226 protein-coding genes, 2 pseudogenes and 1 other annotated feature (2 of these 229 running past the window's edge) are annotated in these 230686 nt (G+C 41.4%); of the genes and pseudogenes, 212 read left to right on the top strand and 16 right to left on the bottom strand.

All coding sequences use genetic code 11. The features are described 5' to 3' along the window. The 43 genes from ACFPOH_RS06100 to pyrE form a co-directional block, all read left to right on the top strand. Positions 1–237, top strand: partial view of a YceD family protein gene (locus ACFPOH_RS06100; protein WP_342581118.1) — the 3' portion only. It extends 294 nt beyond the left edge of the window; 237 of the gene's 531 nt are visible here — the last part of the coding sequence; its start codon lies beyond the left edge, outside the window; the stop codon is at positions 235–237. A gap of 21 nt (positions 238–258) precedes the next feature. After that, the gene (rpmF, locus tag ACFPOH_RS06095) at positions 259–432 is read left to right on the top strand and encodes a 50S ribosomal protein L32 (protein ID WP_342469967.1); all 174 of its coding nucleotides are present in this window, start codon (positions 259–261) and stop codon (positions 430–432) included. A gap of 189 nt (positions 433–621) precedes the next feature. Then, a complete protein-coding gene (locus ACFPOH_RS06090) occupies positions 622–1392 on the top strand; it encodes an enoyl-CoA hydratase/isomerase family protein (RefSeq protein WP_342469966.1) in 771 nt (256 codons plus the stop codon). Positions 1393–1562: 170 nt separating this feature from the next. Beyond that, the gene (locus ACFPOH_RS06085) at positions 1563–1961 is read left to right on the top strand and encodes a transcriptional regulator (RefSeq protein ID WP_342469965.1); all 399 of its coding nucleotides are present in this window, start codon (positions 1563–1565) and stop codon (positions 1959–1961) included. Between the two features lie 171 nt (positions 1962–2132). Further along, positions 2133–3029 carry a ketopantoate reductase family protein gene (locus ACFPOH_RS06080; RefSeq protein WP_390309054.1) on the top strand — a complete coding sequence of 299 codons (897 nt, stop codon included), beginning with the start codon at positions 2133–2135 and terminating at the stop codon, positions 3027–3029. Continuing rightward, entirely contained in the window at positions 3026–3418 is a 393-nt protein-coding gene (locus tag ACFPOH_RS06075; RefSeq protein ID WP_390309053.1) for a DUF3397 family protein, read from the top strand. The genes ACFPOH_RS06080 and ACFPOH_RS06075 overlap by 4 nt, the downstream gene beginning before the upstream one ends. A 125-nt stretch (positions 3419–3543) precedes the next feature. After that, a complete protein-coding gene (gene bshC / locus ACFPOH_RS06070; RefSeq protein WP_390309052.1) occupies positions 3544–5157 on the top strand; it encodes a bacillithiol biosynthesis cysteine-adding enzyme BshC in 1614 nt (537 codons plus the stop codon). A 179-nt stretch (positions 5158–5336) separates the two neighbouring features. Then, entirely contained in the window at positions 5337–5768 is a 432-nt protein-coding gene (gene mraZ, locus ACFPOH_RS06065; protein WP_342469961.1) for a division/cell wall cluster transcriptional repressor MraZ, read from the top strand. A gap of 30 nt (positions 5769–5798) precedes the next feature. Further along, positions 5799–6749 (top strand): 16S rRNA (cytosine(1402)-N(4))-methyltransferase RsmH, encoded by a 951-nt coding sequence (gene rsmH / locus ACFPOH_RS06060; protein WP_390309051.1) that lies wholly within the window; start codon positions 5799–5801, stop codon positions 6747–6749. Then, a complete protein-coding gene (gene ftsL / locus ACFPOH_RS06055) occupies positions 6750–7130 on the top strand; it encodes a cell division protein FtsL (protein WP_342469959.1) in 381 nt (126 codons plus the stop codon). Beyond that, positions 7127–9337 carry a penicillin-binding transpeptidase domain-containing protein gene (locus tag ACFPOH_RS06050; RefSeq protein WP_390309050.1) on the top strand — a complete coding sequence of 737 codons (2211 nt, stop codon included), beginning with the start codon at positions 7127–7129 and terminating at the stop codon, positions 9335–9337. The genes ftsL and ACFPOH_RS06050 overlap by 4 nt, the downstream gene beginning before the upstream one ends. Before the next feature lie 65 nt (positions 9338–9402). Beyond that, on the top strand, positions 9403–11322 hold the full coding sequence (locus ACFPOH_RS06045) for a stage V sporulation protein D (protein ID WP_342469957.1): 1920 nt from the start codon (positions 9403–9405) through the stop codon (positions 11320–11322). Positions 11323–11491: 169 nt separating this feature from the next. Beyond that, on the top strand, positions 11492–12466 hold the full coding sequence (mraY, locus tag ACFPOH_RS06040) for a phospho-N-acetylmuramoyl-pentapeptide-transferase (RefSeq protein ID WP_342469956.1): 975 nt from the start codon (positions 11492–11494) through the stop codon (positions 12464–12466). Continuing rightward, on the top strand, positions 12463–13815 hold the full coding sequence (gene murD / locus ACFPOH_RS06035; RefSeq protein ID WP_390309049.1) for a UDP-N-acetylmuramoyl-L-alanine--D-glutamate ligase: 1353 nt from the start codon (positions 12463–12465) through the stop codon (positions 13813–13815). The genes mraY and murD overlap by 4 nt, the downstream gene beginning before the upstream one ends. A gap of 34 nt (positions 13816–13849) precedes the next feature. Then, positions 13850–14938, top strand: coding sequence for a putative lipid II flippase FtsW (ftsW, locus tag ACFPOH_RS06030; protein ID WP_342469954.1), 1089 nt, complete (start codon positions 13850–13852; stop codon positions 14936–14938). A gap of 19 nt (positions 14939–14957) precedes the next feature. Further along, complete coding sequence (locus tag ACFPOH_RS06025; RefSeq protein ID WP_342469953.1) at positions 14958–15785, top strand: cell division protein FtsQ/DivIB; 828 nt, start codon at positions 14958–14960, stop codon at positions 15783–15785. Further along, positions 15769–16464, top strand: coding sequence for a DUF881 domain-containing protein (locus tag ACFPOH_RS06020; RefSeq protein WP_342471163.1), 696 nt, complete (start codon positions 15769–15771; stop codon positions 16462–16464). The genes ACFPOH_RS06025 and ACFPOH_RS06020 overlap by 17 nt, the downstream gene beginning before the upstream one ends. 14 nt (positions 16465–16478) lie before the next feature. Then, on the top strand, positions 16479–17195 hold the full coding sequence (locus tag ACFPOH_RS06015) for a DUF881 domain-containing protein (protein ID WP_342581126.1): 717 nt from the start codon (positions 16479–16481) through the stop codon (positions 17193–17195). A gap of 2 nt (positions 17196–17197) precedes the next feature. Beyond that, entirely contained in the window at positions 17198–17566 is a 369-nt protein-coding gene (locus ACFPOH_RS06010; protein ID WP_342469951.1) for a small basic family protein, read from the top strand. Between the two features lie 106 nt (positions 17567–17672). Further along, the gene (gene ftsA / locus ACFPOH_RS06005; RefSeq protein WP_342469950.1) at positions 17673–18965 is read left to right on the top strand and encodes a cell division protein FtsA; all 1293 of its coding nucleotides are present in this window, start codon (positions 17673–17675) and stop codon (positions 18963–18965) included. Positions 18966–19014: 49 nt separating this feature from the next. Continuing rightward, complete coding sequence (gene ftsZ, locus ACFPOH_RS06000; protein ID WP_342469949.1) at positions 19015–20166, top strand: cell division protein FtsZ; 1152 nt, start codon at positions 19015–19017, stop codon at positions 20164–20166. A 253-nt stretch (positions 20167–20419) separates the two neighbouring features. Beyond that, entirely contained in the window at positions 20420–21247 is an 828-nt protein-coding gene (locus ACFPOH_RS05995; protein WP_342469948.1) for a sigma-E processing peptidase SpoIIGA, read from the top strand. Between the two features lie 20 nt (positions 21248–21267). Further along, positions 21268–21975: an RNA polymerase sporulation sigma factor SigE gene (gene sigE, locus ACFPOH_RS05990; protein WP_390309048.1), complete on the top strand. Its 708-nt coding sequence runs from the start codon at positions 21268–21270 to the stop codon at positions 21973–21975. A gap of 100 nt (positions 21976–22075) precedes the next feature. Continuing rightward, positions 22076–22858 (top strand): RNA polymerase sporulation sigma factor SigG, encoded by a 783-nt coding sequence (sigG, locus tag ACFPOH_RS05985; RefSeq protein ID WP_342581128.1) that lies wholly within the window; start codon positions 22076–22078, stop codon positions 22856–22858. A gap of 530 nt (positions 22859–23388) precedes the next feature. After that, positions 23389–23625 (top strand): YlmC/YmxH family sporulation protein, encoded by a 237-nt coding sequence (locus ACFPOH_RS05980; RefSeq protein WP_342469945.1) that lies wholly within the window; start codon positions 23389–23391, stop codon positions 23623–23625. Positions 23626–23706: 81 nt separating this feature from the next. Continuing rightward, the gene (locus ACFPOH_RS05975; protein ID WP_342581129.1) at positions 23707–24378 is read left to right on the top strand and encodes a YggS family pyridoxal phosphate-dependent enzyme; all 672 of its coding nucleotides are present in this window, start codon (positions 23707–23709) and stop codon (positions 24376–24378) included. 12 nt (positions 24379–24390) lie between these two features. Beyond that, positions 24391–24849, top strand: a complete 459-nt coding sequence (locus ACFPOH_RS05970; RefSeq protein WP_342469943.1) for a cell division protein SepF — start codon at positions 24391–24393, stop codon at positions 24847–24849. Positions 24850–24873: 24 nt separating this feature from the next. Then, positions 24874–25137: a YggT family protein gene (locus ACFPOH_RS05965; RefSeq protein ID WP_342469942.1), complete on the top strand. Its 264-nt coding sequence runs from the start codon at positions 24874–24876 to the stop codon at positions 25135–25137. Positions 25138–25243: 106 nt separating this feature from the next. After that, positions 25244–26029, top strand: coding sequence for a YlmH family RNA-binding protein (locus ACFPOH_RS05960; RefSeq protein WP_342469941.1), 786 nt, complete (start codon positions 25244–25246; stop codon positions 26027–26029). Positions 26030–26116: 87 nt separating this feature from the next. Beyond that, a complete protein-coding gene (locus tag ACFPOH_RS05955) occupies positions 26117–26671 on the top strand; it encodes a DivIVA domain-containing protein (RefSeq protein ID WP_342469940.1) in 555 nt (184 codons plus the stop codon). Between the two features lie 71 nt (positions 26672–26742). Beyond that, positions 26743–26977, top strand: a binding site (T-box leader). A gap of 109 nt (positions 26978–27086) precedes the next feature. Further along, positions 27087–29849 carry an isoleucine--tRNA ligase gene (gene ileS / locus ACFPOH_RS05950; protein ID WP_390309047.1) on the top strand — a complete coding sequence of 921 codons (2763 nt, stop codon included), beginning with the start codon at positions 27087–27089 and terminating at the stop codon, positions 29847–29849. 387 nt (positions 29850–30236) lie between these two features. Further along, positions 30237–30716 (top strand): signal peptidase II, encoded by a 480-nt coding sequence (gene lspA / locus ACFPOH_RS05945; protein ID WP_390309046.1) that lies wholly within the window; start codon positions 30237–30239, stop codon positions 30714–30716. After that, positions 30713–31624, top strand: a complete 912-nt coding sequence (locus ACFPOH_RS05940; RefSeq protein ID WP_390309045.1) for an RluA family pseudouridine synthase — start codon at positions 30713–30715, stop codon at positions 31622–31624. Before lspA ends, ACFPOH_RS05940 begins: the two co-directional genes overlap by 4 nt. 285 nt (positions 31625–31909) lie before the next feature. Beyond that, complete coding sequence (gene pyrR, locus ACFPOH_RS05935) at positions 31910–32455, top strand: bifunctional pyr operon transcriptional regulator/uracil phosphoribosyltransferase PyrR (RefSeq protein ID WP_342469936.1); 546 nt, start codon at positions 31910–31912, stop codon at positions 32453–32455. Positions 32456–32475: 20 nt separating this feature from the next. After that, complete coding sequence (locus ACFPOH_RS05930; protein WP_342469935.1) at positions 32476–33807, top strand: solute carrier family 23 protein; 1332 nt, start codon at positions 32476–32478, stop codon at positions 33805–33807. Positions 33808–33920: 113 nt separating this feature from the next. After that, complete coding sequence (locus ACFPOH_RS05925; protein WP_342469934.1) at positions 33921–34790, top strand: aspartate carbamoyltransferase catalytic subunit; 870 nt, start codon at positions 33921–33923, stop codon at positions 34788–34790. A 2-nt stretch (positions 34791–34792) separates the two neighbouring features. Beyond that, the gene (locus tag ACFPOH_RS05920; RefSeq protein WP_390309044.1) at positions 34793–36067 is read left to right on the top strand and encodes a dihydroorotase; all 1275 of its coding nucleotides are present in this window, start codon (positions 34793–34795) and stop codon (positions 36065–36067) included. Next, positions 36067–37164: a carbamoyl phosphate synthase small subunit gene (locus ACFPOH_RS05915; RefSeq protein WP_342469932.1), complete on the top strand. Its 1098-nt coding sequence runs from the start codon at positions 36067–36069 to the stop codon at positions 37162–37164. Before ACFPOH_RS05920 ends, ACFPOH_RS05915 begins: the two co-directional genes overlap by 1 nt. Beyond that, positions 37157–40354 carry a carbamoyl-phosphate synthase large subunit gene (gene carB, locus ACFPOH_RS05910; RefSeq protein ID WP_390309043.1) on the top strand — a complete coding sequence of 1066 codons (3198 nt, stop codon included), beginning with the start codon at positions 37157–37159 and terminating at the stop codon, positions 40352–40354. Before ACFPOH_RS05915 ends, carB begins: the two co-directional genes overlap by 8 nt. Continuing rightward, positions 40351–41124: a dihydroorotate dehydrogenase electron transfer subunit gene (locus ACFPOH_RS05905; RefSeq protein WP_342581132.1), complete on the top strand. Its 774-nt coding sequence runs from the start codon at positions 40351–40353 to the stop codon at positions 41122–41124. The genes carB and ACFPOH_RS05905 overlap by 4 nt, the downstream gene beginning before the upstream one ends. Continuing rightward, positions 41121–42032, top strand: coding sequence for a dihydroorotate dehydrogenase (locus ACFPOH_RS05900; protein WP_342469929.1), 912 nt, complete (start codon positions 41121–41123; stop codon positions 42030–42032). The genes ACFPOH_RS05905 and ACFPOH_RS05900 overlap by 4 nt, the downstream gene beginning before the upstream one ends. Further along, on the top strand, positions 42029–42730 hold the full coding sequence (gene pyrF / locus ACFPOH_RS05895; protein ID WP_342471324.1) for an orotidine-5'-phosphate decarboxylase: 702 nt from the start codon (positions 42029–42031) through the stop codon (positions 42728–42730). The genes ACFPOH_RS05900 and pyrF overlap by 4 nt, the downstream gene beginning before the upstream one ends. Next, positions 42730–43362 (top strand): orotate phosphoribosyltransferase, encoded by a 633-nt coding sequence (gene pyrE / locus ACFPOH_RS05890; RefSeq protein ID WP_342469928.1) that lies wholly within the window; start codon positions 42730–42732, stop codon positions 43360–43362. The genes pyrF and pyrE overlap by 1 nt, the downstream gene beginning before the upstream one ends. A 72-nt stretch (positions 43363–43434) precedes the next feature. On the opposite strand, the gene ACFPOH_RS05885 is transcribed toward pyrE, so the two are convergent. Next, positions 43435–45117, bottom strand: a complete 1683-nt coding sequence (locus ACFPOH_RS05885) for an Rqc2 family fibronectin-binding protein (protein ID WP_390309042.1) — start codon at positions 45115–45117, stop codon at positions 43435–43437. Positions 45118–45319: 202 nt separating this feature from the next. Here ACFPOH_RS05885 and ACFPOH_RS05880 point away from each other — a divergent pair, with 202 nt between their 5' ends. The 17 genes and pseudogenes from ACFPOH_RS05880 (at position 45320) to spoVM (ending at position 60829) form a co-directional block, all read left to right on the top strand. Further along, positions 45320–45886, top strand: coding sequence for a TetR/AcrR family transcriptional regulator (locus tag ACFPOH_RS05880; RefSeq protein ID WP_342469926.1), 567 nt, complete (start codon positions 45320–45322; stop codon positions 45884–45886). An 87-nt stretch (positions 45887–45973) separates the two neighbouring features. After that, positions 45974–46894, top strand: coding sequence for an NAD(P)H-binding protein (locus ACFPOH_RS05875; protein WP_390309041.1), 921 nt, complete (start codon positions 45974–45976; stop codon positions 46892–46894). A gap of 98 nt (positions 46895–46992) precedes the next feature. After that, positions 46993–47868 carry a YicC/YloC family endoribonuclease gene (locus ACFPOH_RS05870; protein WP_390309040.1) on the top strand — a complete coding sequence of 292 codons (876 nt, stop codon included), beginning with the start codon at positions 46993–46995 and terminating at the stop codon, positions 47866–47868. A 37-nt stretch (positions 47869–47905) separates the two neighbouring features. Then, a complete protein-coding gene (gene gmk / locus ACFPOH_RS05865; protein ID WP_342471323.1) occupies positions 47906–48523 on the top strand; it encodes a guanylate kinase in 618 nt (205 codons plus the stop codon). Between the two features lie 3 nt (positions 48524–48526). Beyond that, entirely contained in the window at positions 48527–48751 is a 225-nt protein-coding gene (gene rpoZ, locus ACFPOH_RS05860) for a DNA-directed RNA polymerase subunit omega (protein WP_342469923.1), read from the top strand. Between the two features lie 86 nt (positions 48752–48837). Beyond that, positions 48838–49368, top strand: a pseudogene (gene coaBC / locus ACFPOH_RS05855) (bifunctional phosphopantothenoylcysteine decarboxylase/phosphopantothenate--cysteine ligase CoaBC); the annotation flags it as partial. Between the two features lie 17 nt (positions 49369–49385). Next, entirely contained in the window at positions 49386–51797 is a 2412-nt protein-coding gene (gene priA, locus ACFPOH_RS05850; RefSeq protein ID WP_390309039.1) for a primosomal protein N', read from the top strand. Positions 51798–51814: 17 nt separating this feature from the next. After that, complete coding sequence (def, locus tag ACFPOH_RS05845; protein WP_342469921.1) at positions 51815–52306, top strand: peptide deformylase; 492 nt, start codon at positions 51815–51817, stop codon at positions 52304–52306. 3 nt (positions 52307–52309) lie between these two features. Beyond that, positions 52310–53248: a methionyl-tRNA formyltransferase gene (fmt, locus tag ACFPOH_RS05840; RefSeq protein WP_342469920.1), complete on the top strand. Its 939-nt coding sequence runs from the start codon at positions 52310–52312 to the stop codon at positions 53246–53248. Next, on the top strand, positions 53245–54600 hold the full coding sequence (rsmB, locus tag ACFPOH_RS05835) for a 16S rRNA (cytosine(967)-C(5))-methyltransferase RsmB (protein WP_390309038.1): 1356 nt from the start codon (positions 53245–53247) through the stop codon (positions 54598–54600). The genes fmt and rsmB overlap by 4 nt, the downstream gene beginning before the upstream one ends. A gap of 20 nt (positions 54601–54620) precedes the next feature. Next, positions 54621–55757 (top strand): dual-specificity RNA methyltransferase RlmN, encoded by a 1137-nt coding sequence (gene rlmN, locus ACFPOH_RS05830; RefSeq protein ID WP_342581138.1) that lies wholly within the window; start codon positions 54621–54623, stop codon positions 55755–55757. A gap of 5 nt (positions 55758–55762) precedes the next feature. Beyond that, the gene (locus tag ACFPOH_RS05825; RefSeq protein ID WP_390309037.1) at positions 55763–56509 is read left to right on the top strand and encodes a Stp1/IreP family PP2C-type Ser/Thr phosphatase; all 747 of its coding nucleotides are present in this window, start codon (positions 55763–55765) and stop codon (positions 56507–56509) included. A gap of 3 nt (positions 56510–56512) precedes the next feature. Continuing rightward, on the top strand, positions 56513–58483 hold the full coding sequence (gene pknB / locus ACFPOH_RS05820) for a Stk1 family PASTA domain-containing Ser/Thr kinase (protein WP_390309036.1): 1971 nt from the start codon (positions 56513–56515) through the stop codon (positions 58481–58483). A 20-nt stretch (positions 58484–58503) separates the two neighbouring features. Beyond that, on the top strand, positions 58504–59388 hold the full coding sequence (rsgA, locus tag ACFPOH_RS05815) for a ribosome small subunit-dependent GTPase A (protein ID WP_342581140.1): 885 nt from the start codon (positions 58504–58506) through the stop codon (positions 59386–59388). 2 nt (positions 59389–59390) lie between these two features. Further along, entirely contained in the window at positions 59391–60053 is a 663-nt protein-coding gene (gene rpe, locus ACFPOH_RS05810) for a ribulose-phosphate 3-epimerase (protein ID WP_342469914.1), read from the top strand. A 2-nt stretch (positions 60054–60055) separates the two neighbouring features. After that, positions 60056–60712 carry a thiamine diphosphokinase gene (locus ACFPOH_RS05805; protein WP_342469912.1) on the top strand — a complete coding sequence of 219 codons (657 nt, stop codon included), beginning with the start codon at positions 60056–60058 and terminating at the stop codon, positions 60710–60712. A 12-nt stretch (positions 60713–60724) separates the two neighbouring features. Beyond that, positions 60725–60829, top strand: coding sequence for a stage V sporulation protein SpoVM (gene spoVM, locus ACFPOH_RS05800; protein WP_342469911.1), 105 nt, complete (start codon positions 60725–60727; stop codon positions 60827–60829). A gap of 146 nt (positions 60830–60975) precedes the next feature. Here spoVM and rpmB read toward each other — a convergent pair whose 3' ends face one another. After that, on the bottom strand, positions 60976–61164 hold the full coding sequence (rpmB, locus tag ACFPOH_RS05795) for a 50S ribosomal protein L28 (RefSeq protein ID WP_096550629.1): 189 nt from the start codon (positions 61162–61164) through the stop codon (positions 60976–60978). 310 nt (positions 61165–61474) lie between these two features. Between rpmB and ACFPOH_RS05790 the strand changes: the two genes are divergently transcribed. The 20 genes from ACFPOH_RS05790 to ylqF all read left to right on the top strand — a co-directional run bounded on the left by ACFPOH_RS05790 (position 61475) and on the right by ylqF (position 81467). Beyond that, on the top strand, positions 61475–61840 hold the full coding sequence (locus tag ACFPOH_RS05790) for an Asp23/Gls24 family envelope stress response protein (RefSeq protein ID WP_342469910.1): 366 nt from the start codon (positions 61475–61477) through the stop codon (positions 61838–61840). Between the two features lie 18 nt (positions 61841–61858). Next, complete coding sequence (locus tag ACFPOH_RS05785; RefSeq protein WP_390309035.1) at positions 61859–63502, top strand: DAK2 domain-containing protein; 1644 nt, start codon at positions 61859–61861, stop codon at positions 63500–63502. Positions 63503–63631: 129 nt separating this feature from the next. Then, on the top strand, positions 63632–65698 hold the full coding sequence (recG, locus tag ACFPOH_RS05780) for an ATP-dependent DNA helicase RecG (protein WP_390309034.1): 2067 nt from the start codon (positions 63632–63634) through the stop codon (positions 65696–65698). Between the two features lie 170 nt (positions 65699–65868). Then, positions 65869–66459: a transcription factor FapR gene (gene fapR, locus ACFPOH_RS05775; protein WP_390309033.1), complete on the top strand. Its 591-nt coding sequence runs from the start codon at positions 65869–65871 to the stop codon at positions 66457–66459. Next, entirely contained in the window at positions 66443–67441 is a 999-nt protein-coding gene (gene plsX, locus ACFPOH_RS05770) for a phosphate acyltransferase PlsX (protein WP_390309031.1), read from the top strand. The genes fapR and plsX overlap by 17 nt, the downstream gene beginning before the upstream one ends. A gap of 12 nt (positions 67442–67453) precedes the next feature. Next, positions 67454–68392 (top strand): ACP S-malonyltransferase, encoded by a 939-nt coding sequence (gene fabD, locus ACFPOH_RS05765; protein ID WP_342469905.1) that lies wholly within the window; start codon positions 67454–67456, stop codon positions 68390–68392. Positions 68393–68397: 5 nt separating this feature from the next. Beyond that, positions 68398–69144, top strand: coding sequence for a 3-oxoacyl-[acyl-carrier-protein] reductase (gene fabG, locus ACFPOH_RS05760; protein WP_342581144.1), 747 nt, complete (start codon positions 68398–68400; stop codon positions 69142–69144). A 115-nt stretch (positions 69145–69259) separates the two neighbouring features. After that, on the top strand, positions 69260–69496 hold the full coding sequence (locus ACFPOH_RS05755; RefSeq protein ID WP_342469903.1) for an acyl carrier protein: 237 nt from the start codon (positions 69260–69262) through the stop codon (positions 69494–69496). Positions 69497–69747: 251 nt separating this feature from the next. Further along, positions 69748–70509, top strand: coding sequence for a ribonuclease III (gene rnc, locus ACFPOH_RS05750; protein ID WP_342469902.1), 762 nt, complete (start codon positions 69748–69750; stop codon positions 70507–70509). A gap of 1 nt (position 70510) precedes the next feature. Further along, positions 70511–74083, top strand: coding sequence for a chromosome segregation protein SMC (smc, locus tag ACFPOH_RS05745; RefSeq protein WP_390309030.1), 3573 nt, complete (start codon positions 70511–70513; stop codon positions 74081–74083). 2 nt (positions 74084–74085) lie between these two features. Then, a complete protein-coding gene (gene ftsY, locus ACFPOH_RS05740; RefSeq protein WP_342469900.1) occupies positions 74086–75285 on the top strand; it encodes a signal recognition particle-docking protein FtsY in 1200 nt (399 codons plus the stop codon). A gap of 192 nt (positions 75286–75477) precedes the next feature. After that, positions 75478–75810, top strand: coding sequence for a putative DNA-binding protein (locus tag ACFPOH_RS05735; protein WP_342469899.1), 333 nt, complete (start codon positions 75478–75480; stop codon positions 75808–75810). A 12-nt stretch (positions 75811–75822) separates the two neighbouring features. Further along, the gene (ffh, locus tag ACFPOH_RS05730) at positions 75823–77184 is read left to right on the top strand and encodes a signal recognition particle protein (protein ID WP_342469898.1); all 1362 of its coding nucleotides are present in this window, start codon (positions 75823–75825) and stop codon (positions 77182–77184) included. A 102-nt stretch (positions 77185–77286) separates the two neighbouring features. Beyond that, positions 77287–77565, top strand: a complete 279-nt coding sequence (gene rpsP, locus ACFPOH_RS05725) for a 30S ribosomal protein S16 (RefSeq protein WP_342469897.1) — start codon at positions 77287–77289, stop codon at positions 77563–77565. A gap of 23 nt (positions 77566–77588) precedes the next feature. Beyond that, positions 77589–77819, top strand: coding sequence for a KH domain-containing protein (locus tag ACFPOH_RS05720; protein WP_342469896.1), 231 nt, complete (start codon positions 77589–77591; stop codon positions 77817–77819). 251 nt (positions 77820–78070) lie between these two features. Beyond that, complete coding sequence (gene rimM / locus ACFPOH_RS05715) at positions 78071–78592, top strand: ribosome maturation factor RimM (protein ID WP_342469895.1); 522 nt, start codon at positions 78071–78073, stop codon at positions 78590–78592. Continuing rightward, positions 78589–79326, top strand: a complete 738-nt coding sequence (gene trmD / locus ACFPOH_RS05710; RefSeq protein ID WP_342469894.1) for a tRNA (guanosine(37)-N1)-methyltransferase TrmD — start codon at positions 78589–78591, stop codon at positions 79324–79326. The genes rimM and trmD overlap by 4 nt, the downstream gene beginning before the upstream one ends. A 190-nt stretch (positions 79327–79516) precedes the next feature. Next, positions 79517–79861 (top strand): 50S ribosomal protein L19, encoded by a 345-nt coding sequence (gene rplS, locus ACFPOH_RS05705; protein WP_342469893.1) that lies wholly within the window; start codon positions 79517–79519, stop codon positions 79859–79861. A gap of 108 nt (positions 79862–79969) precedes the next feature. Further along, a complete protein-coding gene (gene lepB / locus ACFPOH_RS05700) occupies positions 79970–80533 on the top strand; it encodes a signal peptidase I (RefSeq protein ID WP_342581146.1) in 564 nt (187 codons plus the stop codon). A gap of 58 nt (positions 80534–80591) precedes the next feature. Continuing rightward, positions 80592–81467: a ribosome biogenesis GTPase YlqF gene (ylqF, locus tag ACFPOH_RS05695; RefSeq protein ID WP_342469891.1), complete on the top strand. Its 876-nt coding sequence runs from the start codon at positions 80592–80594 to the stop codon at positions 81465–81467. A gap of 51 nt (positions 81468–81518) precedes the next feature. Here ylqF and ACFPOH_RS05690 read toward each other — a convergent pair whose 3' ends face one another. Next, complete coding sequence (locus ACFPOH_RS05690; RefSeq protein ID WP_390309028.1) at positions 81519–82040, bottom strand: PCYCGC motif-containing (lipo)protein; 522 nt, start codon at positions 82038–82040, stop codon at positions 81519–81521. Between the two features lie 137 nt (positions 82041–82177). Between ACFPOH_RS05690 and ACFPOH_RS05685 the strand changes: the two genes are divergently transcribed. The 69 genes and pseudogenes from ACFPOH_RS05685 to ACFPOH_RS05345 all read left to right on the top strand — a co-directional run bounded on the left by ACFPOH_RS05685 (position 82178) and on the right by ACFPOH_RS05345 (position 150074). Then, on the top strand, positions 82178–82957 hold the full coding sequence (locus ACFPOH_RS05685; protein WP_342469889.1) for a ribonuclease HII: 780 nt from the start codon (positions 82178–82180) through the stop codon (positions 82955–82957). Then, positions 82954–84801, top strand: coding sequence for a hypothetical protein (locus tag ACFPOH_RS05680; protein ID WP_390309026.1), 1848 nt, complete (start codon positions 82954–82956; stop codon positions 84799–84801). Before ACFPOH_RS05685 ends, ACFPOH_RS05680 begins: the two co-directional genes overlap by 4 nt. After that, positions 84798–85070 (top strand): EscU/YscU/HrcU family type III secretion system export apparatus switch protein, encoded by a 273-nt coding sequence (locus ACFPOH_RS05675; protein ID WP_342469887.1) that lies wholly within the window; start codon positions 84798–84800, stop codon positions 85068–85070. The genes ACFPOH_RS05680 and ACFPOH_RS05675 overlap by 4 nt, the downstream gene beginning before the upstream one ends. A 175-nt stretch (positions 85071–85245) precedes the next feature. After that, positions 85246–86406, top strand: a complete 1161-nt coding sequence (gene sucC, locus ACFPOH_RS05670) for an ADP-forming succinate--CoA ligase subunit beta (protein ID WP_390309025.1) — start codon at positions 85246–85248, stop codon at positions 86404–86406. Positions 86407–86422: 16 nt separating this feature from the next. Continuing rightward, positions 86423–87325: a succinate--CoA ligase subunit alpha gene (gene sucD, locus ACFPOH_RS05665; protein ID WP_342581149.1), complete on the top strand. Its 903-nt coding sequence runs from the start codon at positions 86423–86425 to the stop codon at positions 87323–87325. Positions 87326–87426: 101 nt separating this feature from the next. Beyond that, on the top strand, positions 87427–88308 hold the full coding sequence (gene dprA, locus ACFPOH_RS05660) for a DNA-processing protein DprA (protein WP_390309024.1): 882 nt from the start codon (positions 87427–87429) through the stop codon (positions 88306–88308). Positions 88309–88414: 106 nt separating this feature from the next. Continuing rightward, positions 88415–90490 carry a type I DNA topoisomerase gene (topA, locus tag ACFPOH_RS05655; protein ID WP_390309023.1) on the top strand — a complete coding sequence of 692 codons (2076 nt, stop codon included), beginning with the start codon at positions 88415–88417 and terminating at the stop codon, positions 90488–90490. A gap of 21 nt (positions 90491–90511) precedes the next feature. Further along, positions 90512–91825 carry an FADH(2)-oxidizing methylenetetrahydrofolate--tRNA-(uracil(54)-C(5))-methyltransferase TrmFO gene (gene trmFO / locus ACFPOH_RS05650; RefSeq protein ID WP_390309022.1) on the top strand — a complete coding sequence of 438 codons (1314 nt, stop codon included), beginning with the start codon at positions 90512–90514 and terminating at the stop codon, positions 91823–91825. Positions 91826–92089: 264 nt separating this feature from the next. Then, positions 92090–92974, top strand: a complete 885-nt coding sequence (gene xerC / locus ACFPOH_RS05645; RefSeq protein WP_342581804.1) for a tyrosine recombinase XerC — start codon at positions 92090–92092, stop codon at positions 92972–92974. Positions 92975–92999: 25 nt separating this feature from the next. Next, complete coding sequence (gene hslV, locus ACFPOH_RS05640) at positions 93000–93536, top strand: ATP-dependent protease subunit HslV (protein ID WP_342581805.1); 537 nt, start codon at positions 93000–93002, stop codon at positions 93534–93536. After that, complete coding sequence (gene hslU, locus ACFPOH_RS05635) at positions 93536–94924, top strand: ATP-dependent protease ATPase subunit HslU (protein ID WP_342581153.1); 1389 nt, start codon at positions 93536–93538, stop codon at positions 94922–94924. Before hslV ends, hslU begins: the two co-directional genes overlap by 1 nt. A gap of 66 nt (positions 94925–94990) precedes the next feature. Continuing rightward, on the top strand, positions 94991–95770 hold the full coding sequence (codY, locus tag ACFPOH_RS05630; protein WP_342469880.1) for a GTP-sensing pleiotropic transcriptional regulator CodY: 780 nt from the start codon (positions 94991–94993) through the stop codon (positions 95768–95770). A gap of 367 nt (positions 95771–96137) precedes the next feature. Further along, positions 96138–96530, top strand: coding sequence for a flagellar basal body rod protein FlgB (gene flgB, locus ACFPOH_RS05625; RefSeq protein WP_342581154.1), 393 nt, complete (start codon positions 96138–96140; stop codon positions 96528–96530). Positions 96531–96532: 2 nt separating this feature from the next. After that, on the top strand, positions 96533–96988 hold the full coding sequence (flgC, locus tag ACFPOH_RS05620) for a flagellar basal body rod protein FlgC (protein WP_390309021.1): 456 nt from the start codon (positions 96533–96535) through the stop codon (positions 96986–96988). Between the two features lie 22 nt (positions 96989–97010). Beyond that, positions 97011–97322, top strand: a complete 312-nt coding sequence (fliE, locus tag ACFPOH_RS05615) for a flagellar hook-basal body complex protein FliE (protein WP_390309020.1) — start codon at positions 97011–97013, stop codon at positions 97320–97322. A 60-nt stretch (positions 97323–97382) separates the two neighbouring features. After that, positions 97383–98975 (top strand): flagellar basal-body MS-ring/collar protein FliF, encoded by a 1593-nt coding sequence (fliF, locus tag ACFPOH_RS05610; RefSeq protein ID WP_390309019.1) that lies wholly within the window; start codon positions 97383–97385, stop codon positions 98973–98975. A 19-nt stretch (positions 98976–98994) separates the two neighbouring features. Next, positions 98995–100008, top strand: a complete 1014-nt coding sequence (fliG, locus tag ACFPOH_RS05605; RefSeq protein ID WP_342469875.1) for a flagellar motor switch protein FliG — start codon at positions 98995–98997, stop codon at positions 100006–100008. Further along, on the top strand, positions 99992–100795 hold the full coding sequence (gene fliH, locus ACFPOH_RS05600) for a flagellar assembly protein FliH (RefSeq protein ID WP_390309018.1): 804 nt from the start codon (positions 99992–99994) through the stop codon (positions 100793–100795). The genes fliG and fliH overlap by 17 nt, the downstream gene beginning before the upstream one ends. Before the next feature lie 4 nt (positions 100796–100799). Further along, positions 100800–102122: a flagellar protein export ATPase FliI gene (gene fliI, locus ACFPOH_RS05595; RefSeq protein WP_208652018.1), complete on the top strand. Its 1323-nt coding sequence runs from the start codon at positions 100800–100802 to the stop codon at positions 102120–102122. Between the two features lie 2 nt (positions 102123–102124). Continuing rightward, on the top strand, positions 102125–102571 hold the full coding sequence (gene fliJ / locus ACFPOH_RS05590; RefSeq protein WP_208652019.1) for a flagellar export protein FliJ: 447 nt from the start codon (positions 102125–102127) through the stop codon (positions 102569–102571). 8 nt (positions 102572–102579) lie between these two features. Further along, positions 102580–103194 carry a MotE family protein gene (locus tag ACFPOH_RS05585; RefSeq protein WP_390309017.1) on the top strand — a complete coding sequence of 205 codons (615 nt, stop codon included), beginning with the start codon at positions 102580–102582 and terminating at the stop codon, positions 103192–103194. A 19-nt stretch (positions 103195–103213) separates the two neighbouring features. Next, positions 103214–104527, top strand: a complete 1314-nt coding sequence (locus ACFPOH_RS05580) for a flagellar hook-length control protein FliK (RefSeq protein WP_390309016.1) — start codon at positions 103214–103216, stop codon at positions 104525–104527. Between the two features lie 3 nt (positions 104528–104530). Then, on the top strand, positions 104531–105199 hold the full coding sequence (flgD, locus tag ACFPOH_RS05575; protein WP_390309015.1) for a flagellar hook assembly protein FlgD: 669 nt from the start codon (positions 104531–104533) through the stop codon (positions 105197–105199). 13 nt (positions 105200–105212) lie between these two features. Further along, positions 105213–105581: a TIGR02530 family flagellar biosynthesis protein gene (locus ACFPOH_RS05570; RefSeq protein WP_390261145.1), complete on the top strand. Its 369-nt coding sequence runs from the start codon at positions 105213–105215 to the stop codon at positions 105579–105581. A gap of 77 nt (positions 105582–105658) precedes the next feature. Next, positions 105659–106615: a flagellar basal body rod protein FlgG gene (gene flgG / locus ACFPOH_RS05565; protein WP_390309014.1), complete on the top strand. Its 957-nt coding sequence runs from the start codon at positions 105659–105661 to the stop codon at positions 106613–106615. 89 nt (positions 106616–106704) lie between these two features. Further along, on the top strand, positions 106705–106926 hold the full coding sequence (locus ACFPOH_RS05560; protein WP_342469867.1) for a flagellar FlbD family protein: 222 nt from the start codon (positions 106705–106707) through the stop codon (positions 106924–106926). Beyond that, entirely contained in the window at positions 106916–107344 is a 429-nt protein-coding gene (gene fliL / locus ACFPOH_RS05555) for a flagellar basal body-associated protein FliL (protein WP_342469866.1), read from the top strand. Before ACFPOH_RS05560 ends, fliL begins: the two co-directional genes overlap by 11 nt. A gap of 28 nt (positions 107345–107372) precedes the next feature. After that, entirely contained in the window at positions 107373–108368 is a 996-nt protein-coding gene (gene fliM, locus ACFPOH_RS05550) for a flagellar motor switch protein FliM (RefSeq protein WP_390309013.1), read from the top strand. Then, positions 108361–109575 (top strand): flagellar motor switch phosphatase FliY, encoded by a 1215-nt coding sequence (gene fliY / locus ACFPOH_RS05545; protein WP_390309012.1) that lies wholly within the window; start codon positions 108361–108363, stop codon positions 109573–109575. The genes fliM and fliY overlap by 8 nt, the downstream gene beginning before the upstream one ends. Positions 109576–109595: 20 nt before the next feature. After that, the gene (locus tag ACFPOH_RS05540; protein WP_390309011.1) at positions 109596–109958 is read left to right on the top strand and encodes a response regulator; all 363 of its coding nucleotides are present in this window, start codon (positions 109596–109598) and stop codon (positions 109956–109958) included. Between the two features lie 8 nt (positions 109959–109966). Continuing rightward, on the top strand, positions 109967–110617 hold the full coding sequence (locus ACFPOH_RS05535; RefSeq protein WP_342469862.1) for a flagellar biosynthetic protein FliO: 651 nt from the start codon (positions 109967–109969) through the stop codon (positions 110615–110617). Then, complete coding sequence (fliP, locus tag ACFPOH_RS05530; protein WP_342469861.1) at positions 110617–111282, top strand: flagellar type III secretion system pore protein FliP; 666 nt, start codon at positions 110617–110619, stop codon at positions 111280–111282. The genes ACFPOH_RS05535 and fliP overlap by 1 nt, the downstream gene beginning before the upstream one ends. Positions 111283–111295: 13 nt before the next feature. After that, positions 111296–111565, top strand: a complete 270-nt coding sequence (fliQ, locus tag ACFPOH_RS05525; RefSeq protein WP_342469860.1) for a flagellar biosynthesis protein FliQ — start codon at positions 111296–111298, stop codon at positions 111563–111565. Between the two features lie 5 nt (positions 111566–111570). Beyond that, the gene (fliR, locus tag ACFPOH_RS05520) at positions 111571–112344 is read left to right on the top strand and encodes a flagellar biosynthetic protein FliR (RefSeq protein WP_342469859.1); all 774 of its coding nucleotides are present in this window, start codon (positions 111571–111573) and stop codon (positions 112342–112344) included. A gap of 1 nt (position 112345) precedes the next feature. Continuing rightward, positions 112346–113434 carry a flagellar biosynthesis protein FlhB gene (flhB, locus tag ACFPOH_RS05515; RefSeq protein WP_342469858.1) on the top strand — a complete coding sequence of 363 codons (1089 nt, stop codon included), beginning with the start codon at positions 112346–112348 and terminating at the stop codon, positions 113432–113434. Positions 113435–113452: 18 nt separating this feature from the next. After that, positions 113453–115486 carry a flagellar biosynthesis protein FlhA gene (flhA, locus tag ACFPOH_RS05510; protein ID WP_342581169.1) on the top strand — a complete coding sequence of 678 codons (2034 nt, stop codon included), beginning with the start codon at positions 113453–113455 and terminating at the stop codon, positions 115484–115486. Continuing rightward, positions 115483–116607: a flagellar biosynthesis protein FlhF gene (gene flhF, locus ACFPOH_RS05505; protein WP_342469855.1), complete on the top strand. Its 1125-nt coding sequence runs from the start codon at positions 115483–115485 to the stop codon at positions 116605–116607. The genes flhA and flhF overlap by 4 nt, the downstream gene beginning before the upstream one ends. Beyond that, positions 116604–117473 (top strand): MinD/ParA family protein, encoded by an 870-nt coding sequence (locus ACFPOH_RS05500; protein WP_390309010.1) that lies wholly within the window; start codon positions 116604–116606, stop codon positions 117471–117473. Before flhF ends, ACFPOH_RS05500 begins: the two co-directional genes overlap by 4 nt. 51 nt (positions 117474–117524) lie before the next feature. Continuing rightward, entirely contained in the window at positions 117525–118610 is a 1086-nt protein-coding gene (locus ACFPOH_RS05495) for a protein-glutamate methylesterase/protein-glutamine glutaminase (protein WP_390309009.1), read from the top strand. Between the two features lie 16 nt (positions 118611–118626). After that, positions 118627–120696, top strand: a complete 2070-nt coding sequence (locus ACFPOH_RS05490) for a chemotaxis protein CheW (protein ID WP_390309008.1) — start codon at positions 118627–118629, stop codon at positions 120694–120696. Between the two features lie 23 nt (positions 120697–120719). Then, positions 120720–121166: a chemotaxis protein CheW gene (locus ACFPOH_RS05485; protein ID WP_390309007.1), complete on the top strand. Its 447-nt coding sequence runs from the start codon at positions 120720–120722 to the stop codon at positions 121164–121166. 24 nt (positions 121167–121190) lie between these two features. After that, a complete protein-coding gene (locus ACFPOH_RS05480; RefSeq protein ID WP_342469850.1) occupies positions 121191–121811 on the top strand; it encodes a chemotaxis protein CheC in 621 nt (206 codons plus the stop codon). A gap of 1 nt (position 121812) precedes the next feature. After that, a complete protein-coding gene (locus ACFPOH_RS05475; protein ID WP_342469849.1) occupies positions 121813–122316 on the top strand; it encodes a chemotaxis protein CheD in 504 nt (167 codons plus the stop codon). Further along, complete coding sequence (locus ACFPOH_RS05470) at positions 122316–122681, top strand: hypothetical protein (RefSeq protein WP_390309006.1); 366 nt, start codon at positions 122316–122318, stop codon at positions 122679–122681. Before ACFPOH_RS05475 ends, ACFPOH_RS05470 begins: the two co-directional genes overlap by 1 nt. Positions 122682–122864: 183 nt before the next feature. Further along, positions 122865–123629 carry a FliA/WhiG family RNA polymerase sigma factor gene (locus ACFPOH_RS05465; RefSeq protein WP_342469847.1) on the top strand — a complete coding sequence of 255 codons (765 nt, stop codon included), beginning with the start codon at positions 122865–122867 and terminating at the stop codon, positions 123627–123629. A gap of 14 nt (positions 123630–123643) precedes the next feature. Beyond that, complete coding sequence (locus tag ACFPOH_RS05460; protein ID WP_342469846.1) at positions 123644–123952, top strand: RNA polymerase subunit sigma; 309 nt, start codon at positions 123644–123646, stop codon at positions 123950–123952. A gap of 8 nt (positions 123953–123960) precedes the next feature. After that, positions 123961–124545: a DUF6115 domain-containing protein gene (locus ACFPOH_RS05455; protein WP_390309005.1), complete on the top strand. Its 585-nt coding sequence runs from the start codon at positions 123961–123963 to the stop codon at positions 124543–124545. Between the two features lie 158 nt (positions 124546–124703). Beyond that, a complete protein-coding gene (gene rpsB / locus ACFPOH_RS05450) occupies positions 124704–125423 on the top strand; it encodes a 30S ribosomal protein S2 (RefSeq protein WP_342469844.1) in 720 nt (239 codons plus the stop codon). A 126-nt stretch (positions 125424–125549) separates the two neighbouring features. Then, complete coding sequence (gene tsf, locus ACFPOH_RS05445; protein WP_342469843.1) at positions 125550–126437, top strand: translation elongation factor Ts; 888 nt, start codon at positions 125550–125552, stop codon at positions 126435–126437. A 95-nt stretch (positions 126438–126532) separates the two neighbouring features. Beyond that, positions 126533–127258 carry a UMP kinase gene (gene pyrH / locus ACFPOH_RS05440; protein WP_342469842.1) on the top strand — a complete coding sequence of 242 codons (726 nt, stop codon included), beginning with the start codon at positions 126533–126535 and terminating at the stop codon, positions 127256–127258. Beyond that, positions 127258–127812: a ribosome recycling factor gene (frr, locus tag ACFPOH_RS05435; protein ID WP_342469841.1), complete on the top strand. Its 555-nt coding sequence runs from the start codon at positions 127258–127260 to the stop codon at positions 127810–127812. The genes pyrH and frr overlap by 1 nt, the downstream gene beginning before the upstream one ends. Positions 127813–128118: 306 nt before the next feature. Beyond that, positions 128119–128850 (top strand): isoprenyl transferase, encoded by a 732-nt coding sequence (locus tag ACFPOH_RS05430; protein ID WP_390309004.1) that lies wholly within the window; start codon positions 128119–128121, stop codon positions 128848–128850. Next, complete coding sequence (locus ACFPOH_RS05425; RefSeq protein WP_390309003.1) at positions 128847–129641, top strand: phosphatidate cytidylyltransferase; 795 nt, start codon at positions 128847–128849, stop codon at positions 129639–129641. Before ACFPOH_RS05430 ends, ACFPOH_RS05425 begins: the two co-directional genes overlap by 4 nt. A gap of 18 nt (positions 129642–129659) precedes the next feature. Next, the gene (gene dxr, locus ACFPOH_RS05420) at positions 129660–130805 is read left to right on the top strand and encodes a 1-deoxy-D-xylulose-5-phosphate reductoisomerase (RefSeq protein ID WP_342469838.1); all 1146 of its coding nucleotides are present in this window, start codon (positions 129660–129662) and stop codon (positions 130803–130805) included. 30 nt (positions 130806–130835) lie between these two features. Next, on the top strand, positions 130836–132101 hold the full coding sequence (rseP, locus tag ACFPOH_RS05415) for an RIP metalloprotease RseP (protein WP_342469837.1): 1266 nt from the start codon (positions 130836–130838) through the stop codon (positions 132099–132101). Positions 132102–132312: 211 nt separating this feature from the next. Beyond that, positions 132313–134013 carry a proline--tRNA ligase gene (locus tag ACFPOH_RS05410; protein WP_342469836.1) on the top strand — a complete coding sequence of 567 codons (1701 nt, stop codon included), beginning with the start codon at positions 132313–132315 and terminating at the stop codon, positions 134011–134013. A 166-nt stretch (positions 134014–134179) separates the two neighbouring features. Continuing rightward, a pseudogene (locus tag ACFPOH_RS05405) lies at positions 134180–138453 on the top strand (PolC-type DNA polymerase III). 285 nt (positions 138454–138738) lie between these two features. Further along, positions 138739–139218, top strand: coding sequence for a ribosome maturation factor RimP (gene rimP, locus ACFPOH_RS05400; RefSeq protein ID WP_342469833.1), 480 nt, complete (start codon positions 138739–138741; stop codon positions 139216–139218). A gap of 19 nt (positions 139219–139237) precedes the next feature. After that, on the top strand, positions 139238–140398 hold the full coding sequence (nusA, locus tag ACFPOH_RS05395; protein WP_342469832.1) for a transcription termination factor NusA: 1161 nt from the start codon (positions 139238–139240) through the stop codon (positions 140396–140398). Positions 140399–140428: 30 nt separating this feature from the next. Beyond that, positions 140429–140752 carry an RNase P modulator RnpM gene (gene rnpM, locus ACFPOH_RS05390; protein ID WP_390309002.1) on the top strand — a complete coding sequence of 108 codons (324 nt, stop codon included), beginning with the start codon at positions 140429–140431 and terminating at the stop codon, positions 140750–140752. After that, the gene (locus ACFPOH_RS05385) at positions 140745–141053 is read left to right on the top strand and encodes a YlxQ family RNA-binding protein (RefSeq protein WP_342469830.1); all 309 of its coding nucleotides are present in this window, start codon (positions 140745–140747) and stop codon (positions 141051–141053) included. Before rnpM ends, ACFPOH_RS05385 begins: the two co-directional genes overlap by 8 nt. 14 nt (positions 141054–141067) lie before the next feature. Beyond that, positions 141068–143269 (top strand): translation initiation factor IF-2, encoded by a 2202-nt coding sequence (infB, locus tag ACFPOH_RS05380; protein WP_390309001.1) that lies wholly within the window; start codon positions 141068–141070, stop codon positions 143267–143269. Further along, positions 143266–143544 (top strand): DUF503 domain-containing protein, encoded by a 279-nt coding sequence (locus ACFPOH_RS05375; protein ID WP_342469828.1) that lies wholly within the window; start codon positions 143266–143268, stop codon positions 143542–143544. The genes infB and ACFPOH_RS05375 overlap by 4 nt, the downstream gene beginning before the upstream one ends. Before the next feature lie 111 nt (positions 143545–143655). Continuing rightward, on the top strand, positions 143656–144006 hold the full coding sequence (gene rbfA / locus ACFPOH_RS05370) for a 30S ribosome-binding factor RbfA (protein ID WP_342469827.1): 351 nt from the start codon (positions 143656–143658) through the stop codon (positions 144004–144006). A gap of 80 nt (positions 144007–144086) precedes the next feature. Then, positions 144087–144998 carry a tRNA pseudouridine(55) synthase TruB gene (gene truB / locus ACFPOH_RS05365; RefSeq protein WP_390309000.1) on the top strand — a complete coding sequence of 304 codons (912 nt, stop codon included), beginning with the start codon at positions 144087–144089 and terminating at the stop codon, positions 144996–144998. Between the two features lie 12 nt (positions 144999–145010). Further along, the gene (ribF, locus tag ACFPOH_RS05360; protein WP_390308999.1) at positions 145011–145967 is read left to right on the top strand and encodes a riboflavin biosynthesis protein RibF; all 957 of its coding nucleotides are present in this window, start codon (positions 145011–145013) and stop codon (positions 145965–145967) included. 120 nt (positions 145968–146087) lie between these two features. Continuing rightward, complete coding sequence (rpsO, locus tag ACFPOH_RS05355; protein ID WP_342469824.1) at positions 146088–146357, top strand: 30S ribosomal protein S15; 270 nt, start codon at positions 146088–146090, stop codon at positions 146355–146357. 184 nt (positions 146358–146541) lie between these two features. Next, positions 146542–148665 carry a polyribonucleotide nucleotidyltransferase gene (pnp, locus tag ACFPOH_RS05350; RefSeq protein ID WP_342581182.1) on the top strand — a complete coding sequence of 708 codons (2124 nt, stop codon included), beginning with the start codon at positions 146542–146544 and terminating at the stop codon, positions 148663–148665. Between the two features lie 155 nt (positions 148666–148820). Then, a complete protein-coding gene (locus ACFPOH_RS05345; RefSeq protein ID WP_390308998.1) occupies positions 148821–150074 on the top strand; it encodes a M16 family metallopeptidase in 1254 nt (417 codons plus the stop codon). Between the two features lie 45 nt (positions 150075–150119). Here the strand turns inward: ACFPOH_RS05345 and ACFPOH_RS05340 are convergent, their stop codons facing one another. The 3 genes from ACFPOH_RS05340 to ACFPOH_RS05330 are packed head-to-tail and all read right to left on the bottom strand — an operon-like array spanning position 150120 to position 151968. Continuing rightward, entirely contained in the window at positions 150120–150746 is a 627-nt protein-coding gene (locus ACFPOH_RS05340) for an ABC-2 transporter permease (protein ID WP_342469821.1), read from the bottom strand. Beyond that, positions 150743–151591 carry an ABC transporter ATP-binding protein gene (locus ACFPOH_RS05335; protein WP_390308997.1) on the bottom strand — a complete coding sequence of 283 codons (849 nt, stop codon included), beginning with the start codon at positions 151589–151591 and terminating at the stop codon, positions 150743–150745. The genes ACFPOH_RS05340 and ACFPOH_RS05335 overlap by 4 nt, the downstream gene beginning before the upstream one ends. Further along, positions 151588–151968: a GntR family transcriptional regulator gene (locus tag ACFPOH_RS05330; protein WP_342469819.1), complete on the bottom strand. Its 381-nt coding sequence runs from the start codon at positions 151966–151968 to the stop codon at positions 151588–151590. Before ACFPOH_RS05330 ends, ACFPOH_RS05335 begins: the two co-directional genes overlap by 4 nt. Positions 151969–152115: 147 nt before the next feature. Between ACFPOH_RS05330 and ACFPOH_RS05325 the strand changes: the two genes are divergently transcribed. The 7 genes from ACFPOH_RS05325 to ACFPOH_RS05295 all read left to right on the top strand — a co-directional run bounded on the left by ACFPOH_RS05325 (position 152116) and on the right by ACFPOH_RS05295 (position 160001). After that, complete coding sequence (locus tag ACFPOH_RS05325) at positions 152116–152382, top strand: YlmC/YmxH family sporulation protein (protein WP_390309075.1); 267 nt, start codon at positions 152116–152118, stop codon at positions 152380–152382. After that, positions 152379–153161 (top strand): dipicolinate synthase subunit A, encoded by a 783-nt coding sequence (locus ACFPOH_RS05320; protein ID WP_390308996.1) that lies wholly within the window; start codon positions 152379–152381, stop codon positions 153159–153161. The genes ACFPOH_RS05325 and ACFPOH_RS05320 overlap by 4 nt, the downstream gene beginning before the upstream one ends. Beyond that, positions 153155–153751, top strand: a complete 597-nt coding sequence (locus ACFPOH_RS05315) for a dipicolinate synthase subunit B (protein WP_342469817.1) — start codon at positions 153155–153157, stop codon at positions 153749–153751. Before ACFPOH_RS05320 ends, ACFPOH_RS05315 begins: the two co-directional genes overlap by 7 nt. 90 nt (positions 153752–153841) lie before the next feature. After that, positions 153842–154879, top strand: a complete 1038-nt coding sequence (locus ACFPOH_RS05310) for an aspartate-semialdehyde dehydrogenase (RefSeq protein WP_342469816.1) — start codon at positions 153842–153844, stop codon at positions 154877–154879. 12 nt (positions 154880–154891) lie between these two features. After that, complete coding sequence (gene dapA, locus ACFPOH_RS05305) at positions 154892–155773, top strand: 4-hydroxy-tetrahydrodipicolinate synthase (protein WP_342581186.1); 882 nt, start codon at positions 154892–154894, stop codon at positions 155771–155773. A gap of 159 nt (positions 155774–155932) precedes the next feature. Further along, the gene (locus ACFPOH_RS05300; protein WP_342469813.1) at positions 155933–157600 is read left to right on the top strand and encodes a ribonuclease J; all 1668 of its coding nucleotides are present in this window, start codon (positions 155933–155935) and stop codon (positions 157598–157600) included. 100 nt (positions 157601–157700) lie between these two features. Beyond that, a complete protein-coding gene (locus ACFPOH_RS05295; RefSeq protein ID WP_342581187.1) occupies positions 157701–160001 on the top strand; it encodes an FtsK/SpoIIIE family DNA translocase in 2301 nt (766 codons plus the stop codon). 97 nt (positions 160002–160098) lie between these two features. Here the strand turns inward: ACFPOH_RS05295 and ACFPOH_RS05290 are convergent, their stop codons facing one another. Continuing rightward, entirely contained in the window at positions 160099–160674 is a 576-nt protein-coding gene (locus ACFPOH_RS05290) for a GNAT family N-acetyltransferase (protein ID WP_342469811.1), read from the bottom strand. 91 nt (positions 160675–160765) lie between these two features. Here ACFPOH_RS05290 and pdxR point away from each other — a divergent pair, with 91 nt between their 5' ends. The 39 genes from pdxR to glnA all read left to right on the top strand — a co-directional run bounded on the left by pdxR (position 160766) and on the right by glnA (position 203176). After that, complete coding sequence (gene pdxR, locus ACFPOH_RS05285) at positions 160766–162133, top strand: MocR-like pyridoxine biosynthesis transcription factor PdxR (protein ID WP_390308995.1); 1368 nt, start codon at positions 160766–160768, stop codon at positions 162131–162133. A 191-nt stretch (positions 162134–162324) separates the two neighbouring features. Beyond that, a complete protein-coding gene (gene yfmF / locus ACFPOH_RS05280; RefSeq protein ID WP_342581190.1) occupies positions 162325–163587 on the top strand; it encodes an EF-P 5-aminopentanol modification-associated protein YfmF in 1263 nt (420 codons plus the stop codon). Next, the gene (yfmH, locus tag ACFPOH_RS05275; RefSeq protein WP_390308993.1) at positions 163587–164882 is read left to right on the top strand and encodes an EF-P 5-aminopentanol modification-associated protein YfmH; all 1296 of its coding nucleotides are present in this window, start codon (positions 163587–163589) and stop codon (positions 164880–164882) included. The genes yfmF and yfmH overlap by 1 nt, the downstream gene beginning before the upstream one ends. Further along, positions 164879–165607, top strand: a complete 729-nt coding sequence (gene ymfI / locus ACFPOH_RS05270) for an elongation factor P 5-aminopentanone reductase (RefSeq protein ID WP_342469807.1) — start codon at positions 164879–164881, stop codon at positions 165605–165607. Before yfmH ends, ymfI begins: the two co-directional genes overlap by 4 nt. Positions 165608–165651: 44 nt before the next feature. Continuing rightward, positions 165652–165909 (top strand): DUF3243 domain-containing protein, encoded by a 258-nt coding sequence (locus ACFPOH_RS05265; RefSeq protein ID WP_342469806.1) that lies wholly within the window; start codon positions 165652–165654, stop codon positions 165907–165909. Between the two features lie 200 nt (positions 165910–166109). Further along, positions 166110–166889 (top strand): DUF3388 domain-containing protein, encoded by a 780-nt coding sequence (locus ACFPOH_RS05260; RefSeq protein ID WP_342469805.1) that lies wholly within the window; start codon positions 166110–166112, stop codon positions 166887–166889. 18 nt (positions 166890–166907) lie between these two features. Then, positions 166908–167813 (top strand): helix-turn-helix domain-containing protein, encoded by a 906-nt coding sequence (locus ACFPOH_RS05255; protein WP_390308991.1) that lies wholly within the window; start codon positions 166908–166910, stop codon positions 167811–167813. 99 nt (positions 167814–167912) lie between these two features. Next, positions 167913–168491: a CDP-diacylglycerol--glycerol-3-phosphate 3-phosphatidyltransferase gene (pgsA, locus tag ACFPOH_RS05250; RefSeq protein WP_342469803.1), complete on the top strand. Its 579-nt coding sequence runs from the start codon at positions 167913–167915 to the stop codon at positions 168489–168491. 13 nt (positions 168492–168504) lie between these two features. After that, entirely contained in the window at positions 168505–169758 is a 1254-nt protein-coding gene (locus tag ACFPOH_RS05245) for a competence/damage-inducible protein A (RefSeq protein ID WP_390308989.1), read from the top strand. A gap of 138 nt (positions 169759–169896) precedes the next feature. Continuing rightward, positions 169897–170958, top strand: coding sequence for a recombinase RecA (recA, locus tag ACFPOH_RS05240; protein ID WP_390308988.1), 1062 nt, complete (start codon positions 169897–169899; stop codon positions 170956–170958). 454 nt (positions 170959–171412) lie between these two features. Continuing rightward, positions 171413–172966 carry a ribonuclease Y gene (gene rny, locus ACFPOH_RS05235; RefSeq protein ID WP_342469800.1) on the top strand — a complete coding sequence of 518 codons (1554 nt, stop codon included), beginning with the start codon at positions 171413–171415 and terminating at the stop codon, positions 172964–172966. A gap of 201 nt (positions 172967–173167) precedes the next feature. Next, on the top strand, positions 173168–174838 hold the full coding sequence (locus tag ACFPOH_RS05230; protein WP_390308987.1) for an S-layer homology domain-containing protein: 1671 nt from the start codon (positions 173168–173170) through the stop codon (positions 174836–174838). 128 nt (positions 174839–174966) lie between these two features. Next, the gene (locus ACFPOH_RS05225; RefSeq protein ID WP_390308985.1) at positions 174967–175647 is read left to right on the top strand and encodes a hypothetical protein; all 681 of its coding nucleotides are present in this window, start codon (positions 174967–174969) and stop codon (positions 175645–175647) included. A gap of 105 nt (positions 175648–175752) precedes the next feature. Beyond that, on the top strand, positions 175753–176499 hold the full coding sequence (locus ACFPOH_RS05220) for a YveK family protein (RefSeq protein ID WP_390308984.1): 747 nt from the start codon (positions 175753–175755) through the stop codon (positions 176497–176499). After that, the gene (locus ACFPOH_RS05215; RefSeq protein ID WP_390308983.1) at positions 176492–177202 is read left to right on the top strand and encodes a CpsD/CapB family tyrosine-protein kinase; all 711 of its coding nucleotides are present in this window, start codon (positions 176492–176494) and stop codon (positions 177200–177202) included. The genes ACFPOH_RS05220 and ACFPOH_RS05215 overlap by 8 nt, the downstream gene beginning before the upstream one ends. 122 nt (positions 177203–177324) lie before the next feature. After that, the gene (locus ACFPOH_RS05210) at positions 177325–178089 is read left to right on the top strand and encodes a tyrosine-protein phosphatase (protein ID WP_390308982.1); all 765 of its coding nucleotides are present in this window, start codon (positions 177325–177327) and stop codon (positions 178087–178089) included. 847 nt (positions 178090–178936) lie between these two features. Next, positions 178937–179734, top strand: a complete 798-nt coding sequence (locus ACFPOH_RS05205; protein WP_342469794.1) for a TIGR00282 family metallophosphoesterase — start codon at positions 178937–178939, stop codon at positions 179732–179734. Between the two features lie 158 nt (positions 179735–179892). Continuing rightward, positions 179893–180159, top strand: a complete 267-nt coding sequence (locus tag ACFPOH_RS05200) for a stage V sporulation protein S (RefSeq protein WP_342469793.1) — start codon at positions 179893–179895, stop codon at positions 180157–180159. A 305-nt stretch (positions 180160–180464) separates the two neighbouring features. After that, positions 180465–182204: a 2-oxoacid:acceptor oxidoreductase subunit alpha gene (locus tag ACFPOH_RS05195; protein WP_390308981.1), complete on the top strand. Its 1740-nt coding sequence runs from the start codon at positions 180465–180467 to the stop codon at positions 182202–182204. Next, positions 182204–183070, top strand: a complete 867-nt coding sequence (locus tag ACFPOH_RS05190) for a 2-oxoacid:ferredoxin oxidoreductase subunit beta (RefSeq protein ID WP_342469791.1) — start codon at positions 182204–182206, stop codon at positions 183068–183070. The genes ACFPOH_RS05195 and ACFPOH_RS05190 overlap by 1 nt, the downstream gene beginning before the upstream one ends. 314 nt (positions 183071–183384) lie before the next feature. Beyond that, positions 183385–183741, top strand: coding sequence for a hypothetical protein (locus ACFPOH_RS05185; protein ID WP_342469790.1), 357 nt, complete (start codon positions 183385–183387; stop codon positions 183739–183741). A 116-nt stretch (positions 183742–183857) separates the two neighbouring features. After that, positions 183858–185399 carry a tRNA (N6-isopentenyl adenosine(37)-C2)-methylthiotransferase MiaB gene (miaB, locus tag ACFPOH_RS05180; RefSeq protein ID WP_342469789.1) on the top strand — a complete coding sequence of 514 codons (1542 nt, stop codon included), beginning with the start codon at positions 183858–183860 and terminating at the stop codon, positions 185397–185399. Beyond that, positions 185399–185836 (top strand): YlbF/YmcA family competence regulator, encoded by a 438-nt coding sequence (locus ACFPOH_RS05175; protein WP_342469788.1) that lies wholly within the window; start codon positions 185399–185401, stop codon positions 185834–185836. Before miaB ends, ACFPOH_RS05175 begins: the two co-directional genes overlap by 1 nt. Positions 185837–186086: 250 nt before the next feature. Then, positions 186087–186662 (top strand): outer spore coat protein CotE, encoded by a 576-nt coding sequence (cotE, locus tag ACFPOH_RS05170; protein ID WP_342469787.1) that lies wholly within the window; start codon positions 186087–186089, stop codon positions 186660–186662. 133 nt (positions 186663–186795) lie between these two features. Beyond that, complete coding sequence (gene mutS, locus ACFPOH_RS05165) at positions 186796–189369, top strand: DNA mismatch repair protein MutS (protein ID WP_390308980.1); 2574 nt, start codon at positions 186796–186798, stop codon at positions 189367–189369. Positions 189370–189384: 15 nt separating this feature from the next. Next, positions 189385–191268 (top strand): DNA mismatch repair endonuclease MutL, encoded by a 1884-nt coding sequence (gene mutL, locus ACFPOH_RS05160; RefSeq protein ID WP_390308979.1) that lies wholly within the window; start codon positions 189385–189387, stop codon positions 191266–191268. Positions 191269–191303: 35 nt separating this feature from the next. Continuing rightward, positions 191304–192971, top strand: coding sequence for a glycerol-3-phosphate dehydrogenase/oxidase (locus ACFPOH_RS05155; protein WP_390308978.1), 1668 nt, complete (start codon positions 191304–191306; stop codon positions 192969–192971). Further along, positions 192940–193866, top strand: a complete 927-nt coding sequence (locus ACFPOH_RS05150; RefSeq protein WP_342469783.1) for an alpha/beta fold hydrolase — start codon at positions 192940–192942, stop codon at positions 193864–193866. Before ACFPOH_RS05155 ends, ACFPOH_RS05150 begins: the two co-directional genes overlap by 32 nt. Beyond that, entirely contained in the window at positions 193839–194771 is a 933-nt protein-coding gene (gene miaA / locus ACFPOH_RS05145; RefSeq protein WP_342581203.1) for a tRNA (adenosine(37)-N6)-dimethylallyltransferase MiaA, read from the top strand. The genes ACFPOH_RS05150 and miaA overlap by 28 nt, the downstream gene beginning before the upstream one ends. A 54-nt stretch (positions 194772–194825) precedes the next feature. Then, positions 194826–195053: an RNA chaperone Hfq gene (hfq, locus tag ACFPOH_RS05140; RefSeq protein ID WP_342581204.1), complete on the top strand. Its 228-nt coding sequence runs from the start codon at positions 194826–194828 to the stop codon at positions 195051–195053. A 217-nt stretch (positions 195054–195270) separates the two neighbouring features. Further along, positions 195271–195573, top strand: coding sequence for a rhodanese-like domain-containing protein (locus ACFPOH_RS05135; RefSeq protein ID WP_342469780.1), 303 nt, complete (start codon positions 195271–195273; stop codon positions 195571–195573). A gap of 215 nt (positions 195574–195788) precedes the next feature. Further along, positions 195789–197042, top strand: a complete 1254-nt coding sequence (locus tag ACFPOH_RS05130; protein WP_390309074.1) for a methionine gamma-lyase family protein — start codon at positions 195789–195791, stop codon at positions 197040–197042. A 199-nt stretch (positions 197043–197241) separates the two neighbouring features. Continuing rightward, a complete protein-coding gene (locus ACFPOH_RS05125; RefSeq protein ID WP_390308977.1) occupies positions 197242–197916 on the top strand; it encodes an adenosylcobinamide amidohydrolase in 675 nt (224 codons plus the stop codon). Between the two features lies 1 nt (position 197917). Next, the gene (cbiB, locus tag ACFPOH_RS05120; RefSeq protein ID WP_342469777.1) at positions 197918–198871 is read left to right on the top strand and encodes an adenosylcobinamide-phosphate synthase CbiB; all 954 of its coding nucleotides are present in this window, start codon (positions 197918–197920) and stop codon (positions 198869–198871) included. After that, positions 198846–199922 carry a pyridoxal phosphate-dependent aminotransferase gene (locus ACFPOH_RS05115; RefSeq protein WP_390308976.1) on the top strand — a complete coding sequence of 359 codons (1077 nt, stop codon included), beginning with the start codon at positions 198846–198848 and terminating at the stop codon, positions 199920–199922. Before cbiB ends, ACFPOH_RS05115 begins: the two co-directional genes overlap by 26 nt. After that, positions 199912–200523: a histidine phosphatase family protein gene (locus ACFPOH_RS05110; protein ID WP_342469775.1), complete on the top strand. Its 612-nt coding sequence runs from the start codon at positions 199912–199914 to the stop codon at positions 200521–200523. The genes ACFPOH_RS05115 and ACFPOH_RS05110 overlap by 11 nt, the downstream gene beginning before the upstream one ends. A gap of 52 nt (positions 200524–200575) precedes the next feature. After that, entirely contained in the window at positions 200576–201193 is a 618-nt protein-coding gene (locus ACFPOH_RS05105; RefSeq protein WP_342581208.1) for a Bax inhibitor-1 family protein, read from the top strand. A 208-nt stretch (positions 201194–201401) separates the two neighbouring features. Beyond that, positions 201402–201803, top strand: coding sequence for a MerR family transcriptional regulator (locus tag ACFPOH_RS05100; protein WP_342469773.1), 402 nt, complete (start codon positions 201402–201404; stop codon positions 201801–201803). 38 nt (positions 201804–201841) lie between these two features. After that, positions 201842–203176 (top strand): type I glutamate--ammonia ligase, encoded by a 1335-nt coding sequence (gene glnA / locus ACFPOH_RS05095; RefSeq protein ID WP_342469772.1) that lies wholly within the window; start codon positions 201842–201844, stop codon positions 203174–203176. Between the two features lie 78 nt (positions 203177–203254). Here glnA and ACFPOH_RS05090 read toward each other — a convergent pair whose 3' ends face one another. The 5 genes from ACFPOH_RS05090 to ACFPOH_RS05070 all read right to left on the bottom strand — a co-directional run bounded on the left by ACFPOH_RS05090 (position 203255) and on the right by ACFPOH_RS05070 (position 209778). Next, positions 203255–205342: a hypothetical protein gene (locus ACFPOH_RS05090; protein WP_390308975.1), complete on the bottom strand. Its 2088-nt coding sequence runs from the start codon at positions 205340–205342 to the stop codon at positions 203255–203257. Between the two features lie 444 nt (positions 205343–205786). Continuing rightward, positions 205787–208024 carry a hypothetical protein gene (locus ACFPOH_RS05085; protein WP_390308974.1) on the bottom strand — a complete coding sequence of 746 codons (2238 nt, stop codon included), beginning with the start codon at positions 208022–208024 and terminating at the stop codon, positions 205787–205789. Between the two features lie 20 nt (positions 208025–208044). Continuing rightward, positions 208045–208533, bottom strand: a complete 489-nt coding sequence (locus tag ACFPOH_RS05080) for a prepilin-type N-terminal cleavage/methylation domain-containing protein (RefSeq protein ID WP_342469769.1) — start codon at positions 208531–208533, stop codon at positions 208045–208047. Then, a complete protein-coding gene (locus tag ACFPOH_RS05075) occupies positions 208530–209027 on the bottom strand; it encodes a type IV pilus modification PilV family protein (protein ID WP_390308973.1) in 498 nt (165 codons plus the stop codon). The genes ACFPOH_RS05080 and ACFPOH_RS05075 overlap by 4 nt, the downstream gene beginning before the upstream one ends. 304 nt (positions 209028–209331) lie before the next feature. Beyond that, complete coding sequence (locus ACFPOH_RS05070; protein ID WP_390308972.1) at positions 209332–209778, bottom strand: hypothetical protein; 447 nt, start codon at positions 209776–209778, stop codon at positions 209332–209334. 464 nt (positions 209779–210242) lie between these two features. Here ACFPOH_RS05070 and ACFPOH_RS05065 point away from each other — a divergent pair, with 464 nt between their 5' ends. The 10 genes from ACFPOH_RS05065 (at position 210243) to ACFPOH_RS05020 (ending at position 221524) form a co-directional block, all read left to right on the top strand. Continuing rightward, positions 210243–211586 carry a VanW family protein gene (locus ACFPOH_RS05065; protein WP_342469766.1) on the top strand — a complete coding sequence of 448 codons (1344 nt, stop codon included), beginning with the start codon at positions 210243–210245 and terminating at the stop codon, positions 211584–211586. A gap of 17 nt (positions 211587–211603) precedes the next feature. Next, positions 211604–213265: a GspE/PulE family protein gene (locus ACFPOH_RS05060; RefSeq protein ID WP_390308971.1), complete on the top strand. Its 1662-nt coding sequence runs from the start codon at positions 211604–211606 to the stop codon at positions 213263–213265. A 13-nt stretch (positions 213266–213278) separates the two neighbouring features. Next, the gene (locus ACFPOH_RS05055; RefSeq protein WP_390308970.1) at positions 213279–214322 is read left to right on the top strand and encodes a type IV pilus twitching motility protein PilT; all 1044 of its coding nucleotides are present in this window, start codon (positions 213279–213281) and stop codon (positions 214320–214322) included. Beyond that, entirely contained in the window at positions 214319–215527 is a 1209-nt protein-coding gene (locus ACFPOH_RS05050; protein WP_390308969.1) for a type II secretion system F family protein, read from the top strand. Before ACFPOH_RS05055 ends, ACFPOH_RS05050 begins: the two co-directional genes overlap by 4 nt. 52 nt (positions 215528–215579) lie before the next feature. Next, complete coding sequence (locus ACFPOH_RS05045) at positions 215580–216176, top strand: prepilin-type N-terminal cleavage/methylation domain-containing protein (protein ID WP_390308968.1); 597 nt, start codon at positions 215580–215582, stop codon at positions 216174–216176. Between the two features lie 134 nt (positions 216177–216310). After that, positions 216311–217285, top strand: a complete 975-nt coding sequence (gene pilM / locus ACFPOH_RS05040; RefSeq protein ID WP_390308967.1) for a type IV pilus biogenesis protein PilM — start codon at positions 216311–216313, stop codon at positions 217283–217285. Continuing rightward, on the top strand, positions 217285–217869 hold the full coding sequence (locus ACFPOH_RS05035; RefSeq protein ID WP_342469760.1) for a PilN domain-containing protein: 585 nt from the start codon (positions 217285–217287) through the stop codon (positions 217867–217869). Before pilM ends, ACFPOH_RS05035 begins: the two co-directional genes overlap by 1 nt. Continuing rightward, positions 217866–218573, top strand: a complete 708-nt coding sequence (locus tag ACFPOH_RS05030; protein WP_342469759.1) for a potassium transporter — start codon at positions 217866–217868, stop codon at positions 218571–218573. Before ACFPOH_RS05035 ends, ACFPOH_RS05030 begins: the two co-directional genes overlap by 4 nt. A 27-nt stretch (positions 218574–218600) precedes the next feature. Next, a complete protein-coding gene (locus ACFPOH_RS05025) occupies positions 218601–219353 on the top strand; it encodes a prepilin peptidase (protein WP_342469758.1) in 753 nt (250 codons plus the stop codon). Positions 219354–220774: 1421 nt separating this feature from the next. Beyond that, positions 220775–221524, top strand: coding sequence for a gamma-glutamyl-gamma-aminobutyrate hydrolase family protein (locus tag ACFPOH_RS05020; protein WP_342469757.1), 750 nt, complete (start codon positions 220775–220777; stop codon positions 221522–221524). Between the two features lie 50 nt (positions 221525–221574). On the opposite strand, the gene lexA is transcribed toward ACFPOH_RS05020, so the two are convergent. Then, a complete protein-coding gene (gene lexA / locus ACFPOH_RS05015) occupies positions 221575–222192 on the bottom strand; it encodes a transcriptional repressor LexA (RefSeq protein ID WP_342469756.1) in 618 nt (205 codons plus the stop codon). A 168-nt stretch (positions 222193–222360) separates the two neighbouring features. Here lexA and yneA point away from each other — a divergent pair, with 168 nt between their 5' ends. The 7 genes from yneA to ACFPOH_RS04980 all read left to right on the top strand — a co-directional run bounded on the left by yneA (position 222361) and on the right by ACFPOH_RS04980 (position 228152). Next, a complete protein-coding gene (gene yneA / locus ACFPOH_RS05010) occupies positions 222361–222693 on the top strand; it encodes a cell division suppressor protein YneA (RefSeq protein ID WP_342469755.1) in 333 nt (110 codons plus the stop codon). After that, positions 222693–223349, top strand: coding sequence for a YneB family resolvase-like protein (locus ACFPOH_RS05005; RefSeq protein ID WP_342469754.1), 657 nt, complete (start codon positions 222693–222695; stop codon positions 223347–223349). Before yneA ends, ACFPOH_RS05005 begins: the two co-directional genes overlap by 1 nt. A gap of 64 nt (positions 223350–223413) precedes the next feature. After that, positions 223414–223644, top strand: a complete 231-nt coding sequence (locus ACFPOH_RS05000; protein WP_342469753.1) for a DUF896 domain-containing protein — start codon at positions 223414–223416, stop codon at positions 223642–223644. A gap of 129 nt (positions 223645–223773) precedes the next feature. Beyond that, a complete protein-coding gene (tkt, locus tag ACFPOH_RS04995) occupies positions 223774–225768 on the top strand; it encodes a transketolase (protein ID WP_390308965.1) in 1995 nt (664 codons plus the stop codon). A gap of 287 nt (positions 225769–226055) precedes the next feature. After that, a complete protein-coding gene (gene exaC / locus ACFPOH_RS04990) occupies positions 226056–227576 on the top strand; it encodes an acetaldehyde dehydrogenase ExaC (protein WP_342469751.1) in 1521 nt (506 codons plus the stop codon). Next, positions 227576–227908, top strand: coding sequence for a DUF779 domain-containing protein (locus ACFPOH_RS04985; protein WP_342469750.1), 333 nt, complete (start codon positions 227576–227578; stop codon positions 227906–227908). The genes exaC and ACFPOH_RS04985 overlap by 1 nt, the downstream gene beginning before the upstream one ends. A 106-nt stretch (positions 227909–228014) precedes the next feature. Beyond that, positions 228015–228152, top strand: a complete 138-nt coding sequence (locus ACFPOH_RS04980) for a DUF779 domain-containing protein (RefSeq protein WP_390308963.1) — start codon at positions 228015–228017, stop codon at positions 228150–228152. Positions 228153–228304: 152 nt separating this feature from the next. On the opposite strand, the gene ACFPOH_RS04975 is transcribed toward ACFPOH_RS04980, so the two are convergent. The 3 genes in view from ACFPOH_RS04975 to liaF are tightly spaced (each overlapping or abutting the next) and all read right to left on the bottom strand, a layout consistent with a single transcriptional unit that may run on beyond the window. Further along, the gene (locus ACFPOH_RS04975; RefSeq protein WP_342581222.1) at positions 228305–228943 is read right to left on the bottom strand and encodes a response regulator transcription factor; all 639 of its coding nucleotides are present in this window, start codon (positions 228941–228943) and stop codon (positions 228305–228307) included. Next, entirely contained in the window at positions 228936–230009 is a 1074-nt protein-coding gene (locus ACFPOH_RS04970; protein WP_390308962.1) for a sensor histidine kinase, read from the bottom strand. The genes ACFPOH_RS04975 and ACFPOH_RS04970 overlap by 8 nt, the downstream gene beginning before the upstream one ends. Continuing rightward, positions 230006–230686, bottom strand: the 3' portion of a protein-coding gene (gene liaF, locus ACFPOH_RS04965; RefSeq protein WP_390308960.1) for a cell wall-active antibiotics response protein LiaF. 3 nt of this gene lie beyond the right edge of the window; the window shows 681 of its 684 coding nt (coding positions 4–684); the start codon falls outside the window, past its right edge; it ends in the stop codon at positions 230006–230008. Before liaF ends, ACFPOH_RS04970 begins: the two co-directional genes overlap by 4 nt.

The raw sequence follows: 230686 nt of genomic DNA, 5'->3' as shown, positions 1-230686 counted from the left end.
GATGAGGATATCCATTATATAGATGGAGAAGTCATCGATTTAAAACCGGTCTTGGAAGATTTGATTCTCCTTGAAGTACCGATGCAAGTGTTCAAGGAAGGCACTGAAGGTACCATCAAAGGCGGAAAAGACTGGAGTTATTATACAGAAGAAGAGTTAAGTCAACAAAATGACAAACCAAAAGTGGATCCAAGACTTGCTGGATTAGCTAAGTTTTTTGATCAAAAAGATGAATAAACCTGTAAGGAGGTGCCAATCATGGCTGTACCATTTAGAAGAACTTCTAAAACTGCTAAAAGAAAACGCCGTACTCATTACAAATTATCAGTACCTGGTATGGTAAATTGCCCAAACTGCGGTGAACTAACTTTATCTCACCATGTTTGCAAATCTTGCGGACATTACAAAGGTAAAGAAGTGGTAAGCAAATAATAAAGCGTGCATCGTTCGTACGTTGCTTACAAAAGACTATTAGAGTGACCATGGCTCTCTAATAGTCTTTTTTTGCTTTTTTCAATGAATTTCGGTAATAACCAAATCTTGTCAAGAACGGATTCGTCTATTACTATGAAATCATATAGCGTTATGTTGAAATAATTGTTTAAAAGGGGATGTTGTTCATTGTCTTACAAAATTGATCTAAAAGATGGGATCCTAACATTTACCATCGACAGGGAAGAAAAGAGAAATGCGGTTAATGACGAAGTGATGGATGGGTTGAAACAAGTCATTAAGCATATAAAAGAAAATAAAGACGTACGGTTTTTGGTCATCACCGGTGCGGGGGATAGAGCCTTCTGTTCCGGAGGGGATTTGTCGGAATTCCATAGTTTGAAAACGGCAGAGGAAGCCTTTGGAATGCTCAGCAAAATGGGGAATATTTTATATGAACTTGCCACATTGCATGTTCCAACCATTGCACTCATTAATGGGACAGCCGTTGGTGGAGGCTGCGAAATTGCCACAGCCTGCGATTTCCGGTTGGTGGCCAGCCACGCAAAATGCGGATTCATTCAAGGAACATTGGCCATTACGACTGGATGGGGTGGCGGAACTTATTTGTTTGAAAGAGGATTGCGCCATGATCGGGCGTTGAAAATGCTGATTGATGCCAAGCCTTATACGGCCGAGCAATTATATGAAATCGGCTGGGCGATGAGAGTGTTTGATGGTCCAAAAGAAGAGGCGTTGGAAGCGTTCATTGAGGATATGAAAAAAGTTCATCCTTCTGTCCACCATGCCTATAAAGAAATTGAACTTCGCAAATGGAGAGAGCGGAATGTCTATGGACGCGTGATGGAAGAAATCAGACTTTGCGCCAAACTTTGGGAAAGCGAAGAGCATGAAAAAGCGGTGGAACGTTTCTTGTCCAAGTCAAGCAGCAAAAAATAAATGGTATATGAAAACATTCTTTTCAACCATATTACCGTAAAGAAACCTGGGTTGATGAAAATAGGTTGTGACAAAATTTTTATATGTCGCAACCTATTTTTTCTATGTTCTTTAATTCTATTTATTCTCTTTTTGCATATAGTAGAGTAAAAAAATGAGAGGTGATAGGTATGGAAGGGAAAAGAAGGAAAGATCAATGGACCCCTGAAGATGATGAAAAATTGGCAGAGATTGTGATAACTGCCGTTCAAAATGGAAGAACTCAATTGGAAGCTTTTGCAGAGGCTGCGCAAGTGCTGGGTCGTACAAAGCAAGCTTGCGGTTTCCGCTGGAATAAAACATTAAGGCAACAATACGGTCAAATGCTGAATAGTGTCAGAAAAAGACCGAAGCAACTAATGAGAAGCCATTTGAAACTTGCACTGAACAGTTTTGATGAATTGACGGAAGCGTATAATGAGCTTGAACTGAAATACCGGGAGCTTCAAACGGAACACGATCGCGTGTTAAAGTGGCTTCAACAAGGAGCCGTTTTCATTGAACAGCAGCAACAAAAGCAGCAGCAATAATCGGATATTTTCTCTTTCTACTATCCGGACGAAAATGATCGAAAACTTCAAATAGTTCCAGTATAATATGGAAAAAGGGTGTGGCACTCTTTCGGTCACACCTTTTCTTGTTGAGTTTTTATGGCAGCGGGTACAATGAAAAGAAAAGAAGTGTCAAAGAGGGTAGCGGATATGAGAAAGATTGTGGTGATTGGTGCAGGTTCTGTCGGAATGTTGATGGCTTCGTTTTTGGCCGAACATTTTGAAGTCACGGTGATCGTTCGAAGAAAAGAGCAGGAAGAAGCGATCCGTAAACATGGAATCATTAGAAGAAATTTGGATGGTACTGTTACGGAGACATTTGTGAATGTCACTTCCGGCTATGCGGAAATAGCAGGGGATTCATTAGTGATTGTGGCAGTGAAATATACTCATTTGAAAGATGTCTTGCCTCAGCTGGAAAAATTATCAATGGATATGCCCATTTTGTTTGTGCAGAACGGATTGGCCCATTTTGAAGAAGCGCTGAAACTGCCGCAAAAATCGATTGGTTTCGGATCCTGCCAATTTGGTGCGCAAAAGGAAAATGATCATACGGTTATTCATCGTGGTGTTGGTGTGTTAAAATTAGCGGTTGGTCGGGGAAATCATGAAGCATACCAATCCTTGCTTGATGTGAAGAATGGATTGTTCCCTGTCCAATGGGTTGATGATGCTGAAACGATGCTGTTGGAGAAGGCATTATACAATTGTTTCATCAACCCATTGACGGCGATACTGCAAGTGAAAAATGGCGACTTGGCGACAAATGGTCATGCCAGAAAATTGTTGGAAGTATTATATGAAGAATGCATGGAAGCTTTTCCGGAACAAAGAAAGCTTATATCTTTCCAAGATGTGATTGCATTATGTGAGAAAACGGCTTCCAACACTTCTTCCATGCTCCAGGATCGTTTGATGAACAAAAAAACGGAAGTGGATTCGATTGTAGGGGCTGTGATTAAAAAAGCGGAGCAAAAAGGAAAAAGATTGCCCACTCTAAAAACGTTATACCATTTAGTGTTGGCCATAGAGGGTGAAAAAACGTGAAATTGGTATTGGCATATGTGCTTGGCATCCTGATATTATTACCGGTAACGATTTTCATTCTATCTTTTCTGTTCTTCCGCAAACTCTTGAAAAAACAAGTGAACAGCAGTTTTCGGTTGGCTGCGGACATCACCACCTTTGTTCTGTTTTTCTCCGTCACCATCTCCATCACAACATTATGGGGGGCCACATTTAGCATCGTGACCATTTCCATATCATTATTGATTGCCATGATTATGACTTATATAGACTGGAGAACCCAAAAAGAGATCAAAGTGGTTCCCCTTTTAAGAAGGATTTGGCGGATGCAATTTTTATACTTGTTGATCGTATATAACATCGTTTGGATAGTGGGCATTGTTCAAAGCGTCATTTTTTTTGTTACATAGTCGGATTGAATTACATAAGAATTGAAGCCATTTTCTTTTCAGACAATGCTTTAAAGTTTACAATAGTACAAGTAAAACTCTTTTAATGAATATGAATGTATAGAGATAAGTAGAGGAGAAGTAATATGGAACTGGAAAGATTATCACCAGTTGGCAATCAGCTGTTATCTGATTTTTGGGCGGGAAGCGAACGATTATTGTCGTTTTACCAATATCCATACAACGACGATTCATTTCGCATAAGAGCCGGATATTTGAAAGAACAGCAATATGACAGAAAAGGTTTGAGCAATGTCATTTATCAATTTATGGAGCCTTTCGGAATTTCACAAAAATCGATGGAGCATTTAAATAAATTGGAAAACGGAGCGTTGGCGGTCGTTGGCGGACAACAGGCAGGGCTGCTTACGGGTCCGCTTTATTCTGTTTATAAAGCGATCAGTGTCATTTTATTGGCAAGAGAACAAAGTGAAAAATTGGGCATTGATGTGGTACCGATATTTTGGATTGCAGGGGAAGATCACGATATTCTTGAAATCAATCATACCTTCACGATTGCGGAAGGGGTGCCGAAAAAGAGAATTTATGGCACAGCTCTCCGCCATAAAACCATTGCTTCCGAAACCCGGTTTGATCATGCTGAAATGAAAGCTTTCATTGATGAAATTTTTAAAGATTATGGAGAAACGGAACATACACGGGGAATTTATCAATCGGTCCTCCATCATATGAATGAAAGCGAAACATTCACAGATTTCTTCTCCCGTTTACTGAACGAATTATTTCAAGAAGAAGGACTTTTGATGATTGATTCGGCGTTTCCGCCATTTCGACATTATCAATCCGCTTTTTTTCAACAGATCATCCAAAAAAATGAGGCAATCAGCGCGGCGGTTGTTGAAAAAGAGCGATTATTTGACAAAAACGGATATGGTACGCCGATTTCAGCGGCGGAGGAAAATGCGAACCTGTTTTATGTAAAAGACGGAGAACGATTTTTACTGGAAAGAAAAAATGGGGATTTTGTCAATTTGGCTGCAAACGTGAAATTTACGGAAGACGAGCTTTTGCAGCTTGCTGAACGGTCACCGGAAAAGTTGAGCAATAATGTGGTGACAAGACCATTGATGCAAGAAATGTGTTTGCCGGTATTGGCATTTGTGGCAGGTCCGGGTGAGCTTCAATATTGGGCGACATTAAAAGATGCTTTTGAAATATTGAATTTGCAGATGCCGATTTTGGCGCCGAGATTAAACATTACCCTTGTCACGCGACAAGCGGAACAATTGCTTTCTGAATACGATCTGACTTTTGAAGATGTTGTAAATGGCCAAGTGGAAAAAATAAAACAACAATTTATCGAAAGCATTCATGATGCGGAAGCGAAAAACAAAATCGATCATATTCGGAAAATGCTTGAAGCGGAATACGAAGACTTGTCCCGATATCTTGATTCGAAACAAATTCATTTGGAAAAGATACTGGAAAAAAATAAACAGTATCATTTCATGCAGCTGGATTATTTGAATAAAAAAGTTGAACAGGAAGTGCTGCTGAAGCATGAACATACGATCCGCAGATTAAACACCATTGCAAGTGAGTTATATCCGAATGACAATTGGCAAGAGCGGGTATACAATCCTTATCAGTATTTAAATATCTATGGACAAAGTCTTATTTCGGATTTGTTAAAGTTGCCTTTGAAAATAAGTAATTCCCACTATTTAGTAAAATTTTAATAATATCCGACTATTTTTATGAGCTATCTCTGGCAGAGGTAGCTCTTTTTTACTTTATCAGAATGCTCCCTTATGAGTACGATTGTCATGATTTATCAAAAGTTTATCATCGTAATGAAAAATGTGTGGAGGAAAGTGGGGGATTGTGGTACATTATTTACTAAAGTGGGGTGAGTAGCATGTTCATGGGAGAATATCAACACACCGTTGATGCCAAAGGACGTTTAATCATACCATCAAAATTTCGTGAAGCATTAGGCAATTCTTTTGTGATTACAAGAGGTCTTGATAACTGTCTTTTTGGCTATCCTATGAACGAATGGCGAAAGCTCGAAGAAAAATTAAAAGACTTGCCAATGACAAAAAAAGATGCGAGAGCGTTTGCCAGGTTCTTCTTCTCAGGGGCTACTGAAGTTGAATTGGATAAACAAGGGCGCATCAACATCCCATCGAATCTTGCTGCTTATGCCAAACTGGAAAAAGAATGTGTCATTTTGGGAGTCTCAACCAAAATTGAAATATGGTCAAAAGAGCTTTGGGAAGAATATTTCAACCAAGCAGAGGAGTCTTTCAACGATATTGCGGAAAATCTTATCGGTTTTGACTTCTAAGAGAATACATCCGTGAAGGGGCAAAATCACATGTTCAATCATACTACCGTATTGCTAAAAGAGACTGTCGATGGATTGAATGTCAAACCGGACGGAATCTATGTGGATTGTACGTTAGGTGGGGCCGGTCATAGCGAATATTTGGTTCAACAGCTTTCAGACGCGGGAAGATTGATTTGTTTTGATCAGGATTTAAATGCTATTGAGCATGCAAAAAAACGTTTGGAACAATACAACGATAAAATCACTTATGTTCATTCCAATTTCCGTTATTTAAAGCAACAATTGGATTTGCTAAATATTCAGAAAGTTGATGGCATTCTCTATGATTTGGGCGTTTCATCCCCACAATTGGACACTCCAGAGCGGGGATTCAGCTATCAACATGATGCTCCTTTGGACATGCGAATGGATCAGACCCAAGAATTGACTGCCTATCATATTGTGAACGAGTGGCCTTATGAAGAGTTAGTGCGCATTTTTTTTCGTTATGGAGAAGAACACTTTTCCAAGCAAATTGCCCGCAAAATTGAATCGGCAAGAAAAAAGGGACCAATCGAAACAACTGGACAGCTTGCGGAATTAATCAAAGAAGCGATTCCAGCATCCCGTCGTCGCACAGGCGGACATCCTGCAAAGAGAGTTTTCCAGGCAATCCGCATTGCGGTAAATGACGAGTTGGGAGCAATTGAAGATTCGCTTACTGATGCCATTGATTTGTTGCATGTGGGTGGCCGTATCAGCGTCATTACATTCCATTCATTGGAAGACCGCATCGTCAAAACAATATTTAAAGAGGCTTCTTCATTGCCGGAGTTACCTCCAGGGTTACCAATCATTCCAGATGAATTCCAACCGGTATTAAAAATAATTACAAAAAAACCGATTGTGCCATCAAAGGAAGAAATAATGGCGAACAATCGGGCGAGATCGGCAAAACTGCGGATCTCGGAAAAAATTCATGAAAAAGGGCGTGGCTAAATGGCAGTTCGTGTAAGGCAACAAATTTATTATCAGCATCAAGAAGCACCCTATGAACAACCCGCTATCCAACCTAAGACCAAACAGTCACCAAAGAAACACCGGAAAATCATCACAGCAAGGGAAAAGTTTCTATATATAGCATTTGTCATACTTATCGCAACACTATCCATATTCATTTTACATAAGCAAAGCTCTATTCAAAAAACAACGATCGAAATAGAGAAAATTGAAAGAGAAATTGCGGAAATTGAGAAACAAAATGTTGATTTAAAGGTGCAAGTCAGCGAATTATCAACATACGAAAGAATCTGGGAAAAAGCAAATTCACTCGGTTTGACTCTGAAAGAAGATAATGTAAAGGTTGTGCCGGGAGAATGAAGAAAAAGAAATTTCGTTTTCAATGGGGAGCCTTTCTATTGTTCGTCTTTTATGGAGGGCTCTTTTTTGCATTATTGTTGAGGATTACGTTTATTCAAGCGACAGGTCAAGTGGAAGGGGAACAATTGAAGGCGAAAGCTGCGGCATTGTACCAAAAGGAAGCGGTGATCACTGCCGAAAGGGGCAAAATACTGGACCGGAACGGCAATGTGATTGCGGAGGACACGTTAAGTTACCGATTGATAGCCATCGTCAATCCGGTCGCAACAACAAACCCGAAAAAACCGCAGCATGTAGTGGACCCTGAAAAGACGGCGGAAGTGTTGTCAAAATATATTTCCCTGGATGAATCGGAAATTTATAAAATTTTAACAAAACGAAGACCGGATGGCCGCTATTATTACCAAGTGGAATTTGGCGCGGCAGGTAGAGGAATCAGCCACGAAATCAAAACTAAAATTGAAAAGGAACAATTGCCTGGAATTAAGTTTGTAAGTGATACCAAAAGATATTATCCAAATGGTGTCTTTGCCTCCCACTTAATCGGTTTTACGCAGAAGGAAAAGCAGGATGATGGAACATTCCTCTCTGTCGGAAAAATGGGGTTGGAGTTGATTTACAATAAACAATTGACCGGGGAAAACGGAAAGATTGAATACGAAACGGATGCATTCCATTATCTGATCCCGAACAGAGAAAAAATGGTCAAACCGGCGAAAAACGGAGACAACATATACTTGACGATTGATAAAACGATTCAAAACTTTTTGGAAGATGCCATGACAAATGTTTACCAAGAATATAATCCGGAAATGATGGTCGGCATTGTCGCGGATGCCAAAACGGGAGAAGTCCTCGCAATGTCCCAGCGTCCAACTTTCAATCCGGAAACGCGGGAAGGTTTGGAAAACAATTGGTTGAACTATCTCACCCAGGAAGTGATTGAACCGGGTTCCACAATGAAAACCTTCACATTGGCTGCAGCGATCGATTCCGGCCATTGGAATCCGAATGCCACCTATCAATCGGGCGCATATAAGGTGCTTGACAGAACAATCCGGGACCACAACGTTTACGGTTGGGGACGGATCACTTATTTGGAAGGTTTCCAACGCTCATCGAATACGGCGATGGCCAATTTGCTCCAAACAATGGGGAACGATACGTTCATTCGATATTTAAATGCATTCGGTTTCGGACAAAAGACAGGAATTGACTTGCCTGGGGAAGTAACCGGAACCATTTTGACCCGTTATCCCATCAACTATGTAACGACTTCATTCGGACAAGGATCTACGGTGACGCCGATACAACTTGTGCAGGCAATGACGGCCATCACCAATGATGGCGTGATGATGCAGCCGTATGTCATTGACAAAATAGTTGATTCTTCCACTGGAAAAGTGATTGAAGAACATAAACCGAAAGAAAAAGGAAAGCCGATTTCGGCAAGCACTGCAAAACAAGTAAGGAAAATATTGTCATCCACAGTCACTTCGGAAGTCGGTACTGCCAGAAACTATCACATTGACGGTTATGAAGTTGCAGGCAAAACAGGGACAGCCCAAATTCCGAATCCGAATGGAAGAGGCTATTTGTACGGCAAAAACAATTATTTGTATTCCTTTTTAGGGATGGCTCCTGCCGATGATCCCCAGTTGATCGTCTATGTGGCGGTAAAAAGACCGAAACTCAAAGATACTGAAGTAGGTTCTGAACCGGTGGCCAAAGTATTTAAACCTGTAATGGAAAACAGTTTGAAATATTTAAATATCAACCCCGAAGATGTGAAGCCGGTAGAAACGGTGAAAATCGGAAAGTATATAGGGAAAAATGCCGATAATCTAAAACAAGAATTGGAGAGTCAAGGTTTGAAACCGATCATTATCGGTGAAGGGGGAGAAATCATCGACCAATATCCGAAAGAGGGGGTATCCTTGTTGAAAAACGGCCTCGTCTTTTTAAAAACCGATGGCGCTGTGACATTGCCTTCATTTGAAAATTGGTCATTAAGAAATTTGCTCATCTATAAATCGATGTCCGGTATAAATCTTGAAATTGTGGGGGAAGGATATGTAGAAAGCCAAAGTGTTTCAGAAAATACGGTCATTACCGATTCATCACCAATCGTTGTAAAATTGAAAACGCCTGAAGAATCCTTTGTTCAAAATGAAGAGGGGACAAAAGAAGAGTTGCCACAAGATTAATTCATCCCTTTTGAATAGATGAGAAGTTCGATTCATACCTTGTTAAAAACGGGGTGTGGTGTCGAATGAAGTGGATTTCAACCGTTTCGAAAAAACGGTTAAGGATTGTGCTTTTTGGATTTATTCTTTTTGTGGCAGCTGTCATTGTACGGCTGTTTTATGTCCAAGTTATTCAACATGATAAGTTGACAGAACTGGCAAAGGAAAATTGGGATCGGGAAATTCCGTTCGCTTCAGAGCGTGGGGAAATCGTCGATCGACACGGTGAAGTGATTGTAACAAACAAATTGGCTCCGACCCTATATTTCATGCCGGCTCAAAATGACAATATCGAACAAGCTGCAAAACAAATCGCTTCCGTATTAAAAGTGGATGAAAAGAAACTCTATGAAAAAATGAACTCCAAATCCTATTTAGTCAAGCTTGCGCCGGAAGGGAAAAACATTACGTACGAACAAGCCGTTGAACTGCAAGGATTGAAAATCGACGGCTTATATACCGGTGTCGATTACGTACGGCATTACCCTTACGGAACGCTGCTTTCCCGTTTCCTTGGATTCACCGGCTACGACACACAAGGATTGGCAGGAATCGAATTTCAATACGATAAATATTTGACGTCAAAAGATGCGGCCATCCGGCTTTTTACAGATGCGAAAGGGAATGCTTTGCCACACGTGGATGATGAGTGGCGGGAAGGGAAACAAGGTGCGACGGTGCAACTGACCATTGATTTGGAAGTCCAACAAGTGGTGGAAAGAGAATTGGCGCAAGCGATGAAAAAATACAATGCGGAACAGGCGCTGGCAATCGTGATGAATCCAAATTCGGGTGAAATATTGGCCCTTGCTTCATATCCTACATACGATCCCAGCAATTATGAAAATGCGAAACCTGAAATCTATAACCGCAACTTGCCAGTCTGGATGACCTTTGAGCCAGGGTCAACATTTAAAATTATTACTTTGGCTGCTGCCCTTGAGGAGGGCAAAGTCGATTTGGACAAAGATACATTCTACGATAGAGGGTATACAATCGTGGAAGATTCGAGGTTGCGTTGCTGGAAACGGGAAGGCCATGGACAGCAAACTTTTTTGCAAGTGGTGGAAAACTCCTGTAACCCTGGTTTTATCGAACTTGGCCAACGGGTGGGGCCGGACAAATTATTGCAATACATTAAAAACTTTGGTTTTGGGGAATCAACAGGATCAAATATTGCAGGTGAAGCGACCGGCATCCTATTTTCAAAAGAAGCCTTCGGACCCGTTGAACATGCGACAACTTCCTTCGGGCAAGGGATTGCGGTGACTCCGATCCAGCAAGTCCAGGCAGTGTCCGCAGCCATTAATGGAGGGAAACTTTATAAGCCTTATGTCGTTTCAAAAATAGTCGATTCTGAAACGGGAAAAACCATTCTTGAAAATAAACCGGAGCTGAAACGTACTGTAATCAGCGAAAAAACTTCAGAAAAGGTTCGGTACGCTTTGGAATCGGTTGTTGCAAATGGCTCTGGACGCAATGCTTATCGGGATGGGCTGCGCATTGGAGGAAAAACCGGAACGGCCCAAAAGGTGGAAAACGGCCGATACAAATCGGGTGATTATATTGTTTCTTTCATCGGTTTTGCACCTAGCGATCATCCACAAGTGGTTGTATACGTTGCCGTTGATAGTCCGAAAAGTTCCGTTGTATTTGGAAGCACGATCGCCGCTCCTATCGTAGGGCAAATCATCGAGGATATTGCGCCGATTATCGGGTTGCAAGTCAATCGGGAAGGCCAGTTGGAAAAGCAGTATCGTTGGGGAGATCCAATGACGGAACGGGTACCGAATTTAGTGGGAATGAAAGTGGATGAAATCATGAAATTGAATTATCCGTTCCATATCGAATTGCATGGAAAAGGAGAAGTTGTTAAATCCCAATTGCCAGAACCGGACAACATATTGGAAGTCGATGGAACCATTCATCTATATTTGGGGGATTGATCAGATTGGAAGGGATTGTTTTCCAATCGCTTATCACCTGCGGGATCCGCTTTTATCCCGCAGGAAATTCCCGGAATGAAATACTACCACAATTTGTTAATGGTGCCATGTAATATTTTGTGATATTGTAGAAATCAATTCAGAAAGAAGTTTTTGAGGGAGATCTAACATGTCTATCGAAACAACAATAACCATTTTAGCTGTATCCTTTATTATTTCAGTGATATTAGGTCCGATATTCATACCAATATTAAGAAGACTGAAATTCGGTCAAAGCATTCGCACAGAAGGCCCAAAATCCCATATGAAAAAAGCGGGTACACCGACGATGGGCGGAGTGATATTCTTAATCTCCATCATTGCCACTACCATCATTGCAGGGAAAATCTTTAATTTATTCACTACCCAGTCCGTCGTCCTGTTGCTCGTACTGGTGGGATTTGGCGTGATCGGACTGCTCGATGACAGCATCAAAATTGTTTTGAAAAGAAATTTGGGATTAACTTCTTTGCAAAAATTGATCGGTCAAATCGTTATTTCCATCCTGGCATTCCTGCTTTTAAGACTGGGGGCTTTCGATACTTCCATCAGCATCCCGTTTACCGAATGGTCGATTGACCTGGGAATTCTTTATGTAGCTTTCTTAATTTTTTGGCTTGTCGGTTTTTCCAATGCGGTCAATTTGACGGATGGGTTGGATGGATTGGTGGCCGGCACTGCATCCATTGCCTTCAGCGCCTTTGGAGTGATTGCGCTATTTAATGAACAAGCGGATGTGGCGGTATTCACTTTTGCTGTCACGGGAGCATTGTTAGGATTTTTAATTTTCAATGCGAACCCTGCAAAAGTGTTCATGGGGGATACCGGATCCCTTGCATTGGGAGGCGCTCTCGGGCTCGTATCCATCATTGTGAAGGAAGAATTGCTGCTGCTGGTTGTAGGGCTTGTTTTTGTGATTGAAACTTTATCGGTGATCCTTCAAGTAATCAGCTTTAAAACAAGAGGAAAACGCATTTTTAAAATGGCGCCGATTCATCACCATTTTGAATTATCAGGATGGTCGGAGAGAAAAGTGGTTGGCGTATTTTGGACAATGGCATTATTAGTAGCAATGATTGCTGTGATAGCGGAGGCATATTTATGATTCATACAACAAAATTTCAACATAAAAAAGTGTTAGTTTTAGGTTTGGCAAAAAGCGGGGTGGCTGCATCACTTCTTTTACATAAACTTGGAGCTTTTGTGACGGTGAATGATGCAAAACCTTTCGATGAAAATCCTGATGCCCAATCATTACTGAAAAAAGGAATCACAGTCATTTGCGGAAGACATCCGGAAGATCTTTTGGATGAAGGATTTGAACTTGTCGTGAAAAATCCTGGAATTCCATACACAAATCCAATTGTAAAAGACGCTCTTTCCCGTAAATTGCCCGTGATTACGGAAATCGAACTGGCTTATTTGATCAGCGAAGCGCCGATGATTGGCATTACCGGAACAAACGGGAAAACGACAACAACGACATTGATTTTTGAAATGTTAAAAGCGGGTGGCCGCCATCCGAAAATTGCGGGAAATATCGGTACAGTCGCGTGCAGCGTTGCGGAAAAGGCCGCGGCTGATGAAGTGATTGTAACGGAATTATCCTCTTTCCAATTGATGGGGATTGACCAATTCAAACCCAAAATTGCGGTGCTGACCAATTTATACAATGCCCATTTGGATTATCATGGCACCTTTGAAGAATACGCGAAAGCGAAATTCGGCATCACCAAAAACCAAACGGAAGAGGATTATTTAATCTTCAATAAAGATCAGGATGTAGTGGTGGAATGGGCGAAAGAATCGCGCGCCAAAAAAATACCTTTCAGCATACAAGGCCGGATGGATGAAGGGATCAGCGCAGATGAAACAACGATTTACTGGCAGGGAGAACCGTTCTTGCAACGGGAGATCATCGCTTTACCGGGCAAACACAATTTGCAAAACGTGTTGGCAGCGATTGCCGCTTGCAACCTTTACGGATGCGGCAAGGAAGCGATTGAAGAAGTGCTGAAAACCTTCTCTGGTGTACGCCATCGCACCCAATTTGTACGCGAATGGAAAGGGCGCAAGATTTACAACGATTCGAAGGCTACAAATTGCTTGGCAACCAAGGTGGCTTTGGAAGCTTTTCAACAGCCGATTGTATTGATCGCTGGAGGGCTTGACCGGGGACATTCCTTTGAAGAATTGCGGGAAGCCATGAAAAATGTGAAAGCCGTTGTTGCAATGGGAGAAACAAAGCACCGTTTCATCGAATTTGCAAAATCCTGCAATATTGGAACATGCGAAATTGCTGCGAATATTGAGGAAGCGGTCGAAAAGGCTGCGGAGCTGTCTGCAAGTGGAGATATTATTTTATTATCCCCTGCTTGCGCAAGTTGGGATCAATACAAAAGCTTCGAAGTCCGGGGAGATTTATTTATCGAGGCGGCAATGAAACTTTCTTAATTGCTTGTATGGAAGCAAAAATTTTTAGGAAAGGATGCCTTCACTGAAATTTACGTATAAAAGGCTGTTTATCATATCAGCATTTATGCTTTCCATAATAGGTGTGGTTTTCATTTATTCGGCAGGTACATATTGGAGTGCGATCCATTACGAAGGGGAGATTCCTTTTTACATCAAGCAGTCCGTTTATCTCCTGCTGGCGCTCATCGTGTTCTATACCGTCTCCAATATGCCGGTTTTCCACAAGGAAAAAACATGGAGAAGTTTGTATCTATTTTCGCTCATACTGCTGGTACTTGTGTTGATTCCGGGCATTGGGCTGGAGCGAAACGGTTCCCAAAGCTGGATTGGACTCGGGCCTTTGACCGTACAGCCTGCCGAGTTGGTGAAAATCACGACTTTGATGTATTTAAGCCATCAATTAAGCAAGGTGCCCAGTGGTGAGCAGGTTGTCCGTCTCCGGCATTTCCTTCTCATCATTATTCCAAGTGCTTTGATTATGCTGCAACCGGATTTCGGTTCCGTGTTTATCCTGGTCGTATCTTCATTTATCCTGCTTTTTATTGCAAGATATCCAATCAAGCTGTATGTGGCGTTTATCGCCCTTGGGGTGATTGGGCTGATCGGTCTTATCGCAGCGGCACCTTATCGATTGAAGCGTATTGAAGCTTTCATTGATCCGTGGTCAGATCCGTTGGGCAGCGGTTTCCAGGCGGTGCAGTCTTTGATGGCAATCGGACCTGCAGGACTCTTGGGCCATGGTTTCCAGCAAAGCAGACAAAAATTTTTGTATTTGCCGGAACCGCAGAACGACTTTATTTTTTCCATCATACTGGAGGAAATCGGATTTTTGGGCGGATGCTTCATCATCGCATTGTTTTGTTTATTCATCTATTCCGGAATGGGATTGGCATTGCAATCGACCAGAAGCTCTGATTTCTTTGCCATCAGCTCTCTTGTGGCAATGATCGGTTTTCAAGCCGCCTTGAATATCGGAGTCGTGATCGGGCTCATTCCGGTAACCGGTGTGACATTGCCGTTCATTAGTTACGGCGGTACATCCCTTATGATTATCTGGTTTATCGTTGGTGTGATTGTTTCAATTTCGAATCGAACCACTTAAATGGAAAGGAGGAGTAAAAATGGACAAAGTCATTGATATTGAAGAACGAATTCCCACCTTAAAGAAAAAGCGGAGAAGACGGACGAACATCAAGTTTGCCGTCATCATTTCGCTATTTTTGGGAACGTTATTTTTACTCCTTTACTTCCAATCTCCTTACAGCAATATTCAAAAAATTACAGTACATGGAGCCGAACTGGCAACAGAAGAATATTATTTGAACAAATCCGGACTCCAAGTCGGCGATTCATTGTGGGGATTCAAAGCATCAAAAGTTGAACAGAAATTGAAAGAAGACTGGGTCAAAGAAGTGAAGGTAAAACGGAAATTGCTTACGGCAGTGGAAATACAAGTAAAAGAGTACCGCCGGGTGGCCTATATTTTTGAAGATCATCAGTTTCATCCAATTCTTGAAAACGGTGTGGTCTATAAAGCATCTGACGAAGTCCCCACCATTGACGCACCCATCTTTTTAAACTTTGAGGATGAGAAATTAAGAAAAATGGTGCTGAAGGAACTGGCTGAACTCGATGATGAGGTGTTGGCATTAATTTCCCAAATTAATTTGACCGCTACGGAAACGGACCCCTATGCGATTACGTTGTTTATGAATGATGGCTATGAGGTTCGCGCGGAAATCACTTCGCTTTCTGAAAAACTGAAGTATTATCCGGCCATTATCGCCCAGATTGAAAACGCAGCGGAAAATGAAAAGGGGATCATAGATATTGAAGTTGGTTCATATTTCAAGCCATATTCCGAAGAATATAAGAAATTGAATATTGGCGGACAATCCGATGATGCATCGGTTGAACAGGATGTGGAACATGATGAATCGACTCCATAACCGAAGACAAAATAAAATTACGAGAAAGCATTTCATCCTTCTGCTCGTTTGCATCGTGACTGGTTTCATGATCGGTTATTCCTACAATTTGGCAAAAGACAATAAAAAAGTCCGTTCCAGTTATATCGAACAAGAGGATACTTATCGGAATGAACTGATTGAGCAGCAGGAAAGAAACAAAGAATTAATGGACGAGCTCAATGATTTGAAAGCCCAGATCCGGGAATATGAGAAGTCTTTTACCGAAAATGAAGAAGATTACAAGGAATTGGCCGAAGAGGCTGAGAGGCTGAGGTTGATACTTGGTGAATTGCCTGCCCATGGCGAAGGAATCAAAGTGACTTTGCAAGATGGCCATTATGATCCGAAATCGACAAATCCGAATGATTATATTGTCCATGAGAGCCACATTTTTATGGTCATCAATGAATTGAAGATTTCCGGGGCAGAAGCCATCGCCATCAATGGTCATCGCTTGAAACCGAATTCTTATATTCATTGCAACGGTCCAGTGATTACAATCGACGGAAAACAATATCCTGCTCCATTCGAAATTGAAGCAATCGGAAACGCTGATACTTTAATCTCCTCTTTAAAAATAGCCGGCGGAGTTTTCGAACGATTAATCAATGATTCGATTGTCGTGACGATTCAAGGTTTGGAAGATATCAAAATGTAAAAGGGGGCAGGTAGGTGGAGAAGAATGTAGTAATCCGGATTACTTTAATCTCCTTTGTTGTAGGATTCATGATCGCAGTCCAATATAACACAGTAAAAAAGCCTGAATCCCGTGACACGAGAGACATTTGGGAAATACGCCAAGAGCTGACCGAAGAAAAAAAGCTGCATTCGGAGCTCCTGAACGAAATTGCCTCCCTGAAAAACATAAAAGCGGAGTATGAAGATGAAAACAGCAAAGAGCTTGGAAAAGTCCTGCAATCAACCGTTGAAGATTTGAGGGTAAGAGCGGGGCTTTCAGAAGTGACAGGTCCTGGACTGCGCTTAAATATTAAACCTGCGGAAGAACTGATTCTCAGCGGATTTAAAGTGGAACCAATATCCCCGGATCTTTTAATCCGCCTTGTGAATGAAATCTACCGATATAACGGATTATATATCGAAATTGATGGACAAAGGGTTGTCCATACGACGGCCATTCGGGATATCAATGGAAAAACCACGGTGAACAGTGTTCCAATAAGCAATTCGAATGTGGATATTTTGATCATTACGGAAACCTTTGAACAGGCTGAAAAACTTTACAGCTATTTATATGCATCAACGTTCCAGGATGATTTTTACATCGATAATCTGAAGTTGACCATTAATCCGGCGGAAGAAGAAATTACGATTGGCGCCTATGATGGAGAATTCACGAACAGTTATTTGTTGAAAAGTGAAGGGGATTAATTATGTGGTTACCATTTTTAGGATTGATATTAGGATTGGCTTTGGGATTGCTGACGGATATTCAAATTCCTTCCGAATATGAAAATTATCTCTCCATTGCCGTGCTTGCCGCCCTCGATACCATTGTCGGCGGTATAAGAGCCAATTTGCAACAAGTATACGATGATAAGGTATTTATTACCGGCTTTTTCTTCAATATTGCATTGGCCATTGGACTCGCTTTTTTGGGCGTCCATTTAGGGGTGGACTTGTATTTGGCTGCAATTTTTGCATTTGGAGTAAGGCTTTTTCAAAATATTGCTATAATTCGACGAATTTTGATACAAAAGTGGGAAGACAGACATGTAAAAAAGGATGAAAAAACTGTATAATAACGGTAGAATTTATTATGTATGATGTTATAGAAAAATTTACTGACACATATATAATATTTTAAAATAGAATGAGTGGAGTAGCATTCGAAGGAGGTGCGGTGGAATGAATCATCAAAATATATATATTTCACTTGATATAGGTTCCTCTTCTATAAAAGCGCTGATCGGTGACGTGACAGACGGCCAGTTGCATGTGATAGGAGTAGGAAACGTCAAAACGAACGGAGTAAGAAAAGGCACAATTGTTGATATAGATGCAACCGTCCAATCCATAAAAAAAGCTGTAGAACAAGCGGAACGAATGACAGGAATACAGATAAGAGAAGTCGTGTTAGGAATTCCTGCAAATCAAACAGTATTACAGCCGGTAAAAGGTGTAGTTGCAGTTAACAGTGAAAATCGGGAAATTACGGATGAAGATTTGGAAAGAGTGTTTGAATCTGCCCAAGTGATGTCGATACCACCGGAGCGGGAATTGGTCAATTTGATTCCGAAACAGTTTATCGTGGATAATCTGGATGAAATCAAAGATCCCCGTGGAATGATTGGTATCCGACTGGAAATGGATGCTACGATGATTACCACATCTCGCACACTATTGCACAATGTTTTAAGATGCGTTGAACGGGCAGGTCTTGATATAAAAGAAATATATTTGCAACCATTGGCAGCAGGATATTTTGCATTGACGGAAGACGAAAAAAACCAAGGTACTGCATTTATTGATATAGGCGGGGGTTCAACCACGATCGCCGTTTTTGAAGATGGCTTGCTGACCCATACGGGAGTCGTTCCTGTTGGAGGGGATCATATTACAAAAGATTTGTCCATCATACTTAAAACTCCGACAGAACAAGCTGAAAAAATAAAGAGAGAGTATGGACATGCTTTTTATGAGGATGCTTCTGAAGATGAAGTGTTTGAAGTGCCGGTTGTTGGCACAGATGTAACAGAAGAGTACAGCCAAAAGTTTATTGCGGAAATTATCGGTTCACGTTTAGAAGAATTGTTTGAACTTGTTTTGGATGAATTAGCCCGTTTAGGAGTCAGAGACTTACCAGGTGGAATCGTACTTTCAGGTGGTGTCGCTTCATTGGAAGGGATTGCGCAACTTGCCCGTCAAGTGATGCAAACCCGTGTAAGAATATATATACCTGATTTTATAGGTGTCCGGGATCCATCATATACAACCGCTGTTGGCTTAATTTGTTACGCGCATATGGAAGATGAATTCTTCGGAAGAAGCCCAGTTTCGAAAGCACCTGTTTATCAAGCGGTAGGTTCAGTTACTACTCCTCCTAAAAAACAATCTCATGCATCTGAAAAAGCTGATAACGAAAATAAAACAAGCGTCTTTGACAAAGCCAAACGACTATTTGACAAATTTTTCGAATAATGAAAAGAAAAAATCAAAATCTTAGACTAGTGTGGTAGGAGGAGAAAGAATGTTAGAATTTGATACGAATATTGACCAACTAGCCAAAATCAAAGTAATTGGTGTTGGCGGTGGTGGAAATAATGCTGTTAACCGAATGATTGAACATGGCGTTCAAGGTGTTGAATTTATTGCTGTAAATACAGATGCTCAAGCTTTAAATCTCTCAAAAGCGGAAATAAAATTGCAGATTGGTAGTAAACTGACTCGTGGATTAGGTGCAGGGGCAAATCCTGAAATTGGAAAAAAGGCTGCTGAAGAAAGCAGAGAACAGATTGAAGAAGTTGTACGTGGAGCCGATATGGTGTTTGTCACTGCAGGCATGGGTGGAGGAACTGGAACAGGTGCCGCACCAATCATTTCACAAATCGCAAAGGATATGGGAGCTTTAACTGTTGGGGTTGTGACAAGGCCATTTTCTTTTGAAGGAAAGAAGAGACAAACACAGGCGATCAGTGGAATTGCTGCGATGAAAGAAGCGGTGGATACATTGATCGTCATTCCGAACGATAAACTGTTGCAGATCGTTGATAAAAGCACTCCAATGCTTGAAGCTTTCCGCGAAGCTGACAACGTATTGCGCCAAGGTGTACAGGGGATTTCCGACTTGATTGCCACACCAGGTCTTATCAACCTGGATTTCGCTGATGTGAAAACCATCATGTCAAACAAAGGTTCAGCACTGATGGGGATCGGTATCGCTTCCGGTGAAAACCGTGCAACAGAGGCTGCGAAAAAAGCGATTTCCAGTCCGCTTCTTGAAACGTCCATTGATGGTGCGAAAGGGGTCATCATGAACATCACCGGCGGTACAAACTTGAGCCTGTTTGAAGTTCAGGAGGCTGCGGATATTGTTGCTTCCGCTTCTGATGAAGAAGTGAATATGATTTTCGGTTCAGTCATTAACGAAAACTTGAATGATGAAATTATCGTAACCGTAATCGCAACTGGCTTCGATGATGCCGCACCTCAGGCAGCCCAAAGTGCAAGAACGTCCATCAATGCGCGCAGCACGCAAGCAAACGCTGGACAAACCCAGCAATCTCCTGTGCGCGAACGAAATATCGAGCCGCAGCAACAACAGGAATATTACCGCAACCAACAAGAAGATCTATTAGACATTCCGACATTCTTAAGAAACCGTCGCCACCGAAATCAATAAAAGCAGTGAAGGAAATATTGTTACAAAAAAACGAAAAAATCGACATTTCTTTTAACGGAGCTTTTCGGCATTCTGATAATAAATGATGAAATGAACTATCCGGTAAAGATGAAAATCTTTCCGGATAGTTTTTTTTTATGCATAATTTCCCGTTCCATGCAATATTTTGTCAATAAAAACTCCGGATTAGCTCCGACGTTTTGACATTTTCTACATGAGGGTAGTGTTAATCTATCAATAGGAGGACGCTAAAATGATTGGAGAATTGCTCGTACTATACAATACGTTATTTAATTACTTCCTATTAAAGTTTACGAAGGAAATAACGGGATTGTATGTAAAAAAACGAAGGTTGTTGTTCAGTGCATTCATTAGCGGACTCGTGTCATCAATTCTCTATCAATCTTTTATAGGGGCTCTTGCAAGTTTTGTTCTTCTAATTGGACTCGCTTTCTCCTTTCGGATTCAAACCTTGCTGAAACAGGGCACAGTGCTGCTTGTGGCCACCTTTTTTCTGGGAGGGCTTTTGACCAGTTTATTGCCCTTCCTGCTCAGGCAATCCGATCTCATTTTTTTTATCTTTTGTTTAAGTATCGCTGTTCTCAGTTTAACTTTTATTCATTCGAAATGGAGAAATATGACAAAGGAGAGGTTGCAGCAATCATTCGTTGTTGATTGCGAATTGGAGCTCTTCCAAAAATCGTATTCGTTGAAAGGATTCATTGATACGGGAAATGAATGTGTGGAGCCGATCAGCGGCAAACCGGTTCATTTCTTATCGTATCAGGCGGTGGAAGAGAAACTGCCGAAAGAGTTAAAAGAGGGATTGCTTTCGTGGGACGAAAAGAATCCTTATCAACTAACAATGTTTCCTGACTTTATGTACCCTAAAATCAGAATTTTGAAGTTGTCAACGGTACAAAAAGAAACGTCAACCGCTCTTGCCTTTCGCTTTGAACGTCTGATTCTTTACGGAAACATAAAGAAGGAAATATTGGAAGAATATGTGGTATTTACCCGACACGATGCCCGGTTTCCGCAGAATGCACAAATGATACTCCACGTTTTAGCGTTGAACTAATTCATAAAGGGGGAGAATGGTTGTTTGAAAGACTAAAAGAGCTTCTTTTGAAAATATTCAGTAAGTTTCGTACTAAAAAAACATACTATATAGGAGGTCATGATTCATTGCCAGTACCATTGTCCAGAGAAGAAGAAATGACTGTAATTGAAGCATTTATGAATGGTGATATGAAAGCGCGTGATACATTGATTGAAAGAAACTTGCGTCTTGTTGTTTATATTGCGAGACGTTTCGATAACACCGGCACGCCAATTGAGGATTTGATCAGCATCGGCTCTATCGGATTAATCAAAGCCATCGAAACATACAATAAAGAAAAAAATATCAAACTTGCCACATATGCTTCCCGATGCATCGAAAATGAGATTTTGATGCACTTGCGAAAGACAAGTCGTATGAAAGGCGAAGTCTCTTTAGATGAACCATTGAACTCGGATCCTGATGGTAATGAACTCCTATTATCAGATATTTTAGGCACGGATGAAGAAATTATTATGAATGATGTTGAAAAGAAAATTGAGCGTGCATCGATGTTTGAAGCGATCAACGGATTAAGCGAACGGGAAAGATATATTATGGAATGCCGGTTCGGTCTCAACGGCAAAAAGGAAATGACGCAGAAAGAAGTGGCGGATCACTTGGGAATATCCCAATCCTATATTTCCCGATTAGAAAAGAAAATTATATCTGAGTTGAGAGAATCCTTGAACCAACCAATCTCATAAGGAATTGGTTGAAATTGGACGCTCAACGCACGCATATTCTTTTCCTTTTCGGACAAACTTAAAAAACAATCCAAGAGATAAAAGTCTGGAGGAAAAGAAGATGGTGCGTACAAAAGTCGAGCTTTGCGGTGTTGATACTGCTTCTTTGCCGGTATTAAAACATGAAGAAATGAGAGAGTTGTTTGTCCGTCTAAAAAATGGTGATACATCCGTAAGAGAACAATTGGTGATCTGCAATCTGCGGCTCGTGTTGAGCATTGTAGGCAGATTCTCTTATCGGGGAGAACAAGCGGATGACTTGTTCCAAGTTGGATGTATCGGATTATTGAAAGCCATCGACCATTTCGATTTAAAACATAATGTACGATTTTCGACATATGCTGTACCGATGATAATTGGAGAAATACGCAGACATTTAAGGGACCATCATGCCCTTCGCGTATCAAGATCCTTGAGAGATATTGCTTATAAAGCGATGCAGGCAAAAGAAAAATTCATTTCAGAAAATTTATATGAACCATCCATTGAACAAATTGCCGAAATGATTGATATGAAAAAAGAAGACGTGCTCTATGCTTTGGATGCGATTCAAGATCCTCTTTCCCTTCAGGAGCCGATTTATTCTGACGGCGGAGACGCTGTCTACATCATGGACCAATTGAGGGATGAAGATGTGTCGGAAGATCAATGGGTTGCATATGTAAGCGTAAAGGAAAGTATTCAAAAGTTGGATGAACGCCAACAATTAATTCTCGCTAAACGGTTTTACTACGGCGAAACACAAACAGAAATCGCAAAATCCCTCGGAATATCACAAGCCCAAATTTCTAGACTTGAAAAAAATGCCATTGAGACAATGCAAAAGGACTATAAATTTGGATAATGTTTTGCTCCGTCTAATCCGAGGCTGGGACAAAAGATAAAAAACACCATTTTCTCACGGGAGAAAAATGGTGTTTTTTTGATAATTGAAGAAAATTGATTTCCGTTCCGGGGACGCTTTCCGCGGGCCCGGCTCGAGCCTCCTCGGAGCTCAATCCTTCGCTCCTGCGGGGTCTCGAGACTCGGGCTGTTCCCGCAGGAGTCGCCCCGTCACTCCAATCAATTTTCTGTGATATCAATTTTTTACAAAAAATTTTTTTGCAGCTCGTTCACTTTATTAGTTATGTCCCAGCCTCTTTATTTTTAAAAGAGGAAGAACCGCAAGAGGTCAAATAAGGTTGTGAAACATAAAATAGAATGAAACTCACTGCCTTTGACGCTTTTTTAATTAAACGTATACATTTTCCGATTGGTTTAGCTGTCTTTTTATGGGTGAATGATTAGAGAAATTGTGAAATTTTATGATTGTTCTCATGAATTGATCAGATTTAGTGATAACTGAGAATATAGTCTGGTTGAAAGGAGATTCCCTTGAAGTTTTCAGAAGTGCAGCAAAAAGAAATCATTGAAGCGGGAAGCGGACGGTTTATCGGGTACATTATCGATGCGGAAGTATGTGAACAAACGGGCATGATCACAGCTTTTCTTGTAGCGGAACCGAAAAAACTATTCAACTTTTTCCAAGGAGAAGAGGCAATCCAAAAAGTGCTGATCAGTGATATTTTAGTGATTGGGAAAGATGTCATTTTAGTTAAAGGTATTTCTTAATTCCGCTATTTCATTGAAAAATCGAGAGTTGATTGATAAAATGAAAGAAACTATTGTTGTAAAGAAAAGATGGGATTTAATATGGCTAGCATTCGGGAAAACTTGGAAATTATACAGCAAAGAATAGAAGACGCAAAAACAAGGGCACATCGAAAAGATGATCATATTCAAATAATCGCGGTAACAAAACAAGTTTCGGTTGAACGAACAAAAGAAGCATTGGAAGCCGGCATCATCCATCTCGGAGAAAATCGTCCGGAAGGGTTGCTCGCAAAAAAAGAAGCGATTCAAGATCAAGCCATCTGGCATTATATTGGCACTTTGCAATCAAGAAAAGTAAAAAAAGTCATCAATGAAATCGATTATTTGCACTCTTTGGACCGTATGAGCTTGGCGGAAGAAATTGAGAAGCGGGCTGTAAACCCGGTAAAATGTTTTGTTCAAGTCAATGTATCCGGCGAAGAATCCAAACATGGTTTAAGCAAGGAAGAAGTGATACCATTTATTCAATCTTTGGAAAAGTTCAGCAAGATTCAGGTTGTCGGTTTAATGACGATGGCGCCAAATACGGATGACAAAGAAGTGATTCGGAAAGTCTTTCGTGGATTGAAAGAATTACAACAAGAGATTGCAAATTTAAATTTGCCCTACGCACCTTGTCAAGAATTATCGATGGGTATGTCCAACGATTACGAGATTGCGATTGAAGAAGGGGCCACATTTATTCGGATCGGAACAGCTCTTGTTGGATAGGAGGTTGGAAAGATGGGCATGTTCAGCAAAATAAAAAATTTCTTTTACTTGGAAGAAGAAGAAGAGCAAGTTCAACCATCAATGAATGAACCGGTCGCATTGCCGCAAGAGACTGTAACAAGAAAAACAACGAAAAAAATCGTCAATAGCCATGGCGAAGAAAAAACGTTGAATGTCATCAACATTCAATCGGCCAATGCTTTGAAAAATGCCAAAGTCGTCATTGTTGAACCAAGAGTGTATGCAGAAGCGCAGGACATCTCTGAACATTTGAAAAATAAACGTGCCATCATCGTCAATCTTCAGCGGATTGACCGTGAAGCAGGATTGCGAATTATTGATTTTTTGAGCGGAACCGTCTATGCTTTAGGTGGAGATATTCAACGTATCGGTGATAACATCTTCCTATGCACACCGGACAACGTGGAAGTGCAAGGCGAAATATCCGGATACTTTTATGACGATATATGAAAATAGTGAGGTAATAAAGAATCTATGGACATAACAGATATTATATCTTTTGCTTTCAGAATTTATACGCTAATGTTGATTATTTACATTTTAATGTCATGGATACCTGCATCCAGGGATACAGCTTTGGGACAATTTTTGGAAAAATTGTGCGAACCTTATTTGGGATTTTTCCGTAAATTCATTCCTCCAATTGGAATGATCGATTTTTCTCCGATTATCGCTTTAATTGTGCTGACATTTATCGAGCAGGGAATTTATAATTTGTTGCATATGCTATTTTATTAAATGGATGCGGCTCAATGGGGAGTCACATCCATTTTATATAATGTTCCGATTTTACTTGAATATTCATGTGCCGGTTGTAAGAAAATGTACTGAGAGAGTTGACGCCATGCAAAATATTATGCAACATTTTCGCAAAGATGAGCATCCTTTTATTGAAAGGGTCATCGAGTGGAAAAAAGAAGTGGAAGATCGCTACGCCCCTAAATTGACCGCTTTTTTGGATCCACGGGAACTTCATATTGTTCAGTCCATTGTGGGCAATCATGACGGACTATCCGTTTATGGCGAAGGAATGTTTCAGGAAGCGGAGAGGAAAAGGGTTTATATCGCTCCTTCTTATTTTATTCCGACAATGGAAGATTACGACATTACCGTTTTACAGTTGACCTTTCCATCCAAGTTTGTCCAATTGAAGCATCCGGATGTGTTAGGTGCATTGCTTTCCCTTGGAATTGACCGGAAACACTTCGGTGATATCCGCATTGACGAGGAAACGATCCAGTTTGCCTGTACATCGGAAATCGCCTCGTATGTAAAAACAAACTTAAAAAAAGTGGGAAAAATTCATGTCCGGATCCAAGAACTTGAAAACATGGATCAACTGATTCCTCCGCAAGGGGAATGGAAGGAGCAACGGCTGACGGTATCTTCCATGAGACTGGATGCGGTTTTATCAAGCAGTTTTAATCTTTCGAGGCAAAAATCCCAAAACTTGATCCGGGGAAGCAAAGTAAAAGTGAACTTTGCCCTTTGCGAAGAAACGGCTTTTGAACTGCAAGAGGGCGATTTGGTCTCCTGCCGTGGATATGGACGTTTCAAAATTGATGGAATCGAAGGGCGAACGAAGAAGGAGAAGATCCGATTAGTCATCAGTCAAATCGAGAGAAAGTGAATTGTATAAAAAAATTTACTGTCAAGAACAACATTGATGGGTATAATAGGAATATGCCTATATTTTTGATTAAAGGAGTGCGAAACGATGCCACTATCACCTCTTGATATACATAATAAAGAATTTACGAGGTCTTTCCGAGGCTATGCGGAAGACGAGGTCAATGAATTTTTGGACCAGATTATTAAAGATTATGAGCTCTTGCTCCGGGAGAAAAAAGAGCTGGAAGATAAAGTGAAACAAATGACGGAACAAATGGAACACTTCAATACGATGGAAGAAACGCTCCAAAAATCCATTGTCGTTGCACAAGAGGCTGCGGAAGAAGTGCGCAGAAATGCCCAGCAAGAGGCAAAGCTCATCATTAAGGAAGCGGAAAAAAATGCGGACCGCATTGTGAATGAAGCGTTGGCCAAAGCGCGCAAAATTACGATTGAAATCGACGCTTTGAAAAAACAGTCCAAAGTATTCCGCAACCGTTTCAAAATGTTGGTGGAAGCCCAATTGGACTTGCTGAATTCCGATGATTGGGATCATTTAATGGAGTATGATGTGGGCCTTACGGAAATACAAGAGCAATTCAAGCAGGATGACGATGAAGAATATTATAGAAAAAGTGCGACTGAGCAGGAAAAATTGTAACAATTTTCTTACTACTTGACTGACTCCCATGATTTTCATATACTGATACACAGAAATTTAATACAAGCGGCTGACAGGTGTTGAAGGAGAGAGTATTTTTTGCTGGCGGTCATATAGCGATTCGAGGACGGTGGAAGCTCGAACAAGCGGCAAAAAAGAAAATCACTCCCGAGCCAAATCACTGAAAGGAAAGTAAGTGATTTCGTCCACACGACGTTACAGTGTCATGAGGCAGCGTCGGAGCTTTTCCTTTTTCGGCGTTGTGAACAAGGGTGGTACCACGGGTAATCGTTTCTCGTCCCTAAGGGATAGAGAAACTTTTTTTATTTTGGGGGAAATTCTTTTTTGCCTATTCCTTTATGCAGTTAAAAAAGGATTTTAAAAGGGTGTCAAAATTTTAGAAGGAGGAAATTCAATGGTAGAGTACAAAGATACGTTATTAATGCCGAAAACCGATTTTCCGATGAGAGGAAATCTGCCGGTCAACGAACCAAAAATCCAAGCAAAATGGGCGGAAATGGATATTAACAAGCTGGTGTTGGAGCGTACGAAAGGCCGTCCGGAATTCGTATTGCATGATGGCCCTCCATATGCCAACGGAGATATTCATATCGGCCACGCATTGAATAAAATCATCAAAGATATGATCAACCGCCACCGTTCCATGACAGGATACCATGTTCCTTATATTCCTGGTTGGGATACCCACGGACTTCCGATCGAGCATGCTTTGACGAAAAAAGGCGTGAACCGCAAAGAAATGTCGGTTGCCGAATTCCGCAAACTTTGCGAAGAATATGCCTACGAACAAATCGAAAATCAAAAGGCCCAATTCAAGCGTTTAGGCGTACGTGGTGATTGGGAAAATCCTTACATTACATTAAAACCTGAATTCGAAGCCCGCCAAATTGAAGTGTTCGGCCGCATGGCGGAGAAAGGGTACATTTACAAAGGGTTGAAACCTGTTTACTGGTCTCCTTCTTCCGAGTCTGCATTGGCGGAAGCGGAAATTGAATATAAAGATGTGAAGTCTCCTTCCATTTATGTAAGTTTTGAAATCAAAGATGCAAAAGGCGTTGTACCTGAAGAGGCCAAGTTCATTATCTGGACAACAACACCTTGGACAATTCCAGCCAACCTAGGAATTTCAGTCAACCCAGAATTTACGTATGCTGTTGTGAAAGTGGATGGCAACTTATATATCATTGCAAAAGAATTGATTGAAAATGTTTCAAAAGAAATTGGATGGGAACAAGTTGAAATTGTGCAAGAAGTAAAAGGCCAACAATTGGAATACATTGTGGCGAAACATCCATTCTATGACCGCGATTCTTTAGTCATGGTTGGGGAACACGTTACGCTCGATGCCGGTACTGGATGCGTTCACACAGCGCCCGGCCACGGGGAAGACGACTATATCGTCGGTAAAAAATACGGTTTGGATGTATTAAGCCCAATTGATGACCGTGGTTGCTATACAAGTGAAGCGCCAGGATTTGAGGGCATGTTCTATGATGATGCCAACAAAGTCGTGACTGAAAAATTAAAAGAAGTGGGCGCCTTATTAAAATTAGGTTTCATCACCCACTCCTATCCACATGACTGGCGCACGAAAAAACCGGTGATTTTCCGTGCTACACCGCAATGGTTCTGTTCCATCGAGCCGTTCCGCGATCAATTATTGGAAGCGATTGAAAATACAACATTTACGCCAAACTGGGGTAAAATCCGCCTTTACAATATGATTCGCGACCGCGGAGACTGGTGCATTTCCCGTCAACGGGCTTGGGGTGTGCCAATTCCAGTATTCTATGCGGAAAACGGTGAAGAAATCATTACGCCAGAAACAATCGCCCATGTGGCAAAATTATTCCGTGAACATGGTTCAAACATTTGGTTCGAAAAAGAAGCGAAAGAATTATTGCCAGAAGGATTTACTCATCCGGGAAGTCCAAACGGCAAATTTACAAAAGAAAAAGATATTATGGACGTTTGGTTTGACTCCGGTTCCACTCACCAGGGCGTGCTTGTAGAACGCGGCATGAAATATCCTGCTGACCTTTATTTGGAAGGTTCTGACCAATATCGTGGATGGTTCAACTCATCTTTGATTACATCGGTTGCCATCAACGGCTTTGCACCATATAAAGGCATTCTGTCCCACGGCTTCGTTCTTGATGGCGAAGGACGTAAAATGAGTAAATCTCTTGGAAATGTCATTGTTCCTGAACAAGTAATGAAACAATATGGTGCGGACATTCTCCGTTTGTGGGTGGCTTCTGTGGACTATACAGGCGATGTGCGCATTTCGGTGGATTTATTGAAACAAATTTCCGAAGTATACCGTAAAATCCGGAATACGCTTCGTTATTTACACGGAAATTTATTTGATTTTGATCCGAAAAAAGACCGTGTACCATATGAAAACTTACGAGAAGTGGATCAATATATGTACATGCGCTTGCAGGAAGTATTGAAACAAGTGCGCGCCGCTTATGACCGATATGACTTCTCTGCGGTTTACCATTCCATCAACAACTTCGTTTCTGTTGAATTGTCTGCATTCTATTTGGATGTGGCAAAAGACGTCGTTTATATCGAAGCGCCAAACAATCCAGACCGCCGCGCAATGCAAACGGTGATGTACGATTGCTTGCTCACATTGTTGAAAATCTTGACACCGATCCTTCCGCATACAACGGATGAATTGTGGTCTTATTTAAATGAGGAAGAGCCGTCTGTACAATTGACAGACTTCCCGGAAGTGGATGAACGCAGCAACTTTAAAGAACTCAAAGAAAAATGGAGTAAAGTGATGGACATCCGCGATGAAGTGCTTAAAGCCCTTGAAGAAGCGCGTAATGAAAAAGTCATCGGTAAACCATTGGATGCCAAAGTGGTGGTTTATACAGATGATGAAGAAGTATTGTCATTATTGAATGATGAAAAAGTCGATTTCAAACAAATTTCCCTTGTATCTCAATTTGTGGTTGCCGGAAGCAGAAAAGATGCCCCTGAAAATGCGATTGCATTAGAAAAAACATCCATCGCTGTAGAAAAAGCGGATGGGGAAAAATGCGAGCGCTGCTGGTCTTACTCTGAAACGGTCGGCCAAAACGAAAAACATCCGACATTATGTTCCCGCTGCGCTGAAATTGTGATCAATCATTACGAATAATGTTCTTGCCGCCCTTGAATTTGCGATTGCAATTCAAGGGCGTTTTTTTTTTTGATCAGTTGGAATTGGCAAGAAAACAAAGTAATAACAAATAAGGGATGCATCTGCACTAAAGGGGTTCTCAACCGCACCAAAGGCATGTCCATCTGCACCAAAGGAGCTCTCATCCACACCAAAGGGGAATCCATCTACACTAAAGGGATTCTCAACCGCACCAAAGGGATATTCATCTGCACTAAAGGGTTCTCATCAAACAAAAAACCCTATCTTCTGCAAAGAACAGGATATGCATCCCATGACCCTTACATAAGAAAGAGAAGATTTTCTGTATTAATTGAAGGAATATGTTAGAATAATGGAGATATATAGGCAAACGGGGGAAAGAATGTGTTTAAATACTACAGTTTAGCACTTTTCGTCATTATAATGGATCAGCTTACAAAATGGTTTATCGTAAAAAATATGGAAGTAGGGGATCGAATCGCAATTTGGGATCCTTGGCTTGGCATCTTAAGCCACCGGAACCGGGGGGCTGCCTGGGGAATGCTCCAAGGGCAAATGTGGATCTTTTATCTGGTTACACTCATTGTGGTGATTGCGGTAATTTATTATTTTCATAAAGAAGGGAAAAATAAGCCATTGCTAGGCATCAGCTTAATGATTTTATTGGGCGGGGCGATCGGCAACTTTATTGATCGGGTTTTCCGCGGAGAAGTTGTTGATTTTACTGATGTGTTCATTCCGATCATCAATTATGATTTTCCAATTTTTAATGTTGCCGATGCAGCGTTGACGATTTCAGTCATCATGCTAATCATTGCATTGTTTAAGGAAGATCAAAACGGAAAGAAAAAGGTGGAACAATGACAGTAACAATCACGATTGAAGCAGCATACGCAGGAGAACGGCTTGATAAAGCGTTATCTACAATTCAAGGGGAATGGTCCCGGACACAAATTTCCAACTGGATTGAAGATGGCCTTGTAACGGTAAATGGCAAGGAAGTAAAGGCCAAATATAAAGTCAAAGAAGGGGACGTTGTCGAAGTCGAAGTTCCTGAACCGGAAGAACTGGAAGTCATCCCTGAAAATATAGACTTGGATATTGTGTATGAGGATTCGGATGTCATAGTGGTGAACAAGCCAAAGGGAATGGTGGTTCACCCTGCTCCAGGGCATATGACAGGGACATTGGTGAATGGATTGATGTATCATTGCAAAGATTTATCCGGAATTAATGGCATCCTTCGCCCGGGAATTGTTCACCGCATCGATAAAGATACTTCAGGATTGTTGATGGTTGCCAAAAATGACATGGCCCATAACGGTCTTGTCGAACAGTTGATGAATAAAACGGTGAAAAGAAAATATACCGCATTAGTTCATGGACATATTCCCCATAATAAGGGGACCATTGATGCACCAATCGGCCGAGATCCGAAAGATCGCCAAAAACAGGCGGTGGTAGATAATGGAAAAGAAGCCATTACCCACTTCGAAGTAATTGAACGGATCGGCGGTAAATATACGCTGGTGGAGTGCCGATTGGAAACAGGCCGCACCCACCAAATTCGCGTTCATATGAAATATATCGGTTATCCTTTGGTGGGAGACCCGAAATATGGTCCGAAGAAAACCATCGATTTTGGCGGACAGGCATTGCATGCGGGGGTTTTGGGATTTGTTCATCCCAGAACGAAGGAATATCTGGAATTTGAAGTGCCATTGCCGGATGATTTTGTGAACTTACTTGAACAATTAAGAAAAGAAGGTTGACTTGGGAGATAATTAGTTCTATACTTTACAACAGTAAAAAATTAAATAGGAAATACCTTTAATGGCAGTCCAGAGAGGCTGAAAAGGTAAAAGATATGTTGGTGAAGAAGTTTATACCCTATCATATTTTTCCAGTTTTATAAGAATGGGTATACTGTATCTTCATACGCAAAGAATTATTATACCAACATAATATTTTACTGTAATTTCAACCTCTTAAGCAGACGCTTAGGGGGTTTTTTTATGCCCGTAAAAAATACTCTTGGGAAAAGGAGGAATTCGAAAATGGCCGAAGTGACAGAATTGTTGGATGCCCAGGCCATGAACAGGGCGCTCACAAGAATTGCTCACGAAATTATTGAGCGCAATAAAGGGATCGATAAAGTCATTCTGGTAGGCATAAGAACCCGCGGAACCTATCTCGCGAGGAGATTGGCTGAGAAGATCGAAAAAATTGAAGGGAAAAAGGTTCGCACCGGCGAGTTGGACATTACATTATACCGCGATGATTTATCCACAAAATTTGTTGGTGACGAGCCGAAAGTTCAACAAGTGGATATTGATTATGTTGTGAACGATCAAAAGATTGTGCTTGTGGATGATGTGCTTTATACAGGAAGAACTGTTAGGGCGGCTTTGGATGCTGTGATGGATTTGGGACGGCCAGCCCAAATTCAATTGGCGGTATTAATCGATAGAGGACATAGAGAGTTGCCGATTCGCGCAGATTATGTAGGAAAGAACATTCCGACATCAAGTTCAGAGAGAATCGTTGTTCAAGTCACAGAAGTAGATGGGAAAGATCAGGTAACTTTACACAAAACAAATTAAACAGATAGAGGGGTAACAATATGACAAACAAAGTTATTGATATTCATGAAAAGCCGCCTGGTGGACAGTTAATCACATTAAGTTTTCAGCACATGTTTGCAATGTTTGGTTCAACGATTTTAGTGCCGCAATTGGTTGGATTGAGCCCGGCGATTGCGCTTTTAACAAGTGGTATTGCTACAATCATCTTTTTGCTTGTAACACAATTTAAAGTGCCCGCTTATTTGGGTTCATCCTTTGCTTTTATTACACCGATGCTGTTGGTATCCGGGGGATTGGATCCGGAAGGCGCCGCAGTACATCCTGGAAACGCCATGATTGGTGCAATGGCAGTCGGTTTGGTTTATGCCGTCGTTTCTTTACTGATTTATAAAAGTGGTTACAAGTGGATTATGAGATTATTGCCGGCTGTTGTGGTTGGTCCGGTCATCATGGTAATCGGACTTGGACTTGCAGGTACAGCTGTGGACATGGCAATGAATATTTCCGTTGAGCAATTGAATCCTGATACAGGTGAAACGGAACTGGTAAAACAATATAGCGGTTGGCATTTTTCCGCAGCTTTGGTGACTTTGTTTGCGGCGATTATTTTCAATGTGTACTTTAAAAATATTCTTAGCGCGATGCCGATCCTTTTAGGGCTGGTCGTTGGATACATATATTCCGCAATCATTGGTATCGTGGATTTTACAAAAGTGAAAGAAGCATCATGGTTCGCTTTGCCGGACTTTTTAATCCCTGGCGTCCATTATGAGTTTCATGTAACGACAAATATTTTATTGGCAATGGTTCCAATCGTTATCGTAACGATTTCAGAACATATCGGACACCAATTGGTTTTAGGAAAAATCGTTGAACGGAATTATATTAAAGATCCAGGATTGCACCGTTCCATCCTTGGGGACGGACTTGGAACATTTGTCAGTGCGTTAATCGGTGGTCCTCCAAAAACGACTTACGGTGAAAATATCGGTGTATTAGGGATTACAAAAGTGTATTCGGTGTATGTGATAATGGGAGCAGCTTGTATCGCCATCTTGCTTTCATTCTTTGGAAAAGCGATGGCGCTCGTACAAACGATTCCGACATCCGTACTTGGCGGCATTTCCATCCTATTGTTCGGTATTATCGCCTCCAGCGGTCTCCGCATGATTGTTGATAATAAAGTGGATTTCGGCAAAAACCGCAACATGGTCATCGCTTCTGTCATTCTGGTAGTTGGAATCGGCGGTGCGGCCATCCGGTTCTCCGAAACGTTTTCGATTGAAGGTATGGCACTTGCGGCGATTATCGGTGTAATCCTAAACTTGGTTCTTCCAGGCAGAGATAAAAATATAGAAGAATTTGAATAAAGTAATCCATCAATCCTTTAAGATTTGTCCAGTGAGGCAAAAAAGGAGACGAATGGCAAGCGCATACTTGTCATCCCTCCTAAGCCTTTTAATTCGTATAGGAGGAAATTGACATGAAGAATCTACTTTCAATGGAACATTTAACTAACGATGAAGTAATGGCAATTTTAGAAAGGGCAAGGGAGTTTGAAAACGGTGCTGAACCAAAGTTGGACCGCTCCTATTATGTGGCCAATCTATTCTTTGAACCGAGCACCCGCACGAAAACCAGTTTCGAAATGGCGGAAAGAAAAATCGGTTGTACCGTCATTCCATTTGAAGCCGGATTTTCAAGCATGTTAAAAGGGGAAACATTGTACGACACAGTGAAAACCTTGGAAATGATCGGCCTTGATGCGGTAGTGATCCGCGCCAAAGAAGATGAGTATTATCGCGAATTGCTTGAAGGAATCAATGTCAGTGTCATAAACGCCGGCGATGGAACCGGGCAGCATCCATCCCAAAGTTTATTGGATTTATACACGATTTATAAGGAATTCGGCCGGTTTGAAGGATTGACTGTCACAATCGTTGGCGATGTTTCCCATAGCCGGGTAGCCAAATCCAATGCGATTGCGTTGAGCCGGCTTGGAGTGAAAGTGAATTTCCTTTGTCCGCCGGAATGGGCAGGCAAATTTGAGGCGCAGCACTCTTGGGACGGTCTGCTGGAAGAAAGCGATGTAATCATGTTGCTCCGAATTCAGCATGAACGGCATGACGTACCTTTCTCAAAAGAAAGTTATCATCAAGAATACGGGCTGACGATTGAACGGGAAAAGCAGATGAAAGACCATGCCATCATCATGCATCCCGCACCGGTCAACCGGGGAGTGGAAATTGCCTCAGAATTAGTGGAATGTGAACGTTCAAGAATTTTCCATCAAATTCGGAACGGCGTATTTGTTCGTATGGCGATTCTGGAAACAATTTTGAAGGAGAGATAACAGTGGTAACATTCATTGAAAATATCAAAATGTTAAATGAACAGGGAGAACTCGTTGAAACAACGATCACAATCGACAAAGGAAAAATTGCCGCCATCGGTGAAGAAAAACCGTCCGATGCTGAAGTGATCGATGGAAAAGGCAATTTTGTGGCTCCGGGATTTGTCGATGTGCATGTTCATTTGCGGGAACCAGGATTTGAACATAAAGAAACGATTGCAACAGGTACTCGTTCCGCGGCAAGGGGTGGATTTACAACGATCTGTGCGATGCCAAACACTAAACCTGTTCCGGACTCTGTTGAAAACCTTGAATATGTTAAAGGTTTGATTAAAAAAAGCGCTGTCGTTCGTGTCCTGCCTTATGGCTCCCTTACAGTTGCCGAAGCTGGTGAAAAGCGCACGAATATCGCCGAATTGAAAGCCCATGGTGCAGTCGCATTTTCAGATGATGGTGTCGGTGTTCAACTTGCATCGACAATGTACGAGCAAATGCAAGATGCAGCGAAAATCGATGCGGTGGTTGTCGCCCACTGCGAAGACAATTCATTGATCTATGGCGGCGTGATGCACGAAGGAAAACGCAATAAAGAATTGGGACTCCCAGGCATTCCGAGCGTTTGCGAATCGGTGCAAATTGCGCGGGACGTTTTGCTGGCAGAGGCGGCAGGCGCAAAATATCACGTTTGCCACGTTTCCACGAAAGAATCCGTCCGTACGGTAAGAGATGCGAAAAAAGCGGGAATCCGCGTGACTGCGGAAGTTTGTCCACATCACTTGCTTTTGGAAGATATGGATATTCCGAGCGATGATGCAAACTGGAAAATGAATCCGCCATTGCGTTCTTCCGAGGACAAAAAGGCGCTTATCGAAGGATTGCTCGATGGCACAATCGATTGTATTGCCACGGATCATGCGCCGCATACGCAAGAAGAGAAATGCTGCGGCATGGTTGGGGCACCTTTTGGAATTGTTGGCTTTGAAACAGCTTTTCCATTGCTATATACAAAATTTGTGGAACCGGGCATCTTCACACTGAAACAATTGGTGGATTGGATGACGAAAAAACCGGCGGAAATTTTCAATCTGCCATATGGACAAATAGAGGTAGGAGCTTCCGCCGACTTGACAATCATCGATTTAAATAAAGAAAAGACAATTGATGCGAATGAATTCCATTCAAAAGGCCGCAATACGCCATTCAATGGCTGGAAGGCAAAAGGCTGGCCGGTAATGACAATTTTTGAAGGTAATGTGGTTTATAAGGAGGAAGAATGATGAAAAAGCGTCTCTTAATTTTGGAAGATGGGACAGTATTTGAGGGAGAAGCGTTCGGAAGCGAACGTGCAAGCCAAGGGGAAGTTGTATTTACAACAGGGATGACTGGCTATCAGGAAACGCTTACGGACCCTTCCTTTTACGGTCAAATCGTTACGTTCACTTATCCGCTGATCGGCAATTATGGAATCAACAGCGATGATTTTGAAGCCATCGCTCCCGTGATTCGCGGAGTGGTTGTCAGAGAATTGACGAAAATCCCTTCCAATTTCCGCTGTGAAATCACATTGGATGAATATTTAAAAAATCAAGATATTCCAGGAATTGAAGGAATCGATACACGGAAACTGACTCGGATTATCCGTTCAAAAGGTGCGGTACGTGCCATGTTGACGGCAGCGGACGAAGAAGTAAACGTGGAAGAAATCGTGAGACAATTAAATGAAACGCCATATTTGAAAAACCATGTGAAGGAAGTTTCTCCAAAAATGCCATTCCCAAGCCCTGGCAGAGGAAAACGCGTGGTACTCATGGACTTCGGGATGAAAAAGGGCATTTTGCGGGAATTGAATAACCGCCATTGTGATGTGCTCGTCGTTCCATATAACACACCAGCGGAGAAAATTTTAAGCTTCCGTCCTGAAGGGATTTTGCTGTCCAATGGACCGGGGAATCCGGCAGATGTGACTGAAGGCATCGAAACAATCAAACAACTGATCGGAAAAGTTCCGATGTTCGGCATTTGCTTGGGACATCAATTGATTGCGCTGGCTTGCGGTGCGAAAAGCTATAAATTGCCGTTCGGACATCGCGGTGCAAACCATCCGGTAAAAAATCTTCAAACTGGAATCGTCGAAATCACTTCACAAAACCACGGTTATGTAATCGATGAAAATTCATTGGAAGGTACGGATTTGGAAATCACTCATGTGTCATTGAATGATGGAACTATCGAAGGATTGAAACATAAAAAATATCCGGTATTTTCTGTGCAATTCCATCCGGAAGCATCTCCGGGTCCGGAAGATTCAAACTACCTATTCGATGAGTTTATTAAATTAATGGAACAAGCAGGGGAGGAAAAACAACATGCCTAAGCGTAAAGATATCGAAAGCATTTTGGTGATCGGTTCAGGTCCGATTGTGATTGGACAAGCGGCGGAATTTGATTATGCCGGTACACAAGCATGTCTTGCCTTAAAAGAGGAAGGATATAAAGTTATTCTTATAAACTCAAACCCTGCAACTATCATGACAGATACACAAATTGCAGATAAAGTTTACATCGAACCGATTACATTGGAATTCGTTTCACGGATTTTACGAAAAGAACGGCCTGACGCCATCTTGCCAACTCTTGGAGGTCAAACAGGCTTAAACATGGCCATTGAACTTCAAAAATCCGGCATTTTGGATGAATTGGGAATTGAAATTTTGGGAACAAAATTGGAAGCCATCCATAAAGCGGAAGACCGTGAAATGTTCCGCCAATTAATGTATGAATTGGGTGCTCCTGTTCCGGAATCCGACATTGTGCACAGCGTGGAAGAAGCGAAAGCCTTTGTTGAAAAAATCGGTTATCCGGTGATTGTTCGTCCAGCCTTTACTTTAGGTGGTACCGGCGGCGGAATTTGTAATAATGAACAAGAGCTGGAAGAAATCGTGTCAAGCGGTTTGAAATACAGCCCTGTAAAACAATGTCTTCTTGAAAAATCCATTGCCGGCTACAAAGAAATCGAATTTGAGGTAATGCGCGACTCCAAAAATAATGCGATTGTTGTATGTAGCATGGAAAACGTGGACCCGGTCGGCATCCATACAGGGGATTCCATCGTCGTTGCGCCTGTCCAAACATTAACGGATCGGGAATATCAAATGCTCCGCGACATTTCATTGGATATTATCCGCGCATTGAAAATCGAAGGCGGCTGTAACGTTCAATTAGCCCTTGATCCAAACAGTTTCAACTATTATGTCATTGAAGTGAATCCGCGGGTTTCCCGTTCATCTGCCTTGGCGTCAAAAGCGACAGGATATCCGATTGCGAAAATTGCTGCAAAAATTGCGGTCGGTTTAACGCTGGAAGAAATTAAAAACCCGGTTACAGGCACTACATATGCAGACTTTGAACCTGCCATCGACTATGTAGTGGCAAAAATTCCGCGTTGGCCATTCGATAAATTCGAATCAGCCAAACGGAATTTGGGCACTCAAATGAAAGCCACTGGGGAAGTGATGGCTTTAGGACGCACTTTCGAAGAGGCGATCTTGAAAGCGGTGCGCTCCCTTGAAACCGGCCATATTCATATCGATTTGAAACATGCTGAAGAACATGACGACCACTGGGTGGAAAAACGCATCAGAAAAGCAGGGGACGAACGATTATTCTTCATCGCGGAAGCCATGCGCAGAGGCGTTACGCCTGAACAAATCCACGAATGGTCAAAAATTGATCTATTCTTCTTGTACAAACTAAAAAATATCATCGATTTGGAATCTGAATTGAAAGAAAATAAATTGGATTTAGACATTTTAAGAAAAGCGAAACGCATGGGCTTTGCAGACAAAAAAATCGCTGAACTTTGGAATATGGACGCAAGAGAAGTTTATGAATTGCGCAAAGAAAACGGAATTGTTCCTGTTTACAAAATGGTCGACACTTGTGCGGCAGAGTTCGAATCCGCAACCCCTTATTATTACGGCACTTATGAAGAAGAAAACGAATCGATCGTGACTGAAAAACCATCCGTCATCGTGCTTGGATCAGGTCCGATCCGGATCGGACAAGGGATCGAGTTCGACTATGCAACGGTGCACTCCGTATGGGCGATTCAGGAAGCGGGGTATGAAGCGATCATTATCAACTCCAACCCTGAAACGGTTTCAACGGACTTCTCGATTTCGGATAAACTTTACTTCGAGCCGTTAACAATCGAAGACGTGATGAACATCATCGATTTAGAAAAACCGGTTGGCGTAGTCGTACAATTCGGTGGACAAACAGCCATCAACTTGGCTGACAAATTAGCGGCACACGGTGTGAAAATTTTAGGTACATCTTTGGAAGATATCGACCGTGCAGAAAACCGCGATTTATTTGAACAAGCATTAAAAGAATTGGAAATCCCTCAACCGGAAGGGGACACTGCGGTATCATTGGATGAAGCATTGGCCATTGCGAAAAGAATCGGCTTCCCGGTATTGGTTCGTCCTTCTTACGTACTTGGCGGCCGTGCAATGGAAATCGTTTATAACGAAGACGAATTGAAACATTATATGGAAAATGCGGTGGAAGCTTCACCAGATCATCCGGTGTTGATTGACCGCTACTTGACAGGTAAAGAAGTGGAAGTCGATGCGATTTCAGACGGAGAAAATGTGATCATTCCTGGAATCATGGAACATATTGAACGTGCAGGGGTGCACTCCGGCGACTCCATCTCCGTTTATCCGCCTCAAAGTTTGACAAAAGAACAAATCGACACGATTGTCGATTACACAACGCGTTTGGCAAGAGGATTAAATATTGTTGGATTAATGAACATCCAATATGTCATTTCCGGCGGCAATGTATATGTCATTGAGGTCAACCCTCGTGCATCCAGAACAGTGCCATTCTTAAGTAAAATCACAAACATTCCGATGGCAAACGTCGCAACAAAAGTGATATTAGGTCAATCCATTGTGGATCAAGGATATCAACCAGGCCTTGTGGAAGAGAGAAAAGGCGTCTATGTCAAAGTGCCGGTATTCAGCTTTGCAAAACTTCGCCGTGTAGACATTACCCTTGGCCCTGAAATGAAATCCACTGGGGAAGTAATGGGTAAAGATGAAACATTGGAAAAAGCATTGTACAAAGGCTTGGTTGCTTCCGGCATGAAAATTCAACCATACGGAACAGTGCTCTTTACGGTGGCAGATAAAGATAAGGAAGAAGCGGTGAGCATTGCGAAACGTTTCCAAGCTGTCGGTTACCGCATCATGGCGACAGAAGGAACAGCGAAAAAATTTGAAGAAGCCGGCATCCTCACTGAAGTCGTTGAAAAAATTGGCGGCAAAGGAAAAACGTTGGTGGATGTAATCCAAAACGGAGAAGCGCAAGTGGTCATCAATACATTAACAAAAGGAAAACAACCTGCCCGTGACGGTTTCCGCATTCGTCGGGAAGCGGTAGAAAACGGAATCCCTTGCTTAACGTCTTTGGATACGGCAAATGCGTTAATTAAAGTCATTGAATCCATGACCTTTGCTATTCAAGAAATGCCGAAATCGGAGGTATATTCATGATTCAACAGGAACGGATGACCGTCGTTCGCCAAAGGGAGATTGCGAAAAATATTTTCGAAATGACGCTGCAAGGACAAATTGTTCAGGAGATGACTCCTGGACAATTTGTTCATATACGAGTTTCAAATTTGCTGGATCCTCTGCTCAGACGGCCAATCAGCATCGCAAATATTGATAAAAACGCCAATGAGTTTACAATCATCTATCGCGCACAAGGCAAAGGGACGAATGTGTTATCCCAAAAGCAAATAGGCGATGAAGTGGATGTATTGGGTCCGCTAGGCAACGGTTTTCCGGTAGAAGCGGCCCAGCAAGGTGAAACAGCTTTGCTTGTCGGCGGAGGGATCGGGGTTCCTCCATTGTACGAACTCGCCAAACAGCTAAATGCCCGTGGCGTCCGCACCATCCACGTATTTGGTTTCCAAACGGAAGAGGTTGCCTTTTATGAAGAGGAATTTACCAAATTAGGTGAAACCCATTACGTGACGGACGATGGCTCAAAAGGATTTAAAGGATTTGTAACGGATTTGTTGAATGAACTGAAACCGGATTTTGATGTCTTCTATTCCTGTGGACCGCTTCCAATGTTACGGGCGCTTTCCTCCATGTATGAAGACAAAAAAGGTTATATTTCTTTGGAGGAACGGATGGGTTGCGGCATTGGCGCTTGTTTTGCTTGCGTTTGCAAAACGCAGGAGGGACAGGAAAAAGATTACGTGAAGATTTGTTCGGATGGTCCCGTTTTTGAGAAAGGAGTTGTGAAAATATGAATCGATTGGATATCCAACTCCCAGGATTAGATTTGAAAAATCCGATAATGCCTGCTTCGGGCTGCTTTGGATTCGGCCGTGAATTTGCCGGGTTGTATGATCTTTCCAAGTTGGGCGCCATCATGATTAAAGCGACGACCGTAGAACCGCGCCTTGGAAATCCGACTCCGCGTGTAGCTGAGACTCCTGCAGGGATGTTGAATGCGATCGGGTTGCAAAATCCGGGTCTTGAAAAAGTCATGGCTGAAGAATTGCCTTGGCTCGAGCGATTCGATGTACCGATTATCGCCAATGTGGCAGGGTCAACGACGGAAGATTATGTGGAAGTGGCCCGCCGCATTTCGACTGCACCTAATGTAAAGGCATTGGAATTGAATATTTCTTGCCCGAATGTCAAACAAGGAGGTATTACGTTCGGAACGGATCCGGTGATTGCCCGGGAGCTGGTTGAACAAGTGAAGGCTGTTTCTCAAGTGCCGGTATATGTGAAGTTATCCCCGAATGTAACCAATATCGTTGAAATGGCCCAAGCGGTTGAAATCGGCGGTGCGGATGGCATTACGATGATCAATACATTAGTGGGCATGAGACTTGATGAAAAAACAGGCAAGCCTTTGATTGCCAATGTGACTGGGGGACTTTCCGGTCCAGCGGTCAAACCGATAGCCATTCGAATGGTTTATGAAGTGTATAAAGCGGTGGATATTCCGATCATCGGCATGGGTGGTGTTACAAACGTCCAAGATGTGATCGATTTCATGTCTGCCGGTGCTTCCGCTGTGGCGGTAGGAACAATGAACTTTGTCGATCCATTCATCTGTCCAAAATTAATTGATGAACTTCCGGCGAAATTGGATGAACTTGGAGTGAAACACATTAAAGAAATTATCGGAAGGAGTCACCGCTGATGAATAAACCGATTATTGCTTTAGATTTTCCAAGTGAACAAGAGGTTTTCCAATTTTTGCATCATTTCGATGAAAAATTGTTCGTGAAAGTGGGAATGGAGCTGTTTTATCAAGAAGGTCCCGATATCGTCAAAAAAATTAAGGATTTGGGACATGACATCTTTCTTGATTTAAAACTGCATGATATTCCAAATACGGTGAAATCCGCCATGAAAGGTCTTGCCCGATTAGGGGTGGATTTGGTCAATGTCCATGCTGCTGGCGGCAAAAAAATGATGGAAGCGGCCCTTGAAGGATTGGAGGCAGGCAGTGACGTGAAAAGACCGTTGCTGATTGCGGTCACTCAATTAACTTCGACAACGGAAGAGCAAATGCAGAAGGAGCAAAAAATTCCTTTAACTTTGATGGAATCGGTGTTGCATTATGCACAACTTACAAAAGAAGCAGGTTTGGATGGCGTCGTTTGTTCGGTTCATGAGGCAAAGCAGATTGCGGAACGTTGCGGGGAAGCATTCCTTCGGGTGACGCCGGGGATTAGACTTTTAGGCGGAGATGCCCACGACCAAAAACGGGTGGCTACACCTGATTATGCGCGGCAAAACGGTTCGTCCTACATTGTGGTTGGACGGGCAGTGACGAAAGCGGAGAATGTAGTGGAAGCATATAAAGAAGTATGTCGACTTTGGGAGGGAAATTAATGGCAATCGAAAAAGATATCGCTCAAATTATGTTAAAAGTCGGGGCTGTCGAATTGAACCCGACGGATTTATTCACATGGGCAAGCGGAATCAAATCCCCGATTTATTGTGATACACGTCTGACAATTTCATATCCGGAAGCAAGAAAACAAATTGCGAACGGATTGGCAGAGAAAATCAAAGAACATTTCCCTGAAACGGAAGTGGTTGCAGGAACAGCCACAGCCGGCATCCCCCATGCGGCATGGGTGAGCGACCTGTTGCAGCTGCCGATGGTGTACGTGCGTTCCAAACCGAAAGATCATGGTCGCGGCAATCAAATCGAAGGAAAAATTGAGCCGGGGCAAAAAGTGGTTGTGGTGGAAGATATCATTTCCACTGGCGGTTCATCCTTGACTGCGGTTGAAGCGCTGAGAGAAGCAGGCTGCGAAGTGGTTGGCGTTGTATGTGTTTATACATACAATTTGCCAAAAGCGGAAGAGACATTTGAAAAAGCCGGTGTGAAATATGTAAGCCTAACAAACTTCGATTATTTGATTGAAGCCGCAAAGGAAACCGGCGCCATCAAATCGGAAGATATCCCGTTCCTAAAAAATTGGCATGAAGATTTGAAAGCGGGCAGATTAAAATAAAAATAAAAAGACTCCTGATTCATCGAAGAAATCAGGAGTCTTTTTGTTATAACAACCCAGGGAACAGAGATGCTATTCTTTTTGCTTCAGCTTTAATACGACTTCTTCGTCCGGTGTGACGTAGAGGGTTTTTTGTTCAAAATAAATGACAAAGCCAGGTTTTGCACCACTCGGTTTTTTTACATGGCGGATTTGGGTATAGTCCACCGGGACGGAAGAGGAATTTCGTGCTTTGCTAAAATAGGCGCTTAAAATGGCCGCTTCTTTCAAAGTTGTTTCATCCGGCTGATTTGAATGAATGACGACGTGGGAGCCGGGAATGTCTTTCGTATGAAGCCAAATATCGGATTTCTTTGCAAGCTTGAAGGTCAAATAATCGTTTTGTTTATTGTTTTTGCCGACGGAAATCGGAATGCCCGTAGATGAAATGAACTTTTCGGGAGCGGGTTTCACCGGTTTATTTTTTTGCTTTTTATTCCGCTTCTTCAAATAACCCTCTTCGGCAAGTTCTTCCCGTATTTCTTCGATATCCGCCGGGCTTGCCTGGTTGACTTGGTTCAACAGCATTTCAAAGTAATCGATTTCCTCTTTCGTTTTATCAATTTGTTCCTTTACCCGGATAAGGGCATTTTTCGCTTTATTGTATTTCGTATAGTAGCCTTGTGCATTCTCCACAGGCGTTTTTCTTTCATCCAGCGGAATGGTGATTTCATCATTATTGTAATAATTGATGACGGTCACTTCTTTCATGCCTTTTTCAAATTGATATAAATTGGCCATTAAGAGTTCCCCGAACAATTGATATTGATCCAGTTTCGATGCCTGTTCCAGATCGTTATGTAATTTTTCCAGTTTTGTGTTCAGTTTATTGATTTCGTTCTGAATGAAGCGTTCCAAGTCACCCGCTTGCTGTTTCACCCGATCCCTCTCTGCCCGTGCGTAAAATACCCGGTCCAGAAGGGTGCTCAAATCTTCATAATGGGTGATTTTACCCGTCAAATGCGTGATGGTTGTCGGCGAAAAATAAGGTTTTCCATCAGCTTCCAAAAAAGTTGGATTCGCGCTTCCCGTCACTTCATTGATAAAGGAGCGGAACACATTAATTGCATCCCCGCTCTTCATTCGATGCAACAATTCTTTCGCATGAAAAGGGGAGAATCCGGCAAAATGGGACACCACTTCTTGCGATGTTTTTTCCGTTGAGAAAAACTGCTTAATCTCTTCATCTGAAACGGTTTGCGGATTCACTTTGTGCTGTACCGGCGGATGGACGTATTCAAATCCGGGAAGCACCGTACGGAAACTGTTGACGGAAGGCGGCAAGTGTTTTAATCCATCGATGATTTTATTGGTTTCGCCATCGACTAAGACCAAATTGCTGTGCCTTCCCATGATTTCAATGATCAATTTCCGGTTGACCGGATCGCCGATTTCATTTTTGCTTTCTATGTGAAACGTGATCACCCGTTCAAAACCTTCATTTTCAATTCGTGTAATAATGCCGCCTTCGATATGTTTTCTGAGGAGCATGCAAAACATTGGCGGTTCTTGTGGATTATCAATCGATTCTTTTGTTATGTGAACACGGGCATATGATGGGTGAATGGAAAATAATAATTTCTCATTTTTCCCTTTTGCCCGGATATGGAGCACCACTTCCAATGCATTCGGTTGATGAACTTTTGAAATCCGGCCGGTTTCAAGTCCCTTCAGTTCATTGATCATCGCTACTGTAAATAATCCATCAAATGCCATAATTGTTCCTCTTTTCTTAAAAAATCACTGAGATATTATTTTATTATGTTTCTATATATCTGCATTGATTCTAAAGCAATTCCCAAGATATGAAAAGTTTAATGAGAAAAATTCTTTTGACATTTAACAGCAATTGAATTATCTTATTATTGAACAGCGGTCAATAAATTGATTGCAACGAGAAAGACATGGAGGATTTATTATGGCAAGAGATGCGTCAAAACCTGTTCTTACGCCAAACATGATAATGGATGCAGCAAGAGATTTGTTCGTAAAAAACGGATATCAGCAAGTTTCGATGCGTCAAATTGCAAAAGAACTTGGCTGCTCACACGGAGCTCTGTATTATCATTTTCAAAGTAAAGCGGAATTATTTTATGCATTGGTAAAGGAATATTTTGTTCTATTGGAACAGGAATTGGATCATGTGTTGGAGCAGGACATTGAAAACTCGGAAAAACTTGAGCAATGTATGCTTGGGTACATCAAGTTTGGTTTAAACCATCAGAGCCATTATGAAATTATGTTTATGCTTAAAGATGATGAGGTGCGCAATTTCATCAATGAAGAACCGATAAAGGTATATGACAAGTTTGCCAATGCTTTATACACATTATCGAATCAAAAATTGCAATTAAAGGATATTTGGTCAATTTTTCTTTCCTTGCATGGTTTTGTCAGTCACTATTTATCGCATATTGTTGGTTATGATGAGGTGGAGGGTGCTGCGATTGATCATGTGAAATTTTTGCTTAAGGGAGTGTGTTAATTTTTTTTTACATATATTTAACCAGTGGTCAATAAAACTTGATGAACCTTTAATTGACCACTGGACAATAAAAAGGAGGAGTTTTTTATGAAAAAAGTATTGGTTCTTGGTGCTTCAGGGAATATGGGTTCTTCACTTGTAAAAGAATTTTCCGATCGGGGAATCGAAGTGAAAGCTTTTGCACGAAATAAGGAGAAATTGCTGAGGCTATTCCACAACGAAGAACGAGTGGAAGTGGTGCAAGGAGACTTATTTAATCAAACCGATTTACTTAAAGCAGCCCAAGATGTGGATTTAATCGTCCATTCAGTGAATATCCCTTATCAAGAATGGAAAAAACTTCCTGTATCAATGGACAATGTCATTCAAACGGTAAAAATGTACAACTTAAAATTGGCTTATGTTGATAATATCTATGCTTATGGTCGAAGCGTCGGCAAAAAAATGACGGAGGATATGCCGAAAAATCCTCATACTAAAAAAGGGAAAATCCGATTGCAATTGGAAAACATGATCAAGAATTCCGAAATTACATATACAATTGCCCATTTCCCGGATTTTTACGGTCCAAATGCGGACAATACCACATTAAATACAACCATCAGTGCCGTTATCAACAATAAAAAGGCCATGTTTTTAGGAAATCCAAAGTTGGCGAGAGAATATATCTATTTGCCTGACGGAGCAAAGGCTTTTGTAAACTTGGTAATGAATGAAAAGGCTTATGGGCAAGAGTGGAATATCCCTTCATACGGTCCAATTACCGGGGAAGAAATCATTCAAATGATCCGTGAGCTTACGGGATATGATAAAAAAATCTCCATTGTAACGAAAAGAATGGTTCAAATGGTAGGATTATTCAACCCATTTATGCGTGAATTTGCGGAGATGTTTTATTTAATTGAAGAACCTGTTGTGTTAAGCGGTGAAAAATATGAGAGGGAAATCGGTCCTTTGCCGAAAACATCATACTATGATGGACTAAAAGATATTTTTCAAATAAAATAAAAAAGTTGAGTTCATCTTCTAATAATGGATAAATGCGTTATAATTTTCTAATCATGTGTTATAATTGGAGCATAGCTTTATGAAAGGTGTGACTTACCTTGGTGCGTAGTATGACTGGTTTTGGCAGAGGTGTCACAACTACGAATGATTATCAACTGACAGTGGAAATTCGCTCAGTGAATCATCGCTTTTTAGAAATTTATACAAAATTTCCGAAAGAGTGGTTAGAGGCAGAACTGCTTGCAAAAAAAATCATTTCCCAATATGTTAAACGGGGGAAATTTGATTGTTTAGTAAACTTAAAACTTACTGGTGAAGAAGTAAAAGATTTTAAAATTAATTGGTCTCTTATTGAATCCTATAAAAATGCAAAAGATGAACTTCGCCAAGTAATCCCGATAGATGAGCAATATTCCATGCAAGAAGTGCTATCATTGGAAGGTGCACTGTTGTATGAAAAAAAGGAGTTAACACCGGAAGAGATTGCAGCCAGTGTTGAAATTGCTGTCCGCGAAGCGATGGAAAAATTGGTGGAGATGCGGGAACGGGAAGGGCAGGAATTAAAGCAAGTACTGCTTCAATATAACGAAGAGCTCAAAACGCAAGTGAGATTCATCCGGGAACATTCACAAGATGCCGTGAAGAAATACCGCGACAAGTTGACGGAAAGACTTGCGGAAATCGTGAATGTGGAAGATTTGGATGACCGGATTGTTGCGGAAGTTGCCCTTTTTGCCGATCGGATTGATATATCGGAAGAATTGGATCGATTGGAAAGCCACTTCCAACAGTTGGAAGAGACATTGGAAGAACCCCATTCCATCGGGAGAAAATTGGATTTCCTTATGCAAGAAATGCTCAGGGAAATCAATACCATTGGATCGAAAAATCAGTCAGTGAACATTTCACCGGTTGTTGTACAATTGAAAACCATTTTGGAAAAAATGAGGGAGCAGGTTCAAAATATTGAATAAACATGGAAAGGTAGCATTGAGGGAGAGAATGGAAACAATGGAAAAAGAACGCGGATTATTAATTGTTCTTTCCGGTCCATCGGGTGTCGGTAAGGGAACGGTGAGAAAAGAGCTATTTAAACAACCTGACACGAATTATGAATATTCCATCTCCATCACCACTCGACCGCCTCGCGAAGGGGAAGTGGATGGAGTCGATTATTTTTTTAAAACGAGAGAGGAATTTGAACGAATGATCGAGGAAGAGAAATTATTGGAATATGCCGAGTTTGTAGGCAATTACTACGGCACTCCCCTCGATTACGTCAATGAAACATTGGATGCCGGCCGCGACGTCTTTTTGGAAATCGAAGTGCAGGGAGCGGCCCAAATTCGGGAAAAAGTGCCTGAAGCTCTTTTCATCTTTTTAGCACCTCCGAGTTTATCGGAGTTGGAAAGACGATTAATAGAACGCGGTACCGAGTCGGAAGAAATCATTAAAAAGAGAATCGAAACAGCCAAAGAAGAACTTGAAATGATGAAGTTGTATGATTATGTTGTAGAAAATGATGAAATCCAAAAAGCATGTGAGAAAATAAATGCGATCATCACAGCGGAACATTGCCGCCGTGAACGGGTCGAAAAAAGATATTTATCCATGTTGAAAGGAGAATAAGATATGCTTTATCCATCGATCGATTTGCTTAAAGAAAAAGTGGATTCCAAATACTCATTGGTCAGTCTTGCCGCAAAACGTGCCCGTCAAATCCAGGAAACGGGAATTTTGAAGCTAAGCGAATATAAATCATTGAAACCGGTTGGCATGGCATTGGAAGAAGTGGCTGCCGGTGTGTTGCAAATGGAAATGCCGGATAAAAATAAAGTATATTCTGATGAACAATAGCTGAAAAAAAGAAAATGACTGAAACGACGAACAGCTCCCGGAGAAACATTCTTTGGGAGCTTATCCTTTGAAAGGGTGAAACTTTGATGAGCCGGAACATTTTACTTGGAGTATCAGGCGGTATCGCAGTATACAAAGCGGTTGCACTAGTCAGCAAATTGACTCAGGCGGGGTTTAACGTAAAAGTGATCATGACCGAATCGGCAATGAAATTTGTTACCCCGCTTTCGTTTCAAGTGATGTCCAAAAATGATGTATATATCGATACATTTGATGAAAAAGACCCGAGTGCCATTGCCCATATTGATTTGGCGGATTGGGCGGATTTGATCATTGTGGCCCCGGCCACAGCAAATATAATCGGGAAGCTCGCAAACGGAATCGCGGATGATATGTTGACGACGACCCTGCTTGCAGCCACATGTCCTGTTTGGATCGCTCCCGCAATGAACGTTCATATGTATGACCATCCTGCAGTGAAACGCAATATTGCACAGCTCATAGAAGACGGTTATGGCTTTATAGAACCCTCTGAAGGGTACCTAGCATGCGGATACGTCGGGAAGGGACGGTTGGAAGAGCCTGAGAAAATAACGGAATTGGTTGTCCGTTATTTTGAAAGCGAAGGGAACAAATGAAGATTGCAGAAGTGATTGTTGATGTATCCGCATATCCGGTCGACCGCCCGTTTGATTATTCCATTCCGGAAACAATGGAGGAACTTATTGAGTGCGGATGCCGGGTGAAAGTACCTTTTGGAAACCGTGACATTCTAGGTTTTGTTGTGGCAATAAAAAATGAAACGGAAGTGCCCCCCGATAAATTAAAGCCCATCTCTGTTTTGCTTGATATCGAGCCGGTGTTGACGGGCGAAATGCTGGAACTGGCGAAATGGATGAAACGGGAAACCATTTCCTATGAAATCGATTGTTTACAAGCCATGCTTCCATCGGCGTTGAGGGCAAAATACGAAAAAATGGTCATTTTGGAGACGGATGTAAAGAATTTGGAAGAACCGTTGCAACCGTTTTTCCAACATGCGACGAAAGTGGATTATAAAGAGTTTGAGAAAGATGGATTGCTCATCCCGCTGAAAAAAGCGTTAAAAATGCATTTGCTCTCAATCGAAAATGTCGTGAAACAAAAAGGGAAGATCAAAGAAGTCCGCAAAGTGAAGATTGCAGCGGACCAAAATCTTCTTCAAATGATTTATGAGGGACTTTCAAATCGTGCAAAAAAACAAAAGCAGCTTGTTTTATGGATGCAAAAACATGTGGGAGAAATCATGGAGCCGGAAGTGATCCATGAAGAAACAACATGTTCTCCCCAAGTGCTGCAAGCCGTTATTGAACTGGGAGCTGCAGAATACATTTTTGAGGAAGTGTATCGGAATCCATTTAAAAAAGATGTGGAGAAAACGGATTTTTTAACATTGACAGCGGAACAGGAAACGGCTTTAAAGGACATTTTGGATGCAATGGACAAAGGTTCTCCGGAAACCTTTTTATTGCATGGAGTGACAGGAAGCGGAAAAACGGAAGTGTATCTTCAAGCCATTCAACATTGCATCCAACAAGGAAAGGAAGCCATTGTCCTTGTACCGGAGATTTCACTTACGCCTCAAATCACCAACCGGTTCCGCTCAAGGTTCGGGGAGCAGGTTGCGGTCATGCATAGCGGTCTTTCCGTCGGCGAGAAGTACGATGAGTGGCGGAAAGTTCACCAACAAAAAGTAAAAGTGGTGGTCGGAGCCCGGTCCGCTGTCTTTGCGCCCTTTGAAAATGTCGGGCTGATCATTCTCGATGAAGAACATGAATCGTCTTACAAGCAGGAAGATTCGCCAAGATACCATGCCAGGGATGTGGCCATTTGGAGAGGCAAATTTCATCAATGCCCGGTCATTTTGGGCAGTGCCACGCCGAGTTTGGAATCCTATGCAAGGGCAAGGAAGAATGTCTATAAACTATTGACGTTAAAAGAGCGGGCTTTGAAGCAGCCGTTGCCATCCGTGGAAATCGTCGATATGCGGGAGGAATTGAAAAAGGGCAACCGCTCCATGTTTTCAGAGAAATTGGCTGACTCCATCCGCGATCGTTTGAAAAAGAAGGAACAAATTGTGCTGTTTTTAAATCGCAGGGGTTACTCCTCCTTTGTGTTGTGCCGGGATTGCGGAACGGTGATGCAATGTGAAAATTGCGATATTTCTTTGACGTATCACCGTTATAACGAGAAATTGAAATGCCACTATTGCGGTTATGAACAGCCTGTTCCAACCAATTGCCCCGAGTGCGGAAGTGAGCATATCCGATACTTTGGCACCGGTACTCAGAAAGTGGAGGAAGAATTGACAAAACTTTTTCCTGAAGCGCGCGTATTGCGGATGGATGTGGATACGACCAAACGGAAAGGCGCCCACGAAGCGATTTTGGAAGATTTCGGGGCCGAGAAAGCGGATATTTTACTTGGAACGCAAATGATTGCCAAAGGGTTGGATTTTCCGAACATCACCCTGGTAGGAGTCTTAAGTGCGGATACTTCCCTGCATTTGCCGGATTTTCGGGCAGCTGAACGGACTTTCCAGCTTCTGACCCAGGTGAGCGGCCGTGCAGGAAGAGCGGAAAAGCCTGGAGAGGTGATCATCCAATCCTATACGCCGGAACATTATGCAATTCAATTTGCGAAAGAACAACAATATGAACCTTTTTATAAAAAGGAAATGATGATGCGTCATGAAGCGGCCTATCCGCCATATTATTATATCGCCCTCATCCAAGTGTCCCATGAAGATGTTATGATGTCGGCGGAATACGCAAAAAGATGCGCCGACTATCTGCGGTCCAGTCTTTCTTTTGACGCTTCCATCATCGGTCCGACAACAGCCGGCATCGTCCGTCTGCAAAATAGATATCGCTATCAATGTCTGATAAAATACAAAATAGAGCCGAATTTAATTCCAACATTTTTACAATTAATGAAAATATATCGAACGGAATGGATCAAAAAAGGGATTGTTTTAACAATCGATTTGAATCCGACGATGATATAGATGGAAAGAGGTTACCCATGATCAGAGAAATCGTGAAACATCCAGCAAAAATATTGACGCAAGTCTGCGAAGAAGTGACAGAAATCAATGAGGAAATCATCACCTTATTGGATGACATGTACGAAACGATGGTTGAATATGACGGCATGGGCATTGCCGCTCCCCAAGTGAATGTCCCGCTTCGCATCGCCCTCGTCGAGTTGGGGGAAGAACGGACATTGATTGAAATGATCAACCCGACGGTCATTGAAACATCCGGTTCATCTGTGGACATTGAAGGGTGCTTAAGCTTTCCGGGGCTTTATGGGGAAGTGGAGAGACCTTCATACGTGAAAATTGAAGCCCATGACCGATACGGGCAAGTGTATCAGCTGGAAGCGATGGATTATGACGCCCGCTGCATTTTACACGAAATCGACCATTTGGATGGGATATTATTTGATTCGAAAATTACCCGGATCTATACGGAAGAAGAATTGGAAGAAATGTTTGAGGAGGAGGAAGAATAATTTATGACAAAAATCGTGTTTATGGGAACACCGGATTTTTCCGTGCCAATTTTGCGTATGCTACATGAAGAAGGATACGAAATTGCTGCAGTTGTTACCCAGCCGGACCGGCCTGTCGGAAGAAAGCGGGTACTCACTCCTCCTCCGGTAAAAGAAGAAGCCGTCCGTTTAGGCTTAAAAGTTCTTCAACCTGAAAAATTGAGGGGTTCTGAAGAATTGGAAGAAATTTTGCGCATCAATCCGGATTTAATTATTACCGCCGCCTTTGGACAAATCTTGCCAAAGGAATTATTGGAGGCTCCAAAACTGGGATGCATCAATGTGCATGCTTCACTGCTTCCGAAATACCGGGGCGGTGCGCCAATCCATCAAGCGGTCATCGATGGGGAAGAAAAAACAGGCGTAACGATCATGTATATGGCAGAAAAATTGGATGCGGGAGACATCATCTCCCAAAGGGAAATTCCAATTGAAGAAACGGACCATACAGGGATCCTGTTTGAAAAGTTAAGTTTATTGGGAAGAGATTTGTTGAAGGATACCCTTCCCGACATCATTGCCGGCACAAATGACCGCATCCCGCAAGATGAAAGCAAAGCGACTTTTGCTCACAATATTACGAGGGAACAAGAGCGGATCAATTGGTCAAAGAGTGCGCGGGAAATTTATAATCAAGTGCGCGGCCTTCATCCATGGCCTGTGGCATATACAACTTTTCACGGGGAAAACGTGAAAATCTGGTGGGCCAAAGTGGGCGACTCAAAAGCGGAAGGTCAACCAGGGGAAGTTGTCAAAATCGGAAAAGATCACTTCGAAGTGGCTACCGGAGAAGGAACCCTCGCAATTCTCGAATTACAACCTGCAGGTAAAAAGCGCATGTCAGCGGAAGATTATTTACGTGGCGTGGGTTCAAAATTGCAGATTGGAGATTTATTTGAATGAGGAAAAAGAAGAACAGTTTCATTTGGAATGGCAATGTCAGAGATGCAGCGCTCAGCATTTTGCTTTCAGTCGATCAGAATCAGGCATATTCCAACCTTTTATTGAATCAAACAATCAATAAATATCAGATCGAAGCGAAAAAAAGGGCTTTGCTCACGGAATTGACTTATGGAACGCTGCAATATAAATATACATTGGATTATTATTTGGAGCCCTTTATTCGCGGAAAAATCGATCCATGGGTTCGATGGCTGTTAAGATTATCCGTTTATCAAATCGTTTACTTGTCCAAGATCCCTGAACATGCCATTGTCAACGAAGCCGTGGAAATTGCGAAAAGAAGGGGACATAAAGGGATCGCTTCGATGGTGAATGGTATTTTACGATCCATTCTGAGAATGGGAATCCCTTCCCTTGATAAGATTAAAGACCCGATTGACCGTATCGCGATTGAAACGAGCCATCCACGATGGATTGTGGAAATGTTTGCCGAAATGTACGGACTGGAAACAACGATGGACATGCTAAAAGCTAATAATCTCCCACCAAAACAAACCGTTCGGGTCAATACATTGAAGGCTACGGTGGAAGAGGCGATCCAACTGTTGGCTGATGAAGACGTACAAGCCGTTCAAAGTAAAGTGATTCCACAATGCTTATATCTTTTAAGCGGACAAGCTGCGAGAACGGAGGCGTTCAAAAACGGCATCATTACGATTCAAGATGAAAGCTCCATGATGCCCTCCATCGCATTAAATCCGAAGCCGGGAGACAGAGTGCTGGACCTGTGTGCCGCTCCAGGGGGAAAAACGACACATTTGGCGGAAATCATGAAAAACGAAGGATCGATTCTCGCGACAGATATTCATCCCCATAAATTGGATTTGATTGGAGAAAATTGCGCGCGGCTTGGAATCACGATTGTTGACACTGCACCGATCGATGGAAGGAAAGCCGCGGAACTGTTGCAGCCCGAATCCTTCGATGCCATCCTTGTCGATGCGCCTTGCTCCGGATTGGGTGTAATCCGACGGAAGCCGGATATTAAATATACGAAAAGGGAAGAGGATTTCGACCGCTTGCATGAAATCCAAACGGAACTGCTTAATAACGCTGTCGCTTTGTTAAAGCCGGGCGGTAGACTGGTATACAGCACATGCACTGTCAATAAAAAAGAAAATGAAGAAACCGTTGAAGCCTTATTGGCGTCACACCCTGAGATGAAACTTGCACCGATTCAACATTTGCCGGTTTCATTGCTGGAAAAACAGCGGAACGGAATGCTTCAAGTGTTTCCTCAAGACTTTGGAAGCGACGGTTTCTTTGTTGCCCTATTCGAAAAAGCTGAATAAAAGGAGAATCCTAATCAAGAATGGATAACAATATTTTCAATGAACGTATTAATGAGTTGGTTGAGCAGGCGGAAACACCACAGAAACGAAAGAAAAAAGAAAAGCCCGATTTGAAAGAGTCCATTTATTCATTCACATTGGATGAATTGAAAGAGTGGCTGACGGATCAAGGAGAAAAACCGTTCCGTGCCGCCCAAATTTATGATTGGCTTTATAATAAGCGGGTAAAAACGTTCGATGATATGACGAATTTGCCAAAACCTCTGAGAGAAAAATTAAAAGAACAATTTGCCATGACAACCCTTTCAACAATTGTAAAGCAGGAATCAAAGGATGGAACGATTAAATTCCTGTTTCAATTGCAAGACGGCTACTCCATCGAAACCGTATTGATGCGTCATGATTATGGAAATTCCGTCTGTGTGACGACGCAGGTCGGTTGCCGTATCGGCTGTACCTTCTGCGCCTCTACATTGGGCGGATTAAAAAGACATTTGCTTCCGGGAGAAATCGTGGAGCAAGTGGTCAAAGTGCAGCAAGCTTTGGATGAAGCGGATGAAAGGGTGTCCCATGTAGTCGTGATGGGAATCGGTGAACCATTCGACAATTATGATGCATTGATGAAATTTTTGACTGTCATCAATCACGAGAAGGGTTTAAACATTGGAGCGCGTCATATCACCGTTTCTACCTCAGGCATAATACCAAAAATTTATCAGTTTGCCGATGAGGAACTGCAAATTAATTTCGCATTGTCCCTTCACGCGCCAAATCAGGAACTTCGGGAACGGTTAATGCCGATTGCCCGGGCTTACAAATTGGACAAATTGATGGAGGCTATCCGATATTATACGGAGAAAACCGGACGCCGCGTCACATTCGAATATGGACTGTTCGGTGGTGTCAACGATACAATCGAGCACGCGGAAGAATTGGCGAAACTCATCAAAGGCATTAAATGCCACGTCAATTTGATTCCGGTCAACTATGTGCCGGAGCGGAATTATGTACGCACTCCGAGAAATCAGATCTTTGCCTTTGAGAAGGCCTTGAAAAAGAATGGCATCAATGTAACGATCCGGAGGGAACACGGTTCGGATATTGATGCAGCGTGTGGACAATTACGGGCGAAAGAGAGAGTTCACGAGACGAGGTGACCATTGTGAAATTTACTGTGGAAAGTGATGTTGGGCGAAAAAGAGTCATCAATGAAGACAGGGCAGCTTTTTTGGAGCGCCCGGATTCATTGAAACTTGCGCTGCTCGCCGATGGAATGGGCGGTCATAACGCGGGTGACGTGGCAAGTGAAATGGCCATCCAGGAAATGACCAATTATTTTTTGCAAGTGGAGTTTCAAAATGCAAGTGTGGAAGAAAAGCGGAAATGGATGGAAGAATCCATTGCCAATATCAACAAAAAAATTTACGACTATTCGTTGGAAAATGAAAAATGCAGAGGCATGGGGACGACCTTTATTGCTGTGTTGATCGACAAAAACCACTGCCTGATCGGCCATATTGGCGATAGCCGGGTTTATCATTTCACTTCCAACAGCGTGGATCTGATTACGAGGGACCATTCATATGTCAATATTTTGGTGGACAGCGGTGAAATCAGTGAAGAAGAAGCCCAAAATCATCCTCAGAAAAATTTTATTGTAAAAGCTTTGGGGACGGAGCCAACAATTGAACCGGATTTTTACGAATTGACCTTAAAAGAATATTCCTATTTGCTCATTTGTTCAGACGGTTTGAGCAATAAAATATCAACGGATGAAATGGCGGCCATTATCACTTATCCAATGCCGATTTCCGAAAAAGGGCGGAAACTTGTCCAATTGGCCAATGACAGCGGAGGGGAAGACAATATCTCCCTTATCTTGCTGATGATGACGGAAGAGGAGGTGTAAAGTGTGCTTGAAGGAAAACGCATAAATGATCGCTATAAGGTAATCAAACTTATCGGCGGCGGTGGCATGAGCAATGTATATTTAGCTCACGACATGATTTTAAATCGGGATGTGGCAATCAAAGTATTGCGCTATGATTCGGCAAATGAAGAAGAAAGTATGCGCCGTTTTCATCGGGAGGCTTTATCTGCAACAAGTTTGACCCATCCGAATATTGTCAGCATTTATGACGTAGGCGAAGACGGGGATATGCACTATATTGTCATGGAGTATGTAAAAGGGAAAACGCTGAAGCAGTACATAAAAGAAAATGCTCCTCTTTCCCCTGCCAGAAGCGTCCAAATTATGAAGCAACTGGCGAGCGCAATCAGCCACGCCCATGAGAATCAAATCATACACCGTGACATCAAACCTCAGAATATCTTAATGGACGAAAACGGAAATGTGAAGATAACGGATTTTGGCATTGCGACCTCCCTTGCCGCGACCAGTTATACAAAAACAAATTCGGTGATGGGAACAGTCCATTATTTATCGCCGGAACAAGCACGCGGAGGCGTTGCGACGAAAAAATCCGATATTTATGCTCTAGGAATTGTTTTGTATGAGCTATTGACCGGAGAGGTGCCTTTTTCTGGGGAATCTCCAGTATCGATCGCCTTGAAGCACCTGCAGGCAGAGACACCTTCCGTCCGGGATTTTGACGCGTCGATTCCACAAAGTTTGGAAAATGTCATCTTGAAGGCGACAGCGAAAAATCCGGATCACCGTTATGCTTCTGTGGAAGAAATGGCGGCGGATTTGGAAACTGTATTGTCTCCCAGCAGGCGGAACGAACCGAAATTCCGTCCACCGATAGATAATGAAGAAACGAAAGCCATTCCGATTATCAAGGAGTCTTTGCCAATCGATGATATGGCTAAAACGAAAGAAATAAAGCCTGCCCTTTCTGAAAAAAATAAAATAACGAATAATGGGAAAGAAAAGGAAAATACGAAAAAACAAAAGGTCAAACAAAAGAAAAATAGAAAAAAACTGTGGACAATCATTGGAGGATCAGCTCTTCTTCTAATTATCCTGTTCATTGTTTTGATTAACTTGATTCTTCCGGATAAGGTGGAAATACCGGATGTTTCGAATATGGAAGTGGAAGAAGCCACTGACATATTAGAGAAAGCGGGATTTGAAATCGGTGAAATACGAGAAAAGAATTCCGATGAAGTGGAAGAAGGGTTGGTCATCGAAACGGACCCGAAAGCCGGATTGACAAGGGCGAAAGGCTCGAAAATCGACTTGATCGTATCGGTTGGCGATGAAGAGGTCGAAATGCAAGACTATGTCGGAAAACAATTGGATCAGGTGCTTTCCATTATTCGTGATAAATTCAAAGATGTAAATGTGGTCGAGGAATATTCCAATCAATCGGAAGGAACAATCATCAGCCAAGACCCTTCACCGGGCGAGGCGGTGGTTCCGGAAGATACGGTTATCACATTGACGGTGAGCAAAGGAAAACAAATCGGCACGGTGGCGGATTTGACTGGCTATAATCAGTCAGCCATGAGGGAATATGAGAAAAGTTCAGGCTATAAAATTAAAATTGTCGAAGAAGTCCATTCCGACAATATACCGGCTGGCAGCGTCGTTTCCCAGGATCCAAAGCCGAATACAAAATTGGAAATTGGGGAAACGATTAACGTTACCATTTCAAAAGGACCTAAACAAAAACTTGAAAAAGTCTATGTAAAAGATGTGGTGATCCCATATGATCATGCATTGACGGGACAACCGCAGAAAGTGAGAATTTTCATTCAGGATAAATCCAACAATATGTTGAAGCCTTATGATGAATTTACGATTACGGAAGATACGACATATCGTATTCAATTGGTGATTGAAGAAGGTTCTACAGCAGCATACCGAATCGAAAAAGATTCAATGGTCATTGAAGAAAAAACAATTCCATACGAGTGAGCAGATGAAGGAGGAATGGGATGCCTAATGGGCAAATTCGAAAGGCTTTAAGCGGATACTACTATGTATATGACGAAGGACAATTATTGCAATGCCGTGGACGAGGGGTTTTCCGGAAACGGGGGGAACAACCTCTCGTCGGCGACTTTGTCGAATACGCCAAAGAAAAAGAAGGTTCCGATGGGGTGATCACCAAAATCTTCCCCCGGAAGAATGCATTGATTCGGCCGCCAATTGCCAATGTGGATCAGGCATTGCTCGTTTTTTCCGTGAAAGAGCCGGATTTCAATCTGATTTTATTGGATCGGTTTTTGGTCGTATTGGAGTCCCATCAAGTGACGCCAATCATCTGCTTGACCAAAATGGATCTGCTTTTGGAAAATGAAAAAGAAGAAATCCAACAATATATAAAAATCTATCAAGAAATCGGGTATGAAGTGATAGATACTTATAAACACGATCCTAAGTTGCTTGAGAAACTTGAACCCTTTTTGGAAGGAAAAACAACGGTGTTGGCAGGGCAATCCGGTGTCGGAAAATCCACATTATTAAACACCTTGATTCCGGAGTTAAATTTAAAAACAGGGGAAATCTCCCAAACTTTGGGAAGAGGCAAACATACGACACGACATGTGGAATTGATTGAAGTGGCCGGTGGACTTGTGGCAGATACACCTGGATTCAGTTCATTCGACTTTGATCATATCGAAAAAGAAGACTTGCCAAGTTGTTTTCCTGAGTTCGAGAGAAAAAAAGATGAGTGTAAATTCCGTGGATGTCTCCATTTAAAAGAACCGAAATGTGCCATAAAAGAAGGTATGGAGTCCGGAGAGATCCAGGAATTCCGTTATGAGCATTATTTACAATTTTTACAAGAAATCATTGATCGAAAGCCGAGGTATTAGACATGATTAAAATTGCACCATCAATCTTATCAGCGGATTTTGCGAAATTGGGCGAAGAAGTAAAAGAAGTGGAAGAAGCGGGAGCTGACCTGATTCATATTGATGTGATGGATGGCCATTTCGTTCCAAACATTACAATGGGCCCGATTGTCGTACAGGCGTTGAGACCTTTGACCACATTGCCATTGGATGTGCATTTGATGATCGAAAATCCCGATCAATATATTGAAGCCTTCGCGAAAGCGGGAGCGGACTGGATTTCTGTGCATGTGGAAGCTTGTCCTCATTTGCACCGCACCATTCAATTAATCCGTTCTTTTGGTGTAAAACCGGGGGTTGTACTAAATCCCCACACGCCGATTGAAATGATCCAACATGTGTTGGGCGATGTGGATTTCGTCTTGTTGATGACGGTCAACCCTGGTTTTGGGGGACAAAAGTTTATCGAAAGCGTTGTGCCAAAAATTGAAGCTCTTTCCAACATGATAAAAGAAAAAGGGTTAAATGTGGAAATCGAAGTGGATGGGGGCATTACGGCAGAAACAATCGTGCCTTGTGCAAAAGCGGGGGCAACGATTTTCGTGGCCGGTTCAGCGATCTATAATCAAAAAGACCGGAAAGCCGCTTTGCAAGCAATAAAAACGAGTGGTGAGGCTGCAATTTGAACATGAGGAAAGTATTGATTTGCGCAGGCGGTCCAAAGTATGAATTATGCTCCTTTGACAGATTCAGAAATGACCATGATATCTATTATATCGGAGCGGATCGCGGCGCTCTCTATCTACTTGAAGAGGGAATCGTTCCCGATGAAGTGATCGGGGATTTTGACTCGTTGACAGAACAGGAATGGGAGAAGATTTGCAGGGAAGTAAAAAAAATCGAAAAACATCGCGCGGAAAAAGATGAAACCGACACGGATCTGGCGCTTGCCAAAGCCATCTCTTACAATCCAAATGAAATATTCATTACGGGGGTAACCGGCGGACGTCTGGACCACTTTGCAGCGGCCGTACGCTCCCTTTATCATATGAAATCACATTATCCGCACATCGAACATAAAATTATTAATAGACATAATGAAATCAGCATCCTGTTGCCGGGAAAGCATACGATCGTCAGAGATGAAAAGTACCGTTATCTTTCATTCTTCTCTTTTCAGCAAGCGGTGGAAAATGTGACATTGCGCGGCGTCAAGTATGAGACGACAAGCGAAAGAATCGAAGTGGGGTCGAGCCGGTTCACCAGCAATGAGCTAGTGGATGAGCAAGGTTATATCTCCTTTTCTTCAGGCATATGTTTAATGATAAGAAGCAGTGACTTATAAGGAGGTTTGATCGTGCGAGTTTATACTTTCCAATTGCCAAAGTTTTTAAGCAATCTTACCCGTTCCTGCATCAATTTATTTTCAGGCAGCAATAAAAAGAAAAAAAGAAAAGAATAATATGCGTTATGAAATCATTTCGTTTCATAATCATTCATTGGTTCGGAATATCACCCATCCGGTTTTGGGTGGTATTTTTTTGCAATAAAAAAGTGTAAGTAAAGTGCGCATCAGACGACTTTACTTACACTTTTATATGTGTTTTATTATACACGTTCTACTTTACCTGATTTTAAAGCGCGAGTAGAAACCCAAACACGTTTTGGTTTGCCATCAACTAAGATACGTACTTTTTGAAGGTTTGGTTTCCAAGTACGTTTGTTCGCGTTCATTGCGTGAGAACGTTTATTACCTGTACGAGTTTTACGACCAGTTACAACACATTTTTTTGGCATCTATATTCCCTCCTTACAGATCAATCTGAATAATTCCTCAGTGCGAGTATTCACATACCATAATAATTTAACATAGACAAACAATCTATGCAACTCTTTTCAGGAAAGGATTCAAGAAAAATTACTTTACAGCGGTGAAATAAAAATAAGGAAAAAGGAAAATCTAATCATTAGCCGGCAAAATTTCGCAAACATCGACAAAACTGGCTGGAAAAACGTGATGAACTGGACGATTCTCAACGTTATCTTTTATAATCAAATTTTGTGTAGTACAATTAATTTAGTTAAAATGAGCCAAGGAGGCAGTATCATGTCAATCGAAATCAGAAATGATTATGGCCAAATTGATATTTCCAATGATGTAATCGCTCAGATTGCGGGTGGAGCGGCGACTGAATGTTACGGTGTTGTAGGAATGGCGAGCAAACACCAAATTCGTGACGGTTTAACAGAAATATTGAGAAAAGAAAATTTTGCTAAAGGTGTCATTGTCCGCCAGGATGGGGAAGACCTGCACATCGATATGTATATTATTGTCAGCTACGGGACAAAAATCTCCGAAGTGGCTTATCAAGTCCAATCAAAAGTAAAATATACCATTAACAAGACATTAGGTTTGAACGTAAAATCCGTGAACATATTTGTTCAAGGCGTTCGAGTAATGAACGGTGAATAGAGGAGGATATTAATCAACATGAAGTTATTAGACGGAACAAAATTTGCGGAGATGGTCCAAATGGGGTCGCACCATCTGACTCAGAATGCAGATTTTGTAGATTCATTAAACGTATTTCCTGTGCCGGATGGCGATACAGGGACCAATATGAATTTATCGATGATCTCCGGGGCAAAAGAAACGCAGGCAAATGCCCAAAATCATATCGGCAAAACCGCTCAAAGCTTGGCAAAAGGATTATTGATGGGAGCCCGTGGAAATTCAGGGGTGATTTTATCCCAATTATTCCGTGGTTTCGGAAAATATTTGGAAAAAGAAAGCGAAATTAATGCAAAACAATTCGCACAAGCCTTTCAAGCTGGAGTGGACGCGGCCTACAAAGCGGTAATGAAGCCTGTGGAAGGAACGATTTTAACTGTTGCCCGCGAAGCGGCTGCCAAAGGTGTGGAAACGGCAGAGCATGAAGACAATATTGTGAAAGTAATGGAAGCGATTGTAGAAGAAGCTAAAAACTCCTTGCAGCGCACGCCGGATTTGCTTCCTGTGTTAAAAGAAGTAGGGGTTGTGGACAGCGGCGGGCAAGGCCTTGTCATCATTTATGAAGGTTTCTTGGCATCTCTAAAAGGGGAAGCGCTGCCACAAAAATCGAAAGTTGATAATTTGGAAGAATTGGTGAATGCAGAACACCATCGGGCCCAGGAATTCATGAGCACGGAAGACATCAAATTCGGCTATTGCACTGAAATCATGGTCCGGTTTGAACCGGAGAAAGAGCCGTTTGATGAAGGAAAGTTCCGGGAAGATTTGAGCAAACTGGGAGACTCTTTGCTCGTTGTTTCAGATGATGAAATCGTAAAAGTACATATTCATACTGAAACACCTGGAGTTGTTCTGAATGAAGGGCAAAGATATGGAAGCTTAATCAAGATTAAAGTGGACAATATGAGAGAACAGCATTCAGCGATTGTTAATAAGGAGAAGACTGAAAGCCGGCCAAAGGAAAAACATCCGTACGCCGTTGTGACGGTGGCGATGGGTGAGGGAATCAGCGACATGCTGAAGAGCATCGGAGCGTCTTATGTGATTGAAGGCGGCCAAACGATGAACCCTTCCACAGAAGACATTGTAAAAGCGGTAAAAGAAATCGGTGCGGAAAAGGTATTAATTTTGCCTAACAATAAAAATATTATCATGGCTGCTGAACAAGCGGTGGAATTATTGGACATTGAAGCCGCTGTGGTGCCGTCAAAAACGATTCCACAAGGGATGGCGGCAATTCTCGCATTCAATCCAGAAGCATCCGTTGAAGAAAATAAAGAAGCGATGACAGAAGCGATGGCGGGTGTGAAAACAGGTCAGATCACTTGTGCCGTACGGGATACAACCATTGATGGTGTAGAAATTCATAAAGATGATTATATGGCGCTTGCCGATGGAAAAATCATCGACTCTACATCCAATATGCTGGATGCCGCCCGGAATTTATTGTCCCAGCTCGTTGAAGATGATACGGAAATCGTAACGATGATTTACGGTGAAGGAGTATCGGAGGAGGACGTCAACGCCATTGTTGGATTCGTTGAGGAACAATATCCGGATGTGGAATTGGAAATCATTGATGGAAAACAAGCGTTATATCCGTTTATCTTCTCTGTAGAATAAAAAGCGTCTCTAGCAGGGACGTTTTTTTATTTTGACGTAAACCTTCAAACCGGATAAGGAATTTATTATTTTGATAGAAATTGACCGTTCATGTTACACTGAATTCAAACAAAGAAAAGCTGCGAACATTTGGAGCGTGAAGTGGTTTTGGGACAAATTGAATTGGAACCCGTTACAAATATAAAAGGTGTGGGATCGGAAACCGCTGAAATATTGAAAGAAATGGGGATTCACCATTTGCGGGATCTGCTCATGTATTTTCCATTCCGTTATGAAGATTTTCGAATAAAAGATTTGGTTGAAACCCCCCATAACGAACAAGTGACGATCGAAGCAAGAGTGGAAAGTCAGCCTCTCGTCTTTTTTATGGGACGCAACAAGTCAAGACTGCAAGTGAGCGTATTGGCTGGACGGCATATTGTTAAAGTGGTTTTCTTTAACCAACATTATTTGAAGGACCGGCTGACACCCGGAACGATCATTACCGTATCCGGAAAATGGGATCGGGGTCGGCAAACGATTACCGCATCCAGCGTGAGATTCGGACCGAAAGAGAACGGCCAAGATTTTGAACCCGTCTACCGGTTGAGAGGCAATTTGCATCAAAACCGGTTCCGCAAGTTTATGAGGCAGGCGCTTGATCTGTCAAAAGATCAATTGGTTGAAAATCTGCCAAAAGGTTTGAGAGAACAATATAAACTTTTGGCCATTGATGAGGCGCTGGAAGGGATTCATTTTCCGAGAAGTGCAGATCATTTGAAACAAGCCCGCAGACGATTTGTATACGAAGAACTCCTGATGTTCCAACTGCGTATTCAGGCATTGCGGAAAACAAGAAAAGAACAGGAAAAAGGGATTGCCATCCAATATGACTTGCAGAAATTGAAGGAATTTATAAGCCAGATCCCTTTCGAATTGACGAATGCCCAAAAACGGGTCGTCAATGAAATTTGCCGGGATCTAAAGTCCCCTTATCGTATGAACCGCCTTTTGCAAGGGGATGTCGGTTCCGGTAAAACAATCGTTGCCGCAATCGCCCTTTATGCTTGTGTGACTGCCGGTTACCAAGGGGCTTTGATGGCTCCTACGGAAATTTTGGCTGAGCAGCATTTTGCATCCCTTCAAAGTTTATATCAACCGATGGGAGTGAACATTGCGCTGCTTACAGGCTCCACAAAGACGAAGGAACGGAAGCGGATTTTGGAGCAGTTGGAAAAGGGCGAAATTCAAGTGATTATTGGAACCCATGCCCTCATTCAGCCGGATGTGACCTTCCATCAATTAGGATTTGTCATTACCGATGAGCAGCACCGCTTTGGGGTGGAACAGCGGAGAATATTGCGCGATAAAGGGATGCATCCGGATGTGCTCTTTATGACGGCCACGCCAATTCCGAGGACGCTTGCGATTACAGCCTTTGGGGAAATGGATGTTTCCGTCATCGATGAAATGCCTTCGGGACGCAAGCAGATTGAAACCCATTGGATGAAAAAAGAGCAGCTGAATGCGTGCTTGACGAAGATGGAAATGGAGCTGAAAAAAGGCCGCCAAGCCTATGTGATTTGCCCGCTGATCGAAGAGTCCGAAAAGATTGATGTGCAAAATGCGGTGGAAGTTTATGAACAATTAAGAACGATTTTTGGCGGACGCTACGAAGTGGGCCTTATGCATGGCCGGCTTCCTTCAGATGAAAAAGATCATGTGATGCGGGCGTTTAAAGATGGAAAAATCCATGTGCTTGTTTCCACAACGGTCGTTGAGGTGGGGGTGAACGTGCCGAATGCGAGCTTCATGTTGATTTATGATGCGGACCGGTTTGGGCTTGCCCAGCTTCACCAGTTGCGCGGCCGGGTTGGGCGCGGAAATTATCAATCCTATTGCGTGTTGCTTGCAAATCCCAAATCCGAAGAAGGAATCGAACGGATGAAAAGCATGACCGAAATCACGGACGGTTTCCGATTGGCCGAAAAGGATTTGGAATTGCGTGGCCCTGGGGATTTCTTCGGTAAACGGCAAAGCGGCTTGCCAGAGTTTAAGCTGGCAGATTTGGTGCATGATTACCGCGTGTTGGAAGTGGCCCGCAATGATGCGGCAAAACTCGTCTATGACGAGCGCTTCTGGCTGGAAGATGAATATGAGCATTTACGAAAAATGTTGGAAGCATCCGGGGCATTAAGCGGAGAAAGAATCGATTAAGTGCAAACCTCTCCATTCAATTGCCTAAATTAAGCGGAACTGCGTTGGCGGATGGAATTAAATTCAATGGGAGAACGTAACAATTCGTTGTTGCGTTCTTTTTTATGGAAATGTATACTGGTGTTAGTACCAAGTGCTAATATGGGATAGGAAGTAGGTGGCGAATGTTGATGAAAAAATCGAAGAAAGAGCGGCAACAGTTACTGTTAGAAACGATTGAGGAAAATCCATTCGTCACGGATGAACAATTGGCTGCGAAATTTGGCGTGAGCGTTCAGACGATTCGCCTTGATCGGATGGAACTTTCGATTCCGGAACTGAGAGAACGGATTAAAGATGTCGCAGAAAGAAATCTTGAAAACGAAGTAAAATCGTTGCCTATTGATGAAGTGATAGGTGAAATCATCGATATCGAACTGGATAAAAGGGCGATATCCATTTTTGATGTAAAAAAAGAACATGTCTTTCAAAGAAATGGCATCGCACGGGGGCATCATTTGTTTGCCCAGGCAAACTCCCTTTGCGTTGCAGTGATCGATGATGAACTCGCATTGACGGTCCGGGCAAATGTGGTATTCTTAAAACCTGTTCGTGCAGGAGATCGTGTTGTTACGAAAGCCATTGTCCGAGAAACCAATAAAGAAAAAAACCGAACGTATATCGATGTCATCTCAACGGTAAATAATGAACCTGTGTTTAAAGGCGAATTCGAAATGTATCGCACGAAAGGTGAAGGTGAACAAAATGAAAATCGCAATTGACGGTATGGGTGGGGACCATGCACCGAAAGCCATAGTAGAAGGCGTCAATGAGGCATTAAAAGATTTCCCCAATATTGAAATACAACTATATGGAAAAAAAGAAGAGTTGGAGAAATATATTGTACAAAACGAGCGGGTGGAAATCATTCACTGTGAAGAGGTGATCACAGGCGACGATGAGCCGGTCCGTTCCGTCCGCCGGAAAAAAGATTCATCCATGACACGGATGTTGGAAGCTGTACATGAAGGGAAAGCGGATGCCTGCATTTCTGCAGGAAATACAGGGGCGTATATGTCCGGCGGATTGTTTAAAGTTGGCCGCATTGATGGCGTGTTAAGACCGGCCCTTGCAACAACGCTGCCGACAATCGATGGCAAGGGATTTTTAATGCTGGATTTAGGCGCCAATGCGGAAGCGAAACCTGAAAATCTTGTCCAATTTGCCATCATGGGAAATATCTATGCCAAAAAGGTGAGAGGCATCGAGAAACCCCGTGTCGGGTTGTTGAATATCGGAACGGAAGAACACAAAGGAAATGAATTGACCAAATCGGTATATGAGAAATTGCAACAAGCGGATTTGCATTTCGTCGGCAACGTGGAAGCCCGCGATTTGCTTGATGGAGTTGCGGATGTCGTTGTAACGGATGGTTTTACCGGCAATATGGTGTTAAAGTCCATCGAAGGCACGGCAGGAGCGTTAATGAAGATGATAAAAGATGTGTTCATGGCTTCTGCCAAAGGGAAACTGGCTGCATTGCTCGTGAAAAATGAATTGAAAGGGTTAAAAAATAAACTGGATTATTCCGAACATGGCGGCGCATTGCTGTTCGGTCTGCAGGCCCCAGTTGTAAAAGCCCATGGTTCCTCTGACTCGAGAGCGATTTACAATACAATCCGTCAAGCGGCGACGATGGTCGAACATGACATTGTCAACGTCATGAAGCAAGCGATATTGGAAAGTCAAAAAGAACAAGAGTAAAGGAGACGGCAAATGTCAAAAATAGCATTTATTTTTCCAGGACAAGGCTCCCAAAAGGTGGGAATGGGGGCGGAACTTGTAGCGAATGATGAAGCGTGCAAAGCTTTTTATGATCGTGCGGATCAAGCTTTGAATTTTAAACTGTCCAAATATATGCTGGAAGGTCCGCAAGAAGAATTGACTTTAACGTATCATGCGCAACCGGCCCTTTTGACAACCGGCGTCATGATTGCATCCAAGTTGATCGAAGCGGGAATCACTCCTGACTATACGGCCGGACATTCTTTAGGGGAATATGGTTCTTTCGTCATCGCTGAATCCCTTTCCTTTGAAGATGCGGTCAAAATCGTTCATAAGCGCGGCCTTTATATGAATGAAGCGGTGCCGGCGGGGCTTGGTGCCATGGCGGCCATATTAGGGATGGAAGAAGAGCCGTTAAAAGGAGTTTGCGCTGAAATCACCGAAGGCGGGGATTTGGTTCAGCTTGCCAACTTGAATTGCCCAGGTCAAATCGTAATTTCCGGTACAAAAGAAGGGGTGGAAAAGGCTTCCCAATTAGCGAAAGAACGTGGAGCGAAAAGAGCGATTCCACTCGATGTGAGCGGTCCTTTCCATTGCGAATTGATGAAACCTGCCGCTGTTCAACTGGAAAAAGAAATTGAACAAGTGGCCATTTCCCAGCCGAAAATTCCAATCATCAACAATGTACATGCTGAAATTCTGGAAGATGTGGAATCCATTAAAAAAGAAATGGTGGAACAAGTATATAGCCCGGTGCAATGGGAACGGGATGTCCGCAAAATGTTGGAATTGGGTGTAACGACATTTATCGAATGCGGCCCGGGAAAAGTGCTCTCCGGCCTTGTTCGTAAAATCGACCGCTCAGCGAAAACCTATTGTGTCTATGATGAAGCAACTTTTGAGGAAGTTGTGAAGGAATTAAAGGGGTGAAAAATATGGGAAAATTAGAAGGAAAAACAGCAGTGGTGACAGGAGCTTCCAGAGGAATCGGACGAGCGATCGCTTTGGAGCTGGCAAAAGAAGGGGCCAATGTGGTCGTTAACTACGGCGGAAGCAAAGAAAAAGCGGAAGAAGTGGTGGAAGAAATTTTAAAAATGGGTCAAAAAGCCATTGCCGTCCAGGCAAATGTTGCGGATAATGAATCCGTACAAAACTTGATGAAAACGGCATTGGATGAATTTGGATCCATCGATATCCTCGTCAACAATGCCGGAATTACCCGGGATAATTTGTTGATGCGCATGAAAGAAGATGAATGGGATGACGTCATTGAGACGAATTTGAAGGGCGTATTCCTTTGCACAAAAGCGGTTACACGTCAAATGATGAAACAGCGTTCCGGCCGCATCATCAACATCGCCTCTGTTGTAGGTGTAACCGGTAATGCCGGACAAGCCAATTATACGGCTGCCAAAGCCGGTGTGATCGGATTGACAAAAACGACGGCAAGAGAATTGGCATCCAGAAATATTTTAGTCAATGCCGTAGCGCCGGGATTCATCACAACGGAAATGACCGACGCTCTTCCGGAAGATGTGAAAAACACCATGCTTACTCAAATTCCACTCGGAAAATTCGGTCAGCCTGAACATGTGGCAAAAGCCGTCGTATTTTTGGCTTCCGAAGATGCCGAATATATTACCGGCCAGGTTCTCCATGTCGATGGCGGCATCGCAATGTAATCCAAAAGTGAACTGCTTTCCTTTAACATAAATTAGAGGTTTTCACCTTCGTAGAACGAATTTCTCTATGAACAGGAAACACTTTCTTGTATACTATTGAAGGGAGGTGACCGAAGTGAGCACAGTATTAGAACGTGTAACAAAAGTAATCGTTGACCGTCTTGGCGTTGACGAAAGCGAAGTAACGGAAGAAGCATCTTTCCGCGAAGATTTAGGTGCTGATTCATTAGACGTTGTTGAATTAGTAATGGAATTGGAAGATGAATTCGATATGGAAATCTCTGATGAAGATGCAGAAAAAATCGTAACTGTTGGAGATGCAGTTAAGTATATTGAAAGTAAATTAAACTAATCTCAAAGAGGCACATCCCGCGCGTACGTGGTTGATGGGTGCCTCTTTTCATTGCTTAAAATCTTATGAAGAAAATACTAAATGTGTAGTCATTTTGGGTTATAATAAAAATAATGCATTTGAAATGCACAAAAACCACTTTTTATATTTATTCGATGTGAAGATATGGGGATAAACCTTTTGTCCTCATATCTTTACTACTTCGAATAAGTAACATTTACGACATAAACGGATAGGAAGGCAGATTATTCATGACAATCAAAAGAAAAGGAAATCAACAAAAAAATGGTGTATATCCTGAACAAGTGAAACAACAATTCGAAGAGTTGCAAGAACAATTAAATATCTCTTTTCACAATAAAAATTTGTTATATCAGGCATTTACCCATTCATCCTATGTGAATGAGCATCGCAAAAAACATTTTGCCGATAATGAACGTTTGGAATTTTTAGGAGATGCGGTCCTTGAACTTTCCATATCAAAATATTTATTCGAACGTTATCCGCATATGAGCGAAGGGGAATTGACGAAACTTCGGGCATCCATCGTTTGCGAGCCTTCCCTGGTCATCTTCGCCAATGAATTGAATTTTGGAAAGTACGTTCTTTTAGGAAAAGGAGAAGAATTGACAGGTGGAAGAGAACGCCCCGCACTCCTTGCCGATGTGTTTGAATCCTTTATCGGCGCCCTTTATTTGGATCAGGGGCTTGATAAAGTCTTTCAATTTTTGGAAAGAGTCGTGTTCCCGAAAGTGGAAGTCGGTGCTTTTTCGCATGTGATGGATTTTAAAAGTCAACTCCAGGAAATGGTGCAACAATCCAATACCGGCGTTCTGCATTATGAAATTATCGATGAAAGAGGACCGGCCCATAATCGGACATTTGTATCCCGGGTGCTATTAAACGATCAGGAACTTGGCATCGGTCGCGGAAAATCGAAAAAAGAGGCTGAACAACAGGCTGCTCAAAATGCAATGGTTGCATTAAATCAGTCCTTGCACAAGGAGGAATAACATGTTCCTTAAACGGCTTGAAGTAGTAGGTTTCAAATCTTTCGCGGATCGAATCGGCATCGATTTTGTCCCGGGCGTGACGGCCGTTGTCGGTCCGAATGGAAGCGGAAAGAGCAATGTGACCGATGCGATCCGGTGGGTTTTGGGGGAACAATCGGCAAAAAGTTTGCGCGGCTCGAAGATGGAAGATGTGATTTTTGCCGGTAGCGCTTCCAGAAAACCTTTGAACTTTGCGGAGGTTACATTAATTTTAAACAATGAAGATGAAAAAGTCGGTATTCCATTTTCAGAAATCAGTGTAACTAGACGGGTGTACCGCTCAGGAGAAAGCGAATATTTGCTGAACAACCAGCACTGCCGCTTGAAAGACATTACGGATTTATTCATGGATTCCGGATTGGGGAAAGAAGCGTTTTCAATTATTTCCCAAGGCCGTGTGGATGAAATTTTAAACAGCAAACCGGACGACCGTCGAATCATTTTTGAAGAAGCGGCGGGTATTTTAAAATATAAACTGCGAAAGAAAAAGGCAGAACAAAAATTGTTGGAGACCGATGATAATTTAAATCGGGTACTGGACATATTACATGAACTGGATAGCCGCTTGGAACCATTAAAAATTCAAAGTTCCACTGTAAAAGATTATCTTCGCATGACGGAAGAATTGAGGGAATTGGACATTTCTCTCATTGTCCATGATTTGAAACAATATCATGACGAGTTGTCCGCTGTAATGGAAGACCATGATCAGCTGGAACGCGAGGAGCGGAAGAAGGCATCTGAAATTGCAGAACTGCAAATAAAAGTGGATAATCTCCGTGCAACCATTCAACACATTGATTCATCCATTGACGAAATGCAAGAACATTTGGTTGAAGCCAGTGCGGAAGTGGAACGCTGGGAAGGCCGAAAAGCCCTTGTGCAGGAAAAGCGTTCCAATGCGGAAAAGCAGTTCCAACAGTTGCAGCAATCGCTGAAAGAAGCGGAAGCGGAAGAGAAGGAACTGGCAAACAATGAGGAAGAAAACAAGAAATTGTTTGCAATGAAGAAAAATGAAATCCAGCAATTGAAAGCCGTAATCAAACAAATCGATATGTCTCTCAACAGTTCGGTTTCCCAATTGGAACAACAAATAGAAGAGCAAAAAAATCTCTATATCGATTTGTTAAACGAAGAAGCGACGGCGAAGAATGAACTGAAACATATAGAACAACAACTGGCGCAATATGAAGAAACGGAAGAACGGATAAATGACCGCTCGGAAGAAATGTTGAAAAAGTTGGCGCAAGTGTCCAGCGAAAAAAACGGGATTGCGGAGAAGCTGGAAAAACTTAAAAATAAATTGGGCGAAGTATTGGAGCAATACGAACAATTGCAACGTCAACTCAAAGCCGCCACTTCTTCTTATGACGAAAAACAACAAATGCTGTATAAAGCGTATCAGCATCAACAACAATTGAAGTCCAGAAAAGAAGCGATCGAAGAATTGGAATCGGACTATTCCGGCTTCGCTCATGGTGTGAAGGAGATATTGCTTGCAAGAGAGCGTGGAGAATTATCGGGAATTGAAGGCGCCGTTGCAGAACTGTTGAAAGTGGAAGGAAAATATTCCAAAGCGATCGAAACGGCTTTGGGGGCAGCCACCCAACATATCGTCACAAAAACGGAACAGGATGCCCAAAAAGCCATTGGTTGGTTAAAAGCGAAAAAAGCCGGCCGTGCCACTTTCCTCCCAAAAAACGTCATGAAATCCCGGAAGCTGTCCCCTTCCCAAATCGGGCAAGCGTTGAATCACCCGGCATTCATTAGACTCGCCCATGAATTAGTTGGATTTGATGAGCAAAACCGCAATATTGCGGAATACTTGCTCGGCAACGTCCTCGTTGCGGAAAACCTTGAAGGGGCAAGTCAGATTGCCAAATTATGCGGTTATAAATACCGGGTGGTGACGTTGGACGGAGATATCGTCAATGCCGGCGGTTCGCTGACAGGCGGTTCCATGAAGCAACAAAATTCATTGTTTACTAGAAAAGCGGAATTGGAGCAGCTGAAGGCCCATTTAGCCCAAATGGAACAATCCATTTCCCAGGCGGAGAAAACACTTGCAAGAGAAAAAGAATCGTTGACAAACTTGCAAGGACAAGCGGAAATGTTAAAAATGCAATCCGAACAATACCGCCAAGAAGAGATGGAGTTGCATTCCAAATATGTTGAACTGGAATTGGAAGAGAAAAACTTAAAAACTACTGTTAGTTTAGCTTCTTCCGAAAAAAATACGGCTTCTTCCAGAAGGGAAGCGTTATTGAAGCAAAAGAGCCAAGTTGAAGAACGCCTTCTCCAATTAAGACGGGAATTGCAGCAAGTGAACGGGAAAGTGGAGCAACTATCAAAGGCGAAAGCAAAAAGCGAAACGGAAAAGGATCTGCTCCGCGAAGAGTCGGCGAAAAAACGTTCAGAGCTTGCGGTATTGCAGGAACAATTGAATCAACTCCAGATTCAAACGGCGGACATTGAGTTGAAACGCTCAAAACTTCTACAACAAATCGACACTATTTCCCGAGAAATTGAATGGATTCAAAATGAGCAGGAAAACGAACTGACGGAAGAAGAAATAACAAAGGCGATTCAAGAATGGATCGAAAAACGGGAACAGTGTTCCTCAACGATTCAGGAAAAAAGGCGGACTCGCATTGACTGTCAGCAGCAACTTGCTCAATTGGATGAACAATTAAAAGAATTGCAAAGAGTTCACAAAGGCTATTTGGAACAATTGCGTTCGATGGATGTGAAGAAAAGCCGCATTGAATTTGAAATCAACCGGCTGAACAATCTTCTGGAAGAACAGTATGAGATTGATTTTGAAGAAGCAAAAAATGAAGCGGTTGAAATGGAAGATGTGGAACACATCCGAAAAAAAGTGAAACTGTTGAAACTCTCCATTGAAGAATTGGGTCCGGTCAATTTAACCGCGATTGAAGAATATGAGCGGGTATTGGAACGGCATACCTTTTTAACGGAACAACGGAATGATTTAATTGAGGCGCAAAACACTCTCAATGAAACGATCCGGGAAATGGATGAAGAAATGGCGACCCGCTTTAAAGAGTCCTTTGATAAGATTCAGCAACAATTCCGGGAAGTGTTCCGGGAATTGTTTGGCGGAGGCCATGCCGATTTGATTTTATTGGACCCTGACAACTTATTGGAAACAGGAATAGAAATTGTCGCCCAACCGCCAGGAAAAAAACTGCAGAGCCTGAGCTTGCTTTCCGGTGGGGAACGGGCTTTGACGGCAATCGCCCTGCTATTTGCCATTTTGAATTCCCGGCCGGTTCCATTTGTCATCTTGGACGAGGTGGAAGCGGCGCTGGACGAAGTAAACGTTGAGCGATATAGCCGATATTTAAGAAAATTGAGCCGGGACACGCAATTTATCGTCATCACCCATCGAAAAGGAACGATGGAAGGAGCCGATGTGTTGTATGGGATTACGATGCAGGAATCCGGCGTGTCAAAACTGGTTTCGGTGAAATTGGAAGATGAAGCAGTACTTGTTGGACAAAGGAGCGAATAAACATGAGCTTTTTTAAACGATTAAAGGAAAAACTAAGCGGTAAAACGGAAGAACAAATACAGCAAGAAACGGTTGAGGAATCAACTGAACAAAATGAGGTTGAAGATGCAGGGCAAGTTATAGAAGAAGAGCCGGCCGGCACAGAAAAAGAAACTGCCCTTGAGGAAACTCAACAGGATGAAGAAATAGCCGGGGAAGAAAAAGAAGAAACGGTGGAGGCGGAAGAAGAAAAGAAACCATCCGCTTGGTCCATTACGCAAAAATTCAAAATGGGTCTTGCAAAAACCCGTGACACGTTCACTTCCAAAGTGAACGATTTAATCGCCCGCTATCGGAAAGTGGATGAAGAGTTTTTTGAAGAGCTGGAAGAAATATTGCTGCAAGCGGATGTCGGATTTGAAACAGTCATGGAGTTGATGGATGAACTTCGCTTTGAAGTGCAGCGCAAAAATATAAAAGATACGGATGGCATTTATGAAATTATTTGCGAAAAATTGGTGGAAATCTATGAACAAGGCGAGGAAGGCATTTCTGAACTGAACTTGCAGCCGGATGGCGAGCTGACGGTCATCTTATTTGTAGGGGTAAATGGTGTTGGGAAAACGACAACAATCGGGAAGCTTGCCCACCGTTTGAAAAAACAAGGGAAAACCGTCATGCTGGCGGCAGGCGATACGTTCCGTGCCGGCGCCATTGAGCAGCTTCAAATTTGGGGAGACCGGGTAGGATGTGAAGTGATCAAACAATCTGAAGGGTCCGACCCTGCTGCGGTCATCTATGATGCCATCAATGCGGCGAAAAAACGCGGTGTAGATGTTTTGATTTGCGATACGGCGGGACGTTTGCAAAATAAAGTGAATTTGATGAAGGAACTGGAAAAAATCCATCGCGTCATTTCCCGTGAAATTCCCAATGCCCCGCATGAAGTGCTTCTTGCCCTTGATGCGACGACCGGCCAAAATGCCTTGATCCAGGCCCAAACTTTCAAAGAAGCAACAAATGTGACGGGAATTGTATTGACAAAACTGGACGGTACAGCAAAAGGCGGTATCGTGTTGGCCATCCGAAACAAACTCAATATTCCGGTGAAATTTGTTGGTTTGGGTGAAAAAATCGACGACTTGCAGCCATTTGATGCGGAACGCTATGTATATGGACTGTTTGCCGATTCATTGGATAAAGAATTGAATAAAGCGGAATAATGGAAAAATGAAAAATTATCACCCACATATACTGGGTGATAATTTTTTTGCTTCATTGGTATTTGGCTTGGGCGGACTGCCCTATGATTGACAAATTCTTGAAAATGTTGTCTTGTTAAAGGAATTTTACTTGACACGTATATTCAAAATCGATATGATACAATAGAAAAACTATGATTGGAGAGACATTCGATGTTACTTGAAAAAACGACGCGGATGAATTTTCTCTTCGACTTTTATCAAGCCTTGTTAACGGATAAACAGCGCGCATACATGGAGCTTTATTATTTGGATGATCTTTCCTTGGGGGAAATTGCAGAAAGTTACAAAGTCTCACGACAAGCTGTATACGATAACATCCGCCGCACGGAGGCAATGCTTGAAGAATATGAAGATAAACTGAAATTATTCGAAAAGTTTCAAAAGCGTCAGGAAACGATTGAAAAGCTGGTTGCCGCAATACAAGAGAAAGCGCCTGTGGAAGAACAATTACAATTAATCGATCAATTAAAAGAAACGGATTAGGAGGCGAAAAGTTTGGCATTTGAAGGATTATCAGAGCGACTCCAAAGCACAATCCAGAAAATCAAAGGCAAAGGAAAAGTGACCGAAGCGGACGTAAAACAGATGATGCGGGAAGTGCGTCTCGCTTTGATCGAAGCCGACGTCAACTTAAAAGTGGTGAAAGACTTCGTCAAACGGGTTAGCGAGCGGGCAGTCGGCTCAGAAGTGATGAAAAGTTTAACACCCGGCCAACAAGTCATCAAGATTGTAAAAGATGAATTGACGGAATTGATGGGTGGGGAACATAGTCAAATCAAATTTAATCCAAAGCCTCCAACGGTCATTATGATGGTCGGCTTGCAAGGTGCAGGTAAAACGACGACGACTGGGAAATTGGCGAATCTTTTAAGAAAAAAATATAATCGGAAACCGCTTCTTGTTGCTGCTGACGTTTATCGTCCAGCCGCCATCCAACAATTGGAAACCTTAGGGAAACAGCTTTCCATTCCGGTGTTTTCCCTTGGGGCGGATGTTTCACCTGTAAAGATTGCGGAAGAAGCCATCGAACACGCGAAAAAAGAACATTTTGACGTGGTCATTATCGATACAGCGGGTCGATTACATATCGATGAAGAATTGATGGAAGAATTGAAAAATATCCGCGCAATCAAAGAACCGGATGAAGTATTTTTGGTTGTTGATGCGATGACCGGTCAAGATGCGGTGAATGTTGCGCAAAGCTTCAATGAAACAATCGGAATCACGGGCGTCATTTTGACAAAATTGGACGGCGATACCCGCGGTGGTGCGGCGCTTTCCATCCGTGCCGTGACTGAGAAGCCGATCAAATTCGTCGGTATGGGCGAAAAAATGGACGCTTTGGAACCATTCCACCCGGAACGGATGGCATCCAGAATTTTGGGAATGGGTGACGTCCTGTCATTGATTGAAAAAGCCCAGGCCAATGTGGATATGGAGAAAGCGAAAGAGCTGGAGGAAAAATTCAAAACCCAAACCTTCACCTTTGATGATTTTGTGGAACAACTCAAAGCTGTCCGGAAGATGGGACCATTGGAAGATTTGTTCAAAATGCTTCCGGGATTCAATAAAATTAAAGGTTTAAACAATATTCAAATCGATGAAAAGCAAATCGACCGTCTTGAGGCGATTGTGTATTCCATGACACCGCAGGAAAGAGAGCATCCGGAAATCATCAATGCGAGCCGGAAAAAACGGATCGCCAAAGGTTCCGGTACATCCATTCAAGACGTCAACCGGTTGCTGAAACAATTTGAAGATATGAAGAAAATGATGAAACAAATGACGGGCATGGCGCAGGGAAAAGGCAAGAAAAAAATGAAAATTCCTGGCCTCGATTCATTTTTTAAGTTTTAATAAAAGAAATAATGAACTGTTAAGAAAAAACACTTTACAAACAAATGAAACACTGTTATTATTCTATCTTGTGTAAAACTAATTCGGAGGTGCAAAATTAACATGGCAGTAAAAATTCGTTTAAAACGTATGGGAGCTAAAAAATCTCCTTTCTATCGTATCGTAGTTGCTGATTCCCGTTCACCACGTGATGGACGTTCAATTGAAACAGTTGGTACTTACAATCCACTAACTGTGCCAGCAACTGTAAACATCGATGAAGAGAAAGCTCTTAAATGGTTGGCAAATGGTGCGAAACCATCCGACACTGTTCGCAACTTATTCTCACAACAAGGAATTATGGAAAAATTCCACAATTTAAAATTCAATAAAAACGCTTAATTTTCAAATTGGGAGGTGTCCGCATGCAAAAGCTGATTGAAACAATCGTAAAACCACTTGTTGACTATCCGGAAGACGTGCGCGTTGAAAAAGATGAAAACGCCAGTCGCATCGTTTATAAACTTTTTGTCAATCCTTCAGATCGGGGAAAAGTGATAGGAAAACACGGTCGTGTTGCGAAAGCGATTCGGACTATTGTTTATTCAGCAAGCGGTCACCACAAGAAAAAAACATACGTAGATATATTGGATTAATGCAAAAAGGGGCTGTTTCGGCCCCTTTTTATTCGTATTGGCGAGTGAATGGCCTTGTTAATTTGTTCCGACATGCACTTTGATTCTTTCTAACAAGAAATTTTCCAGGGATTGATGGATTGGTGAAGATTTTGGCATTATTTTTATAAATGAAATTCCGGTGGGAACATCAAAATAGATTGTGTACCATTATAAAGGAAACGAAAAAATCAGTGATTATAAAACTTCAAAATAAAGAGGTGTTTCGTTGAATGGAATGGTTAAATGTGGGGCGAATCGTCAATACCCATGGCATCCGTGGAGAGGTAAGGGTGCTCTCATCCACAGATTTTGAAGAGATTCGATTCAAAAAAGGTTCGAAACTCGCCATTTTCAAAGATGATCGTTCCGAACCGATATGGGTGACGGTGGAAAACGCCAGAAGGCATAAAAACTTTATTTTATTGACTTTCGAAGGTTATGATAACATCAATCAAGTGGAACCTTTTAAAAACAGCCTATTAAAAATATCAAAAGACCAGTTAAATGAAGATGAATTGGAAGAAAATGAATATTATTATTTTGAAATCATCGGCTGCCAAGTTTATTCGGAAGAAGGCGAACATCTAGGCGAAATTACTGATATTTTAGAAACGGGTGCCAATGATGTTTGGGAAATGAAAGATCAAAAAGGAAAAAAACATTACATTCCATACATTGAAGATGTCGTAAAAGAGATTGATGTAAACAATAAAAAAATTACCATTCATGTGATGGAAGGATTATTGTCATGAAAATACATGTGCTTACTTTATTCCCGGAAATGTTTCCGGGCGTGTTTGGTTCATCCATCTTAAAAAAGGCCCAAGAAAAAGGTCTGGTGGAAATTGAAGTATCCAATATCCGAGATTTTAGCGACAACAAGCATAAACAGGTAGATGACTATCCTTATGGCGGCGGAGCGGGAATGGTATTAAAGCCGGAGCCGGTGTTTCGTGCGGTGGAAACAATTACCGAAGGCCGAAAACCCCGGGTGATCCTGATGTGCCCACAAGGTGAACGGTTTACTCAGAAGAAAGCGGAAGAGCTGGCAAATGAGGAGGAGCTCGTTTTTATTTGCGGACATTATGAAGGATATGATGAACGCATTCGGGAGCATCTTGTCACAGATGAAATATCCATCGGGGATTTTGTGCTGACGGGCGGCGAAATACCGGCAATGGCGGTCATTGATGCGGTCGTCCGTTTAATTCCGGGTGTACTGGGACAAGAAGCTTCCCATATTCATGATTCCTTTTCCACAGGGCTATTGGAACATCCTCATTACACAAGACCCCAAGACTTTAGAGGAATGAAGGTGCCGGATGTGCTGCTTTCCGGTAACCATCAAAAAATTGAAGAATGGCGGATGGAGCAGTCGCTCAAACGGACTTTTGAGCGGAGACCCGATTTATTGGAACAAATGGAATTGACGCCGAAACAAAAAGAATTTATCGAAATGTTGAAAAGAAATAGTGCAAAAACATGAATATCTTAAAAGAAATTTTAATATGAATAAACATCCCTTTTAGTAGATTTATTCATGATTCAATTTTGGTTGCGCATTGAAATAATTTATGATATCATTCATTTTGTGCTTCTATGGGAAGCGTTAAATTACGATGTTCCGCTGTAGTGACGAAGACTATATGAACATTCGGTATAAGGGGAGAAAAAAGATGTCAAATATTATTGCAGAAATTACAAAAGAACAACTTCGTACAGATCTTCCTGAATTCCGTCCTGGTGATACAGTTCGCGTTCATGTGAAAATCCAAGAAGGTAACCGCGAACGTATCCAAGCATTCGAAGGCGTTGTAATCAAACGCCGTGGCGGCGGAATCAGCGAAACTTTCACTGTGCGCAAAGTTTCTTATGGTGTAGGTGTTGAACGTACATTCCCTCTACACTCACCAAAAATCGCAAAATTAGAAGTTGTTCGCCGTGGTAAAGTACGTCGTGCAAAACTTTACTATCTACGCAATTTACGTGGTAAAGCAGCACGTATCAAAGAAATTCGATAATTTTTCTACTAAAGGGGGCTTTGTTTCGAAAAGCCTCCTTTCTTTTGCTTGTCATTCAGTATAAAAATGGAATAAAATGTAGATAGTAGATTTGGAGGGAACGCTCTCGTGGAAAAAGGCAAAAAGGAAAAAAATGAGATTTGGGAATGGACGAAGGCGTTAATCATCGCTCTTCTCATTGCTGTATTTATTCGCTACTTTTTATTTACTCCCATCGTGGTAGACGGAGATTCCATGATGCCGACTTTAAAAGATGGGGACAAGATGATTGTCAATAAAATCGGTTACCGGTTGGGAGAACCAAAAAGATTTGATATCGTCGTTTTCCATGCTCCGGAAGGAAAAGATTACATCAAAAGAGTCATCGGATTGCCTGGGGAGCATATCGAATATAAAGATGATCAGCTTTATATCAATGGCGAACCGATTGATGAACCTTATTTGGATGAATACAAATCCCAGCTTTCTGAAGGACAATTGACGCAAGATTTCACCCTTCAGGATATTGAACCGAACATGGATGTAATCCCGGAAGGTTATGTTTTTGTGATGGGAGACAACCGGCGCTACAGTAAAGACAGCAGACATATCGGCGTCGTCAGCGAAGACAAAATCATCGGTAAAACAAGCGTAGTTTTCTGGCCATTAAGTGAAATGAAAATTGTGAAATAATCAAGAGGAGTAGATATTCGACTCCTTTTCTTTTTTTGACGAAAGGAGGAATCACAAAATGACGATTCAATGGTTTCCGGGGCATATGGCGAAGGCGAAACGGGAAGTCCAAGAGAAATTGAAACTTGTCGACATCGTTTTTGAACTGATTGACGCCCGTCTACCCCTGTCTTCAAGAAATCCGATGATTGATGAAGTCATTAATCAAAAACCTCGACTAATTTTGTTAAATAAAGCCGATATGGCGGACGAAACAGAAACAAAGAAATGGGTGGAATATTTTTCGGATAAAGGTTTCAAAGCGGTTGCCATCAACTCTTTTCAAGGAAAAGGATTGCATCAGGCAACAAAAGCGGCCCAGGAGATTTTGGCGGATAAATGGGCCCGCATGAGAGCAAAGGGGATGAAACCCCGCGCCATTCGTGCAATGATCGTAGGAATACCAAACGTGGGAAAATCCACTTTAATCAACCGATTAGCCAAAAGAAACGTCGCCAAAACGGGTAATACGCCGGGGGTGACGAAAGCCCAGCAATGGGTGAAAGTGGGAAAAGAATTGGAATTGTTGGACACACCTGGTATATTATGGCCTAAATTTGAAGATCCCGAAGTGGGGTTAAAATTGGCGTTAACGGGGGCCATCAAAGATACGATCATCAACATGGAAGATTTGGCGGTCTATGCGTTGAAATTTTTATCCGCCCATTACCCTGAACGGATGCAGGAACGTTACGGCATAAATTCAGTCGATGAAGAAATCGTAAAAACTTTTGACCATATCGGGAAATTGCGCAATGTGCTGGGCCCCGGCGGCGAGATCGATTATGACCGGGTATCTGAGTTGATTGTCCGCGATATCCGAAATTTGGAATTAGGAAAATTAACCTTTGATTTTGTTGAGGAAGAATTGGAGAAAGAAGCGGCCGAACAATAATGAAAAAACCATCCTAAAGTTTCTTTCAGAGACTTTAAGATGGTTTTTTCATTATACAGGCATATCTGTTGGTGTCGGTGCTGAGTAGCCTTCCTGATATTTCTCGTCAATTGATTTCCGGATTTCTTGAATGGATTTTCCTTCTTTGGCCAACTTTGCAGATTCTACGGCAATCTCCATACAAACGAGACAGCGGGTTCCGTGGTCATCCCACAGAACTTCTTCATCCCGGATTTCTGCAATAAAACAATCCAAATTGCTTCTGTGGCCTGCAGTTTCCCCGCAGCCGCAATAGCAAGGGATCCACTTTAGCACATCGGCATAGTCTAAAGCGATTTTGTAAACAGCGGCCACGTTTTCATGCTTTCCATCCAAAAAAGAAGGCAACTCACCAATAGCAGTCCGTTGCTGCAAGTCTCCGGACAGCGGATTGTGCTCTGTGTGGCTTGCATGTTGATGATTTTCCGGTTGGGCGGTTCCCTCTTTGTGAACAGAATCTCCTTTTTGGGCGGATTCTTCATTGCAAGCAACCAACAGAAAAAGAAAAATAGTTAATATGTTAAGTTTTTTCATTTCTTCTCCCCCATGTCATATTCATTATAAAATGAATTGATGGGCAAGTACAACAGGGGTAGAATAACTCTATCAAGCCTTATAAGCTATTGAATGAAACCGATATAAAAGAAAAATAGGAGAAAGAATGGTTTACTATGGATACAATCAAAGAAATTATAGAAGCATTAAAAAACGCGACAAGTTATGAACCTTGGATGCAGGAACTGGAAAATGACGGGCGGGCAAGCGTTCAAAAGGCGTTATCGCAATTTAAAAAACGGATGGAAAAGCAGGAAAAATTGTTCCAACAATATAAGGAAAAACAAGCCTTCGATGCAAGTTTTCTCCCCTTTGAAGGGGCTTTTTTGGCCGGAGTGGATGAAGCAGGGAGAGGCCCTCTTGCCGGACCGGTCGTGACTTGCGCTGTCATTTTGCCCTATGATTGTCCGGAACTGGTTGGGGTAAATGATTCGAAACAACTTTCCAAAAAGAAACGGGCGGAATTTGCCGAAATCATCAAAAAGCATGCCATCGATTATTCGATTCATTTTCAAAGTGCGGAAGTCATTGATGAAATCAATATATTGGAAGCGACAAAACAATCGATGAAAACATGCATTGAGAATTTGAAAATCCGGCCGGATTATTGCATTGTCGATGCGGTCTCCATTCCGATCGATATCCCGCAAAAAGGAATTATAAAAGGCGATGCCAAAAGCCTTGCGATTGGTGCGGCATCCATTTTAGCCAAACACGAACGGGATTTATATATGGAAGAACTACATAAACAATTTCCTCAATATGGATTTGACCAAAATGCCGGTTACGGTACAAAACAGCATTTGGAAGCGATTGAACGATTTGGACCGACCATCCATCATCGTAAAACCTTTGAACCTATAAAATCCATGCTGGAGAAGAAGGTGAAGCTATGACCATTCCTTCCTTTCAACCGATTCAAAATCAACAGATGGCCATTCAGAAAGGTCCTTTGGTGTTAAAACAGGGCCAGGTTTTTTATGGCAGCGTGAAACAATTATATCCAAATCAAACGGCGGAAATCCAAATCGGGGAGCACCATCTCGTAGCCAAGCTGGAAACGCCTTTGAAGGTGGGAGATTCGCATTTTTTTCAAGTGACGGGCATAAACCCACAGGCGGAGCTGAAAGTGGTTTCAGGGCCGATGGTGAAGGAATCTGCGAATGTACAACAGTTGATGGAATCATTGAATTTGCCAAAGAGCCAAGAAATGCAGCAATTGTTGACCCATTTCATAAAAAATCAGCTGCCGATTTCAAGGGAACAGTTGATGCAAGCGGAAAGCTGGCTGAAAAGTTTGCCGGATGGCGCATCGAAACAGGAAGCATTATCGGCCCTGCAAAAATTGGTGGAATTGAAATTGCCTTTTACTGAAGAAACGTTTAAAGCTTTATTGTTCGGTTCAAAAACAAGCGGCATAACCAATAACCTTGAACAATTTGCCCAATTGCTTGATCGTAGTAGCAATGTGAATCCCCAGGCAAAGGAGAATTTATTGAATGCCATCCGGTCCATCGCAAACCCTTTGGAAACGGAAACGGCAGGACTTGTGATTGCCCGCTCCGTCCGGACGCTTCTTGATGGCGCGGCACAGTCAACCATAAAGCAAAATGCCTTAAACATATTAATAGAGGCCAATATTTTGACAAAAGAGGCCAATCTCAGCAATTGGTTGAACCAGTTGACCGTTTCTTCCAAAAATGACACAGCAGGAAGCATGATAGGGCGATTACAATCCGGCACTGAAGAGACAGTTGCCCAAAGGATTCAACAAATAGCCGGCTGGGTTGAAAATGAACATAACCTGACGGCCCAACAAAAAAATGCCATCCTCCAAACATTGAAATCTTTCAATGGAACAAACGGGGAACAATTGGGAAAACAACTTCATGCACAGCTGTTGGAAGCTTATTCGGAACAAACAGTGAATGGCCTATTTGCAAAAGGCGATGGAATTTCCCCGAAAGAGCAATTATTGTCCCTTTTGAAACATGAGTTTGCTTCGAATCCGGAAGCGGAATTAAAAAATTTGGCAAGAACTTTTCAAAGTTCAAATGAACCGGCAACCAATGCCTTGTTTGCCGAATCGGAAGAGTTGCTGCTTTCAAAATTGAATGGTAAAGGAATGCAACAAGCGATCCAATCGATATTGAAAAACCTTGGATTGAGTTACGAATCCGCTTTGAACAAAACTGGCGACGTCGAATCCATTGTACAATCTTTAAAACCGCAAGTGTTATCTTTCATCCGAAATGAAAGCGTACCGGCGGAATTAAAAAATGCGGCAGAAATGCTTCTTGCCCGGTTGAACGGCATGCAACTTTTATCCGGTGAAGCAGGCCATCAGCATCAAATCATTATGCAAATCCCATTGCAATTTTTAGGAAAACAGGTGGATGCGACGGTTCAATGGAACGGAAGAATGAAGAAAGATGGGAAAATCGACTCCAATTATGCGCGGATTTTATTTTATCTAAATATGGAAGCGTTGAAAGAAACGGTCATTGACATGCAAGTGCAGAACCGTATCGTAACGGTTTATGTTTACAACGAACATGAAGGATTGGAACCGCTTGCCGAGCCGTTGAAGAAATCGTTAAAAGCCGGGTTGGAAGAAAAGAACTATCATTTGTCCGGTGTGATGATCAAACCTTTCTCCAAGAGGGAAAATGTAACTAAAAAGGTGGAGAAAACAGGTGACAACGGCGCTTCTCATAAAGGAGTGGATATTCGCATATGAAGGAAAAAAGAAAAGAAGCCGTCGCTCTTTTATATAATCCTGAAGAAAATAGTCCAAAAGTTGTTGCTAAAGGAAAAGGGAAAATTGCGGAAAATATTCTTCAAAAAGCGGAAGAACATAACGTTCCTGTCTATGAAGATCCAAATCTGGTGGAATTATTGGGACAGCTGGAATTAAACGAATCCATCCCTCCGGATTTATATGAAGCCGTAGCGGAAGTATTCGCTTTTATTTATCAGTTGGATAGAAAATTTCATTCAAATGGTTGACAAGATTATAGCAATATTGTAAAAGTAAAAGGGTGTTATATGCGCAAAGTAGAAAAAATAAGTCGAATTCTAGCAAAAATCGACAAAAAATAAGAACATAGACATTGCGCTGGCATTTGATTAAAATAATAATAGTCAGAAAATTTTCCGATATTGTTGAATTGGAGGATGGCAAATGAATATCCATGAGTATCAGGGGAAGGAAATACTTAGAAACTATGGAGTTGCAGTTCCAAATGGCAGAGTTGCTTTTTCTCCGGAAGAGGCAGTGAAAGTGGCCAAAGAACTCGATTCAAATATTGTCGTTGTGAAAGCGCAAATCCATGCCGGTGGAAGAGGGAAAGCCGGTGGAGTAAAAGTGGCCAAAAATCTGGATGAGGTGCGCGCTTATGCAAAAGAATTGTTAGGGAAAAAATTGGTCACAAAACAAACAGGCCCTGAAGGTAAGGAAGTAAAGCGCCTTTATATTGAAGAAGGCTCCGAAATCAAGAAAGAATATTATTTGAGTTTCATATTGGACCGTTCCACTTCCCGAATCACTGTGATGGGTTCAGCTGAAGGCGGAATGGACATTGAAGAGGTGGCGGAAAAAACACCTGAAAAAATCTTCAGAGAAGTGATTGATCCGCTGACAGGTTTATTGCCGTTCCAGGCGAGAAGATTGGCAATTAATATGGAAATCCCTACAAAATTAATAAACCAAGCTGCCAAACTTATGATTGGTTTATATACAGCTTTTGTCGAAAAGGATGCTTCCATCCTTGAAATCAATCCGCTCGTGTTGACGGAAGATGATAAAATTATGGCGCTGGATGCGAAATTCAATTTTGATGCCAATGCACTTTATCGCCATCCTGAAATAGTCGAACTTCGTGATTTTGATGAAGAAGATCCAAAAGAAATCCAGGCATCCAAATATGATTTGAACTATGTTTCTCTTGATGGAAATATCGGCTGCCTCGTAAATGGTGCAGGTCTTGCGATGGCCACAATGGATACGATCAGCTATTATGGAGGCTCTCCAGCCAACTTCTTGGACGTTGGTGGCGGTGCAAACACCGAAAAAGTGACGGAAGCATTCAAAATCATCCTTTCTGATCCGAATGTAAAAGGAATTTTCGTGAATATTTTCGGTGGCATTATGAAATGTGATGTTATTGCCGAAGGGGTTGTTGCCGCAGCGAAGGTAGTAGGATTGAATGTGCCGCTTGTGGTACGTTTGGAAGGTACAAATGCCGCATTGGGCAAAGAGATATTGAATCAATCCGGTTTGAATATTGTGGGAACGAACTCATTGGCTGAAGGCGCACAAAAAATTATAGAACTTGTAAGGTAGAAAGGCTGGGGAGAAAATGGCGATTTACGTAAATAAAGATACAAAAGTCATTGTTCAAGGAATTACTGGTGACACTGCTTTATTCCATACGAAACAAATGCTCGAGTATGGTACGAAAATCGTTGCTGGTGTAACACCTGGAAAAGGCGGTCAGGTGATCGAAGGGGTTCCTGTCTTCAATACGGTGGCTGAAGCAAAAGCTGCGACAGGTGCTAATGCTTCTGTTATTTTTGTACCTGCTCCATTTGCCGCTGATGCAATCATGGAAGCGGTGGAAGCGGAATTGGAATTTACATGTTGTATCACGGAACATATTCCGGTTTTGGACATGGTCAAAGTCAAGCGTTACATGGAAGGGAAGAAAACCCGCCTTCTTGGGCCAAACTGTCCGGGACTTGTAACTGCCGAAGAATGTAAAATCGGCATTATGCCTGGATATATTTTGAAAAAAGGGCATGTAGGACTTGTGTCCCGCTCCGGTACATTGACATATGAAGCGGTACTTCAATTGACGGAAGCGGGAATCGGGCAGACAACAGCTGTCGGAATCGGTGGTGACCCGGTAAACGGGACAAACTTCCTGGATGTGTTAAAAGAGTTTAACGAAGATCCTGAAACATATGCCGTTGTGATGATTGGTGAAATCGGCGGTACGGCGGAAGAAGAAGCAGCCGCTTGGATCAAAGAAAATATGAAGAAACCGGTTGTCGGATTTATCGCCGGACAAACAGCACCTCCAGGGAAACGGATGGGACATGCCGGCGCAATCATATCCGGAGGCAAAGGCACTGCGAAAGAAAAAATCAAGGCGATGAATGATGCGGGAATTGAAGTTGCACCGACGCCTTCCGTTATCGGTGAAACATTGATTAAAGTTTTAAAAGAAAATGGGCTATACGAAAAATGTAAAACCCATTAAACTAAAAAGTGTAGCGCGGGATTGCGTTACACTTTTTCATTTCCATTCCATGAAAAAAGAGTGCGGTCACGCTTGACATAATATAATAAAGGAGTGGTATCATGGGCTCATTTTCATTAAACGAGCTGCTGGCCCTCCACTATGTTTACCCGCTCACGTTAAACAAGTTAAACAGATTATTAAATGAAATTTCCTCCCTTGACACCCTGCATGATGTATCGCCTGCAACTTTGGAAACCATTCTCCATATTTCAACAGAAAATGCCAATAAAATCATCACGAATTATAAGAGATTATTAAAAAATAATTTGCCCGCTGCATATAATCATGAAGGAATACATGTTATTCCATATACAGACCCGAATTATCCCCAATCTTTGTTTGCGTTGGTCGATTCCCCTGCCGTTCTGTATGGGAAAGGGGACATTACTTTATTAAAAAAACGGAAAATTGCCATTATCGGTTCAAGAATGGCGACAAACTATACACTAAAGGCGCTGGAGGCGATTGTTCCGCCATTGGTTGAAAAGGGTTTCATTATAGTCAGTGGATTGGCAAAGGGAGCTGATGCAATGGCCCATGAAGCGGCCATTCGTTATGGCGGAAAAACAATCGGCATTTTGGGAAACGGTTTATTTCACATATATCCGAAACAAAATGAAAAATTGGCGTTGGAAATGGCCAAAAACCATTTATTGCTCACCGAATTTCCTCCCTATGTGGGCCCCAAAAAGTGGCATTTTCCTTTAAGAAATCGTATTATAAGTGGTATTAGCGAAGCCATTGTAGTGACAGAAGCCGCAAGAAAAAGCGGAACATTAATTACAACGGATCATGCGTTGGAACATGGGAAAGATGTCTTTGTCGTTCCAGGCCCCATTGATTCGAAACTTTCGGAAGGGACGAATCAATTGTTGAGGGAAGGGGCCATTCCGGTATGGAGCGGGCAACAAATTTTGGATGAATTAAATTTGTTTTTTTAGGTAATATATTGAAAAAAAGTTGCAATATTATTCAATCTGTTATACATTTTGCAACAGGAATTTCTTTAATCATTTATCAAGGTGCCTCTAGTGAGGAGGAAGTTAGATGGCAGATTATTTAGTGATAGTGGAATCACCAGCAAAAGCGAAGACAATCGAACGATATTTAGGAAAAAAATATAAAGTGAAAGCATCCATTGGACATGTAATCGATCTTCCGAAAAGCCAAATGGGTATTGATACGGAAAATAATTATCAGCCCAAATATATAACCATTCGCGGAAAGGGACCGATCTTACAAGAATTGAAAACCGCCGCGAAAAAGGCGAAAAAAGTGTTTCTGGCAGCCGACCCTGACCGTGAGGGGGAAGCGATCGCCTATCATTTGGCTAAAGCTTTGAATATCGATACGGAAAGTGAATGCCGTGTTGTATTTAACGAGATTACAAAAGATGCGGTGTTGGAGTCTTTTAAACATCCTCGTCCAATCAATAAACACCTTGTGGATGCGCAACAAGCCCGCCGGATATTGGACCGGCTTGTCGGTTATAATATAAGCCCCATTTTATGGAGAAAAGTGAAAAAAGGATTGTCAGCGGGGCGGGTGCAGTCTGTCGCATTGCGTCTCATCATCGACCGGGAAAATGAAATAAAAAATTTCGTACCTGAAGAATACTGGACGATTGAAGGATTATTTGAAAAGGATAAAAAGCAATTTGAAGCTTTTTATTACGGAGATGAAAAAGAAAAGCTGAAGCTGACAAACCAGGAACAGGTAGAAGAAATATTAAAGAAAATAAAAGGTGCCGAGTTTGAAGTTGTGAATGTAACGAAAAAGGAGAGAAAACGGAATCCGGCTCCAGCCTTTACAACTTCCTCCCTTCAACAAGAAGCTGCGAGAAAATTAAACTTTAGAGCCAAGAAAACAATGATGATCGCCCAGCAGCTCTATGAAGGAATCGACATCGGAAAACAGGAAGGAACAGTCGGTCTGATCACGTACATGCGTACGGATTCAACAAGGATTTCTGATGCTGCCAAAGCTGAAGCAATACAATATATTTACGATAAATATGGTAAAGAGTATGTGGCTGGTGAAATTCAAAAGGTCAAAAAACAACCGGCTGCCCAAGACGCCCATGAAGCGATTCGTCCAACGAGCGTCATGAGAACCCCTGAGCAATTGAAAGATGTGTTGACCCGGGATCAATTAAGACTTTATCGTCTGATTTGGGATCGGTTTGTGGCCAGCCAAATGGCTCCTGCTGTATTGGATACCGTGACGGTGGAATTGAAAAATTCCGGCTGCATTTTCCGGGCAAACGGCTCGCAAGTGAAATTTTCCGGATTCATGAAAGTATATATTGAAGGAACGGACGACCAGACGGAAGAAACAACAAAAATGCTTCCGGATTTAAAAGTGGGAGACAAAATTAAATCTGTTGAAATCAATCCAAAACAGCATTTTACTCAGCCGCCTCCACGCTATACGGAAGCAAGACTTGTAAAAGAGCTGGAGGAACTTGGCATCGGAAGACCTTCCACTTATGCTCCTACGTTGGACGTCATTCAAAGGCGCGGCTATGTGCAACTGGATAATAAGCGTTTTATCCCGACGGAGCTGGGGGAAATCGTCCATTCATTGATGGTCGAGTTTTTCCCTGAGATCATCGACATTGAATTCACTGCAAAAATGGAAGCGGATCTGGATAAAATCGAGGAAGGAAAAACCGATTGGATCCAAATCATCGATCATTTTTATAAAGAATTTGAAAAACATGTGAAACATGCCGATGAAGCGATAGAAAAAATTGAAATCAAAGATGAACCTGCCGGTGAGAATTGTGAAAAATGCGGCGCGCCAATGGTATACAAGTTGGGCAAATACGGAAAATTCATGGCTTGCTCCAATTTTCCGGAATGCCGGAATACCAAAACGATCACCAAACCGATCGGCGTGAAATGTCCAAAATGTAAAACCGGGGAAATTGTGGAAAGAAAGAGCAAAACCAAGCGCGTTTTTTACGGTTGCGAAAAGTATCCGGAATGTGATTTCATGTCTTGGGATAAGCCGATCAGCAGACCTTGTCCGAAATGTAATTCATTATTGGTAGAGAAGAAAGTGAAAAAAGGCGTACAAGTACAATGCATCAATTGCGACTATGAAGAAACAACACAATGAAGTTAGGATGATGATAATACGATGACAGAACAGGTAGTAAACGTAATCGGAGCAGGACTCGCAGGAAGCGAAGCGGCTTGGCAGATCGCCAGCCGCGGCGTCAAAGTCAGATTATTTGAAATGAGGCCGGTGAAACAAACACCAGCCCACCATACCGATAAATTTGCGGAATTGGTTTGTTCCAACTCCTTGCGTGCGAACACATTGACAAATGCGGTTGGTGTTTTGAAAGAAGAAATGAGAATCTTGAATTCTTTGATCATCAAGGCTGCGGATTCCGCAAGCCTTCCAGCCGGGGGTGCACTGGCTGTGGACCGGCATGAGTTTTCAGGATTTGTAACTGAGCAATTAAAGAACCATCCGCTCGTGGAAATCGTCAATGAAGAGGTGACGGAAATTCCTGAAGGTATTACCGTTATTGCGACAGGTCCATTGACATCCGAAGCATTGGCGAAAAAAATCAAGGAATTGACAAGGGAAGAATATCTGTACTTTTACGATGCCGCTGCGCCAATCGTGGAGAAGGACAGCATCAATATGGATAAAGTGTATTTAAAGTCCCGGTATGATAAGGGAGAAGCCGCTTATTTAAACTGTCCGATGACAAAAGAAGAATTTGAACGGTTTTATGATGCGTTGGTGAACGCGGAAGTCGTTGAATTGAAAGAGTTTGAAAAAGAAATTTATTTTGAAGGGTGCATGCCGATCGAAGTAATGGCAAAACGTGGTCCAAAAACATTATTATTTGGCCCGTTGAAACCGGTGGGATTGGAAGACCCAAGAACAGGTGAACGTCCATATGCGGTTGTCCAACTCCGACAAGACAATGCGGCAGGAACATTATATAATATTGTAGGTTTTCAAACCCATTTAAAATGGGGGGCTCAAAAAGAGGTATTCCGACTAATCCCTGGTTTGGAAAATGTGGAAATTGTCCGTTACGGGGTCATGCATCGCAACACTTTCATCAATTCGCCAAAAGTATTGAAAAAAACGTACCAATTAAAAACCCGCCCGAATTTATTTTTTGCGGGGCAAATGACAGGGGTGGAAGGATATGTGGAATCTGCCGGAAGCGGACTTGTTGCCGGAATCAATGCGGCCCGTCTGGCATTGGGCAAAGAACCGGTAGAATTGCCTAAGGAAACGGCTTTGGGAAGTATGGCCCGCTATATTACGGAAGCCGATCCATCCAACTTCCAGCCAATGAATGTCAACTTCGGCATTTTCCCTGAACTTGGCGAACGGATCAAATCGAAGCAAGAAAGAGCTCTGAAGCACGCCGAACGCGCAATTGGCACAATTCGAAATTTTGTGAATTCTCAAACGATATAATTGATTTTGGCCTCTAAATGTTGCTATAATTTTTAGAGGCTATTATTATGTCCGAATGAAAAAAATGATGAATTATTAACAAATTGTGAAGATAAACTGATTTTTAACAATATTTACTCATTTTTTACTTGATATAATTCGTAGTTCGGTATACAGTCGTGAATGGATGTTTTCACTGTATGTGCAATCAGCGTTGGAATGACGAGAAATGTGCCGCTTTCTACGGTACTTCGAATAGAGGTGATCTGGTTGAATATTCAACCAATGCAAGCTCTCGACGAATTTCTCCGAGTAATTCAAGTGGAAAAAAATTTTTCTGTCCACACTGTAAAGGAATATGAACGGGACATTACCCAGTTCATCAACTTTTTGCACTCGGAGGGAATTGACAAATTTGACGAAGTGGAGTATTTTCATGCTCGGCTGTTTGTGACGAAGCTTTACGAAGAGAAACATTCCCGTGCAACAATTTCCAGAAAAATTTCTTCCATCCGAACCTTCTTCCGTTTTCTTAATCGGGATTACGGAATTGATGTTTCAGCTTTTCTATCTTTATATCATCCAAAAAAAGAAAAAATATTGCCCCATTTTTTTTATGAAGATGAACTTGAACAGCTTTTTGATGCAAATAAGGGCGATGATTTGAAATCCATTCGCAACATGGCTTTATTGGAATTGCTTTATGCAACAGGAATCCGTGTGAGTGAATGTATTTCCATTGAATTGGATGATGTTGATTTCCATTATTCCATACTCCGTGTGATGGGAAAGGGCCGAAAGGAAAGGATTGTCCCATTCGGGCAATATGCCCATGAAGCATTGTTAAGATATATCAATGAAGCAAGACCCCTTTTGATGAAAAATAAAAAACATAATCGATTGTTCGTCAATATGCGCGGCGACGAACTGACTGACCGGGGCGTCCGTTATATATTAAATGAAATGATCCGTCATGCGAGCATGCACGCAAAAATCTATCCGCATATGTTGCGCCATACGTTTGCGACGCATTTATTGAATAATGGAGCTGATTTGCGGACAGTGCAAGAATTGCTTGGACATGAGAATTTGTCCACCACCCAAATTTATACCCATGTGACGAAGGAACACTTGCGAAGTACTTATATGAAGGCACATCCGAGAGCATAATGGTAAGGAGGGATAAACATTGGAAATGCATGCTACTACGATTTTTGCCATTCACCATAAAGGCAGATGTGCAATGGCTGGAGATGGGCAAGTAACATTGGGAAATTCTGTTGTAATGAAACATACAGCGAAAAAAGTGAGAAGATTGTTTAACGGGCAAGTGTTGGCCGGGTTTGCCGGTTCCGTTGCCGATGCATTTACGTTGTTTGAAATGTTTGAGTCAAAATTGAACGAATATAGCGGAAATCTGCAACGGGCAGCGGTGGAAGTGGCAAAACAATGGCGCGGGGATAAAATACTCCGTCAATTGGAAGCCTTGTTGCTTGTCATGGACAAAAATACGCTGTTGCTCATTTCCGGAACCGGCGAAGTGATTGAACCGGACGATGGAATTCTCGCGATCGGTTCTGGAGGAAATTATGCTCTTGCTGCAGGAAGAGCATTAAAGCAACATGCGGGAGAACAGATGACAGCCGAAGAAATTGCAAAAGCTGCCTTAACAATTGCAGCCGATATTTGCGTATATACAAATCATCATATCATTGTGGAGGCGCTGGACTGATGACAACACTTACGCCAAGACAAATAGTTGAACAATTAAACCGATATATTGTGGGCCAAGATGCTGCGAAAAAAGCAGTAGCGATTGCATTAAGAAACAGATACAGAAGATCTCTCCTTAGCGATGAATTAAAAAGCGAAGTCATTCCAAAAAACATTTTGATGATTGGTCCTACAGGTGTCGGAAAAACGGAAATCGCCCGAAGAATCGCGAAGTTGACCAACGCTCCTTTTGTCAAAGTGGAAGCGACAAAGTTTACGGAAGTAGGCTATGTTGGAAGAGATGTGGAATCGATGGTTCGGGATCTCGTGGAAGCTTCCAGAAGACTCGTGAAAGAAGAAATGATGGAAAAAGTGAAGGATCAAGCGGAACAACAGGCAAATGAAGCATTGGTGAAATTGCTCGTTCCTTCGAAAGCGAAATCGAAAATGGCGCAAAACCCTTTCGAAATATTTTTTGGAGGCCAAAAAACAGAAAGTGCTTCAGATTCCCAGGATGAATCAGAAATCCGGATGAAACGTTCGAAAGTAAAAGAAGATTTACTGGCCGGCAAACTGGAAGATGAATGGGTGACGGTGGAAGTGACCGAACAAAACACCGCTTTTCTTGACATGATGATTCCGGGAATGCCGGAACTTGGTTCGAGTGGAATGCAAGATATGCTATCGAGCCTTGTTCCAAAGAAGACGAAAAAACGCCGCATGAAAGTGAAAGATGCCCGACGCGTATTGACGGTAGAAGAAGCGAACAAGTTGATCGATTCAGAAGAATTGGCCCAAGAAGCGATTAAACGTGCGGAACAATCGGGGATCATTTTCATTGATGAAATCGATAAAATCGCAAGCAGAGGCCAACATTCTTCTGCGGATGTTTCTCGGGAAGGCGTTCAAAGGGATATTTTACCGATTGTTGAAGGTTCTACGGTGCCAACGAAATATGGACCTGTAAAAACGGACTATATGCTCTTTATCGCTGCGGGAGCTTTTCATATGTCAAAACCTAGCGATTTAATCCCAGAATTGCAAGGACGTTTCCCGATTCGTGTGGAATTGGATAAGTTGACGAAAGAGGATTTTGTCCGAATTTTAAAAGAGCCGGATCAATCTCTCATATTGCAATATAAAGCTTTGCTTGAAACGGAAGGTGTTTCCATCGACTTTACCGATGATGCAATGGAGCGCATAGCAGAGATTGCCACGGAAGTGAATCAACAAACAGATAATATTGGTGCAAGAAGATTGCATACAATCATGGAGCGCTTACTTGAAGATTTATCTTATGAAGCTCCGGAAATCGCACCGACTCATGTACAAATCACCCGTTCGTATGTCGATCAAAAACTTGGAGAAATTTCTAAAAACAAAGATTTGTCTCAATTTATTCTATAACATGATATTTACTGAACCAATTTCTAGAATACCAATTGAATTATCTAACTCTAGGAGGATATTATTATGGATTTATTAACAAAAACTAGAAAAATCAATGCATTATTGCAAAAAACAGCAGGAAAACCTGTTAACTTCAAAGAGATGGCGGATACATTAGGCGATATCATTGATAGCAATGTTTTTATTGTAAGTCGCAAAGGAAAATTGTTGGGCATATCGATTCATCAAAAAATTGAAAATGAACGATTGAAAAAGATGTTGGAAGAACGTCAATTCCCGGAAGATTATACAAAAAGTCTTCAAGAAATCACTGAAACTTCTCCAAATATTGATATCAACAGCGAGTACACAATTTTCCCTGTGGAAAACCGCGATATTTTCAAAAATGGATTAACAACGATCGTACCGATCATCGGCGGCGGTGAACGTCTGGGTACTTTAATTTTGGGACGTTTGGAAGAACGGTTCGGAGATGATGATCTGATTTTAGCAGAATATGGTGCGACTGTTGTCGGAATGGAAATTTTGCGTGAAAAAGCGGAAGAGATTGAAGAAGAAGCGCGCAGCAAAGCGGTTGTTCAAATGGCGATCAACTCCCTTTCTTATAGTGAATTGGAAGCAATCGAACATATTTTTGAAGAGCTTGATGGAAATGAAGGGTTGCTCGTTGCTTCAAAAATTGCCGACCGTGTAGGAATTACACGTTCAGTGATTGTCAATGCATTGCGCAAATTGGAATCTGCCGGTGTGATCGAATCAAGATCCCTTGGGATGAAAGGAACATATATTAAAGTATTAAACGATAAATTCTTAACAGCCTTGGCTGAAATCAAAATGAAATAAAATATTTGTTGAAACTTATAGGTTCATCAGTTTAAAAAGGTTTCATCACGGATGATTGATGGAACCTTTTTTCTTATATTAAAAATACTTGTAGGAAGTTGATTTTCTCTAAAAACAGAACTTTTTGATTATTATTATTGGAGAAAAAAGTATTTTGAAAAAGAAAATAGGGACGGATGTTGTCGAATTAACAGTTTAGGTGTTGAAAAGTGTATTTTTTACAATTTCCTTGAAAAAAAATTGATTCGTAATGACTATGAAAAAGTACCAAAAGACGATGGACACTGGGAATTATCTTCTTTACAATTGATACTAGTATTGAGTAAGTATTTTGTAACCTTGTTACATTAGAAAAGGGGGGAACGGTATGAAATTGTTTGATGGAGCAATAAGTAATTTAGAGTATGGTCTTCAATACGCATCCTTAAAAAATAAGACTATTGCACATAATATTGCCAATGTCGATACTCCCAATTACAAGGCAAAAGATGTAAGCTTCAAAAAACTTTTGTCCGAAGAGAATCAAAAGCAAATTAGTGCTTACAAAACAGATGATAGACACTTTGATTTTGTCATCAAACAAACTGCTCCCGGAGTTTACAGTTATGAAAACTTCCAATATCGCCACAACGGCAACGGAGTGGATATAGATAAAGAAATGTCGGAGTTAGCGAAGAATACTATTTATTACAATGCGTTGATCGATCGAATTAACGGTAAATTCAACACACTTAATACGGTCATTAAAGGAGGGAAATAGAGATGTCGATTTTTTCTAGCATGAATACGACAACTTCCGCTTTAACGGCTCAACGTTTGCGTATGGACGTCATTTCTTCGAATATTGCCAATATTGATACAACTCGAGCCAAACAAGTGAATGGAGAGTGGGAGCCATACCGTCGCAAAACTGTTACCCTCACAGCAAACGAAGGCAGATTTTCATCCTTTTTGAATAAAGCGATGGGAAAAACCAGCGATGTTGGCAATGGGGTAAAGGTCACAAAAATTGGTGAAGATAATGAAACACCGTTCAAACTTGTCTATGATCCAAGCCATCCAGATGCCAATGAAGACGGATATGTGGAAATGCCTAACGTGGATTTGTTGAAAGAGATGGTGGATTTGATCTCCGCTTCCCGTTCATATGAAGCGAATGTAACAGTTTTGAATGCCAACAAATCAATGTTAACGAAAGCACTGGAAATAGGAAAATAAGATGAAAAGGGGATGAATTGACGTGGCCATAAACGTTGCAACATTTACAACAGCAGTCCAATCTTTATCAAACAGAAAAGAAATTTCCAATAATCAAACGCCAATGGAAGCACAGAAAAGCTTCGCCAATACATTAAAAGAAGCAATCGACAAAGTAAACGATTATCAAGTTCAATCAGATACACTAACAAATAAGTTAATTCAAGGCGAAAATGTTGAATTGCATGAAGTGATGATAGCGGCTCAAAAGGCCAATATCACGTTGAATGCCACAGTTGAAATTCGCAATAAAGTGATTGAAGCATACCAGGAAATTATGCGAATGACTGTCTAATCTACGGTTACCGATGGAATATAAATTGTTAGTGTATTCACTAGTACCGGAGGATTTATAATGAATGATCGACTTAATAAAATAAAAACCGACACCGTTAACTTTTGGAAAAGTCGGACAAAACGGCAAAAAGGTGCATTGATTGGAACATTAATCGGGGTTATTGCAATAGCAGCAATTATTACATACTTCTCGACTCGAACAAACATGGTTCCGCTATTTACCGAGCTGTCAGCACAAGAAACGGGAGAAATTGCGGAAATTTTAAGTTCACAAGGTGTTACATATGAAATTGCCCCCGGAGGAACAAACATATTGGTGCCAGAAGATCAAGTGGATGACATAAAAGTATCTTTGGCATCACAAGGCTACCCTGAATCTGGTGATATCAGTACGACATTCTTCACCGAAAATGCCGGTTTTGGCATGACGGATAACGAATTTAATGTCATCAAACAGGCCGCCCTTGAAACCGAGCTTGAAAACCTCATAAAAAAAATTGACGGCATCAAAGATGCAAATGTAATGATTTCCATGCCGGAAAAAGGGGTATTCATCACTTCCGATTCCGGGGATCAAAGCGCTTCTGCAGCCGTAGTTATACATACTGAACCGGGTCATAAGTTTACCGACGAACAAATAAAAACATTATATAATCTCGTAGCAAAAAGTGTTCCAAATTTAAGCACCGACAATATCACTATTTCCAACCAGTATTCCGAATATTACGATTTAGCATCCGAATCATCAGGAGGTTCCATCGATTCCGTTGAAGGTCAAATGAACGTGAAGAAGACGATTGAACGGGATTTGGAACGTCAAGTACATAAAATGCTCGGAACCATGATGGGGCAAGATAAAGTGGTTGTATCTGTCACAACCGATATCGATTTCAAGAAAGAAAATCGTGAAGAAAAATTGGTTGAGCCGGTGGACGAAGAGAATATGGCTGGTATCGAAATCAGTGCTCAACGTATTACAGAAACCTATTCCGGTATGGATGGAGCAACCGGAACACCGGAAATGGAAGATCCAACCGATAATGCGACAGGTTATCAAGAAGTGACAAATGGTAATGGCGACTACGAACGCATTGAAGAAACGATCAATAATGAAGTCAATCGCATTAACCGAGTTATCCAAGAAAGTCCATATAAAATTCGGGATATCGGTATCCAAGTCATGGTTGAACCACCTGTTCCAGAAGATCCAACCTCACTTTCAGATACTGTAGTTGATGATATAGAACAAATTTTGGCAACGATTGTCCGCACTTCAATCGATAAAGAAGCTGCTGGTGAATTGACTGATGAAGATATTGAAAACAAAATTGCAGTTTCAATTCAGCAGTTCTATGGCAATGATGAAACAAACATCGACGAGAAGCCAGTGATTCCTTGGTGGATTTGGGTTGTTGGCGGAATTATGGTTGCAGCGATTATTCTCCTGGTTGTATACATAATTCGTTCGAGAAGAAGCATTGAAGATGAAGAAGAGGAACTATTTGAGCAGCAGGAAGATATTCTTGTGGATGATATCACGCAAGAAAAAGAAACAGAATTTACAGTTCGACGGAAGCAACTGGAAAAAATGGCAAAAGAAAAACCGGAAGACTTTGCAAAATTGTTGCGGACCTGGATTGCTGAAGATTAACGGATAGGGGGTTCGACTATTGTCTAAGAAAGAGAGAAGGTTAACTGGGAAACAAAAAGCTGCACTGCTGTTAATTTCATTGGGGCCGGAAGTTTCCGCAAATGTTTACAAACATTTGTCGGAAGAAGAAATTGAACGGCTGACGTTGGAAATCTCGGCGGTGAAAAAAGTTGAACCTGAAGTGAAAGAACAAATCATTGAAGAGTTTCATAATATCGCTCTTGCTCAGGACTACATATCCCAAGGCGGTATCGGCTATGCAAAAACCATCTTGGAAAAGGCGTTAGGCCAAGAACAGGCGCAAAACATCATCAACCGGTTGACATCATCATTACAAGTAAGGCCTTTCGACTTTGCACGAAAAGCCGATCCATCTCAAATCTTAAACTTTATACAAAATGAGCATCCGCAAACCATTGCTCTCATTTTATCCTATTTGGAGCCGCAACAAGCAGGAGTCATTCTTTCATCTTTGCCGCAAGAGCTGCAAGCGGATATTGCAAGACGGATTGCCACAATGGAATCAACATCGCCGGAAGTCATCAGTGAAATTGAATCAGTATTGGAAAGGAAATTGTCATCCACTTTCACTCAAGATTATTCGGAAACCGGCGGTATCGATGCAGTGGTTGAAGTGTTGAACGGTGTGGACCGGCAAACGGAAAAAACGATACTGGACGCTTTGGAAATCCAGGATCCGGAATTGGCCGAAGAAATCAAAAAACGCATGTTTGTATTTGAAGATATTGTGACGCTTGACAATCGTTCCATTCAACGGGTTATTCGCGAATGCGATAACGAGGACTTGCTGCTTGCGATGAAGGTAAGCAGTGATGAAGTGAAAGAAATTCTATTCCGCAATATGTCTCAACGCATGGCGGAAACATTCAAAGAAGAGTTGGAGATTATGGGGCCTGTCCGCCTGCGGGACGTAGAGGAAGCACAAACGAGAATTGTTTCCATTATCCGCCGTTTAGAAGAAGCGGGAGAAATCATTATTGCCCGTGGTGGAGGAGATGACGTCATTGTCTAAGATCATCCGTTCGAGCGAAGCAATTGAAAAAAAGGATGGGACGGTTAGAATTGAAATTCGTAATTTATTTACTACACAATTTGCTACCGATAATCTAGATGTTGTAGACGGAGAAGAGCAAAACCTTTCATTAGATGATATGCTTCAAGAACGAGAGCGCATTCTGAGAGAAACAGATCAAGAAATCAATGCAAAGCGGGAAGAATTCGAACAGTACCGCCAAGCCGAGTTGGAGGAAATCGAAAGGTTAAAGCAACAATGGGAAGAAGAAAAGATTCTTCTTCAAAAGGAAGCGTATGATGAGGGATTCCAACAAGGCTACGAAGAAGGTATGAAAAAAGCCTTGGCTGATATGGAAAATACTTTGAAACTTGCAAATCGAACAGTAGAGAATGCAAGTATCAATGCTCAAAAATATATTGAAGAACAGGAACACGTCATTTTAGATTTAGCGTTGAAATCAGCAGAAAAAATCATCGGTGCATCTATTGAAAAAGACGAAAATTTATTCCTTTCGATTGTTCGCCGCGGGTTGAAAGAAGCTCGGGAAAGCAAGGAAATTAAGCTTTATGTGCCCCCAAAATATTATCAGTTAGTTAGTGATAACCGTGATGAACTTGCGGTAATGTTCCCACCAGATATTCCGTTTTGTATCTTTGTTAATGAAGATATGGATGATTTGGATGCTTATATTGAAACAAATCACGGTAGGATTGTTTTATCTATTGATGAACAATTGAAAGAATTACGTTTAAAGCTTAGCGAAATTTTAGAAAGTAGGGACTAATTTTATGAAAGCTGCTGACTTAATTGATCGTATACCTGCCATTGATACTTTTAAAAAATATGGAAGAGTTACGAGAGTTGTTGGCTTGTTAATCGAATCCCAAGGGCCGGAATGTTCCATTAACGACGTATGCAAAATACATGTCCGTACGAAAAATGGCCATGAAGTCATTATGGCGGAAGTTGTTGGATTTAAAGATGAATATGTAATGTTGATGCCTTTTACTTCCGTAAGGGAAATTTCCATTGGCTGTTTAGTGGAAGGAACAGGAAGCCCGTTGGAAGTGAAAGTTGGTCCCGAATTAATTGGAAAAGTGCTAGATTCGCTAGGCAATCCCTTTGATGGTTCGCAGCTTCCAAGAGGGCTTGTTTCTGTGCCTACAGAAAACGAACCGCCCAATCCCTTGCATCGCCCACCTATAAGTGAACAACTTGAAGTGGGAGTAAAGGCCATCGACGCGATGTTAACAGTGGGGAATGGCCAAAGGGTAGGGATATTTGCTGGTTCAGGTGTAGGAAAAAGTACTCTTCTTGGAATGATTGCACGAAATACTCGAGCCGATTTAAATGTTATTGCACTCATCGGTGAACGAGGAAGGGAAGTAAGAGAATTTATCGAACGGGATCTTGGAGAAGAAGGATTAAAACGTTCGATTGTTGTGGCGGCAACCGGTGATCAGCCTGCGTTAATGCGTATTAAAGGAGCATTCACTGCTACGGCTATTGCAGAATATTTCCGTGATCGTGGGATGAATGTCATGTTGATGATGGATTCTGTTACCCGGGTGGCCATGGCGCAGAGGGAAATTGGATTAGCAACGGGGGAACCTCCTGCACAAAAAGGTTATACCCCTTCAGTCTTTTCCATTTTGCCTAAACTTCTTGAAAGAACAGGGACAAGTATGAAAGGAAGCATCACAGCCTTTTATACTGTACTTGTAGATGGAGATGATATGAACGAACCTATTGCCGATGCAGTGCGGGGGATTTTGGATGGCCATATCGTGTTGGACCGCTCTCTAGCAAACAAAGGGCAATATCCTGCGATTAATATCCTAAAAAGCGTCAGCCGACTAATGAATTATATTTCATCTGAAGAGCATGTAAAAGCTGCTGAAAGAATTCGAGAATTGTATTATACATACGCCAAATCAGAAGACTTAATCAATATTGGAGCTTATAAGAGAGGTACATCGAAAGAAATAGATGAAGCAATTTACTACGAACCACTTATTACCAAATTTTTAAAACAAGGATTTAAGGAAAAAGTGACGTTGGATGAAAGTGTGAATGAACTAATTGCATTGGCAAACGGGGGTGGTAAATAATAATGGTTCAATTTACCTATCGTTTTGAAAAAGTATTGACTGTTCGAGAACAAGAAAAAAAACAGACGGAAGCTGCCTATAATGAAGCAGTTCGTTCCTTTGAAAAAGTTGCGACCAAATTATATGAATTATTAAAGAAAAAAGAAGATTTAATCAATTACCAAAACGAACGTTTAAAAACGGGGTTAACGGTGGATGAAATTCATCATTTTGCAAAGTTTATAGATAGTTTGGAACATGCCATCGAAGACGTGCAACAAAAAGTCAATCAAGCTCGAGCAAAAATGCAATGGTATGAACAAAAATTAATAGAAAAAAACTTGGAAGTACGTAAGTATGAAAAAATGCGGGAGAAAGATTTCAGCGCGTTTCAAGAGGAACAAAATCGCATAGAGGCACAATTCTTAGATGAGATTTCCTCCCTTATGTACAACAAGAGAACAATTTAGGTGATTTTATGGCGATAGTTAATAAAAAAACGAAAAATGAAAAGACAAAAGATGTGGTGGACGAAAAATCACCAGGTTTTTTTCAAAAATTATTTGCTTGGGTGATTATTCCGCTGTTATTTGTCATTGCCATTTTGCTGGTCATTGCTCAATTTACGAACACAAATGTATTTGAAAAAGCAACGGAAGTATTGCCGAACAACAGTGAGGAAGAAGCTAAAGGTTCAGAGGAAATGGAGAAGAAAATCGTTGAATTGAAAGCGGAAATTCAAGAGAAGGATGCCCAAATTGAAAAACTCCAAAAAGAGTTGGACGATGCTTTAGCCGAAAATGAAAATCAAAAAGCGATACAAGAACAATTGCAACAAAAAATACAAGAACTGGAATCTGGGCAAGAAGAAGCGAAAAAAGATTTAAAAGAGATTGTAAGTACATATGAAAAAATGCCTGCCAAAGCTGTAGCTCCGATTATTGTGCAAATGAGCGACGAACAGGCGGTGGAAATTTTATCGAATATGAAGCCGGAAACTCTTTCAGCTGTTTTAGCAAAAATGGATCCGAAAGATGCTGCACGATATACAGAATTATTATCAACAAAGGAGAATAGAAGTTCAAATTCTTAAGGTGAAAGGAGGTGAAACAATGAACATTGGAGCATTTTCCTTTGCTATTAATCAACTTCCATCCATTAGCTCAGGAAAGTTAAATCAACCGTCCAATAAAGGGGATAGTAAATTTGGAAACATATTTAGCAGCATGGTTGCGAATAACACGAAAGAAGTAGATGTTCAACTGACTGCTGAAGTTCAAGAGTTGCTTGAGGAAAATTCCTTTGAAGGGGTTTTGGAACTACTAGGGATCTCCTATGATGAAGGGTTGTTTATAGTATCTCAAGGTGAAGAAGAAAAAGCTGTTTCTATAGATGAAGTGTTAGAAAATTCGGACAATCTTTTATCTTTATTAAATATCAATCGAGAGCAATTAAACGAAATCCTTCAGCTAATTTTTGGACAAGAAGTGTCAATCAACAATCTTTCGGATTTCATTCAATTCATTAATGAACAACCTCAATTATCAGCTGATATTGCTTTAACCATTCTTGGAAAAGATAATGACAACCAAAAAGTTGCTGTTCAATTGCTGCAGTTGATGAAATTGGTGGAAATCATCTATAAAGAATATTCTATTTCACAACAATCATCACTTTTGTTATCTGAAAATAACAATGAATTTAAGTTGCAAAGAAAACAACCAGCAAATATATTTCAAACGGTGGATAAAGTCTCAGAAAACGAACAATCAACAAAGCCAATTTCCGGTGTAAAAGCGGTATTGCAAAATGTCGAAAACTTGATTTCAATAGAGGGTACAAGCTCATCTGGAAAATTTTCTTTGGAAGGTTTTGAACAATTAGTGCAGCAAGCAAAAACAACAATGGAAAATTCTGCTTCCACTTTGCCAAACACAATGTTGCAGCCGAATTCGGAAACAAAAATTGTAACGATTACATTACCGAATACTAATCAGACTTCTCAAGCAGAGTCGCTCGTAAAACAAATTGAAGCATTGTTGCAGCGCAGCCAGATGGCCAATACCCAAGGAACATCAAAAATATTAATCAAACTCCATCCTGAAAATTTAGGCTCTATTCGCATTGAATTAGTGCATCGGGAAGGCGCAATTACTGCAAGACTTCTAGCTTCTACTTCTCAAGCTAAAGAAATGCTTGACAGCCAAGTTCATCAGTTAAAGCAAGCCTTTGTCCAACAAAACATTCAGCTTGAACGCATCGATATTTTACAAAGTTTGCAAGAGTCAGATTTGCGCGAACAAAGCTTCTTTAACAATATGTTCAATGGAAGAGAGCGGCAAGAAAAAGAGGAACAACATTCAGAAGAGAAGCAAGAGGAAGAATCAAAATCCTTCAAAGATTATTTGATTGATGAGGAGGTGTAGGATATGGCGGAAATGTCAGCAATCACAAGCGATTTATATTTATCTAATATCAAAAAAGTTCAGAAACAAACTGGTAACTCAGTACTAGGAAAAGATGACTTTTTAAAACTATTAATCACACAGCTGCAACATCAAGATCCAACGAACCCTGTGGATGATAAAGAATTTATTGCCCAAATGGCCCAGTTCTCAACATTGGAACAAATGCAAAACATGACAAAAGCGATGGAAAATTTGCTTGAATCGCAACAGGAGACACAATTGATTTCATACATAAATTTAGTGGGCAAAAAAGTAACTTGGCATGAAATTACGGATAAATTGGATGAAAAAGGGATGCCTATTATTAATGAAGGCCAAGGGGTCATTTCAGAAGTGAAATTTAAAGACGGCTCTCCAGTCTTTGTATTAGAAGACGGAAAAGAGCTGACACCAAGCAATATCTCATCGGTAGTAGATGGCAAATCGAATACTTCAAAGGATTCTGTTTCTCAAAACCCTCTTGTGGAAGCAAGTATGCTGATTGGAAAAACAGTGAAATATCAAGATGAAAATGGAAATTTTCTTGAGGGAAAGATTGAATCTGTTACAACAAACAATCAAGTCATTGAATATATCTTAGATAACCAACTTCGCTTAAAGAAAGAACAATTAGAGATTGTGGATGAATAAGGTTGGCGATTATATGCACAGAATCCAATTTCAACACATACCATTACAATCGGTTCTGGGGAAGCAAAGCACAAAATTAACAGAAAAAAAGTCTACAAGTTTCAGTGAGCAATTTGAGCACGCGAAAAATGAGCTGAAAATCAGCAAGCATGCCAATGAACGAATTCGCGAGCGAAATATCCAGATTTCAGAACAAGAATGGAAAAAAGTCAGCGATAAAGTAATGGAAGCCCGTTCAAAAGGAATCATGCAGCCGCTTGTATTAATGGATCAAGCAGCGATAATCATCAGTGCGAAAAATGGAACAGTTATAACCGTTTTGGAGCGGGATGAAGCGAAAGAACAATTGTTTACAAACATTGACGGTACGATTGTTCTTTGAGGCAGGACCATGTTGGGTGCCTTTGTTTGCGGACTGACAGAAGCAAACAATATTAATTAGGAAGGAGAAAGATCATTATGCTACGTTCAATGTACTCAGCAATTTCTGGTGTACGCAACCACCAAACAAAATTGGATGTAATTGGGAACAACATTTCCAATGTAAATACACATGGTTTCAAGAAAAGTAGAACAATTTTTAAAGATATGGTTTCGCAAAATATCGGAAGCGCTTCTGGTGCCACTAACACTCGTGGTGGTGTCAACCCAAAACAAGTAGGACTAGGTTCTACGATGGCAGCCATTGATACATTACATACGACAGGTGCCCTTCAATCCACATCCCGTACCCTTGACTTAGCGATTTCAGGGGATGGCTATTTTATGGTGGCGGATAAAGCAACTGGGACTGGTGTTGGAGGTTCTAGTTTTGCAAGTGTTTTATATACGAGAGCAGGAAACTTCTATATGGATAAAGATGGCTATCTTGTAAACGCTGAGGGGAAATATTTGGTTGGTATTGGACCAAATGGTGTTACTCCTACAACTGAAAGTACCAACGCCGTCTATCCATTGGCCAATACAGTTACAAGGGCGGTGGGTTCAAACAACTTAGATAATAGCGGAACTTGGACTATCCCAGTAAATGGTGCAACTTATGCACCAATTCGTATTCCAACAGATGCTACTGAAATGAGCATCGGTCAAGATGGTACGGTAACATTTGTAGATGCCAATGGAGAATTAAGATGGGCCGGGCAAATTGTATTAGCTAAATTCCCTAACACAGGTGGTTTGCAAAAAGTAGGAAGCAACTATTATACAGTCACAACAAACTCTGGAGATCCTTATATGCAAACTGCAACAGTAGCAGGTATCGGTTCCATCGAATCCGGCTTCCTTGAAATGTCCAACGTAGACCTTTCTGAAGAATTTACTGAAATGATCGTGGCGCAGCGCGGCTTCCAAGCAAATACCCGCATAATTACAACATCTGACCAAATTTTAGAAGAACTTGTGAACTTAAAACGCTAATGATTCTAATTACCTATTTATATAATAGGATGATTATTGGAATGTAAAGGAGGGTCGGGCCGGCTCTTTCCTACCCGGCCCTATTTTCAATGATTCAATTAACCAGATTGAATGGAAAAACTTTTTCCTTAAACGCTTTATACATAGAAACAGTCGAATCTTTTCCGGATACGACAATCACACTGACGAATGGGCGTAAATACATTGTAAAAGAAACTGAAGAAGAAGTGAGGAAAAGAGTGACGGAGTTTTACCGCACGATTCAAGTGCTTTCTAACCCCCATCTACGAGGTGACGAAGATGAAGAATAATAAATTATTGACGGTAATGCTGATCATTTTAGTATCGATAACGTTAATCGGGGTTGTGCTGTTTGTCGTTTTGACACAATTAAATAAACAATCGGCAACCCTGGAACCTAGCATTGATGATATATTGGAATGCAGTGTGGATGTGCCTGAAATCACTACCAATTTGGCGGATGGAAAATTCATTCGCATTGAATTGAAAATCCAGACGGACAGCAAAAATGCTGCAAAAGAACTTGAGAAACGGAACTTTCAAACCAACAATATCATTATTGAAGAGCTGTCTGAATTGACAGAGGAAAACTTAAAAGGAAAAGAAGGGAAAATCCTTTTGGAATCCACAATCAAAGCCCGATTAAATGAATTGATGCAAGAGGGTGAAGTGCAACAAGTATATATTACCTCCTACATCATTCAGTAAAGAAACTTGTTGAAATGGAGGTGGACCAATGTCAGGTGATATATTATCCCAATCAGAAATAGATGCGCTGCTTTCGGCGCTTTCTGCAGGGGAAATGTCAGCGGATGAAATGAAAAAAGAGGAAGAGAAGAAAAAAGTCAAAGTATATGATTTCAAGCGCGCCCTTCGTTTTTCAAAGGATCAAATCCGGAGTTTGACACGGATTCATGAAAACTTTGCGCGATTATTAACAACGTTCTTCTCTGCTCAGCTCAGAACATATGTACAAATATCTGTAGCTTCGGTTGATCAAATACCTTTTGAAGAATTTGTTCGATCCATCCCGAATATGACGTTAATCAATGTGTTCGAAGTGCCTCCTTTGGATGGCAATATCTTGATGGAGATCAATCCGAACATTGCTTATTCCATGTTGGATCGACTCATGGGTGGCAGCGGGGCAAGTTATTCGAATGTGGATAATTTGACTGAGATTGAACAAAAAATTATGACCAACCTATTTGAGCGGGCCTTTGAAAATTTAAGGGAAGCTTGGGAAAATATTGTGGAAATCGATCCAATGCTTGTTGAACTTGAAGTGAATCCACAATTTTTACAAATGATTTCGCCGAATGAGACGGTGATCGTCATTACGATGAACTCCATCATTGGCGACACATCCGGGATGATCAACATTTGCATTCCGCATGTTGTATTGGAACCAATTGTACATAATTTATCGGTGCAATATTGGATGCAATCAAATGCAAAAGAGCCGACGGAAGCGCAAAAGAAGGCGCTTGAAACGAAAGTGAAACAATCCGACTTGGAGCTCATTGTTGAACTCGGCACATCTTCGATTACAATCGAAGAATTTTTGACGATGGGTATCGGGGATGTCATCCAACTTGATAAAAAAATTAACGAGCCATTGATTCTTAAGATCGGTGATATTCCAAAATTTACAGTACAGCCAGGAAAATTGAAGAAAAAGATGGCAGTTCAAATTATTGAGTCGTTGAATGGAGGAGAAGAAGATGAATGACGATATGCTCTCCCAAGAAGAAATCGATGCCCTATTGCGGGGTGAAACATTGGAAGTTAATTCGAATTCCGCTTCCAATGATAGCTTGAATGTTGAAGATTATTTAACGGATTTAGAACGGGATGCTTTAGGGGAACTTGGAAATATTTCATTCGGCAGTTCGGCAACTGCATTATCTGCATTGTTGGGACAAAAAGTGGAGATTACAACTCCTGTCGTGTCAGTCATCAATCGCAGTAATCTGGAACAGGAATTCCCACATCCTTACGTAGCTGTCCAAGTGGAATATACAGCCGGATTAAGTGGTGCGAATTTGTTGGTGATCAAACAATCAGATGCGGCGATCATCGCCGATTTGATGCTCGGGGGCGATGGACGCAATCCGAGCCCGGATTTGGGAGAAATTCAATTGAGCGCCGTACAGGAAGCAATGAACCAAATGATGGGGTCAGCTGCCACATCGATGTCGACGGTATTTAACCAAAAGGTTGATATTTCACCACCTTCCCTCGCTTTATTGAATATCAAAGAAAATGAAGGGGAAGAGAATATTCCTGATGATGAAATTTTAGTGAAAGTTTCCTTCAGGTTGCTCATCGGTGATTTGGTGGATTCCACTATCATGGAATTATTGCCATTGGAATTTGGTAAAAAACTTGTTAATTCGTTGCTCGCTCAAAATGAAGAACCAAATGCTTCCGAAACAACGCAGGTGGAACCGATGCAACAAGCTGCAGCGCAAACACCGCAAACTGGTACAGTGCAATTGGAGCAACCAGCCCAACCAACCCGACAGGTACAGCAACCTGCATATCAGCAGCAAGCTGCAACAGTTCAGGAAATACCAAGTTTCACTAATTTTTCACAACCAAAACAGCCCGTTAATGTTAATGTACAACAAGCGGAATTTACAACTTTTGAGCCACCGAAAATGACAGAATCGGAAGCACGCAATTTAAACATGTTGCTTGATATTCCATTACAGGTTACAGTTGAATTGGGACGCACTAAACATTCTGTCAGAGAAATACTGCAATTGACTTCAGGTTCAATTATTGAATTGAATCGCCTTGCTGGTGAGCCAGTCGATATATTGGTAAATAACCGGCTTATTGCAAAAGGGGAAGTTGTAGTGATTGATGAAAATTTTGGTGTGAGAATTACAGATATCATCAGTCAAACTGAGCGCATCAATAATTTAAGATGAAAAATGGAGGAGTCTTAACTATGTCAAAAAAAATTTTAATTGTTGACGATGCAGCATTTATGCGCATGATGATTAAAGATATTTTATCGAAAAACGGCTATGAAATTGTCGGCGAGGCTTCAGATGGGATACAGGCGGTGGAAAAATACCTTGAATTGCATCCCGATTTGGTAACGATGGATATTACCATGCCGGAAATGGATGGAATTACGGCATTGAAAAAGATTAAAGAAATTGATCCCAATGCGGTTGTCATCATGTGTTCCGCAATGGGACAGCAAGCAATGGTAATTGATGCCATTCAAGCGGGCGCAAAAGACTTTATCGTTAAGCCTTTCCAAGCAGATCGGGTAATCGAAGCCATAAAAAAAGCAATAGGTTGATTGGAAAGATGAAAAGATTTTGTAAAAAAGTTTATATTGCAATCATAATGTTTTCTATTTTCTTTTTAACTGTTCCTGCACATATCACTTTTGCCGATCAAAAAAATGAAATGGTCGACAATAATTATTTGCAAAACCCCGAACTTCAAACAGACAATTCTACAGCTGTCAAAGAACCGGCAGCTGTAGGACTGACAGCCTGGGATTATATAAAAATGCTTCTAGCCCTTATTTTTGTGCTGGTTTTGTTGGTTTGGGTTTTAAAATTCATTAATAAGAAAAGCGCACATTTTCAGCAGAATAATATCGTACGGAGTTTAGGGGGGATTTCCCTCGGTTCTCAAAAATCCGTTCAAATTTTGCAAATCGGTGACACGTTATATGTTGTCGGTGTGGGGGAAAATGTGGAGCTTCTTAAAGAAATCAACGATTCGGATGAAATTGAAAAATTATTAAGTTATTACAACGAAAAACAAACTATCACAGCGGGTACACCTTACATTACGGAATTGGTGCAAAAGTTGAAGGGACATTCGAAAAAAAGCGGCGATGAATCTGACCATAACTTTGGAAACCTGTTGAATCAGCGCTTATCGGAGATTAAAAAGGTGCGTCGCGATGAACTCGAAAAATGGAAGGAAAAGGAGCACGATAAATAATGGAACAATTTATCTCATTCTTTTCTGATTCAGATCCAACGAATGTCTCCACTTCTGTGAAATTGTTGCTGTTATTGACGGTGCTGTCGCTTGCGCCAAGTATTTTGATTTTAATGACTTCGTTTACGCGTATCGTCATTGTACTGTCTTTCACGCGTACCGCCCTGGCGACGAACCAAACGCCGCCCAACCAAGTGATTATTGGGTTGGCATTATTTTTAACATTCTTTATTATGGCTCCGACCTTCCAACAAGTGAATGAAGAAGCGCTGCAACCGCTTTTCAATGAAGAAATAGGCCTGGAAGAAGCTTACGAGCGGGCAAGCGTTCCTTTCAAAGATTTTATGGCGAAACATACTAGACAACAGGACTTGGAATTATTTTTGCAATACAGTCAAGCGGAAAGACCCCAAACCGTCGAGGAAATACCTTTGACCATATTGGTGCCCGCATATGCCTTGAGCGAATTGAAAACGGCCTTCCAGATGGGATTCATGATATTCATACCTTTCATTGTGATAGATATGGTCGTGGCAAGCGTCCTTATGTCCATGGGGATGATGATGTTGCCGCCGGTAATGATTTCATTGCCATTTAAAATACTATTATTTGTACTGGTAGACGGATGGTATTTGGTAGTTAAATCTTTACTCCAAAGTTTCTAGGAGATGATACTCAATGTCACAATTAACAGTCATTCAAATAGCCGAGCAAGCTGTGTGGGTTGTCCTTTTAGTTGCGGGTCCTCTCATGTTGGTTGCTTTAATTACAGGGCTCATTATCAGCATTTTTCAGGCGACGACATCCATTCAAGAACAAACATTGGCTTTCGCTCCGAAAATTATAGCGGTATTGGTGGCCATCGTATTTTTTGGACCTTGGATGGTGTCCAGAATGTCAAACTACTTTGTTGATATTTTGAGCAACCTGACACGATACATAGGGTGACATGAATGCTGGAGATCATACCGCAATTTTCCGTGTTACTACTAATGTTTGTCAGAGTATCTGCATTTTTTGTTACAGTCCCCTTTTTTTCATATCGTACAATACCCGTACAAGTGAAGATTATTTTGGCTTTGATGCTTGCTTGGATGATGTACTACACAGTCCCTGCAGAGGCCATACCAATCGACGGAAATTATTTTTTGTTGATTATGAAAGAAGCGATGATTGGTCTTATTATTGGTTTAGCTGCTGCCATCATTATTTCTATCGTTCAAATTGCCGGCGGTTTTATAGATTTTGAAATGGGGTTTGCCATGGCGAATATCGTCGATCCGCTTACCGGTGTGCAAAGTCCGATGATGGGGCAATTTTTTTACTTTTTGATTTTATACATATTGATTGCTACCAACGGTCACCACCTGATTTTGGACGGTATTTATTATAGTTATCAGTTTATTCCGATTGAAGGTTATCCCAATTTTGGAGATGCCGGTATGGCGGAATTTTCAATGAAGCTCATCGCTGTGGTTTTTTCAGTGGCATTTCAAATGTCCGCCCCTTTGGTTGCATCATTATTTTTGGTGACCCTTGCCCTTGGGATTACCGGAAAAACCGTTCCGCAATTGAATATTTTTGTGATCGGTTTCCCCTTAAAAATTATTGTGGGCTTTCTTATTTTATTTATCTCGATGGGGATCATGATAGAAGTGATGCAGAAGGTGGTTCAATTAATGATTACGGTAATGCGTGAATTCATGCAACTTTTAGGTGGTGCTTAATTTGAAGCTACTTCTTCCATTGGACATACAATATTTTGCCGGCGAAAAAACGGAAAAAGCAACACCGAAGAAACGCAGGGATGCCAGAAAAAAAGGGCAAGTTGTAAAAAGCCAGGATCTTTCATCGGCGATTCTTTTTTTGGTCCTTTTTCTTTTTCTCGTCTTTATGGCACCAATCATGTTCAAGGGGTTTGTTTCCTTTTTCAATGAATCTATCGAGAAATACATATTGTTTGATAATATCACTGCCGATACGGTGATGAACATATATGTTGATTCTTTGTCGGAATTGGCTGTTATTTTGTTGCCGGTGATGGCGGTAGCAATGATTGTGGCCATGTTCTCAAACTTTTTGCAGTTCGGTTTTTTATTTACAACAGAAACGATGAAATTGGATTTGAAAAAGATAGATCCGATAAAAGGAATAAAAAAAATCATCTCATTAAGGGCCATCGTGAATCTGATCAAGTCGTTATTAAAAGTTGCATTTATCGGTTCTGTAACCGGGATGATTATTTGGATGAATTTGGATGATGTGTTGTCCCTGTCATTTCATAGCCCTTGGGATACGCTGACAACGGTCGCAAAGCTTGCCGCGATGATGGGAATTGCAAGTGCCATTGCATTGCTTATCATAGCAATTTTGGATTACATATATGAAAAATTCGAGTATGAAAAACAATTGAGGATGTCGAAACAGGACATTAAAGACGAGTATAAAAATATGGAAGGGGACCCGCTCATCAAATCAAAAATAAAGCAACGGCAGAGGGAAATGGCAATGCGGCGGATGATGCAGGAAGTTCCGAAAGCGGATGTCGTTATTACCAACCCAACCCATTATGCGGTTGCCTTGAGATATGATGATGGGTCAATGGATGCTCCTAAAGTCGTAGCAAAAGGTGCGGACTTTGTTGCTCAAAAAATAAAAATGATTGCAAAAGAAAATGATATTGTAATGGTCGAAAACAGGCCATTGGCAAGGGCTCTTTACGATCAAGTGGAAATAGGCGAAGAAGTGCCGGAAGAATTTTTCAAAGCGGTGGCTGAAATTTTAGCTTATGTTTATCGAATTAAACGCAAAATTTAGTTTGCAGGAGGGAAAAGGATGAAATTTCGCGACTTGGGAGTATTAGCTTTTATCATAGTGATAGTAGCGATGCTCGTAATCCCTCTACCAACATGGTTGCTGAGTTTTTTAATCATTATTAATATTACGCTTTCATTGATTGTATTGCTTACGGCAATGAATATGAAAGAAGCCTTGGAATTTGCGATTTTCCCCTCCATTATTTTGATCTTGACACTGTTCCGGTTAGGAATCAGTATTTCAACAACCCGTGCCATTCTCTCCCAAGGGGATGCGGGTGACGTTATTGAAACATTTGGGGAATTCGTGACAGGCGGTAATATTTTAGTCGGTTTAGTTATTTTCATGCTGCTTGTCATCGTGAACTTTATCGTCATTACGAAAGGTTCGGAGCGGGTGGCGGAAGTTGCGGCGCGATTCACGTTAGATGCGATGCCCGGGAAGCAGATGAGTATTGATGCGGATTTGAATGCAGGGCTCATATCGGAAAAAGAAGCACGGGAACGACGGGATAAAGTTGCCAAGGAAGCGGATTTTTACGGAGCGATGGACGGTGCGACGAAATTCGTTAAAGGTGATGCCATTGCCTCCATCATTTTGGTTTTTATCAACTTAATCTTTGGTTTGATTATAGGAATGCTTCAATTAGGATATTCATTCTCTGATGCGGCAAACCACTTCTCCAAATTGACTGTCGGTGACGGCCTCGTTGCCCAAATTCCTGCCCTTCTTGTATCAACGGCGACAGGTCTTGTTGTGACGCGTGCAGCCAGCGATGGAAACCTGGGAGAAGATATTATAAAACAATTATTTTCCCAATCGAAGTTGCTTTATGTGGCGGCTGGATCCATTTTCCTGCTCGGTCTTTTCACGACAATCCCTGATTGGATCACAATTCCGATTGCCGGGATGCTCGCAATTGGAGCATATTTGATGAGCCGCAAGAAAGAAGAAGATCCGGAAGAACTGTTGGAAATGGAAGAAGAACAAGTGACCGATACAATGAAAAGTCCAGAAAATGTGGTCAATTTATTAAATGTGGACCCGATAGAGTTTGAATTTGGTTACGGTCTGATCCCCCTTGTGGATGCGCAACAGGGAGGGGATTTGCTTGACCGGGTGGTGATGATCCGTCGCCAGCTTGCATTGGAATTGGGACTTGTGATTCCGGTAGTGCGTATCCGGGACAACATCCAATTACAACCAAACGAATATCGCATAAAAATAAAGGGTAATGAAATGGCAAGAGGAGAGCTGCTGTTGGATCATTATCTGGCTATGAGTCCTGGTGGGGACGATTCAATTGAAGGTATAGATACAATCGAACCATCCTTCGGCCTTCCTGCCAAATGGATCACAGAAGAAGTGAAGGAAGAAGCCGAAATGTTGGGATATACAGTTGTCGATCCTCCAAGTGTCGTGTCCACTCACTTGACGGAAGTCATTCGAGCAAATGCGCATGAACTTTTAGGTCGCCAGGAAACAAAACAGTTGATCGACCATTTGCGGGAAACGCATGCCATTTTGGTGGATGAATTGACGCCAACCCCATTATCGATTGGTGAAATTCAAAAGGTATTAGCGAAGTTATTAAAGGAAAACGTATCGATACGCAACTTGCCGGTCATTTTTGAAACATTGGCGGATTATGCAAAGTTGACGAGCGATAGCGATGTGCTGACAGAATATGTTAGACAAGCCCTTGCCCGACAGATTACAAGGCAATATGTACAGGACGGTTCACAATTGAAAGTAATCACCGTTCCTGCGAAAGTGGAAAAAATGATTGCTGACAGTATTCAGCAAACGGAACATGGAAATTACTTGGCGATGGATCCGCACAATTCGCAAACAGTACTTGAATCCATCGCAAAAGAAGTGGAAAGAGTATCTTATATGGAACAAACGCCAATCATCTTATGTTCACCGGGAATTAGAATGTATTTAAGACAATTGACGGAGCGATATTTCCCGCAAATTCCGATATTGTCCTATAACGAATTGGATGCCAATGTTGAAATCCAAAGTGTTGGGGTGGTGACTGTTGAATGAAAATGAAAAAATATATCGCGCCTTCCATTAATGAAGCGATGAAACAAGTGCGTGCCGATTTGGGGGAAGAAGCTGTCATCATCAGTTCGAAAGTGGTTGTAAAAAAGAAGTTTTTTGGGTTGATCCGACAGAAAAATTTCGAAGTGTTGGCCGGCATTGATGAAGTGGAGCCGCCAACATTCGCCGTCCAAGAACAAAAGCAGTTACAGCCGATAGTCCCGAAACATGATGAGCTGCCTAATGATGGAAATGTTTCAGAGTTGAAGGAAGAAATCGTCAGTTTAAAAGAAATGCTGAAATCCATGAAGCAAGACACAATACAAGCTTCCATACCGGAAGAGCTGAAACCATTCATCGAATATTTGAAACGTCAAGAGCTTAATAATGAGCTCATCACGGACATTTGTGATGGGCTTTTTGCACATGTGAATCAATCAAAAGAAATTTCCCGACAGGAAATGGTTGAAATTGCAAAAAATGTGCTGAAAAAGGAGCTCTCCCCCCTTTCAATCGGCGGAATATCTTATGACAAGAAGTATGTATGTGTGTTGGGACCGACAGGGGTGGGGAAAACGACGACGATTGCAAAAATGGCGGCACGCTCTGTATTGGAGAAAAAGAAAAAGGTCGGCTTTATTACGACGGATACTTATCGGATCGCCGCAATCGAACAATTAAAAACCTACGCGAATTTGCTGCAAGCGCCGGTTGAAGTCGTTTATAACCTGAATGATTACAGGGAAGCGATCAGGAAATTTGCCAACCTGGATTTGGTGTTTATTGATACCGCGGGACGAAACTATAAAGAAACGAAATATGTGAATGAATTGAAAAAGCTGATTTCTTTTGATGATGAAGTCGAATCTTATTTGGTATTATCATTGACTGCCAAAGAAAAAGATATTGAAACAATTATTGAACAATTTAGTGAATTTCCAATTGAAAAATTCATTTTCACTAAGACGGATGAAACAAATTCTATTGGCGCGATGTATAATTTAATGATTAAATATAAGAAAGGACTTGCTTACTATACTACTGGTCAAGAAGTACCAGAAGATATTGAAGAAGCGACCATAGAAAAATTATTGGAAATGCTTTTCCAAGGTGAATTCAAATGAGAGATCAAGCAGAAAAATTGAGGTTGAAAATGTTGGAAAGCCAAGGGGCATTGGGGCGATCGATTGCGGTTGTCAGTGGAAAAGGCGGAGTTGGAAAAAGCAATTTCACGACGAACTTTGCCATTAATTTAGCAAAATTGGGAAAAAAAGTGGTTATTTTGGATATGGATCTTGGCATGGCCAATGTTCATATTTTAATTGGGAAACAAGCACCATATCATTTGAAGGATTATTTGGAAGGACGCGTTTCGTTCACGGACATTATTTTCAGGGGCCCGGAAAATATCCACTACATTTCCGGCGGTTCCGGCTTTTCTTCGGTTGTTGAATGGTCGGAAGAGATGTTTGAGGCATTTATTCACGGCTTTGAAGAATTGCAGAAAAGTTATGATTTTATTTTATTTGATATGGGAGCCGGGGCATCGAATTGGTCGTTGGATATCGTTACATCCATTGATGAAGTCATTGTCGTCACAACGGCGGAACCTACCGCAATCACAGATGCCTATTCAATGATGAAATTCATTCACTTAAAAGAACCGAACAAAACTTTCTATCTATTATGTAATCGGGTTTTTTCGAATGAAGAAGGAAAAGAAGCGCTGCAAAGATTAAAAAACACGATGATGAAATTTTTATCAAAAGAAGTCGTGATACTTGGTTGGCTTCCGGAAGATGGAACCGTTCGGAAAGCGGTGATTGAACAAGTTCCTTTTTCCATTTCATATCCTAATGCACAAATATCCATATCATTGCAAGAAATAGTCAATCGTTTCATTCATAACAAATTTGGAGAAGAGGTTCCTCTTCCTTCCAACTCATTCTTATCCAGATTAAAACGTATTTTCTCGAAAGGTCGTGGTTAATTGGTACCTTCGAAAAAACATAAGTTATTAATTGTGGATGACTCGGCATTTATGAGAAAAATGATCAGCGATTTCTTTAAAGATCATCCAACCATTGAAGTGATTGACACAGCGAGAAACGGGAAAGATGCCATCGAAAAAATTCAACAATTAAAACCGGATGTAGTGACAATGGATGTTGAAATGCCTGAACTGAATGGGCTGGAAACTCTTAAATGCATCATGGATATTTCACCGGTTCCGGTTGTCATGTTGTCAAGTTTTACAGAAAATGGGGCAAAACAAACGATGCTCGCGATGGAATACGGTGCTGTTGATTTCGTGACAAAACCCGGTGGCACGATTTCCCTTGATATACATAAAGTAAAGGACGAACTTATCCATAAAGTGGAACTTGCCGCAAAAGTGCCGATAGAAAAATTGAGAAAACATGGCAGTTCCATCAAATATTCTTACATAAAAAACATGCCCCGGGGGACATCCGCCGGCATCAGCGAAAAACAGACCGTGACGGAAAGCAATCGAAGTATCCATCCGGTTCAAACAAAATGGAGTAAAACTTCCGAAAAAATAGTCTTAATCGGAACTTCGACAGGTGGTCCAAGAGCCTTGCAACAAGTGATTACAAAATTGCCTAAAGCTTTCCCTGCGCCCATATTGATTGTTCAACATATGCCACCGGGTTTTACAAAGTCGCTTGCAGAAAGATTGAACCATATCAGTTATGTCCAGGTGAAGGAAGCGGAACAGGGAGAAAAGGTTGAGGCTGGAACAGCATATATTGCGCCTGGCGGATTTCATTTAAAAATGAAAAAGGTTGGTTCCCATTATGAAATCGTGCTGGATGATAAGGAACCGCCAAGAGCAGGACATCGACCGAGCGTGGATGTGTTGTTTGAAAATATCAGCCAATTCGAGGAACTGGATAAAATCGCCGTCATCATGACAGGAATGGGCAATGACGGATCTAAAGGTTTAATGACATTAAAGAGAACCGGAAATGTGATCGCCATTGCGGAATCAGCGGAAACTTGCATTGTTTTTGGTATGCCAAAAGCTGCCATCGAAACGCAATTTGTTGATGAAGTAGTGAATGTGGATGAAATTGCGGAGACCATGTTGAAATATTTGTCGTAAAAGGGAGTGTGTTCGAATGGAAATGAATCAGCAATATTTAGATATGTTTATTGAAGAAAGCAAAGAACATTTGCAAAATTGCAGCGATCTATTATTGGATTTGGAAAAAAATCCGGGTGACTTATCCATCGTCAATGAGATTTTCCGCTCTGCCCATACTTTAAAAGGAATGGCCGCTACGATGGGATTTGAAGATTTGGCCGATTTGACACATAAAATGGAAAACGTGTTGGACGCCATTCGGAATGAAAAAATTACCGTTGATTCGAATTTGTTGGATGTTGTTTTTGAATCAGTGGATCATTTGGAAGCAATGATTACGGATATTGCCAATGGCGGCGATGGGAAACGGGATGTATCCGGAATTGTATCAAAACTAAAAGATATTGAAGCTGGCAAAAGCATTCCTTCGAGCACTCCTACGGAGCAGGAAGTTGCTGCGGATGTGGCGGTGGAAGAAACAGCGCCTGGCCGTTACTTAATCTATGATGAATATGATATTACCGTATTGAAACAATCGAAGGAACAAGGGTTCAACACTTATGAAATTTCCGTTTCCCTTCGGCCTGATTGCCTGTTAAAGGCAGCGCGGGTCTTTATGGTATTCCAAGTATTGGAGAAAAGCGGGGAAGTCATAAAATCTTTCCCAACGGTAGAGAAGCTGGAAGAAGAACAATTCGACCAAAACTTCCAAGTGGCCTTCATCACGAAAGATTCTCCGGAAGAAATCAAAAAGAAAATCAGCAAAGTTTCAGAGATTGAGAATGTTGTCGTGGTGCCATTGACTGATGCAATGGTGAAAGAGGCAAGCAAAGAAGAGATTGCTTCCAAAGAACAGCAACAAAAAGAGTTGGAGAAATCCAGTCCAGTGCCGAAACAAGAGAAAAAAGAAGTAGCTGCAAAGAAAGATTCAAGTGCATCCAAACAAATCGCTCACTCCAAAACGATTCGCGTAAGCATTGAACGACTTGATATCTTAATGAACTTATTTGAAGAATTGGTCATTGATCGCGGACGATTGCAGTCGATTGCGGCAGATGTGAAACAATCCGAATTGACGGAAACAGTTGAACGGATGAGCCGTACAATGGGCGATTTGCAAAACATCGTGCTGACAATGCGCATGATTCCAATCGAAACCGTCTTTAACCGATTCCCTAAAATGGTCCGTTCCTTATCCCGCGAGTTGAATAAAAAAATCCGGTTGGAAATTATCGGTGCCGAAACGGAACTGGACCGTACCGTCATCGATGAAATCGGTGATCCGTTAGTCCACCTGATCCGCAACTCTGTCGACCATGGTATCGAAAGTCCGGAAGCAAGAAGAGCGAAAGGAAAACCGGAAGAAGGTTCGGTTACTTTAAGGGCATACCATAGCGGAAATTATGTCTTTATTGAGATTGAAGATGATGGAGCCGGAATCAATAAAGAGAAAGTGTTGAGAAAGGCGATTGAGCGAGGGATTGTTTCAAAAGAAGCGGCTCTTACGCTCACAGACAAACAGATCAATGAACTCATTTTCGAATCCGGATTCTCAACGGCCGATAAAATCACGGATGTTTCAGGACGAGGCGTTGGTCTGGATGTTGTGAAAACGACGATCCAATCTCTTGGCGGCAGCATTTCCATTGAATCGCAACAAGATGTCGGTTCGAAATTCTCTATTCAATTGCCTTTAACTTTATCAATTATTTCCGTCATGTTGGTAGAAATAGAGAAAGAAATTTATGCAATTCCATTATCATCCATTATTGAAACATCCATCATTAAAAAATCGGATATTTTAAATGCCCATAATCAAAAAGTCATCGATTTCCGTGGAAAAGTCGTGCCGCTCATTTACTTGGATGAAGTCTTTGAGGTGCCGCGCAGCGAAGCTTGTGATGATGAATATCAATCCGTTGTCATCGTAAGAAAAGGCGATAAAATGGCAGGTTTGGTGGTTGATTCATTCATCGGCCAACAGGAAATCGTATTGAAATCATTGGGCAATTATTTGAAAAATATTTTTGCGATTTCCGGTGCAACAATTTTAGGAAACGGTCAAGTGGCATTAATCATCGATATCAATGCGTTAATGAAATAATTGAATGAAATGGGGTGCTGGATATGGTAACTGCAGCGGAGAAAGAAAATATTAAAGTAATAGTTTTCCAACTAATGGATAAAGAGTATGCGATACCTGTCAACCACGTTCAAGGGATAGAAAAAATGATGCACATCACCCGTGTGCCAAGAACTGAAAAGTTTGTAAGAGGTGTCATCAACTTGCGCGGGGTCGTAACACCGATCGTCGATTTAAGGGAACGGTTTGGTCTGCCTCCTGTGGAAGATACTGAATCGGTTCGCATTATCATTGTTCAATTGGACGATATCGAAGTGGGATTTGTCGTTGATTCCGCCAATGATGTCATCGATATTCCGGTCAACTCAATAGAACCTCAGCCCGAAGTCGTTGGGGTGAAGGAAGAAGCCTTTATCTCTGGGGTGTCCAAAATTGGGAATCGTTTACTGATATTGCTTCATTTAGATAAAGTGTTGAATTTATCTGAATAGACTATTGAAAAAGTAGGGATACATATGAAACATCCTGGCATGAATTCATTGCATTTGGACATTCTCAAAGAAATCGGGAATATTGGTGCTGCCCATGCCGCCACTTCCCTTTCGAATATGTTGAATAAAAAAATCGATATGCGTGTTCCAAAAGCGGAAATGGTTACCTTTAATGAAATGATGGAACTGATGGACGGACCTGAAAAGGTTGTCGTGGGAATCTATTTGCGAATTGAAGGCGATTTGGAAGGAAGCATGTTCTTCATTTTGCCTATTGAACAGGCGAACCGGTTTATTCAACGCCTGATTCAAGATGACCGGTTTGATTTCCGCAGCAACGCATCCGATATTGGAATGTCCGCAATGCAGGAAATGGGAAATATTTTATCCGGTTCTTACTTATCCGCCATGTCCGACTTTTTGAATTTAAAGGTGTTTCCTACCGTTCCGGGTTTAAGCATTGATATGTTTGGGGCAATTATCAGTGTCGGTCTTATTGAGATTTCCCAAGTAAGCGATTATGTAATTGTCATTGACACATCCATTTTGGAAGAAGGGCTGGAGAGCGAAATGAAAGGACATTTTCTATTGCTGCCTTCTCCTGAGTCTTTTGACGTAATTTTTAAAGCGTTAGGGGTTGAATAATATGTTTACTCCACAATCAGGGAAGGTTGTCAAAGTGGGTATTGCCCAAATGGATGTGGTCAAATTTCCCGATACAATACGAACATCAGGACTGGGATCATGTGTGGGAGTCGTTTTATATGATGAAACGAAAAAGATTGCCGGTCTTGTTCATATTATGTTGCCGGACTCTTCGCTGAGCAGTACGGATACAATCAATACGGCAAAATTTGCAGATACAGGCATTAAAGGACTTGTGGAAAAACTGTTAATGGAAGGTGCCCAAAAATATCGTTTAAAAGCGAAAATTGCCGGAGGAGCACAAATGTTTCAATTTTCTTCCGCAAAAGAAATGATGAGGATCGGTCCCCGCAATGTCGAAGCCGTGAAAAAAGTGCTTAATGAATTGGGGATTCCTCTTGTGGCGGAAGATATTGGCGGAAATAGCGGCAGGACGATTGAATTTGATCCTGCAACGTGCAAATTGATGATTCGTACAGTCAATCAAGGAGTGAGTGAAATTTGATGTATGGTTCAATTTTTTTGAATTGTTGGGGAAGTTTAATCACATTTTCAATCACATTTGCAATCATGTACCAGGTTTCCATCTTTCCTTCGCAAATTTTACTCGTATCTTTTTTTGCTGCACTCGCCGCCTTCATTTTATTGTTTGCTGTACGATATCTCATTGGCTATATTCTATATACGCCGGATGATGGGCTCTTTGAAGAGTTTATTGAAGGCACCGATGAAAACAACAGCGTTCAAGAGGAGGAAGATGAGATTTTAGAAAGGGACACAAATTCTTTGAATCAATCCTCGAAAATGGAGTTTCAAGATGAAAGCTCGGAAGAAATAGCCAAACTTGTCCGTTCAATGTTGAGTGAATAAGATGCTTAAGTACTATTATGTTCAGTGATAAAATCCGCTTTTTAGGCTCTTTTCCATAAGGATTGAGCAAAAATACTCACCGTTAACCGCTTGATTTGGTCCTATAGAATACTGTGTTTTTTATACCTTTCTTTGGTATAATGATTAGTAATAAAAGGCGTATCGTAAAGAAAGGTGGGTTCGATGGTAAGCAAGCTAGATGAGCAGCAATTATGGAATAGCTGGATAAATGATCGGGATCCGCAAGCAGGAAATTTACTGATAAAAAAATATAAACCCCTAGTTTCTTATCATGTTCAAAGAATTGGTTCAGGGCTTCCGAAAAATGTCTCCCGGGATGATTTGACAAGCCTGGGAATGATGGGACTTTTTGACGCCTTAAATAAATTTGATATCAATAGAGACTTGAAATTCGATACATATGCTTCATTCCGTGTCCGGGGAGCCATCATTGACGGCCTTAGAAAAGAGGATTGGCTGCCACGATCGGCGCGGGAAAAAGCAAAAAAAATGGAAGCGACCATTGAACAATTGGAGCAAAAGTTGATGCGTCATGCTACTCCTGAGGAACTGGCGGAACATATGAACATGCCTGTTGAAGAAGTATATCAAACGGTGCAAGAGCATTTCTTCTCGAATATATTGTCTCTCAATGAACCCCAGCATGATCAGGACGAAGGAGAAGGAAAGTCATTTGTCATTCGGGACGAAAATGTCAGAACACCGGAACAGGAAACGATACATAAAGAGCTTATAGAAGAATTGGCAGAAAACATAAAAAAATTAAGTGAGAAAGAGCAACTGGTACTGAGTCTTTTTTACTCTGAAGAAATGACATTGACAGAAATCGGGGAAGTATTGAATTTATCCACTTCCCGCATTTCACAAATTCATTCAAAAGCGTTGTTGAAACTGAGAAAACTGTTGTCAAATGAGATGAACGCCTAAAGTGGGTGGAACTTATGAGTTTAAAAGGTGTTGAATTGCAAATCGCCATTCCCAAAACGGTGGATGCCGGCAAAATTGCTGAGCAGCATCAACAAAATGTTGTTCAGCAACAATATCATGCAAATGATGCGTTGAACAGGGAAATTGAAAGAAAGCAACTTACCGTGAACGACACCGAGAAAATCTCTGAAGTATCCGACAATAATGAAAAAAAAGGCACGGGAAAAGACCAAGATAAAAACAAAAAAGAACGCAAGAATCAGCAGGAACATCAGGAAGCGAAACATCCATATAAAGGAAATTTTATTGATTTAAGCGGATAGGAGATTATATGGCTACAGTATTTATTATACTCACCATTTCCCAATTAATAAGTTTTTATCTTATTTTTATTTTAAATTCCAAGATGTCAAAATTTAAGGACTTGGAATCGCGGCAAGATAAGATGATGGAAGAAATGGAAAATGCAATCAGCGTATATTTATTGGAAATCAAGGAAGAAAACGACCGGTTCATTCATGAATTAACGAAAATAAAAACTTCTCAGCAAAAAAGCGTCCTCAATTTGCAAGCGGGTACTGTTCCTGATCCTATTGGGAAAGAACCAGTGGAAGATGATTTACAGAAAAACGTGGTGAACCTGGATGCAATTTTGCCTACAATCCCTAAAGCGATTGCCAAAAATGCTTACATCCAACAAAAAAAGAACATGGCCAAAGAGCAAGAAAACATGCCGGATGTGATAGCAAATGAAAAAAAAGGGCATAAACTAAATGATGAAATGCTTCAGAAGGATGTATCTTTGAAAGACAAAGTATTGGCGCTGCATCAGGAAGGAAAGTCCATCGAAGAAATCGCAAAAATTACGCAAAAAGGAAAAACGGAAATTGAACTATTGTTAAAGTTCCAAGCATAAACTTCTTGCACAGTAAAAGGCTTTGTGTTATATTACCAATTGGTGTGATAATTACACACGCATTTTGATGGGTAAGTGGTGCTTAAAAGTAATCTTTTAAGTTGCTTATTCCATATGAAAAATGCGGAGGAATAAAACCAATAGTAGGAGGAAAATTCATGTCAGTAATCTCAATGAAACAATTATTAGAAGCAGGTGTACATTTCGGTCACCAAACTCGCCGTTGGAATCCAAAAATGAAAAAATACATTTTTACTGAACGTAACGGCATTTACATTATCGACTTGCAAAAAACTGTAAAAAAATTAGAAGAAGCTTACGAGTTCATGCGTCAAGTTGGTGCAAACGGCGGTAAAGTTCTTTTTGTTGGTACGAAAAAACAAGCACAAGACGCTATTAAAGAAGAAGCTGAACGTTCTGGCAACTTCTACATTAACCAACGCTGGTTAGGTGGAACATTAACAAACTTCGACACAATTAAAAAACGTGTTGCACGTATGAAAGAAATCGAAAAAATGGAAGAAGAAGGAATTTTTGATGTTCTTCCTAAAAAAGAAGTTATGAAATTGAAAAAAGAACATGAACGTTTAGTGAAATTCCTTGGCGGTATCCGCGACATGAACGAATTACCTGATGTACTATTCGTAGTTGACCCACGCAAAGAACGCATCGCTGTAGCTGAAGCTCGTAAATTAAATATTCCGATTGTAGGAATTGTTGATACAAACTGCGATCCAGATGAAATCGACTACGTAATTCCTGCAAACGATGATGCGATTCGTGCTGTGAAATTATTAACAGCTAAAATTGCAGATGCTCTTATCGAGTCTAAACAAGGTGAATCAGAAGCTCCAGCTGAAGAAGTAGTTGCTGAGTAATTCACTGCTACAAAGGTGATAAGTGACTGTTTCACTTATCACCTTTTTTTGAGAAACAATGGTTTCTTACTTTGTAAAATGGCTAAAACTTATAGTAAACAATCATGATCCAAGGAGGAACTTTCAATGGCAATTACTGCACAATTAGTAAAAGAACTTCGTGAAAAAACGGGCGCAGGTATGATGGATTGCAAAAAAGCCCTTGTAGAAACAAACGGTGACATCGAAGCTGCCATCGATTACCTACGTGAAAAAGGTTTGGCTTCTGCAAGCAAAAAAGCTGACCGTATCGCGGCTGAAGGTACAACTTACATCTTAACTGAAGGAAACGAAGCGATCATTTTGGAAGTGAACGCTGAAACAGACTTCGTTGCGAAAAACAGCCAATTCCAAGAACTAGTAAAAAGCTTGGCGGAACAATTATTAAAAGCTAAACCTGAGTCTTTGGAAGCTGCATTGGAAGTGAAAAACGAGGAAGGCGCAAGCATAGCGGAACAAATTTCAACTGCTGTTGCGACAATTGGTGAAAAAATCACTCTTCGCCGTTTCGAAATCAGAACAAAAACGGATGCAGATGCTTTTGGTTCCTACTTGCACATGGGCGGCCGCATCGGTGTATTAGTTGTTCTTGAAGGTACTACAAATGCTGATGCAGCGAAAGATATCGCGATGCACATTGCGGCAATCAAGCCAAAATATATCTCCCGTGATGAAGTGCCTGCGGAAGAAGTTGAACGTGAACGCAAAGTGTTGACTGAACAAGCATTGAACGAAGGAAAACCTGAAAACATTGTGGCAAAAATGGTTGAAGGTCGTCTTGGAAAATTCTTCGAGCAAGTTTGCTTATTAGAGCAAGCATTTGTTAAAGATTCTGATCAAAAAGTTCGTGATTTCGTGAAATCAGTTGGCGGTAACGTAACTTCATTCGTTCGTTATGAAGTAGGAGAAGGCATCGAAAAACGCGAAGACAACTTTGCGGAAGAAGTTATGAGCCAAGTAAAAGGAAATAAATAATCGTAGAATAAATACACAAACTTTATGGGGAGCACTCTAAGTGTTCCCTATTTTTCAGAAAAGAATTTTAAATTAACGCATAACGGAGGTTTACTATGAGTGTGCCGCAATTCAAACGAGTAGTCATTAAAATAAGTGGTGAAGCATTGGCAGGAGAAGCAGGATTTGGCATCTCCCCAAAAATTATTAAATCAGTGGCCGAAGATATCAAAGAAGTAGTGGATCTTGGAGTGGAAGTTGCAGTTGTTGTTGGCGGAGGAAACATTTGGCGTGGTAAAATAGGTAGTGAAATGGGAATGGATCGTGCTTCTGCCGATTATATGGGAATGCTTGCAACTGTCATGAACTCCCTCGCATTGCAAGATGCTCTGGAAAAATTGGACGTGGAAACTCGTGTACAATCTTCTATTGTGATGACCCAAGTGGCGGAACCTTACATACGTCGAAAAGCGGTGCGTCATCTCGAAAAAGGGCGTGTCGTGATTTTCGCTGCTGGAACTGGAAATCCATTTTTCTCCACAGATACAACGGCTGCATTGCGGGCTGCCGAAATTGATGCGGACGCTATTTTAATGGCAAAAAATAATGTTGATGGCGTTTATTCAGCGGATCCCAAAATTCACCAAGATGCAGTGAAATACGAAACACTCACTTATTTAGAGGTCATTCAGCAAGGTCTTCAAGTAATGGATTCCACAGCTTCCACATTATGTATGGACAACGACATCCCATTAATAGTATTCTCTATAATGGAAAAAGGTAACATTAAACGGGCTGTTTTAGGCGACAAAATTGGGACAGTTGTTAGGAGGAATGCATAATGAATAGTGTATATGAACAAGCGAAGGAAAAAATGAACAAGTCGATTACCGCTTTTACTAGAGAACTTGCATCGATTCGTGCCGGCAGAGCAAACGCAAAATTACTGGACCGGATTACTGTCGATTATTACGGGGTACCAACTCCGGTGAATCAGCTTGCAGGGATCACTACTCCGGAAGCGCGCCTTCTTGTAATCACACCCTATGACAAGTCCATTTTAGGGGAAATTGAAAAAGCCATTTTAAAATCGGATATTGGTATTACCCCTACAAATGATGGAAATGTAATCCGTTTAACAATTCCTCCTTTGACTGAGGAACGTCGTAAAGAGTTGGTGAAAGTCGTGAAAAAAGAAGCGGAAGAAGCAAAAGTGGCCATCCGGAATGTACGACGTGACGCAAATGATGAATTGAAAAAATTGGAGAAAAACGGGGAAATGACGGAAGACGAATTACGAGGACATGTGAATGATATCCAAAAACTAACAGATGAGTTCATTGCAAAAGTTGACAATTTAGCAAAAGAAAAAGAAGACGAAATCCTTTCAATTTAAAGGTTTGTCAAAAAGAACTTTCCATAGGCTGTGACGTCCTTTTCTTCAGGACGTCTTTTTCATTTCATATTATGCATAGGATTTGTTGATTGAATAATAATAGAAATTTCAATAAAGTCATCGGATTAAACATAAGTTATTAAAAGAATTAGAAAAAATGCAAATAATTCTTTAGGAAATGAAAGACACATATATTGGTTTTTGATATTATTAATTAGAATACGTCCAAAACGTTGTCAGGTGGGGGAATACATGGTATTTTACAATTTTTTTAGGAAAACTAAATATGCAAAAAAGGCATCCAAAATGGATGGCAAAATTGAAGTGATCCCTTCCCATATTGCAATCATTATGGACGGCAATGGACGTTGGGCGAAGAAGCGGGCTATGCCACGTATCGCTGGTCATCATGAAGGGATGAAGACCGTTCGGAAAATTGCGCGCGTGGCAGATGATCTTGGAGTGAAAGTTTTAACGCTGTATGCTTTTTCAACGGAAAACTGGAAGCGTCCTAAAACAGAAGTGGATTATTTAATGAGCTTGCCAGAAAAATTTCTTGATGATTTTTTACCGGAAATCATAGAGCGAAATATCTGTGTTCAAATGATTGGCGAAAAGGAAGGTTTGCCGGAACATACAAAAAAAGCAATTAATAATGCGATGGAAAAAACAAAAAATAATACAGGACTTATTTTGAATTTTGCATTAAATTATGGCAGCCGCGCAGAGATTGTGAAAGCGATGAAAAAGATGATGGCGGATGTTCAGGAAGGAAAATTGTCCATCGATGCCATTACGGAAGAAACGATGAACCAATATTTGATGACATCCCATCTGCCGGAACCGGATCTTTTGATTCGCACGAGCGGGGAAGTACGATTAAGCAATTTTATGCTTTGGCAATTGGCTTATACAGAATTTTGGTTCACTGATACCCTCTGGCCGGATTTTGATGAAGAAGACTTTATGGAGGCGATTTATGCCTATCAGAGAAGAAATCGTCGGTATGGTGGATTGAAAGGAGAAGAAATTAATTGAAGCAACGGATTATTACGGGAGTTGTAGCAGCTGCATTTTTCATCCCGTTTGTCATCTATGGTCAACTCCCATTTACCCTATTAGTTTATGCAATGGCTACAGTAGCAATGTTTGAACTTCTTCGAATGAAAAAAATGTCTGTTTTTTCAATACCAGGATTCGTTGGTTTCTTGACCGTGTATGTTTTATTAATGCCGGATTCATGGGCGGATAAAGTTCATGAAGTCACTTCTTATAGCAAATTGGAATTTCTTGTCATTTCGGCCCTTTTGTTATTGATTCATTCTGTCATTGTAAAAAACCATTTTACTTTTGATGAGATTGGATTCGTACTTCTGTCCGCATTATATATCGGTATCGGCTTTTATTATTTGATTGAAACGAGAAACGCCGGGCTGGAGTTCATTATTTTTGCCCTGCTCATCGTTTGGTGCACCGATTCAGGGGCGTATTTTACCGGAAGAAAATTCGGGAAAAACAAATTATGGCCGGAAATTTCGCCAAATAAGACCGTTGAGGGGTTTTTCGGAGGAATACTCACGGCGGTTGTTTTCGCATGCATTATGCAAATGATTTACCCATTTGATAAACCTTGGTTTATACTAGTTCTTGTAACGATTGTAAGTTCTGTATTCGGACAATTGGGCGATTTGGTAGAATCCGCTATAAAAAGGCATTATGATGTGAAAGATTCAGGGAAGATTCTTCCGGGACATGGGGGAATACTGGATCGTTTTGACAGCTTATTGTTTGTATTACCATTACTTAACTTGTTGCATTTCGTCAGTTGATGAAGGGAAGGACCCATGTTGAAAAAAATCAGTTTATTAGGCGCAACAGGTTCGATTGGATGGCAAACTTGTGATATTTTGAAAAATCATCCAGAAGAATTTCAACTTGTTGCTTTTTCTGCTGGAAAAAATATAGAAAAAACAAGGGAAATTATTAAAACATTGAATCCTGAACTGGTTTCTGTGCAAGAAGAAAAAGATGCACATGCATTAAAAAAAGAGTTTCCTCATATACATTTTACATACGGTGACAAAGGGTTGATAGAAGTGGCCACTCACCCGGAAAGCGGAGTATTGGTGAATGCGGTTTTGGGCAGTGTTGGACTGCCTTCCACATTGGCTGCCATCCGCATGGGCAAAACGATTGCGATTGCCAATAAAGAGACCCTTGTTACCGCTGGGCATCTGGTCATGGAAGAAGCGAAAAAGTATCATGCACCCATTTTGCCTGTTGACAGTGAGCATTCAGCCATATTCCAGTCGATGAATGGTGAAAATCCGAAACAAATCAAGCGGCTGATTTTGACAGCTTCCGGTGGTGCATTCAGAGATAAAACCCGCGATGAACTGAAACATGTGACAGTGAGGGATGCTTTGAATCATCCGAACTGGTCAATGGGCGCGAAAATAACGGTTGATTCGGCGACGATGATGAATAAGGGGCTGGAAGTGATTGAAGCCCATGTGTTATTTGATATGCCCTTTGAACAGATTGATGTGTTGCTTCATAAAGAAAGCATCATCCACTCGATGGTGGAGTTCCATGATACAAGCGTCATTGCCCAATTGGGAACCCCGGATATGCGTGTGCCGATTCAATACGCATTAAGCTATCCGGACCGATTGCCTCTGATTGGCGGGAAGACGTTAAATCTGGCGGAAATCGGACAACTGCATTTCAAAGCAGTGGATTTTGACCGGTTTAAAGCGTTAAAACTTGCTTATGAAGCAGGTCGAATGGGCGGAACGGTATTAACGGCAATGAATGCAGCCAATGAAGCGGCAGTGCAACTGTTTTTACAGGAAAAGATCCCATTCTTGGAAATTGAGGAAATTATCGAACGCATGATGGACAGCCATAACAATATTTTAAACCCGGATTTGGAAACGATTTTGCATGTGGATAGGGAAACAAGAAAAAAAGTGCTTCATATGGTACAATAAACTTGAGCTCAGCTCTAAAGGTGGTATACTATGCAAACAATATTAGCATTTATCCTCGTATTTGGATTAATCGTTTTCTTTCATGAATTTGGGCATTTTATCTTTGCGAAACGTGCAGGCATATTAGTGCGGGAATTCGCCATTGGTATGGGACCTAAGCTTTTTGGCATGAAAAAAGGGGAAACGTTATATACGATCCGATTATTGCCTTTGGGCGGCTATGTCCGGATGGCCGGTGAGGATTTCGATCAAATTGAGCTGCAACCTGGTTATCGGGTAGGTCTCATATTAAATGATGAAGAAAAGGTCGAGAAGATTTATTTAAATCAAAGTGTCCGACATCCGAATGTGTTATTTATGGAAGTGGAGCGGGCAGATTTAAATAAAAAATTATGGATTGAAGGTTACGATGAAGAAGAGCGTTTAGTCCGTTTCGACATTGCCCGGAATGCAATCATTGTTGAAAATGGGGAAGAAACGTTAATTGCACCATATGATCGGACTTTTGAAGCAAAATCGTTATGGCACCGTACACTTACAATCTTTGCGGGACCGTTGTTTAACTTTATTTTGGCTTTTGCCATTTTTATATTCCTCGGTATATTCCAAGGAGTGCCAACGAATGAACCGATTATTACGGAAGTGGTCGATGACAGCCCAGCCGCTGAAGCAGGGATGGAAGCAGGGGACTATGTAAAATCCATTAATGGAACACCGGTTAAAAAATGGGATGAATTGACCGATTTTGTAAAAGAGAATCCTGGAAAAGAGCTTTCATTCATTGTTGAACGGGACGGACAGCAAGTGGAACTATCCGTCGTCCCTGAAACAGTGAAAATGGAAAACGGTGAAAAAGTTGGACAAATTGGTGTCATGTACCAAAGTCCGCTTGTGAAAAATCCAATCAAAGCCATTGGCTATGGTTTTCAACAAACGTGGGAATACACCCTTTTAATTCTACAGGCGCTGGTGTATTTAATTGCAGGGAACTTTACCCTTGATGACTTGGCCGGTCCTGTCGGCATTTACCAATACACCGGGGAAGTGGCAAAACACGGCTTCTTCACCCTTATGTACTGGACAGCGGCATTGAGCATCAACTTGGGAATCATGAACTTGCTTCCGCTTCCAGCCTTGGACGGTGGCCGCTTAATGTTCTTCGGCATTGAGGCATTGAGAGGAAAACCTGTCGATCGCAAAAAAGAAGGCATGGTTCATTTGGTGGGAATCGTGCTCTTAATGATATTAATGATTGCTGTCACATGGAACGACATTCAACGATTGTTTTTCCAATAAAAAACGCGCGTCAAAAATCGCCATCCGATGGAACGTCGGGGCGATTTTTGCTTTTTCATCATCAAATTTTAATATTGGATGCATCATTGCAAGATTTATTGATAAGTGAATCAATGCAGTAAATAAATATCAAAAAAATGTATATACTCAACACTTTGATGGGTATGCTATTCTATTAAAAAAGATAGAAACTGATAAAGGTGGAGCACTTATGAAGCAAAGTGTAACGTTGATCCCAACGATGCGGGAAGTGCCACAAAATGTTCATACGAAATCTTGTCAAATGTTGCTGCGTGCAGGATACATACGTCAACATTCAAAAGGCACCTATTCCTATTTGCCATTGGCGAAGAGGGTATTAAAAAAGATTGAAACAATCATCCGGGAAGAAATGGAGAATAAGGAAGCGATTGAAATTGAATTGCCTTCCATCCAATCGGTTGATTTGTGGAAGCAGTCAGGGAGACTGCATTTTTTCGATGAAGAATTGATACATTTCCAAGATCGGAACAAACAGGAATTTGTCATCGGACAAAGTATGGATGTAATGACTTCCATTGTGCGGGATGAAATAAAAACCTATAAAAAATTGCCGATCACCTTTTACCAATTGCAGAAAAGAATTCGGAGAGAAAAGGAATTGCGCTTTGATTTATTCCATGCGCAAGAGCCTTTAATGTTGGAAGCTTATTCTTTCCACGACAGCGACGAAAGTTTAAATCACACGGTTGAAGAAATGATTGGAACATTTGAACGGATTTTTTCTTATTTGGGATTAAATATTCAAATGGTGGAAGCGGATCCGGGGCCTTTCGGAAATGAATCTTACGAGTTTGTCATTTTCTCGGATATCGGACAAGAAATCATTGCTTGTTCAGATCAATCGAATTATGCCGTCAATGCGGAAATCGCAAAAGTATCTACCGAATATGAACGCTCCACTGAAGAAATGAAGCCGCTTGAAAAGTTGGCTACGCCGAATGTCCAGACGATTCAGGAATTATGTGATGTTTTGCAAGTGGAACCAAGTCAATGCATAAAATCACTTGTATTAAACGTCGACGGGGATATCACCGTTGCTTTAGTCCGCGGAGACCACCAGCTGAATTTAAGGAAAATAGCCAAAGTTTTGAATACAACGAATGTACAATTTGCCGGTGAAGAAGAAATCAAAAAACACATAGGCTGCTCCAAAGGATCAATCGGCCCGTTAAAACTGCCTATCGATATCAAAGTGATCGCGGATAATGGAATCAAATCCGTTGTAAACGCTGTCACTGGCGCCAATGAAGACGGCTATCATTATATCAATGTGAATCCGGATCGTGACTTTGCCATCAATCTGTACGAAGATATCCGATTTATCGAAGAGGGAGACCCTTCCCCTGATGGACAAGGAAGCATTCAGTTGAAGAAGGGGATTAAGCTCGGCCGTGTAATGAAATTAGGAAATCGGTATATGGAAAATATGCAGGCAACCATCGCCGGCGATGAGGGGAAACAAATTCCATTGCAAATGGCAAGTTACGAACTGGAATTGACACGGATTTTTGCCACACTGGCGGAACAATGCCAGGATGATAGAGGATTTATATGGCCGAAACATCTGTCACCTTATGATTTGCATCTGATGGCGATCAATGTTAATGATGAAGCGCAATTGAACCTTGTAGAGCAGCTGTACAATATTTTAACCACTTACCGATATGATGTTTTATACGATGACCGGGACGAACGGGCAGGTGCAAAGTTTGCGGACAGCGATTTGATCGGTTTGCCGATACGGATCACCATTGGGAATAAGGCGTTAACAGGAATGGTGGAAGTAAAAAATCGAAAAACGGGCGAAACAATCGAATGCGTAAAAGAAGAGTTAATCGACCGTTTAAATGAATTTTTTCGAACACAATAAATCCAAACAGTCTTGAAAAAATAGTGTATACTTAATAGATGGCAGTTAAAATAGAATTCGCTCTTCTATAGACGAGACGCCTCACCGTCTTGCCTGATAGAGTTTTGCGAATTCTTTTCATTTTTTATTCCATCAAGGCATTTTTCAATTAAAGGTGGTGAGTTGGATGGAAAACTCAAAAGCGAGAGAGCGTTTATTGACGCTTTTATCCCAACTGAAACTGACGGAAGATATTTACATGTCTTTCTTTGAACATGGTGAACTGAACCGATTGACGGTTCATAAGAAAAAGAGAATTTGGAATTTCTCATTGAAGCTGAAAAATATTTTACCTTTTCAAGTGTACCAACTATTCTCTTCCCGATTAAAGGAAGAATTTCAACATATTGCTCAAACGGAAATTTCGATACAGACGGAAAATCCGCAAGTAACAGATGATCTCATTTCCGATTATTGGATGACCGTCGTTGAACGCATCGACGCTTCGCCGCCTGTAAAGAAACGTCTCTCATGTCAATTGCCAACCTGGACGGGAAGCAAAATGGTTCTTTCCTGCATCTCTGAAATGGAGCAATTGACATTAAAATCGAAGTACCGGGAAATTATTTCGGAAACTTATGCTTGTTTTGGATTTCCAGCAATTCCAGTGGATTTCAAATTAGTTGAAGCATCGGAGGAAGAAAAGCTGGAGCAGGAAAAATTAATGGAACAGCGCAGGTTGGAAGAAGAAGAACTGGCCAGACAAGCCATTATAGATTTCCAAAACAGGGAAAAAGAAAAGAAAGAATCTTCGTCTTCCAACGGGCATGCTGAAGAAGGTCCGGTACAAATCGGCTCAATCATTCACGATACTGAAATTATGGATATCAAATCGATCGTTGAAGAAGAACGCCGCATCGTCATTGAGGGACATATTTTTGCTGTGGAAGTAAAAGAGTTAAAAAGTGGCCGTTCCCTTTTGGAAATCAAAATGACCGACTATACGGACTCCATCCTCGTGAAAATGTTTTCCCGCAACAATGATGATGCCGAGAAGATGGCCCGCCTGAAAAAGGGCATGTGGGTAAGGGTCAGAGGATCAGTGCAAAATGATACGTTTGTCCGTGAATTGGTCGTGATTGCAAATGATATCAATGAAATTCATAAAGAGCCGAGAAAAGACACGGCACCTGAAGGCGAAAAACGGGTGGAATTGCATTTACATACACCAATGAGCCAGATGGATGCAGTGACACCGGTGGACCGCATTGTGGAACAGGCCGCAAAGTGGGGGCATTCCGCTGTGGCAATTACGGATCATGCTGTCGTCCAAGCCTATCCGGAAGCCTATGCCGCCGGAAAAAAATATGGCATAAAAATCATTTACGGTTTGGAAGCCAACTTGGTGGATGACGGTGTTCCGATTGCTTATGAAGAACGGCATATCAAACTGGATGATGCCACTTTCGTTGTATTTGACGTGGAAACAACCGGATTATCCACTGCCTATGATGTGATTATTGAGCTCGCGGCGGTCAAAATACGCGACGGCAAAGTGATTGATAAATTCGAACGCTTTGCCAATCCGCACCGGCCGCTTACAGAAAAAATCATCGAATTGACGAATATTACGGATGACATGTTAAAGGACGCACCGGAAGTGGATGATGTGATCCGTGAATTCCATGAATTTATCGGAGATGCCATTGTGGTTGCCCACAACGCGTCCTTCGATATGGGATTTTTGTATGCAGCGTACGAAAAAGCGGGCATTACAGGGGTGAAACATCCGGTCATCGATACGTTGGAATTGTCCCGCTTATTAAATCCGACACTCAAAAATCATCGTTTGAATACATTGTGTAAAAAATACGGCATCGAACTTGTACAGCACCACCGCGCAATCTATGATACGGAAGCAACGGGCTACTTGCTGTTGCAATTATTGAAAGAAGCCAAAGAAAAAGGAATCGAATACCATGACGATTTTAATAAATTCATGGGCGGAGAAGACTCCTATAAACAATCCCGGCCTTATCACTGTACAATTTTAGTGGTGGATAATGCCGGATTAAAAAACTTGTTCAAATTGGTGTCCATTTCCCACACTCAANGCTGATTATCGGATCCGGCTGCAGCAACGGGGAATTGTTCGAGACGATGATGAACAAATCTCCGGAAGAAGCGGAAGCGGTGGCTGAATTCTATGATTATATTGAAGTTCATCCAAAAGCCGTCTATTCCCAATTGATTGACAGTGGAACAATCCATGATGAATGGCATTTGGAAGACATTATCCGCAAACTTGTGAAGCTCGGCAAAAAAATGGATAAGCCGGTGGTGGCGACCGGGAACGTCCATTATTTAAATGAACATGATGCCATTTACCGGAAGATTTTGGTGGCTTCCCAGGGAGGGGCAAATCCATTAAACCGCTATCCATTGCCGAAAGTGCATTTCCGTACAACGGATGAAATGATCGAAGAATTCGCCTTTTTGGGAGAGGAAGTGGCGAAGGAAATCGTTGTGACCAACTCCCAAAAAATTGCCGATATGATCGGCGATGTGAAACCGATCAAAGATAAATTGTACACGCCGATCATTGAAGGGTCCGATGAAGAAATTAAACGCTTGACCTATGAAATGGCGCATAAAATTTACGGCGAAAAGCTGCCGGAAATCGTGGAAAAACGGCTTGAAAAAGAATTGAACTCGATTTTGGGACACGGGTTTGGGGTGGTTTATTTAATTTCCGCAAAACTCGTGAAGAAGTCCTTGGAGGATGGATATTTGGTCGGCTCACGGGGTTCCGTCGGTTCATCCCTTGTCGCGACGATGATGGAAATTACGGAAGTCAACCCGCTGCCGCCTCATTACATCTGCCCGAACTGCCACTATTCCGAATTCTTTACGGATGGTTCGGTCGGTTCAGGATTTGACTTGCCGAACAAGGATTGCCCTGAGTGCGGTACGCCTTTGAACAAGGACGGACAGGATATTCCATTCGAAACGTTCCTTGGATTCAACGGGGATAAAGTTCCGGATATTGACTTGAACTTCTCCGGGGAATACCAGGCGCGGGCCCACAACTATACGAAAGTCTTGTTCGGGGAAGATAAAGTCTACCGCGCGGGAACAATTGGTACCGTTGCGGAAAAAACCGCTTACGGCTTCGTAAAAGGTTATGCGAATGACAATAATATCAATTTCCGTTCGGCGGAAATTGACCGTTTAGTGCAAGGCTGCACCGGTGTCAAACGGACGACCGGCCAGCATCCGGGCGGTATTCTTGTTGTTCCTGATTATATGGATATTTACGACTTCACTCCGGTGCAATATCCTGCCGATGCCCAGGATGCGGAATGGCGTACGACCCATTTCGACTTCCATTCAATCCACGACAACATTTTGAAATTGGATATTCTGGGACATGATGATCCGACAATGATCCGCATGCTGCAAGATTTGACGGGCATCGATCCTAAAACGATTCCACCGGATGACCCTGATGTCATGGCCATCTTCACAGGAACAGAATCTTTGGGCGTGACGCCTGAACAAATTTTATGCAATACGGGAACTTTAGGTATTCCGGAATTTGGAACGAGATTTGTCCGTCAAATGTTGGAGGACACAAAACCGAAAACCTTCTCTGAGTTGTTAAAAATTTCAGGCCTATCCCATGGTACGGATGTATGGCTTGGAAATGCCAGCGAATTAATCGCAAATAATGTATGTTCCTTCTCAGAAGTCATCGGTTGTCGTGACGACATCATGGTGTACTTAATTTATAAAGGATTGGATCCTTCGCTCGCTTTCAAAACGATGGAGTCGGTCCGTAAAGGGAAAGGCTTGACGGAAGATATGGAAAAAGCGATGAGGGAACATGATGTGCCTGACTGGTATATTGAATCATGCAAAAAAATCAAGTACATGTTCCCGAAAGCCCACGCAGCCGCCTATGTATTAATGGCTGTCCGCGTGGCATACTTTAAAGTCCATTTCCCTCTTGCCTATTATTGCGCTTATTTCTCCGTGCGTGCCGAAGACTTTGACTTGCCGGCGATGATAAAAGGGGCCAGAGCGATCCGCACGAGAGTCGAAGAAATTAACGCAAAAGGCTTGGATGCAACGAAAAAAGAAAAAGATTTATTGACCGTTCTTGAAATAGCCCTTGAAATGTGCGAAAGAGGCATGAGCTTCAAAAATGTGGATTTGTACAAATCGAAAGCCACAGAATTCGTCATTGAAGGGAATTCCCTCATTCCGCCTTTCAATGCGATCCCCGGTTTGGGGGAAAGTGTGGCGAAACAAATTGTGGCGGCAAGGGAAGAAAGGGAGTTTTTATCGAAAGAAGATTTGCAAACACGGGGCCGCGTTTCCAAATCTTTGATTGAATACATGGAGCAATTGGGCGTGTTGGAAGGTCTGCCTGATGAAAATCAGCTGTCTTTATTCTAAATCCTTTTGCTTGGAATGATTTTGCATCCGTCAAAGATGTGGTGGCACAGTTTCTCATATTTGCATTTCTTAAGAAATTGTGCTATTGTTAAATCAATAATTTGTTGATAGTCTTGCAGCAAAAGAGTGGGGTTTCCCGCTCTTTTCTATTGTTTGTTTGAATTGAGTCTAGGTGCAGCTCTCCACCAGGAGGGTAGCGATTGCTTTGTACACGGAATGCGAATTTCACCATGATTGGTGGAATTTCTGTTTTTAGTCTAGGAAACAGGACGTTGGGAGGATTTTATGAGCAAAATTACTTCTACAGTAGAACAGCTGGTCACACCGATCTTAGAGGAATTGAATCTTGAATTAGTGGATATTGAGTTTGTGAAAGAGGGACGCGCTTGGTTCCTCCGTGTATATATCGATACTCCTCAAGGTGGAATTGATATTGACCAATGTGCACTTGTCAGCGAGCGATTGAGTGCCTTGTTGGATGAAAAGGACCCTATAGAACAAAACTATTATTTAGAAGTTTCCTCTCCTGGTGCGGAACGCCCATTGAAGAAAGAATCCGATTTTGAGAAAGCCATTGGCAAATACGTATATATCAAAACGTATGAGCCGATTGAAGGCATGAAAGAGTTCTATGGTTACTTGAAATCCAACAGCGAAGATAGCCTGGAAATTGAAGTTCGCATAAAAACACGCAATGTTCTTATAAAAATCGGAAAAGAAAAGATTGCCAAAGCTCGCCTGGCAATCGATTTTTCATCAAATTAATTAGGAGTGAAATGAAAAGATGAGCAGTGAATTACTAGATGCTTTAAATGCTCTGGAACAGCAAAAAGGCATTTCAAGGGAAATATTGGTGGAAGCGATCGAAGCTGCACTGGTTACCGCATATAAACGCAACTTCAATCAAGCGCAAAATGTACGTGTTGATTTTAATCAAGAAACAGGAGAAATCAAAGTTTTCTCAAGAAAAGAAGTTGTGGAGGAAGTGGAAGATCCACGCCTGCAAATTTCATTGGAAGAGGCCAGAAAAATCAACAGTGTTTATGAACCTGGCGATATTGTTGAACAAGAAGTGACTCCCCGCAACTTCGGACGGATTGCTGCGCAAACGGCAAAACAAGTTGTGACCCAACGCGTACGTGAAGCGGAAAGAAGCGTCATTTATGAGGAATTTGTCGATCGCACAGATGATATCGTCAATGGAATCATTGAGCGGAGAGATGCGCGAAATATCTATATCAATCTTGGAAAAGTGGAAGCCGCTTTGCCTTTAAATGAACAAATTCCAGGGGAAGAGTACAAACCACAACAACGCATTCGCGTCTACATTACAAAAGTGGAAAAAACGACTCGCGGACCGCAAATCATCGTTTCCCGCACACATCCAGGGTTGCTTCGAAGATTGTTTGAAATGGAAGTGCCGGAAATTTATGAAGGAATTGTGGAGATAAAATCCATCGCCCGTGAAGCCGGGGATCGTTCCAAAATCTCAGTTTACGCGCACGATCCGGAAGTGGATGCCGTTGGTGCATGTGTTGGTACGAAAGGGGCACGGGTACAAGCGATCGTCAATGAATTAAATGGCGAGAAAATTGATATTGTGGAATGGTCAGAAGATCCGGTAGTCTTTGTTGCCAATGCATTGAGTCCATCCAAAGTGTTGGATGTCATTGTGAATGAAGAAGAGAAATCCACAACTGTTATCGTTCCGGATTATCAGCTTTCATTAGCGATTGGCAAACGGGGACAAAACGCGCGACTTGCAGCAAAATTGACAGGCTGGAAAATTGATATTAAAAGTGAATCCGATGCTCGGGAATTAGGAATTTACCCGAATGAAAACAGTCCTTTCATCGAAATTGAAAGCGACAATCAGGAAGAAGAACCTTCTTTTGATCCAATTGATTACGACCTATATCAAGATGTCGATGGTGATGAAGAATAATAAGTTGGGATATTCCAGATAACACGAAAAATGGAATGCGTTGAGCTGATAGGGAAGGTGATATACGTGCCAACGAAAAGAAAAGTTCCATTACGCCGCTGTGTTGTAACAGGTGAAATGTTTCCAAAAAAAGAATTGCTTCGCGTTGTCCGCTCCAAAGACGGTGAAGTATCAGTGGATCCGACTGGAAAAAAGTCCGGTCGCGGCGCATATATTTCCAAATCTGAAGAAGCGGTGGAAAAAGCCCGCAGCAAAAAGATTTTAGAACGCCATTTAGAAGTGAAAATACCGGATGAAATTTACGATGAGCTAATACGGCTTATTCGCAGGGAGCAGCTTTTCAAAAATGAATAAAGAAAAGATTTTGCAGCTTCTGGGATTGGCGACGAGAGCGCGGAAAGTCGTTACCGGTGAAGAATTGGTGATCAAAGAAATTCAAAAGGGCAATGCGAAGTTAGTCATTCTTTCTTCGGATGCATCCCAAAATTCAAGAAAAAAAATTCAAGATAAATGTACGCATTACAACGTTGAATTCCATTCGTTCAGCGATCGTTATGAGCTGGGACATGCGATTGGCAAAGAAAAACGGGTAGTGATTGCCATTACCGACCAGGGATTTGCCAAAAAGCTGTCCAGTCTGCTCAACGAAAATTAATCGGGGGTGAGCTAATGACCAAATTGAGAGTTCATGAATATGCCAAAAAAGTGAATCGACCAAGTAAAGAAGTCATTGAAGAATTAAAAAAATTAAATATAAATGTTTCGAATCATATGTCTACGCTTGACGGAGAAGCGGTTGCGAAACTGGATGCGGTTTTTAACAAAAATGCGAATGAAGCGCCTGCCAAAAAAAATGGCGGACAACAACATAAATCAAAACAGCCGCAAAACAAAGATGCAAAGAAACATGAACATCCTGCAAAACCAAAAGAAGATCAGGATGAAGTGCAAGTTTCCTTTGAAAAAATTAAGCGAAATAAAGTTGCCAAAGATCAAGAACCGGTTCAACAACAGGCTAAACATAAAGGAAACCAAAAGAAAAAGCCTGGCATTCATGGCGGAAAACGCCGTCAACCGAAACAACAACAGCCGCAGCAACCGGTTCAAAAAGAGCTTCCAGAAAAAATCACTTTCTACGAATCTTTAACGGTGGCGGAACTGGCGAAAAAATTAAACCGTGAACCTTCCGAAATCATCAAAAAGCTCTTTATGCTTGGTGTGATGGCGACAATCAACCAATCTCTTGACAAAGATGCCATCGAATTGGTTTGTGCGGATTATGGCGTGGAAGTCGAAGAAGAAATTCGCATTGATAAGACGGATTTAAATGTTTACTTTGAAGAAGAAGATCCGGAAGATGCATTGGTGGAACGTCCACCTGTCGTAACCATCATGGGTCACGTCGATCACGGGAAAACGACAACCTTGGATGCCATCCGCCATACGAGAGTGACAGAAGGGGAAGCTGGAGGTATAACGCAGCATATCGGTGCATACCAAGTAGATATTAATGGAAAGAAAATCACTTTCCTTGATACACCTGGGCACGAAGCGTTCACAACAATGCGCGCAAGAGGCGCGCAAGTTACCGACATCGTTGTCATCGTTGTTGCGGCAGATGACGGTGTCATGCCTCAGACAGTGGAGGCGATCAACCATGCCAAAGCCGCAAATGTGCCAATCATTGTCGCAGTCAACAAAATCGACAAACCAACAGCAAATCCGGACCGCGTCATGCAGGAATTGACGGAATATGGTCTAGTTCCGGAAGACTGGGGCGGCGATACAATCTTTGTTCCAATCTCAGCCTTGAAAGGTGAAGGAATCGACCAATTGTTGGAAATGATCCTGCTTGTTGCGGAAGTTTCTGAATTGAAAGCAAATCCTAACCGCCGGGCAATTGGTACGGTCATTGAAGCCCGCCTGGATAAAGGCCGCGGTTCTGTAGCCACATTGTTGGTTCAAAATGGTACGTTGCGCATCGGCGATCCGATCGTTGTCGGTAATACATTTGGCCGCGTTCGTGCAATGGTGAATGATTTGGGACGCCGCGTAAAAGAAGCTACGCCTGCAACGCCTGTTGAAATCACAGGATTGCACGAAGTACCTCAAGCGGGAGATAAATTCGTTGTATTCGAAGATGAAAAAACGGCCCGTGAAATCGGGGAAGCCCGTGCACAAATGGCGCTTCAGGCAAGCCGTGCCCAAAAATCACGCATCACTTTGGATAACTTGTTTGAACAAATGTCCCAAGGCGATATCAAAGAATTGAATTTGATCATCAAAGCGGACGTGCAAGGATCTGTGGAAGCTTTGGCTTCTTCATTTATGAAAATCAATGTGGAAGGTGTAAATGTTAAAATCATCCACACTGGCGTAGGTGCGATTACAGAGTCTGACATCAGCCTTGCTGCGGCGTCCAATGCCATCGTCATCGGCTTCAACGTCCGTCCAGACGTCAACGCAAAACGTGCCGCAGAACAAGAAGGCGTGGAAATCCGCCTGCACCGCATCATCTACAAAGCGATCGAAGAAATTGAAGCAGCCATGAAAGGTTTGCTTGATCCGGAATATGAAGAAAAAATCATCGGTCAAGCGGAAGTTCGTCAAACAATTAAAATTTCAAAAGTGGGTACAATTGCAGGTTCATACGTTACAGACGGCAAAGTGACACGCGATGCCGGTGTACGTGTCATCCGAAATGGAATTGTGATTTACGAAGGGGAACTTGCATCGCTAAAACGCTTCAAAGATGATGTCAAAGAAGTCATGAGAGGCTTCGAGTGCGGTATGCAAATCAAAAACTTCAACGATATCAAAGAGGGCGACATCATCGAAGCCTTCGTTATGGAAGAAATTGAGCGCAAATGATCGTGTATTTGGAAGCGGAATTCATCATTCCGGACGCTCATTCTTTGAAGGAAAAGCGTGCAGTTCTCCAGCGAATGATCACGAGAGCAAAGCAAAAATTTAATGTATCGGTTGCAGAAATCGATCATCAGGATGTATGGCAACGGACAAAAATTGCTGTCGTGGCCGTTGCTTCATCCCGTTCTGCAGCTGAGCGGGAAATAGACCAAGTGCTCCATTTTCTGCAATCGAATCCATCTTGGGAGCTGTTGGAGTTTTCCCGCGAGTATTTGTAATATGTATGGATAATTTTTAGGATTCCAACAACAATAACATTAATATCATGAAGTCAAGTAGATAAAAGTGCGTGTTGTGCTTTTATTCTACTTTTTAAAAGAGGTGACAATATGTCTCTACGTGCAAATCGTGTTGCTGAACAGATGAAAAAAGAATTGGGCGACATCATTGGCCGTAAATTGAAAGATCCCCGTGTGGGATTTGTAACCATAACAGCTGTTGAAGTCACTGGGGATCTTCAACAAGCGACAATTTATTTTACAACGTTAGGTACGGAAGAAGAGAAAGATGAAACGTTGAAAGCATTGGAAAAGGCGAAAGGTTTTATCCGTTCCGAAATCGGTCATCGCATTCGCCTTCGAAGAACACCTGAAATCACATTCAAGTTTGATACATCGATCGAATATGGAAACAAAATCGAACAATTATTGCGCTCCATCAAGGATACCGATGAAGCGTAAATATCCATATCGTAAAAAGCCTGCGACTGCATCCATCATGCAGGTGGGCTTTTTTTATTGAAATTTTTGGGGGGATTCGAGTGGATGGTATTTTGCCATTATGGAAAGAAAGAGGTTTAACGAGCCACGACTGCGTGTTTCAACTTCGAAAAATATTGAAAACCAAAAAAATTGGACATACCGGAACCCTTGATCCGGAAGTGGAAGGGGTTTTGCCAATTTGCATTGGACAAGCGACTAAAATATCTGAATATTTGATGGAGGCTGGCAAAACTTACGAAGCGGAAGTGTCAATCGGACGTTCCACAACTACGGAAGATGCTGAAGGAGATACGGTGGAAGAAGATAGCAGTCATAAGAAAATTTCAAGGAAGCAATTGCTTCAAGCGCTATCCCAATTGACCGGTGAAATTGAACAAATTCCCCCAATGTATTCAGCGGTGAAAGTGAATGGCATGAAACTTTATGAATATGCCCGGAAAGGGATTGAAGTTGAACGTCCTCGAAGAAAAGTGACCATTTACGAATTGGAGCTGCTCGATGATCGGGAAATGTTTGAAGGGCAAGAAATTAAGTTCAAAATACGGGTGAAGTGCAGCAAAGGCACGTATATCCGAACGCTGGCGGTACAAATCGGGGAACTGCTGGGCTACCCTAGCCATATGTCTTCCCTTGTGCGAACGGCTTCAGGGAATTTTACGAAAAACGAGTGTGCCACAATCCGTGAAGTTGAAAATGCTGTGGAAGAAGGTACCATTGAACAGCTGATTCTTCCCATTGAAAAAGCCCTATCTTCTTATCCATTCATTGAAATGGATGCATCCAATGAAAAGCAAATTTGTAATGGACAAATCTTAAAAGTCCATTCATTATTAAAAAAGAGCGGTAAAATTGTATTTACCCGCAACGGGAAGGCGATTGCTGTATATAGAGAACATCCGACAAAACCTGGGCTGATGAAACCAGATAAGATGTTTCCAAATAATCTTTAGGAGGCCACATGAATGAAGGTAATTCATTTAAAATATCCGTACCAATTAGATAAAGTGGATCCTTCCACTTCCTATTCCCTGGCAGTCGGTTTTTTTGATGGCGTACATAGGGGACATCAAGCGGTGATCCGTGCCGCAATGGAAAAAGCGAGAGAAATCAATGTCAAAAGTGCTGTGATGACCTTTGATCCCCATCCTTCGATCGTATTAGGGAAAAGCAATGAAAAAATCTTTTACATTACCCCTCTTCATCAAAAGTTGGAAATCTTGGAAGAATTGGGTGTCGATACGACATTTGTGGTGCAATTTACCTCCGACTTTGCAAAGCTTTCACCGGAAGAGTTCATCCAACATTTTATTCGGGATTTGAATGTGAAACATGTCACGGCCGGTTTTGATTTTTCCTTTGGCGCTTTCGGGAAAGGAAATATGGAATTGATGAAGGAACTTTCCCGCGGGGATTTCGGTGTGACGGTAGTGGAAAAGCAGGTGGAAGGTGGAGAAAAAATTTCATCGACCCGCATTCGTGAGAGTCTGCGCGAGGGGGATATGGAAACCGTTCATCATTTATTAGGCCGTCCTTACCAACTCCAAGGCATTGTGGTTCAAGGAGATAAAAGGGGCCGTACCATCGGTTTCCCAACGGCCAATATCCAGCCAAAGGAAGGCGGCTTTATTCCGAAAAATGGTGTGTATGCAGTGAAAATATTGGTGCAAAACCAATTATTCGATGGGGTCTGCAACGTGGGATATAAACCGACATTCAAAAATCCCGATGAAAAGCAATTAACAATCGAAGTCCATATTTTGGATTTCCACAAAAATATTTATGGTGAAGAAGTGAAAGTTTATTGGTATAAGCGGCTCCGGGACGAACAAAAATTTGATGGCATCGAATCGCTGAAAGCCCAAATCAACCGCGATAAGGAGCAGGCGATTGAATATTTTTCAAATAAATCATTTGCCTAAACATTTGAACTATGATAATATCTCTTAGTGTACAAAATTGTACATTCCTTAGCTCGGCATACCGAAGCTCCAACGGTTGACTGTGCTAAAGGAGTAATCAAAAAATAGGAGGAAAACAAAATGGCTATTTCAAAAGAACGCAAAAATGAAATCATTAAACAATTCCAAACTCATGAAGGAGATACTGGTTCTCCAGAAGTGCAAATCGCAATTTTAACAGAAGAAATCAACGTATTAAACGAACACTTATCTGTTCATAAAAAAGACTTCCATTCCCAACGCGGACTTCTTAAAAAAGTAGGTCATCGCCGTCATTTATTGAAATATTTACGTGAAAAAGACGTTCAACGTTATCGTACATTAATTGAAAAATTAGGTCTTCGTCGATAATCAGAAAGCGGGATTTTCCCGCTTTTTATTTATCCAAAAAACAGTTTCCAGCGAGTAACAAATAAAGTAAAATTACCATAATTTAATTGAAAATGTTTAGCATAGAAAATGCTTTTTTGATACACTTACTATTGGTATATAAATAATGGTGGCGTATGTCCCCAAGAAGAAAGGAGATCAATACATGACCGAAAAGAAGGTTTATCGCTATGATTGGGCCGGCCGTCCTTTAATCATTGAAGTCGGACAATTGGCCAAACAAGCGAATGGCGCTGTGCTTGTCCGTTATGGAGATTCGGCCGTTCTATGTACTGCGACGATGTCAAAAGAAGCAAAGGCATTGGATTTCTTCCCACTGACAGTCAACTATGAAGAACGTTTATACGCTGCAGGTAAAATTCCAGGAGGATTCATTAAACGGGAAGGACGTCCATCCGAACATGCCATCCTGGTATCCCGATTGATTGACCGTCCGATTCGTCCAATGTTCCCGGATGGATTCCGCAATGAAGTACAAGTTGTTTCCATCGTAATGTCTTCCGATCCGGATTGTCCGACAGAAATGGCGGCATTAGTCGGTTCATCATTGGCGCTTTCCATTTCGGATATTCCATTCAATGGACCAATTGCCGGTGTGAATGTCGGCTATGTGGATGGTAAATTTGTCATCAACCCGGATGTGGCGCAATCAGAAAAAAGTACAATCCACTTGTCGGTTGCTGGAAATAAAGATGCCATCAACATGGTGGAAGCCGGAGCATTGGAAGTGCCTGAAGAAATCATGCTGGAAGCGATTATGTTTGGCCATGAAGAAATTAAAAAATTGATCGCGTTCCAAGAACAAATTGTGGCGGAAGTCGGAAAAGAAAAAATTGAAGTGGAATTGTTTGAAGTGGATGAAGAAATTGAAAAAGCGGTACGGGAAATGTGCGAACAAGATATGATTGCCGCTATTCAAACGGTCGAAAAATTGGCCCGCGAAGAAGCAATCGAGGCTGTGAAACAGCGTGTGGTTGCCCATTATGAAGAACAAGAAGCCGAAGAAGAAACATTGAAACATGTGAATATCGTATTAGAAAAAATAGTCAAAGAAGAAGTCCGCAGATTGATTACAGAAGAAAAAATCCGGCCGGATGGACGGAAAGTGAACGAAATCCGCCCGCTTTCATCCGAAGTCGGTTTATTGCAACGGGCTCATGGTTCAGGGTTATTTACCCGCGGTCAAACGCAAGTGCTTTCCATTTGTACGTTAGGACCATTAGGCGATGTGCAAATCATTGACGGATTAGGTTTGGAAGAATCAAAACGTTTTATGCACCATTACAACTTCCCTCCATTCTCCGTTGGGGAAACTGGTCCGATGCGTGGTCCGGGACGCCGGGAAATTGGTCACGGTGCCCTTGGGGAAAGAGCATTGCTTGCTGTCATTCCGGATGAAAAAGAGTTCCCATATGCCATCCGTTGCGTATCTGAAGTATTGGAGTCCAACGGTTCCACATCCCAAGCTTCAATCTGTGCAAGTACACTTGCCATGATGGACGCTGGTGTGCCAATCAAAGCGCCTGTTGCGGGAATTGCGATGGGACTTGTGAAAAAAGGCGATTATTACACAATATTAACGGATATCCAAGGAATTGAAGACCATCTTGGTGATATGGACTTTAAAGTGGCTGGTACTGAAAAAGGTGTAACAGCACTGCAAATGGACATTAAAATTGATGGCTTATCCCGTGAAATTTTGGAAGAAGCGCTCATGCAAGCAAGAGAAGGCCGCATGATCATCTTGGAGCATATGAAACAAACGCTTGCCGAACCGCGCAAACAACTTTCAAAATATGCGCCTAAAATCATTTCCATCAAAATCAATCCGGAAAAAATTCGCGATGTTATCGGTTCTGGAGGAAAAACAATTAACCGGATTATCGATGAAACCGGCGTAAAAATTGATACGGAACAGGACGGAACAATTTACATCTGCTCACCGAATGAAGAAATGAACCAACGTGCCAAAGAGATCATCGAGGATATCGTACGTGAAGCAAAAGTGGGAGAATATTATTTGGCAACGGTTAAACGTATTGAAAAATTCGGTGCATTCTGCGAAATCTTGCCAGGAAAAGATGGACTATTGCATATTTCCGAAATTCAGGAAGAACGCACGAACAAAGTGGAAGATGTGTTGAAAGTTGGAGATAAAGTTCTTGTAAAAGTCATCGACATCGATGATCAAGGACGAATCAATCTGTCCAGAAAAGTCGTTTTAAAAGAAGACAGGGAACGGGCAAAACAAAATTCGAATAATCGTTAAGATGATGAGAGGTTGTAAGAAAGGAGAACAACCTCTTTTTAATTTGTCCAATGGCCATGCCTTTGAGTGAATCAAAAAACTTTTCATCTTCTTTAATATTTTGTAAAGTAAGAGTAGTTTCGAAGGAAAAGGTTGAAATAGAAAGAGGTTGAACATTGGTTAACGTTTACACTTGCCAAAATGGCTTAAGAATTGTTTATGAGCATGTTCCATACGTGCGTTCGATTTCTGTGGGCATTTGGGTGGGGGCAGGTTCCCGTTTTGAATTGCCTGAAGAAAATGGAATCACCCACTTTATTGAACATATGCTTTTTAAAGGAACAGCCACCCGTTCGGCAAGACAGATAGCGGAGGAGTTTGATCGCATCGGCGGAGAGCTGAATGCATTCACAACAAAAGAAAATACATGTTATTATGCGAAAGTGTTGGATCATCATGGAAAATTGGCCATTGACATATTGGCGGATATGTTTTTCAATTCCGTTTTTGAAAAAAGTGAATTGGAAAAGGAACGGCAAGTCGTTTTAGAGGAAATTTTAATGAGCGAAGATGCGCCGGATGATGATATCCATGAACGTTTATGGAGAGTCATGTATCCGAACGATTCATTGGGACTTCCCATTTTGGGGACGAAAGAAACCCTTCAAACCTTCAATCGGGAGCTCATTCTAACCTATATGGAGAAACACTATTATCCGAAAAATGTCGTTGTATCCCTTGCCGGGAATATATCGAAGGAATTGCTCTTACATATTGAATCATTGTTTGGACAATTTGAACCGTCAGAAAAAGCCGTACCGATGCAATTGACGGATCCGGCCTTCCACTCAGGACGTTTCATCAAGGAAAGGGATGTGGAGCAGTCCCATCTTGCCATGAGTTATCCTGGCATCAGCGTCAAAGATTCCGATTATTATAGCTTCATCGCGCTGAATAATATAATTGGAGGCAACATGTCCTCCCGTCTGTTCCAAGAAGTGAGGGAGGAAAAGGGATTGGCTTACACCATTTACTCCTATCCTTCCTGTTACATGGATGTTGGGGCGATCACCATATACGGCAGCACCAACAATCAGCAATTGTCCCTGTTGCATGAAACGATTCTAGGGGCAATTGAAAAAATCAAAACAGAAGGTGTGACACCGAAAGAGCTTGAGAACGGAAAAGAGCAGCTGAAAGCGAGTTTCCTGCTCAATATGGAGAGCATGACAAACCGTATGACCCGAAACGGGAAAAACGAGTTGATTTTTGGCCGTCATTTGCCGGTGGATGAAATTCTTCAAAAGATTGATGGCATTTCACTGGATCCGGTACAGAAACTGATCGGTAAGATTTTTTCCGTTGAACCGGCAGTGGCCATCATCGGGCAGGATGTCCAAAATTATCAACGAAAAATGGTAAATGCATGAAGAAAAAACGAGCAAGGGAAAGCGTCCTCTGCTCGTTTTTTTATGTTAAAATTCCTTTTTCTCCAAAATGTAGGTGGAAAGTTTATAAGATAAATAGAAAAGAATTGCAGAAACCGGCAAAGAAATAAGACTCAATATATCCAAAATTTCAAAAAACCGTACACTCCAATTCCCATTGGATAAAATATTTGTAGCGATAATTGGGATGAATATAGCAGCTAGTATCAAAATGCGCCCCTTTTGGATTCCGTATTTAATGGTTGCTGGAATCGTTAGGCCCAACATAATCAGCAAGCTGGAGGCGACAATAGATAAAACCTTCAAAAATTCATTCATCTCAATAGCTGCTCCGGACATCTCGTTCGTAATCAGAAATACTGGAAAGATAATCAAGAGCATGAATAACAGCAAAATTAAGCTCAATATATATTTGCTTTTTACAATATCGGCTTTTTTCACCGGCATCGTATAGACATAACGATACCAATTGCTTGTTTCGTCATAGGCAAGTAAGGTGTTAATTTGTGTAATACATAAAACGGTTAGAAAAATCATCAGCATTCCAGGATCTCCAAAAAAGAAAGAGGCGAAGAAAAATAACAATGTTAAAGTGAAGATTAAGTTCTTTTGATTGAACATTAAATACAAATCTTTCAAAATAAGTGCCCTCATGGTTGAACCCCTTTCACGAAAAATAACATGATCTCTTCAATGGACGGCTTATCAAGTGTAAAGGCGCTGTTTACTTCTTTGCGATCCACTAAAATCTCGACGCCAAAAGCGTTTTTTTGCATACGCACTTTTGCGTGTTCCGGCAGTTCCATCGATTGCTCGGCTGTTCCTTTCCAAATCCCGTAATTATACAACAGTTCATCTTTATTTTTGCTGAAGACAATTTTCCCCTCATGAATAAAAGTGATATAATCGGCGATTTTTTCCAAATCGGATGTGATGTGGGTGGAGAATAAAATGCTGTTGTCCTCGTCCTGAATAAACTCCATGAACAAATCAAGAATTTCATCCCGCACAATCGGGTCAAGTCCGCTTGTCGGTTCATCCAATATCAGCAATTTCGGATGGTGGGCCAAAGCCATGGCAATGGACAGTTTCATCCGCATCCCACGGGAAAGCTGTTTAACCGGTTTTTTGAAAGGGATTTTAAATCGTTTTAATAGTTCAACGTAGAAGTTTTCATCCCAACGGTTGAAGATTTTTTCAAAGATGTTGTTGATTTGGGTTGGATTCAAAATGTCCGGTACGTAAAGGTCATCAAAGACAACGCCGATCTGTTCTTTGATTTCCGTTTCATGTTCAACATGGTCGAGCCCGAAAATTTTGATTTCCCCCTGCTCTTTTTTCAATAAATTTAAAAGGCATTTAATGGTTGTTGTTTTACCGGCACCGTTTTCCCCTACAAATCCCATAATGGTTCCTTTTGGCAATTGAAAAGTAACATTTTCCAATTGGAATTGGGAAAACCTCTTACTTAAATTGCGCACTTCAATTGCATTCGTCATTCCAATTCCTCCTCCACTAACATTGAAAGTAAATCAATCAGTTCTTTTCCCTCGATTCCTGCAAGCTTTGCGATTTGAACGGCTTTAGATAAGTGCTCCTCCACCTGGCGAAGCAATTCTTCCCGCAAGAATTCCTGATTCCGTTCCGCGACGAAGCTGCCTTTTCCCGCAAAAGTGACGATAAATCCATCCCGCTCCAAATCGGAATAGGCCCTTTTTGTCGTCATCACGCTGATTTTCAATTCTTTTGCCAGGCTGCGGATGGAAGGGAGGGAATCACCCGGCTTCAATTTTCCTGTGATGATTGCTTGTTTTATTTGTTCTGTAATTTGTTCATAAATCGGTTTTTCCGATGCGTTGCTCAGTTTGATGTCCACAAAGTCACCACCATTCGGATGCATAACTGTATATATACAGTATATACAGTTAGAACAGAATGTCAACCAAAAAGTTTTAAAACAAGATGGGCACCTATCAGTTTTTCAATGCATATAGTACTAATAAGCTCATGGAGGAGGGAAATGATGCTGTTGTCAGAGCTCGCTGAAAAAGAATTGATCGAAATGGAAAACGGTGTTCGCTACGGCTATTTGTCCGAAACGGAATGCATTTTCGATCCTAAAACGGGGAAAATTTTAGGATTTGAACTGATAGAAACATCCCGGCTGCCTTTCCATAAGAGAAAAGCAAATGCGGCATTATTCATTCCTTGGGAAGAAATTCATCTGATTGGAGAAGACCGCATTTTGTTCCGCAAAACCACAGGCACAAGAAGGTATTATGACCGATGAACAGCGAAAAATGGCTCATCATTGGAACGGATGCCCGATTGAAACTTCTCGCCAAGAAATTGTCAAACCCCGAACGGACGGTTTTTTACAAAAGCAAAACTTCTTGGGACAATGAATTAAATCAGCTGGCAATAGAGCAAGAGCCGGACTATATCGTACTGCCAATCCAACCATTGAAAGTGGAAGTGCCTGCAGTATTGGGGTTGCAAAACGCCACTATTTTTTGTGGAAAGACCAATGAGGAATGGAAGGAAATTTTGGAGGAACATACCGTCCATCATTACTTGGAAGATGAAGCGTTTATCTGGCAAAATGCGTTGTTGACGGCGGAAGCGTTTGTTGCGACATTTTACCAAACGAAGCAGGCCATTTCCGGAAAAAGATTCATCATTACGGGATTTGGCCGGGTGGCAAAAACCTTGGGACATCTGCTTCGAAGCATCGGTGCTGAAGTCATCATCGCAGTCCGATCCGATGTGCAACTGAACGAAGCGAAAGCCTTTCGTTATCAAGCTTCTTATTTGGCGGATGTGGGGGAAATCGAAGCGGATTACTTTGTCAATACCATACCGGCAAAATGGCTGGATGCGGGTATCAACGAAAAAATCCGCATTCCGATTTTTGATTTAGCTTCCTATCCAGGTTGTTTGCAAGAAGGGGTAGAACGGGAAAATTACGAATTGCTTCCTGCATTGCCGGGGAAATTTTTCCCGAATGATGCGGCGAACATTTTATACAATTCAATTGTTGGTCAATTAAGGAGGAGAAAGTCTTGCTGAAAGGTAAAAGAATAGGGCTTGGCATCACCGCTTCCCATTGCACATATGAGGATGTCGTACCGAAAATTACAGATCTTCGCAATGCAGGTGCGACGGTGATTCCAATTGTTACTCATTCCGTTTTGACTGCGGTTACCCGCTTCGGCTCCGGGCAAGAATGGGTGAAAAAAATCGAGGAGTTGGCGGGGGAAAAAGTCGTTTCGACCATTGTGGAAGCTGAACCGTTGGGGCCAAAAAATCCTCTTGATTGCATGGTCATCGCTCCCATGACGGGAAATTCCATCAGCAAATTTGCCAATGCCGCGACAGACAGCCCTGTATTGATGGCGGCAAAAGCCACCCTCCGGAACGGCAATCCTGTAGTGATCGGAATTTCCACAAATGATGCCCTTGGTTTAAACGGCGTCAACATTATGAAACTATTAAACTCAAAAAACATTTATTTTATTCCTTTCGGGCAAGATGATCCATTCAATAAACCGACTTCGTTGATAGCCGATTTTTCAAAAATGGTGGATACAGTCGTGCACGCAATTTACTACAAAAAGCAGCTACAGCCTTTATTTATTCAATACCATAAAGAAAATTAATTTTTATCACACAATTCAGTAAAATTGTGATAAAATTTTCATCATTATATGAAGATTATTTGGTTACTATTTTAGGAGGAGATTTGTGCAATGGCGAAGCAATTAACAGTAGCGATTGTTGGTGCGACTGGCGCAGTCGGTACTAAAATGAAAGAACAATTACTTAAAAGAAATTTTCCAATTAAAGATATAAAATTTTTGGCATCTGCCAGATCCGCAGGAAAAGAAATTGAATTCGGAGGAAAAACGTACAAAATTGAAGAAGCGACGCCTGAAGCGTTTGAGGGAGTGGATGTCGCGTTATTTTCTGCAGGCGGTTCCGTTTCCGCAAAACTTGCTCCTGAAGCTGTCAAAAAAGGTGCCGTTGTAATTGATAACACAAGTCATTTCCGTATGGATCCGGATGTGCCGTTGGTGGTGCCTGAAGTGAATCGTGAGGATTTAAAAAAACATAACGGAATCATTGCCAATCCTAACTGTTCAACAATCCAAATGGTTGTTGCACTCCAACCGATCCGGGAAAAATTAGGTCTAAAGAGAGTCATTGTTTCCACATATCAAGCGGTTTCCGGTTCAGGAATGTCCGCAATTGAAGAACTTCGCGTGCAAAGCGGAGAATGGGAGAAAGGAAAAAATGTAGAAGCGAATGTGTTGCCGGTTAAATCCGAACCAAAACATTATCCAATCGCCCGCAACGTGATTCCTCAAATTGATGTATTCACAGAAAACGGATATACAAAAGAAGAAATGAAAATGATTAATGAAACGAAAAAAATCATGCATTTGCCTGATTTGGAAGTTGCGGCAACATGCGTGAGAGTTCCGGTAGTTGCCGGACACTCGGAATCTGTTTATATCGAAGTGGAAAAAGAGGCGAGTCTACAAGAACTCTTTGATATTTTAAAAGACGCTCCTGGAGTAGTATTGCAAGATGATATCAACAACCAAGTTTATCCGATGCCGATTTTTGTGGAAGATGAAGATCCGGTGTATGTCGGAAGAATTCGCAAAGACTTGAATCATCCAAAAGGCTTCCACCTATGGATCGTTGCAGATAACTTATTGAAAGGTGCTGCATTGAACTCCATCCAAATCGCTGAAGCAATGCTGGAGGATAACTTACTATAAGGGGTGTTAGATTTGGATTTAGGTAGGATCGCTACTGCCATGGTGACACCGTTTCAAGAAAATGGTGACATTGATTTCGAAGCGGCAGAGAAATTGATTGAACATTTGCTTTCGAATGGAACCGATTCGATTGTTGTTTGCGGAACAACCGGTGAATCGCCAACTTTATCAATGGATGAAAAACTTCAACTGATTCGATTTACCGTTGAAAAGGTGAATAAACGGATACCCGTCATTGCGGGAACAGGCACTTATAATACAAAAGAAACAATCGAGATGACGAAAAAGGCGGAAAGCCTCGGTGTGGATGGGGTCATGCTGGTGGCTCCCTACTACAATAAACCGAATCAACGCGGTCTATATGCACATTTTGAGGCAGTAGCAAAAGAAACGGCTTTACCCATTATCCTTTACAATGTGCCAGGGCGCACGGGCACCAATATCGAAGCCGCCACAACGATTGCATTAAGCAAAATACCTAATATCCAAGTCGTAAAAGAAGCAAGCGGAAATTTGGATCAAATGGCTGAAATATTAGCAAAGACCGATGAAGATTTCTTCGTTTACAGCGGTGATGATGCATTGACGCTGCCCCTTTTGGCCATCGGAGGCAAAGGCGTCATTTCCGTTGCCTCCCATGTGGTCGGGAATGAAATGCAGGCGATGATCCGCGCCTTTGAAGAAGGAAGATTAGACGAGGCAGCGAAAATGCATCAAGCTTTATTGCCGCTTTTTAAACAGCTGTTTAAATGTCCGAATCCGGTTCCGGTGAAATATGCATTAGGCAAAGTAGGCTTTTCAGTCGCACGGGTTCGTCTGCCGCTGGTTGAGATGACCGAAGAAGAGAAGCGTCAATTTGATGAAGTTTGGGAACATGTAAAACAAAGTATTTAAATCCTGCTGTCCAAACAATTCCATTCTGAGTTGTTTGGACGGCAGGTTTTTTTAATTTCCCCCTTTGAAATCCCATTTTTTATTTGTACTTCCACCCATCTCACCGTATAATGATAAATAAGTGGTTGTGCGTTCGGGATAATATTAGGAGGAAAGATTGTGTTAAAAACAAAAAATGAAGTCATTCGGATCATCCCGCTTGGAGGAGTGGGAGAAATCGGTAAATCCATGTACGTGATCGAAATCGATGACGAAGTTTTTATTGTCGATAGCGGACTGATGTTCCCGGAAGATGAAATGCTTGGTATTGATATCGTTATTCCAGACTTTACTTATTTGGAAGAAAACAAAGATCGGATTAAAGGAATATTTTTAACCCATGGCCATGAAGATGCCATTGGCTCCATTGCCTATGTTTTGCAAAAAATAAATGCCCCTGTGTACGGTTCGAAACTGACAATTGCACTTGCAAAGGAACATTTAAAAGAGCTTCCGGCACCGCATCAAGTGAAATTCTTTGAAGTGACGAACAAAAGTCGCATGAATTTCCAATCGACTTATGTAACATTTTTCCATACAACACACAGCATTCCAGACTCTTTGGGCATCGTGTTCCACACTTCCGAAGGGGCAATTGTGTTTACTGGAGAATTCAAATTTGATCAGTCGGCAAAAGGAAAATTCAAGCCGGATCTTGCGAAAATGGCTCAACTGGGTGAAGAAGGGGTATTCATTTTACTTTCCGAATCAACGGAAGCTGAACGTCCAGGATATACGACAAGTGAAACCGTGATTGAAGAAAAGTTGGCGAAATACTTCCACTCTGCCCCTGCCCGTATCATTGTTGCAGTATATGCATCGAATTTTATCCGCATTCAACAAGTATTCAACCAAGCACAAAAATCAAACCGGAAAGTCGCTATCGTGGGGAAAAGCCTTGAAAAAGTCATCGATATCGGCGTGAAACTTGGATATTTATCGATTGATGAAAATACATTGATTCCAATTACGGAAATCAGCAAATATGAAGATGATGAATTGATCATTATTGTGACAAGCAATCAAGGGGAACCGCTTGACGCCCTTGATAAAATCGTTCGAAAACAACATCGCGACATCCGTATAAAAGATACGGATACTGTGTTGATTACATTCACACCGTCACCAGGAATGGAAGTGCAAATGTCCAATGCGATGAACAATCTTGCCAAAGCTGGTGCAACGGTATTGACTGCCGACAAAAAAGTCCATGTTTCCGGACATGGCAGCCAGGAAGATTTAAAATTGATGTTAAATTTAATGAAGCCAAAATACTTTATCCCGATCCAAGGCGAATACCGTATGTTAATCGCGCACTCCAAATTGGCACAGCAAGTCGGAATTGATAAATCAAGAATTTTTATTGCAGATAAAGGCGATGTTGTTGAATATCGAAATGGGAAAATGCGCATAAGCGGAAAAGTGCAGGCTGGAAATGTATTAATTGATGGAAGCGGTATTGGCGATGTTGGAAACATTGTGTTGAGGGATCGAAAATTGTTGTCCCAAGACGGCATATTCATAGTGGTTGTAACCCTTAACCGTTCCCAAAAGAGAATCGCTTCCGGTCCGGAAATCATTTCGAGGGGCTTCGTTTACGTTCGCGAATCGGAAGAATTGATTTCTGAAGCGACGCAAATTGCCCGTGACTGCATTGAAAAATATGTTAATAAAGACACATTTGAGTGGACGAATATTAAACAAGAAATCCGTGAAACGCTTAGCGCTTATCTATTCCAAAAAACGAAACGTCGACCAATGATCATCCCAATTATTATGGAATACTAAGCCAGCCCGGAAAGACAGGATTTTCTTCACCGCGATCCCGCGGTCAAGGAAATCCTGTTTCTCATACTGTTGATGGTTGATTGCAAAGTAGGTGAACAATTTGGCGAAACGGAAGACGAGAGGGAAAACAAAAGCGAAAACGAAAGCAAAAAACGGCATTTCCGTCCTCTATTTTGAAATCATTGGATTGCTGTTGATTGGTTTTTCAATCATCATCTTTTTCGAATATGGTTTTGTCGGCAAAACGGCGCAAAATATTTCCATGTTTTTATTAGGCAATTTATACTTTGCCATTCCGACATTTCTTGCACTATTCGCATTATTATTGATGGTCAAGCGTGAAAAAATCCCGCTTACGGACCGGGTTGTTCTCGGTGTCATCATGATGATTTTCAGTCTGTCAATTTTTAGCCATAGTGTACTTATTGAAGAGTTATATAAACAGGATGCCTTGGAATCTAAATCGGTCTTGAAAGAAACTTGGCGGATCATGATTACGGATGGCGGGATTGTAAACAGAAGCAATGCTCTGGGCGGCGGATTTATTGGGGCATTATTATTCAGCATGTTCCACATTCTATTCGGTTCCGCCGGAGCTCGGGTGGTCGCCGTGTTATTGTTCATTATCGGAATTGTTTTAGTGACGGGAAAAGCTTTTGTGCCAATGATTGCCGAGAAAATTCCAAACCTCAAAATAAAACTGCCACAACGGAAAAAAAGAAAACGCCGTTCTTTGAATAAGGACGAGAATGCCAAAAAGCGGGCGAAAACAAGTGAACAATCAGCATTAAAAGAAATGGCTGTGGCAAATGAAGAAACAGTTCCGTTATCCATTATTGAAGAGGATGAAGAGGATCATGAACCAATCATTTCAGCCTTCACCCAAAATATTCAAAAAGTGCGGGAAGAGCCGGAAGAAGTGACGGATGACGAATCCATTGAAGAAACGATTCAGCAGTCTGTTGAAAAGAATGTGGAAAATCAGGATTATCGCTTGCCGCCGATGAATTTATTGAATGTTCCCCCTGAGCATGATCAAAGCGGGGAATATTCAATTATTCAAGCAAACGCGAAAAAGCTGGAACAAACCCTTTTAAGCTTTGGTGTGAAAGCGAAAGTGGTGCAAGTACACTTGGGCCCGGCTGTGACAAAGTATGAGGTCATGCCGGATGTGGGGGTAAAGGTAAGTAGAATTGTCAATTTACAGGATGACCTGGCCCTTGCACTGGCCGCAAAGGACATCCGAATGGAGGCGCCGATTCCCGGAAAGTCGGCCATTGGTATTGAAGTGCCGAACAGTGAAGTCGCCGTTGTAACACTGAGAGAAGTCCTTGAATCGAAAGAAAATAATAAACCGGATGCAAAACTATTAATCGGTTTTGGACGGGATATTACAGGACAGGCCATTTTGGCGGAATTGGACAAAATGCCTCACTTGCTCGTCGCCGGTTCAACGGGAAGCGGGAAAAGTGTGTGCATAAACGGAATCATCATATCCATCTTGATGCGTGCAAAACCGCATGAAGTCAAAATGATGATGATTGACCCGAAAATGGTGGAATTGAATGTCTACAACGGCATTCCGCACTTGCTTGCGCCCGTTGTGACGGATCCGAAAAAAGCGTCCCAGGCGTTGCAAAAGGTTGTCAGCGAAATGGAAAGACGCTACGACTTGTTCTCCCATACCGGAACAAGAAACATCAAAGGGTACAACAACTATGTTGAACGTTACAATCAGGAACACGATGAACAAATGCCGAAGTTGCCGTATATCGTTGTGGTGATTGACGAGTTGGCGGATTTAATGATGGTGGCATCCCATGACGTGGAAGATGCCATTACGCGCTTGGCTCAAATGGCGCGCGCGGCAGGTATTCACTTGATTATCGCAACCCAAAGACCATCCGTAGATGTCATTACCGGGGTCATTAAAGCGAATATCCCATCCCGTATCGCCTTTGCCGTATCGAGTGCTGTGGACTCCCGCACGATTCTTGATATGGGGGGGGCAGAGCGGCTATTGGGACGGGGAGATATGCTCTTTATGCCGGCGGGAACTTCCAAACCAATCCGTGTTCAAGGGGCATTCGTTTCCGATGAGGAAGTGCAGGCGGTTGTGGATTATGTCATTTCCCAACAGAAAGCCCAATATGATGAAACGATGATCCCAACGGATGAACCGGAAAAAAGCTTTGAAGAGGAAACCGACGAGTTATATGATGAAGCGGTGAAATTGGTGGTGGAAATGCAATCCGCCTCCATTTCCATGCTGCAGCGCCGCTTCCGCATCGGTTATTCCCGCGCCGCAAGAATCATCGATCAAATGGAAGCCCGCGGGGTCGTCGGTCCTCCCGACGGCAGCCGTCCAAGACAAGTGCTGATTTCCAATATCAACGAATAAACAAAAGCTGTCCGGAAGAAACTTTTCGGGCAGCTTCTTTTGTTCCAGGGTAGAGCTATTTATTTGCCGCTTCCCATCCTGTAAAACTGTGACACAATTACAACAATTCATGCAGGAATCTTTCTTTGACAGCGGGCCATTCCTCTTTGATGATGCTATACATTACCGTATGGCGGATGGTTCCGTTGGGCCTGATCATGTGATTTCGAAGCACGCCTTCCTTTGTGGCTCCAATTCTTTCGATGGCTCTTTGGGATTTTTTATTTGTATGGGCAGTTTTCAGTTGAACCCGATTCAATTGCAACTGCTCAAAGCAATAGGAGAGTAGCAAATATTTGCAATTGGTATTGACCGGTGTACGCCATACCGATGGATTCAGCCATGTTCCCCCAATTTCCAGCCTTTTATGGTCCAAAACGAGATCTAAAAATGAAGTGCAGCCTACAATTCGATTGGTTTTCTTATGGATGATGACAAAGACATAGGAAACTTGCTCCTTCCGTTCTTGAACCGCTTTTCCCACATATTTTTCAACCGCTTCTTTCGTTGCCAAATCAACCTGCATATGTTCCCAGATACGTTCATCCTTCGCCGCTTCGGCAATCGCTTCGATATCTTCCGATTCTATTGGCCGAAGCAAAACGATATCATTTTCCAAAATAATATGTTCCATTGTATCAACTCCTTTGTTGCCATTAAAAACCTCCTTTGGTATTTTTGAAATAACCAAATTACGAATTTTTCATCATACCAGGAGGTTGCCGATGGAGCTGCAGTTTCAATTTCCGGATGGGGTGCCCAAGTATATTGCAATCTACGAACAATTAAAGGAAAAAATCATCAATAAGCAAATAAATCCAAATGAAAAATTGCCTTCCAAAAGAAAACTTGCGGAACAATTAAATATCAGTATCCAAACGGTCCAAAACGCATATGAACAATTATTGAGCGAAGGCTTCCTGTACAGCGTGGAACGTTCCGGCTACTTTGTCGCCAAATATAATGAGGAATGGCTGCGCGTTCCTGCAACGAAAAAGCCGTCCATCAAACCCGCTGAAGAGAAAACGATATTTAATTTAAAAAACGGACAGGTAGATGCGGAGGCATTTCCTTATAAAATTTGGGAAAAAATATATAAAAACCAATTGCAAAGCCATCCCGTCCACAATAGTGCATGGCAAGGAGAAGAATCGCTGCGAAAGGAAATTGCCCAATATTTACATATGGCAAGGGGAATTGCTTGCGAACCGGAGCAAATCTTTCTATTCAGCGGCACACAACAGCAGTTGCAGGCATTATGCATTTTTTTTGGCAATATTCCGGTTGCGGTGGAGGAACCCGGATATTTTAGGGCAACTTCGATTTTTCAGCAAATGCATTATGATATTGAATATGTACCGATTGATCCAGCTGGAGCCGCTGTTCCTTCAAAAATGGTGAAATTGTATTATGTAACGCCGGCCCATCAATACCCTTTGGGGGTTGTGATGCCTATTGAACGAAAAGCACGGCTTCTCCAATGGGCAAAAGAAGTGGATGCATATCTGATCGAGGATGATTATGATGCGGAATTCCGTTATAAAGGGTTACCGATACCGCCGCTTTCAAATCTGGATCAACTTCAACGGGTGATTTACTTTGGCACATTCTCCAAAACCCTCATCCCTTCCATAAGGATGAGTTATATGGCATTGCCGTTACCTCTTGCAGGGGAATTTCAAAAGTTTTATCAAAATCAAAAACCGACCGTATCGAGAATCGATCAACTGGTTGTTGCTGAATTTATGCGTTCCGGGTATTTTGCAAAGCATATTGAAAAAATGCGTACATTGTATCGCAAAAAAAGAAAGCAATTATTGGCGGCATTACAAACCAATTTGACGGATGAGTTTAAAATTTTTGGCGATACAGCAGGACTTCATATCATCATTCAACTCCCTCCTTGGCTAGAAGAAGGGCGGGCGGTTCAAATTGCATCGGAAAATGGAATAGCCATCGATCCGGTTTCAACATGTTATCAGACGAAAACAACCAATCATCTTGTAATGGTAGGGTTTGGAGCGATTCCAATCGAAAGCATTTTTCCCGTGGTTGAAACTTTGGCCAAAGCTTGGCTGGAATCCCGTGAATGAGGAGATTTAAGTGCTTTTGAATGCCAAATGGAAAATTTTCTATTAAAATAAAAATGTTGTACATAAACTAATTTATTCCATGTATAGTAGTAATAGTGGTCAATTCGTAGTTTTTTTGAATAATATACATGTCTCTTGAGAAAATTATTTATGAGGTTATGCATAATATTGGGAAGTCAGGAGGAATTTTTTTGTTTCAGACGACGAAATTGGCGGAAGGTGTTTCGCTACATATAAGAAAAACGACACAATTTAAAACGGTCAATTTCTCCTTTAAATGGAGAACACCATTGACGACAAAAACCGCAGCAGAACGGGCCGTACTTTCAAACGTGTTGCAGCATAGCAATGCAAGATTCAGGAAGTCGGCGGAATTTCGCAGTTATTTGGACGATTTATATGGAACGATGCTGTATTTCGACGTTTCGAAACGCGGCGGGGAACATACGGTCATGCTGAATGTCGAAACGGTAAATGACCAATATTTGTCCAACCAACCGGTTTTAAACGATGTGATTGACTTGCTTCAAACCGTCATCTTTCAACCGAATTGGAAAAACGGTCAATTTGTCCCTTCCATCGTTGAACGGGAAAAACAAATCGTCATTCAGCGAATCGAATCTGTTTTTGATGATAAAACCCGTTATGCCCAACAGCGTTTGACGCAAATTTTACGTCCGAATCATCCTGCATCCATCCCTGCAAGCGGCACGATCGAAACGGTGAAAGAAGTGACACCGGCGTCATTGACAGAGGCTTACCAGTCGATGATCGACAACGATAAAATCGACATTTACGTTGCAGGGGATATCGACGTTGAGGAGATACAAGAAAAAATGAAAAAAGCTTTTCAATTTAAAGATCGTACTCCTCAAAAACCAACCATCAATGAGGATTCAAAACCGGAGAAAGATTATGTAAAAGAATTTCAGGATATGAAACAAGGGAAACTGCATATGGGCTTCAGCACACCGGTGAAATTCGGGGATCCTGATTTTCCGAAAATGCAAATTTTCAATGGCGTTTTTGGAGGTTATGCCCATTCGAAATTATTTATGAATGTGCGCGAACGGGAAAGCTTATGTTATTACGTTTCCAGCTCTTATTCGCCGCATTACGGACTCCTTTATGTCATATCCGGGATTGAACCGAAAAACGAGAAAAAAGCCATTGATATCATTTTTGAACAATTGGATGAAATGAAAAAGGGGAATATCGCCGACTTGGAATTGAATCAAACGAGAGCGATGCTCGTCAACCAATTGCGTGAAGCCTTGGATTTGCCTCGCGGGCAAATTGATATTTTTGACCAATACAAAGATTTGGATGAAGAATTTTCCGTGGAATTATGGAAGGAACGTTGGGAAAAGGTGACAAAAGAAGACCTGCAACAAATGGCATCTCAATTGAAACATGAAGCTACGTACTTCCTCTGCGGAAAGGAGGCGGAATAATGGAAACCATCGAATTTCAACAGTTGGATGAAACATTATATTATAAAAAACTGGCCAATGGGCTGGATGTCTATATATTGCCTAAAAAAGGATTTTCCAAAACGTTCGTTACCTTTACAACAAAGTACGGTTCTGTTGACCGCACTTTTACACCGATTGGTGAAAAGGAGCCCATTACCGTACCGGATGGCATCGCCCATTTTCTTGAACATAAAATGTTTGAAAAAGAAGAAGGCGACGTATTCCAAAAGTTCAGTGAAAGAGGGGCTTCCGCAAACGCCTTCACCTCTTTTACAAGAACCGCTTATCTATTCTCTGCGACGGACCATATTTTTGAAAATACGGAAACATTATTGGACTTTGTGCAGGAGCCGTATTTTACAGAAAAAACGGTGGAAAAGGAAAAGGGGATTATTGGACAGGAAATTACGATGTACGATGACCAGCCGGATTGGCGGCTTTATTTTGGCGCAATCGAAAACATGTATCACAATCATCCGGTAAAAATTGATATTGCCGGAACGATTGAATCGATCGATCAAATTACAGCCGAACATTTATATACTTGTTACAATACGTTCTACCATCCTTCCAATATGCTGCTTTTCATCGTCGGCAATGTGGATCCGAAAGAGATGATGGCATTTATTGAAGACAACCAAAATAAAAAGTCTTTCAAAGAAGCGCCGGAAATCCAACGCTATTTTGATGAAGAACCGTTGGCAGTGGCCATCAAAGAGCGGGAAATCAAAATGGATGTCCAACAACCAAAAGTGTATGTCGGGCTGAAAGCGAAAGAAACCAACTTGAGCGGAGAAGAAATGCTGAAGCATGAGCTTGCAATCCAAATCGGATTGGAAAACTTATTTGGCCGTGCATCGGAATTTTACACAGATGTTTATGACAACGGTTTAATCGATGAGTCCTTTGCTTACGATTTCACGTTGGAGAAAGGTTTTGGTTTTGCTTTAATCGGTTCCGATACGCCAAATCCTGACGCACTCGTTGAAAAAATCTTGAATACCGTAAATCACGCGGAGCAAATGCTCAATGTTGAATCCATTGAACGCATCAAGCGTAAAAAAATCGGTTTTTTCTTAAGAGCGCTTAATTCTTTGGAATATATTGCGAATCAATTTACAAGATATAAATTTAATGATATGAATTTATTTGATGTAGTTCCGGTGATTGAAAAAATTACGTTGGAAGATGTAAAAGAAGCTTTCCAATCGATTCAAGGGGAATCCCAACAAACAATCTTTAAAATTTTACCGATAAGTAGGAATCAACAATGAAGAAATTTGCACTTGTGATCGGGGCATCCGGTGCGATTGGCAGTGCGATTGTAAAGCGTCTGGCTAAAGATGGCTGGTCGCTTTATTTGCATTATTTCAGAGGCCGGAAAAAAGTGGACCAATTAATGAAGGAATTGACAGCCGCTTATCCGCAATCGGAATTCATTCCTGTACAGGCAGATTTTTCCGTTGATGGGGGAGCGGAGCAATTGGCGAATCAAATCTTCTCTGTCCAGGCGGTGATTTTTGCCGGCGGAACGGCATATTATGGCTTGCTTGAAGATACGCCGGCAAGCATCATCGATAAGTTGTGGAAAGAACATGTGCAAAATCCGATTCGCCTTGTTGCGCTTTTGTCAAAAAAATTACGCCAAAACGGCAGCAGTTATATCATGTTCATCGGATCCATCTGGGGAGAAGCGGGTGCCGCCAACGAAACCGTTTATGCCACGGTGAAAGGGGCCCAGCACGCTTTTGTAAAAGCTTATGCGAAAGAAGCGGCCAGCCAGCGGATATTGGTCAATGCCATCGCACCGGGAATCATCAATACCGACATGAACTCACATTTATTGGAAGAGGAAAAACAGGCGATTTATGATGAAATTCCGCTCCATCGCCCTGGAGAACCGGAAGAAGTGGCGAATCTCGTCTCCTTTTACATTAGTGGTCAGGCAGATTATGTAACGGGACAAATTATTCGATTAAATGGTGGTTGGTACATATAAAATTGGTTGCTTGACCATACTAATGTCGAAAAGGAGGAGAGAATATGGAAATATTACAAAACTGGGAAAAATGGAAATCATTCTTGGGAAAACAAGTTGAAAATGCAAAAAATATGGGATTATCCAGCAACACAATTGAAAAAACGGCTGTACAAATCGGCGAGTATTTGGCAAAAAATGTGGACCCGAAAAATGAGCAGGAGCGGGTTCTGGCTGATTTATGGTCAGTGGCTGATGAAAAGGAAAAGCAAGCACTGGCAAGCTGTGTCATGAAATTGGTGCAAGACAAAAAAGTTAACTGATGCTCTATTTTTGAAAAAGGAAAAGGGGGATTTTCCTCCTTTTTCTTCATTCAAATTGAACTTAATGTAAAATAAAGCATAATTTTGTCCGATTTTGGCACAATTTTGTCGCATTGTAAACTTTTCAATACATACAAAATCCGCTATGATGAAACTTGTAGGTAATCAATTTCGTTTCTATTGCAAGGGGACGGTTGTGGATGGGTGAATGGTACTTCGAATATGAAATTCAAGTAAATCGTCCAGGTTTATTAGGGGATATCGCCTCATTGCTTGGTATGCTGAAAGTGAATATCGTAACGATTAATGGTGTTGACGAAGGGCGTCGAGGTTTGTTGTTAAAAGCCGAAAACGAAGAATCCATCAAACGGTTTCAATCCATTGTCAATACGATTGATGATATCCGCGTCACAAAATTCCGGGAGCCGAAACTTCGCGACCGTTTGGCAGTTCGCCACGGTCAATATATTGAAAAAGACGCAGATGAAAAAAATACATTCCGTTTTGTACGGGATGAACTGGGCATATTGGTCGACTTTATGGCTGAATTGTTCAAAACCGATGGACATAAGTTGATCGGCATCCGCGGAATGCCCCGGGTGGGGAAAACGGAATCCATTGTTGCCGCAAGCGTCTGTGCCAATAAAAAATGGATATTTTTATCCTCCACAATGATTAAGCAAACGGTTCGAAAACAACTGATAGGGGATGAATTTAATACAAATAATATATTTATCCTCGATGGCGTTGTCACTAGAATGTCGACAGATGAAAGGCATTTGCGGCTTGTTCGGGAAGTGATGAAAATGCCCAGCGTAAAGGTGATTGAACATCCCGACATTTTTGTGAAACATTCCGAATACTCCATTGAAGATTTTGACTATATTATTGAATTGCGGCATCATCCGGACGAAGAAATAGTTTATGATGCGATTGTAAAAAATGACACTTTTGCAAACGATGACTTTTTCTCATTTTAATAATATTAGATAAAGTAGGTGTTATGGTTGACAGAGCTTGGAACTCGCCTAAAGGAAGCGAGATTATCTAAAGGTTACAGTTTAGATGACTTGCAAGAAATAACTAAAATTCAAAAGCGATATTTGATCGGCATTGAAGAAGGAAATTATTCCATCATGCCTGGAACCTTCTATGTCCGTGCGTTTATTAAACAATATGCGGAAGCGGTTGGCCTGGATCCGGAAGAAATTTTCGAGCAATATAAAGATGAAATTCCGAGTCATCAAACAGAGGAAGTTGCCCAATCATTCTCCCAAAGTCCAACACGGAAAAGATTAAAAACCGCATCTCCAAATAAATTGATGGAAAATTTGCCGAAATATGTCGTCGCTTTATTCATTATCATTATTATTGCTGTTCTTTGGTTCTTTTTCTCCCAAAGACCTTCTACCGAAGATGAATCCGTGACGGAGAATGGCGATTCATTTGAATACGAACAAACGGAAGTTAAAACACCTCCTGCAAAAGATAATGAGGAAAAAGGAAAAGAGGAAAATTCTGACAAACAACCGACAACAGAAGCGGATGAGGAAGAGCAAAAAGATGATGAAAAAACAGCTCAAGTGATTTCCGAGGGAGAAGTGCAGCCAGATGGGGTATCAACGGTCTATAAATTGTCCGGAACTGACAAAATGCTCATCCGTGTGGAAGTATTGGGTGATACATGGGTAAGCATTCGTGACGCGAATGGAAACGAACAGGTGGAAGATCGCATATATAAACAGGGCGAAGTGGTGGAACATGATTCCACAGCGAACGGTTATGCCCGCATTCGACTTGGTTTCTCCAATAATGCAAAAGTTTATGTAAACGGTGAAGAAATCAAGTACGTTCAAGACTTAAGTGCGCAAAATATCATTATTCAATTCAGCGAGGAACAGTAGTCATCTAATGAAGATGACTATTTTCTTTCGCCCAAAAGTTGTATAGTAAATAATGGGATGTACCAATATTTTCTTTCTGATGAAAGGTTGTAGAGAACGATGAATTTACCAAATAAAATAACCGTTTCCCGCATTTTATTGATTCCGATTTTTGTGATTGTGATGATGTTTGATTTTAATTGGGGAACAATGGAATTATTTGGGGCGGAAATGCCTGTCCACCATTTTGTAGGTGCACTGATTTTTATAGTTGCATCATGCACTGATTGGATCGATGGACATTTTGCCCGGAAATATAATCTGGTCACAAATTTGGGAAAATTTTTGGATCCTCTTGCAGATAAACTGTTAGTGACTTCCGCATTCATCCTGTTGGTGGAACTTGGACTAGCTCCAGGATGGGTGGTTATTGTCATTTTAAGCCGTGAATTTGCCGTTACCGGTTTGCGTTCCATTTTGGCCGGGGAAGGAAAAATTGTCGCCGCCAGCAAATTGGGAAAAATCAAAACATGGACGCAAATCGTTGCCATCGTTGCTTTGCTTTTGCACAATACTATTTTTGCACTGTTCGGCATACCATTTGATGACATCATGCTTTACGTAGCATTATTCTTTACCATTTGGTCCGGATGGGATTACTTCTATTTGAACAGACATGTTTTTGTCAATTCCAAATAAGTGAGGGAAAAAGATGAATGCCGAAATAATTGCCGTGGGCTCCGAATTGCTTTTAGGTCAAATTGCGAATACGAATGCGAAATTTATTTCCGCCCAATTATCCGAAATAGGCATTAATGTTTATTTTCATTCTGTGATTGGCGATAATGGGGGAAGATTGAAAAAAGCGATTGAAATTGCTGAATCCCGCGCTGATTTGATCATTTTTTCCGGCGGATTAGGACCGACGAAGGATGATTTGACAAAGGAAACGCTTGCCGAGCATTTGAAAGTGCCGCTTGTGTATGATGAAAATGCGTTGGCGACCATTGAATCATTTTTTAAAAACCAAGGCCGGACAATGACGGAGAATAATAAAAAACAAGCCCTGGTTTTGCAGGGAAGTGAAGTGTTGCCGAATCATCACGGCCTTGCTCCCGGCATGATGCTTCAAAAGGATGGACGGACTTACATATTGTTGCCTGGTCCGCCAAAGGAACTGGAGCCGATGTTTCAATTTGAAGCAAAGCCGCGGCTTGCTTCCCTCATCAGCAAAGGCGGGGTAATTCTTTCCCATGTTCTCCGGTTTTATGGTATCGGAGAAGCGGAGTTGGAAACGGAAATTCAACATATTTTGGATGCCCAAGCAAATCCGACGATCGCCCCGCTCGCCTCTGACGGAGAAGTGATGCTGCGCATTACGGCAAAAGCGGATTCAAAAGAAGAGGCATGGAAATTAATTGATGAAGAGAAACAGGAAATTTTATCGATTATCGGAAAATACAACTATGGTACAGACGATGATACGTTGGCTTCAAAAACGGTTGAAATGCTGCTTCATCACAAATTGACCATTTCAGCAGCGGAAAGTTTGACGGCCGGGCTATTCCAATCGGAACTGGCGGAAATCCCGGGTGTCAGTGGAGCCCTTGTTGGAGGAATGGTCACTTATACGAAAGAAGCAAAAATCAACCAGTTGGGCATACCAAAAGAATTGCTGGATCAACATGGCATCGTCAGCAGCGAATGTGCCGCAAGTATGGCGAAAAATGTCCGTGAAAAATTCGGCACGGATATCGGGGTTGGATTGACCGGTGCTGCCGGTCCGGAGCCTCACGATGGAGAACCGGCAGGAACGGTTTGGATCGGCATTGCCATTGGGGATGATGTGGTGACGAAAAAACTCCGGCTTTCTGGCCTCCGAAATACAAACCGGTTACGCGCGGTAAAATATACGTTCAGTTATTTGATCCGATTGCTTGAGGAAAAAGGGTATAAAAAAGTGTGAAAAATAAAATTTGAGCCTGAAAATGGGCTCAAATTTTATTTTTACGAAAATACGTTCGCTTTTTTATTGATTATTTCTCAAAAAAGAAGTATAGTAGAAACAGAACAATACAGATACGTTTTTTAAGGAGGAAATGTTTTGAGTGATCGTAAAGCTGCCTTAGAAATGGCGTTAAAACAAATTGAAAAGCAATTCGGCAAAGGCTCCATCATGAAGCTTGGCGAAAAAACAGACCTGCAAATTTCCACAGTTCCAAGCGGTTCATTGGCCCTTGATGCAGCTCTGGGGGTTGGCGGATATCCTAGAGGCCGAATTATCGAAATTTATGGTCCTGAATCATCCGGTAAGACAACGGTGGCATTGCACGCGATTGCGGAAGTGCAAGCCCAAGGCGGACAAGCGGCATTTATCGATGCAGAACACGCGTTAGACCCAATTTATGCCCAAAAATTGGGCGTCAACATTGATGAATTGATTCTTTCCCAACCAGATACAGGAGAGCAGGCATTGGAAATCGCTGAGGCGTTGGTGCGAAGCGGCGCCATTGATATCATCGTCATCGACTCTGTGGCGGCATTGGTGCCGAAAGCGGAAATTGAAGGCGAGATGGGCGACTCTCACATGGGATTACAAGCCCGCCTCATGTCCCAAGCTTTACGAAAATTGTCAGGGGTTATCAATAAATCCAATACGATTTGCATTTTCATCAACCAAGTGCGCGACAAAATCGGTGTCATGTTTGGAAATCCGGAAACAACACCTGGTGGCCGCGCTTTAAAATTCTATTCTTCCATCCGTTTGGAAGTCCGCCGTGCGGAAACAATTAAGCAAGGCAGTGAAATGGTGGGAAATAAAACAAAAATTAAAGTGGTAAAAAATAAAGTTGCCCCTCCATTCCGAACAGCTGAAGTGGATATTATGTTTGGTGAAGGCATTTCCAAAGAAGGCGAAATAGTGGATATCGGTGTGGAATTGGACATCATTCAAAAGAGCGGTTCCTGGTATTCCTATAACGATGAACGAATCGGCCAAGGACGGGAAAATGCGAAACAATTCTTGAGAGCAAATCCGGAAATCCGGGATGAAATTGCAGAAAAAATCCGTGAATCTTTTGGCATGGCATCAAACACATATATGATCGCTGCCCATGACGACGATGAAGAAGTGGCGGAAGAATTGCCATTATTTGACGAAGAATAAGGGATTGCTTTTTAAAGAGCGAATCAGAGGACGACGATAATCTGATTCGCTTTTTTATTGTAGACGGAGCTTAATAGATTTTTTGACCCTTAAAAATGATCCGAAGCCGCCTTTTCCATTATTATATGTATAAAAATAATCAAATAATGGAAAAATGGTAAAAGAAAGTTTTCGTAAAGGAAACCATAAACTTCTTGATCCTTTTTACACCAATGTTTTTATATTGAAAAAATACCAATAATTATCGTATTTTATTATCCTGAAAAAAGGAAGCAACAATCAAAATCAAATGCCATCAGCAGTGGCAATCCTTGACAGAGAAAACTCCGAACTATACAATTAGACTGTATAATTTTTTTCAATGATAAAATGAAATAGGCAATATGTTGAGAATTGTTATCAATATATGAGCCGACTGAAATTGCATGTGATAATAGCAAGAGGAGGTGTTCGTATGGAATACATGATCTCCGCTTTGCTTGGGCTCATCGTCGGTGCCGCTGTTATCTATTTCTATATGAAAAAAGTGAATGAATCGAAAGTAAATGGTGCGAAACACTCAGCTGAGCTCATTATAGATGAAGCGAAGCGAGAAGCGGAAGCGCTGAAAAAAGAAGCACTATTGGAAGCGAAAGATGAAACTCACAAACTTCGGACTGAAGCTGAAAAGGAAATTCGTGAAAGACGTGCTGAGCTTCAGAAACAAGAAAACCGGTTATTGCAAAAGGAAGAAAATCTTGATCGCAAGGATGATGCTCTAAATAAGAGAGAAGCAAGTCTAGAGAGAAAAGAAGAGGCTCTAGCCGAAAGACAACAGCATATTGAAGAAATGGAAAGTAAAGTGGAAGAGCTCGTAAAAAAGCAGGAGTCAGAGTTGGAACGAATTGCTTCTTTATCTAAAGAAGAAGCAAGAGAGTTCATTTTGAAACAAGTAGAGCAGGAACTTTCAACGGAAATTGCGATGATGATCAAAGAAGCTGAAACCCGTGCGAAAGAAGAGTCTGACAAAAAAGCGAAAGAAATTTTGGCATTGGCTATGCAACGATTTGCGGCCGATTATGTGGCGGAAACGACTGTATCGGTTGTCAACTTGCCGAATGACGAAATGAAAGGACGAATCATTGGCCGTGAAGGACGGAATATTCGTACCCTTGAAACGCTTACTGGTGTGGATTTGATTATTGATGATACGCCGGAAGCGGTTATTTTATCAGGTTTTGACCCGATTCGTCGCGAAACGGCCCGTCTTGCCCTTGAAAAACTGGTGCAAGATGGACGAATCCATCCGGCACGGATTGAAGAAATGGTTGAAAAATCACGCCGGGAAATGGATGAACATATCCGTGAAACGGGAGAGCTTACAACTTTCGAAGTCGGCGTCCATAATTTGCACCCAGACTTGATCAAAATTTTGGGCCGCATGAAATATCGGACAAGCTATGGCCAAAACGTATTGAAACATTCCATCGAAGTGGCCCATTTGGCAGGGCTGATGGCTGCTGAATTGGGCGAGGATGTGGCGCTTGCGAAGCGTGCTGGATTGTTGCACGATATCGGAAAAGCCATCGATCATGAAGTGGAAGGAAGCCACGTGGAAATCGGTGTTGAACTTGCAACGAAATACAATGAACACCCAGTTGTAATTAATAGTATCGCTTCCCACCATGGTGATGTGGAACCAACGAGTGTGATTGCTGTCATTGTGGCGGCGGCAGATGCCCTTTCAGCTGCCCGTCCTGGTGCTCGTAGTGAAACACTAGAAAACTACATTCGCCGATTGGAGAAACTTGAAGAAATTTCAGAATCCTATGAAGGTGTGGAAAAATCCTATGCCATTCAGGCAGGCCGGGAAATCCGGATCATTGTACAACCTGAAAAAATTGATGACTTACAAGCACATCGACTTGCCAGAGATATCCGTAAACAAATTGAGGAAGAACTCAACTATCCAGGTCACATCAAAGTGACGGTTATTCGGGAAACTCGTGCAGTAGAATATGCGAAGTAAAACCATCCCTCTTTTGACGGTAGTCAAAGGAGGGTAATTTTTTTATTTACCAACTTTAAAATCTAGTTATTTTGTTGGGGAGATTCATAGTAAATTAAAATAATGTTAAAAAACTATTAAATATACTGTTCTAATTGTGTTATAATGATTGATAAAGATTGAAATTTGAAAAAATATGTAAACAGGAGGAAAAAGTGGATAATGAGAAATAAGAAGCTATATAACATTGCGCTAGCCGCAACAATGACGACAGCAGCAGTAGTTGCTATTGCACCAGCTCAAGCGGATGCAGCAAAGTCATTTTCGGATTTGACACCGGCGAACGTACATTATGACAATGTAATGAATTTGGTGGAACGTGGAGTGATTACTGGATATCCGGACGGAACTTTCAAACCGAATCAGTCAATCAGCCGTGCTCATGCAGCAAAAATTATCGCAAAAGCTTTAGGCTTGGATACGAAAAATGTGAAAAACCCAAATTTCAAAGATATTCCAACAAATTATGCTTACTATGGTGAAATTGCCGCTTTGGCAAATGCGGGCATCATCAACGGTTATCCGGATGGCACATTCAAACCGAATGCAACACTGACTCGCGGACAAATGGCAAAAATCATTGCAAGAGCATTTGAATTGACAGGGAATGCAAACAATCTTCCTTTCAAAGATATTGCAAATTCTGAATATAAAGAATATATTGCCGCGCTTTATGCAAATAAGGTGACAACTGGGACAACCCCTACTACATACTCACCTGTAAATCCGGTAACACGCGGCCAATTGGCTTCCTTTGTTGTTCGCGCTGAAGAAGCAAAAGGAACAGTGGTGGAAACAGTCGCTGAAATCAAAGACGGCAAATTGGTCACTAAAAATGGTACGTTCGAAATTACAGGAGAACTTGCAAAAGTATTTAATGCAAACAACGCTGCCGCATTAAAAGATGCAAAAGTTGAACTGATTGTGGAAGATCTTCAAGCGGCAAAAGTGGCTTCATTGGGCAACGTAGTGGCAGCAAGAACTGGTAAAGTTGTTGGCATCAAAGCATTGACTTTGGTGGCTCCAAACACTTCCTTCAATGCAGGCGGATATCCAATTCCAAATGTATCGATCACTGCCGGCGGAGTGCAAGTGGAAAACTTAGTGGTTGATGAGTTGACGGTAGCTGACGATCTTCAAGTAACATTAAAGTCAGTGGAAGTAAAAGAATTGAAAGTGTCTGAAGGAACAAAATTGACATTGGATCCAAATTCAAAAATTGAAAAATTGGTTCTTCCAGATGGCAAAAAACCTAGTGATGTGATTGCAAACTATGACCAAGTAAAAGATAACATTAAAGAAACTGTAGATGAATCAGGTAATACTGTAGAAGAAACACCTGCCCCAGTTCCTGGAGGCGGCGGTGGAGGTGGAGGCGGTTCACAAGCCGTACTACCGCAAATTGGTAAGTTTAAAAGTATTTCTGATTCGAAGATCGAATTTACTTTAGATAGTGACAAAACGTTTTCTGAAGTAATTACATTATTAGGTAATACTTCAAGTATTCAATTAGCGTCTGAATTAAAGGCATTTATTAATAATAATAGTAGCGAAATTGGTGCTACTTTTGACGAAATTGATAGTATAACTGTAAAAAGAGGTTCTGATAATATTATTGCAGAATATAAAAAGAATGATGACATTAATTCGATCAGTAAATTGAGTAAATTGATTGAAGATGTTATTGTCCATGTAAAGGAAAGGGTTGCTTATTGGAACCTAGAAAGTAAAAATGTAAGTGAATATGCAGCTACATTGGCGCTTGGTTTGACTGTCGAAATTAAATTTAATAATGACTCAACCCCAAGTAAATTTAACATTCATTTACAATAATATAACTATTGCCACCACCTTAATAATCTATTATTCTAAATAAAGCAATATCAAATTCCCCAGAACACGGGTGTTCTGGGGAATTTGATTGGACAAGAATTACAGCAAGGCAGGAAAAGGAGTATTTTATGAAGCGAGTATGGAAATACATATTGCTTGTATTTGTGTTGTTGGTCGTTAGTATCGGTGGATATGGTATATATATATTCAAATTCAAAGAATATGATGTAGCCGATCCGGAGGTTGAGGAAATTATTGAAGATCCGTATGTCATCACTTTACCGGACGGCACCGAAATCGTTGTTGATAAAGAGGGAAATATAATCGAGGAAAGAAAAGATGAGCCGGCTGAAGAGAATTCGGACGGTGCCCAAAATGAAGATACTCAATCCGAGGATCCAACCCCTTCTGAAAATGACCCGAATCAAGTAACAGGAGATTCAGAGCAACAGAGACTCACCGTTTCGGAAATTAAAGAAAAATATATTCCTTCTCTAAAAGAATTGGAAAATCAGGCGAACAGCAATCTCGATGCACTTATTCAAAAAGCGTATGATGAATATTCCGCGAAGAGAGCGAATGGTGAAAGCATAGATATAGGCTATTTTTATAATAAATACATGGGAGCTGCCAATGGACTGGAAGCAAGAACAGATGCCGCTTTCAACGCGCTTATGACCATCATTGAAAATGAATTGGAAGAAAACGGATATAGCAAAGCCCATGCCCAAAGCCTGCGGGATGATTACAATGCAGCCAAAGAAGAGCGCCGCAGCAACTTATTGAAAAAAGCGAAAGAGTATTTATAAATGAATCTTGGTTAAATGAATAATATTTGCCAAATACAAATTTGAAATAACGCGCCCAATGAAAAAGCATTTAAGATATAATATCAAGGGAGGGGTTGAACCGCTGTGGAAGAAACAATCAGCTTATATGATATATTCAAAGTTTTAAAGAAAAGAATCGTATTAATTCTCAGTATCACCATCATTTCAACTTTAGCAGCTGCCATCATCAGCTTTTATGTTTTGACACCGATCTATCAGGCATCAACGCAAATACTAGTGAACCAGAAAACGAGTGATCAGCAAACTCAAATCCAAACTACGGATATCCAAACGAATTTGCAGCTCATTAACACATATAACGTTATTATCAAGAGTCCGGTCATTTTGAGCAAAGTGATCGAAATTCTTGACTTGAATACAACACCATCAGCGCTTTCGAATCAAATCACTGTTTCGAACGCGAATAATTCCCAAGTAGTCAATATCAGCGTGCAGGATGAACAAGCATTTCTTGCGGTGGATATTGCAAACACGGTGGCTCAAGTGTTCCAAGAGGAAGTCAAAGAGTTGATGAACGTGGATAATGTAAACATATTATCCCCTGCGGAATTGCCCGAGAATCCTTCTCCAGTCAAGCCGAACAAAATGTTGAATATGGCGATTGCATTAGTCATTGGATTAATGGTAGGTGTCGGATTGGCTTTCTTGCTTGAATATTTGGATACTACAATTAAAACGGAACATGATGTTGAAGAATTGTTGGGATTACCGATTTTAGGGTTTGTAAGCAAGATAACAGATGCGAACTCCGAAGTTCCTTTAACTGTGAAATCTAAACGAGCAGTTAGGAGAGAAAATGTAAATGTTTAAAAGAAAAAAGAAAAAGAATAATAAAACCATGGCTCGGAAACTGATTGTCGAAACGAATCCAAAGTCCTTCATCTCCGAACAGTTTCGGACAATCCGGACAAACATTAAGTTCTCCATGCCGGATATAGACTTGAAAACGATCGTAATTACATCTGCAGGTGCGGGAGAGGGAAAATCAACGGTTTCCGCAAATATCGCGGCGGTATTTTCCCAAGAAGGGAAGAAAGTGTTGCTGATTGATGGGGATATGCGTAAGCCGACCATCCATTATACATTCCGTTTGAAAAATGTCTTTGGCTTGTCCAGTTTGTTGACAAAGCAATGTGAACTGGAAGAGGCCATTCAGGAAACATACATCGAAGGGCTCTATGCCATCACCAGCGGACCGATTCCGCCTAATCCTGCCGAATTGCTCGCTTCAAAACAAATGGGTTTGATTATGGAAAGTTTAAAAGAAGAATTTGATCTGATTGTTTTTGATGCTCCACCTGTACTATCGGTAACTGATGCACAAATTCTTTCCAACCGGTGCGATGCGACAATTCTCATTGTCAGCTCCGGAGAAACACAAAAGGCAAGCATCGTGAAGGCAAAAGAATTATTGGATATGTCAAAAGCAAATATTATTGGGGTAGTAATCAATAACGCGGTAATCGAAAAAGGGCATTATTATTATTACTATTATTATGGTGCTTCAGAGTAATGGCGGAATGCCTTTACTCTTTTTTTATCTTTGAAATGGGCTGGGAGAATAGGTGTATCAGTCCTTGAAATAATGGAAAGATATGGGTAAATTTAGGATAAAACAAAAAAGTAGGTGGAAAAATGGTGGATATACATAGCCATATACTATACGGAGTGGATGATGGTCCGAAGAACATCCAAGAGTCGATTGAAATGCTTGTAGCAGCCGTTAATGAGGGCATAACCGATATCATTTCGACTTCCCATGCAAGCCATCCCCAATTTGATGTTCCTGCCGATGTGGTCATTGGGCAAATCCGGGAATTGAAGATGAAATTGGATGAACGCCAAGTACCGCTTACGATTCATATTGGCCATGAAGTGCGCATTTCAGAAAAAATCGTTGAACGGTGTGTCTCAAATCAAGTCCATCTTTTGGCAAATTCAAACTATCTATTGCTGGAATTGCCTTCAAGTGGAATCCCGTTATATACAAAAAATATGATCCATGAACTGTTGCGTCATGATATTACACCAATCATCGCCCATCCGGAGCGGAACAAAGCCATTGTGGAAAAACCCGAACGTCTTGAACGATTGATACGTGAAGGGGCTCTGGCACAAATAACAGCCGGAAGTCTGGCAGGTTTTTTTGGGAAAAAGACCCAACAGCTTTCTTTGGATTTGGTCCGAGCGAATCTTGTGCATACTTATGGTTCGGATGCCCATCACGTGACATCCAGACCGTTTTTATTCAACGAAGGTCTTGCGGTGTTGGAAAAAAAGAAAGAACATGATGCAATCGATCTTCTCCTTGAAAATAATGCCCGAATTTTATCCAATGAACCATTGATTATTTATGAACCGGAAGAAATAAGCAAGCGCAAATGGTGGAAAATGTTTTAGTAATATATTTTTACAAACGTTAAATATTATATAGTAATATTATTGTTGAATTGTGATATTATTTGTTGATAATATCGGAAAAGAAACCTGTTCATGAACTCCACTGAATCTAACAAAGTGTATGTGTATAAATAATCTTCGGAATCTTCGAAGATTATTTTTTATATCAATGATGATGAAATAATCAAAAAAATAACAATAATCCGGTGAGTATAATAGTTCTAAAGGTGGTGATGAATCTGTTGATCCAGTATATATTTCATATAGATAATTCTAAAACCCCATAAAGATATTTTTTAAAAAATTTTTTAGTAAATTAGTTGAAAAATATTCATATTTTCCGGAAAGAATAGTAAATTAATAGGTAGATGGGTTTATTTTGGAAACGGGGAGCGGATATCAGATGAAATTGTTTATGCGGTTATATTGCAAATTGGTCAGAAAACATAAATATAGTTATTTCTCTGATGAATGTATTCGTTGTGGAAAATTGAAGCCATCTGCCAGAGTTCGATTGGAAAGTGAAGAATAAATCGGGACGTATTCAAAGTCAAGTTTGATTTCCATAATTTTTGAACTTCTTTCGTCAATAAAGCACTTTTTTTGAAAATATCAAAGGAAACTTTTTTTGCCAGTCCAATCTTTGCTTGCCGATTGACATCCTATTTGGACAAGGGTATACATGCCCTTGTCTTTTTTGTCATGAATGGAGCGCATTATGCAAACAATAAGTATCATTCTTTTTCATAAAAAATCCTTCGAAATCGTCCAAAATAACATTCCATTAGATTTACCGGCGTTAAAATGGTAAAATTGAATAGATTTTATAGAAAGTGTGGTAGTAAGATTGAAGGTACTATTTATCGGTGATATCGTCGGCTCCATTGGTCGGGAAGCGGTAGAAAAATATTTGCCAAGATTAAAGAAAAAATATGAACCGGATGTGGTTATTGCGAACGGAGAAAATGCGGCGGCAGGTCGCGGAATTACTCAAAAAATCTACCAGCAATTACTTCAAATGGGTATTGATGTCATTACAATGGGCAATCATACTTGGGATAATAAGGAAATTTTTGAGTTTATCGATGAAGCCCAATATTTGATTCGACCTGCAAACTTTTCAAAAGAGGCACCGGGGAAGGGTGCCGTTCAAATCACGAAAAACGGCAACATTTTAACGGTAATCAATTTACACGGACGCGTATTTTTGCCTCCCCACGAAGATCCGTTTCGGATGGCGGATGAATTGGTGGAAGAAGCGAGAAAAATCTCCCCTTTAGTATTTATTGATTTTCACGGCGAAGCAACGAGCGAGAAAATTGCTTTTGGATGGTACGTGGATGGAAGGGTATCGGCAGTTGTTGGAACACATACCCATGTTCAAACGGCGGATGCAAGAATATTTCCAGGGGGTACCGCATATATAACTGATGTGGGGATGACAGGACCATATGACGAAATTCTGGGAATGAAAAAAGAAAGCGTCATCTACAAATTCCAAACAAATTTGCCTGCCCGATTCGAAGTGCCAAAATCGGGAAGAGACGTATTCAGCGGCTTTTTCGTGGATATCGACAATGAAACCGGAAAAGCCATTTCCTGCGAAAGGATATACATCAACGATGACTATCCTTTCCAAGGCTGAATCCCAAGTTTTTGCATGATTCCCTTCCAAAATGATTCTATTTTTCTACTATGCTGCATACAATGTGCTACGGACACAAGTTCAAGTCCTTTGAATGAATGCCAGAGAGAAAGATTCATTCAAAATCATTAAAAAAGCAAGTATGGGGAGGAATAAATGTGGATTCATTGAAAGTATCATCTCGCTCAAATCCAAATTCTGTAGCAGGTGCGCTCGTTGCGGTAATTCGTGAGCAAGGATATGCGGAAATGCAGGCTGTAGGTGCAGGTGCTTTGAACCAAGCGGTGAAGGCAGTTGCCATTGCTCGCGGGTTTGTGGCGCCTAGCGGAACAGATTTAGTATGTTCACCAGCCTTTGCGGACATCCAAATTGGCGGAGAAGATCGTACCGCACTAAAACTTGTAGTTGAGAAACGCCAGCGATAAATCATTCAAAGTGGCGATTGGAAGCTTGGCTTCCAAATGGATGAACGGAGAGAAACGGAAACGTTTTTCTCCGTTATTTTTTTTGCTTAATCCTTCGCTTTTGCCCCTTTACTTTTATACATCTTCTTTTTCAAATCAGGCATTCTAATGAAAGGAAAGTCGTTACAAAATATTGAACAAAACTTTTCCGTCAAAGGTCTGAAATTGAAGTTATTGACGGTTTTTCTTATTTCAAGGAAATGGATTCATGTTATATTTAGATAAGAAATAATGTATGCAATTAAATGTTTTAAGGAGATGTTAAAATGTTACATCAGCTTTCGTGGAAAGTCGGTGGGCAACAAGGTGAAGGGATTGAGAGTACTGGCGAAATTTTTGCGATGGCCATGAACCGTTTAGGTTACCATCTGTACGGCTATCGTCATTTTTCTTCCCGCATCAAGGGGGGCCATACAAACAATAAAATTACCGTTCGCCCGACACCGGTTCGTGCAATTGCGGACGATTTGGATATTTTGGTTGCATTCGACCAGGAAACGATTGAAGTCAATTATAAGGAATTGACGGAAGACAGCATCATTTTAGCGGATAGCAAATTTGAGCCTGTAAATCCAGAAGATTCGAAAGCCCCGCTTTTTGCGGTGCCATTTACTGAAATCGCTTCCGAACTGGGCACTTCATTAATGAAAAACATGGTGGCCATTGGATCTACTGCTGCTTTATTGAATTTGCCGATTGAAAACTTCCAGGAAGTTGTCGATGAAATTTTTGGCCGCAAAGGGGAAGAAGTGGTCAAAAAGAACATGGAGGCAATCCGCCGCGGATATGAAGCCACTTGTGAATTGATTGGCGACAAAGTTGGAAAATGGCAATTGGAACCGGCTGACGGCAATCGCCGGTTGTTCATGATCGGAAACGATGCTGTGGCATTGGGAGCAATCGCCGCCGGAGCGCGCTTCATGGCAGCATATCCAATTACGCCGGCTTCTGAAATCATGGAATATTTGATTAAAAAGCTTCCGAAATTTGGCGGTACGGTCATCCAAACGGAAGATGAAATTTCCGCATGTACAATGGCAATCGGTGCGAATTTTGGGGGAGTGCGCTCCTTTACAGCTTCAGCCGGTCCAGGTTTATCCCTCATGATGGAATCCATTGGTTTGTCCGGTATGACAGAGCAGCCCCTTGTCATTGTTGATACGCAGCGGGGCGGACCATCCACAGGGCTTCCGACAAAACAGGAACAATCCGACTTGATGGCGATGCTTTACGGCACCCATGGGGAAATTCCGAAAGTGGTCATTGCTCCTTCCACAATTGAAGAAGCCTTTTACGATACAATCCAAGCATTCAATATTGCGGAAGAATTGCAATTGCCTGTCATTGTGATGACCGATTTGCAATTGTCTTTAGGTAAACAGACGGCCGAACCTTTCGATTACTCAAAAATCGAAATTCGCCGAGGCAAATTGAATCTTGGAGAATTGCCTGAAAAAGATCCGAAAGAAGATTTTAAACGTTTTGAAGTTACAGAGGACGGCGTTTCAACGCGTGTGGTGCCTGGCCAGCTTCACGGAATCCATCACGTGACAGGAAACGAACATGATGAAACCGGAAAACCTGCGGAAGCTCCTGGAAACCGCAAAAATCAAATGGACAAGCGTTTGCGCAAATTAAATTATGTAAACTTTAAAGATCCGATTTATGTGGATGCGCCGCATGAAGAAGCCGATGTATTAATCGTTGGTTTTAACTCAACAAGAGGTGCCATTGAAGAAGTCCGGCCGCAATTGGATGAAGAAGGCATTAAAACAAACCATGTGCATGTACGCTTAATTCATCCATTCCCGGCAAATGAATTGCGGCCTTATGTTGAACGGGCGAAAAAAGTCATCGTGGTGGAAAACAATGCGACCGGGCAACTGGCCAATATCATGAAAATGAACATCGGCGCTCATGATAAAACATTTAATATTACGAAATATGACGGCACTCCATTCTTGCCTCGTGAACTAAAAACTCGTGTAAAGGAGTTGCTTGACTGATGGCAACATTCAAAGATTTCCGTAATAACGTAAAACCTAACTGGTGTCCTGGATGCGGGGACTTCTCAGTACAGGCGGCCATTCAAAGAGCAGCTGCCAACGTTGGTATCGAACCTCATGAATTGGCGGTCATCTCCGGAATCGGCTGTTCCGGAAGAATCAGCGGATATATCAATTCCTATGGATTCCATGGCACACACGGTCGCGCTTTGCCAATCGCCCAAGGCTTGAAAATCGCCAACCGCAATTTGAATGTTATCGCAACAGGCGGGGACGGGGACGGTTACGCCATTGGGATGGCCCATACGGTTCATGCCATTCGCCGAAACATTGATATCACTTATATCGTCATGGATAACCAAATTTACGGTTTGACGAAAGGCCAAACTTCACCGCGTTCCGCATACGGTTTCGTAACGAAGTCAACACCACAAGGGTCAAAAGAGCCTTCGATAAAACCGTTGGAACTCGCTTTATCAGCAGGTGCGTCATTTGTTGCCCAAGGATTTTCATCTGATATCAAAGAATTGACCGCATTGATCGAAGCTGGAATTCAACATAAAGGTTTCTCTTTCATCAACGTATTCAGCCCTTGCGTAACGTACAATAAAGTGAATACGTATGAATGGTTTAAAGAACATTTGACGAAATTGGATGAGATTGAAGGCTACGATCCTCATAACCGTGAACTGGCAATGCAAACTGTGATGGAAAATGAAGGGCTTGTGACGGGAATTGTCTATCAGGATCCAGAATCAGTACCATATGAGGAACAATTGGAAGGTTTCTCGGAAAAACCGCTCGTGGATATGGATTTAAAAATCAGCGAAGATCAATTTAACGAATTGGTGAAAGAATTCATGTAATAAAGTAATTTTCCTGAAAATTTACTTTGTCGGCATTAAGTACCATCCAAACAGAAGAACTGCTGTTGCAGTTTTTTGTGGATGGTACTTCATTGTTTTTATTAAGAAATTTTCCTGGAAAACAAATGTTAATCATTTGCTTTTGATAATAAAAAAACATCATGTAAAATAATGCTTATGAGCGATTTTTTGAAAGATATAAATTATTTGATCACATAATTCTTCCACATTTTTTTATTCGAATTTATTCTCCAAAGAGGGTAATATGGAAGATAAGGACGCAAAATGAATCGAACGAAATCGGGGTCTTTCCATTGAATAATGTCATTGATTTCTTCTCCTTCAAAAAGAAAAAACAAGAGGAACAAATTGCCAAGCTGTTTCAAAAAGCAAATTCTTTTCAAAATCGGGAACAAATTGATAAGCTGATAGATGAAAAAAAATTGACTGTGGAAGATCACAAAAATTTTCTCGCCTTTTTGGCGTATTCAAAGGAAAAAAAGATTGAACCGACAGAGCTTTTTACTGCGGTGTTAAAGATGTCAAAACATCAATTTGAACTGCGTTATGAAATGAATTGGCATGCGGCCGTTCAAAATTGCTTAACCTTTTTGACCATTTTAAAAGAAAGGGATCAGGAGCAATATGAACAGTTTTTGAAAGAACAATAAATATGTCAAAAAGAGCATAATTGTATGGTTCTTATTGTCCTGATATAGAACTATTCGTTATAATATTAAAATGGGATTCCTCTATGAATCCGGTAGAAAGGAGTCATTCATAATCAATGAACGAAGAACAACGTCTAGCGAATAATCAGACAACACAGCCTAAACCGCAAAAAACGGAAAAAGACTATAGCAAATATTTTGAACGGGTAATTACCGCTCCTTCTTTGAAAGATGCGAAAAAACGCGGAAAAGAAGAAGTGAAATATTATAAAGATTTTAAAATTCCCGAAGAATTCCGGGGAATGGGGGATGGCCGCAAATTCTATATCCGCACTTACGGTTGCCAAATGAATGAGCACGATTCGGAAGTCATGGCCGGCATTTTCATTCAACTTGGCTATGAGCCGACAGATACTGTAGAGGATGCGGATGTCGTTCTATTAAATACATGCGCCATTCGTGAAAATGCGGAAAACAAAGTATTTGGTGAACTGGGACTTTTGGCGAAATACAAGCGTGAAAGACCGGATATGCTTCTTGGCGTATGCGGATGCATGTCCCAGGAAGAATCCGTTGTCAATAAAATTTTGACGCAATATCAACATGTGGACATGGTGTTCGGTACCCATAACATCCACCGTTTGCCATACATTTTAAAAGAAGCCTATATGTCCAAAGAAATGGTGATTGAAGTTTGGTCCAAAGAAGGGGACGTTATTGAAAACCTTCCAAAAGCCCGCCAAGGTTCCATCAAAGCTTGGGTAAACATTATGTACGGTTGCGATAAATTCTGCACATACTGCATCGTTCCATATACTCGCGGAAAAGAGCGCAGCAGAAGACCGGATGAAATCATCCAGGAAGTAAGGGAACTTGCGGCACAAGGGTATAAAGAAATCATGCTTCTTGGCCAAAACGTGAATGCTTATGGCAAAGATTTCACGGATATCAACTATCGTCTCGGCGATTTAATGGATGAATTGCGTAAAATTGATATTCCGCGCATCCGTTTCACAACGAGCCACCCTCGCGACTTCGACGATCATTTGATCGAAGTGTTGGCGAAAGGTGGAAACCTGGTGGAACACATCCACTTGCCTGTTCAATCAGGTTCCAATGAAATTTTGAAAATCATGGCCCGTAAATATACGAGAGAACAATTCTTGGAGCTTGTCCGGAAAATCAAAGCCGCCATTCCAAATGTGGCGTTGACGACAGATATCATTGTCGGCTATCCGAATGAAACGGAAGAGCAATTCCAGGAAACGCTTGATTTATATCGTGAAGTAGGATTTGAATCAGCGTTCACTTACATTTATTCACCTCGTGAAGGAACACCGGCTGCAAAAATGAAAGACAATGTTCCATTGGAAGTGAAAAAAGACCGCTTATATCGATTGAATCAGGTTGTGGAGGAATTCTCCAGAGCCGCATTGAAAAAATACGAAAACCAAATTGTTGAAGTGCTTGTTGAAGGTGAAAGCAAAAAACGCAGTGATGTATTGGCTGGCTATACACGCAGAAATAAATTGGTCAACTTCGAAGGGCCAAAAGAATTGATTGGCCAGTTGGTGAAAGTGAAAATCACGAAAGCAAGTTCCTACTCACTCCGCGGTGAATTCGTGGAAGTAGTAAAACGGGATGAGGTGAATGTATAATGTCAACTAAACTTTATACAAAAGATGAAATCGTTGAAAAAGCAAAAGAAATTGCCCACATGATTGCCCAAACAGAAGAAGTGGAGTTTTTCAAAAAAGCGGAAGCACAAATCAATGAAAACCAAGTTGTCCGTGAAAAACTTGCCAGCTTGAAATCCCTTCAAAAGCAGGCGGTGAACTTCCAACATTTAGGGAAGGAAAAGGCGTTAAAATTGGTTGAGAAAAAAATCGAAGAAATCGAAAAAGAAATCGATGAAATCCCGGTTGTGCAGCAATTCAAACAATCCCAGTTGGAAGTGAACGATTTGCTGCAATTGGTATCCAATGCCATCGCGACGACGGTGACGAACGATATCATCGAATCAACAGGCGGCAATTTGCTGACAGGCGAAACAGGATCAAAAGTGAAATACTCCAGCCCTGGCAGCTGCTCTTAATGAAAGCTACGAGGAAAATCAAGCATGATTTTCCTGTAGCTTTTTCTTTTCCCCGGAAAATTCAACGCAAACTGGAACACATATCGGCCTCCCTTAATACTATATGTTTGTTAGGCTAATGCACTAATGAAAATCTTTGTTCCAGGGAACGACCGGATATTACATTTTTCCTTGAAATTCAACATGAAATTTCACCAATTGGGCATTTGCCGCATACAATAGTTCGACGAGATGTAAAGGAGGAAAATGTGTGAAACGTTTGCGTCAAATCGTGACAAAAGCGGTCATCGCGAAGGGGAAAAAGCGTACGGAATCGAGTGAAACTCTACGTCCACCTAACACGCCAACAAGCATTTTGGGATGCTGGGTCATTAACCACCACTACTCCGCAAAAAAAGTTGGAAAATATGTAGAGGTTTCTGGCAAATACGATGTGAACGTATGGTATGCTTACAATAACCATTCCAAAACGGCTGTATATACAGAAACGATTCATTATAAAGACAGAATCAAATTACATTACCGCGATGAAGAGATCATCGATTCCAATGAGGTACACGTAAAAGTGTTGCAACAGCCAAACTGCATTGAAGCGATTATCAATCAAAAAGGTGACAGTTTCAACATTGTGATTGAACGTGAATTTTTAGTGGAAGTCATTGGGGAAACAAAAATCGTTGTATCCGTTCATCCAATCGAATTTGAAGAAGAATGGCATTTTGGCGACGATGATGAAGATGAATCATCCAGCTCTTCATCTTCTTCAAGCTCATCCGAATTTGATTACAAAGAGTCAAGAGACAGCGATTCCTCATCATTTCAATAATCTTCATTGAGAGCACCATCAAAAATAGAATAAGATGGTGCTCCTAATGTTTGGAAAAAGCGTTTCTCCAAGGTTATCGCAACATTTTTCGTCATGTTATAATATGTTAGAGAATTTTAAGTGAGGGAATATCATGACTACATATACACCAATGATGCAACAATATTTAACCATTAAATCGGAATATGAAGACGCCTTTCTTTTTTTTCGGCTAGGCGACTTTTATGAAATGTTTTTTGATGATGCCATCAAAGCATCACAAATACTTGAAATCACATTAACGGGCCGGGATGCAGGCGGAGATGAACGGGTGCCGATGTGCGGCGTTCCATACCACTCAGCCCAAAGTTATATCGAAACGTTGGTATCAAAAGGGTATAAAGTGGCCATTTGTGAGCAAGTGGAAGACCCGAGACAGGCAAAAGGCGTTGTAAAGCGGGAAGTGATCCAAGTCATTACGCCGGGAACGCTGGTGGAAGGCAAAACCATCGACAACAAATCGAACATCTTCATCGGCTGTGCCGAGCGGTTGACCGAGAATGAATTTGCCTTTGCTTATTTGGATGTGTCCACCGGGGAAGGGAATTCCTTCATCATCGAAGGGGGAGTAAAAGGGCTTTTCCAACAACTCCAAGCATACAATATTCGGGAACTGGTCGTGACGGAAGAGTTAAAGCTGCTTCTCCAGGAACAGGCAACGAATCTCGGCATTGTGCTTTCCATAGAAAATGATGAAATGGATGAAGAAAAAGCGGCCCAATATTTGATCCATCTTCCAAAAAACTGTTATGGGGTTGCAAAATATTTGCTTCAGTATATTGAACGGACACAAATGCGCTCCTTATCCCATATCCAGCCTTTTACATATACCGAATCCAAACAATATTTGCAAATTGATGCCAATTCAAAACGGAACTTGGAATTGCTTCAATCGATTCGTGGAAAGGATCAGAAGGGAACGCTTTTATGGATTTTGGATGAAACCGTGACAGCCATGGGGGGAAGAAAGCTGAAACAATGGCTTCATCAACCCCTTGCAAACCGCATGCAAATTGAAGAAAGATTGAGCATCGTTTCGGATTTGATCGATGAATTTTTTCTGCGGGATGAATTGAGAGAGCTGTTGAGAAATGTTTACGACCTGGAGCGTCTTGCCGGCCGGGTGGCATTTGGAAATGCAGGGGGCAGGGATTTGGCCCAGCTCCGCGAATCTTTGAGACAAGTGCCGGAAATTAAAGAGAAACTCTTGGAAAGCGGCAAAGAGACGCTTATAAACCTTGCGAATAAAATGGATGCATGTTGTGACATAGAAGAACTGCTTTCAAAGGCCATTACCGATCACCCGCCTGTGGCCATCAAAGAAGGGGATGTCATCCGGGAAGGCTACAATAAAGAATTGGACGAGCTTCGCTATATTGCGCGAAACGGAAAAGATTGGATTGCGCAGCTGGAACAAAAGGAACGGGAAAGAACGGGCATAAAGAATTTGAAAATCGGCTTTAATCGGGTGTTTGGCTATTACATTGAGGTAACGAAATCGAATCTTGCCAATATCGATCCGGACCGCTATTACAGAAAACAGACCCTTGCCAATGCAGAGCGCTTCATCACGGAAGAACTGAAAGAGAAAGAAACGCAAATTTTACATGCGGAAGAACAAAGTTTGGCCCTTGAATATGAACTCTTTGTGGAGTTGAGGGAACAGCTGAAAGAATACATTCCACGGGTGCAGCAACTCGCTTCACTCATCAGCGAATTGGATGTGTTCTTAAGCTTTGCGGCAGTTTCCGAAAAATATCAATTCACGAAACCTGCATTCCACGACGGAAAGGGCTTAAAAATCATTGGCGGTAGACATCCCGTCGTTGAAAAAATGTTGAATAAACAAGCGTATGTGCCAAACGATTGCGTTTTAACCGAAGAGAAAAATATGATGCTGATTACCGGACCGAATATGTCCGGGAAAAGTACGTATATGCGGCAAGTGGCGTTGATTGTCATTATGGCGCAAATGGGCTGTTACGTACCTTGCGATGAAGCCGACCTGCCTATCACGGATCAAATCTTTACCCGCATAGGTGCTGCGGACGATTTGGCCAGTGGGCAATCCACTTTCATGGTGGAAATGCTTGAAAGCCAAAATGCCATAACAAACGCAACGGAAAAAAGCTTATTATTATTTGATGAGATTGGGCGCGGTACATCCACTTACGATGGCATGGCCCTTGCCCAGGCAATGATGGAATATATCCACAATCATATTGGGGCCAACACCCTATTCTCCACGCACTACCATGAACTCACCGCCTTGGAGGACCAGCTCGAACGATTGCAGAATGTGCATGTGAGTGCGGTGGAGAAAAATGGCAATGTCGTGTTCTTGCATAAAGTGAAAAAAGGGGCGGCGGACAAAAGCTACGGTGTACATGTGGCGAAACTGGCAAACATGCCGCAGGAGATCATTGATCGGGCGCAAACGCTGCTCGAGCAGTTTGAATCCCAGCAAGTGGACCACTTGAAATCCCAAAAGGAAGAAGAGATTTTCCAATTGTCCTTATTCGAAGAGGAAGAACCGAAACAGAAGAAAAATACGTTAAAATCGCATGAACAGGAAGTCATACAAGAATTGCAAAAAGCGGATATCGTATCGATGACGCCAATAGATGCAATGAATCTTCTTTACAAATTGCAGCAATCATTAAAGTAATAAGGAGGGATACCGATGGGAAAAATTCGGCTTATGGATGAGTGGCTTTCCAATAAAATTGCGGCAGGAGAAGTGGTGGAAAGGCCATCTTCCGTCGTGAAAGAACTTGTGGAAAACGCCATCGATGCCGGCAGTACATCCATTGAAGTGTTCCTTGAAGAAGCGGGGCTTTCCTCCATTCAAGTCATCGACAACGGAAGCGGCATGGATGAGGAAGATGCGGAGCTTTGCTTTGCCAGACACGCGACATCGAAAATTTCAAAGGAACAGGATTTGTTTCGCATCCGCACCCTCGGGTTCCGGGGGGAAGCGCTGGCTTCCATCGCCGCCGTTTCCAAATTGCGTTTAGTCACTTCCGATGGGGAATCGGGAGTCGAACTGGAGCTGGAAGGGGGAACGATTGTCTCGAAAAAGCCGGGCCCTTTAAGAAAAGGGACGGAAATTACCGTTTCCCAATTGTTTTATAATACACCGGCACGGCTGAAATATTTAAAAACGATTCAAACGGAACTTGGACACTCCATTGATTTAATGAACCGTTTAGCCCTAGCGTATCCCGATATTGCATTCAAGCTTGTCCACAACGGGGGAGTTCTCCTTCAAACCAATGGCCGGGGGAATGTCCAACATGTGCTGGCAGCCATTTATGGAATGCAAAACGCAAGAAAAATGATTCCTTTCCGTGGGGAATCGAAGGACTACACGATATACGGTTACGCAACATTGCCTGAAATTACCCGGGCATCGAAAAACTATATTTCCATCTTCGTCAATGGCAGATGGGTGAAACATTACGTCATCCAAAAAACCATTGTGGATGCGTACCATACCTTTTTGCCGATTGAACGATACCCAATCGTTGTGTTGTACATTGAAGGCGACCCTTATTTGACGGATGTGAATGTGCATCCTGCAAAGCTTCAGATTCGTTTAAGTAAAGAAGAAGATTTGCTGCCGTTGATTGAAAACACGATCCGCAATGCAATCCGGGAACATATGAACGTTCCGTTGGCGCAAAAAAAAGAGAAAATTGTCCGCCCTGTAAATGAGCAATTAAACATTTGGAAACAGCCAACGATTGATGAATCCAAAATTAATGACATCGTTGAGCGTTTAAAAGGTGGATCGGCGGTAGTGAATGAAAGCCCGGCTACAGAAAATGAAGCTGTTACTCCAACAGAATTTGTTGAGGAATGGCCGGAGCCAAAAGATGTTTATGATGAACAGCCGGTAACAAATGCTGATCCTTTGACTGAGTTTCATGAAGAATCAACAGATTCCACACATGAAACATCCCTCCAGCAGATAAAAGAACCATTCCCGGACCTTGAAGTGGTGGGTCAAATCCATGGAACATACATCATTGCGCAAATGGAAGACGGCTTCTATCTGATTGACCAACATGCTGCCCAGGAGCGGATCAAATATGAATATTTCCGGGAAAAAGTGGGAGAAGTGGATCCGAACGAGCGGCAAACGTTGCTCTTGCCTTTAACCTTCCACTACACGCAAGATGAAGCGTTGATTTTAAAGGAAAACAAGAAAGCGTTGGAAGAAGTGGGCGTGTTTCTTGAAGAATTTGGGCCTTCCTCCTTTGTCGTCAGGGAGCATCCTACCTGGTTCCCAAAAGGGTTCGAGCAGGAAATCATTGAAGAATTGATCGAACAAGTATTGAAAACGAAAAAAGCGGATGTGAAAAAACTGCGGGAGGAAGCGGCGATTATGATGAGCTGCAAACGCTCCATCAAAGCGAATTATTATTTGACAAAAGAGCAGATGGAGACGCTCATCAAAGACCTGAGAAAAGCGGAGAATCCCTTTACATGCCCGCATGGACGTCCCGTCATGATCCATTTTTCCACTTATGAAATCGAAAAAATGTTCAAGCGGGTCATGTAAAAGGAAGCGGCATATTTGGATAGAGGAGTGAGCGGATGTTTTCATTTCAAGATCGGTCCAAACTTATACACTTGATGAACACCTATTCTTTTGACGTGCTCGTCATCGGCGGAGGCATCACCGGTGCCGGTATTGCGTTGGATGCGGCTTCGAGAGGCCTGTCTGTCGCGTTGGTCGATATGCAAGATTTCGCCGCAGGCACTTCCAGCCGTTCAACGAAACTGATTCATGGCGGTTTGCGCTATTTGAAACAGTTGGAATTTCGCCTTGTAGCGGAAGTAGGAAGAGAGAGGGAAATCGTCTATGAAAATAGCATCCATGTTACAACTCCTGAGAAAATGCTGCTTCCCATCTATAAAAATGGCTCATTAGGAAGATTTTCCGCTTCGATAGGATTGAAACTCTATGATTCTTTGGCAAAGGTTCGGAAATCCGAACGGAGGAAAATGCTTTCGAAAAAGGAAACCTTGAAACTTGCCCCTTTTTTGAGAGAAGAAGGATTGCTTGGCGCGGGATTTTATGTGGAATATAAAACCGATGATGCGAGATTGACACTTGAAGTCATCAAAAAAGCGGTGGAATATAAGGCCCTTTGCTTGAATTATGCCAAGGTCACAGGGTTCGTTTATGACAGGAACCGCATCGTTGCAGCAAAAGTCCGAGATGAAATTACCGGTGAAACCATTACAATACATGCCACTCAAATCGTCAATGCCGCCGGGCCCTGGGTCGACGTAATTTTAGAAAAAGACAATCGCAATGGAAGAAGCAGAAAATCTTTGAAACTGACAAAAGGCATCCATATCGTGTTCGACAAGTCAGTGCTTCCTTTGGAACAAGCGATCTATTTCGATACGGACGACGGGCGGATGGTCTTTGCCATTCCAAGGGGGAATAAAGTATATGTCGGAACAACCGATACCTTCTATGAAGAAGATCCGGTTCATCCGGTGGCGAAAAGTGAAGAGGTGGCCTATTTATTAAATGCCCTTCATTCAATTTTCCCTTCCCTTTCCCTTAAGGAAGAAGATGTGGAATCCACTTGGGCAGGAATCCGTCCGCTCATTTTTGAAGAGGGAAAGAATCCGTCCGAGATTTCCAGAAAAGATGAAATCTGGACATCCAAAAGCGGGTTGATGACCATTGCGGGCGGAAAGTTGACCGGATATCGGATCATGGCAGAGCGGATTGTTGATCTGATCGTCAAAAAACATCGTTTCCGTCATGCGAAAAAATGCATGACGAAACAATTGGCTTTGTCCGGCGCTGAAGGGCTCCGTTCCTCCAATTTTGAGTATTTTGTAAACAAGAAGGCGATGGAAGGGGCCAAATTCGGGTTGAATTTCGGAGAAGCGAAAGGGCTTGCCCAAATGTATGGAACAAATATTGACCGGGTGTTTGATTTATTGGACAAGGAAGAACCAGTAGACAAACTTCCAAAAGCGTTATTCGCTCAACTGCTTTACAGCATTTACGATGAAATGGCTTATACACCGGCTGATTTCTTCATCCGCAGAACAGGCCTCATGTATTTTGATATCGCAATGGTGGAAAAAACGAAAGATGCAGTCATTGATATAATGAGCGACAGGATTGGCTATTCTGAAAGGGAAAAAACCTTTTATACCATGCAGTTAAATCAAATGATCCGAGAGGCGAAGGGGGATTGCGGTGAAAGAGACACGTTGGATACAAATGAGTGATGGACAACAAATTTTTGCAAGAATTTATGATGCAGGACAGCCTATCGGGAATTTTTATATACTTCATGGAATGTGCGAGTATGGTGAACGGTACGATGAATTTGCCCGATTTTTATGCCGGGAAGGGTACCGGGTGATTGTCCATGATCATCGCGGGCACGGAAAAACGGGAGAAGCGGGCGGAAAATTTGGTTATTTTTGTGAGGAAGATGGTTTTGAGCGGGTTGTGCAAGATGTATATGAAGTCATGAATGAAACCATGATCAAAGGGTTGGATTGCATTTTATTTGGACACAGCATGGGATCTTTTATAGCCAGAAGATTCATCCAGCTCCATTCAAGCCTTGTTCATCAGTGCATCCTTTGTGGAACAGGATCAACCACTGCTTTGCATTACATGGGAAACCTGCTTGCCAAATCTCTTGCCCGCATTCAGGGGAAAGAAAAGGAAAGCAAGTTGATGAACGAATTGGCTTTCTCGAGCTTCAACAAACAATTTGAAAATGCCATTACGCCCTTTGATTGGTTGAGCAGTGATGTAAAAGAAGTGAGAACCTATGTGGAAGATCCATATTGCGGATTCATCCCTACCCATCAATTTTTCAAAGATTTAACCGATGGGCTACTATTAATCCATAGCAAAGAGGAAAATAAAAAAATCCGCAAAGATTTGCCGGTCCTCTTCATCAGCGGCAGTGCGGATCCCGTGGGAAATAACGGAAAAGGCGTTTTCCAAGTGGCTGAAGAGTTGACGAAAGCCGGCCTTCAACAGGTTGCGGTGTATCTTTTTGAAGGCATGCGCCATGAAATTTTAAATGAACAAAACAAAGAACTGGTATATGAAGTCATAGTACGGTGGTTAAGAAAATGGAAGAACAAAAATGTATTGATGTAGTGGCCATCGTTGGTCCTACCGCTTCAGGGAAAACGGCTTTAAGCATTAAAATGGCAAAAGCTTTCGATGGTGAAATCATCAACGGTGATTCGATGCAGGTCTATAAAGGGCTGGATATCGGCACCGCAAAAATCCGGGAAGAAGAAATGGAAGGAATCCCTCACCATTTATTAAGCTTCAAGGAGCCGACCGAAAGTTTTTCTGTTGCGGAATATCAACGATTGGTAAGAGATAAAATAGAAGAAATCCAAAGCAGAGGAAAATTGCCAATCATCGTTGGCGGAACAGGTTTGTATATCCAGGCGGTTTTATACGATTTTCAATTTACTGAGGAAAAGGTCGATGAAGAAGCGCGCAAGAAATATTATGAAGAACTGGAGAGAATCGGCCCAAAAGCCATGCACGAAAAACTTGCCGCTTTGGACCCTGAAACCGCAAAGTCCATTCACCCAAATAACACGCGCCGCGTCATCCGGGCATTGGAATTGATTGAACTGCATGGAATCTCCAAACAGTCGGAAGAGCTGAACCGGGGCAATATTCCGTTGTACAACCATCTCATTATCGGAATGAACATTGACAGGGAAGAATTGTATAAACGCATCAATGAGCGGGTGGATTTCATGATGGAACAGGGGTTGCTTGATGAGGTCCGAAGTTTATGGGAAAGAAATATCCGCGATGTACAGGCCGTGAAAGCCATTGGCTACAAAGAATTGTATGACTATTTGGATGGCCGTATCACGTTGGAAGAAGCGGTGGAACAAATCAAGCAAAACTCCCGCCGTTATGCGAAACGGCAATTGACGTATTTCCGGAATAAAATGGATGTACAATGGATAGGAAATGATTGGGAAAAAATTATAAAAATGTCTAAATTTTTTTATAATAAAGAAGGAAAATAAAAAATCGTTATCGAATAATTTACACTAGAGAAAAAAATAGATGAGGTGTGCGGTGTGAAATCAATGAACTTACAAGATACTTTCCTAAACAATTTGCGTAAAAGCAATACTTTTGTAACAGTCTTTTTATTAAATGGTTTCCAATTAAAAGGAACCATCAAATCTTACGATAATTTTACGGTGTTAATTGAATCGGAAGGCAAGCAGCATTTAATTTATAAACATGCCATTTCAACATTTTCACCATCGAAAAATGTTCAGCTTCAATCAGAAGAACAATAATCGGATGGTTATTTGAAGCGCAAATGGCAGTCTATTCCATGGGGTTATGGGCATGAATCTTCGGGGGACCTGGTCAAAGATCGTTGGCTTAAAGAAACCATCATGCTGATGGAACTCCATGGCAATTTGCAGAGAAAAATCGGCAGTTTTCATACTCGCCGATTTTTCTATTGTCGATTATAATTAGGGACATACGAAAGTTTTTGGAGGTTTTATAATGAAAACAATGACAACGGAAGAATTGATCAATTTATTGGATGCCAATGAGGACTTGAATATTATTGATGTACGTGAAGATTTTGAAGTGGCGAATGGGATGATTCCTGGAGCCGTACATATTCCGCTTGGTTCCATCCCTGAACGCATGGAGGAATTGGATCCATCAAAAGAATATATTATTGTTTGCCGTTCAGGAAACCGAAGCGGAAAAGCCTGTGAGTTCTTGGAAGCAAATGGATACAATGTCATCAATCTTGAAGGCGGAATGCTCGAATACGACGGAGAATTGGAGTTTAAATAAGGGGAGGAGGTGGAGTTCTTCAGGGGCTCCCCCTTTTTATTTTTCGGGGGATTTCAAGCATCTTTGGAGGAGCCGCAATTATTTTCGTATCCCCGCAAGTAAGTTGAACATGTTCCGATGGAATGATGAAACTTAAATATTCCAGTTGACTCCTTACAATGAACTGATAAGATGATATAGGATAAATTATGTAAGTCAATTAGACAGGAGTATCAATCATGTTTGTATCAAACTTAAAACCGGAAGTTGTAGAACTTGCAAAAAAGATCGAGGAAAAAATAAAGCCATACCATGAAAGGGTGGATGAAACGGCTTTTTTCAATCAGCAAAAGGTATTGGCAGCCTTCAGAAAGCATCAAGTGAGCGACTTTCACCTGAATCCATCCACAGGCTATGGCTATGATGATGAGGGAAGAGATGCCTTGGAGCGCGTATATGCGGAAGTGTTTGGTGCGGAAAGTGCACTTGTCCGCAGCCAAATTATCTCCGGGACCCATGCCATTACGTTAAGTTTATTCGGCGTGCTTCGTCCGGGGGATGAATTGATCTATATTACCGGAAAACCTTATGACACCCTTCAATCCATAGTGGATGGGGGGGAAAAAGATACGGGTTCGTTGAAAGATTTCGGTATTCATTATCGCCATATCGATTTGATTGGCGATCGGGAAATCGATTGGGAAGGCGTCCGGAAAGCCATCAACGAAAAGACAAAATTGGTGGCCATCCAGCGTTCGAAAGGTTATGCCACTAGACCGTCCTTTACCATTGAACAGATTCGTGAAATGTGTGAGAAAGTGCGGGAAATCAAGCAGGACGTCATCATCTTTGTCGATAATTGCTACGGAGAGTTTGTCGAAAAACTTGAGCCGACGGAAGTTGGGGCGGATTTAATGGCAGGCTCCCTCATTAAAAATCCGGGTGGAGGCCTTGCAAAAACAGGAGGATATATTGCCGGAAAAGCCGATTTGGTGGAAAAATGCGCCTTTCGGATGACGAGTCCCGGAATAGGTGCGGAAGCGGGTGCTTCATTAAATACATTGATTGATTTTTATCAAGGATTTTTCTTGGCGCCCCATGTAGTTGCTCAAAGTTTGAAAGGTGCAATTTTCACTTCTGCGATGTTGGAAGAGGTGGGAATGATAACAACCCCTCACTATACGGAATACCGGACCGATTTAATACAATCCGTTTCCTTCCAGACGGCTGAGCAGATGATAGCCTTTTGCCAGGAAATTCAGGCCGCTTCCCCAATCAATGCCCATTACGCACCGGTGCCATCCTACATGCCTGGATATGAAGATGATGTCATTATGGCGGCGGGCACTTTTGTCCAAGGCTCAAGCATCGAACTTACTGCAGACGGTCCCATCCGTCCCCCTTATACAGCCTATGTGCAGGGAGGATTGACGTACGAGCACGTCAAATATGCTGTATGCAGTGCGGTTCAAAAACTGAAATCCTTTTAATGTTGAATAAAGCAGTTCAATTTGAGCTGCTTTTTTATTTCCTTTGCTGAAACTGTTCAACTCGGCAATATTGCATCGGTACGAATCAATTAAGAAAAAGTGATCCATCCATCCTTTTTTCAGCCGATTCCGATTGTTTATAAATCAAGAAATTTATGTTAACTTACTTAATAGAGTTTTTTGAAAAAGAGGGAAAATCATGATCACATTGGATTCGATCAAACATTACGGAGAATATGTTGCGATTGAAGCGGATGGACCTTTGAGGACCTTCAGTTCGGCCATGCACAACGCCGGCTACGGCAATTATCAATATTTTATCAATCGCACCGTTGATAAATCCTATTTTCCATCAGATGCCCATGAAGAAATGAAACAATTTCTTCAATCCAAAGGGTTTCCTTTGGACAAGACCGTTGCCATGATGACGGCGGTCGATATGAAATTCGCTTTTTCGCGCTTTTTTAAAGATGGGGATACGTCCATCGTTGTGATGGTAACCGCAGGATTGAATAATGCGGTTGATGTTACCCGTTCCCACCGGTATTCCTATAAACCGGCAATTGGCACAATCAATATTTTTATTTTTATTAACGGCTGTTTAACGGATGAAGCATTGATTCAGGCGCTTTGTTGCGCGGTGGAAACAAAAACCAAAGTACTTTCGGAAAAAAAGATTATCGATAAAAATACCGGAACGGTTGCGACTGGCACTTCCACAGACAGCATTTGCATCACCTCCACCCAAAAAGGGGAAGTTCATGAATACGGAGGCTCCATTACAAAAGTGGGATCCCTTGTTGGAAAAGGCCTTTACGAAACATTGTCCATCGCCGTTGATGAATATCTTAAGTATACGAAAGGAAAATCTTGACATGACCATCCTGGCAGTCATTATTGGGCAAATGTTGGACTTGATTTTGGGAGATCCTCCAAAAATGCCCCATCCCGTTCGGTGGATTGGCTCTTTTATTGGATTCCTTACAACAAAATGGAATAAAGGATCCCACCGAATTTTCAAAGGAGCCATGACCGGAATTCTCGTAGTTGCCATTGTAGCCATTACGACTTTTTTCATCGTCTATGCTGCGTATCAAATCCATTTGATGGTTGGCATCCTTGTTGAAGGAGTATTGATAGGGATGGGTCTTGCCCAAAAAAGTTTAAAAGAAGCGGCAATGGAAGTATATATGGCCTTAACCCGAGGTGACCTTGAAGAAGCCCGGAAAAAATTATCCTGGATTGTCGGCCGGGATACGGAGCATCTGGATGAGCCGGAAATCGTGCGCGGAGTGGTGGAAACGGTTTCGGAAAATACGAGCGACGGGGTCACAGCGCCGTTATTTTATGCATGCCTCTTTGGCGCGACGGGATTATGGACGTATAAAGCGATCAATACATTGGATTCCATGATCGGCTATAAAAATGAAAAGTATGAAGAGTTCGGAAAATTCAGCGCGAGACTCGATGATGTGGCAAATTTTATTCCAAGCAGAATAACAGGACTCATTATTTTATTATTCACAAAAAAGAAGACCGACCGCCCATTGGCAGAACGGTTGCGTTTATGGCTGAAGGATGCAAAAAAACATCCGAGTCCAAACAGCGGTTACTTGGAGGCGGCAACAAGCTATCAGCTGGGCATCCGTCTTGGAGGATACAACTCCTATCATGGGGTGCCGTCGTTTCGCGCCTATATGGGAACACCAGATGTCCCATTGGCATCCGACCATATAAAAGCTGCCATTCAACAGATGTTTGTTGCATCCATTCTTTTTACAATCCTGATTGGGGGTGTCATCGTTGCAATATCCACCGCATGGAGCTAATTTCCAATCCCTGTACGAACGTTTTCAAATTCCGATGCCTGAAATGGTTTATGATTTAAGTGAGAATGTGAATGCTTTCGGATTTCCGCCAATGATTAAAGAACAATGGTTCCAATTATTGAACAAAATTTCTGTTTATCCGCATCCGGAAGCGGAACCGTTAAGATCGCTTTTGGCAAAGAAATTAAATGTTCAACGGGAGACCCTTCTTTTGGGAAACGGCGCAGCGGAATTGTTAACCTTTTTTGCAGGCAGATTTTCCAATCGAAAAGTGATAATCGTCCATCCAACTTTTTCTGAATATAAAATGACGTTGGAAGCCCAAGGAGCGGAACTGATTGAACTGGTGGTGCAAGAAATCGAAACATACCGGCTCCCGATTGTACAAATCAAAGAGCATATGGAAGAAGCGGCTTGCCTGTATTTATGTAATCCAAATAATCCGACCGGCTCCCTTATCCCAAAGGAATCCATCGAAGAGCTTCTAATTTGCGGGGAAGAAACAGGGTGTGAAATCCTGGTCGATGAAGCTTTTATGGATTGGACCGAAGAATCGGAATCCGTCATACCACTTATCGGACGGTATCCCAATTTGACGGTTTTAAGATCGATGACAAAAATGTATGGAATCGCAGGCATCCGATTGGGGTATTTAGTTGGGCGAAAAGAACTTGTGGAAGAATTGGAAAGCCGACTCCCCCATTGGCATGTCAACGCATTAGCCATTGAAATCGGGAAAATGTGCCTTGAAGATGAAAACTTCCGCCGTGAGAGTATTGCAAAACATGCCAGCATCAAAAGAAACCTCGAACATTTTTTGCGGAAACACCAATGTAAGACGACAAACAGCGTGACGAATTTTCTCTGCTTCCAACTGACAGATCCGGAAGAGACAAGGGATTTTTATTTTTATTGTCTCCGCAACGGTATAGTATTGAGACATACGGAAAATTTTATCGGCATGGATGGCAAATGGCTTCGAATCGGAGTGAAAAGGGAAGAAGCGATGAAAAAATTTCAACAAGTAATGGATGAATGGTATGGAAAATAAACTCGAGCTTTTTTTCGTTCGCCATGGTGAAACGGAGTGGAATCAGGAAGGTCGGCTGCAAGGCTGGCTGGATTCCAACTTGTCTCCACATGGCATCAAACAAATTACCCATTTAAAACAGCAATTAAAAGGCATTCGATTTGCTGCGGCTTTCTCCAGCACCTCGAATAGAGCGATACAAACAGCTGAATTGTTGGTAGGGGACTATTTGACAATCGTGAAAGATCCAAGGCTGTTGGAAATCCATCTGGGCAGCTGGCAAGGGAAACGGTTGGCAGACATTGAAAAAAATGATTTCGAAAGATACAATCATTACTTCCATCACCCTGAAAAATACATCCCTGATACAGGTGAAAGCTTTCACCAGGTCGTCCACCGGATGGGCGATTTTCTTGAATCCTGCGCGAATGCCTTCGACTCAGGGAAAATATTGGCGGTTTCCCATGGTGTCGCCATTCGGGCTCTGATTCTGCCGATTTTGCGGTTGCCAATAAAGAACATTTGGGATTTTGAAATTGAGGGGGCAAGTGTCACAAAAGTCACCATCACCAATAAAACACCGATCATTGAGTATATCGGAAAAACCATTTCGATTGAATAGACAACTCCGGTTAAAAATATATTGAACTAAACGATCATATGGAGTTGTTGCCATGTATGGCCATCATTTGAGTCTTGTTTTAAAGCATTTCGCCTTGATGTGGGGATTGACGGCGATAAGCCTGATTGTTGGAATGTTTTTGCCGTCTTCCATCGTAATTATTGTTTCGGTGGTCAATTTGGTCTTGTTGTTCATTGTCGTTTTCACCCGCAACATGCTATGGGCCAACGGAATTTTATATTTGATCCCCTTCTTTACAGGAATCATGTTCTATTGGTTGGCACAGTTATTTATCGGAATATTGGGAACAGCATTCGTGTACTCGCTATTATTTGGAGCGGCGGTTCTCTTCATCACACTTGCTCTTTTGGGCTTAAAAATGCCGAGGCATTTTCCGAATGGGGCAACATATTTCACAGCGATATTGCTTGTATTTATGCTATTTTTCATCATTTATTTTTTCATCCCGGTTGACAGTATGGTCCATGTATTTATTGCGGCCATCATCGTCTTTGGTTTTGTGCTATATACAGTTTATGATTTTAATTTGATCCGGAATTATTATGTAAAAGAAGATGAACTTGTTAAGACGGCATTAAGTTTATATTTGGATTTTATCAATATCTTCTTCTTTTTCTTTGGACGTTTATACCGGGGAAAAAGAAAATAACCTGATGGGAAAAAACTGTGGAAATTAACATTCGTTTATTTCTACAGTTTTTTCTTTTGTGGAAAAAGTGAAAATGGCAATAAATTTGATGAATTATGAAATGAATTTCTTAAAAATGAAAAAATTTTTGTCAATGTAAGGTTTCCTTACATGACGTTGACAAACAATATGCCAGATAGTAAAATGTTCATCATTAGGGAGGAGTGACATGTCATATCAAAATAAACGGACAAGTGAAATTCGAAGATCAATGCCGTTATTGCCAATCGGTACGGTGATTCAACTGACAGATTTGTCCGCGCGGCAAATCCGTTATTATGAGGAACAAGGTCTAATTTGCCCTCATCGTACAGAAGGCAATCAGCGGATGTTTTCATTAAATGATGTTGATTTGCTTTTGGAAATCAAAGATTTTCTTGAACAAGGTTTAAACATAGCGGGAATTAAGAAAATATTCGAAATGAAAAAAGGGGCGAAGGATGGAAAGTTTGGAAAAGAGCTTTCTGATGAAGAAATCCGCAGCATCTTGCGGGAGGAAATGAAAAATGCCCAATCCCGTTCCCATAAACCTTTGTTGAGATATGCAGATGTTACTCGATATTATCAATAATAATTTATACTAAAGAATTTAAGTAGGAGAGTGGAATTGTGGGTCGATACACAAAAGAAGACATCTATCGATTGGTTGAAGAAAAGGAAGTAAAATTTATCCGACTACAATTTACAGATATTTTAGGAACAATTAAAAACGTTGAAATTCCTGTAAGTCAATTGGATAAAGCTTTGGACAACAAAATGATGTTTGATGGTTCATCCATTGAAGGATTTGTCCGCATCGAAGAATCTGATATGTATTTATATCCTGATTTAGATACATTCATGGTATTCCCTTGGACAACAGGAAAAGGGAAAGTGGCACGTTTTATTTGCGACATTTATACTGCGGATGGTGAGCCGTTCTTAGGAGACCCTCGTACAAATTTGAAACGCGTATTAAAAGAAATGGAAGAAATGGGCTTCAGTCATTTCAACTTGGGGCCTGAGCCGGAATTCTTCTTGTTCAAACTGGACGAAAACGGCGAACCTACGTTGGAAGTAAATGACCATGGCGGTTATTTTGACTTGGCGCCGACAGATCTTGGTGAAAACTGCCGTCGCGATATCGTCCTTGAATTGGAAGAAATGGGCTTTGAAGTGGAAGCTTCCCACCATGAAGTGGCTCCGGGGCAACATGAAATCGACTTCAAATATGCGGATGCAGTCACAGCTTGCGATAACATCCAAACATTTAAATTGGTGGTAAAAACAATTGCGCGCAAACATGGTCTGCATGCAACATTCATGCCGAAACCATTATTTGGTGAAGCCGGATCAGGAATGCACTGCAACGTTTCCTTATTCAAAGGTAAAGACAATGCGTTCTATGATCCAAACACTGAGCTTGGATTATCCGAAACGGCAATGCAATTCATGGCGGGCTTATTGAAACATGTGCAAAGCTTTACAGCCGTTACAAACCCTACAGTGAACTCTTATAAACGTTTAGTTCCCGGCTTCGAAGCGCCGGTTTATGTGGCTTGGTCCGCACAAAACCGTTCACCGTTGATTCGCGTCCCAGCTTCCCGCGGAGTTTCAACACGTTTGGAAGTGCGCTCCGTTGATCCTTCAGCCAACCCATATTTGGCAATGGCGGTGATTTTGGCATCAGGACTTGATGGCATTAAAAACAAATTGACGCCACCAGCTCCAATCAACCGGAACATTTATGTGATGACGGAAGAGGAACGCCGTGAGAACGGAATTGAAAACTTGCCGGGGCAATTGGATGATGCCCTCCGCTTGTTGGAGAAAGATGAAGTGGTGAAAAACGCCCTTGGACCACACATCTACCAAAACTTCAAAGAAGCGAAAGAAATCGAATTTGAAATGTATCGTTCCACTGTCCATCCTTGGGAGAGAGAACATTATTTGAAAATGTATTAATAAAATAATGTGAAATAAAAACATCCTGCTTTCGCTGGTTTAATGCGCAAAAGCAGGATGTTTTCGTTTTATGGGGCATCAATTTTCATATTTTCTCGAAACCATAATCGGTTTGAAAGAATCCAAATCGTGGTAGGTGATACCGATATTCTGCAACTTGTGGAAGGTTGTGACAATATCTTCGTCATAATCGATCATCAGTCTGGATTCGCTTTTTTCTTGTTCGCGGACACTCGGAAAGTTTCTTGTGAAGCCTGATTTGATGCTTGCTCTCTCGATGCTGCCTCGGATGCCTGTTAAAAATACATTTTTCCCGGCGACGCCTCCGTTGATTTTATAATTGGAGACCGTACCGTGCAACTCCACTTTCCCTTTTTGGGAATAAAGGAACATATTGATTTCTTGCTGTTTTTCATTGAAATAATCTTCTAAATTGTTTCCTTGGCTTGTTGCGTAGTTGTAGGTGATGTCGCCTGTAGCGAAGATGATCAATCCACTGTCGCCAGGAGTATTGATCAATACATGTTTCAAGTCCACGTTGCCATTCACAAAAAATATTGCATCCGCATTGATGATGGCCGGTTTCAATGGAGATCCGAGCACTCCGTTGATTTCAAGATCCCCATCGACAAAATACACGCCTTTAAATGTATGTTCGCCGCGATTGATATTGAGGGCTTTATTTGTGATGACACCTTTGTCCAAATAAAAGTTGCCATCAAATGTATGCTTGCCATCTTCTATTCGGATGGATGCCCGCGGAATTCCTTTCTTTTCTTCATAACTTTTGCTCTCATCAGGTTTTTCATCATCCGGATCGATGTTTATAACAGGTTTTTTGTTGGAAATATAGTAATTCCCTTTAAACGTGTTGCTTGAGTAAAGTCCGGTGATGATGATGTTGGAACCGTATAAATGGAAGTTCCCGTCCAGCGTATATTTTGTACGATCGATAAAATTGTTATTGCCTAATAATGCGGTCAATCTGAAATATTCGTTCCCATTTTCGCCCTTGATTTCATGGGTTTTTCCATCGATGATGGTTTGGATACCATATTTGAACCAAGTCGGCTTTTTGGCGTAGTAAGACGAATTTACAGGCAGCTTGTAAACCGAATATTCATTATCGTTTTTGATCACTTTTTGTGCAAGCGCCATTTTTCCGATATTGACCATATTTTCCACATCAAACGGCTCAGCTGTCCCCGTTTCCATCAGATCCGGCAGATCTTCATTGAATAAGTAGGAAGTGACATTCTTCACGGATTGTATATCATAAAGGCAATTGCTTTCCTTCATTTCATGGAAGTTATGTTTAAATACATCATTATAATTGACCCGGTCGAAGAACTTGTTGTCGCAGCCTTTCCAGTTGTCCAATGCTTCCGGTTTGATGACAAACAGCCGTCCGTTTGAAGGATTGACAAATAACTTTGCATTTTTCGATTCGGAAGGGAAAACCGTTTCCCCGCCAATGGCAGGGTATGTACTGTCTTTCCAACGTCTTTCAATCAGTGGGCTTGGTATGTATGCGCTGTTTGAGACGATGATATTTCCATCGGCTTTTACATCTCCATTGATGCTGACCCCGCCATTTAACATAAGGTTGCCATCGCCGCTTGTACTGACGGCATAATTCAGTATTTTCGGGACATCTGAGTATACGGCTCCGAGTTTGACTTCGGCAACGACCGTTTTTGTGGCATCGTTAGCCGTACCGACGCTTTTGAATTTCACAGTCCGGATGGTGTCAAGAGGATTGGCGGGAGTTTTTATGTAACATGCATCGTATTTTTTTTCACCGTTTTCATTCATAACATGGGTTCCTGAATCGCATTCATACTTCTGTAAAATATCATCAAATTTGTCGTTGAATGCGTTTATAAATTGCGACTTGCTGATGAAATTCAGCTTATAATACTTCTTTTTCGTGTCTTCCAGCACTTCTTCAATCGCTTGCTCCAATTCTTTGTTGATTTTTAAAGTGATATGGTCAATTCCGTCTTCTGCCAATTTGGCCGCCTGATTCGTTTTTTCCCGGTGTTCGTTGCGTGTGATCCCATTCATGGAAAAGGTGATCAAGGTTGTCCCGATAACCGTTGCAATCAACAACACCATGATGGTTATCACAAAGGCGTTTCCTTTTTGTGAGCGGAGGATTCTCATAAGTTATCTCCCTTCGAATGGATATTTATAGGGGAATGTTGATAAATTTTTTTCATTCTTCCAATCATATTATACTTATAAAAAAACAGATATCCTATAAAGATCTTGTGAAATTTTAGTATATTAAGATATAATTTGCTGTATGATTTTCAACTTATTTCTTGTGAAATGTTAAAATAAACATTGAATTTCTTTATCAAGTTATTATAACGATAAGTTTTTGTTTCAATGGATATATTATTACTATATTAATAAAACGAATCGGGTGGTTTTTATCTTATCGTTTTAATAATATCGTTTTGCAAACTCAATTGTCTTCACAAAAATAAGTATCAAAAATATACAAAAATTTTTTGTGATTAAAACTATTATATTAATTATACGATAACAATTTTCGGCATAATAATAATCCCCCAACCATAAAGTTGGGAGATTGATTTTAAATTATTTTCTTGATGTTATTGTCGTTGGTTCTAGGAAAAATTCATGATATTCAGGCATTGTAGAGTAGTCTTTTGTAAGTTTGACAAAAGTTTCCCACACTTTTGGGTCGTGCTCGATAATTAAACGTGAAGGTTTGCTTTCATCTTTAGGATTTTTGAACATATTCGGACCAAATAGAATTTTATCTACATCACCTCTTACGCCACTTAATATCACTTGGTTTGCTGCGATTCCGCCTTTTATATGAAATTTTGAGACAGTGCCATGCAGTTCGATTTTTTTGTCGGAATACAAGAAAGCATTTACAACAAAGGAGTTATCATTTGAGTAGGATTTTGTAATTCGGCTTCCTCGTTCTGAACTATATTGATAGATGATATCACCTGTTGCAAAGATGAGAATTTTATTATTATCATTCTTATTGTTTAATTGAGAGTCTTTTATATCGACATTTCCGTTAACAAAAAGTATAGCATTTCCATTAACCTTGGAGTTGAAAATTCTTACATCACCATCAATATAATAAACTCCATTTAAATTAAAATCATTGCTTCCTAAAAGACCAGGATCCAAATTTATGGCTTTTCCCTTTTGGATTAATCCTTCATTATCAAGGAGAAAATCGAGTAATCGTGTTTCATCAGGATTTTGTGAAGAACTTAATAAACCTAATCCTTTAAGCAATTCAATTACTAATTTTTTTTGCTCATTGTTATTATGAATATAATATTGTCCTTCTAATCCATTTGTTTCATTGTCAGCCAAACCTAAGATTTGTAGTATTAGATGAACTAAATCGTTTACAAGATCCAATAAGAAGGAATCTGAATCACCGTTTAATAATTTCTCGAGATGAGAACCTAAACCCACTATTGGTACAAGTTGGTCTAATAATTTTATTACATCTTTTGTAATTGAAGTATTAATGGTATCTATGCTGCTCTGGGTAGTAGTGATATAGCTGGTTCCTTTTAGTGTTTTATCAATAAGTAAGATATTTCCGTTTTTTACATTATAATTGTTATTTTTTGGATTAATATATTGCAATCCATTAAGTACTTTTCCATTTTGATTAACTATTTTCAATACATTGTCTTTACCGTTTGTTATGAAAGAGTTATCTCCAGCTATAGCAACTGATTCTAACTCTTTAACAGTGTTCTTAATTTTTACATTGCTTTTTCCTGTAAGAAAACTATTGATTTCCTCTATAGATTGTTTTTTATAAAAACATTTATCGTCATCAGTTTTATGTTCGTCAAAATTGTAAACTTGCAAGTCGTAATATGTAAAATAACGATCAGGTATGTTAAAATTTCCGAATGTGATAATTGATACAAGGTTAATAAGGCCTTGTGGGATGTCCCCTAATGCGTCCATCAAATCTCCTAATGATTTGATTAAACCATTAACTTCTTTGGAACGCTTACAATTACCATCAAATTCATATTTTTTCATTTCAAAGAGTGATTTGTCCGTATTCAAATAAATTTCCGCAGGTTTACCGTTAAATCCTGTAATTTCGGGATAAGTTGTTTCTTTCCATGGATTTCCGACATTATTTGCGTCTATTATAGGCGCATATGCACGATTGGAAACTGCAATATTTCCGTTAGTAAACACATTTCCTTTTATTTGTAAACCGCCGTTAAAAATTATACTTTCACTCTGAAAGTTTGGATCTCCCTTTGAAACGGTGCTCGGGTGAGTAGCCACGGCAAAGTCTAGAAAGCTGGGGTAATTTTTATATGTAGCACCGAATTTTGCTTTAGCGATTATTTCTTTTTCTTCATCATTTGCAATACCTGTACTTCTGATTGTAATTGGAACATAAAAATTATTCTTATCCAGTAATTTTTCTATGTCATTATCATTATATTCGATACAAGTGGAGTAATTTGTTTTTCCATCTTCATTATGTATAAAGTTTTTAGATGAACATTTATATTTACCTAAAATGTCTTTTTTATAACTTTCTTTAAAATTATTTAATGAAAAAGTAGGATTAATGCCAGGAGATGGGATTATACTTTCCAAATCCTTTTCCATACTGGCGATTAAATGCTCAATCCCGCTTTCCGCATTTTTTTTGGCCTGGTTATAATTTTCCCGGTGTTCATTTCGGGCGGTGCCGTTGATGGACATGCCGATTAACGTGAGCGCGATGACTGAACCGAGCATTAATACCATTATGGCAAAAAGCAGGGTGTTTCCTGTTTGGGATTTTATGTATTTCAATTATGTTCCCTCCTTAAAAACTAAGGTATAGAATGGACTTCTTTATTAAAAGTTTTGGATTTACCGTTGTATTCAAGGGTCAAAGTGATTTTATAGATGTTGTTTCTTTCTTTTACAATTTTTGTATTAGGGAAGTCGGAAATTTTGATGTCTGGATACGAGGATTCAATCTTTTCACCTCCGACATAGAGTGAAACCATTCCGTCATCCTTTTTAAATCCGGTGATGTTTGCCGGCGAATCTTTTTCGACGATATAATACCCTTCAGTCTCCGATTGAACGATTTTTTCCACATTGTTTTCACTAAGGGAAAAAATATAATTTGACAAATTCTCCAAATAGTAATCCGCGACATCCCGTACATTGGCGGAAGTGATTATTTTTTCTTTGTGATTAAAGAACATGCCAAATAACACATTGAAAGCCAAAAGGGCAATTATTGTACCCAACACCAATACCGCCAACACTTCTACTAATGTCATTCCCTTTGAATTCCAATTTTTCATCATAGTTCAACATATCCTTCTATTTCGCTTTTTCCAATCAAATCTTTGATGCTGGTTGTTCCATTCGTAATGATCTCCACCCGTTTTACTTTTACAACAACCGGTCTTAAGCCGAAATCGCTTATTTCTTGTTTGTTTGCTTTCCTCGCATAGGCGCTCACTTGATATGTTTCATGATTCATTTCAACAAAATAGCAATCTTTCCCATCGATTTTTTTGGTCGAAAGATTTTCCATATTAATGGAGCTTAAGGGGATTTCAACTTCCTGATCCGGATTGGAAGCTGTTTCGATTGCCTCTTTTACGATGTGATTTTCCGCTTTCAGCCGTTCCAAAATGGTTTCCGCCAAATCAATCACAACCAATTTTTCGTTATTAATCGAATTGGTCTTATTCGATTGAATAACGAGTTGGGCAACGCTTAATAAAACAATCGTTATGATAAGGAGGCTGGCGACCACTTCGACGAGGGTCAGCCCCTTTTCATTAAGCTTCATATTTTGCCACTCCTTAAGTCATAGTTAGTCGTAGTAGATAAAAAAATCAAACCAATAATGTGAAAATAGAAATAGAACAACTAAAATATAGTTTATTCCAAACAACAAATCTACTAGATTAAACAGAAATTGTTTTGAGATTCTTTGACAAAATGATTCTTTTATATTATTGCAAAAGAAACCAAGAAAATGTAATAGTCCGAAAGATATATTTATATATACCCTTTGAATAAAAAAACAAACCCTGCATCGCGAAAGGCAGGGTTTGTTCCGGTTTTACGGGAAGAGTTTAAGATTGATTTTCTTACTTTTCCCATTTCAATACATTTTGTTTTTCCACGATTAGAGCGCCGTTTTTCTTATCAAATATGGCTACAGTCACTACTGATAAATTTTCAAATTGCGCATGGGGCTTCATTTTTAATATTACGTAATATTCATCATCTTCATCATAATCTTTTTCAAAAGTGAAGATGGCGTATTCGCCTTCCTTTGGCTCGCGATAACCGATTGATTGTATCGCTTCAAACCGTTTCTCAAAAGGATATTCTTTTGCAACGGCATAAGCCTTATCCAATTCCGATTCCGCCACTTTGGTCGCCTCGGCAATCTCTTCTTCAGAAAATTCGATGTTTTGATCTTTGATTGTAAAATAAACAATCGCAACTGCAGAGATAAGAGAAATAATGACAAGAGTGATGACTGTGATGATGAGAGGTTTGCCGCCTCTTTGATTGGAAAGATATTTCATAAGTTACACCTACTTCGGTATGGAATGAAATCTATTTTCAATGTAAACGAAAACACAAAAAAATGCCAGTGGTGCAAAAAGAATGTCCCTTCATTGTCACAAATTTCGATTTAAAATTCATGATTTTCTTGGTTAGGCAAAAAATTGTAACAATTATGAAAAGGAATGTACAAAATTATATAAAAATAATAAAGTCTAAATGAATATAATGCTTAGTATAAGGGTACTATTATATTAAGTATAACATCAAATTCCAGTTTATGTAAAAATAATTAGTTAGTTGCACATGTTTCTGTCGGATTTTTAAAAAAATTTAATAAAATAGGAAAAAAGTATGATACAAAAGTTTGAAAATTATTGTATTCTTTTTTTGAGTTAGAAAAGGCAGGGAAAAATGGAATAAAAAATAGTATTTTTCAACTAAAAATAATAAAAAAATAACATAAAATAATGAGGTGGATAGTTTGAAAACTATAAAATCACGTAAAGCTTTCACCTTCGTCCTGGTGGCTGCTGTCTTGGTTTGCTTACTGATTCCGGCACAATCCTATTTGACAGCTTTTGCGGACGAGAAGCGATCGAATGGTTCTACCATTGGTGGCATTGATGTTTCCGGTCTGAAAGATCAGGAAATAAAAAAAGTGCTGGAAAATGCCATTGATGAATGGGCATCAGAGCCGATCGTCATCCGGGGTGGAGGTGAAGAACTGAGCATTGACCCGCAAGAAATCATATTTGATATTGATCGGGCGATCGATGAATATCGAGATTCAACAGATAAACCTTTCTATCTTTTTTGGAAATCAGAAGAGGTTGTACATATTCCGATACATATTTCAGATAGTGAATCTATCAAAGAACAAATATCATACATAACCATTTGGGATACGGAAGATACATATAAACGGGTTTTAGCGCAAGCATCATACTTGGAGTCTCATGAAATTGAGGCGGTTGTAACAGACACCACACAATTGGAGAATGAGAGAATCGCATTGTCCATTGAAAAAATTCCAGCCAATACAAAAGGTGTACAAGCATTGGCGGAAGAATTGAACGAATACATATTAGAGCCGAACGAAGCTTTTTCACTATTAACAGTGTTGGAAAATTTGACGGATTCCGCAAATACGGAAGGTTTAAATTTTGTCGGATCGATGATTTACAACACCGTTTTGCAGGCAAATATCGAAATTATGGAGAGACATGCCCAAAAAGAATTACCTGGTTATTTACAGCCGGGATTGAACGTCTCCGTAGATGCGTTCAGTGAGAAAGATCTGCAATTTATCAACGTATCGAAACATCCATATTTACTGAAAATGTCCGTCGAAGGAGAAAATTTAAAAGTAGAGTTGTATTCCAGTGTGAAAGATGTAACGGTTCGGGTTTCCGTTCAACAGCAAACGATTGCTCCCCGAATCATCAACAGATTTTCAAAAGATTTGCCGATGGGAAGTTCCAGATTGATTCAAGAAGGAAAACAAGGACTTCGGGTGACCGTTACAAGAACAATGACGGATAGCAACGGTGAAGAAAAAACTGAAGAAATTAGTCGTGATTATTATGCGCCGACAAACCGGATCGTGTTAAAATCAGCCATTCAACCGAAAGAATCGGCTGAAGAAGAAACGGGTCCAAATTCCGGCAACGTGGACAACTTGGATTTGGATGGAAACGGACTGCCTGATTTTGAACAAAACAACAATAAAACTGACGGCAATTCCAATCAAGACAAGGACAAAAATAAAGACGAATTACCTCCTGGAAGTTACTATGACAAGGGTGGGAATTTAGTAACTTCATAGAAAGCGAGGGGAAACATATGAAATATCGCAAGCGGCTCGGGGATTTGCTCGTTGAAGCAGGTGTCATAACACCCGGACAACTCGAATACGCATTGAAAAATAAGTCAAGCGATGAAAAGTTGGGAGATTTTTTAATCCGTGAAAATATATTGACAGAGCAACAACTGATAGAAGTGCTCGAATTCCAACTGGGTGTTCCCCATATCAACTTGAGCCAATATCCAATCGATCCGGAAGTGCTCCAACTCGTGCCGGCGGAATTGGCAAAAAGGGCGCAAGTAATGCCTATACGGCGGGATAAAAATAGATTGTTCATCGCCATGGCGGACCCGATGGACTATTTCGCCATCGAAGAAGTGAGGATGGCAACCGGGTGCCATATAGAGACGGGCATTGCGGCGAAAGACGATTTGTATCGAACGATTGCCAAATATTACGATTTGCAGGAATCAATGGATGCGGCAATGGCTGACATAAACATTGATGCGAACGAAGCGGCGGATACACAGATAACCGATGATGATTCACCCATTGTCCGCTTGGTGAATCAGTTGATTTCCAATGCGGTGTTGTTAAGGGCGAGTGATATTCACTTTGATCCGCAAGAAACGGATTTCCGTGTAAGGTACCGGATTGACGGGGTTCTCAGAACTGAACGTTCAATCCCGAAACATATGCAAAATATGATTACAGCCCGCATAAAAATCATGGGGAATTTAAATATTACGGAAAATCGCATTCCGCAAGACGGCCGCATTAAAACGACGATCAATTTCCGACCGGTGGATATCCGGTTGTCGACATTGCCCACAATTTACGGAGAAAAAATTGTGATGCGGATCCTCGATTTGAGCAATGCGGCAACAAGCATCGATAAATTGGGATTCAGCAAACTGAATGAACAATTGTTCAGAAACATGATATCCAAACCGAATGGCATCGTATTGATCACTGGCCCTACCGGTTCCGGGAAATCGACGACATTGTACGCGGCCTTATCTGAACTGAACAAAGAAGGCGTCAATATCATTACCGTTGAAGATCCGGTGGAATACCGATTGGAAGGAATCAATCAAATTCAAGTGAAAGAAGAAGTGGGATTGACCTTTGCGGCAGGATTGCGTTCCATTCTCCGACAAGACCCGGACATTATTATGATAGGAGAAATAAGGGATTTGGAAACTGCGCAAATTGCAACCCGGGCATCGCTGACCGGACACTTGGTTTTAAGCACGCTCCATACGAACAATGCCGTTGAATCGATTTCCAGACTGGAAGATATGGGCATTGAATCGTTCTTGATTGCATCTTCCGTAGTTGGTGTAGTGGCTCAACGTTTAGTAAGACGGGTTTGCCGTGACTGTGCGGAAACGGTGCCGGCAACCTCGAGGGAAAAGGAACTGTTTGCCAAAGAAGGTTTGCAGATTGAGAACGTGCTCAGGGGGCGCGGCTGTCCTGCCTGCAACCATACAGGTTATAAAGGAAGAATTGCGATTCATGAAATATTGCCGATAGATCGGACGGTAAGAGAATACATATCACAGCGGAAAGGGATTGCGGCGATAATGGCTTACATGAAGCACGAAGGTTATCGCACTTTGCTAGGAGACGGTTTCTTGAAAGTATTGGATGGATTGACAACAACAGAAGAAGTATTACGCGTGGCAACGGTTGAATAGAAAGGGATGAGCTATGAATATTTCAATAGAAGATATTCTGAGAAGCGCTTTTGAAAATAATGCTTCGGATATACATATCACTGTCGGAACACCGCCGATTTTCCGGATCCACGGAATGTTGGAGAAATTTGGGGATGTGGAATTCTCTGCCGAAGAAATTGAAGAGATGGTCAATCAGCTTTTGCCCAAGTACAAGTTGAAGGGATATCGAATAAAAGGTGATGCCGATTTTAATTATACATACAATGAAAACGTTCGATTCCGTGTAAATGTTTATAAACAGCGAAATGCGCCGGCAATCGCATTCCGGTTGATTCCTACCAAAATTCCGACGATTAGATCTTTGGAAATGCCAAAAGTGCTATTTGATTTGGCAGAAAGAGCACAAGGGCTTGTATTGGTCACAGGTCCTACAGGTTCCGGGAAATCTTCGACCTTGGCGGCAATGATCAATCATATTAACGAAACAATGAAAAAACATATTATCACCCTTGAAGATCCAATTGAATTTATTCATTCTCACAAAAATTCGATTGTGAATCAACGGGAAGTCGGTACAGATGTAAGAAATTTCGCCACCGGCTTAAGAGCGGCGTTGCGGCAAGACCCGGATGTGATTCTCGTCGGGGAGATGAGGGATTTGGAAACCATCTCAACGGCAATCACGGCTGCGGAAACCGGACATTTGGTGTTTGGAACTCTTCATACATTGGATGCGCCGTCCGCGATCAATCGTATCATCGACGTCTTTCCGCCCCATCAGCAAAATCAGATTCGTTCGCAATTGGCCAGTGTATTGGAAGGCGTCATTTCACAGCGTCTGTTCGTCAGAAAAGATAAAAAAGGCCGTGTGGCGGCAACGGAAATTCTTGTTGCCGTGCCATCTGTAAAAAATTTAATACGCAGTAAAAAAATTGAACAAATCCCAAATATTATGCAAACAAGCCGGGCGTTGGGTATGCATACGATGCAACATTCAATCCAGGAATTGCTTTCAAAAGGGCAAGTGTCGTTGGAAGAAGTCAAACCATACATGAACGTTGGTGATTACCGGTGACCATTTACAGGTATGTTGGAAGGACGAGAAGGGGAGAGTTGACGAAGGGGAAAATTGATGCCCCGAGCAAAAAAGCGGCAATCGCAAAGCTCAGGGAGCGGGGCATCAATCCCCGGGAAATCAATGAATCTTCGAACATTCTTGACAAAGAATTCAATCTGGGCAGATCAAAAGTAAAAAATCAGGATTTCGTCATTTATTGCCGTCAATTTGCCACATTGATCCGGGCGGGGGTTTCAGTCGTTGAAGCGACGAATATATTGGCCCGCCAAACGAGAAGCAAACCGTTAAAGAGGGCATTGGAACAGGTGGAGGAAGATCTCCGGTCGGGTCTCTCTTTTTCGAAAGCGACGAAAAAACATCCAAAAGTGTTTCCGGATTTGTTCGTCAACATGATGATGTCCGCTGAAGCGACCGGAAACCTGGATACGATTTTGGAAAAATTGGCGACAACATTTGAAAAGCAGTACAGCTTGAAGAAAAAAGTGCAATCTTCCATGACATATCCGTTGGTATTGCTCGTACTGACCATCGTGGTAGCCGTATTTATGATGGTGGTCATAGTCCCATCTTTTATCGAGTCCTTTGAGTCGATGGGTGCCGAGCTGCCGGCCATTACGATCTTCACCATCAAAATCAGCGAAATATTGCAACATTATTGGTGGAGCGTGCTGGGTGCGATTCTTCTCATTGTATTGGTGTTTTACTTCCTATATAAAAATAACGGGAAATTTCACTATGGTGTGCATTATACATTGTTAAGAATTCCGATTTTCGGACCATTATTGCAAAAGTCCGCACTTTCAAGAATGATGTCCAACCTTTCTTCATTATTCAGCAGCGCCGTACCGATTTTGGAATGTTTGACGATTGTGGAAAAGGTGATCGGCAATCCGGTCATTGGGAAAGTGATTCGGGATGCCAGAAAAAGTTTGGAGAAAGGGAGTTCATTGGCAGAGCCATTGGAAAATAGTTGGTTATTTCCACCGCTTGTCACGTCGATGGTACATATCGGGGAAACAACAGGTACACTCGATTTTATTCTCCAAAAGGTTTCGGAATTTTATGAAGCGGAAGTGGATCGAAGTGTCGATACATTAAAGTCGTTGATAGAGCCGGTTATGATCCTGTTCTTGGCCGTGATTGTCGGTGGAATAGTTGCAGCGGTCTTCTTGCCGATGTTCAGCTTGTATGAACAAATGTAATGGAAATAGAATGGAAAAATTATTCAAACCCTTTTAAGGAGGTGAGAAACAGTTGAAAGAATCATCTGTACATAATCAAAACGAATTACATACAAATTCTGGAGGAGGATTTTCTATGATGAAATTATTGAAAAAACGTTTGAAAAATGAAAAAGGTTTAACGTTGATTGAATTATTGGCAGTAATTGTAATTTTGGCGATTGTTGCCGCCATAGCAATTCCGGCAATCGGAAATATGCTTGAAAATTCACGTTACAATGCGGCGAAATCTGATGCGATCAATATTATTAATGCAGCTAATTTATACTTTACAGAAGAGGGTTCATCGAATGGGGAAAAAGTAACAGTTAAAAAGTTATTAGAAGATAACTATTTAGATACTGCAGGAGTATTTGAGAAAGGGGATAATGAAAAGAATATTGGTTTATATGAAGTTACAAGAGCTTCAGGTGGGAATACTTTATATGCATCTGACGTGATATTCTCAGGAAAGAAAAAAGTTAAGTTTAATAATGTAACGATTCAAGATATTAATAATGACGATAAGAAAGGTAGTGAAATTACAGCTAGCGGTCATACTATCGAAACAAGAGGTACCGGAGGCTCTGGTGGTGAAGACGGCTCTGGTGGTGAAGACGACTCTAATTAATACTATTTAATTAGCCACTTTATAATTAGTTTTTCAAAGAACACCTAACGTGGTCGTTGGGTGTTCCATTGAGAAACTAATGAATTCATAATCATGTTCATTAGTTGACAATTTTATCAAAAGGAGCCCTGCGTATGTTTAGACGAAATAAAAAGTCGAATGTTTCCGTTGAAATCAACGATTACGTACTTCGCTCCCTCGTAATGAAGGGCCCGGATCTATCGCAGGCGGAAGTATTTGAAATTGCCATACCGGAAGGGGTGATTGCCGAGTCCGAAATAAAAGATGAGGTGGCTTTGTTTGAAGTGTTCAAACAGTGCCATTCATTATGGGGTGGAAAAAAACAGGAGATCCGTATGATCGTTCCGGATTCTATCATTCTATTGAAAACATTTGATCATCCGGACGATGTGGAACCTTCAAAATTGAGGGAATATGCGGAAATGGAGATTGGCTATTCGATTCACCTTCCATTTGATGATCCGTTGATCGATGTATTTGACCCGGTGGAAGGGGACGGCAAGGCCATGATGTTTGCCGCCAACTCCGAACCGGTGAACCAATACATAAATTTGCTTTTGGATATACATACGTACCCGGAAGCTGCGGATGTCCGGGCCCTCTGTAATTTGAGATTGCTCGAATCCATGAACCTTTTGGATGACACAAAAACCTATCTGCTTACAAATTGGCTGATCAATGAATTGTCCATTACCATTTATTCAAAAGGGAATGTTGAATTCCAAAGATTTCAGCCGCTGGATACAGATTTGAGCAAATGGAAGGCGAAGGAAGCGGGTGAACATCAATTGGATTTCTCCTATTTGGGAGAGTTTGATGAATACCGCATGCTGATTACCGATCAAATGTTGGAGCTGGAGCGAATTATGGATTTCTTCCGTTTCTCCATCAGCAAGGAACAAAATGGAATCGATGAAATCATCGTTATGGGGGACAATCCGAATCTCAATAACATCCATTCCCATTTGAAGCAAAATTTCGAGTTGCCAATCAAACTCATTAATGACCAATTCATGAAAAAGCATTATCCAGGATTCAAGGCAAAACATGCAGCATTACTTGGACTTGCCTTAAAGGAGGTTAAATGATGATACCGGATATTAACCTGTTGCCGAAAGTTGATCGAAGGCAGTCCACATCCAAAACTGTATACATTGTATTATCCATTATCGCGTTGCTCTTTGTTGCATTCTTTGTGTTCCAGTATTTTAATTATCGTGGTGAAATTGCCGATTTGCGGAGCGAGGAGCAGCGGGTGATTGATGAGCGGAATCGGCTTCAAGCGGAACTGGACAGCATATCGGTTGACACTGGTTCATTAAAGCAATCGGTTGATTTTGTCGAAGCGATTTCTTATCCGGTTTCACCGATTCTTGATGAAACGATTCGTTTGCAGCCCGGACATTCTTATTTGAGGGAATATGCCTTTGATGCGCAAACGGCGGAAGTGTCCATGGATTTTGAAACATTAAGTGATATTTCCAAATATTTATCCCGATTATCAAGCAGTACATATTTCTTTGATGCACAAGTTTCATCCATAGAGCATTTTGAGCTTGGCAATCAGGAAGTGGAAGGGAAAGCGAATTTCAATGAAATTCCACGTTATGCGGTCAAATTTACTTTGTTGATCAATCAAAATGCTTTAGCTGCTGGAGGTGGTAACCAATGAAGTCATTAAGTGGGAAAAATTCGACCACTTTATTGTTGATCGTCCTCATAGCAGCACTGTTATTTGCTTTCTACTATTATATAATTCTGCCGAAAAAAGAAGAGGTTGAATCTCTTGAATCGTCCATTGAATCAACCCGCTCGGAAATATCATCGCTCGAGCAGCAAATCGAGGAGATCAACGCATCGAAAAACCTCGATCAGGCAACAATTTTTGAAATGCGGAAAAAAGTGCCTCAAACAAGAAACTTGGACGATTTGGTATTAAATATAGAAGAAACTCAATACGTCTCAGGAACAAAAATTTTATCCATCGATTTTAACAACTATGATACGCTTGTTGCTGATTCCGGATTTGACCGGCCGGATGCTTCTGCCGAAGAGGATGAAAGTGATGGGGAAAATGAAGGAACATCTCAAGGAGAAAACGAAGAAGAATCAGATGAAGCACCAGTTTCTCCGATCGATAATGAATCCTTGCCGCCAGAATTGAAATTAATCACCTTTGAAATTGACGTACAATCTCCGGACTTTCAGCATTTAGTAAACTTTATTAAAGAAATTGAAAAAATTGAACGTATCATGCACATCGATATCATCGATTTTTCATTGCCAGGTGAAGAAAATGAATTCGCCGAAAATCCGGAAGACAGCATCGAAGCAACAATCCAAGTGACAACCTTCTATTATGAAGGGGATGTGTAATCGATTGGAATTGTGAGGAGCGCTTTTATGGATATTTTGTATTCTGTTTTTTTCTTCCTGTTTGGGATTGTGCTAGGCTCGTTTTATAACGTTGTGGGACTTCGTGTTCCGTTAAAGGAGTCCATCATTACGCCGCCGTCCCATTGTCCGAAATGTCAAAGACGGTTAACCGCCATCGATTTGATTCCGGTGTTTTCATACATTTTTTTACATGGAAAATGCCGGACATGCGGCGCCAAAATATCACCCATTTATGTAGCAACAGAGCTACTAACCGGAGTGCTTTTCGTATGGAGTTATCTGTTGCTTGGACTATCGATTGAACTGGCCGTTGCACTCTTTTTCATTTCATTATTGGCCATAATCGTCGTTTCGGATATTCAATACATGATCATTCCAGATAAAGTGCTTCTTTTCTTTCTGCCTTTTCTGATCATCGGCCGTATCGCTTCCCCCCTTGAACCGTGGTGGGATTCCCTCCTCGGTGCTGCGGCCGGATTTGGCATTTTATATTTCATTGCTGTGATCTCAAAAGGCGGAATGGGTGGAGGCGATATTAAGCTGTTTTTCTTAATTGGGCTGGTTTTGGGAACCGTGAAGACATTGCTCGCATTGTTTTTGGCCAGTGTTATTGGCGTGATTGTTGGAATCATTGTAATCAAAGTTCGCAAGCAAAGCCGCAAAGTCCCGGTTCCTTTTGGGCCATCCATTGCCGTTGCGGCCATCATTGTATATTTTTACGGCGATGCAATGATCCGATGGTATTGGAATTTGTTTTAAAGTGTAGAAACCTCTGCTGATTTGGAGCTTTAATAATATGGTGGATAATGGATAGATGATGAATCCGCATCCCAAAAGTTGGACTGGAAAAGCTGACTTTTGGGGTGTTTTTTTATTGGAAAATGCAATGGTGTGAATTTTGAAGGGTTTCCGGAAAAATTCAAAAAGCGGATAAGCGGTGAAACGAAAATCAGAAGTTTATGCTATTCGTTGAAGATGGGCAGGGCTAATAAGATTTGAAGACAAAAAGAAACGGATACCGAATAAAATTTCCATGTTGACATTATAAGCGTAAAAATGGTAAAAACAATAAAGAAAGCGTAATATTGTAACAGAAAATTCATATGGTTTGATGAGCTAACCAAAGATGATAAAGTAATGTTTCTCTATGAATAGTCATAAAGAATTATGTTGTTGGGAGATTTTTCAAAAATAATAGTAGCTGGTACAAGCCCCAACCTCTCCGATAGGGACTTTATACCAGCAAACTGATTGGATTGTGTAATTGGAACACTGATTTTAAGGGTAACTGCCCTTTCTCTGTTCTTTGATCCTTTTAAAGGATGTTATGTATAAAAGGGAACTTGTTATAAATTGGAAAGAGAGACAGTATTCAACTTACGGCCTTTGTCAATCAGAAAAGGCTCTTCAAACATGGTTCATAAAAAATTCAAAAATATGATGATGAAGGATTTACTATGCAAGATGAATTTTGTCGACATCATTTGCATGTTGACCTGAAAAGAAAATTAGCCGGCATAAGTTCATCCCATATCTTACTTATGCCAGCTAAAAGCTTAAGCTGGGTATTCCAAATTGAAATAAAGAACAGCTTGTCCAGAAAGCTTATAAAGAAACTTTCTGTTTGTCAGGATTAAAGAAGACCGCCTAAAAGGCTGTTAAGTAAACCAAGTACTAATTGTAATAAGTTTCCTACTAATTCCATGACTACACCTCCCAGCATTATGTATAGCCTGTCTTACTTTTGTCGAAGAATGATCTTCGAATCGGAGTAGTACAGACATCTTACATAATGAATATAAAATTTCTCAATATTACCGTCAATGGTATAAAATTACTTAATAGTATTTATGGATAAATAGTAACTTTTTCTAAAAATCCAAAAGGCCGCACGACCTATTATTTTTGATGAACTGGTTATATTATAATAAAAAACTATTAATTAACAGAATTATTAGTGATTGAAAAAGAAATATCTTTAAATATTGCTATAGTGAAAATAATAATTTATGGAATTGGAAGATGCTCTTTTCCCATTGTAAGCAGAAAGCTCTATTCCGGTCCGAATCTCTATTAGTAAAAATGAATCTTTTTTCTGTCAAACCTTTGTCACTATGAAGCAAAAGATGTCGAAAACAATCGGAATATGCAGCATTTAAAGTAAGAAATGTTCAAACTCTTTGCCTTTGGTCAGGAATATTTTAGCCATAAAGGAGGAAACCTGCATAAAACCGATAATTGGCATCACGTTGGATTGGGATGATGGGATATATAAGGTTAATGAGGCGTACGTGAAAGCGGTGGTGGATGCGGGAGGAGTCCCAGTCTGCCTGCCATATGCCGAAGAATCGGCTGGCGACCGGATGATTTGTACAATTGATGGGTTATTGCTTACCGGCGGAGGGGATATCAATCCAATTTTCTTTGGAGAAGAACCGCTTCCAAAGTTGGGAAGGGTCTTCACGAAACGGGATGAACGGGAAATCCAATGGACAAAACTGGCGATCCAACACCATATTCCGATTCTTGCCATTTGCCGTGGTTTGCAAGTATTGAATGTGGCGCTTGGGGGAACCATTTACCAGGATATTTATGATCAATTGGAAGGAAAGGTTCTCCTTCATTCCCAAACCTCTCCCCGCTTTGAAACGTCCCATTTTGTACAGCTTCAAAAACAAAGCCGATTGAGCCGAATTGTTCAATCGGACAAAATCTCAGTAAATTCCTTCCATCATCAGGCGATTAAGGATGTTGCGGCAGATCTCAGGGTTGTCGGAGTATCAAGCGATGGCATAGTGGAAGCGGTGGAACATCAAACGGCTCCGTTCTGTCTGGGCGTTCAATGGCATCCGGAACAATTGGCCATTTGCGGCGAAGAGGTTTCAAAGAAGTTATTTGAAGCATTTGTTCATGCCTGTAGAAAAAAATAAAATAAAAAAACTCGCATTCCAATTAAGAGATTGCGAGTTTTTTTATTTCATTAATGAAATCTTCGGTACAAACCAACAACGATTCCCAAGATGGTCACTTTATCCACAATAATCGGATCCATCGCCGAGTTTTCCGGTTGAAGGCGGAAGTGGTCTTTTTCCTTATAAAAACGTTTCACGGTCGCTTCATTTTCTTCGGTCATGGCAACTACAATATCCCCATTATTCGCAGTGGATGTTTTCTTTACAATGACATAATCCCCGTCCAAAATCCCTGCTTCAATCATCGAATCCCCCATCACTTCCAACATGAATAATTGATCGTTGCTTGTTCCGTATGCGTCAGGTAAAGGAAAGTATTCCTCGATGTTCTCGATCGCTGTAATTGGGCTTCCGGCAGTCACCCGGCCAACCAATGGCACATGAATTACTGATTGTTTTTGCGGTTCTTCTTCACCATCCAATATTTCAATCGCCCGAGGTTTTGTCGGGTCTCTTCGGATATATCCTTTTTGTTCCAGGCGCGTAAGGTGACCATGTACTGTTGAGCTGGAGGCAAGCCCAACCGCCTCACCTATTTCCCGAACGGATGGAGGATATCCTTTTGCCCGAACTTCCTTCTTTATAAATTCCAAAATATCTCTTTGCCTTTTTGACAGCTTTTCCATCGTGGTCACCTCTAATGTGAATAGTTTTACATATTTTACATATAGTATAGCAATGAATCTCGGAGAATGCAAACACAAGTTCGAAAAACACTCTTGACAAAAACGTACGTTCGTATTAAAGTAAGAACAGATATTCGGAACAAACATTCGTAAAAGGGGAAGAAAATTATGGCTTGGTTAAAAAGAAATCATTACTTAAAAGTGCTGATTATTGTTTCTTTAATCATAATTGCTTATATTTTTATTACAGATGAAGGGGAATTGACTTTCGAACAAATTACAATCAAAGAAGGCGATACCCTTTGGACATTGGCGGATCGCTATAAAGGAAATTTGACGAAAGAGGATTGGATTCGGATGGTGGCGGTTGAAAACAATCTTGACGGAGAACATATCATTGCCGGAGAAACGTTGATGATCCCGGTTCCGAAAGATGCGATCTATATTGCCATTAATGAAGAGGATGAAATTCAATCAGTAAAGGTAGCGAGCAAACGATAATGGGAAATAACAAGGCGGTTATTTATGCAAGAGTAAGTACGGAAAAAGCTGAACAGGAAACTTCCCTGGAACGGCAAAAGGAAGAGCTTTCACGATATGCCCGAAGTTTGGGCTTTCGTGTGGATAATATATTTGAAGATTGCCACAGCGGTTATGATGTTGATCGTGATGGACTGCTTGAAATGCTGGATTATATTTCGGAAAATGAAATTTCTGCTGTCTTCGTACAGGATGAAACCCGATTAGGCCGTGGACATGCCCGGGTAGCGGTACTGCATTTGCTTAAAAAAAGCGAGACGGATGTATATTCCCTTAATGATGCCGGTCCATTGAAATTGAACGAAATGGACGAAATGCTGTTGAAAATATTAGCGATTGTAGAGGAGTATCAACGGAAAATACATAATGCAAAAATTCAGCGGGGAATGCGCCGGGCCGTTGAAAACGGATATCGTCCCGAACGGAATTTCAAAAATAAACATAATCGTGAGGGAAGGGGCCGGATTGAAGTTCCTGTTGAAGAAATTGTCAAGCTGCGGGAAAAGGGGTTGACATTTCAAGAAATTGCATCCACTTTAAGAGGATTGGGATATGATGTGAGCAAAGCAACCGTTCACCGCAGATATATGGAATATAAAGAAAGACTTGAAGGCTAATCTGCTTGCACTTCGGGTCTTTTTTTCATATTCTTTTTGTATTGAAAGGGAAAGGTGTGATTGAATGTTACCAAAAGAAAAGATCGACCGTATCAATGAATTAACAAGAAAAGCAAGAGAGGGCAAATTGACGGAAGAGGAAGCAAAAGAGCGAACATTGCTTCGGAAGGAATATTTGGAGTCTTTCCGGGAATCTTTCAGAAAGACCATCGAAAACGTGCAAATTTTTGATATTGAAGGAAATGATGTTACACCGGAAAAAATAAAACAACTTCGCCGCAACCGATTAAATTGACGAAGTCCTGGTGATGTCAAATAAATGTAAGCTAACACACAATATTCCTAAAAAATAGATTGTTTTCTATGGAAATGTTGTCTAAACTGAATACGGAACTATTTTTAGCACGAGAAAGGATGTCAAAAAATGACAACTACAGCGGATTTATTAGCAATTAATGCAATCCGAACTTTATCCATTGACGCGATTGAAAAAGCGAACTCAGGGCATCCAGGACTTCCAATGGGTGCGGCTCCAATGGCTTATACATTGTGGACGAAACAAATGCGCCATAATCCGAAAAATCCGAATTGGTTCAACCGCGACCGTTTCATTCTTTCCGCAGGTCATGGATCCATGTTGTTATACAGCTTGCTTCATTTAAGCGGATATGGCTTGGACATGGAAGAAATTAAAAACTTCCGCCAATGGGGTTCAAAAACGCCAGGGCATCCTGAATACGGCCATACTGTAGGAGTGGAAGCTACGACTGGTCCCCTTGGACAAGGCATTGCGATGGCAGTAGGTATGGCAATGGCTGAGCGCCATCTCGCAGCGATGTACAACAAACCGGGGTACGATATAGTCGACCATTATACCTATGCCCTTTGTGGTGACGGAGATTTAATGGAAGGTGTCGCTGGCGAAGCGATTTCATTGGCCGGACATCTGCAACTTGAAAAATTGATCGTCCTTTACGATTCCAATGACATTTCATTGGACGGCGACCTTTCAAAAGCGTTTTCTGAAAATATTCAAAAACGTTTTGAAGCGTGCGGCTGGAATTACTTGCGTGTGGAAGATGGCACAGATGTGGATGCCATCAATGAAGCCATTGCAAAAGCGAAACAATCCAAAGGGAAACCTACATTAATTGAAGTTAAAACAATCATTGGCTACGGTTCACCAAATAAATCAGGCAAATCCGACGTCCACGGTGCGCCATTAGGAGCGGACGAACTTAAATTGACGAAGGAATTTTACGGCTGGAACCATGAGCCATTTGATATTCCGGAAGAAGTTTACGAAACATTCAAAACGGCCATAGAAGCAATTGGAGTACAAGCTGAGGCTGAATGGAATGCAACATTTGAAAAATATCAAAATGAGTATCCGGAACTTGCAAAACAGTTCATTCAAGCAATGAATAGTGAACTTCCTGAAGACTTTGATGCAGAGCTTCCTGTTTATGAAGTTGGCAAATCCATTGCGACCCGCTCTTCTTCCGGTGAAGCGATCAATGCTTTAGCGAAAAAAATCCCATACTTCTTCGGTGGAAGCGCCGATTTGGCAGGTTCCAACAAAACAACAATCAAAGGCGGCGGCGACTTCTCAGCACAATCGCCGGAAGGGCGCAATATTTGGTTTGGTGTTCGGGAGTTTGCAATGGGCGCTGCATTAAACGGAATGGCATTACACGGCGGATTACGCGTATTTGGAGGTACATTCTTTGTATTTTCCGACTATGTTCGTCCAGCTGTCCGTTTGTCCGCATTAATGGGATTGCCGGTCACTTATGTGTTCACTCATGATTCCATCGCTGTTGGTGAAGATGGCCCAACCCATGAGCCGATTGAACATTTGGCTTCATTCCGTGCAATGCCGAATGTTTCAGTGATTCGCCCGGCGGATGCCAACGAATCCCGTGAAGCATGGAAACTGGCGATTCAATCAAAAGACCAACCAACAGTCCTAGTATTGTCCCGCCAAAACTTGCCTGTGCTTGAGAATACGGCAACATTGGCGAAAGATGGCGTTGCAAAAGGTGGTTATGTCGTATCACCGGCAACGAAAGAAACACCGGATGCAATCTTAATTGCCACTGGTTCCGAAGTTTCTTTGGCTGTTAAGGCCCAAGAAAAGTTGCGTGAAGAAGGAATCGATGCATCGGTTGTATCCATGCCTTCCATCGACCGTTTTGATAAACAATCCGATGAATATAAAGAGTCCGTATTGCCTAAAGCCGTGACAAAACGCTTGGCGATTGAAATGGCTTCTTCATTGGGTTGGCACAAGTACGTCGGCACTGATGGAGACGTGCTTGCCATCGACAAGTTCGGTGCGAGCGCTCCTGGGGAAGTTGTGATGGAAAAATACGGATTCACTGTTGAAAATATCGTGAATAAAGTAAAATCCTTATAAAAATATAAAGAGCATCTCCATTGAGGGGATGCTTTTTTTATTGAACAAGCAATATTGAATAGCTATTATTTTAAAATTATTTTAAATAATTATTATTTTAATATATTTCCGCTTAAATATATTATGCGTAAAATTAAATTTTTATCAGATTTTTAAAATATATTAATAAAATTTTTTATAAGCGTAAACGTTTGCATTTTCTCAAAAAAAGGAGCATGATAGGTTCATAAGTTTTGTGACGGACTAGTTGCAACGGCTTATAATCTATAAATTTTGGAGGGAAACGCATGATTTATGCAAATCCGAACACACAAGGTGCTCTAGTACATTTTAAAGATCAATATCAAAACTTTATTGGCGGCGAATGGGTTCCTCCAGTAAAAGGTCAATATTTAGAAGTCATTTCTCCGGTGACAGGAAAAGTGTTTACAACCGTTCCACGTTCATCGGCAGAGGATATCGAGTTGGCGCTTGATGCGGCGCATGCTGCAAAAGACGCTTGGGGAAAAACGTCTGTCGCTTACCGTGCACAAATTTTAAATAAAATCGCGGATCGCATTGAAGAAAACCTCGAAATGATCGCCGTTGCAGAAACTTGGGACAATGGGAAAGCGGTTCGTGAAACGTTGAATGCGGATATCCCTCTCGTGGTTGATCATTTCCGTTACTTTGCAGGAGCCATTCGCGCTCAAGAAGGCGGAATCAGTGAAATCAATGAAGATACAGTCGCATACCACTTCCATGAACCTTTGGGTGTTGTTGGACAAATCATCCCTTGGAACTTCCCGCTTCTGATGGCCGCTTGGAAAATCGCTCCGGCTTTGGCTGCAGGTAACTGTATCGTGTTGAAACCGGCTGAACAAACACCTGCTTCCATTTGTGTATTGCTTGAATTGATTCAAGATTTATTGCCAAAAGGCGTGTTGAATATTGTTCAAGGTACGGGTATCGAAGTGGGCAAACCTCTTGCAACAAACCCGCGCATTTCAAAAATCGCGTTCACCGGTTCAACAGCAGTTGGCCGTTCCATCATGCAATATGCTACAGAAAACATCATACCTGTAACATTAGAGCTTGGCGGAAAATCACCTAATATTTTCTTTGAAGATATCATGGATCAAGATGATGAATTTTTAGATAAAGCCATTGAAGGTTTTGTATTATTTGCGTTAAACTCCGGAGAAATTTGTACATGTCCATCCCGTGCATTAGTACAAGAATCCATCTATGACAAATTCATGGAAAAAGTGATGGAACGCATTAAAGCAATCAAAATTGGCAACCCGTTAGATACTGAAACCATGATGGGTGCCCAAGCTTCCAAACAACAATTGGATAAAATCCTTTCTTACATTGAAATTGGTAAACAAGAAGGTGCGGAATGCCTCATCGGTGGATACCAAAACAAATTGGAAGGTGAATTGGAAGGCGGTTATTACGTAGCGCCTACGGTATTCAAAGGCCACAACAAAATGCGTATCTTCCAGGAAGAAATCTTTGGACCGGTTCTTTCTGTCACTACATTCAAAGACTTTGATGAAGCGATTTCAATCGCCAACGATACATTATATGGTTTGGGTGCCGGTGTATGGTCCCGCAACATTGAAACGGCTTATAAAGCAGGCCGCGCCGTTCAAGCAGGCCGCGTTTGGACGAACACTTATCACCAATACCCAGCCCATGCCGCATTCGGTGGTTACAAACAATCCGGTATTGGCCGTGAAAACCATCTTATGATGCTTAGCCATTACCAACAAACAAAATGTATTTTAGTCGGTTACAATAAAGGATCAATGGGCTTCTTCTAATGCGAAAAGTCATTGCCACAAAAGTTGCCATGGACATGATACAGCATCTTAAAGCAAAACACGGAGAGCTCATATTTGTTCATTCGGAAGGTTGCTGTGATGGAACTTCCCCCATCTGTATGAAAAAAGAGGACTTCTATCTAAGCAGCCAGGATGAACAGATTGGAGAGGTTATGGAAGGGGTGCCTTATTACATGCATCGTTCCAATCTCCCGTACTGGCAACATCTGCAGATGGTGATCGATGTGGCCGATGGAATCGGCAATTCCTTTTCCCTGGAAAGCACCGAAAATAAATCCTTTATCATCCAAGCAAAGAAATTAGCGGAATAAAATTATAATAAGCTGCCCTTTTTGTACATTTGTAAGGGGTAGCTTATTTTTTTGTTTGTCGTTGGAGGGCGGATGCGAAAATGAGTAACCTTATTTCCCATATTACATGCATCGGGCGAATCTCCCTTACTGGCAGCATTTGCGTATTGTGATAGACGCAACGGATGGAATCAGCAATTCCTTTTCGTTGGAGAGCACGGAAAATAAATCCTTTGTCATTCAGGCGAAAAAATGGGAAGAATAAAAAACTGCCCTTTTGTGCTGGTCACAGAAGGGCAGTTTGACCACATACATAATGTGTGATAACTGATTGCAATGAAAAGGTACAGCTGAAAATTTTCCTTGCTATAGATCGTCTCCCATGGACCATTTTCATCATGGAATGGAGGCAATCTATCACTTCACCAATCCGTTTTGAAAAGCATAAACCACTGCTTGGGTCCGATCTTGCACTTCCAACTTGGCGAGGATGTTGCTCACATGGGTTTTTACCGTTTTTAGCGCGATAAACAATTCATCGGCAATTTCCTGATTGGATTTTCCTTTGGCTATGAGCAGCAACACTTCCATTTCCCGTTCGGTCAGTTGCTCATGAAGAGGGCGGCTGCCCGTATTCCGCATCCGATGAATCATTTTTGAAGTGACTTCAGGTTCTAACACCGATTCCCCTTGGACGGTTTTCCGGATGGCATCCGCAATTTGCTTTGCATTGGACGTTTTTAAAATGTAGCTGATGGCGCCGGCTTCCAATGCGGGGTAGACTTTATCATCGTCCAGGAAACTGGTCACCATCATGATTTTCGCTTCCGGCCACACTTTCAAAATTTCCTGCGTCGCCTCGGCTCCGTTCATGACAGGCATGACGTTATCCATCAAAATAATATCAATATTCGGCTTCAACTGGAGAACCTTTTCCACTGCTTCTTTTCCATTTTCCGCTTCTCCCACAACGGTCATATCCGGTTGAGCGGAAAGATAAGTGGAAACACCGATACGGACCATCTCGTGGTCATCGGCAATGAACACCCTAATCATCGATTGCACCTCCCGTTTCCTTTTCGGACAATTCGCCTTCCTCCGACTCTTTCTCTTCTTTATTCAAAGGCACTTTCACCTCAACAATGGTTCCTTCTCCGGGAACGGAAACAACTTTATATTTCGCTCCGATTTCCACGGCTCTTTCGGCAATGTTTTTCAAACCGTATGAAGTGGAGTTGGTTTCTTCATTCATATCAAATCCGCGGCCATTATCTTGGATTCTCAAAATGGCCAGGTTGTCTCTTTCAATTAACAGCATCTCCACTTCCGTCGCTTTGGCATGGCGCAATGTATTGGATAACGCTTCTTGGGCGATGCGGAATAAATGATCTTCCTCCGCTTTCGACAACTTGATTTCCTCGATTTCATATTCGATGTCAAAATTGACCTTTTGTTTCAGTTCGAAAATTAAATCTTTCAACCCTTGCGCCAAGGTATTATTATTTAATGCAATTGGACGGAGATGCAATAGCAATGCGCGCATTTCCAGTTGGGCCTGCTGCACCAATTTCTCAATTTGCACCAATATTTGTTTTGCGTTTTCTGGAGGGGTATCCATTTCCGTAATCGATGACAATAACATGGATGCCGCAAATAGCTGCTGGGAAACGGAATCGTGAAGTTCCCTTGCAAGTCTTTGTCTTTCCGCCACGATCCGTTCCTGGATGATTTTGTCGCTTGCTTCCGCTTTTTCATTGGATAGGCGTTGCAGGCTCTTTCTTTGAGTTTCAATCAATTCATTTGTTTCTTTTAACGCTTTTCTCAAAGGATAAGAAACGTTGCGCTTTAATGTGAAATCCGGTTCAGCCAATTGCTTTACATATTTCAGCGTAATGAATTCTTTCGATTTTACCGAAATCATCCACCATAAACTAATAACAAAACTGATGAAGAACACGCCACAAACAATGATGACACCAAGCGGCATGCCATTATAAGTGTTTTCCCATAAAGGGCTCCACGCTGCAGCATTCGGAACATCATATAATAAATAGAAAACACCAAAAAACATGCTTATTAAAATGATAGAGATCATAAGGGTGCGGAATAGAAGTGATATCATTTCCGAATCACCTCCACATCCCCAAGCCATGTGACTATATGAATCACAAGTTTTCTTTTGGCGTTTGTCACATCGCCATCTTCAAAAGTAATCCTTTCATTCCATAACCGTTTCGGAGGATGATGCAATAGTTTCGCTTCTCCAATCAGAGTTGAATATTGAAGTTTGAATGGCACTTCATAAGGCAAAATGATCGTTACTTTCCCAATTCCCTGGCGAATGGTGATGACAGAAGTGCCGGCTGGCAAAATGGTTTCTGTCACATCGATGGTGTAATCCCCAAGGAAGTTTTGAATCTGAATATCTTGCCATTTATAATGTTCCATTGGCATGGAAGAGGGGAGAACCAAGTCATTTTTTTGAACGGTACCCAATTCAAAATGCCGGGCTTCCACTTTGACTTCTTTTTGATGATTTGTTGCCTGTTTATACAAAATATAAATTAATACACAGACGACGAAAAATCGCAGACTCCAAATGGTTATAATGGCAACTAAAATAAAAGAGGCGCCTATCCAAAAATAGATTTTTTTTCCTTTGGCAAAACTTCGATAAAGAAAAAATGCCCCCAACAAGAGAAAGAAGGCGCCACCGTTATTGAAAACTGTGAGCTCTACAAAAACAATCAGCAACATGATCAAAAATACGGTTATCAGCTGTTTCGTTGTGAAACGGTT

Source organism: Ureibacillus suwonensis (genome assembly GCF_042655065.1).
Classification (GTDB): Bacteria; Bacillota; Bacilli; order Bacillales_A; family Planococcaceae; genus Ureibacillus; species Ureibacillus suwonensis.
The sequence above is the reverse complement of the archived record's forward strand: the minus strand, read 5'-3'. Positions and strand labels throughout refer to the sequence as shown.

Coding starts and splice junctions, on each gene's coding strand:
- rpmF (WP_342469967.1), top strand. CDS start 259: ATGGCTGTACCATTTAGAAGAACTTCTAAAACTGCTAAAAGAAAACGC.
- ACFPOH_RS06085 (WP_342469965.1), top strand. CDS start 1,563: ATGGAAGGGAAAAGAAGGAAAGATCAATGGACCCCTGAAGATGATGAA.
- ACFPOH_RS06080 (WP_390309054.1), top strand. CDS start 2,133: ATGAGAAAGATTGTGGTGATTGGTGCAGGTTCTGTCGGAATGTTGATG.
- bshC (WP_390309052.1), top strand. CDS start 3,544: ATGGAACTGGAAAGATTATCACCAGTTGGCAATCAGCTGTTATCTGAT.
- mraZ (WP_342469961.1), top strand. CDS start 5,337: ATGTTCATGGGAGAATATCAACACACCGTTGATGCCAAAGGACGTTTA.
- rsmH (WP_390309051.1), top strand. CDS start 5,799: ATGTTCAATCATACTACCGTATTGCTAAAAGAGACTGTCGATGGATTG.
- ftsL (WP_342469959.1), top strand. CDS start 6,750: ATGGCAGTTCGTGTAAGGCAACAAATTTATTATCAGCATCAAGAAGCA.
- ACFPOH_RS06050 (WP_390309050.1), top strand. CDS start 7,127: ATGAAGAAAAAGAAATTTCGTTTTCAATGGGGAGCCTTTCTATTGTTC.
- ACFPOH_RS06045 (WP_342469957.1), top strand. CDS start 9,403: ATGAAGTGGATTTCAACCGTTTCGAAAAAACGGTTAAGGATTGTGCTT.
- mraY (WP_342469956.1), top strand. CDS start 11,492: ATGTCTATCGAAACAACAATAACCATTTTAGCTGTATCCTTTATTATT.
- murD (WP_390309049.1), top strand. CDS start 12,463: ATGATTCATACAACAAAATTTCAACATAAAAAAGTGTTAGTTTTAGGT.
- ftsW (WP_342469954.1), top strand. CDS start 13,850: ATGCCTTCACTGAAATTTACGTATAAAAGGCTGTTTATCATATCAGCA.
- ACFPOH_RS06025 (WP_342469953.1), top strand. CDS start 14,958: ATGGACAAAGTCATTGATATTGAAGAACGAATTCCCACCTTAAAGAAA.
- ACFPOH_RS06020 (WP_342471163.1), top strand. CDS start 15,769: ATGAATCGACTCCATAACCGAAGACAAAATAAAATTACGAGAAAGCAT.
- ACFPOH_RS06010 (WP_342469951.1), top strand. CDS start 17,198: ATGTGGTTACCATTTTTAGGATTGATATTAGGATTGGCTTTGGGATTG.
- ftsA (WP_342469950.1), top strand. CDS start 17,673: ATGAATCATCAAAATATATATATTTCACTTGATATAGGTTCCTCTTCT.
- ftsZ (WP_342469949.1), top strand. CDS start 19,015: ATGTTAGAATTTGATACGAATATTGACCAACTAGCCAAAATCAAAGTA.
- ACFPOH_RS05995 (WP_342469948.1), top strand. CDS start 20,420: ATGATTGGAGAATTGCTCGTACTATACAATACGTTATTTAATTACTTC.
- sigG (WP_342581128.1), top strand. CDS start 22,076: ATGGTGCGTACAAAAGTCGAGCTTTGCGGTGTTGATACTGCTTCTTTG.
- ACFPOH_RS05975 (WP_342581129.1), top strand. CDS start 23,707: ATGGCTAGCATTCGGGAAAACTTGGAAATTATACAGCAAAGAATAGAA.
- ACFPOH_RS05970 (WP_342469943.1), top strand. CDS start 24,391: ATGGGCATGTTCAGCAAAATAAAAAATTTCTTTTACTTGGAAGAAGAA.
- ACFPOH_RS05965 (WP_342469942.1), top strand. CDS start 24,874: ATGGACATAACAGATATTATATCTTTTGCTTTCAGAATTTATACGCTA.
- ACFPOH_RS05960 (WP_342469941.1), top strand. CDS start 25,244: ATGCAAAATATTATGCAACATTTTCGCAAAGATGAGCATCCTTTTATT.
- ACFPOH_RS05955 (WP_342469940.1), top strand. CDS start 26,117: ATGCCACTATCACCTCTTGATATACATAATAAAGAATTTACGAGGTCT.
- ileS (WP_390309047.1), top strand. CDS start 27,087: ATGGTAGAGTACAAAGATACGTTATTAATGCCGAAAACCGATTTTCCG.
- ACFPOH_RS05940 (WP_390309045.1), top strand. CDS start 30,713: ATGACAGTAACAATCACGATTGAAGCAGCATACGCAGGAGAACGGCTT.
- pyrR (WP_342469936.1), top strand. CDS start 31,910: ATGGCCGAAGTGACAGAATTGTTGGATGCCCAGGCCATGAACAGGGCG.
- ACFPOH_RS05930 (WP_342469935.1), top strand. CDS start 32,476: ATGACAAACAAAGTTATTGATATTCATGAAAAGCCGCCTGGTGGACAG.
- ACFPOH_RS05925 (WP_342469934.1), top strand. CDS start 33,921: ATGAAGAATCTACTTTCAATGGAACATTTAACTAACGATGAAGTAATG.
- ACFPOH_RS05915 (WP_342469932.1), top strand. CDS start 36,067: ATGAAAAAGCGTCTCTTAATTTTGGAAGATGGGACAGTATTTGAGGGA.
- carB (WP_390309043.1), top strand. CDS start 37,157: ATGCCTAAGCGTAAAGATATCGAAAGCATTTTGGTGATCGGTTCAGGT.
- ACFPOH_RS05905 (WP_342581132.1), top strand. CDS start 40,351: ATGATTCAACAGGAACGGATGACCGTCGTTCGCCAAAGGGAGATTGCG.
- ACFPOH_RS05900 (WP_342469929.1), top strand. CDS start 41,121: ATGAATCGATTGGATATCCAACTCCCAGGATTAGATTTGAAAAATCCG.
- pyrE (WP_342469928.1), top strand. CDS start 42,730: ATGGCAATCGAAAAAGATATCGCTCAAATTATGTTAAAAGTCGGGGCT.
- ACFPOH_RS05885 (WP_390309042.1), bottom strand. CDS start 45,117: ATGGCATTTGATGGATTATTTACAGTAGCGATGATCAATGAACTGAAG.
- ACFPOH_RS05880 (WP_342469926.1), top strand. CDS start 45,320: ATGGCAAGAGATGCGTCAAAACCTGTTCTTACGCCAAACATGATAATG.
- ACFPOH_RS05875 (WP_390309041.1), top strand. CDS start 45,974: ATGAAAAAAGTATTGGTTCTTGGTGCTTCAGGGAATATGGGTTCTTCA.
- gmk (WP_342471323.1), top strand. CDS start 47,906: ATGGAAAAAGAACGCGGATTATTAATTGTTCTTTCCGGTCCATCGGGT.
- rpoZ (WP_342469923.1), top strand. CDS start 48,527: ATGCTTTATCCATCGATCGATTTGCTTAAAGAAAAAGTGGATTCCAAA.
- priA (WP_390309039.1), top strand. CDS start 49,386: ATGAAGATTGCAGAAGTGATTGTTGATGTATCCGCATATCCGGTCGAC.
- def (WP_342469921.1), top strand. CDS start 51,815: ATGATCAGAGAAATCGTGAAACATCCAGCAAAAATATTGACGCAAGTC.
- fmt (WP_342469920.1), top strand. CDS start 52,310: ATGACAAAAATCGTGTTTATGGGAACACCGGATTTTTCCGTGCCAATT.
- rsmB (WP_390309038.1), top strand. CDS start 53,245: ATGAGGAAAAAGAAGAACAGTTTCATTTGGAATGGCAATGTCAGAGAT.
- rlmN (WP_342581138.1), top strand. CDS start 54,621: ATGGATAACAATATTTTCAATGAACGTATTAATGAGTTGGTTGAGCAG.
- rsgA (WP_342581140.1), top strand. CDS start 58,504: ATGCCTAATGGGCAAATTCGAAAGGCTTTAAGCGGATACTACTATGTA.
- rpe (WP_342469914.1), top strand. CDS start 59,391: ATGATTAAAATTGCACCATCAATCTTATCAGCGGATTTTGCGAAATTG.
- ACFPOH_RS05805 (WP_342469912.1), top strand. CDS start 60,056: ATGAGGAAAGTATTGATTTGCGCAGGCGGTCCAAAGTATGAATTATGC.
- rpmB (WP_096550629.1), bottom strand. CDS start 61,164: ATGCCAAAAAAATGTGTTGTAACTGGTCGTAAAACTCGTACAGGTAAT.
- ACFPOH_RS05790 (WP_342469910.1), top strand. CDS start 61,475: ATGTCAATCGAAATCAGAAATGATTATGGCCAAATTGATATTTCCAAT.
- ACFPOH_RS05785 (WP_390309035.1), top strand. CDS start 61,859: ATGAAGTTATTAGACGGAACAAAATTTGCGGAGATGGTCCAAATGGGG.
- fapR (WP_390309033.1), top strand. CDS start 65,869: ATGAAAAAATCGAAGAAAGAGCGGCAACAGTTACTGTTAGAAACGATT.
- plsX (WP_390309031.1), top strand. CDS start 66,443: ATGAAAATCGCAATTGACGGTATGGGTGGGGACCATGCACCGAAAGCC.
- fabD (WP_342469905.1), top strand. CDS start 67,454: ATGTCAAAAATAGCATTTATTTTTCCAGGACAAGGCTCCCAAAAGGTG.
- fabG (WP_342581144.1), top strand. CDS start 68,398: ATGGGAAAATTAGAAGGAAAAACAGCAGTGGTGACAGGAGCTTCCAGA.
- rnc (WP_342469902.1), top strand. CDS start 69,748: ATGACAATCAAAAGAAAAGGAAATCAACAAAAAAATGGTGTATATCCT.
- smc (WP_390309030.1), top strand. CDS start 70,511: ATGTTCCTTAAACGGCTTGAAGTAGTAGGTTTCAAATCTTTCGCGGAT.
- ftsY (WP_342469900.1), top strand. CDS start 74,086: ATGAGCTTTTTTAAACGATTAAAGGAAAAACTAAGCGGTAAAACGGAA.
- ACFPOH_RS05735 (WP_342469899.1), top strand. CDS start 75,478: ATGTTACTTGAAAAAACGACGCGGATGAATTTTCTCTTCGACTTTTAT.
- rpsP (WP_342469897.1), top strand. CDS start 77,287: ATGGCAGTAAAAATTCGTTTAAAACGTATGGGAGCTAAAAAATCTCCT.
- ACFPOH_RS05720 (WP_342469896.1), top strand. CDS start 77,589: ATGCAAAAGCTGATTGAAACAATCGTAAAACCACTTGTTGACTATCCG.
- rimM (WP_342469895.1), top strand. CDS start 78,071: ATGGAATGGTTAAATGTGGGGCGAATCGTCAATACCCATGGCATCCGT.
- trmD (WP_342469894.1), top strand. CDS start 78,589: ATGAAAATACATGTGCTTACTTTATTCCCGGAAATGTTTCCGGGCGTG.
- rplS (WP_342469893.1), top strand. CDS start 79,517: ATGTCAAATATTATTGCAGAAATTACAAAAGAACAACTTCGTACAGAT.
- ylqF (WP_342469891.1), top strand. CDS start 80,592: ATGACGATTCAATGGTTTCCGGGGCATATGGCGAAGGCGAAACGGGAA.
- ACFPOH_RS05690 (WP_390309028.1), bottom strand. CDS start 82,040: ATGAAAAAACTTAACATATTAACTATTTTTCTTTTTCTGTTGGTTGCT.
- ACFPOH_RS05685 (WP_342469889.1), top strand. CDS start 82,178: ATGGATACAATCAAAGAAATTATAGAAGCATTAAAAAACGCGACAAGT.
- ACFPOH_RS05680 (WP_390309026.1), top strand. CDS start 82,954: ATGACCATTCCTTCCTTTCAACCGATTCAAAATCAACAGATGGCCATT.
- ACFPOH_RS05675 (WP_342469887.1), top strand. CDS start 84,798: ATGAAGGAAAAAAGAAAAGAAGCCGTCGCTCTTTTATATAATCCTGAA.
- sucC (WP_390309025.1), top strand. CDS start 85,246: ATGAATATCCATGAGTATCAGGGGAAGGAAATACTTAGAAACTATGGA.
- sucD (WP_342581149.1), top strand. CDS start 86,423: ATGGCGATTTACGTAAATAAAGATACAAAAGTCATTGTTCAAGGAATT.
- dprA (WP_390309024.1), top strand. CDS start 87,427: ATGGGCTCATTTTCATTAAACGAGCTGCTGGCCCTCCACTATGTTTAC.
- topA (WP_390309023.1), top strand. CDS start 88,415: ATGGCAGATTATTTAGTGATAGTGGAATCACCAGCAAAAGCGAAGACA.
- trmFO (WP_390309022.1), top strand. CDS start 90,512: ATGACAGAACAGGTAGTAAACGTAATCGGAGCAGGACTCGCAGGAAGC.
- xerC (WP_342581804.1), top strand. CDS start 92,090: ATGCAAGCTCTCGACGAATTTCTCCGAGTAATTCAAGTGGAAAAAAAT.
- hslV (WP_342581805.1), top strand. CDS start 93,000: ATGCATGCTACTACGATTTTTGCCATTCACCATAAAGGCAGATGTGCA.
- hslU (WP_342581153.1), top strand. CDS start 93,536: ATGACAACACTTACGCCAAGACAAATAGTTGAACAATTAAACCGATAT.
- codY (WP_342469880.1), top strand. CDS start 94,991: ATGGATTTATTAACAAAAACTAGAAAAATCAATGCATTATTGCAAAAA.
- flgB (WP_342581154.1), top strand. CDS start 96,138: ATGAAATTGTTTGATGGAGCAATAAGTAATTTAGAGTATGGTCTTCAA.
- flgC (WP_390309021.1), top strand. CDS start 96,533: ATGTCGATTTTTTCTAGCATGAATACGACAACTTCCGCTTTAACGGCT.
- fliF (WP_390309019.1), top strand. CDS start 97,383: ATGAATGATCGACTTAATAAAATAAAAACCGACACCGTTAACTTTTGG.
- fliH (WP_390309018.1), top strand. CDS start 99,992: ATGACGTCATTGTCTAAGATCATCCGTTCGAGCGAAGCAATTGAAAAA.
- fliI (WP_208652018.1), top strand. CDS start 100,800: ATGAAAGCTGCTGACTTAATTGATCGTATACCTGCCATTGATACTTTT.
- fliJ (WP_208652019.1), top strand. CDS start 102,125: ATGGTTCAATTTACCTATCGTTTTGAAAAAGTATTGACTGTTCGAGAA.
- ACFPOH_RS05585 (WP_390309017.1), top strand. CDS start 102,580: ATGGCGATAGTTAATAAAAAAACGAAAAATGAAAAGACAAAAGATGTG.
- ACFPOH_RS05580 (WP_390309016.1), top strand. CDS start 103,214: ATGAACATTGGAGCATTTTCCTTTGCTATTAATCAACTTCCATCCATT.
- flgD (WP_390309015.1), top strand. CDS start 104,531: ATGGCGGAAATGTCAGCAATCACAAGCGATTTATATTTATCTAATATC.
- ACFPOH_RS05570 (WP_390261145.1), top strand. CDS start 105,213: ATGCACAGAATCCAATTTCAACACATACCATTACAATCGGTTCTGGGG.
- flgG (WP_390309014.1), top strand. CDS start 105,659: ATGCTACGTTCAATGTACTCAGCAATTTCTGGTGTACGCAACCACCAA.
- ACFPOH_RS05560 (WP_342469867.1), top strand. CDS start 106,705: ATGATTCAATTAACCAGATTGAATGGAAAAACTTTTTCCTTAAACGCT.
- fliL (WP_342469866.1), top strand. CDS start 106,916: ATGAAGAATAATAAATTATTGACGGTAATGCTGATCATTTTAGTATCG.
- fliM (WP_390309013.1), top strand. CDS start 107,373: ATGTCAGGTGATATATTATCCCAATCAGAAATAGATGCGCTGCTTTCG.
- fliY (WP_390309012.1), top strand. CDS start 108,361: ATGAATGACGATATGCTCTCCCAAGAAGAAATCGATGCCCTATTGCGG.
- ACFPOH_RS05540 (WP_390309011.1), top strand. CDS start 109,596: ATGTCAAAAAAAATTTTAATTGTTGACGATGCAGCATTTATGCGCATG.
- ACFPOH_RS05535 (WP_342469862.1), top strand. CDS start 109,967: ATGAAAAGATTTTGTAAAAAAGTTTATATTGCAATCATAATGTTTTCT.
- fliP (WP_342469861.1), top strand. CDS start 110,617: ATGGAACAATTTATCTCATTCTTTTCTGATTCAGATCCAACGAATGTC.
- fliQ (WP_342469860.1), top strand. CDS start 111,296: ATGTCACAATTAACAGTCATTCAAATAGCCGAGCAAGCTGTGTGGGTT.
- fliR (WP_342469859.1), top strand. CDS start 111,571: ATGCTGGAGATCATACCGCAATTTTCCGTGTTACTACTAATGTTTGTC.
- flhA (WP_342581169.1), top strand. CDS start 113,453: ATGAAATTTCGCGACTTGGGAGTATTAGCTTTTATCATAGTGATAGTA.
- flhF (WP_342469855.1), top strand. CDS start 115,483: ATGAAAATGAAAAAATATATCGCGCCTTCCATTAATGAAGCGATGAAA.
- ACFPOH_RS05500 (WP_390309010.1), top strand. CDS start 116,604: ATGAGAGATCAAGCAGAAAAATTGAGGTTGAAAATGTTGGAAAGCCAA.
- ACFPOH_RS05495 (WP_390309009.1), top strand. CDS start 117,525: ATGAGAAAAATGATCAGCGATTTCTTTAAAGATCATCCAACCATTGAA.
- ACFPOH_RS05490 (WP_390309008.1), top strand. CDS start 118,627: ATGGAAATGAATCAGCAATATTTAGATATGTTTATTGAAGAAAGCAAA.
- ACFPOH_RS05485 (WP_390309007.1), top strand. CDS start 120,720: ATGGTAACTGCAGCGGAGAAAGAAAATATTAAAGTAATAGTTTTCCAA.
- ACFPOH_RS05480 (WP_342469850.1), top strand. CDS start 121,191: ATGAAACATCCTGGCATGAATTCATTGCATTTGGACATTCTCAAAGAA.
- ACFPOH_RS05475 (WP_342469849.1), top strand. CDS start 121,813: ATGTTTACTCCACAATCAGGGAAGGTTGTCAAAGTGGGTATTGCCCAA.
- ACFPOH_RS05470 (WP_390309006.1), top strand. CDS start 122,316: ATGTATGGTTCAATTTTTTTGAATTGTTGGGGAAGTTTAATCACATTT.
- ACFPOH_RS05465 (WP_342469847.1), top strand. CDS start 122,865: ATGGTAAGCAAGCTAGATGAGCAGCAATTATGGAATAGCTGGATAAAT.
- ACFPOH_RS05460 (WP_342469846.1), top strand. CDS start 123,644: ATGAGTTTAAAAGGTGTTGAATTGCAAATCGCCATTCCCAAAACGGTG.
- ACFPOH_RS05455 (WP_390309005.1), top strand. CDS start 123,961: ATGGCTACAGTATTTATTATACTCACCATTTCCCAATTAATAAGTTTT.
- rpsB (WP_342469844.1), top strand. CDS start 124,704: ATGTCAGTAATCTCAATGAAACAATTATTAGAAGCAGGTGTACATTTC.
- tsf (WP_342469843.1), top strand. CDS start 125,550: ATGGCAATTACTGCACAATTAGTAAAAGAACTTCGTGAAAAAACGGGC.
- pyrH (WP_342469842.1), top strand. CDS start 126,533: ATGAGTGTGCCGCAATTCAAACGAGTAGTCATTAAAATAAGTGGTGAA.
- frr (WP_342469841.1), top strand. CDS start 127,258: ATGAATAGTGTATATGAACAAGCGAAGGAAAAAATGAACAAGTCGATT.
- ACFPOH_RS05430 (WP_390309004.1), top strand. CDS start 128,119: ATGGATGGCAAAATTGAAGTGATCCCTTCCCATATTGCAATCATTATG.
- rseP (WP_342469837.1), top strand. CDS start 130,836: ATGCAAACAATATTAGCATTTATCCTCGTATTTGGATTAATCGTTTTC.
- ACFPOH_RS05410 (WP_342469836.1), top strand. CDS start 132,313: ATGAAGCAAAGTGTAACGTTGATCCCAACGATGCGGGAAGTGCCACAA.
- rimP (WP_342469833.1), top strand. CDS start 138,739: ATGAGCAAAATTACTTCTACAGTAGAACAGCTGGTCACACCGATCTTA.
- nusA (WP_342469832.1), top strand. CDS start 139,238: ATGAGCAGTGAATTACTAGATGCTTTAAATGCTCTGGAACAGCAAAAA.
- rnpM (WP_390309002.1), top strand. CDS start 140,429: ATGGAATGCGTTGAGCTGATAGGGAAGGTGATATACGTGCCAACGAAA.
- ACFPOH_RS05385 (WP_342469830.1), top strand. CDS start 140,745: ATGAATAAAGAAAAGATTTTGCAGCTTCTGGGATTGGCGACGAGAGCG.
- infB (WP_390309001.1), top strand. CDS start 141,068: ATGACCAAATTGAGAGTTCATGAATATGCCAAAAAAGTGAATCGACCA.
- ACFPOH_RS05375 (WP_342469828.1), top strand. CDS start 143,266: ATGATCGTGTATTTGGAAGCGGAATTCATCATTCCGGACGCTCATTCT.
- rbfA (WP_342469827.1), top strand. CDS start 143,656: ATGTCTCTACGTGCAAATCGTGTTGCTGAACAGATGAAAAAAGAATTG.
- ribF (WP_390308999.1), top strand. CDS start 145,011: ATGAAGGTAATTCATTTAAAATATCCGTACCAATTAGATAAAGTGGAT.
- rpsO (WP_342469824.1), top strand. CDS start 146,088: ATGGCTATTTCAAAAGAACGCAAAAATGAAATCATTAAACAATTCCAA.
- pnp (WP_342581182.1), top strand. CDS start 146,542: ATGACCGAAAAGAAGGTTTATCGCTATGATTGGGCCGGCCGTCCTTTA.
- ACFPOH_RS05340 (WP_342469821.1), bottom strand. CDS start 150,746: ATGAGGGCACTTATTTTGAAAGATTTGTATTTAATGTTCAATCAAAAG.
- ACFPOH_RS05335 (WP_390308997.1), bottom strand. CDS start 151,591: ATGACGAATGCAATTGAAGTGCGCAATTTAAGTAAGAGGTTTTCCCAA.
- ACFPOH_RS05325 (WP_390309075.1), top strand. CDS start 152,116: ATGCTGTTGTCAGAGCTCGCTGAAAAAGAATTGATCGAAATGGAAAAC.
- ACFPOH_RS05320 (WP_390308996.1), top strand. CDS start 152,379: ATGAACAGCGAAAAATGGCTCATCATTGGAACGGATGCCCGATTGAAA.
- ACFPOH_RS05310 (WP_342469816.1), top strand. CDS start 153,842: ATGGCGAAGCAATTAACAGTAGCGATTGTTGGTGCGACTGGCGCAGTC.
- ACFPOH_RS05290 (WP_342469811.1), bottom strand. CDS start 160,674: ATGGAACATATTATTTTGGAAAATGATATCGTTTTGCTTCGGCCAATA.
- pdxR (WP_390308995.1), top strand. CDS start 160,766: ATGGAGCTGCAGTTTCAATTTCCGGATGGGGTGCCCAAGTATATTGCA.
- yfmH (WP_390308993.1), top strand. CDS start 163,587: ATGGAAACCATCGAATTTCAACAGTTGGATGAAACATTATATTATAAA.
- ymfI (WP_342469807.1), top strand. CDS start 164,879: ATGAAGAAATTTGCACTTGTGATCGGGGCATCCGGTGCGATTGGCAGT.
- ACFPOH_RS05265 (WP_342469806.1), top strand. CDS start 165,652: ATGGAAATATTACAAAACTGGGAAAAATGGAAATCATTCTTGGGAAAA.
- ACFPOH_RS05260 (WP_342469805.1), top strand. CDS start 166,110: ATGGGTGAATGGTACTTCGAATATGAAATTCAAGTAAATCGTCCAGGT.
- pgsA (WP_342469803.1), top strand. CDS start 167,913: ATGAATTTACCAAATAAAATAACCGTTTCCCGCATTTTATTGATTCCG.
- ACFPOH_RS05245 (WP_390308989.1), top strand. CDS start 168,505: ATGAATGCCGAAATAATTGCCGTGGGCTCCGAATTGCTTTTAGGTCAA.
- rny (WP_342469800.1), top strand. CDS start 171,413: ATGGAATACATGATCTCCGCTTTGCTTGGGCTCATCGTCGGTGCCGCT.
- ACFPOH_RS05230 (WP_390308987.1), top strand. CDS start 173,168: ATGAGAAATAAGAAGCTATATAACATTGCGCTAGCCGCAACAATGACG.
- ACFPOH_RS05225 (WP_390308985.1), top strand. CDS start 174,967: ATGAAGCGAGTATGGAAATACATATTGCTTGTATTTGTGTTGTTGGTC.
- ACFPOH_RS05215 (WP_390308983.1), top strand. CDS start 176,492: ATGTTTAAAAGAAAAAAGAAAAAGAATAATAAAACCATGGCTCGGAAA.
- ACFPOH_RS05210 (WP_390308982.1), top strand. CDS start 177,325: ATGGTGGATATACATAGCCATATACTATACGGAGTGGATGATGGTCCG.
- ACFPOH_RS05195 (WP_390308981.1), top strand. CDS start 180,465: ATGTTACATCAGCTTTCGTGGAAAGTCGGTGGGCAACAAGGTGAAGGG.
- ACFPOH_RS05190 (WP_342469791.1), top strand. CDS start 182,204: ATGGCAACATTCAAAGATTTCCGTAATAACGTAAAACCTAACTGGTGT.
- miaB (WP_342469789.1), top strand. CDS start 183,858: ATGAACGAAGAACAACGTCTAGCGAATAATCAGACAACACAGCCTAAA.
- ACFPOH_RS05175 (WP_342469788.1), top strand. CDS start 185,399: ATGTCAACTAAACTTTATACAAAAGATGAAATCGTTGAAAAAGCAAAA.
- mutS (WP_390308980.1), top strand. CDS start 186,796: ATGACTACATATACACCAATGATGCAACAATATTTAACCATTAAATCG.
- mutL (WP_390308979.1), top strand. CDS start 189,385: ATGGGAAAAATTCGGCTTATGGATGAGTGGCTTTCCAATAAAATTGCG.
- ACFPOH_RS05155 (WP_390308978.1), top strand. CDS start 191,304: ATGTTTTCATTTCAAGATCGGTCCAAACTTATACACTTGATGAACACC.
- miaA (WP_342581203.1), top strand. CDS start 193,839: ATGGAAGAACAAAAATGTATTGATGTAGTGGCCATCGTTGGTCCTACC.
- ACFPOH_RS05135 (WP_342469780.1), top strand. CDS start 195,271: ATGAAAACAATGACAACGGAAGAATTGATCAATTTATTGGATGCCAAT.
- ACFPOH_RS05125 (WP_390308977.1), top strand. CDS start 197,242: ATGATCACATTGGATTCGATCAAACATTACGGAGAATATGTTGCGATT.
- cbiB (WP_342469777.1), top strand. CDS start 197,918: ATGACCATCCTGGCAGTCATTATTGGGCAAATGTTGGACTTGATTTTG.
- ACFPOH_RS05110 (WP_342469775.1), top strand. CDS start 199,912: ATGGAAAATAAACTCGAGCTTTTTTTCGTTCGCCATGGTGAAACGGAG.
- ACFPOH_RS05105 (WP_342581208.1), top strand. CDS start 200,576: ATGTATGGCCATCATTTGAGTCTTGTTTTAAAGCATTTCGCCTTGATG.
- ACFPOH_RS05100 (WP_342469773.1), top strand. CDS start 201,402: ATGTCATATCAAAATAAACGGACAAGTGAAATTCGAAGATCAATGCCG.
- ACFPOH_RS05090 (WP_390308975.1), bottom strand. CDS start 205,342: ATGAGAATCCTCCGCTCACAAAAAGGAAACGCCTTTGTGATAACCATC.
- ACFPOH_RS05080 (WP_342469769.1), bottom strand. CDS start 208,533: ATGATGAAAAATTGGAATTCAAAGGGAATGACATTAGTAGAAGTGTTG.
- ACFPOH_RS05075 (WP_390308973.1), bottom strand. CDS start 209,027: ATGAAGCTTAATGAAAAGGGGCTGACCCTCGTCGAAGTGGTCGCCAGC.
- ACFPOH_RS05070 (WP_390308972.1), bottom strand. CDS start 209,778: ATGAAATATCTTTCCAATCAAAGAGGCGGCAAACCTCTCATCATCACA.
- ACFPOH_RS05060 (WP_390308971.1), top strand. CDS start 211,604: ATGAAATATCGCAAGCGGCTCGGGGATTTGCTCGTTGAAGCAGGTGTC.
- ACFPOH_RS05055 (WP_390308970.1), top strand. CDS start 213,279: ATGAATATTTCAATAGAAGATATTCTGAGAAGCGCTTTTGAAAATAAT.
- pilM (WP_390308967.1), top strand. CDS start 216,311: ATGTTTAGACGAAATAAAAAGTCGAATGTTTCCGTTGAAATCAACGAT.
- ACFPOH_RS05035 (WP_342469760.1), top strand. CDS start 217,285: ATGATACCGGATATTAACCTGTTGCCGAAAGTTGATCGAAGGCAGTCC.
- ACFPOH_RS05030 (WP_342469759.1), top strand. CDS start 217,866: ATGAAGTCATTAAGTGGGAAAAATTCGACCACTTTATTGTTGATCGTC.
- ACFPOH_RS05025 (WP_342469758.1), top strand. CDS start 218,601: ATGGATATTTTGTATTCTGTTTTTTTCTTCCTGTTTGGGATTGTGCTA.
- lexA (WP_342469756.1), bottom strand. CDS start 222,192: ATGGAAAAGCTGTCAAAAAGGCAAAGAGATATTTTGGAATTTATAAAG.
- yneA (WP_342469755.1), top strand. CDS start 222,361: ATGGCTTGGTTAAAAAGAAATCATTACTTAAAAGTGCTGATTATTGTT.
- ACFPOH_RS05005 (WP_342469754.1), top strand. CDS start 222,693: ATGGGAAATAACAAGGCGGTTATTTATGCAAGAGTAAGTACGGAAAAA.
- ACFPOH_RS05000 (WP_342469753.1), top strand. CDS start 223,414: ATGTTACCAAAAGAAAAGATCGACCGTATCAATGAATTAACAAGAAAA.
- tkt (WP_390308965.1), top strand. CDS start 223,774: ATGACAACTACAGCGGATTTATTAGCAATTAATGCAATCCGAACTTTA.
- exaC (WP_342469751.1), top strand. CDS start 226,056: ATGATTTATGCAAATCCGAACACACAAGGTGCTCTAGTACATTTTAAA.
- ACFPOH_RS04985 (WP_342469750.1), top strand. CDS start 227,576: ATGCGAAAAGTCATTGCCACAAAAGTTGCCATGGACATGATACAGCAT.
- ACFPOH_RS04980 (WP_390308963.1), top strand. CDS start 228,015: ATGCATCGGGCGAATCTCCCTTACTGGCAGCATTTGCGTATTGTGATA.
- ACFPOH_RS04975 (WP_342581222.1), bottom strand. CDS start 228,943: ATGATTAGGGTGTTCATTGCCGATGACCACGAGATGGTCCGTATCGGT.
- ACFPOH_RS04970 (WP_390308962.1), bottom strand. CDS start 230,009: ATGATATCACTTCTATTCCGCACCCTTATGATCTCTATCATTTTAATA.